The 230,686-nt window shown below is 33.1% G+C and carries 206 protein-coding genes and 6 pseudogenes (2 of these 212 only partly in view); 116 read left to right on the top strand and 96 right to left on the bottom strand.

What is annotated here, in order from left to right:
- From BM289_RS05370 to BM289_RS05330, 9 genes are all read right to left on the bottom strand, one after another.
- Nucleotides 1-883 carry the 5' portion of an EamA family transporter gene (locus tag BM289_RS05370; RefSeq protein ID WP_091491453.1) on the bottom strand. The gene continues 17 nt to the left of window position 1, outside the view, so only the first 883 of its 900 coding nucleotides appear in the window; it begins with the start codon at nt 881-883; its stop codon lies off the left edge, out of view.
- Nucleotides 884-1,095: 212 nt separating this feature from the next.
- Nucleotides 1,096-2,226: a peptidylprolyl isomerase gene (locus BM289_RS05365; protein ID WP_091491451.1), complete on the bottom strand. Its 1,131-nt coding sequence runs from the start codon at nt 2,224-2,226 to the stop codon at nt 1,096-1,098.
- A 36-nt stretch (nt 2,227-2,262) separates the two neighbouring features.
- Nucleotides 2,263-3,342 carry a peptidylprolyl isomerase gene (locus BM289_RS05360; RefSeq protein ID WP_091491450.1) on the bottom strand — a complete coding sequence of 360 codons (1,080 nt, stop codon included), beginning with the start codon at nt 3,340-3,342 and terminating at the stop codon, nt 2,263-2,265.
- Nucleotides 3,343-3,357: 15 nt separating this feature from the next.
- Nucleotides 3,358-4,014 (bottom strand): gliding motility-associated peptidyl-prolyl isomerase GldI, encoded by a 657-nt coding sequence (gene gldI / locus BM289_RS05355; protein WP_091491448.1) that lies wholly within the window; start codon nt 4,012-4,014, stop codon nt 3,358-3,360.
- Between the two features lie 7 nt (nt 4,015-4,021).
- Nucleotides 4,022-5,029 (bottom strand): DHH family phosphoesterase, encoded by a 1,008-nt coding sequence (locus tag BM289_RS05350; protein ID WP_091491446.1) that lies wholly within the window; start codon nt 5,027-5,029, stop codon nt 4,022-4,024.
- 185 nt (nt 5,030-5,214) lie between these two features.
- Nucleotides 5,215-6,450, bottom strand: coding sequence for a voltage-gated chloride channel family protein (locus BM289_RS05345; RefSeq protein ID WP_091491445.1), 1,236 nt, complete (start codon nt 6,448-6,450; stop codon nt 5,215-5,217).
- Nucleotides 6,451-6,601: 151 nt separating this feature from the next.
- Nucleotides 6,602-6,985, bottom strand: a complete 384-nt coding sequence (locus BM289_RS05340; RefSeq protein WP_091491443.1) for a RidA family protein — start codon at nt 6,983-6,985, stop codon at nt 6,602-6,604.
- 145 nt (nt 6,986-7,130) lie between these two features.
- On the bottom strand, nt 7,131-7,436 hold the full coding sequence (locus BM289_RS05335; RefSeq protein ID WP_091491442.1) for a chaperone modulator CbpM: 306 nt from the start codon (nt 7,434-7,436) through the stop codon (nt 7,131-7,133).
- Nucleotides 7,433-8,353, bottom strand: a complete 921-nt coding sequence (locus BM289_RS05330; RefSeq protein WP_091491440.1) for a DnaJ C-terminal domain-containing protein — start codon at nt 8,351-8,353, stop codon at nt 7,433-7,435. The genes BM289_RS05335 and BM289_RS05330 overlap by 4 nt, the downstream gene beginning before the upstream one ends.
- A 275-nt stretch (nt 8,354-8,628) precedes the next feature.
- Here BM289_RS05330 and BM289_RS05325 point away from each other — a divergent pair, with 275 nt between their 5' ends.
- Entirely contained in the window at nt 8,629-9,342 is a 714-nt protein-coding gene (locus tag BM289_RS05325) for a hypothetical protein (RefSeq protein ID WP_091491439.1), read from the top strand.
- Between the two features lie 103 nt (nt 9,343-9,445).
- Here the strand turns inward: BM289_RS05325 and BM289_RS05320 are convergent, their stop codons facing one another.
- Complete coding sequence (locus BM289_RS05320; RefSeq protein WP_091491437.1) at nt 9,446-9,973, bottom strand: hypothetical protein; 528 nt, start codon at nt 9,971-9,973, stop codon at nt 9,446-9,448.
- 221 nt (nt 9,974-10,194) lie between these two features.
- On the opposite strand from BM289_RS05320, the gene guaA reads away from it, so the two are divergent.
- The 6 genes from guaA to BM289_RS05290 all read left to right on the top strand — a co-directional run bounded on the left by guaA (nt 10,195) and on the right by BM289_RS05290 (nt 19,374).
- Nucleotides 10,195-11,724 (top strand): glutamine-hydrolyzing GMP synthase, encoded by a 1,530-nt coding sequence (gene guaA / locus BM289_RS05315; RefSeq protein ID WP_008462460.1) that lies wholly within the window; start codon nt 10,195-10,197, stop codon nt 11,722-11,724.
- Between the two features lie 63 nt (nt 11,725-11,787).
- Complete coding sequence (locus BM289_RS05310) at nt 11,788-13,701, top strand: lytic transglycosylase (protein WP_091491436.1); 1,914 nt, start codon at nt 11,788-11,790, stop codon at nt 13,699-13,701.
- A 94-nt stretch (nt 13,702-13,795) separates the two neighbouring features.
- A complete protein-coding gene (locus tag BM289_RS05305) occupies nt 13,796-15,871 on the top strand; it encodes a PBP1 and LysM peptidoglycan-binding domain-containing protein (RefSeq protein WP_091491434.1) in 2,076 nt (691 codons plus the stop codon).
- The gene (locus BM289_RS05300) at nt 15,871-16,272 is read left to right on the top strand and encodes an OsmC family protein (RefSeq protein WP_091491432.1); all 402 of its coding nucleotides are present in this window, start codon (nt 15,871-15,873) and stop codon (nt 16,270-16,272) included. Before BM289_RS05305 ends, BM289_RS05300 begins: the two co-directional genes overlap by 1 nt.
- A 532-nt stretch (nt 16,273-16,804) precedes the next feature.
- On the top strand, nt 16,805-18,658 hold the full coding sequence (locus BM289_RS05295) for a T9SS type A sorting domain-containing protein (protein ID WP_091491431.1): 1,854 nt from the start codon (nt 16,805-16,807) through the stop codon (nt 18,656-18,658).
- A gap of 80 nt (nt 18,659-18,738) precedes the next feature.
- Complete coding sequence (locus BM289_RS05290) at nt 18,739-19,374, top strand: sugar-binding protein (RefSeq protein WP_091491429.1); 636 nt, start codon at nt 18,739-18,741, stop codon at nt 19,372-19,374.
- 38 nt (nt 19,375-19,412) lie between these two features.
- Here BM289_RS05290 and BM289_RS05285 read toward each other — a convergent pair whose 3' ends face one another.
- Entirely contained in the window at nt 19,413-20,453 is a 1,041-nt protein-coding gene (locus BM289_RS05285; protein ID WP_091491427.1) for a LacI family DNA-binding transcriptional regulator, read from the bottom strand.
- A gap of 317 nt (nt 20,454-20,770) precedes the next feature.
- Here BM289_RS05285 and BM289_RS05280 point away from each other — a divergent pair, with 317 nt between their 5' ends.
- The 18 genes from BM289_RS05280 (at nt 20,771) to BM289_RS05190 (ending at nt 46,545) form a co-directional block, all read left to right on the top strand.
- Nucleotides 20,771-21,679, top strand: coding sequence for a sugar phosphate nucleotidyltransferase (locus tag BM289_RS05280; protein WP_091491426.1), 909 nt, complete (start codon nt 20,771-20,773; stop codon nt 21,677-21,679).
- Between the two features lies 1 nt (nt 21,680).
- Nucleotides 21,681-22,787, top strand: a complete 1,107-nt coding sequence (locus tag BM289_RS05275; RefSeq protein ID WP_091491424.1) for a phosphotransferase enzyme family protein — start codon at nt 21,681-21,683, stop codon at nt 22,785-22,787.
- A 3-nt stretch (nt 22,788-22,790) separates the two neighbouring features.
- Nucleotides 22,791-23,717: an NAD-dependent epimerase/dehydratase family protein gene (locus tag BM289_RS05270; RefSeq protein WP_091491423.1), complete on the top strand. Its 927-nt coding sequence runs from the start codon at nt 22,791-22,793 to the stop codon at nt 23,715-23,717.
- Between the two features lie 34 nt (nt 23,718-23,751).
- A complete protein-coding gene (locus BM289_RS05265) occupies nt 23,752-25,125 on the top strand; it encodes a sugar MFS transporter (RefSeq protein WP_091491421.1) in 1,374 nt (457 codons plus the stop codon).
- A gap of 195 nt (nt 25,126-25,320) precedes the next feature.
- Entirely contained in the window at nt 25,321-26,703 is a 1,383-nt protein-coding gene (gene glmM, locus BM289_RS05260; RefSeq protein ID WP_091491420.1) for a phosphoglucosamine mutase, read from the top strand.
- A 621-nt stretch (nt 26,704-27,324) separates the two neighbouring features.
- Nucleotides 27,325-30,570, top strand: coding sequence for a SusC/RagA family TonB-linked outer membrane protein (locus tag BM289_RS05250; RefSeq protein ID WP_091491417.1), 3,246 nt, complete (start codon nt 27,325-27,327; stop codon nt 30,568-30,570).
- Nucleotides 30,571-30,580: 10 nt separating this feature from the next.
- A complete protein-coding gene (locus BM289_RS05245) occupies nt 30,581-32,053 on the top strand; it encodes a RagB/SusD family nutrient uptake outer membrane protein (RefSeq protein ID WP_091491415.1) in 1,473 nt (490 codons plus the stop codon).
- A 63-nt stretch (nt 32,054-32,116) separates the two neighbouring features.
- A complete protein-coding gene (locus BM289_RS05240; RefSeq protein ID WP_167365390.1) occupies nt 32,117-33,481 on the top strand; it encodes a DUF4832 domain-containing protein in 1,365 nt (454 codons plus the stop codon).
- A gap of 28 nt (nt 33,482-33,509) precedes the next feature.
- A complete protein-coding gene (locus tag BM289_RS05235) occupies nt 33,510-34,385 on the top strand; it encodes a PKD domain-containing protein (protein ID WP_091491412.1) in 876 nt (291 codons plus the stop codon).
- Between the two features lie 159 nt (nt 34,386-34,544).
- Entirely contained in the window at nt 34,545-35,642 is a 1,098-nt protein-coding gene (locus BM289_RS05230; RefSeq protein WP_091491410.1) for an acyltransferase family protein, read from the top strand.
- Between the two features lie 58 nt (nt 35,643-35,700).
- On the top strand, nt 35,701-37,071 hold the full coding sequence (locus BM289_RS05225; protein WP_091491408.1) for a Gfo/Idh/MocA family protein: 1,371 nt from the start codon (nt 35,701-35,703) through the stop codon (nt 37,069-37,071).
- Between the two features lie 571 nt (nt 37,072-37,642).
- On the top strand, nt 37,643-39,571 hold the full coding sequence (gene nagB / locus BM289_RS05220) for a glucosamine-6-phosphate deaminase (RefSeq protein ID WP_091491406.1): 1,929 nt from the start codon (nt 37,643-37,645) through the stop codon (nt 39,569-39,571).
- Between the two features lie 314 nt (nt 39,572-39,885).
- On the top strand, nt 39,886-40,116 hold the full coding sequence (locus tag BM289_RS05215) for a DUF3820 family protein (protein WP_008462478.1): 231 nt from the start codon (nt 39,886-39,888) through the stop codon (nt 40,114-40,116).
- A gap of 222 nt (nt 40,117-40,338) precedes the next feature.
- Nucleotides 40,339-41,952 (top strand): CTP synthase, encoded by a 1,614-nt coding sequence (locus BM289_RS05210; protein ID WP_091491404.1) that lies wholly within the window; start codon nt 40,339-40,341, stop codon nt 41,950-41,952.
- Between the two features lie 77 nt (nt 41,953-42,029).
- Nucleotides 42,030-43,949, top strand: a complete 1,920-nt coding sequence (yidC, locus tag BM289_RS05205) for a membrane protein insertase YidC (RefSeq protein ID WP_091491402.1) — start codon at nt 42,030-42,032, stop codon at nt 43,947-43,949.
- Nucleotides 43,950-44,039: 90 nt separating this feature from the next.
- Nucleotides 44,040-44,765 carry a toxin-antitoxin system YwqK family antitoxin gene (locus BM289_RS05200; protein ID WP_091491400.1) on the top strand — a complete coding sequence of 242 codons (726 nt, stop codon included), beginning with the start codon at nt 44,040-44,042 and terminating at the stop codon, nt 44,763-44,765.
- 131 nt (nt 44,766-44,896) lie between these two features.
- Complete coding sequence (locus BM289_RS05195; protein ID WP_091491398.1) at nt 44,897-45,949, top strand: tetratricopeptide repeat protein; 1,053 nt, start codon at nt 44,897-44,899, stop codon at nt 45,947-45,949.
- 38 nt (nt 45,950-45,987) lie between these two features.
- Nucleotides 45,988-46,545: a DUF4956 domain-containing protein gene (locus BM289_RS05190; protein WP_091491396.1), complete on the top strand. Its 558-nt coding sequence runs from the start codon at nt 45,988-45,990 to the stop codon at nt 46,543-46,545.
- On the opposite strand, the gene BM289_RS05185 is transcribed toward BM289_RS05190, so the two are convergent.
- Nucleotides 46,542-48,419, bottom strand: a complete 1,878-nt coding sequence (locus BM289_RS05185) for a PEP/pyruvate-binding domain-containing protein (protein WP_091491394.1) — start codon at nt 48,417-48,419, stop codon at nt 46,542-46,544. The two genes, BM289_RS05190 and BM289_RS05185, sit on opposite strands and share 4 nt — an antisense overlap.
- A 143-nt stretch (nt 48,420-48,562) precedes the next feature.
- Between BM289_RS05185 and mnmA the strand changes: the two genes are divergently transcribed.
- The 4 genes from mnmA to BM289_RS05165 are packed head-to-tail and all read left to right on the top strand — an operon-like array spanning nt 48,563 to nt 52,782.
- On the top strand, nt 48,563-49,750 hold the full coding sequence (mnmA, locus tag BM289_RS05180; RefSeq protein ID WP_091491392.1) for a tRNA 2-thiouridine(34) synthase MnmA: 1,188 nt from the start codon (nt 48,563-48,565) through the stop codon (nt 49,748-49,750).
- A 41-nt stretch (nt 49,751-49,791) separates the two neighbouring features.
- The gene (locus tag BM289_RS05175) at nt 49,792-51,399 is read left to right on the top strand and encodes a S8 family serine peptidase (protein ID WP_091491390.1); all 1,608 of its coding nucleotides are present in this window, start codon (nt 49,792-49,794) and stop codon (nt 51,397-51,399) included.
- 8 nt (nt 51,400-51,407) lie between these two features.
- Nucleotides 51,408-52,352: an NAD(P)H-dependent flavin oxidoreductase gene (locus BM289_RS05170; protein ID WP_091491388.1), complete on the top strand. Its 945-nt coding sequence runs from the start codon at nt 51,408-51,410 to the stop codon at nt 52,350-52,352.
- A gap of 19 nt (nt 52,353-52,371) precedes the next feature.
- On the top strand, nt 52,372-52,782 hold the full coding sequence (locus tag BM289_RS05165) for a hypothetical protein (RefSeq protein WP_091491387.1): 411 nt from the start codon (nt 52,372-52,374) through the stop codon (nt 52,780-52,782).
- Between the two features lie 159 nt (nt 52,783-52,941).
- Here the strand turns inward: BM289_RS05165 and BM289_RS05160 are convergent, their stop codons facing one another.
- Nucleotides 52,942-53,382 (bottom strand): DUF4268 domain-containing protein, encoded by a 441-nt coding sequence (locus tag BM289_RS05160; protein WP_091491385.1) that lies wholly within the window; start codon nt 53,380-53,382, stop codon nt 52,942-52,944.
- A 92-nt stretch (nt 53,383-53,474) separates the two neighbouring features.
- On the opposite strand from BM289_RS05160, the gene BM289_RS05155 reads away from it, so the two are divergent.
- The gene (locus BM289_RS05155; protein ID WP_091491384.1) at nt 53,475-54,125 is read left to right on the top strand and encodes an NUDIX hydrolase; all 651 of its coding nucleotides are present in this window, start codon (nt 53,475-53,477) and stop codon (nt 54,123-54,125) included.
- Between the two features lie 126 nt (nt 54,126-54,251).
- Nucleotides 54,252-55,061, top strand: coding sequence for a lysophospholipid acyltransferase family protein (locus BM289_RS05150; RefSeq protein ID WP_091491382.1), 810 nt, complete (start codon nt 54,252-54,254; stop codon nt 55,059-55,061).
- A gap of 150 nt (nt 55,062-55,211) precedes the next feature.
- On the opposite strand, the gene BM289_RS05145 is transcribed toward BM289_RS05150, so the two are convergent.
- Both BM289_RS05145 and BM289_RS05140 read right to left on the bottom strand, forming a co-directional pair.
- The gene (locus tag BM289_RS05145; protein ID WP_091491381.1) at nt 55,212-55,844 is read right to left on the bottom strand and encodes a hypothetical protein; all 633 of its coding nucleotides are present in this window, start codon (nt 55,842-55,844) and stop codon (nt 55,212-55,214) included.
- A gap of 8 nt (nt 55,845-55,852) precedes the next feature.
- Entirely contained in the window at nt 55,853-56,347 is a 495-nt protein-coding gene (locus tag BM289_RS05140) for an RNA polymerase sigma factor (protein WP_091491379.1), read from the bottom strand.
- Nucleotides 56,348-56,500: 153 nt separating this feature from the next.
- On the opposite strand from BM289_RS05140, the gene BM289_RS05135 reads away from it, so the two are divergent.
- Together BM289_RS05135 and BM289_RS05130 are read left to right on the top strand one after the other, a co-directional pair.
- Nucleotides 56,501-59,266 carry a carboxypeptidase-like regulatory domain-containing protein gene (locus tag BM289_RS05135; protein ID WP_091491378.1) on the top strand — a complete coding sequence of 922 codons (2,766 nt, stop codon included), beginning with the start codon at nt 56,501-56,503 and terminating at the stop codon, nt 59,264-59,266.
- A gap of 4 nt (nt 59,267-59,270) precedes the next feature.
- A complete protein-coding gene (locus tag BM289_RS05130; RefSeq protein WP_091491376.1) occupies nt 59,271-63,809 on the top strand; it encodes a TonB-dependent receptor plug domain-containing protein in 4,539 nt (1,512 codons plus the stop codon).
- A 49-nt stretch (nt 63,810-63,858) separates the two neighbouring features.
- Here the strand turns inward: BM289_RS05130 and BM289_RS05125 are convergent, their stop codons facing one another.
- Entirely contained in the window at nt 63,859-64,920 is a 1,062-nt protein-coding gene (locus BM289_RS05125; protein ID WP_091491375.1) for a DUF3810 domain-containing protein, read from the bottom strand.
- An 83-nt stretch (nt 64,921-65,003) separates the two neighbouring features.
- Here BM289_RS05125 and BM289_RS05120 point away from each other — a divergent pair, with 83 nt between their 5' ends.
- The 3 genes from BM289_RS05120 (at nt 65,004) to BM289_RS05110 (ending at nt 67,146) form a co-directional block, all read left to right on the top strand.
- A complete protein-coding gene (locus BM289_RS05120) occupies nt 65,004-65,216 on the top strand; it encodes a hypothetical protein (protein ID WP_091491373.1) in 213 nt (70 codons plus the stop codon).
- Nucleotides 65,213-65,506 carry a type II toxin-antitoxin system RelE/ParE family toxin gene (locus BM289_RS05115; protein WP_091491372.1) on the top strand — a complete coding sequence of 98 codons (294 nt, stop codon included), beginning with the start codon at nt 65,213-65,215 and terminating at the stop codon, nt 65,504-65,506. Before BM289_RS05120 ends, BM289_RS05115 begins: the two co-directional genes overlap by 4 nt.
- A gap of 176 nt (nt 65,507-65,682) precedes the next feature.
- Nucleotides 65,683-67,146, top strand: a complete 1,464-nt coding sequence (locus tag BM289_RS05110) for an aminoacyl-histidine dipeptidase (RefSeq protein ID WP_091491370.1) — start codon at nt 65,683-65,685, stop codon at nt 67,144-67,146.
- A gap of 116 nt (nt 67,147-67,262) precedes the next feature.
- On the opposite strand, the gene BM289_RS05105 is transcribed toward BM289_RS05110, so the two are convergent.
- The 3 genes from BM289_RS05105 to BM289_RS05095 form a co-directional block, all read right to left on the bottom strand.
- Nucleotides 67,263-68,036 carry a carboxypeptidase-like regulatory domain-containing protein gene (locus tag BM289_RS05105; RefSeq protein ID WP_091491369.1) on the bottom strand — a complete coding sequence of 258 codons (774 nt, stop codon included), beginning with the start codon at nt 68,034-68,036 and terminating at the stop codon, nt 67,263-67,265.
- A 253-nt stretch (nt 68,037-68,289) separates the two neighbouring features.
- A complete protein-coding gene (locus BM289_RS05100) occupies nt 68,290-70,194 on the bottom strand; it encodes a DEAD/DEAH box helicase (RefSeq protein WP_091491367.1) in 1,905 nt (634 codons plus the stop codon).
- A 204-nt stretch (nt 70,195-70,398) separates the two neighbouring features.
- A complete protein-coding gene (locus BM289_RS05095; RefSeq protein ID WP_091491366.1) occupies nt 70,399-70,977 on the bottom strand; it encodes a non-canonical purine NTP diphosphatase in 579 nt (192 codons plus the stop codon).
- Nucleotides 70,978-71,113: 136 nt separating this feature from the next.
- Here BM289_RS05095 and BM289_RS05090 point away from each other — a divergent pair, with 136 nt between their 5' ends.
- Nucleotides 71,114-72,835: an ABC transporter ATP-binding protein gene (locus BM289_RS05090; RefSeq protein WP_208610231.1), complete on the top strand. Its 1,722-nt coding sequence runs from the start codon at nt 71,114-71,116 to the stop codon at nt 72,833-72,835.
- Here BM289_RS05090 and BM289_RS05085 read toward each other — a convergent pair.
- Nucleotides 72,816-73,118, bottom strand: coding sequence for a ribosomal maturation YjgA family protein (locus BM289_RS05085; protein WP_262489167.1), 303 nt, complete (start codon nt 73,116-73,118; stop codon nt 72,816-72,818). The two genes, BM289_RS05090 and BM289_RS05085, sit on opposite strands and share 20 nt — an antisense overlap.
- A gap of 320 nt (nt 73,119-73,438) precedes the next feature.
- Between BM289_RS05085 and BM289_RS05080 the strand changes: the two genes are divergently transcribed.
- The 4 genes from BM289_RS05080 (at nt 73,439) to BM289_RS05065 (ending at nt 76,505) form a co-directional block, all read left to right on the top strand.
- Nucleotides 73,439-74,041 carry a transposase gene (locus tag BM289_RS05080; RefSeq protein WP_091491364.1) on the top strand — a complete coding sequence of 201 codons (603 nt, stop codon included), beginning with the start codon at nt 73,439-73,441 and terminating at the stop codon, nt 74,039-74,041.
- Nucleotides 74,042-74,225: 184 nt separating this feature from the next.
- Complete coding sequence (locus BM289_RS05075; protein ID WP_091491363.1) at nt 74,226-75,404, top strand: glycoside hydrolase family 88 protein; 1,179 nt, start codon at nt 74,226-74,228, stop codon at nt 75,402-75,404.
- A 6-nt stretch (nt 75,405-75,410) separates the two neighbouring features.
- On the top strand, nt 75,411-75,818 hold the full coding sequence (locus tag BM289_RS05070) for a hypothetical protein (protein ID WP_091491361.1): 408 nt from the start codon (nt 75,411-75,413) through the stop codon (nt 75,816-75,818).
- Nucleotides 75,819-76,073: 255 nt separating this feature from the next.
- The gene (locus BM289_RS05065; RefSeq protein WP_091491359.1) at nt 76,074-76,505 is read left to right on the top strand and encodes a hypothetical protein; all 432 of its coding nucleotides are present in this window, start codon (nt 76,074-76,076) and stop codon (nt 76,503-76,505) included.
- Nucleotides 76,506-76,557: 52 nt separating this feature from the next.
- Here BM289_RS05065 and BM289_RS05060 read toward each other — a convergent pair whose 3' ends face one another.
- Nucleotides 76,558-78,072, bottom strand: a complete 1,515-nt coding sequence (locus tag BM289_RS05060) for an FMN-binding glutamate synthase family protein (protein WP_091491358.1) — start codon at nt 78,070-78,072, stop codon at nt 76,558-76,560.
- A 36-nt stretch (nt 78,073-78,108) separates the two neighbouring features.
- Complete coding sequence (locus BM289_RS05055) at nt 78,109-78,888, bottom strand: NYN domain-containing protein (protein ID WP_091491356.1); 780 nt, start codon at nt 78,886-78,888, stop codon at nt 78,109-78,111.
- Between the two features lie 200 nt (nt 78,889-79,088).
- On the opposite strand from BM289_RS05055, the gene BM289_RS05050 reads away from it, so the two are divergent.
- From BM289_RS05050 to BM289_RS05030, 5 genes are all read left to right on the top strand, one after another.
- Nucleotides 79,089-79,538 carry an RrF2 family transcriptional regulator gene (locus BM289_RS05050; RefSeq protein ID WP_091491355.1) on the top strand — a complete coding sequence of 150 codons (450 nt, stop codon included), beginning with the start codon at nt 79,089-79,091 and terminating at the stop codon, nt 79,536-79,538.
- A gap of 25 nt (nt 79,539-79,563) precedes the next feature.
- Nucleotides 79,564-80,088: a plastocyanin/azurin family copper-binding protein gene (locus tag BM289_RS05045; RefSeq protein ID WP_091491353.1), complete on the top strand. Its 525-nt coding sequence runs from the start codon at nt 79,564-79,566 to the stop codon at nt 80,086-80,088.
- A 118-nt stretch (nt 80,089-80,206) separates the two neighbouring features.
- Entirely contained in the window at nt 80,207-80,938 is a 732-nt protein-coding gene (gene ric / locus BM289_RS05040) for an iron-sulfur cluster repair di-iron protein (RefSeq protein ID WP_091491351.1), read from the top strand.
- 372 nt (nt 80,939-81,310) lie between these two features.
- Complete coding sequence (locus BM289_RS05035; RefSeq protein WP_091491350.1) at nt 81,311-82,570, top strand: cysteate-C-fatty acyltransferase; 1,260 nt, start codon at nt 81,311-81,313, stop codon at nt 82,568-82,570.
- Between the two features lie 123 nt (nt 82,571-82,693).
- A complete protein-coding gene (locus BM289_RS05030; protein ID WP_091491348.1) occupies nt 82,694-83,179 on the top strand; it encodes a hypothetical protein in 486 nt (161 codons plus the stop codon).
- Nucleotides 83,180-83,508: 329 nt separating this feature from the next.
- On the opposite strand, the gene BM289_RS05020 is transcribed toward BM289_RS05030, so the two are convergent.
- The 4 genes from BM289_RS05020 to BM289_RS05005 form a co-directional block, all read right to left on the bottom strand.
- Nucleotides 83,509-84,627 (bottom strand): GTP cyclohydrolase, encoded by a 1,119-nt coding sequence (locus BM289_RS05020; RefSeq protein WP_091491345.1) that lies wholly within the window; start codon nt 84,625-84,627, stop codon nt 83,509-83,511.
- Between the two features lie 128 nt (nt 84,628-84,755).
- Nucleotides 84,756-85,253, bottom strand: a complete 498-nt coding sequence (locus tag BM289_RS05015; protein ID WP_091491343.1) for a hypothetical protein — start codon at nt 85,251-85,253, stop codon at nt 84,756-84,758.
- An 11-nt stretch (nt 85,254-85,264) separates the two neighbouring features.
- On the bottom strand, nt 85,265-86,494 hold the full coding sequence (locus BM289_RS05010; protein WP_091491342.1) for a C10 family peptidase: 1,230 nt from the start codon (nt 86,492-86,494) through the stop codon (nt 85,265-85,267).
- 92 nt (nt 86,495-86,586) lie between these two features.
- Nucleotides 86,587-87,555 (bottom strand): transporter, encoded by a 969-nt coding sequence (locus tag BM289_RS05005; RefSeq protein WP_091491340.1) that lies wholly within the window; start codon nt 87,553-87,555, stop codon nt 86,587-86,589.
- Between the two features lie 122 nt (nt 87,556-87,677).
- Between BM289_RS05005 and BM289_RS05000 the strand changes: the two genes are divergently transcribed.
- The 8 genes from BM289_RS05000 to BM289_RS04970 all read left to right on the top strand — a co-directional run bounded on the left by BM289_RS05000 (nt 87,678) and on the right by BM289_RS04970 (nt 96,213).
- Nucleotides 87,678-87,974 (top strand): DUF4834 family protein, encoded by a 297-nt coding sequence (locus BM289_RS05000; protein ID WP_091491339.1) that lies wholly within the window; start codon nt 87,678-87,680, stop codon nt 87,972-87,974.
- A gap of 49 nt (nt 87,975-88,023) precedes the next feature.
- Nucleotides 88,024-90,450, top strand: a complete 2,427-nt coding sequence (locus BM289_RS04995) for a YfhO family protein (protein ID WP_091491337.1) — start codon at nt 88,024-88,026, stop codon at nt 90,448-90,450.
- 46 nt (nt 90,451-90,496) lie between these two features.
- Nucleotides 90,497-90,655: a hypothetical protein gene (locus BM289_RS25400; RefSeq protein ID WP_167365389.1), complete on the top strand. Its 159-nt coding sequence runs from the start codon at nt 90,497-90,499 to the stop codon at nt 90,653-90,655.
- Nucleotides 90,656-90,659: 4 nt separating this feature from the next.
- Nucleotides 90,660-91,121: a nucleotidyltransferase gene (locus BM289_RS04990; RefSeq protein WP_091491335.1), complete on the top strand. Its 462-nt coding sequence runs from the start codon at nt 90,660-90,662 to the stop codon at nt 91,119-91,121.
- 23 nt (nt 91,122-91,144) lie between these two features.
- A complete protein-coding gene (locus BM289_RS04985; RefSeq protein ID WP_091491334.1) occupies nt 91,145-92,431 on the top strand; it encodes a glycosyltransferase family 4 protein in 1,287 nt (428 codons plus the stop codon).
- Nucleotides 92,432-92,470: 39 nt separating this feature from the next.
- On the top strand, nt 92,471-93,940 hold the full coding sequence (locus tag BM289_RS04980; RefSeq protein WP_091491333.1) for a lipopolysaccharide biosynthesis protein: 1,470 nt from the start codon (nt 92,471-92,473) through the stop codon (nt 93,938-93,940).
- Between the two features lie 94 nt (nt 93,941-94,034).
- Nucleotides 94,035-95,684, top strand: coding sequence for a mechanosensitive ion channel family protein (locus BM289_RS04975; RefSeq protein ID WP_091491331.1), 1,650 nt, complete (start codon nt 94,035-94,037; stop codon nt 95,682-95,684).
- 229 nt (nt 95,685-95,913) lie between these two features.
- A complete protein-coding gene (locus BM289_RS04970) occupies nt 95,914-96,213 on the top strand; it encodes a hypothetical protein (RefSeq protein ID WP_167365388.1) in 300 nt (99 codons plus the stop codon).
- Nucleotides 96,214-96,297: 84 nt separating this feature from the next.
- Here BM289_RS04970 and uvrA read toward each other — a convergent pair whose 3' ends face one another.
- Nucleotides 96,298-99,093: an excinuclease ABC subunit UvrA gene (gene uvrA / locus BM289_RS04965; RefSeq protein WP_091491573.1), complete on the bottom strand. Its 2,796-nt coding sequence runs from the start codon at nt 99,091-99,093 to the stop codon at nt 96,298-96,300.
- A gap of 542 nt (nt 99,094-99,635) precedes the next feature.
- Here uvrA and BM289_RS04960 point away from each other — a divergent pair.
- The 3 genes from BM289_RS04960 (at nt 99,636) to BM289_RS04955 (ending at nt 102,076) form a co-directional block, all read left to right on the top strand.
- Nucleotides 99,636-100,220 (top strand): RNA polymerase sigma factor, encoded by a 585-nt coding sequence (locus BM289_RS04960; RefSeq protein WP_091491329.1) that lies wholly within the window; start codon nt 99,636-99,638, stop codon nt 100,218-100,220.
- A 49-nt stretch (nt 100,221-100,269) separates the two neighbouring features.
- The gene (locus BM289_RS25395) at nt 100,270-100,413 is read left to right on the top strand and encodes a hypothetical protein (RefSeq protein WP_167365387.1); all 144 of its coding nucleotides are present in this window, start codon (nt 100,270-100,272) and stop codon (nt 100,411-100,413) included.
- 598 nt (nt 100,414-101,011) lie between these two features.
- Entirely contained in the window at nt 101,012-102,076 is a 1,065-nt protein-coding gene (locus BM289_RS04955) for a tetratricopeptide repeat protein (RefSeq protein WP_091491328.1), read from the top strand.
- A 59-nt stretch (nt 102,077-102,135) separates the two neighbouring features.
- On the opposite strand, the gene BM289_RS04950 is transcribed toward BM289_RS04955, so the two are convergent.
- Entirely contained in the window at nt 102,136-102,795 is a 660-nt protein-coding gene (locus BM289_RS04950) for an endonuclease III domain-containing protein (RefSeq protein ID WP_091491326.1), read from the bottom strand.
- A gap of 318 nt (nt 102,796-103,113) precedes the next feature.
- Here BM289_RS04950 and bcp point away from each other — a divergent pair, with 318 nt between their 5' ends.
- On the top strand, nt 103,114-103,566 hold the full coding sequence (bcp, locus tag BM289_RS04945) for a thioredoxin-dependent thiol peroxidase (protein ID WP_091491325.1): 453 nt from the start codon (nt 103,114-103,116) through the stop codon (nt 103,564-103,566).
- A gap of 313 nt (nt 103,567-103,879) precedes the next feature.
- Here the strand turns inward: bcp and BM289_RS04940 are convergent, their stop codons facing one another.
- Nucleotides 103,880-105,340: a TonB-dependent receptor gene (locus tag BM289_RS04940; RefSeq protein ID WP_091491323.1), complete on the bottom strand. Its 1,461-nt coding sequence runs from the start codon at nt 105,338-105,340 to the stop codon at nt 103,880-103,882.
- 89 nt (nt 105,341-105,429) lie between these two features.
- Here BM289_RS04940 and BM289_RS04935 point away from each other — a divergent pair, with 89 nt between their 5' ends.
- Genes BM289_RS04935 through BM289_RS04925 form a run of 3 tightly spaced genes read left to right on the top strand, consistent with a single transcriptional unit; the run spans nt 105,430 to nt 107,190 of the window.
- A complete protein-coding gene (locus tag BM289_RS04935; RefSeq protein WP_091491321.1) occupies nt 105,430-106,194 on the top strand; it encodes an MBL fold metallo-hydrolase in 765 nt (254 codons plus the stop codon).
- Between the two features lie 12 nt (nt 106,195-106,206).
- A complete protein-coding gene (locus BM289_RS04930) occupies nt 106,207-106,710 on the top strand; it encodes a hypothetical protein (RefSeq protein WP_091491319.1) in 504 nt (167 codons plus the stop codon).
- Nucleotides 106,711-106,758: 48 nt separating this feature from the next.
- Nucleotides 106,759-107,190 (top strand): hypothetical protein, encoded by a 432-nt coding sequence (locus BM289_RS04925; RefSeq protein WP_244165327.1) that lies wholly within the window; start codon nt 106,759-106,761, stop codon nt 107,188-107,190.
- Nucleotides 107,191-107,268: 78 nt separating this feature from the next.
- On the opposite strand, the gene BM289_RS04920 is transcribed toward BM289_RS04925, so the two are convergent.
- The 4 genes from BM289_RS04920 to BM289_RS04905 all read right to left on the bottom strand — a co-directional run bounded on the left by BM289_RS04920 (nt 107,269) and on the right by BM289_RS04905 (nt 111,688).
- Nucleotides 107,269-107,913, bottom strand: coding sequence for an alpha/beta hydrolase (locus tag BM289_RS04920; RefSeq protein WP_091491317.1), 645 nt, complete (start codon nt 107,911-107,913; stop codon nt 107,269-107,271).
- 117 nt (nt 107,914-108,030) lie between these two features.
- Nucleotides 108,031-108,357 (bottom strand): hypothetical protein, encoded by a 327-nt coding sequence (locus BM289_RS04915; protein WP_091491315.1) that lies wholly within the window; start codon nt 108,355-108,357, stop codon nt 108,031-108,033.
- 4 nt (nt 108,358-108,361) lie between these two features.
- A complete protein-coding gene (locus BM289_RS04910; RefSeq protein WP_091491313.1) occupies nt 108,362-109,612 on the bottom strand; it encodes a dihydroorotase in 1,251 nt (416 codons plus the stop codon).
- Between the two features lie 147 nt (nt 109,613-109,759).
- Nucleotides 109,760-111,688, bottom strand: coding sequence for a BatA domain-containing protein (locus BM289_RS04905; RefSeq protein ID WP_091491312.1), 1,929 nt, complete (start codon nt 111,686-111,688; stop codon nt 109,760-109,762).
- A gap of 367 nt (nt 111,689-112,055) precedes the next feature.
- Here BM289_RS04905 and BM289_RS04900 point away from each other — a divergent pair, with 367 nt between their 5' ends.
- Nucleotides 112,056-113,168, top strand: coding sequence for a lactonase family protein (locus tag BM289_RS04900; RefSeq protein WP_091491310.1), 1,113 nt, complete (start codon nt 112,056-112,058; stop codon nt 113,166-113,168).
- 146 nt (nt 113,169-113,314) lie between these two features.
- On the opposite strand, the gene BM289_RS04895 is transcribed toward BM289_RS04900, so the two are convergent.
- From BM289_RS04895 to BM289_RS25785, 5 genes and pseudogenes are all read right to left on the bottom strand, one after another.
- Nucleotides 113,315-114,664: a DEAD/DEAH box helicase gene (locus tag BM289_RS04895; RefSeq protein ID WP_091491308.1), complete on the bottom strand. Its 1,350-nt coding sequence runs from the start codon at nt 114,662-114,664 to the stop codon at nt 113,315-113,317.
- A 157-nt stretch (nt 114,665-114,821) separates the two neighbouring features.
- On the bottom strand, nt 114,822-115,586 hold the full coding sequence (locus tag BM289_RS04890; RefSeq protein ID WP_091491307.1) for a TIGR02757 family protein: 765 nt from the start codon (nt 115,584-115,586) through the stop codon (nt 114,822-114,824).
- Nucleotides 115,579-117,279 (bottom strand): LIC_10190 family membrane protein, encoded by a 1,701-nt coding sequence (locus BM289_RS04885; RefSeq protein WP_091491305.1) that lies wholly within the window; start codon nt 117,277-117,279, stop codon nt 115,579-115,581. Before BM289_RS04885 ends, BM289_RS04890 begins: the two co-directional genes overlap by 8 nt.
- A gap of 1 nt (nt 117,280) precedes the next feature.
- Nucleotides 117,281-117,730: pseudogene (locus BM289_RS25790) on the bottom strand (ABC transporter ATP-binding protein); the annotation flags it as partial.
- A 204-nt stretch (nt 117,731-117,934) separates the two neighbouring features.
- Nucleotides 117,935-118,159 (bottom strand): annotated as a pseudogene (locus BM289_RS25785) (ATP-binding cassette domain-containing protein); the annotation flags it as partial.
- Between the two features lie 222 nt (nt 118,160-118,381).
- On the opposite strand from BM289_RS25785, the gene BM289_RS04875 reads away from it, so the two are divergent.
- Entirely contained in the window at nt 118,382-118,666 is a 285-nt protein-coding gene (locus BM289_RS04875) for a hypothetical protein (protein WP_091491301.1), read from the top strand.
- Nucleotides 118,667-118,694: 28 nt separating this feature from the next.
- Here BM289_RS04875 and BM289_RS04870 read toward each other — a convergent pair whose 3' ends face one another.
- The 7 genes from BM289_RS04870 to BM289_RS04840 all read right to left on the bottom strand — a co-directional run bounded on the left by BM289_RS04870 (nt 118,695) and on the right by BM289_RS04840 (nt 126,779).
- On the bottom strand, nt 118,695-121,442 hold the full coding sequence (locus BM289_RS04870; protein WP_091491300.1) for a T9SS type A sorting domain-containing protein: 2,748 nt from the start codon (nt 121,440-121,442) through the stop codon (nt 118,695-118,697).
- A gap of 401 nt (nt 121,443-121,843) precedes the next feature.
- Nucleotides 121,844-122,149: a DUF6787 family protein gene (locus BM289_RS04865; RefSeq protein WP_091491298.1), complete on the bottom strand. Its 306-nt coding sequence runs from the start codon at nt 122,147-122,149 to the stop codon at nt 121,844-121,846.
- A gap of 31 nt (nt 122,150-122,180) precedes the next feature.
- Nucleotides 122,181-122,615 (bottom strand): DUF6146 family protein, encoded by a 435-nt coding sequence (locus BM289_RS04860; protein WP_091491297.1) that lies wholly within the window; start codon nt 122,613-122,615, stop codon nt 122,181-122,183.
- Nucleotides 122,616-122,826: 211 nt separating this feature from the next.
- On the bottom strand, nt 122,827-123,390 hold the full coding sequence (locus BM289_RS04855; RefSeq protein WP_091491295.1) for a DUF937 domain-containing protein: 564 nt from the start codon (nt 123,388-123,390) through the stop codon (nt 122,827-122,829).
- 102 nt (nt 123,391-123,492) lie between these two features.
- Nucleotides 123,493-124,443, bottom strand: a complete 951-nt coding sequence (locus tag BM289_RS04850; RefSeq protein WP_091491293.1) for a D-2-hydroxyacid dehydrogenase — start codon at nt 124,441-124,443, stop codon at nt 123,493-123,495.
- A gap of 98 nt (nt 124,444-124,541) precedes the next feature.
- Nucleotides 124,542-125,612, bottom strand: a complete 1,071-nt coding sequence (gene serC / locus BM289_RS04845) for a 3-phosphoserine/phosphohydroxythreonine transaminase (RefSeq protein WP_091491291.1) — start codon at nt 125,610-125,612, stop codon at nt 124,542-124,544.
- Nucleotides 125,613-125,705: 93 nt separating this feature from the next.
- Nucleotides 125,706-126,779: an acyl-CoA reductase gene (locus BM289_RS04840; RefSeq protein WP_091491290.1), complete on the bottom strand. Its 1,074-nt coding sequence runs from the start codon at nt 126,777-126,779 to the stop codon at nt 125,706-125,708.
- A gap of 136 nt (nt 126,780-126,915) precedes the next feature.
- Between BM289_RS04840 and BM289_RS04835 the strand changes: the two genes are divergently transcribed.
- Together BM289_RS04835 and BM289_RS04830 are read left to right on the top strand one after the other, a co-directional pair.
- Complete coding sequence (locus tag BM289_RS04835) at nt 126,916-127,266, top strand: 4Fe-4S dicluster domain-containing protein (RefSeq protein ID WP_091491288.1); 351 nt, start codon at nt 126,916-126,918, stop codon at nt 127,264-127,266.
- A 177-nt stretch (nt 127,267-127,443) separates the two neighbouring features.
- Entirely contained in the window at nt 127,444-128,601 is a 1,158-nt protein-coding gene (locus BM289_RS04830; protein WP_167365386.1) for a carboxypeptidase-like regulatory domain-containing protein, read from the top strand.
- Between the two features lie 100 nt (nt 128,602-128,701).
- Here BM289_RS04830 and BM289_RS04825 read toward each other — a convergent pair whose 3' ends face one another.
- Nucleotides 128,702-131,404 (bottom strand): TonB-dependent receptor, encoded by a 2,703-nt coding sequence (locus tag BM289_RS04825; protein WP_091491569.1) that lies wholly within the window; start codon nt 131,402-131,404, stop codon nt 128,702-128,704.
- 297 nt (nt 131,405-131,701) lie between these two features.
- Between BM289_RS04825 and ychF the strand changes: the two genes are divergently transcribed.
- The 11 genes from ychF to BM289_RS04775 all read left to right on the top strand — a co-directional run bounded on the left by ychF (nt 131,702) and on the right by BM289_RS04775 (nt 143,692).
- Nucleotides 131,702-132,796, top strand: a complete 1,095-nt coding sequence (gene ychF, locus BM289_RS04820; RefSeq protein WP_091491284.1) for a redox-regulated ATPase YchF — start codon at nt 131,702-131,704, stop codon at nt 132,794-132,796.
- A 221-nt stretch (nt 132,797-133,017) separates the two neighbouring features.
- Nucleotides 133,018-133,695: a TIGR02117 family protein gene (locus tag BM289_RS04815; RefSeq protein ID WP_091491283.1), complete on the top strand. Its 678-nt coding sequence runs from the start codon at nt 133,018-133,020 to the stop codon at nt 133,693-133,695.
- 7 nt (nt 133,696-133,702) lie between these two features.
- Nucleotides 133,703-134,377, top strand: a complete 675-nt coding sequence (locus BM289_RS04810; protein WP_091491281.1) for a hypothetical protein — start codon at nt 133,703-133,705, stop codon at nt 134,375-134,377.
- 123 nt (nt 134,378-134,500) lie between these two features.
- Nucleotides 134,501-135,418, top strand: a complete 918-nt coding sequence (locus BM289_RS04805) for a YihY/virulence factor BrkB family protein (protein ID WP_091491568.1) — start codon at nt 134,501-134,503, stop codon at nt 135,416-135,418.
- 109 nt (nt 135,419-135,527) lie between these two features.
- Nucleotides 135,528-136,052, top strand: coding sequence for an NADPH-dependent FMN reductase (locus tag BM289_RS04800; protein WP_091491566.1), 525 nt, complete (start codon nt 135,528-135,530; stop codon nt 136,050-136,052).
- Nucleotides 136,053-137,027, top strand: coding sequence for a transglutaminase domain-containing protein (locus tag BM289_RS04795; protein WP_091491280.1), 975 nt, complete (start codon nt 136,053-136,055; stop codon nt 137,025-137,027).
- Between the two features lie 82 nt (nt 137,028-137,109).
- Complete coding sequence (pncB, locus tag BM289_RS04790) at nt 137,110-138,285, top strand: nicotinate phosphoribosyltransferase (protein WP_091491278.1); 1,176 nt, start codon at nt 137,110-137,112, stop codon at nt 138,283-138,285.
- A gap of 163 nt (nt 138,286-138,448) precedes the next feature.
- On the top strand, nt 138,449-140,317 hold the full coding sequence (locus tag BM289_RS04785) for a DNA topoisomerase IV subunit B (RefSeq protein WP_091491277.1): 1,869 nt from the start codon (nt 138,449-138,451) through the stop codon (nt 140,315-140,317).
- A 21-nt stretch (nt 140,318-140,338) separates the two neighbouring features.
- On the top strand, nt 140,339-140,773 hold the full coding sequence (locus BM289_RS04780) for a DUF1016 N-terminal domain-containing protein (protein WP_244165326.1): 435 nt from the start codon (nt 140,339-140,341) through the stop codon (nt 140,771-140,773).
- Entirely contained in the window at nt 140,745-140,948 is a 204-nt protein-coding gene (locus tag BM289_RS25605) for a PDDEXK nuclease domain-containing protein (protein WP_244165325.1), read from the top strand. The genes BM289_RS04780 and BM289_RS25605 overlap by 29 nt, the downstream gene beginning before the upstream one ends.
- 23 nt (nt 140,949-140,971) lie before the next feature.
- Complete coding sequence (locus BM289_RS04775) at nt 140,972-143,692, top strand: DNA gyrase/topoisomerase IV subunit A (RefSeq protein WP_091491275.1); 2,721 nt, start codon at nt 140,972-140,974, stop codon at nt 143,690-143,692.
- Between the two features lie 51 nt (nt 143,693-143,743).
- Here the strand turns inward: BM289_RS04775 and BM289_RS04770 are convergent.
- Nucleotides 143,744-144,406: pseudogene (locus BM289_RS04770) on the bottom strand (AAA family ATPase); the annotation flags it as partial.
- Between the two features lies 1 nt (nt 144,407).
- On the opposite strand from BM289_RS04770, the pseudogene tnpA reads away from it, so the two are divergent.
- Nucleotides 144,408-144,701: pseudogene (tnpA, locus tag BM289_RS04765) on the top strand (IS200/IS605 family transposase); the annotation flags it as partial.
- A gap of 74 nt (nt 144,702-144,775) precedes the next feature.
- Here the strand turns inward: tnpA and BM289_RS04760 are convergent.
- The 9 genes from BM289_RS04760 to BM289_RS04725 all read right to left on the bottom strand — a co-directional run bounded on the left by BM289_RS04760 (nt 144,776) and on the right by BM289_RS04725 (nt 152,980).
- Nucleotides 144,776-146,560, bottom strand: a complete 1,785-nt coding sequence (locus tag BM289_RS04760; protein WP_091491274.1) for a cytochrome-c peroxidase — start codon at nt 146,558-146,560, stop codon at nt 144,776-144,778.
- A 69-nt stretch (nt 146,561-146,629) separates the two neighbouring features.
- On the bottom strand, nt 146,630-148,108 hold the full coding sequence (locus BM289_RS04755) for a PhoX family protein (protein ID WP_091491272.1): 1,479 nt from the start codon (nt 148,106-148,108) through the stop codon (nt 146,630-146,632).
- A gap of 157 nt (nt 148,109-148,265) precedes the next feature.
- Nucleotides 148,266-148,898 carry a 3'-5' exonuclease gene (locus tag BM289_RS04750; RefSeq protein ID WP_091491271.1) on the bottom strand — a complete coding sequence of 211 codons (633 nt, stop codon included), beginning with the start codon at nt 148,896-148,898 and terminating at the stop codon, nt 148,266-148,268.
- A gap of 2 nt (nt 148,899-148,900) precedes the next feature.
- The gene (locus BM289_RS04745; protein WP_091491269.1) at nt 148,901-150,820 is read right to left on the bottom strand and encodes a DUF294 nucleotidyltransferase-like domain-containing protein; all 1,920 of its coding nucleotides are present in this window, start codon (nt 150,818-150,820) and stop codon (nt 148,901-148,903) included.
- A 227-nt stretch (nt 150,821-151,047) separates the two neighbouring features.
- Nucleotides 151,048-151,419: a DNA topoisomerase IV gene (locus tag BM289_RS04740; RefSeq protein WP_091491268.1), complete on the bottom strand. Its 372-nt coding sequence runs from the start codon at nt 151,417-151,419 to the stop codon at nt 151,048-151,050.
- Nucleotides 151,420-151,563: 144 nt separating this feature from the next.
- The gene (locus BM289_RS04735; RefSeq protein ID WP_091491266.1) at nt 151,564-151,824 is read right to left on the bottom strand and encodes a hypothetical protein; all 261 of its coding nucleotides are present in this window, start codon (nt 151,822-151,824) and stop codon (nt 151,564-151,566) included.
- Nucleotides 151,776-152,027 (bottom strand): hypothetical protein, encoded by a 252-nt coding sequence (locus tag BM289_RS25285; RefSeq protein ID WP_143102045.1) that lies wholly within the window; start codon nt 152,025-152,027, stop codon nt 151,776-151,778. Before BM289_RS25285 ends, BM289_RS04735 begins: the two co-directional genes overlap by 49 nt.
- 15 nt (nt 152,028-152,042) lie before the next feature.
- Nucleotides 152,043-152,618 carry a DUF1572 family protein gene (locus BM289_RS04730; protein WP_091491264.1) on the bottom strand — a complete coding sequence of 192 codons (576 nt, stop codon included), beginning with the start codon at nt 152,616-152,618 and terminating at the stop codon, nt 152,043-152,045.
- A gap of 17 nt (nt 152,619-152,635) precedes the next feature.
- Nucleotides 152,636-152,980 carry a winged helix-turn-helix transcriptional regulator gene (locus BM289_RS04725; protein ID WP_091491262.1) on the bottom strand — a complete coding sequence of 115 codons (345 nt, stop codon included), beginning with the start codon at nt 152,978-152,980 and terminating at the stop codon, nt 152,636-152,638.
- A gap of 130 nt (nt 152,981-153,110) precedes the next feature.
- On the opposite strand from BM289_RS04725, the gene BM289_RS04720 reads away from it, so the two are divergent.
- Nucleotides 153,111-153,914 (top strand): DNA alkylation repair protein, encoded by an 804-nt coding sequence (locus BM289_RS04720; protein WP_091491260.1) that lies wholly within the window; start codon nt 153,111-153,113, stop codon nt 153,912-153,914.
- Nucleotides 153,915-154,021: 107 nt separating this feature from the next.
- Here BM289_RS04720 and BM289_RS04715 read toward each other — a convergent pair whose 3' ends face one another.
- The 5 genes from BM289_RS04715 to murQ all read right to left on the bottom strand — a co-directional run bounded on the left by BM289_RS04715 (nt 154,022) and on the right by murQ (nt 156,354).
- Nucleotides 154,022-154,594: a pentapeptide repeat-containing protein gene (locus BM289_RS04715; RefSeq protein WP_091491259.1), complete on the bottom strand. Its 573-nt coding sequence runs from the start codon at nt 154,592-154,594 to the stop codon at nt 154,022-154,024.
- Nucleotides 154,582-154,896 (bottom strand): type II toxin-antitoxin system RelE/ParE family toxin, encoded by a 315-nt coding sequence (locus BM289_RS04710; protein ID WP_091491257.1) that lies wholly within the window; start codon nt 154,894-154,896, stop codon nt 154,582-154,584. Before BM289_RS04710 ends, BM289_RS04715 begins: the two co-directional genes overlap by 13 nt.
- A complete protein-coding gene (locus BM289_RS04705) occupies nt 154,881-155,111 on the bottom strand; it encodes a hypothetical protein (RefSeq protein WP_091491256.1) in 231 nt (76 codons plus the stop codon). The genes BM289_RS04710 and BM289_RS04705 overlap by 16 nt, the downstream gene beginning before the upstream one ends.
- Before the next feature lie 26 nt (nt 155,112-155,137).
- Nucleotides 155,138-155,359 carry a DUF6095 family protein gene (locus tag BM289_RS04700; RefSeq protein WP_091491564.1) on the bottom strand — a complete coding sequence of 74 codons (222 nt, stop codon included), beginning with the start codon at nt 155,357-155,359 and terminating at the stop codon, nt 155,138-155,140.
- A 182-nt stretch (nt 155,360-155,541) separates the two neighbouring features.
- A complete protein-coding gene (gene murQ, locus BM289_RS04695) occupies nt 155,542-156,354 on the bottom strand; it encodes an N-acetylmuramic acid 6-phosphate etherase (protein WP_091491254.1) in 813 nt (270 codons plus the stop codon).
- A gap of 170 nt (nt 156,355-156,524) precedes the next feature.
- Here murQ and BM289_RS04690 point away from each other — a divergent pair, with 170 nt between their 5' ends.
- From BM289_RS04690 to BM289_RS04680, 3 genes are all read left to right on the top strand, one after another.
- On the top strand, nt 156,525-157,661 hold the full coding sequence (locus tag BM289_RS04690) for a helix-turn-helix domain-containing protein (RefSeq protein ID WP_091491252.1): 1,137 nt from the start codon (nt 156,525-156,527) through the stop codon (nt 157,659-157,661).
- Between the two features lie 69 nt (nt 157,662-157,730).
- Nucleotides 157,731-158,876: a helix-turn-helix domain-containing protein gene (locus BM289_RS04685; RefSeq protein ID WP_244165324.1), complete on the top strand. Its 1,146-nt coding sequence runs from the start codon at nt 157,731-157,733 to the stop codon at nt 158,874-158,876.
- A 158-nt stretch (nt 158,877-159,034) separates the two neighbouring features.
- The gene (locus BM289_RS04680; protein ID WP_091491249.1) at nt 159,035-161,419 is read left to right on the top strand and encodes a TonB-dependent receptor; all 2,385 of its coding nucleotides are present in this window, start codon (nt 159,035-159,037) and stop codon (nt 161,417-161,419) included.
- A 193-nt stretch (nt 161,420-161,612) separates the two neighbouring features.
- Here the strand turns inward: BM289_RS04680 and BM289_RS04675 are convergent, their stop codons facing one another.
- A complete protein-coding gene (locus BM289_RS04675) occupies nt 161,613-162,281 on the bottom strand; it encodes a ZIP family metal transporter (protein ID WP_091491247.1) in 669 nt (222 codons plus the stop codon).
- Nucleotides 162,282-162,344: 63 nt separating this feature from the next.
- Entirely contained in the window at nt 162,345-163,109 is a 765-nt protein-coding gene (locus tag BM289_RS04670; protein ID WP_091491246.1) for a class I SAM-dependent methyltransferase, read from the bottom strand.
- A 148-nt stretch (nt 163,110-163,257) separates the two neighbouring features.
- Between BM289_RS04670 and BM289_RS04665 the strand changes: the two genes are divergently transcribed.
- From BM289_RS04665 to BM289_RS04655, 3 genes are all read left to right on the top strand, one after another.
- The gene (locus BM289_RS04665; RefSeq protein WP_091491244.1) at nt 163,258-164,421 is read left to right on the top strand and encodes a THUMP domain-containing class I SAM-dependent RNA methyltransferase; all 1,164 of its coding nucleotides are present in this window, start codon (nt 163,258-163,260) and stop codon (nt 164,419-164,421) included.
- Nucleotides 164,422-164,624: 203 nt separating this feature from the next.
- On the top strand, nt 164,625-164,861 hold the full coding sequence (locus BM289_RS04660) for a hypothetical protein (RefSeq protein ID WP_091491243.1): 237 nt from the start codon (nt 164,625-164,627) through the stop codon (nt 164,859-164,861).
- 20 nt (nt 164,862-164,881) lie between these two features.
- Nucleotides 164,882-165,574 (top strand): aspartate/glutamate racemase family protein, encoded by a 693-nt coding sequence (locus BM289_RS04655; RefSeq protein WP_091491241.1) that lies wholly within the window; start codon nt 164,882-164,884, stop codon nt 165,572-165,574.
- A gap of 156 nt (nt 165,575-165,730) precedes the next feature.
- Here BM289_RS04655 and BM289_RS04650 read toward each other — a convergent pair whose 3' ends face one another.
- From BM289_RS04650 to rlmD, 3 genes are read right to left on the bottom strand one after another with little or no spacing between them, the layout of a single operon-like run.
- Nucleotides 165,731-166,519, bottom strand: coding sequence for a DUF6048 family protein (locus tag BM289_RS04650; RefSeq protein ID WP_091491240.1), 789 nt, complete (start codon nt 166,517-166,519; stop codon nt 165,731-165,733).
- Complete coding sequence (locus BM289_RS04645) at nt 166,491-167,015, bottom strand: DUF6452 family protein (RefSeq protein ID WP_091491239.1); 525 nt, start codon at nt 167,013-167,015, stop codon at nt 166,491-166,493. The genes BM289_RS04650 and BM289_RS04645 overlap by 29 nt, the downstream gene beginning before the upstream one ends.
- 9 nt (nt 167,016-167,024) lie before the next feature.
- Nucleotides 167,025-168,437 carry a 23S rRNA (uracil(1939)-C(5))-methyltransferase RlmD gene (gene rlmD / locus BM289_RS04640; RefSeq protein ID WP_091491237.1) on the bottom strand — a complete coding sequence of 471 codons (1,413 nt, stop codon included), beginning with the start codon at nt 168,435-168,437 and terminating at the stop codon, nt 167,025-167,027.
- A gap of 161 nt (nt 168,438-168,598) precedes the next feature.
- Here rlmD and BM289_RS04635 point away from each other — a divergent pair, with 161 nt between their 5' ends.
- Nucleotides 168,599-169,648 carry a sensor histidine kinase gene (locus BM289_RS04635; RefSeq protein ID WP_091491236.1) on the top strand — a complete coding sequence of 350 codons (1,050 nt, stop codon included), beginning with the start codon at nt 168,599-168,601 and terminating at the stop codon, nt 169,646-169,648.
- Between the two features lie 43 nt (nt 169,649-169,691).
- On the opposite strand, the gene BM289_RS04630 is transcribed toward BM289_RS04635, so the two are convergent.
- The 4 genes from BM289_RS04630 to epsC form a co-directional block, all read right to left on the bottom strand.
- Nucleotides 169,692-170,093 carry a hypothetical protein gene (locus tag BM289_RS04630; protein ID WP_091491234.1) on the bottom strand — a complete coding sequence of 134 codons (402 nt, stop codon included), beginning with the start codon at nt 170,091-170,093 and terminating at the stop codon, nt 169,692-169,694.
- Nucleotides 170,094-170,181: 88 nt separating this feature from the next.
- Nucleotides 170,182-171,168 carry an aldo/keto reductase gene (locus tag BM289_RS04625; protein ID WP_091491232.1) on the bottom strand — a complete coding sequence of 329 codons (987 nt, stop codon included), beginning with the start codon at nt 171,166-171,168 and terminating at the stop codon, nt 170,182-170,184.
- 120 nt (nt 171,169-171,288) lie between these two features.
- Complete coding sequence (gene cysM / locus BM289_RS04620) at nt 171,289-172,176, bottom strand: cysteine synthase CysM (protein ID WP_091491231.1); 888 nt, start codon at nt 172,174-172,176, stop codon at nt 171,289-171,291.
- Between the two features lies 1 nt (nt 172,177).
- Complete coding sequence (epsC, locus tag BM289_RS04615) at nt 172,178-172,969, bottom strand: serine O-acetyltransferase EpsC (RefSeq protein WP_091491563.1); 792 nt, start codon at nt 172,967-172,969, stop codon at nt 172,178-172,180.
- A gap of 190 nt (nt 172,970-173,159) precedes the next feature.
- On the opposite strand from epsC, the gene BM289_RS04610 reads away from it, so the two are divergent.
- Nucleotides 173,160-173,861: a DUF1003 domain-containing protein gene (locus BM289_RS04610; protein WP_091491229.1), complete on the top strand. Its 702-nt coding sequence runs from the start codon at nt 173,160-173,162 to the stop codon at nt 173,859-173,861.
- Between the two features lie 71 nt (nt 173,862-173,932).
- Here the strand turns inward: BM289_RS04610 and BM289_RS04605 are convergent, their stop codons facing one another.
- On the bottom strand, nt 173,933-174,211 hold the full coding sequence (locus BM289_RS04605; RefSeq protein WP_091491228.1) for a DUF2752 domain-containing protein: 279 nt from the start codon (nt 174,209-174,211) through the stop codon (nt 173,933-173,935).
- A 130-nt stretch (nt 174,212-174,341) separates the two neighbouring features.
- On the opposite strand from BM289_RS04605, the gene BM289_RS25390 reads away from it, so the two are divergent.
- Both BM289_RS25390 and BM289_RS04600 read left to right on the top strand, forming a co-directional pair.
- Entirely contained in the window at nt 174,342-174,491 is a 150-nt protein-coding gene (locus BM289_RS25390; protein WP_167365378.1) for a hypothetical protein, read from the top strand.
- A gap of 1 nt (nt 174,492) precedes the next feature.
- Nucleotides 174,493-175,044 (top strand): Smr/MutS family protein, encoded by a 552-nt coding sequence (locus tag BM289_RS04600; protein WP_091491226.1) that lies wholly within the window; start codon nt 174,493-174,495, stop codon nt 175,042-175,044.
- Nucleotides 175,045-175,181: 137 nt separating this feature from the next.
- Here BM289_RS04600 and BM289_RS04595 read toward each other — a convergent pair whose 3' ends face one another.
- Nucleotides 175,182-176,180, bottom strand: coding sequence for a hypothetical protein (locus BM289_RS04595; RefSeq protein WP_091491225.1), 999 nt, complete (start codon nt 176,178-176,180; stop codon nt 175,182-175,184).
- Between the two features lie 87 nt (nt 176,181-176,267).
- Between BM289_RS04595 and BM289_RS04590 the strand changes: the two genes are divergently transcribed.
- Nucleotides 176,268-177,392, top strand: coding sequence for a cysteine desulfurase family protein (locus BM289_RS04590; RefSeq protein ID WP_091491223.1), 1,125 nt, complete (start codon nt 176,268-176,270; stop codon nt 177,390-177,392).
- A gap of 263 nt (nt 177,393-177,655) precedes the next feature.
- Here BM289_RS04590 and BM289_RS04585 read toward each other — a convergent pair whose 3' ends face one another.
- A complete protein-coding gene (locus BM289_RS04585) occupies nt 177,656-178,225 on the bottom strand; it encodes an L-threonylcarbamoyladenylate synthase (RefSeq protein WP_091491222.1) in 570 nt (189 codons plus the stop codon).
- Between the two features lie 103 nt (nt 178,226-178,328).
- Nucleotides 178,329-179,282, bottom strand: a complete 954-nt coding sequence (locus BM289_RS04580) for a WaaS/CpsH family glycosyltransferase (RefSeq protein ID WP_091491220.1) — start codon at nt 179,280-179,282, stop codon at nt 178,329-178,331.
- A gap of 60 nt (nt 179,283-179,342) precedes the next feature.
- On the opposite strand from BM289_RS04580, the gene BM289_RS04575 reads away from it, so the two are divergent.
- Nucleotides 179,343-180,107 carry a lipopolysaccharide kinase InaA family protein gene (locus BM289_RS04575; protein ID WP_091491561.1) on the top strand — a complete coding sequence of 255 codons (765 nt, stop codon included), beginning with the start codon at nt 179,343-179,345 and terminating at the stop codon, nt 180,105-180,107.
- On the opposite strand, the gene BM289_RS04570 is transcribed toward BM289_RS04575, so the two are convergent.
- Nucleotides 180,088-180,861 carry a glycosyltransferase family 2 protein gene (locus BM289_RS04570; RefSeq protein ID WP_091491218.1) on the bottom strand — a complete coding sequence of 258 codons (774 nt, stop codon included), beginning with the start codon at nt 180,859-180,861 and terminating at the stop codon, nt 180,088-180,090. The genes BM289_RS04575 and BM289_RS04570 overlap by 20 nt on opposite strands.
- A gap of 18 nt (nt 180,862-180,879) precedes the next feature.
- Nucleotides 180,880-181,944: a glycosyltransferase family 9 protein gene (locus BM289_RS04565; protein ID WP_091491217.1), complete on the bottom strand. Its 1,065-nt coding sequence runs from the start codon at nt 181,942-181,944 to the stop codon at nt 180,880-180,882.
- 131 nt (nt 181,945-182,075) lie between these two features.
- On the opposite strand from BM289_RS04565, the gene BM289_RS04560 reads away from it, so the two are divergent.
- Nucleotides 182,076-182,825: a glycosyltransferase family 2 protein gene (locus tag BM289_RS04560; protein ID WP_091491215.1), complete on the top strand. Its 750-nt coding sequence runs from the start codon at nt 182,076-182,078 to the stop codon at nt 182,823-182,825.
- A gap of 130 nt (nt 182,826-182,955) precedes the next feature.
- On the opposite strand, the gene BM289_RS04555 is transcribed toward BM289_RS04560, so the two are convergent.
- The 3 genes from BM289_RS04555 to BM289_RS04545 all read right to left on the bottom strand — a co-directional run bounded on the left by BM289_RS04555 (nt 182,956) and on the right by BM289_RS04545 (nt 186,716).
- Complete coding sequence (locus tag BM289_RS04555; protein ID WP_091491214.1) at nt 182,956-183,714, bottom strand: glycosyltransferase family 32 protein; 759 nt, start codon at nt 183,712-183,714, stop codon at nt 182,956-182,958.
- Nucleotides 183,715-183,857: 143 nt separating this feature from the next.
- Nucleotides 183,858-185,444, bottom strand: coding sequence for an LTA synthase family protein (locus BM289_RS04550; RefSeq protein ID WP_244165323.1), 1,587 nt, complete (start codon nt 185,442-185,444; stop codon nt 183,858-183,860).
- 456 nt (nt 185,445-185,900) lie between these two features.
- The gene (locus tag BM289_RS04545) at nt 185,901-186,716 is read right to left on the bottom strand and encodes a 2,3,4,5-tetrahydropyridine-2,6-dicarboxylate N-succinyltransferase (RefSeq protein WP_091491210.1); all 816 of its coding nucleotides are present in this window, start codon (nt 186,714-186,716) and stop codon (nt 185,901-185,903) included.
- A gap of 286 nt (nt 186,717-187,002) precedes the next feature.
- On the opposite strand from BM289_RS04545, the gene BM289_RS04540 reads away from it, so the two are divergent.
- The 5 genes from BM289_RS04540 to BM289_RS04520 all read left to right on the top strand — a co-directional run bounded on the left by BM289_RS04540 (nt 187,003) and on the right by BM289_RS04520 (nt 190,356).
- Complete coding sequence (locus tag BM289_RS04540) at nt 187,003-187,632, top strand: PAS domain-containing protein (RefSeq protein ID WP_091491209.1); 630 nt, start codon at nt 187,003-187,005, stop codon at nt 187,630-187,632.
- Between the two features lie 138 nt (nt 187,633-187,770).
- Nucleotides 187,771-188,004: a hypothetical protein gene (locus BM289_RS04535; protein ID WP_091491207.1), complete on the top strand. Its 234-nt coding sequence runs from the start codon at nt 187,771-187,773 to the stop codon at nt 188,002-188,004.
- On the top strand, nt 187,994-188,275 hold the full coding sequence (locus BM289_RS04530; protein WP_091491206.1) for a type II toxin-antitoxin system RelE/ParE family toxin: 282 nt from the start codon (nt 187,994-187,996) through the stop codon (nt 188,273-188,275). The genes BM289_RS04535 and BM289_RS04530 overlap by 11 nt, the downstream gene beginning before the upstream one ends.
- Before the next feature lie 47 nt (nt 188,276-188,322).
- Nucleotides 188,323-188,736: a Holliday junction resolvase RuvX gene (gene ruvX, locus BM289_RS04525; protein ID WP_091491560.1), complete on the top strand. Its 414-nt coding sequence runs from the start codon at nt 188,323-188,325 to the stop codon at nt 188,734-188,736.
- A gap of 126 nt (nt 188,737-188,862) precedes the next feature.
- Nucleotides 188,863-190,356 (top strand): malate:quinone oxidoreductase, encoded by a 1,494-nt coding sequence (locus BM289_RS04520; protein ID WP_091491204.1) that lies wholly within the window; start codon nt 188,863-188,865, stop codon nt 190,354-190,356.
- Between the two features lie 38 nt (nt 190,357-190,394).
- Here BM289_RS04520 and BM289_RS04515 read toward each other — a convergent pair whose 3' ends face one another.
- On the bottom strand, nt 190,395-192,617 hold the full coding sequence (locus BM289_RS04515) for an FUSC family protein (RefSeq protein ID WP_091491203.1): 2,223 nt from the start codon (nt 192,615-192,617) through the stop codon (nt 190,395-190,397).
- Between the two features lie 201 nt (nt 192,618-192,818).
- On the opposite strand from BM289_RS04515, the gene def reads away from it, so the two are divergent.
- The 3 genes from def to mazG all read left to right on the top strand — a co-directional run bounded on the left by def (nt 192,819) and on the right by mazG (nt 194,828).
- The gene (def, locus tag BM289_RS04510; RefSeq protein ID WP_091491201.1) at nt 192,819-193,409 is read left to right on the top strand and encodes a peptide deformylase; all 591 of its coding nucleotides are present in this window, start codon (nt 192,819-192,821) and stop codon (nt 193,407-193,409) included.
- Nucleotides 193,410-193,470: 61 nt separating this feature from the next.
- The gene (locus BM289_RS04505) at nt 193,471-193,956 is read left to right on the top strand and encodes a DUF5606 family protein (RefSeq protein WP_091491199.1); all 486 of its coding nucleotides are present in this window, start codon (nt 193,471-193,473) and stop codon (nt 193,954-193,956) included.
- A gap of 101 nt (nt 193,957-194,057) precedes the next feature.
- Complete coding sequence (mazG, locus tag BM289_RS04500) at nt 194,058-194,828, top strand: nucleoside triphosphate pyrophosphohydrolase (protein ID WP_091491558.1); 771 nt, start codon at nt 194,058-194,060, stop codon at nt 194,826-194,828.
- On the opposite strand, the gene BM289_RS04495 is transcribed toward mazG, so the two are convergent.
- On the bottom strand, nt 194,825-195,508 hold the full coding sequence (locus BM289_RS04495) for a Crp/Fnr family transcriptional regulator (RefSeq protein ID WP_091491198.1): 684 nt from the start codon (nt 195,506-195,508) through the stop codon (nt 194,825-194,827). The genes mazG and BM289_RS04495 overlap by 4 nt on opposite strands.
- Before the next feature lie 204 nt (nt 195,509-195,712).
- On the opposite strand from BM289_RS04495, the gene BM289_RS04490 reads away from it, so the two are divergent.
- From BM289_RS04490 to BM289_RS04455, 8 genes are all read left to right on the top strand, one after another.
- The gene (locus BM289_RS04490) at nt 195,713-198,100 is read left to right on the top strand and encodes a heavy metal translocating P-type ATPase (RefSeq protein ID WP_091491196.1); all 2,388 of its coding nucleotides are present in this window, start codon (nt 195,713-195,715) and stop codon (nt 198,098-198,100) included.
- 114 nt (nt 198,101-198,214) lie between these two features.
- Nucleotides 198,215-198,406 carry a cbb3-type cytochrome oxidase assembly protein CcoS gene (ccoS, locus tag BM289_RS04485; RefSeq protein ID WP_091491194.1) on the top strand — a complete coding sequence of 64 codons (192 nt, stop codon included), beginning with the start codon at nt 198,215-198,217 and terminating at the stop codon, nt 198,404-198,406.
- A gap of 2 nt (nt 198,407-198,408) precedes the next feature.
- Nucleotides 198,409-200,595 (top strand): cytochrome-c oxidase, cbb3-type subunit I, encoded by a 2,187-nt coding sequence (gene ccoN, locus BM289_RS04480; RefSeq protein WP_091491192.1) that lies wholly within the window; start codon nt 198,409-198,411, stop codon nt 200,593-200,595.
- A 7-nt stretch (nt 200,596-200,602) separates the two neighbouring features.
- The gene (locus BM289_RS04475) at nt 200,603-200,797 is read left to right on the top strand and encodes a CcoQ/FixQ family Cbb3-type cytochrome c oxidase assembly chaperone (protein ID WP_091491191.1); all 195 of its coding nucleotides are present in this window, start codon (nt 200,603-200,605) and stop codon (nt 200,795-200,797) included.
- Between the two features lie 2 nt (nt 200,798-200,799).
- Nucleotides 200,800-201,741, top strand: coding sequence for a cbb3-type cytochrome c oxidase N-terminal domain-containing protein (locus tag BM289_RS04470; protein WP_091491189.1), 942 nt, complete (start codon nt 200,800-200,802; stop codon nt 201,739-201,741).
- Between the two features lie 15 nt (nt 201,742-201,756).
- Complete coding sequence (gene ccoG, locus BM289_RS04465; protein WP_091491188.1) at nt 201,757-203,175, top strand: cytochrome c oxidase accessory protein CcoG; 1,419 nt, start codon at nt 201,757-201,759, stop codon at nt 203,173-203,175.
- Nucleotides 203,176-203,188: 13 nt separating this feature from the next.
- Nucleotides 203,189-203,638, top strand: coding sequence for a FixH family protein (locus tag BM289_RS04460; protein WP_091491186.1), 450 nt, complete (start codon nt 203,189-203,191; stop codon nt 203,636-203,638).
- Nucleotides 203,639-203,645: 7 nt separating this feature from the next.
- The gene (locus BM289_RS04455; RefSeq protein WP_091491184.1) at nt 203,646-204,347 is read left to right on the top strand and encodes a sulfite exporter TauE/SafE family protein; all 702 of its coding nucleotides are present in this window, start codon (nt 203,646-203,648) and stop codon (nt 204,345-204,347) included.
- 89 nt (nt 204,348-204,436) lie between these two features.
- On the opposite strand, the pseudogene BM289_RS04450 reads toward BM289_RS04455, so the two are convergent.
- From BM289_RS04450 to BM289_RS04420, 7 genes and pseudogenes are all read right to left on the bottom strand, one after another.
- Nucleotides 204,437-204,732: pseudogene (locus BM289_RS04450) on the bottom strand (HepT-like ribonuclease domain-containing protein).
- Nucleotides 204,725-205,021, bottom strand: coding sequence for a nucleotidyltransferase family protein (locus BM289_RS04445; RefSeq protein ID WP_091491182.1), 297 nt, complete (start codon nt 205,019-205,021; stop codon nt 204,725-204,727). The pseudogene BM289_RS04450 and the gene BM289_RS04445 overlap by 8 nt, the downstream one beginning before the upstream one ends.
- 85 nt (nt 205,022-205,106) lie before the next feature.
- Complete coding sequence (gene hemN / locus BM289_RS04440) at nt 205,107-206,471, bottom strand: oxygen-independent coproporphyrinogen III oxidase (RefSeq protein ID WP_091491181.1); 1,365 nt, start codon at nt 206,469-206,471, stop codon at nt 205,107-205,109.
- Nucleotides 206,472-206,591: 120 nt separating this feature from the next.
- A complete protein-coding gene (locus BM289_RS04435; RefSeq protein WP_091491179.1) occupies nt 206,592-207,068 on the bottom strand; it encodes a hypothetical protein in 477 nt (158 codons plus the stop codon).
- A gap of 99 nt (nt 207,069-207,167) precedes the next feature.
- On the bottom strand, nt 207,168-207,515 hold the full coding sequence (locus BM289_RS04430; RefSeq protein ID WP_091491178.1) for a hypothetical protein: 348 nt from the start codon (nt 207,513-207,515) through the stop codon (nt 207,168-207,170).
- A 108-nt stretch (nt 207,516-207,623) separates the two neighbouring features.
- A complete protein-coding gene (locus BM289_RS04425) occupies nt 207,624-208,046 on the bottom strand; it encodes a DoxX family protein (RefSeq protein WP_091491177.1) in 423 nt (140 codons plus the stop codon).
- Nucleotides 208,047-208,168: 122 nt separating this feature from the next.
- Nucleotides 208,169-209,797 (bottom strand): acyl-CoA carboxylase subunit beta, encoded by a 1,629-nt coding sequence (locus BM289_RS04420; RefSeq protein ID WP_091491175.1) that lies wholly within the window; start codon nt 209,795-209,797, stop codon nt 208,169-208,171.
- Nucleotides 209,798-210,136: 339 nt separating this feature from the next.
- On the opposite strand from BM289_RS04420, the gene BM289_RS04415 reads away from it, so the two are divergent.
- The 4 genes from BM289_RS04415 to BM289_RS04400 all read left to right on the top strand — a co-directional run bounded on the left by BM289_RS04415 (nt 210,137) and on the right by BM289_RS04400 (nt 211,785).
- Nucleotides 210,137-210,727 carry a TetR/AcrR family transcriptional regulator gene (locus tag BM289_RS04415; protein ID WP_091491173.1) on the top strand — a complete coding sequence of 197 codons (591 nt, stop codon included), beginning with the start codon at nt 210,137-210,139 and terminating at the stop codon, nt 210,725-210,727.
- 69 nt (nt 210,728-210,796) lie between these two features.
- Nucleotides 210,797-211,255, top strand: coding sequence for a hypothetical protein (locus BM289_RS04410; RefSeq protein ID WP_091491172.1), 459 nt, complete (start codon nt 210,797-210,799; stop codon nt 211,253-211,255).
- A gap of 2 nt (nt 211,256-211,257) precedes the next feature.
- The gene (locus tag BM289_RS04405; RefSeq protein ID WP_091491170.1) at nt 211,258-211,563 is read left to right on the top strand and encodes a DUF3817 domain-containing protein; all 306 of its coding nucleotides are present in this window, start codon (nt 211,258-211,260) and stop codon (nt 211,561-211,563) included.
- A gap of 15 nt (nt 211,564-211,578) precedes the next feature.
- Complete coding sequence (locus BM289_RS04400; protein ID WP_091491168.1) at nt 211,579-211,785, top strand: hypothetical protein; 207 nt, start codon at nt 211,579-211,581, stop codon at nt 211,783-211,785.
- A 51-nt stretch (nt 211,786-211,836) separates the two neighbouring features.
- On the opposite strand, the gene lpxD is transcribed toward BM289_RS04400, so the two are convergent.
- From lpxD to prfB, 3 genes are all read right to left on the bottom strand, one after another.
- On the bottom strand, nt 211,837-212,835 hold the full coding sequence (gene lpxD / locus BM289_RS04395; protein ID WP_091491167.1) for a UDP-3-O-(3-hydroxymyristoyl)glucosamine N-acyltransferase: 999 nt from the start codon (nt 212,833-212,835) through the stop codon (nt 211,837-211,839).
- A 329-nt stretch (nt 212,836-213,164) separates the two neighbouring features.
- Nucleotides 213,165-213,611, bottom strand: a complete 447-nt coding sequence (gene msrB, locus BM289_RS04390) for a peptide-methionine (R)-S-oxide reductase MsrB (RefSeq protein WP_091491165.1) — start codon at nt 213,609-213,611, stop codon at nt 213,165-213,167.
- A 78-nt stretch (nt 213,612-213,689) separates the two neighbouring features.
- Nucleotides 213,690-214,788 (bottom strand): peptide chain release factor 2 gene (gene prfB, locus BM289_RS04385; protein ID WP_143102044.1). Its coding sequence is split into 2 segments (ribosomal slippage): nt 213,690-214,724 and nt 214,726-214,788, totalling 1,098 coding nucleotides; the frame shifts between segments, so codons are not numbered across the junction.
- 152 nt (nt 214,789-214,940) lie between these two features.
- Between prfB and BM289_RS04380 the strand changes: the two genes are divergently transcribed.
- Entirely contained in the window at nt 214,941-215,960 is a 1,020-nt protein-coding gene (locus BM289_RS04380) for a threonine aldolase family protein (protein ID WP_091491162.1), read from the top strand.
- A 128-nt stretch (nt 215,961-216,088) separates the two neighbouring features.
- Here BM289_RS04380 and BM289_RS04375 read toward each other — a convergent pair.
- A pseudogene (locus BM289_RS04375) lies at nt 216,089-216,415 on the bottom strand (YbaB/EbfC family nucleoid-associated protein); the annotation flags it as partial.
- 139 nt (nt 216,416-216,554) lie between these two features.
- Here BM289_RS04375 and BM289_RS04370 point away from each other — a divergent pair.
- The 3 genes from BM289_RS04370 to BM289_RS04360 all read left to right on the top strand — a co-directional run bounded on the left by BM289_RS04370 (nt 216,555) and on the right by BM289_RS04360 (nt 220,970).
- On the top strand, nt 216,555-218,615 hold the full coding sequence (locus tag BM289_RS04370; protein WP_091491159.1) for a S9 family peptidase: 2,061 nt from the start codon (nt 216,555-216,557) through the stop codon (nt 218,613-218,615).
- A 70-nt stretch (nt 218,616-218,685) separates the two neighbouring features.
- The gene (locus BM289_RS04365) at nt 218,686-219,726 is read left to right on the top strand and encodes a cysteate synthase (RefSeq protein ID WP_091491556.1); all 1,041 of its coding nucleotides are present in this window, start codon (nt 218,686-218,688) and stop codon (nt 219,724-219,726) included.
- A 326-nt stretch (nt 219,727-220,052) separates the two neighbouring features.
- Nucleotides 220,053-220,970 carry a LamG-like jellyroll fold domain-containing protein gene (locus tag BM289_RS04360; protein ID WP_091491158.1) on the top strand — a complete coding sequence of 306 codons (918 nt, stop codon included), beginning with the start codon at nt 220,053-220,055 and terminating at the stop codon, nt 220,968-220,970.
- Between the two features lie 112 nt (nt 220,971-221,082).
- Here the strand turns inward: BM289_RS04360 and BM289_RS04355 are convergent, their stop codons facing one another.
- Nucleotides 221,083-221,286: a hypothetical protein gene (locus BM289_RS04355; protein WP_091491157.1), complete on the bottom strand. Its 204-nt coding sequence runs from the start codon at nt 221,284-221,286 to the stop codon at nt 221,083-221,085.
- Nucleotides 221,287-221,569: 283 nt separating this feature from the next.
- Between BM289_RS04355 and BM289_RS04350 the strand changes: the two genes are divergently transcribed.
- Nucleotides 221,570-222,475 carry a LamG domain-containing protein gene (locus BM289_RS04350; protein WP_167365385.1) on the top strand — a complete coding sequence of 302 codons (906 nt, stop codon included), beginning with the start codon at nt 221,570-221,572 and terminating at the stop codon, nt 222,473-222,475.
- 155 nt (nt 222,476-222,630) lie between these two features.
- On the opposite strand, the gene BM289_RS04345 is transcribed toward BM289_RS04350, so the two are convergent.
- The 3 genes in view from BM289_RS04345 to BM289_RS04335 are tightly spaced (at most 44 nt apart) and all read right to left on the bottom strand, a layout consistent with a single transcriptional unit that may run on beyond the window.
- Nucleotides 222,631-223,341, bottom strand: a complete 711-nt coding sequence (locus BM289_RS04345; protein WP_091491154.1) for a hypothetical protein — start codon at nt 223,339-223,341, stop codon at nt 222,631-222,633.
- A gap of 11 nt (nt 223,342-223,352) precedes the next feature.
- Nucleotides 223,353-228,845 (bottom strand): DNA/RNA non-specific endonuclease, encoded by a 5,493-nt coding sequence (locus BM289_RS04340; protein WP_091491153.1) that lies wholly within the window; start codon nt 228,843-228,845, stop codon nt 223,353-223,355.
- A 44-nt stretch (nt 228,846-228,889) separates the two neighbouring features.
- A protein-coding gene (locus BM289_RS04335) for a hypothetical protein (protein WP_143102043.1) crosses the window boundary here: on the bottom strand, nt 228,890-230,686 show its 3' portion. It continues 648 nt past the right edge of the window; 1,797 of the gene's 2,445 nt are visible here — the last part of the coding sequence; its start codon lies off the right edge, out of view — the gene reads right to left on this strand; its stop codon occupies nt 228,890-228,892.

Genomic DNA, 230,686 nt, shown 5'->3' with positions numbered 1-230,686 from the left:
AATTGACGTTCATTATAATTATGGCAAGTATAATTAACACAATTCCAATCCATTGAGAGAAGACTACTTTTTCATTCAAAAGTACAAATGCCATCATAACAGAAACGGGCAATTCTAAAGCAGAAACAATACTTCCTAATCCGATACCAGTTAAAGGAAACCCCAGATTCATTAGCATTGGCGGAATGATAGTACCAAATAAGGACAATACAATTCCCCATTTAATGAAAATCTCAAGATTAAAGGTTGTTTCCTGAGTGGCTAAAGCAAATGAAAATACAATAATTGAACCTCCTAAAAGCATATAAAGACTCCTCTGTGCCGATGAAATTTCGGTTGCGACACGATTGGCAGTAAACATAGTGGTAGTAAAAGAAGCAGCAGCTAAAATTCCCCAAACCAGACCGCGCCAATCTAATGAAATCTCATTTTTCATAATATTGGTGGCTAAAACGGTTCCGAAAAGCACAATGAAAACAGCAATTACCTTTTGTTTAGAAGGCAGTTTTTTTTCTAATATCATTTCCAACAAAACACCCATCCAAACGGTCTGCATTAATAAAACGATTCCAATCGAAACAGGAATATATTTTACAGCGAGATAGTAAAACAAGCTTGTCATTCCTAATGAAGTTCCGGCAAGCATTAAACTGAAAATGTTTTTTGGAGTTGCTTTTACGGTTTGATTTTTGTTTTTTATTCTCTGAAAAAGATTGATTAAGAGTATGCCAGTAATTCCATAAATAAATTGTGAGGTCGTTACTTCTGCGGTTGTATATCCTTCAGAATAGGCCATTTTTACAAAAGTTGCCAGCATTCCATATGTTGTAGCACCTAATGCAACGAAAAATACACCTTTTAATATGTTATTTTGTGACGTCATGATTTATTTGATTTGAAAAATTAAGCCGGCAAAGGTAAACCATTTTGTTCAGGATTTTATCGTACTATGTTGAGAATATTAATTTATTAGTAATAAAATCGAATTTAAAAGCTTTGAATTATGAATTCTCTAAAATATAAAAGCCACCAAATTTATTTTTTGATGGCTTTTGTATTTTTTACAAAGAATTAGAATTTATCTTTTCTAAGTTATTAAGGCTGATTTTGATACGTTTCAATTTCGAAAATCAAAGTAGCATTTGGTGGAATAACGCCTCCAGCGCCTTTTTCTCCGTAAGCTAAATTAGAAGGAAGGAAGAAAATAGCTTTTTCACCGTCTGTCATCATATCTAACGCTTCGATAAAACCTGGAATCATACCGTCTTTTTTACCAACTGTAAAAGGAAATGCTTTATAACCACCCGCATTGTCTCTGTTGGCATCGTATTTTCCGTATGCTTTTGCTACTCCAGCCATGCTGCTGTCGAACAAATTACCATCTTCAAAATATCCTGCATAGTGGAAATAAATTGTAGAACCTTCTGCACCTTTGACACCAGTTCCTTTTTGTGTGATTACATATTTTAAGCCAGAAGCAGTAGTAGTCGCTTTTGCTTTTGTAGCCGTAAAATAGGCCACTTTTGCCGCTACAACTTTTTTCGCTTCTTCTTTCTTTAATTCTCCTTGTTTCATTTCATCACTAAAAACTTTTACCGCGTCGAATTTTTTTGCTGCAACGCCTTTGCGAGTAATGGTAATTTTAGTCATAATATCGTCCTGAACAATTTTATTTACATTGTCCATTCCAGAAACTACATGTCCAAAAATAGTATGTTTCCCATTTAACCAAGGAGTGTCTTTATGAGTAATAAAAAACTGGCTTCCGTTTGTTGCAGGACCAGAATTAGCCATAGCTAAAACACCACCTTTTTCAAATTTCAACTCTTCCACAAATTCATCTTTAAATGAATATCCAGGATCTCCAGCTCCAGTTCCTTGTGGATCTCCACCTTGAATCATGAAATCGTTGATTACTCTATGGAATTTTAAACCATCAAAAAATGGTTTCCCTTTTAAACGTTCTACTTTTACATAAGGGTTTTTTCCTTCTGCTAAAGTGATAAAGTTAGCCACTGTTACAGGTGCTTTTGTGTATTCTAATGAAACCACAATATCTCCTTTTGAAGTAGAAATGGTTGCAAAGATTCCGTCTCCAGGGTTTGAAGCAGGTTTTGCTGTTGCAGTCGTTTTTGTTTTAACTGCAGGTTTTGCAGTGGGCTTTTTTGTTTGTGCCTGAATATTTACTACTGCTAAGCAGAATAAAAATAAGAATTTAAGCTTCATTACTTTTTAGATTTAAGTATATGATTATTAACTTTTTTATGGTTTCTCCAACAATTGAACTTCGAAAATAATATTTGCATTTGGTGGAATTACTCCTCCTCCAGCACCAGTTTCTCCATAAGCTAAATGGCTTGGAATAAAAAGAATTGCTTTATCGCCAATAGAAAGTTGCTCAAGACCTTCGATAAATCCAGGAATTAAACCCGTTTTGCTTCCAGCTGTAAACGGAATTGCACTATATGCTTTTGCTTCTGCTCTTGCGGCATCAAATTTGCCAAATTGTTTTGCAATATCTTGAATGCTAGTGTCAAATAAAGTTCCGTCTTCAAGAAAGCCTGCATAAGCTACATATACTTGCTTTCCAGTGGCAGGTTTTGTACCAGAACCTTTTTCTGTAATTACATACTCTAAACCGCTTGCTGTTTTAGTTGCTTTTGCTTTAGCAGTAGCATAATAAGCTGCTTTTTCTTTTTGAACCGCTGCGTATTTGCTTTGTTCTTTAGCAATGTCAACGAAGTAATCATGAAATACTTTTACAGCATCGAATTTTTTTGCAGCTTCTCCATTTCTAATAATAGTTACAGCAACAATATTGTCGCCTTGAACTACTTTGTTTACTACCTCTTGTGTTTTCTGATCTACTACATGACCAAAAATAGTGTGTTTGTTGTCTAGCCAAGGAGTTTCAACATGTGTAATGAAAAACTGGCTGCTGTTTGTTCCAGGGCCATTGTTTGCCATTGCCAAAACACCAGCTTTGTCAAATTTTAGATCTGAAAATTCATCTTTAAATTTATAACCTGTATCTCCAGAACCAGTTCCTAATGGATCACCAGTTTGAATCATGAAATTTTCAATAACTCTATGGAATTTTAAACCATCAAAAAACGGTTTCTTTTTTAGGTTTTCGTGTGTTACGAATTCATTTTTACCTTCAGCTAGAGTTACAAAGTTGGCTACGGTAATTGGAGCTTTTTTATAATCTAATTCTACAATGATATGACCTTTGTTTGTTTCGATATCGGCATATAAACCATCAGGTAAATTGCTATGGTCGTCTTTACAAGAATAAAATGAGCTAACGGCTATTAGTAATAATAAAATACTCTTTTTCATTTTAAGATATTGTTTTTATTGAGTTAATGTGTCTTTTTTTGCTTGAGTCGCAGGTTTTGGCGCTGCAGGTTTTGGCGCAGCTGTTTTTGTTGTTTGAGTTCCTCCAGTAGCTGTTTGCGCCGCTGGATCTGGTACAAAATTTCTAAGCGTAACCGTAACAATTAAGGATTCGTTTGGACCAATTTTTTTATTGTCCCCGTGATAGCCGTAAGCGCTGTGAGATGGAAATAAAAAGGTTACCGTCTCGTTTTTATGCATTCTTTTGATTCCGTCGCGTAATCCCATCATGATGTCTTGTTTGTCAACATAATAAGTTTGCGGACCAAGATCTGAATCAGAATAAATGATATTGCCTTTTATATCTTTTACTTCCATATTAAAGTAAGCAATATCACCTTTTCTTGGTGCTGCCGTTTCCGTTTCGTTTCTTTCTTCGTAATTAAACCAATATCCTTTTGGAGTGGCATAGTATTTTACTTTTGGATTGCTTTTGATGATTTTTTTAATGACATCTTCTTCACTGGCTACTAGTTTTTTATTGCGGTCAGCAGATTTTTTCATGAATGCTCCCGAAGCTCTTGAAATAGGTCTTCTGGCTTCCTCAGGATGCTTACAGCTAATGAGCAGAACAGCAAATAATAAGCTGTAAATAGTAAGTTTTAGGTTGTTCATGATAGGGCTATAATTTTAGTTTTGTTACTAAATCTTCAAATTTCTTAACTGTCTCTTCCATCGAAATTTCAGATCTTCCGCCTGCCGCGTTGCTGTGGCCTCCGCCGTTAAAATGGTCTCTCGCAAACTGATTTACATCAAAACCTCCTTGTGAACGGAACGAAATCTTGATGATTCCTTCGTCTTTATTTTCGATAAAAATAGCAGTAAAAACAATATCTTTTATACTTAAACCATAATTAACAATTCCTTCAGTATCTCCTTTTACATAATTAAAAGAATCCAGTTCTTCCTGTGTAAGGGTTGTATAAGAAGTTTTATGCTCTTCAAAAATCTTCATGTTCTGCAAAGCACGGCCTAATAATTGTAATCTGCTGAAAGAACTATTGTCGAATAATAATACTGGAATCTGAGTATTTTCAACTCCAAGATCAATTAGTTCAGCTATAATTCGATGTGTATTTCCTGTTGTTCCCGGGAAACGGAATGAGCCCGAATCAGTTAGGATTCCAGTGTAAATACAAGTTGCGATTGTTTTATCTATATCTTCTTTTTTATCTAAGAAATTGATAAAGTTGTAAACCATCTCGCAAGTTGATCCAAATGAGGTGTCAGAATAGGTATAAGCAGCATAATCATCAGGTTTTTGATGATGATCTATCATTATAAACGGGGCTGTAAGCTTTTTTAGTATGTGCTCCATCATTTCGCCCGTACGATGAAATGCATTAAAATCAAGAGTGAAAATTAATTCTGCTTCTTCCAAAATCTTGGTACAGTTTTCAGTGTCTCTTTCAAATATTTTAACCGTTTCAGATCCTGGAAGCCAAGCTAAAAAGTTAGGGAAATCATTCGGTGCAATAACAGTTGCCTGATGATTATTTTTTATTAAAAAATGGTATAATCCTAATGTAGAGCCCATTGCATCGCCATCAGGTCCTCTATGCGGAATGATAACAATTTTCTTAGGGGTTGCGAGTAATGACTGAATCGCTTGAATATCTTGTATTTTCATAGTGTGCGAATTTACATTTTTTTAATGTAATGCTGAAAATATTTTTAGTATTCGGTTGCAGTGGTTAGTCTCAGTAACAGTTTTCAGTCTCAGTCCCTTCGTCTTCTTGTTTTTGTTTCAGTTTTCGACATATTATTTGCGAAAGTATAGACTGTGACCGAAAACTGCGACTGGGACTAAATATTTTAAAGAAATCGTTGATACAACTTATACTTCGCTCCTTTTACAATCTGCGATTTATAAATTCCGACAGAGCCAGAAGAAAAATAAGCAATTGTACAGCCAATGGCAATAAATAATCCCGGAGCAATTCCAAATAATTCCATTCCCATAATAGTGCAGGCAATAGGAGTGTGGGTTGCGCCAGAGAAAACAGCAACAAATCCGATTCCGGCTAAAAGAGCAATTGGCATCGGAATTACAAGTGATAAAGCGCTTCCTAAAGTAGCTCCGACAAAAAACAATGGAGTTACTTCTCCGCCTTTAAAACCAGCTCCTAAAGTAAATCCGGTAAATAAGATTTTTAATAGAAAATCATACCATTCGTTTGGATTTGAAAAAGAATCAACAATCACAGGAACTCCTAATCCTGAAAATTTTGTGAATCCAAGACCGGCAATAACTATGGCTAAAATGATCCCTCCAATTACAGGGCGAAGCGGTGGATATTTTATATTTTTTGAGAAAAGAGAACCCCAGAAATGAGTGCTTCTTGAGAATAATAAAGCAGCAAATCCAGATAAAATTCCAACAATAAGTGTAAAAAGAATATTGTTTAAATTAAGTTCAGGAATTTTTGGAATGCTGTAATGTGTATGTTTTATTTGCCAAAATTCTACAGTAAAATAAGCAACATAAGCAACTAGAAAAGAAAGTAAAATACTTTTAAAATTGATTTTACTGAAATATAAAACTTCCAGAGCAAAAATAGCACCAGCCAAAGGCGTTCCAAATACAGATGCAAAACCCGCGCTTATTCCGAGAATGATTAAAATTCTACGTTCTGAATTATCAAGGTTGAAAAACTTGGTAAATTGGTCAGCAATTGCACCGCCCATTTGTACTGCTGTACCCTCTCGTCCTGCAGATCCTCCAAATAAATGCGTAAGTAAAGTTCCTAAAAGAACTAAAGGAGCCATTTTGAACGGAATAACTTTCTTAGGTTTTTCGTATTCTTCGAGTAAAAGATTGTTTCCTTTTGCAACAGATTCTCCCCAATAGAAATAACTCAATCCGACCAAAAATCCGCCGAAAGGCAAAAGCCAGATGATCCAGTCGTGATGAATTCTAAACTGAGTTATCCATTCTAAAGAAACAAGAAAAAAAGCAGAAGCAGAACCTGAAAATATACCAACTAAAGCACAGATAAGAATCCATTTAGGAAGCGAAAGCAGGAATTGTTTAGGATTTAAGGAAGTCATTAACGAATTCTAAAAAGTTTGCCACGAATTTCACGAATTTTCACGAATTAAAATAGAAAAAAACGATTTAATCTAGTTGTCGCCATACTTTTTCGAAATGGCGAATAGAAATAATTAGTGTAAATTCGTGGAATTTGTGGCAAAAAAAATATTACTGGACAACAGCAGTAAATTCGATTTCCACCAAATATTCTGGAGCAACCAATTTACTGATTCCGTAAAATCCTGTAGTTGGTTTTACATCTTTAAAGAAAGCAGAATGTGCTCTGGCCACTTCTTCAAAAGTAGAAACGTCTGTTGTGAAAATTCTTGTTCTGATAACATCCTTCATACCTACATTTAAATCTTCTAAAACTTTTTCTACTCGTTCCAAAATATTATACGTTTGAGCATAAGCGTCATCAGCTTTTACTTTTTCGCCGTCAACAATGGCTACAGTTCCAGAAACTTCAACAATATTGCCAATTCTTACGGCACGGCAATATCCCATTTTGTCTTCCCACGGAGATCCAGTTAAGATGTTTTCTCTTTTCATTTTTTATAATTTTTACGAATTTGTCTGTACGGTTTTAAAAGCAAATTCAGGTTAATTAAAGTTGCCGCAATTTAAGAATTATGGTTCTGTAAGCGATTAAAAAAAGCTTGAAATCAAGGCGGAAATCAAGCTTTTTTGTGATATTTTATTCGGTTTCCTTTTCTTCGTAGAGACGAAGTTTATTTTGTACTGTATTTAAATTTTGCTGCAAGGTTTGAATCTTATTCAAAAGATTTGCAATAGCATCAATCCCTTCCAGATTTATTTTGAGATCATAGTGCATTCGTATCATTTTTTCTATTGTTGGAAGCTGTTCAGGCTCTAGATATTCGTCATTTTCTTCCGTTATAATATGAATGAGTCCGTAATTATGAAGTTCGGTTATAAAAGTGTTTTCAATTTCGTGGTAAATACAAAACTGTTTGATCTGGATTAAATTTTTATTTTTCATGACTTTCTTAGTTTTGCTAATTCTTCAAATAACTCTTTTTCTTTATCCGACAGTTTTGTTGGAATTTTTATAGTGTAAGTAATATACAAATCACCAAACTGATTTTCTTTTTTATAAACGGGAAAACCTTTTCCTTTCAGTTTTACTTTGGTTCCCGGCTGAGTTTCTGCAGGCACTTTTATTTTTACTTTTCCGTCAAAAGTGTTAATGTAAGTCTCACCGCCTAAAACTGCCGTGTACAGATCTATTGGTGCTTCGGCATATAAATTATTTCCTTCTCGTTTAAAATCGGAATTATTAGAAATGATAAACGTGATGTACAAATCGCCGTTTGGCCCGCCATTTACACCAGGTCCTCCATGATTTGGAATTTTAATAATCTGTCCGTTTTCAACACCTGCAGGAATTGTAATTCGGATGTTTTTTCCGTTTACCGTTAAATTCTGTTTATGTGTTGTGTAAGCCGATTTAAGATCTAATTCCAGTTCGGCATTAAAATCCTGCCCTCTATATTTAGACTGCGATCTGCTTCTGCCTCCGCCATACATTGAATTGAAAAAATCTGAGAAATCGCTGCCTGAGAAATCACCGCCTCCAAAACCAGAAAAATCGCCTTCAGAATATTGATAGCCTCCTTGCTGTCTGCTTTGCTGCTGATTAGGATCGTAGCCCGCTTTTTCAAATTCGTCAGCATGTTTCCAATCTTTTCCGTATTTATCGTATTTTTTTCGATTTTCAGGATTGCTTAAAACTTCGTTGGCTTCATTAATTTCCTTGAATTTTTTTTCGGCTTCTTTATCATTCGGATTCAAATCGGGATGATATTTTCGAGCCAGTTTTCGATATGCTTTTTTGATGTCTGCTTCTGTTGCAGATTTTGTAACATCCAATACTTTATAATAATCGATATAATCCATTTTTAGTATGATTTTAAATGGTAAAATTAAGTCTTGAAGTTAAGAATAATCTGTTAATTTTCAAAATCTTATTCATCACGTTTTGGGATTTGGAATTTTTAATTTGGAATTTGTTTTTCGTAGAAAAACTATATTTTGGCAGGTTTTTTGATTCCAAAAAATAGCTTAATTTAATGTTATAAAAGTCCTAAAGTTGCAGCACCTAACTAAATTGTTTTATTTTTGTGATGCTGGACTCTTAAATTATAAAGGCCGATTCGATAAAAACGTATTCAATGAAGCATATTTTATTTTTCATATTATTTTTTACTGCATTGTCAATGTCAGCTCAGGGTGAATTTAATTCTAAATTCAAAGCCATTCCGGCGCCTAAATTTAGTGCAAAACCTAAAAAGACTCCAATTCCGGAAGTAAAAGATCCACAAGCAGAATTAAATGATATTCCAGCAATTAAAACGCCAAATGTTTTTGAAAACACTACTATAACCCCAAAATCGAAATTCCAGATCGGAGAAGAAAAGAGCAAATTTACGATGTCTACAGAAACTGATTTTGCGAATCCAGGAGATCGTTATGTCGCGAAAATGGAAAAAGATTTGGATAAAGCTTTAAAAGATGCCGGTTTAAGAGAAGGTCGAGGTGTTTTAGTCAAGAAAAATATATCGCTGGGAGATTTTAAAACCAAGTCGGAATACTTTATTGTAAAGTTTCGTGATTTTGGTGCAATTGATGGAGATTTGGTAAAAGTATCTTGTAATGATTATGTAATCCGAGACAAAATTTTATTGGATTCGAATTTCCAGCAAGTAAAAATCAACCTTTCCCAAGGTTTTAATAAATTAGATTTTGAAGCTTTAAACATAGGTACGCTTGGAGGAAATACTGCAGAAATTCAAGTGTTTGATGATAAAGGATATATGGTGACAAGTGATTATTGGGATAATTTAGCCGCTGGATTTAAAGCGTCTATTGTGGTGACGAAAGAATAAGCGCTGTTAGCGCAAGTTACAAAGAGACAAAGGTTCAAAGGGACAAAGTTTTTACACTTTCGTTTACCTTTGAACCTTTGTCTCTTTGTAGCTTTGAACCTTTTTAGAAAGGATCCGCAGTAACTCTAAACTTCATATCTGCTTTTACCGTAACATCTTTTGTTAAAGTTTCTTTTAAGGTTACTTTAGTTCTTATTTTGTAACTGTCTGCCTTAATGTATTGATCTAGTTTTTGATCAGTACAAATCAAATCGATTGTGTTGCTAGATACGTTGATATTATCAGCATAAGCCAATTCGATTTCATCTGAATTTGATGTCGAAATATACAAATGAACCGATTTTAAAAACGTAAATGTTTTGTCAGAAGGATCTGTAATCGATAATTTCAAGGATTTGATTTTAACATCTTTTACCAAACTTGCTTTCGTTTTATTGTTTTCAAACTCAGCCGAAGAATTGGTTGTGACCTCTGGAGTGATTATTTCCGAAGGCAGATTAATTGGTGAAGTACTTTGAATTTTAATCGAAGTATTATTCGAAATAGTAAAAGTCAATAAATCATCAACTGTATTACAAGAGGATGAGAAAATCGACAGAAAAACAGTCAGGGCAATAAATTTTGATTTCATAGTTAAATTTAAATGGGTTTTTCGTTAGATACGAAATAATTTGGTTTTTGGATTTTTTCTTTTAATAAACTAAGTTTCTAAGGCGCTAAGATGCTAAGTTTTTTTTAGATTTTGAAATATAAAATCTCAGAATCTTAGATGCTTAGAAGCTTAGCATCTTTTGATTTAAAAAAAATCAAAAATCAATTTTTGAATTTCGAATATAAAAAGTACTTTTGCGCATGCAACACAACGTACTTATTTTAGATTTCGGATCGCAATATACTCAGCTTATTGCGCGTAGAGTTCGCGAATTAAATATATTCTGCGAAATTTTTCCTTACAATCACATTCCAAGTGATTTATCAAGTTATAAAGCCGTAATTTTAGGAGGAAGCCCTTTCTCTGTTAGAGGAGAAGATGCACCACATCCTGATTTATCACAAATTAGAGGTAAGATGCCTTTACTTGCTGTTTGTTACGGAGCACAATATTTAGCTCATTTCAGCGGTGGAGAAGTGGCAGCTTCAAATACTAGAGAATACGGTAGAGCAAACTTGTCTTATATTAAAGAAGGTGAAACTTTCTTTGAAGGAGTTTCAGAAAACAGCCAGGTTTGGATGAGCCATAGTGATAGCATCAAAGCGCTTCCAACAAATGCTGTAAAATTAGCAAGCACGCATGATGTAGAATATGCAGCTTACAAAATTGAAGGCGAAACTACTTATGCAATTCAATACCATCCAGAAGTTTACCATTCAACAGATGGAAAGAAAATGCTTGAAAACTTCTTAGTAAAAATTGCTGAAGTTCCTCAAAACTTTACTCCAAATGCTTTCGTTGACGAAATGGTGGCAGAATTGAAAGAAAAACTAGGAAACGATAAAGTGGTTCTTGGTTTGTCTGGAGGAGTAGATTCTACTGTAGCAGCCGTTTTATTAAACAAAGCAATCGGGCAAAATTTATATTGCATCTTCGTTAACAACGGACTTTTACGTAAAAACGAATTCGAAAATGTATTGAACCAATACAAAGGAATGGGGTTAAACGTAAAAGGAGTTGACGCTGGAGATCGTTTTCTGGGCGAATTAGCTGGAATCAGTGATCCTGAAACGAAACGTAAAACAATTGGTCGTGTATTTATCGAAGTTTTTGATGATGAATCACACTTACTGGAAGACGTAAAATGGTTGGCACAAGGAACTATTTACCCAGACGTAATTGAGTCTGTTTCGGTAAAAGGGCCATCTGCAACTATTAAATCACACCACAATGTTGGTGGATTGCCAGATTATATGAAATTAAAAATTGTAGAACCGCTTAGAATGCTTTTCAAAGATGAAGTAAGAAGAGTAGGAGCTACATTAGGAATAGATCCTGAATTATTAGGAAGACACCCTTTTCCAGGGCCAGGATTATCAATCAGAATTTTAGGAGATATTACTCCAGAGAAAGTGAGAATTTTACAAGATGTAGATTCTGTGTTTATCGAAGGATTAAAATCTTGGGGATTATACGACAAAGTTTGGCAGGCTGGAGCAATTTTGCTTCCTGTAAACTCTGTTGGTGTTATGGGCGATGAGCGTACTTACGAAAAAGTAGTAGCGCTTAGAGCGGTAGAATCAACAGATGGAATGACTGCTGACTGGGTTCATTTGCCTTACGATTTCTTGATGAAAGTGTCTAATGATATTATCAATAAAGTAAAAGGAGTGAATCGTGTAGTTTATGATATTAGTTCAAAACCACCTGCAACAATTGAGTGGGAATAGTAGCATAATTTAAAATTAAGGTCTTACATTTGTAAGGCCTTAATTTTTTATAACCTACTATTTATGAGAGAACTTTTAACAATTTCTCTTGTCTTTATTTTGTCTTTTAACAAAATAATTGCGCAAGATTCAATTATCGAGCACAAGATTCAAAAAGGTGAAACCGCTTATTTTATTGCCCAAAAGTATAAGGTTTCTATTGAGGAGATTTACAAACTCAACCCCGAATCGCAAAACGGAATAAAAGACAATCAGGTTTTAAAGATTCCAGTTCACAACTCTGAAAATACAACTTCAAAACAGCAAACTCATATTGTTGCACCAAAAGAGACATTGTTTGGTTTATCAAAACAATACCATGTTTCGGTTGAATCTATTCAGAATGCCAATCAGGAAATTTTAGCCAGCGGACTTCAAATTGGTCAAGAATTGATTATTCCTCAAAATTCAGATCATTCCTCAAAACAAGAAATTGCTGTTTCTTCAAAAACAACACATCAGGTTGTGGCTAAAGAATCTTTGTTTAGTATTGCAAGACAATACAATGTTTCAGTTCAGGATTTAGAAAATCTCAATAAAGATATTTTAATTAATGGATTACAGATTGGTCAGACGATTTCGATTCCAAACAAAAGAAAAACGTTAGACGGAAGAGTTCGTGTTATCAATCAGGAAACGATTTTTCATGTGGTTGAACCAAAGGAAACCAAGTTTTCGATTGCCAAGAAATACGGAATCTCAATCGATCAGTTAGAATCTCAAAATCCTGAAATTGTAAATGGATTAATTGTTGGAAACAAATTGGCTATTAATACGAAAGGAATTCAACCCACAAACGAAAGTGAAGAATTAATGTTGGCTTTGGCCGAAAAACAAGTTGTTGTCGAGAAAACAAAAGCCAAAACTGTTGAAATTGAAGATCTTAAAGATCGATTGGTTGTTCAGAAAGAAATGAATCAGAAAATCATAAAGATTAATGATTTGAAAGTAAATCTGAATGATATGAATGGTTCTAAAGAAAACTCGGTTGAAAAATTGCGTCTGGTTTTAGAAGCCAATAAAAATGTGCAGGATGTTTTAATGGCAAAATTAGATTCGCTTGTTACGACAATGAATGATGATTTGAAAGAATTGAAGCGAATGGATATTTTGAATGTTGAAGAATCAAAAAGATTAGAAAAACAATCTTCTGAAGGAATCAATAAAACCAATGAATTATCATCTCAGTTAAAGAAAGAATTAGCAGAAAATAGAAAAGTGTATGCTGGTTTGATGAATAAAGTAGAAAAAATTGCCGTTGAGGAAAATCAGGAGTATAAAAAGAAAATCCGCGAAAGCGAGAAAAAAGCCAATACAAAACCTTTGCAGCAGCGTTTGTCATTAGAAGAGATTAAACGCTATAAAGAAGATCAGCAAAAAGGAGACGAAAAAAATCAGCTTTTAATTGCTAAAATTGATTCTCTCGATAATCAGAAAAAAATTGAAGTAAAAAGGCATATTAGCAAAGCTTCGTATTATAGCATGGAAGCCCGAAAGTTTGATGATAAATTGGCTTTGGTGAAACTGAAAAAATATCAGGATGAAGCAGTCAAAAAACAGAAGAAGAATAACATTGCCGAAAATTCAAAAACAATTTCGTTGGAAGAAATGAAACAAGAATTGAAAGACAATCCGTTACGACCTGATAAAACAGTAAAAGTAGAAGTTTATGATAATCTTAGAGAAGTTTCGAACGGGTATTACTTAGTTTTGGGTATATTTACAGACGCAGTTGACCGAGATAAGCTTATTATGAAACTCATTGATTCTGGCGATTTTAATGCTAGTTTCTTTTTCAATATTAACAGCCTTTCGTACTATGTTTACAGCGATAAATTCGAAAACATGGAAGAAGTGCTTTATAAATGCAAGAAAAAAGAAGAAGATGAGTTATATAAAGAAATCATAATTGCCAAAGCAGAAATCGATTTGAGATGATTTTTGAATGAAATAACAAACGGCTCGAATTTTGCTTTTGGATAAATCTGTGAGATATTTTTAAATTAGAAATTAAATTGTTTTAAGCCATATTATGAAATACTATTTAACATTATTGTCTCTTGTATTCTTTATCAGTTCAAGTGCTTTTTCTCAGGAAAAAGTGGTGAAGTATAAAGTGTCAAGCGGTGAAACTATTAATCAGATTGCTCAAAAATTTAAGGTTACGCCTTATGACATTTATAAGCTAAATCCAGATGCGAGAACAGGTTTAAGCCCAAACACAGTATTACTGATTCCGACTGCAGCAGGAGAAGCAAAAAAAGAAGTTTCTGAAACTAAAACTGCTGTTGTTTCAGGAAAAGAGATTATTCATGAAGTGCAGCCAAAAGAAACGTTTTACAGCATCGAGAAAAAATACGGAATCTCTGATGAAGCTTTAAAAGCTGCAAATCCGTTTTTGGAGAAAATAGGTGTTCAAATTGGACAAAAATTGGTTATTCCAGCAAAAGGATCTGCTCTAAAAGCTGCAGTAAAACCTGCTAAGGAAAAAGGTGCTGAAAAATATGTTTATCACGACGTTCAGCCAAAAGAAACAAAATTTAGAATTGCAAAGCAGTACAATATGACTGTAGAAGAATTAGAAAAACGCAATCCGGATATTGTTTCTAGTTTACCAGTTGGTTACAGACTTACCATAAAAGGAACAGCTCCAAAAACAGAACATGTTGCAACAGAAACAGCAAAACCTGCTGAAAATAAAAAACCTGTCGAATCTTCTAAAAAAGCGGTAACGTATATGGATTATCAGGTGAAACCGAAAGAGACTTTTTATAGTTTAGGAAGAGTTTTTCATTTATCACAAGAGGAATTAGTGGCATTAAATCCGTCACTTTCTGAAGGTGTAAAAGAAGGAATGGTTTTGAAAGTTCCGGCTGGATATATAGCTCCTGCGCCAATTATTGCAGCACAAGTTCCTACTGATAAGCCAGCTGATTCTTCTGTAGGTAAACCAGTAGAAAACTCTGGCGGCGGAATTAAGATTGTTGATAAGGTAAAATCTACTGAAAACGAAAATGCAGAAATTGTTGAATTAACCAAAAAGAGAGGTATTAATGAGCGTAAAAAAGTAGTCTTATTGCTTCCTTTTAATTTGGCTAAAGTGCAAAGCGATACTTCGGGAACTGCTAACAGAATTAAAAACGATAAGTTTTTAAATATGACTTTAGATTTTTATTCTGGAGCTTTGATGGCGATTGATTCTGCAAAAACATTGAAATTGCCAATTGATGTTGCTATTTACGATTCGCAAGAAACCAAAACTACTTCGAATGTTGTAGGTTTGACTCAGAAACTTCAAGATGCTGATGCAGTAATTGGGCCATTTTACCAAAGTAATGCAGAAACGGCGGCAAGTATGCTTCGTTCGTATAATGTTCCTGTAATTTCGCCTTTGTCAAAAGATAGCGCCAATCCGATAGATAATTTGTACCAAACGATACCTTCGAATGACGTAATCAGAAATGCTGTTTTTGATTATATGCGTTCTAAAAACGGAAATATTGTAGCTGTGGTAGACAAGAAGAAAGAGTCGGTAATCAATTACATCAAACAAAATCAGAAAGGAGTTGCATTTGCATCTTTAACTGAAACTGGCGGTTTGGATGTGGCGAATTTAAAAAGTCTGCTGATTCCAAGCCGAATGAATTATGTTGTGATGGAAACAGGAAATACAGCGATGGTAAAAGCTACGATAAAAGCTTTACTCGATTCTCAAAAAACGTGTCAGGTTCAGCTTGTAATTCTTGAGCCAAATAGCACATTGGATACAGACGAAATTGTTTTTGATAATTTAGTGAAATTAAAATTAATGTATCCTTCTGTAACTCGTGAAAGCGATGAACAGCCAGTTTTAATTTATGAAAAACAATATCGTCTAAAAAACAAAGCAAATCCGACGACTTATGCAACAAGAGGATTTGACGTAACCTTTGATACGATGATGCGTTTAATGCAAGGAAAAACATTTCAAGAAACAGCTGATTTGATGACGACTCAGCAGGTAGATAATAAATTTCAATATTATAGAAAAGAAGATGGAGGACACGCTAATAAAGGTGTTTACATCTTATATTATGATAGTGACTTAACTTTAAAAGTAGCAAATTAATGACATCAAAAGTAACCTATTTAGGAGATTTAAGAACAAGTTCAATTCACGTGCAATCAGGAAGCGAAATCATTTCTGACGCACCATTAGATAATAACGGAAAAGGAGAAGCTTTTTCTCCAACAGATACAGTTGCAAACGCTTTAGCAAGCTGCATGATGACCATTATGGGAATTAAAGCCCGTGATTTAGAAGTTGATTTCGTAGGTTCAACTGCTGAAGTAACAAAGATTATGAATGCGGAACCAAGAAGAATTGGTGCAATTGAAATTGTTTTTAATATGAAAAGCAATGCCGATGAAAAAAGCAGAACAATTTTAGAACGCGCCGCAATGACTTGCCCGGTGTTTTTAAGTTTAAGCAGTGAAATCGAAAAGAAAATTAGTTTTAACTGGAACTAATATTTTAATTCTTTAAGTTACAGAAAAGGGGCTGTCTCACTTTTGAGACAGCCCCTTTTTTTGATATAACCTATGTTTAAAAATAGATTTATAATTTTTCTTTTAAGTTGTGAATAGACTGTAGTTTATAAAAAAGTCATTTTGAAAAACTTCTTAAAAATTATTCATGTAGTATTTTTTTTATTTGTGTTCAAGCACATTGTGTTTTTGGATTGTTTTTAGTATTTTTTATGTGTGAAAAGTATCACAAAAAATAAAAATTATCATTTTTTTTGTGCTCGAACACATATTTTTTTGATTTTTTGTTGCAGGTTAAAAAACATTATTTACTTTAGTCAGAAATAAGCCAGTTTTTGTTTGCTTTTTTGTATAGATAATAGTTTTAAAATCAATGATTAAGATTAATTGAAGTGATGCTGTATTTTGATTTTGAAAACATAAATAGCAATCAGGTTTTTTTACTGAATATAGAAATATTGCAATATTTAACTATAGATTTTTTTTAAACTATTAATCCTAAAATGTCAAAATTATGAAAGTCAAGAAAATTACATTTATTATTTTATTTTGCTTTATACAAGGTTTTTCGCAGACATATGTCTCTACAACCGGAAATGATACAACGGGTACAGGTACTGCTACTTTGCCGTTTAAAACCATATTAAAAGGAGTACAGGCTGCACCGTCTGGAGGAACTGTATTAGTTCTTTCTGGTACTTATCCTGTAACAGGACCTATTTATGTTGGAAAACCATTAACAATTCAAAAAAGTGGTTCAGCTGCTGTAATAATCAATGCATCTGGCTGGACAAGTACAGATACTTACGTATTAGGAATTGTAAATACAAGTAATGTTACAATTGATGGGTTAACGATATCAAATAAAATTGGTAACGGAAGTAAAGGAATTTGGATTCTTGCAAATTCAGGAGCTACAGCTAATCTAAACAACATTACAATCAAGAATTGTATTGTAAAAAACATTGGCTGGATCAGCAACAATTTATCTGCGATTCCTGCTAATAGCGGTATAGTCGCCAATGCGATAAAAGTTGATGGAGGAAATGCTACTTATGCTATTACCAACGTAAAAATTGAAAATAGTGAAATAAACAATTGTGCTACAGGCTGGGGAGAAGCAGTAACTTTAACTGGAAATGTAAATGGTTTTTCGGTTTTAGGAAATACGGTTTACGATATTGCTAATATCGGAATTGTGGCGGCAGGAAATTACACATCAACAGGAGCTACGAGCAATAATCAGGCAAGAAATGGAATCATTGCTTCAAATGAAGTTTTTGATTGTATGAGTGCCGTAGCAAATAGTGCCGGTATTTATGTAGATGGTGCATTAAATGTAACCATAGAAAGAAATGAAGTTTATAATTGTGGTGTGGGACTTGCTGTTGGAGCTGAACAAAACACGGCCACAGGAAATGGAGGTCAATCTACAGGTCATATTGTAAACAATAATTCAGTTTATAATAATGTCGTAACCGGAGCAATTTTTGGTGGTGTTATTGGCAGTGGTTACACAACAAGCGTTAGTGATACTAAAATTTTCAATAATACATTTTATAAAAATAGAACAGGTGCCACTATTAATGGTGTTACAACTATTGGAGGCACTGCCGTAAGTACGATTGCTGATATTTACGGAGGTGAAGTTCATTTTCAGAACAGTTCAGGAATTACTTTTAAAAATAATATCCTTTACGCTACAACTGGCAAAAAAGCATTTCTAGCATCGTATGGCTATACTATTTCAAATTTTGTTTCCAATTATAATTTGTATTACAGAGAAGATAATACCGATTTTATAATCGATTTAACAGGAGTTAGTTTCAATGGCAGTTCAGCAACAGGATCTTATAACGCAGCACAATTTGCAACAGCTACAGGACAGGATGTGAATTCAGTAGTTGGTCTTCCAGGATTTGTAAATGCTGCTATTTTTGATTTTTCATTAGTCTCAGGTGCTTTTGCCACCGACAAAGGTGATCCAACATACAATGCAACTTATTCTGGTACATTAGATTTTGATGATAATAACCGTAAAAGAAATGGTCGCATTGATATTGGATGCTCGGAATTGCAAACTGGATCTACAGCTAGATCTGTTGCAAAAACAACAGAAGAAACTGCGTCAGTTTTTACTGTTTTCCCTAATCCTGCTTCAGATGTAATCACTATTAATTTTGGAAAAGATATTAAAGCAGCATCAATTTCTGTTTCAGATCTAAACGGTCGAGTACTTTTAAAACAAGAATATAGTGAAATGAATACAGCAACAATCAATGTTTCTGATTTGAAAAAATCACAACTGGTTATTCTTCAGATTAATGCCGATAACGAAATAAGCAATAATAAAATATATTTAAAATAATAAAAAAGATTGTTAGGGAGTAAAAGAGATTTTCTTATTTTACTCCCTTTTCTAGTTTTAAAATTCCATACCTTTTTCGAATGAAAAATTACAATGTAAACCAAATTGAAAAAAACATTTTACAAATAGATGGTTTAGGAAATAATCCGATTTGGGACAATGCGGCAGTTTTGACTGATTTTGTTTCTCCTTGGGAATCTATAACACCGGATAAAATTGAATTGAGAGCTTTGTGGGATCTGGATCATATTTTCTTTTTATATAAAGTATATGATGGAAATATTCACATTGACAAAACAGATGATTCTGTTGAAAGTATTGCAAAATCAGATCGAGTGGAGATTTTTTTTAAAAAAGATGATTTATTGAATCCTTATTATTGTTTAGAAATCGACCCTGAACCGAGAATATTAGATTTTATTGCTTATCCAGGCAGGCAGTTTGATTATGAGTGGAATTGGCCTGAAAATCATCTAAAAGTAAAATCAAACAGTCAAAAAGAGTTTTTTACTGTTGAAATAGCCATTAGTATTGAATCTCTAAAAAAATTCAATTTAATAAAAGGAAATAAAATCGAAGCAGGACTTTATAGAGCTAAATACATCCAACAATCTAATTTAGATTACGAACCTGTTTGGATTTCGTGGATAAATCCACATACAGAAACACCAAATTTTCATATAGCAAGTTCTTTTGGTACTTTAACCTTAATGTAATTTGTTTTATTTATGGTCAATAAGGTAGATGCTAAAGATTATAAAAAGTAATCTTTAGCATTTTCAGTATTGATAATGTCAATTGGGAGTAGAATTTCAGAACTTATTTCTTTTTCAAAAATAAAATGCTCAATTAAATTTGTAGCTCCTAAATAGGCTTGTCTTTTTGGATTTTGATGAATTAAAAAGTCAATAGTTTTGTTGTTTAAATATTCAAGATTGTTTTCTAATAAATCGTAACCAATTAGAGCTATTTTCTTTTCTGGTTTTTTGGCAATTATTTTCGCGACTTGATACGCTTTTGAAGTAGTAACAAAAAGGCCTTCAATAGCTGGATTTTCATCTAAAAATTCTTTGAGGGTACTTTTAAACTGTGGATGTTTTACCTTAAAAGTTTTAATTTCAAAATCAGTATTGCCAAGATTATTAAAATAGTCTCTAAAACCTTTTTCTTTTTCTTGCATGTGAATGGCATTCTCGTAGTCTTCGTCAATATGAATAATTGCAATTGTGCCTTTCTTTATTAGTAAGTCTAATAATCTTGCTGCAATTCTGCCACTTTGAAATAAATCCTGGCCAACAAAACTTCTAATACTGCTGGATTTAAGCTGATTATTAAAAATACTCGAAATAATTCCTTTTGAATTATAAATTTCAATAGCCTCTATGGCTTCTTTATGAAAGAGAGGAACCAATAGAACAGCATCAGGAGATGTATCAAGAACATTTTTATTGGTTTCTACGAAAGAAGAAGTATTGGTGGCGTCAAATAAAAAGATTTCTATTTTGACATTAAAAGATTTGAATTCCTTTTTAGCTTCGTTTATGCCGTCAATACAAGGTTGCCAATAGGGGTCATTTGCAGAATCTGGAATAAGTACACAAATAGAGTAAATTTGTTTTTTCTTTAAACTTCTAGCCATCAAGTTAGGCTGATAGTCAATCTTGTCCAATATTTCATTTACCTTTTTTAAGGCGTCTTCAGACACTTTTCCCCTTTTGTGCAAAACACGATCAACTGTTCCTTTTGAAACACCTGCAAGTTCTGCTATATCCTTAATTGTGTAAATTTTTTCCATATAAAACAAATATAAATAAAAAACGGATAGCATAAAATATTAAATTCCATGTGTTCGATAACATTTTTAATGTGTTCGAGCACATTTTAACATATTTTTCTTTTTTTATAGAAGATTAATATATACTTTAGCCGAATATTGATAAGATATTTTAGAATATTAACTTAAAAAATATGATATATCTATATATTTTTTGATTTATGGTGATAGTTTTCAAAAACTTATTATCTCGTCAAAACGTTCCCAAAAGAGGAGATTGAAAAAAACAAAAATCTAAAAAGAAATTAAAAAAGTAACCCATTAATAATACTATTTAAATGAGCAAAAATAAGCCTACACTCGTGATTTTAGCGGCAGGTATTGGAAGTCGATATGGAGGATTAAAGCAGTTGGATACATTTACGCCGGAAGGAGATACAATAATGGATTTTTCGATATACGATGCACTTCAGGCAGGATTTGGAAAATTCGTATTCATCATAAGTAAAAACATAGAGGAAGAATGTAAAGAAATATTCAATAAAAAACTGGCAGGGAAAGCGGAAGTTGGATATGTATTTCAGGAAATTGATAATGTTCCATCGCAATACTTAAACCCGGAACGAAAAAAACCTTGGGGAACGGGACACGCATTGCTTATGGCAAAAGATGAAGTAACTGAAAACTTTGCCATAATTAATGCTGATGACTTTTACGGAAAAGAAGCTTTTGAAATAATGGCCAAGGCATTAATGGAAATGGACAAAGAATCGTATAATTTTAATATGATGGCTTATTTGCTCAAAAATACCGTTTCAGATCATGGTTTTGTTTCAAGAGGAGAATGTCAAGTTGACGAGAATAATTATCTGACAGATGTTACAGAAAGAACTCATATCGAAAAAATTGACGGGAAATTAATGCGCAAGAATGATGATGGGGATTTTATTCCTATTGATGAAAATACAATAGTTTCAATGAACTTTTGGGGTTTTACGCCAAAATGTTTTGAATTTGGAGGTGCGCTTTTTGAACAATTTTTAAAAGAAAATGAGTACGATTTAAAAGCAGAATTTTTTATTACATCAGTAGTAAATGAAATTTTAAAATCGGATAATGCTTCTGTTGAGGTATTGCAATCCAATGCAAAATGGTTTGGAGTGACTTATAAAGAGGATAAGGAAATCGTAAAAAAAGAAATAGAAAAATTAAGAGCTCAAAAAGTATATCCAACTAATCTCTGGTAATATGACAGCCGAAAAATTAAAATTTATATTCGAACAGTTTGACCATATTGAGGTCTTTAAAACTTTTGAAGAATTGTCTTCCGGTCATATTAATGATACTTATTTAGTAACTGCTGATAGCCGTAGACAGTTTATTTTACAGCGAATAAACGAAGGTGTTTTTAAAGACGTTCCAGGACTTATTGCAAATAAAGTAAGTGTAAGCCAGCATTTGTTGAAAAAACTAAAGCAATTGTCTGAAGATGAATTAAAGCGTCGTGTTTTAACCTTTATAGGAACTAAAAAAGGTGTTTTTTATTATAAGGATAAAGAGGGAAATTTCTGGAATGTAATGGTTTATATAGAAGGAAGTTTAACTTTTGAAACCGTAAACAATGAAGAAATCGCTTATGAAGGAGGAAAGTTGTTTGGAGAATTTTTGAATCTAACCAGTGATTTTGATGCTAGAAAATTAATTGAAGTAATTCCGAATTTTCATAATATGACTTTTCGTTATTCTCAGTTTGACAACGCACTTAAAGAAGCTTCGGAACAAAGAATCGAACAAGCCAAAGATTTGATTAAAATCACTCAGGATTTAAAAGAGGAAATGCATGTTTTGCAGAATTTGAAAGACACTGGAAAAATAAAACTTAGGGTTACACACAATGACACTAAGATTTCTAATGCTCTTTTTGATATTAATAAAAAAGGACTTTGCGTAATTGATACTGACACGGTAATGCCAGGAATTATTCATTATGATTTTGGAGATGCTATAAGAACGATTTGCAACACGGCAGCTGAGGACGAAAAAAATCTGGAGTTGGTTCAGTTTAATTTGCAATTTTATAAAGCTTACGTAAAAGGTTTTCTGGAAAAAACAAGTTCATCACTTTCGCCGCTTGAAATAAAATACCTTCCTCTTGGGGCAAAAACAATGACATTTATAATGGCGCTTCGTTTTTTGACTGATTTTTTGAATAATGACGTGTATTATAAAACAGAATATCCAGAACATAATTTGGATCGTTCTAAAAATCAATTTAAACTAATAGAAAGTCTTTCGGAACAATTTAAAGAAATGGAAGAGTATAATTTGGATTTTCTGGGATCATTAAAAGAATAAGAAATGAGTAAATATGTAATTACCGGAGGTGCTGGTTTTATTGGAAGCCATATTGCTGCACATTTGTCAAACGAGGGACATCAGGTTTTGATACTTGACAGTCTTAGAACGGGATTCGAAAATAACCTAAACGGATTAAATGTTGAGTTTGTAAAAGGAGATATTCGTGACGAAAATTTAGTAAATGAAGTCGTAAGCGGTGCCAGCGGTGTTTTTCATTTGGCGGCTTTGGTCAGCGTTCCGGAGTCCTTATTAAAAATTAAAGAATGCATCGAAATCAATACTATTGGAACAATCAATATTTTAGAGGCGGCCAAAAATACTAAAGGTTGTAAAGTGGTGCTTTCAACTTCGGCGGCGAATTATGGTAATAATCCTGTTTTGCCAAAAGTAGAAACGATGTTTCCAGAACCAATGACACCGTATGCGATTACGAAGTTAGACGGCGAATATTATTTAAAAATGTATCTCGATCAATATCAGGTTCCAACGGCTTCTTTGAGATATTTTAATGTATTTGGACCACGGCAAAATCCAGAATCGGCTTATGCGGCTGCAGTGCCTATTTTTATCAATAAAGCACTCCAAAACGAACCGATCACGATTTATGGGGATGGCTTACAGACAAGAGATTTTATTTATGTAAAAGATGTAGTAAAAGCTAATATTCTGGCTTCTCAAAAAGGAAACGAAACCTATAATGTTGCTTTAGGACATAGTACATCAGTTTTAGAATTGGCGGAAAAAATTATAGAAATAACCAATTCTAAATCTCAGATAAAATTTTTAGAAGAAAGACCAGGCGATATCAAACACTCTAAAGCAAATCCAGAAAAATTCAATCAATTGGGTTTTAAACCAGAATATACAATTGATAGAGCATTAGAAGAAACAATCGAATTTTATCAGCAGCAATTAGTCAGCAGATGATTTTTAGAAAACTAACTAAAACTAAAACCAAAATATGTCAGAAATCGATATTACTTTAAAAAAAGATCAAAACAGCACTTTGATTCCCATGGTCATTTTGACCTCCTTGTTTTTTATTTTTGGATTCGTAACCTGGCTTAACGGACCTCTAATTCCGTTTTTTAAACTAGCCTGTGAACTGACTGAATCGCAGTCGTATTTTGTAACTTTTGCTTTTTATATTGCCTATTTTGTAATGGCAATTCCATCGTCATTCTTAATTGAGAAAGTAGGCTACAAAAATGGTATTTCTTTAGGATTAGGTGTAATTGCGGTTGGCGCTCTGTTATTTTATCCAGCAGCCGAAGCACGAACTTTTAGTCTTTTTTTAATTGCTTTATTTGTAATGGGCACTGGTTTGGCAGTTTTACAAACAGCCTCTAATCCGTATGTTGTGGTAATTGGTCCGCGTGAAAGTGCTGCAGCCAGAATCAGTGTTTTAGGAATTGCCAATAAGCTGGCAGGTTTTCTAGCTCCTTTATTATTGACGGCTTTAGTGTTGTCGAATATTGGAGATTATTCTGCAGATAAAATTGCGGCAATGAATTCGGTTCAAAAAGAAACGGCATTAGATTTACTCGCTTTGCAATTGCAAATGCCTTATATTTATATGGCGATCATAATGTTTGTATTGGCAGTTTTGGTAAAATATTCACCTCTTCCAGAAATCAATTTAGATGATGAAGGACAGGCTGAGCATTTAAGTATCTTCAAGCAAATAAAAGAAGCGTTTAAACATCCGCAGCTGGTTTTTGGAGTAATTACTTTAATGGTTTATGTAGCAGCAGAAGTTCTGGCCGGAGATTCTATCGGCGGATTTGGAAAACAATTAGGTGTTTATGGAGAAAATGGTTCTTTTTATTTAAAATTAACTTCGTTTACCATGACTTTTATGGTAATTGGCTATGTGTTAGGAATTACTTTGATTCCGAAATATGTATCTCAAGTTTTTGCTTTAAAAGTTTCTGGATTCTTAGGTCTGATTTTGGTCTCGCTAATTGCGATACTTTCTCCAAAAATCATGATTCAATTGCCAGGAATACCGCAATTGCCTTTAGTTATTATTTTAGTAGCGTTTTTAGGATTGGCCAATGCGCTTTGCTGGCCCGCTATTTGGCCAATGGCACTTCAGGATTTAGGGGGATTTACCAAAATTGGAGGCGCAATTTTAATTATGGGTATTATTGGTGGTGCTGTTTTTCCATTGTTTTATGGAATGCTTGCAGATGCTATTAACACATCCAATATTGCTACAGGAGTTGCTGCAACAGCAAAAAGTGGTAATCAATTAGCGTATTTAATTTTATTCCCTGCCTATTTGATGATTGTCTTTTTTGCATTCAAAGGCCATAGATATAGGAGTTGGTAAAATTAAAATATTGAACAGCTCTAGATTTTAATCCTCTTTTTTAATATTTAGATCTTAATAAAAAAAATTAAGCAAAGCATTCAAATAATGTTTTTGAGTTGCTTGTACTCAACTTATGCCTTTTTTTAACTGTAAAAGCATAAAAAACAGCAGTAAAAAAATGGAAATCCGAATGGAATAATTTAAAAATAAAAAATGACTTTAATAAAATCAATTTCAGGAATAAGAGGCACAATTGGAGGAGTTGTAAATGAAAACTTAACTCCGATTAATGCCGTGAAATTTGCCGCTGCCTACGGAATGTGGCTCAAAGAAAGTACTGGCAGTAAATCTTTAACAATTGTTTTGGGAAGAGATGCGCGTATTTCGGGAGAAATGATTAGTAATCTGGTTGCAAGTACACTTATAGGTTTAGGAATAAATGTAATTGATATTGGTTTGTCGACTACACCAACAGTTGAAATTGCTGTAACATTAGACAGCGCTGCTGGTGGCATCATAGTAACGGCAAGCCATAATCCAAAACAATGGAATGCTTTAAAACTTTTGAATAATAGAGGAGAATTTTTAAATGCCGAGGCAGGGGAAAAAATCTTGAAAATTGCCGAGGATGAAAATTTTCTTTTTGCAGAAGTTGACGCTCTAGGAAAGTACGAAAAGAAAGAAGGTTATATTAATCGACACATTGAAGAAGTTTTAAAATTGGCAGTAGTGGATATTGAAGCAATAAAAAAATCAAACTTCAAAGTTGTTGTCGATGCAGTTAATTCGACTGGCGGAATTGCAATTCCAGCTTTGTTGGAAAAGCTTGATGTAGAATGTATCAAGTTATATTGCGATCCGACAGGTCATTTTCCGCATAATCCAGAGCCTTTAAAGGAGCATCTTACTGATATTTCGGAATGGGTGGTAACAGAAAAAGCTGATTTTGGAATTGTAGTAGACCCAGACGTAGATCGACTAGCTATTATTTGCGAAGATGGTTCAATGTTTGGCGAAGAATACACTTTGGTTGCCTGTGCAGATTATGTTTTAGGAAGGACTAAAGGTGATACAGTTTCTAATTTATCATCTTCAAGAGCTTTAAAAGATGTTACAATGAAACATGGAGGAAAATATGAAGCCAGTGCAGTGGGAGAAGTCAATGTGGTTGAATTAATGAAAGCGACTAATGCAGTTATAGGAGGAGAAGGGAATGGCGGGATTATTTATCCGGCATCACATTACGGCAGAGATTCTTTAGTAGGTGTCGCTTTGTTCTTGTCTCATTTGGCAAACTTGAAAATTTCCTGTAAAACTCTTAGAAAAACTTACCCAGAATATTTTATGAGCAAGAGCAAGATTGAGCTCACCCCAACCATTGATGTTGATGCAATTTTAGGAAAGATTGCTGAGAAATTCACTAAAGAAAAACCGAATTGTATTGATGGTGTTAAAATCGATTTTGAAGAACAATGGGTTCATTTAAGAAAGTCAAATACGGAGCCTATTATTAGAATTTATACGGAAAGTATTTCTCAAGAAAAAGCAGACAAATTAGCTCAAGAATTTATTACCATAATCACCGATTTAGTGTAATCAATTGGTGAGAAAAAAAGCACGTTTTAAAAAATAAATTATTTTGTAAATAATGACTAAACATTTAATTAAATCATACTAAATAAGATTTTTTATTGTGATTTATAATTAAATGAAAATCAAAAAGAATAAGCCATTTATTAAAATATTGTCAATTTATTTTAGTAATTATTTGAATTTTCAGGCTTCTGTTTTTTGAAATCATTAAGAATTTAATAATACTTTTTCGAAAAAATGTGCTCGAAAACACTTTTTTCATGTGTACGAACACATTTTTTTGATTTTGACATTGTTTATTAAAAAATATTCTTTAGTTTAGCCAAAAGTAAGTTGAAAATCAGCTTTTTTATTGCCCTTTTTAAAGTTGAATTTTCAATTTTAAAACACAAGAAAGGAAACTACAATTCAGAAAAAAAAAACACTTCAAAAGAGATTGATTTTAATGAAGTAAAAACGAAAAAAACATCAATAAAAAAATCAAACAAAAAACAAAATAGAAGAATTATGAAATCAAAAAAAACATGACAAATTTTTTCACTTTGAGTTCGATTATAGCTTAACCAATTTAGACTTACTCAAAGTATGCTTTTTACATTAACCATTTAAACTAACCAGAATAATATGAAAAAAAGTAACAAGTTATTATGCTGTAATTATCAGGATATAAAATTAAGGACATTACTCACTGTCTTTTTCTTGATAGCAGCATTAAAAGTAAATGCAGGGTCTTTTACAGACAGTAGCGAAAAATTAGCAATAGAGAATAAAAAATCAGAAGCAGATATTACTATCAAAGGAGTGGTTTTAGATGAATTGGGGCAGCCAATGATTGGTGTAACGATTGTGCCAAAAGGATCTCCAAAAGGAACTACAACTGATTTTGATGGAAGCTTTACCATTGTAGTTTCTTCCACAACAGAAGCTTTATTATTTTCCTATGTGGGATATGAGACAAAAGAAGTCGCTATTGCAAATACCACAAATTTAAAAGTCTCAATGGTACCTTCATCCAATAGTCTTAATGAGATTGTGATTGTAGGGTATGGAACACAGAAAAAGAAGAACGTTTTAGGAGCGATTTCGTCTGTAAAATCAGATGCCTTAGTGTTATCATCAGCACCTTCTGTTTTAACGGGACTTCAAGGTAAAGTTGCCGGTTTGCAAATTTCTCAAAATAGTGCACAACCAGGAGGTGGATTTAATATTCAAATTCGTGGTGCAGGCTCTATAAACGCAAGCAACGATCCGTTAATTGTTATTGATGGATTTCCAGTTACAAATTTAGAGCAACCAGGAACGGGTAACCGTTATGATGGTGGAACGCAAAGTATTTTAAATTCGTTTAACCCAAATGATATTGAATCTATAGAAGTTTTAAAAGATGCAAGTTCAACAGCCATTTATGGAGCCAGAGCGGCAAATGGTGTTATCTTGATTACAACTAAAAAAGGAAATGAAGGTGATGTTAGAGTTGACTACTCTGGTTCATATTCCTATCAAAAATACAACAATAGTTATGAAGTCCTTGATTTGAAAGAATGGATGCAGTTAAGAAATGATGCTGCAAAAGAAAATTGGGAGTTTATAAACAAAGTTTATCCATATTCACCAAAAACCTTAGAAGAGGCAAATGCAGCTCCAGTAAACGGGATTCCATATAAAAGAATTTATTCAGATGAACAAATTAGAAATGCTGGAAAAGGAACAGATTGGCTTGGATTAGTTACCAGAAATGGTGTAATTGAACAAAACAACTTATCACTTCGCGGAGGAACAAAATCTACCAAGTATTTTTTATCAGGTAACTTATTCAATCAAGATGGAGTTATTAAAAATTCAGGTTTAAAGAGAACTACTTTTCATTTTAGCCTCGATCAGAAATTAACTGATTATATTAATGTTGGGATGAATATGACTAAAAGCCGAATCAAAAATCAAAATTCACAATTAGGAGGAGATCAATATGAAAACTCAGGAATCATAAGATCTGCTATACAGCAAAGCCCTGAAATTTTAGCGATTGATGAATTGGGTAATTATCCAATAAACCCAGACAATGCTTTAGAACCTAATCCATATTCGCTTTTGACAATTTCTGATGAAGGTGTCATTGATCGAACATTAACAAATTTCTACGCCGAAATAAAACCAATTAAAGGTCTTACAGCTAGATTCCAGGCAGGTTTTGATCAAGGGAATTCAAAAAGAAGCACTTATCTGCCAAGAACTACTTTGTACGGAGCATTAGAAAATGGGAAGGCTACTATTAATTCTCAAGAAAAGAATGATGATTTGTTCGACTTCACATTAAACTATACTACAAAATTAATGGAAGACAATACTTTTGGTTTAATGGTAGGTTATTCGCAACAAACCTATAGAACTGAAGCCGCAACACTAGGAAACAGCAACTTTATTACAGATGCCTTTTTATGGAATAATATGAATGCTGGTGCAGGAACAAAAGTTACCTCTTCTTCAAAATCTGAAAATAATTTTATTTCCTATTTCACAAGATTTAATTATTCGTATAAAGATAAATACATGTTGACGTCTACAATCCGTCGTGATGGTGCAAGTGTATTTGCAAAGAACAATAAATACGGATTATTTCCTTCGGTTGCCGTTGGATGGGATGTTTCTCAAGAATCATTCATGAAATCGATAGATAAATATGTGTCGCAGTTTAAAATTAGATTTGGATACGGACAAACAGGTAATGCGTCAATTGGAGGAAGTGCTTTTGGAGCTTTCTATGCACAGCCGGCTTATTTAAATCCAGATGAATCAATATTAATTGGTGTGTTTCCTTCGAGACTTGAAAATCCTGATTTAAAATGGGAAACTACAACAGAGAAAAATTTAGGTGTTGATTTCGAGTTGTTTAATAGAAGGGTTTCCGGTTCATTTGAATTATACGACAGAGTAATTTCAGATTTGCTGACTGTAAAACCTATTAACAGTTATCAAGAAATAAATACCGTTTGGGCAAATATTGGAAGTACGCAAAGTAAGGGGATTGAGCTTACTTTAAGCACATTAAATATTGATCGTCCTGACCTTAAATGGAGAACAACTTTTACTTATTCACAATTTAGAACAAATTGGAAAGAAAGAGCACCAGATTGGAAGCCTTCAGTTTACATGGGGTATAATGATCCAGTTCGTGCACAATACAGTCAAATTGCCGATGGTGTAATGCAGATTGGAGAAGTTGTTCCTGCACAGCCTGATTTATATCCAGGGCAAATCAAAATTAAAGATTTAAATGGTTTTGTTAGGGATGCAGCAGGAAATCCTGTAACAGACGAAAATGGAAGATTCTTAAGAACTGGCGCTCCGGATGGAAAAATTGATGAAGCTGATACTGTTTTACTTGGATCATCTGACCCTGATTTTGTAGCAGGTTTAAACAATACAATTACTTGGAAAAATTTCCAGTTGAATTTTCAGTTTAACGGAATGTTTGGACGAAAAATTGTAGATCAGACTGATTTTGCTTATGGGGTAACAGCGGTAGGAGTAGCACAAAATGGAAGAAATGCTGTGCGAAATGTATACAATAGATGGACACCTGATAATCCTACCAATACACGACCAGGTTCACATTTTGGATATACACAATATGGTTCAGGAGATTTCTTCCTGCAGGACGCATCATTTGTTCGTTTGCAAAATGTATCATTAAGTTATAATCTTCCAAAAAAATGGTTTGGTAAATATATGCAAGGAGCGGCTGTTCGATTAGATGGACAAAACCTTTTTACAATTACCAAATATGATGGTATTGATCCTGAAACAGATGGTTACGCAGCAGCATATCCAAATGTAAAAACATACACAGTAGGAATTGATCTTAAGTTCTAATATAAAAGATATGAAAAATTTTAAAAGTTATATAGTAGTAGTATTGATGCTTGTATTCTCTGGATGTAGCAACGATTTAGAGTCTATAAATTACGATGAAATTAATCCGAGTATTTTTCCAAGCTCGGAAGCTGATATTCAGGCGATAGTGGCTTCAGCATATTATCCGCTTAGAGGATCTTATGGAAACGGAATTCATACTACTTCCGAAAACGGGTTGATGTTTATGTTAGATGCTACAACCGAAATTCTTCAAGGGCCTTATGGAGTACAGCAGGAAGCATCTTTGCACAGTTATAAAGCCACTTCTACTGCATTTACGCGTTTTTATGATGTGTTTTACAATAAAATTAGCGGTATGACTTTAAGTATTGACAGAATTCAGTCATCAAATGTAAATGAGTTAATTAAAAAACAAGCAATTGCTGAAATTAAATGTGCGCGCGGTTTATTGGCTTACGAACTTTTTGATTTATACGGTCCTCTTGTGGTGGCACCGCTTGATGTACTTAAAAATCCATTAAAAGAAGAACCTTTAGCAAGACTTTCAAATGCTGAAATGGTAAGTTTTATTGAAAATGATTTGAAAGATGCAGCCACAGATTTAAAAGCACCGGGCGAAACAGCTTACGGAAGATTTAGTAGTGGTATGGCTAGAATGATATTGATTCGATTATATCTGCATGAAAAAAGATGGGCAGAAGTTGAAGAACAAGCCGCAGCAATTATGGCAATGAATTATTATGGTTTAGAAGAAAATTATGTGGGCTTATGGGACATTAAAGCTCCTGTAGATAGTAAAGAAGTAATTTGGGCAGTTCCCGCAGATTATGCAGGGACAAGTGAAAACCAATGGCAGTTAATGGTATTGCCGGCTAACTATCCAGGACGTGGTGGCTATGGAACTATTCAGAGTTCATGGACATTTTATGATTCTTTTGAGGCAACAGATATTCGTAAAAATGCACTTATTGCAGAATTTACAGGAACAGATGGCGTAACGTACAATAGGGCAAATCCGGCTAATTACATGCAGTTAGGGCCAATTCCGCTAAAAATTGATCCAGATGCGGCCAGAACAACTGCTTTAACAACCGTAGATATTATTGTATATCGTTATGCTGATGTTTTACTATCAAGAGCAGAAGCGATAGCGAATAAAACTGGAACTCCAACACAAGAGGCCATAGATTTAGTAAATATCGTAAGAAGGAGAGCTAAAATCAGCGAAATACAATTAGCAGACTATGCGACGCTATCTAAATTTAACGATATGATTCTCCTAGAAAGATCACATGAATATTGGTGCGAAAACGGACAATACCGTTCAGATTTAATCCGACACGGAAAATTTACAGAACATGCTCTTGCCTTAAATGGTGCGGCAAGTCAAAGTGCTCCTTATAAAGCATTATTTCCTTTTTCATTGGATAGAATAAGTGAAGGTAAAGGTAAATTTATTCAGAACCCTGGATATAATTAATTAGAAGGTTATCACTTTTTGTGAAAGTATAAAATGAAATCAGATAATTTAATTATAAAAAAAATGAAAAACTTACTATTGCTATTTTGTCTTTTCCTAAATATGGCGTCAAGCTGCCAAAGTGATGGCGACAAAAATAATGGAGAGCAAACAAATGGACTTGAAAAAGTTACGTATGCGGTTTCTAACGAAGTTTTTACAAATCCAGAGCGTGGATTTATGCATACGTGGCAGGTAAATTCTGAAGGAGCAGCAATCACTGCTGCCTCTTTGAATAATTTAAAGAAGGAAAATGTGAGTCTTATTCTACGTTTGTATTATCTAGAAAAATTTAAAACAACTCCTTTAAGCCAGACACAATTAGATCTTATTAAAACTGATTTTACTCGTTTGAGAGAAGCTGGTTTAAAATGTGTTTTACGTTTCGCCTATACTGATGCACAGGATGGTTCAGATGCTTCTGTTGCCGTAATATCTGGACATTTAGATCAGCTAAAACCTATTCTGGAAGAAAATAAAGATGTAATTGCTTTTGTACAGGCAGGTTTTGTAGGAGCTTGGGGAGAATGGTATTACACCACTAATCAGCTTACTACGCCAGCAAATAAAAAACTGATTCTAGATAAACTTCTAGAATCTTTTCCAAAAGAAGTGAAAATTCAGGTAAGAACGCCAAAAATAAAACAGGATTTTGTTGCTACAACAACAGCAATGGATGCAACAGTGGGTTATGGAACGTCAAATACAGCTCGTTTAGGTTTTCATAACGATTGTTTTATGGCAAGTGTTGACGATTATGGAACATATACAAATGTTACTGCTGATAAAACATATATAAGCAATGAAGCGCTTTATGTTCCAACAGGAGGAGAAACTTGTCCTCCAGCAAATGTACCTATTGCCAGTTGCAGTATTGCAGAAACAGAAATGACACTTTTAAAATGGACGTATTTAAATCTGGATTATTACGGTCCTGTTTTGCAAGAATGGAGAAATAATAACTGTTTTACCGATTTTGAGAGAAAATTAGGGTATAGACTTTCTGTGTCTTCTTCAAGCATAAAAAAAGAGGTTGCACTAAATGGTTCATTGGAGTTTAATGCTTTGATAAACAATTCTGGTTTTGCACCAGTTTATAATCCAAAAAATGCTTTTTTAATTTTGAGAGCAACAACTGGAGGTACTATATATAAGAAAAAGTTAAACTTCGATGTTAGAAAAGTAGTGCCAAAAGTGACTTTCGACTTAAAAGAATCGGTGAGTTTGTCGGGAGTTCCAGCAGGAACTTATGAATTACTTTTAAAAATAGAAGACAGTTCTTCTAAACTGGCAGACCGCCCAGACTATTGTGTTCGTTTGGCAAATACAGGAATATGGGAAGCAACAACAGGATTCAATAAATTATCGCAAACGGTTATCATTAAATAGTTATTCAAAACATTTAAATTCCAAAACCATGAAAAAAATAAAATTAACCCAATATATAACATTGCTTGCTGTTTTGTTATTGCTGACAGCTTGTTCGAGCGATGGTTCGTCATCAGAGGATTCAGCAACAAAACCTACTGCAGACTTTTCTTTTACAAATGATGGAAGCACATTTACATTTACCAATCTTTCAACAAACGGTACAAAGTATCGATGGGATTTTGGGGATTTATATTATACATCTGCTGAAAAAGATCCTATTTACACTTATAAAATTGAAGGTGAAATAAGAGTTTCTTTGACTGTGACAAATGACAAAGGAGAAGAAGCGTTTATTACTAAAACGATTACTGCACCAAGAATTATAATTATTGATATAAAAGTTGATGGAAAATTTACAGATTGGGACGATGTTGCTGTAACAGATGAAAATACTTCAGGAAATGGCTCTATTCAAAAAATTAAGATTTGGGCGGGCGGTCCAAATGTAAATGTGTACTTGGAAGGAAACAAAAAAATGCTAATGGAATTGGTAGATATGTATATCAATACTGATGGTAATACCCAAACTGGATTTTTGCACAGCAATTGGCCTCAAGGTTCTGGAGCAGAGTTTTTATTTGAAGGACCATTAGTAAGTAACGGTTGGGGCGATTTCTATAAACATACCGATCCAAATGGCGGTTGGGGCTGGGGGCAACAAGTAGGTTCCGGAGTTAACTTGAAATCATCTGGAATTGTAAGTCTTTCATCAACTACCAATGCGATTGAATTTAGTATTCCAAAATCGCAATTAGGAACCTTAGGAAGTTCAATTGGTATTGCCATCACCGAAATGAATGCAGGCTGGGCTCTTGTAGCAAACTTCCCTGAAGGACCTAAGTTCTCTACATTACAATTGTAGTTTGTCATCGATAGCCGGTCAAAACGTGCCATTGGCTGAAGCGTTTTTTGAAGATTAATTGTTTTTATTCCAATGGCATGAGCTATCGAGTTTATATAATTTTATAATCCCGGTTATTTAAAAAATATCGGGATTATTATAAAATAGAAAAAAGAAGAAATGACTAAAGTTATTGCCAATAATCGATTAATGTCTATAGATGTATTGCGAGGATTTGATTTGTTAATGATTATTGTTGCAGATCGATTTTTTTATAATTTACATGTAGCATCTCAAACCAATTTTACAAAAACCTTAGCGGATCAGTTTGAACATCCAGAATGGATTGGTTTTCATTTGTATGATGTCATTATGCCTTTGTTTCTGTTTGTAGTAGGAGTAGTGATTCCATTTTCTTTAGGAAATAGAAGTGTTGAATCAGCTTCAAAACACAAATTATATGCTCATATTTTAAAGCGATTCGTAATTCTATTTATACTTGGATGGATTGTGCAGGGAAATTTATTGTTTTTAGATATTTCGAAGTTTCATGTTTTCAGTAATACATTACAGGCCATTGCGGTTGGTTATTTGTTTTCATGTATGGCTTATCTCAATTTACCTAAAAAAGGAAGATATTTATTTTTTGTCACATGCCTTGTTTTATACGCCGTATTATTATCGATTCCGAATTTCTTCGGACATCATTTTGAATTGCTTTCAAATAAAAATCTTCCTATTTATATTGATCAGCAGGTTTTTGGTCGATTTTATGATCAGACACAATATTCTTGGCTATTAACAGGGTTAGGATTTACGGCAACAACTTTATCAGGATTATTTGCGGGAGAGTTGCTGCTGTCTTCAAATTCGAGATCAAAAATAGCTTTGCATCTGGCAGTAATTGGTGTTATCGGAATAGCAACTTCATTGCTTATTGGTTTTTGGCATCCTATAATAAAAAAAATATGGACAAGTTCATTTGTAATTTTTTCATCAGGAATCAGCTTTGTTTTATTAGCTTTATTCTATTGGCTTGTAGATGTAAAGGGGTATACAAAATGGGCATATCCATTTCGGGTCATTGGGCTTAATGCCATTGCGGCTTATGTAGGTTCTCACGTTTTAAATTTCTCAGCTATAGCTAAACAAATTTTCTTTGGTTTTGAGCAGTTTACGGGAGCGTATTACGATGCATTTTGTGATTTAGCAGGATTTGCAATTCTTTATTTCATACTTTGGTATATGCACAAAAATAAGACTTATATAAAAGTGTAATAAGAACAAATTACTACAGAGAAAACGTTCAAAAAAAAATATCATTAAAACAAAAAAAATGAAAAGTTTAAGATTTTTATTCATAGCATTTTTGCTATTCAAAGTTTGTACTACATCAGCACAGCTTATCAAAACAAAAACACCAAAAAGAGATAAAGGACAAACTGATGTTTTACGTCTGGCAACACCAGCAATCCCTCATGTTCGAGTAGCAATTATTGGTTTAGGAATGCGCGGTACTGGAGCTGTAGAGCGTATTCCGCATATTCCAGGAGTAGAAATCGTAGCATTGTGCGATATGATGGAAGAAAGAACAAAAGCGGCAAATGATACTCTGCTAAAACTCGGTGCGCCAAAAGCACAGGAATTTTTTGGAGAAGATGCTTGGAAAAAAGTAACAAAATTAGATAATGTGGATCTAGTTTATATTGTAACCGATTGGAAGCATCATGCCAATATCGCAGTTCAAGCTATGAAAGATGGTAAACATGTTGCTGTTGAAGTTCCAGGGGCTCTGACCATGAAAGAAATCTGGGATATTATTGATACTTCTGAGAAAACTAGAAAACATTGTATGATGCTTGAAAACTGTGTTTATGATTTCTTCGAATTGACTACTTTAAACATGGCACAGCAAGGTTTATTTGGAGAAATTCTTCATGCCGAGGGTTCTTATATTCATGGACTTCAGCCCTATTGGCAAAACTACTGGAATAACTGGAGAATGGATTATAACCGCAAACACAGGGGAGATGTTTATCCAACACACGGAATGGGGCCGGCTTGTTTGGCTTTGAATATTCATAGAGGTGATAAAATGAATTTCTTAGTTTCAATGGATACTAAAGCAGTTGGAAATCCAGCATTTATAAAAGAAAAAACAGGAGAAGTGGTTACTGATTTTAGAAATGGAGATCACACCATGACAATGATTCGTACTGAAATGGGAAAAACAATCCAAATTCAGCACGATGTTACAAGTCCAAGGCCTTACAGCAGAATGTATCAATTGTCAGGAACAAAAGGATTTGCAAATAAATATCCGGTCGAAGGTTATGCAATTGATGCAAAAGAAGCTGGAGCAGAAATTTCTAAAAATTATCAAAATCTTAATGCTGAAGAATTTGTATCGGAAGATGTAAAAAAGATATTAATGGAAAAATATAAAAATCCAATTGTAAAAGATATAGAAGAAATGGCTAAAAAAGTAGGAGGTCATGGAGGTATGGATTTTGTTATGGATTATAGGATGTTTTACTGTCTCCAAAAAGGACTTCCATTAGATATGGATGTTTATGATTTAGCAGAATGGTCTTGTTTAAGTCCGTTAACAGAGATTTCTTTAGATAACAATTCAGCTCCTGTCGAAATTCCTGATTTTACGAGAGGAGCATGGCAAAAATTAAAAACGGTTGAATTTTCTAAATAAAAAAATATAATTGATTGTTTAGTTATTTTTTGTTAGCCTTAAAAATCTCCTGTACAAGAACAGGAGATTTTTTAACTGAATAAATGAATAATTGATTGCAATTTTAATGCAGATCAATATTCCACAATTAATGGTTTTTGCTTTCATTTAATCTTAATTTGTTGTAAATGAGTTGTTAATGTGTCGATTAGTTGAGTTTTTTTATATATGTTATTAAAATTAATTTTAAATTTAATTGTTTTAAAATGTTCTAAAAATAAACGAGATTTCCTTTTAGACAATAGTATAAGAATAGTTACGGTTTTTGTCTTAGCAGTCTATTTTTCTTGTTGAATTATGAAATTATGACCAAAAGATATCTGTTTTATATTAGAAAACTTAAGAACATTAACAAAAAGCTGCTACTTAGTTAAAAATAAATAAAAGTTACTATTTTATTTTTCTGATGCAATAAAAATGCAGATATTTGCAAAAAAAATGCAAATACTTGCAAAAAAAGGATTGCTGTTTTTTTTTAGGTTTTAATATCGAAGTTGAAGGAATTCAGAAAATAAATTAAAAAAAATATACCATGTTAAAAAGTAAAATCGACAAAGCAACAGGTTTCGAAAAACGATTCGAAAACATAAACACAGTTGTTTTTGAAAACTCAACAGAAGCTTCAAAAGAAGTAGCGCAGGAAATTGCAGCTTTAATCAAAGAAAAACAAAAAGAAGGAAAACCTTGTATTTTAGGTTTGGCAACAGGCTCTTCTCCAAAAGGATTATATGCTGAATTAGTACGCCTTCACAAAGAAGAAGGTTTGAGTTTCAAAAACGTAATCAGTTTTAACTTGGATGAATATTATCCAATGGAACCGAATTCAATCAACAGTTATGTTCGTTTCATGAAGGAACTTTTGTTTGATCATGTCGATATTTTACCTGAAAACGCTCACGTTCCAGACGGACTTTTGACAAAAGAGCAAATTGCAGATTATTGCCACGAATATGAAGCTAAAATTGAAGCTTTAGGCGGAATCGATCTTCAGATTCTTGGAATTGGAGGAAACGGACATATTGGTTTTAACGAATCAGGTTCGCTTCAAAACTCTAAAACTCGTTTAGTGGCTTTGGATCATATTACAAGAGTTGCGGCAAGTAAAGATTTCTTTGGTTTGAATAATACGCCAAGAACGGCTATTACACTTGGAGTTAAAAAAATCATGGAAGCAAAAAGAGTAATCTTATTAGCTTGGGGTGAAGGAAAAGCAAATATTGTAAAAAAATCTGTTGAAGATGAAGTTACAAACCGAGTTCCTGCATCTTTCTTGCAAGAGCACAACAATGCGGTTTTTGTTTTGGATAAAGAAGCTTCTTCAAAACTAACGAGAATCAACAAGCCTTGGTTGGTTGAGAAAATCGTTTGGACAGATAAATTAACTCGTAAAGCGGTTTTAGGATTAGCATTAGATCTGAAAAAACCAATTTTAATGCTTACAGATGCTGATTATATCGAAAACGGTATGAGCGATTTGTTAGCAGATTCAGGTCCAGCTTACGATACTAATATTAAGATTTTTAATAAATTACAAAATACAATTACAGGTTGGCCGGGTGGAAAACCAAATTCAGATGATACACATCGTCCTGAAAGAGCGGAACCAGCTAAAAAACGTGTATTAATCTTCAGCCCACATCCAGATGATGATATTATTAGTATGGGAGGAACTTTCATGCGTTTGCAAGAGCAGGGACATGAAGTACACGTGGCTTACCAGACTTCTGGAAACATTGCAGTTGCTGATGATGAAGCGCTTCGTTTTGCAAGATTCGTAATTGATTACAACGAGAAATTCGGAATCAAAAGCGAAGAAGCAGATAACATCTACAAAAAAGCTGAAGCATTTTTACAGAACAAAAAGAACAGCGAAATTGACATTCCTGAAGTTCGTTACATTAAAGGTTTAATCAGAAAAGGAGAGGCGAGAGCTACAAGTTATTTTGTGGGGCTTCCGGATTCTCAGATTCATTTTATGGAATTGCCTTTCTATGAAACAGGAACAATCGAGAAAAAACCAATTGGACCAGAAGACATTCAGTTGACTGTTGATTTAATTGAAAAAATTAAACCACATCAAATTTATGCGGCTGGAGATTTAGCAGATCCACACGGAACACACAAAGTTTGTTTGGATGCTATTTTTGAAGCAGTAAAAGTTTTAAAACCAAAAGAATTCATGAACGACTGTTGGTTATGGTTATATCGTGGAGCTTGGCAGGAATGGGGAATTGATGAAGTTGAAATGGCGGTTCCAATGAGCCCTGATCAGGTTTTAGCAAAACGTCACGGAATCTTCAAACACCAGTCTCAAAAAGATGGAGTGGTTTTCCAAGGAACAGACGCAAGAGAGTTCTGGCAGAGAGCAGAAGACAGAAACCGTGAAACAGCAGAATTGTACCACCAATTAGGTTTGGCAACTTATGCTGCGATGGAAGCTTTCGTGAGATGGCATTATTAAGAGTATCAGTTTTCAGTGTCAGTTTTCAGTTTTTAACTGTGGTTGAAATCTGCAACTGAAAACTTTAAAAATATTTTTGAAGCAGGGAAAGAGAATTAAAATAGGTTCTTTTTTCTTGCTTCTTTTTTTAAGATGCTGAGGTTCTAGGTTTTTCAGCCTATGTATGTGTTTTTGTTGTAAACTGTAAACTGTGACTGAGACTGAAAACTATTTTTTAATCTGTGGCAAAAGAAAAATAAGTAATAGCTTTGCATAGCGAAGCAAGTACAGAAGTCTGTTTTCTGTTTTCTATTCTCTTTCCTCTCAAAAAAAAAATGGATCAAGACAAAAAACAACTCATAAAATTAGCCCACACCAAAATGCCTTTCGGGAAATATGAAGGAAAATATTTAATTGATTTGCCTGAGTATTATGTGGTTTGGTATCATAATAAAGGTTTTCCAAAAGGAGAGCTTGGACAGCAATTACAATTAATTTATGAGTTGAAATTGAATGGTTTGGAGGAATTGATTCGTAACATTAAGAAGCAATATCCGAAGCCTTAAAAGCAGATTTTTAATTGTTTAAGTTTATCGATCATTAGCTGCGAATTTTTATTCAAAAATCCAAAATCCTTTCATTTTCTAAAGCCAGAACTTCAAACGTGCATTTAAATTGAAAGAAGTCTAAAAAATTAAAAATTATCTCATTCTCGAATTGATAAATTGTCTAATTAAATTTGTACTTTTGCCAAGTTTTTTACACAACTACTTACAAACAACAACAGAATGAATCAAACAAAATATATTTTTGTTACAGGAGGTGTGACCTCTTCATTAGGAAAAGGGATTATCGCGGCATCTTTGGCAAAATTGTTACAAGGAAGAGGATACCGTACAACTATTCAGAAATTTGATCCATACATTAACGTTGACCCAGGAACTTTAAATCCTTATGAGCACGGAGAATGTTACGTAACAGATGATGGAGCTGAAACTGACTTAGACTTAGGACACTACGAGCGTTTCTTGAACGTTCCTACATCTCAGGCTAATAACGTTACTACAGGAAGAGTTTATCTTTCGGTTATTGAAAAAGAAAGAAGAGGAGAATTTTTAGGAAAAACAGTTCAGGTTGTTCCTCATATCACAAACGAAATCAAAGACAGAATGCAATTGCTAGGGAAATCTGGCGATTATGATATTGTTATTACTGAAATTGGTGGAACTGTTGGTGATATCGAATCTCTACCTTATATAGAATCTGTTCGTCAATTGGTTTGGGAATTAGGTGAAAACAACGGAATTGTGATTCACTTGACATTGGTTCCTTATTTGGCTGCTGCTGGTGAATTAAAAACAAAACCTACTCAGCACTCTGTTAAGACTTTAATGGAAAGCGGTATTAAAGCCGATATTTTGGTTTGTAGAACAGAGCACGAATTGTCCCAGGAATTACGCCAAAAATTAGCTTTATTCTGTAATGTGAAGAAAGAAGCCGTTATTCAGTCAATCGATGCTTCTACAATATATGAAGTTCCGAATTTAATGCTGGAAGAAGGATTAGATGTTGTGGCTTTAAAGAAATTAGATTTACCTAAAAAAGCATCTCCAGACCTTAAAAACTGGAACACTTTCTTGAAAAGATTAAAAAGCCCAAAACAAACTGTAAACATTGGTTTGGTTGGTAAATATGTAGAAATGCAGGATTGTTACAAATCTATTTTAGAGGCATTCATTCATGCTGGTGCTGCAAACGAAACTAAAGTAAACGTAATTTCAATTCATTCAGAGCATATTAATGCTGAGAATGTAGAAGAGAAATTAGGAACTCTTGATGGAGTTTTAGTTGCTCCAGGTTTTGGTGAAAGAGGTATTGAAGGAAAAATTGAAGCAGTTCGTTACGTTCGTGAAAACAATATTCCTTTCTTCGGAATTTGTTTAGGAATGCAGATGTCTGTTATTGAATATTCCAGAAATATTTTAGGTTATAAAGAAGCAAATTCTACAGAGATGAACGATAAAACGCCTCATCCGGTTGTGAATTTAATGGAAGAGCAGAAAAATGTAACCGATAAAGGAGGAACAATGCGTTTAGGTGCTTGGAAATGTGATATTAAACCAGACACTTTAGCATACAAAATTTACGGAGAAAAAACCATTTCGGAGCGTCACCGCCACCGTTATGAGTACAACAATAAATATGCAGATGAACTGCAAAAAGCGGGTTTAAAAGCTTCTGGTGTTAATCCTGATACAGGTTTAGTGGAGATTGTAGAATTAGAAAATCACCCATTCTTTATTGGAGTACAATATCACCCAGAATACAAAAGTACAGTTGCCAATCCGCACCCTATTTTCGTAAACTTTGTAGCTGCGGCAGTAAATGCGCATAAAAAATAATAATTCATTCTAAGAGGTGTAACTTTTAAATTAAACTAATTACTAATATCCTCAAACGAATAACTTTTTTAAAAATAATGGAAGAAAAAAAATTAGACCTCAATTCGATCATTGGTTTTGTATTGATATTCGGAATCTTGATTTGGATTTTTTATCAAAATCAACCTTCTGAGAAAGAAATTGCTGCTGAAAAAGCCAAGAAAGAATTAGTAGCTAAACAAGAAGCACAAGCAAAAGCAGACAAAGCTAAAGTAGCGGCATTACCTGTTGCGGCAACGCCAGGAGATACAGCTCAATTGGCTCAATTGCAAAAAACTTTAGGAGGATTTGCTTATTCTGCAACACTTCCTTCTGCTAAAGAGACTTTTACAACAATCGAAAACGAGAAGCTTAAGCTTAAAATCGCTAATAAAGGTGGTTACATTGTTGAAGCGACTTTAAAAGAATTTGAAAAATTTAAAAAAGGTTCTGGTCAGTTAGTTGAATTAATTAAAAACAATAACTCAAACTTAAATTTACAGCTTCTTACTACAGATAATAGAACATTAAATTCTAAAGATTTGTATTTTGAACCAACATTAGAAAAAATTGGTGCAGACCAAGTTTTATCTATGCGTTTAAAAGCTGGAGCAAATGAGTTTTTGGAGTATAAATATATCTTGAAGCCAAATGATTACTTAGTTGGTTTTGATATTCGTTCTCAAGGTTTAAATAAAGTTTTAAATTCTGCTAAACCATTAAATTTAGAATGGGATTTAAAAACATACAGAAACGAGAAAAGTGTTTCTTACGAAAATCGTTTTGCTCAAATTGATTACAAATACAACGAGTCAAAATACAATAATGTAAGTCAGCACGGACAAGGAAAAGAAGAAACTCCTACTAAAGTTAGTTTTGTAGCTTTTAAACAGCATTTCTTTGCCACAATTTTATCTACAGAAAAACCATTTGAAACATCAAAATTACAGTCTGATGATTTAGTTAAAGATGAAAAAATCGATACTGTTTTTACTAAACAGTTTAGAGCCAATTTGCCTTTAGCGTTTACAAACGGAGAGATCGATTACAAAATGAATTTGTATATGGGTCCTGTAGATTACAAAACATTAAAAGCTTACGATAAAAATTTTGATAAAATCATTCCGTTAGGATGGGGAATTTTTGGATGGATTAACAAATTTATCTTTATTCCATTATTTGGTTTCTTAAGTTCAACTATTGGATTATCATTAGGAATTGCTATTATCATTTTTACTATAATTATCAAATTGGCCATGTCGCCAATTACATATAAATCATTCTTGTCTCAGGCTAAAATGAAAGTTTTAAGACCTGACATTGCAGAGTTGGGAGAAAAATTCAAAAAAGACCCAATGAAGAAACAACAGGAAACAATGAAACTGTACAACAAAGCAGGAGTAAACCCAATGGCAGGATGTATCCCAGCGTTGATTCAGCTTCCTTTTATGTATGCATCATTCCAGTTTTTCCCTGCTGCATTTGAATTAAGACAAAAAAGTTTCCTTTGGGCTGACGATTTGTCCTCTTTTGACTCGGTTGTGAAATTACCATTCAACATTCCATTGTACGGAGATCACATCAGTTTGTTCCCAATTTTGGCAGCAATTGCAATTTTCTTCTACATGAAAATGACTTCAGGAGATCAGCAAATGGCAGCGCCTCAGCAAGAAGGTATGCCAGATATGGCAAAAATGATGAAAATCATGATTTATGTTTCGCCATTAATGATGTTAATTTTCTTCAACAGTTACGGTGCTGGTTTGAGTTTGTATAACTTTATTTCGAACTTAATTACAATCGGAATTATGTTTGTTATCAAGAATTATATTGTAGACAGTGAAAAAATTCACGCTCAGATTCAAGAAAACAAACAAAGAGAGCCAAAGAAACCAAGTAAGTTCCAGCAACGTCTTCAAGAAGTAATGGAACAGCAGGAAGCTGCAAAAGCTCAGGCTCAGAACAAGAAAAAGAAATAATTCTAAACAAAAAAAATCTCGATTTATCGGGATTTTTTTTTGCCAATATAATTTATAATTCAGATTTTCGTTAAGCTTAAAAAATATACTATGATCTCTAAAAAAATCATTCTTGGATTACTATTTCTAAATGCATTGGTTTTAAATGCACAGACAGAAATTAATAAAGTTGATGCTGCAGGAAAAAAAGACGGACTTTGGAAAGGTACTTATACTGAATCTAAGCGTCCGCGTTATGAAGGAACTTTTAATCACGGAAAAGAGACCGGTCTTTTTAAATTTTTTGATGATACTAAAAAAGGAGATGTAATCGCAACAAGAGATTTTAGTGCCAATGATGGCAGTTCGTATACTATTTTCTATGATCAGAATAAAAATATAGTGAGCGAAGGAAAAGAAATTGGGAAATCTCGTGAAGGAGAATGGAAATATTATCATAAAGCTTCAAAGGTTTTAATGACTTCTGAAAATTATAAAAACGGAAAGCTGGAAGGCTTGAAAACTATTTATTATCCTAATGCAAAAGTGGCAGAAGAGATGATGTATAAAAATGGTTTGAAAGAAGGTGCTTATAAAAAAATAGGACAGGACGGAACACTTTTAGAAGAATCTACTTTTAAAAATAATGAATATAATGGAGATGCTGTTTTTTATGAATCAGATGCTTCAGTGGCATCGAAAGGGAAGTTTGTAAACGGTAAAAAAGCAGGAATCTGGCAGTTTTATCAAAAAGGGAAATTGATAAAGGAAGTAAATATGAGTGACCCTAAAAATACTAATAAAGCTTCTGAGAAAGGGCCGGCTCCTAAAAAATAATAGATGTAATAATTCTAGCGAAAGGACTTAAAATTTTTTTTAAGTCCTTTTTTTTGTGTTATCGTTTTTTTTCTTGATTTCGTTTTTATGTAAGTAAAATATAGTAAGTTTATAATCTAAATCAAACCTATATGAAAGTTAAAAGTCTACTATTTTTGTTCTTAATGTTTACGGGTATTTATGCACAAAATAAAGATGAAGCAGATAAACTTGTAGAATCTGGTATAGTTCTTCATGATAAAGGTGATTATGAAGGAGCAATTAAAAATTATGATAAAGCATTAGAACTAGATAAAGACAATTTGTTTGCTTTAATTGAAAAATCTTTAACATTGAATTCTTTAAACAAATTTGATGAAGTTATAGCTATTTCAAAACATGCTATTGTAACTCATCCTGAAAGCGGACTTCAGAATGTTTACGTTAATTATGCTAATGCGTTAGATCATTTAAAGAAAAATGAAGAAGCCTTAAAAATATACGAAGAAGGAATTCAGAGATTTCCAAATTATTATCAATTGTATTTTAATAAGGGGATTTGTTATGCGAATTCTAATAAAAGTTCAGAAGCTCTTTCCTGCTTTCAAAAATCTTTGAGTATAAATCCAAAACATTCTGGTTCATTAAATGCTATCGGGATATTAGAGACAAATTCTAATAGAATTCCTGCTGTTATGGCATTTTCAAGATTTTTAATTGTTGAACCGCAAACAAGCAGATCAAAGAAGAACTTTGAAAATTTAAAAAGCTTAATGATGAAAGGCGTGACTCAAACAGGTGAGAAAGCAGTAACAATTAATATCGATGCATCAACACTTCCAGATTCTACAGGGGTTAAAAAAGAAAATGATTTTTCTTCGGCAGATTTGATACTTTCTATGAGTGCAGGTTTAGACTTTGATAAAAAGAATGTAAAAAAAACAGATGCAGAGAATTTTATACGAAAATTTGAGGTTATTTGTGCCTCATTAGAAGAGACAAAGAATGATAATACAGGATTTTATTGGAACTTTTTAGCGCCATATTTCATCGAGATGAAAAATAAAAAGCTCATTGAGCCTTTTGCGTATATCGCATATGTGGATTCAGGCGAGGAAGATGTTGCTAAATGGCATAAAAAGAATCAAGATAAATTAGATAAATTTTACGAGTGGTCCAAAAACTATAAATGGAGTACTAATTAGTAATTTTTTTACATTTGACTAACAAATTAATCTGACCAATGGATTTAAACGAACTTTTAGGAAGGTTTTTGCTTTTGTTTTTTTCGATTTTGGTTTTGTATTTTTTCTCAAACAGAAAAGATAATGCAACCATAAATCCATTGATGGTTATTGTTGGACTTTGTACTTTTTCGCTTTGTTATTTGTTTACCAAAATTGAAATTGGAGTAGGAATTGGGTTTGGATTATTTGCTATTTTTTCGATACTTCGTTTTAGAACACAATCTTTTACAGTAAATGCCATAATCTTTCTTTTTGCTACAATAACCTTGTCTATTTTGGATATTATGTATCCATTTGAAAAGATTGAATTATTGCTGTTTTTTCAATTGATCATAATCGGTTTTTATGTTTTAGCGTCGATTATTGTCAATAAGAAAGCTTCTAAATACCTTAATTCTGTTGATGTGAAAATTTCGCTTGACGAGAACTTTTCTTTAAATTCAGAATATATTCGGAAAACAATTCAGCAGCAAATTAAAATTGAAGAATTTGATTTTAGAATTGTCTTAATTAATACGGCGACGAACGAAATAGATTTATTAGTTTTCTATTAATCATTAAAAGGGCGAACTTGTTTAATATATAAATCTCTCTTTTCGCCAACGATTTTAAATTCAATATCAACAGGATGAAACTGGTTTTTACGCCAATAACGATACATTTTTTCTTCGATTTTTCTACTGACATTAAAAATGTTGCTCATTTCTTTTTTGCTCAATAAAGGCTCGTTGTTATTTAAATTTGAATTGGAAGTATAATCAACATCAAAGTCGGTTTCATCTTTTCCGTCATTGAAATGATAAGCGACAAATTGTTCACAGATTTCACCTTTTTGTGGCTTTACAACAGAATTCTCTCCCTTTTGAACATTTACGGTAATTCCTGGGAAGTTTTCTCTAAAAAGGTTTTTAGTAATGATGACACCATTTGCCAATTCATCAGGAAAAGAGCGATGCACCAAAACACCCATGGCTATATTTTGCTGATCGATGCCAAATAATTCTCTTTCGTTGTATGAAGCTTCGTTCCAAACACTTGCCCAAACTTGCTTGATTGCTTTTTCAAAAGTTTTAATAGAATCGCCTAAAATTCCAGTTTTCGAATCGTATAATCCTGCTCCATTAAAATCTTCCAAATCTTCGGCATTGGTTGAAGAGCGAAACCTGAAATTCTTGAATTTGGCATCCTTAAAAGCTAGATTTAATTTTGAAATTAATTCAGGATTAATTGGTTCTTTTTTGATGGCCTCTCTAATTTTTTTCAGTTGCTTATTAATCCAAACTGTAGAATCTTTCTTCGGAAAAGCTAAAAGTTCAGCAATCAATGGAGAAATAGAGCTTTTCTGAATATGCTGTGTATAAAAATAAAAGGGAATGGCATGAGCATTTTCTGGAACTTTAAACGGAATTTCTTTTGAAATTGCAATCAAATAGGCCATATTTTGTGCTTTGGAACCAATGTAGTTTACGCCTTTTTTAGGTATTTGAGATAAATCAACTAATTCGGTTATTGTGTTATCGATTGTTAGTTTTTTCTTTTTACCAGCAGATTTTACTGTGATTTTTTTGGTTGTTTCCTTGATGTAAAAAGTATCGATTGCTATCTTTAATTCCACTTTTTTAGAAAGAAGACTTTTGATATTGTTGTCTTTTTCAATATCGGTATATGCCATAATCGGAATCTTTCTGTTCTTGCCTAAAAGTACCAAATGGCTCAAAGGTGTTTGAAGTTCATTTACAATAATTCCTCTTACATTTGGAAGAATATCTGGTGTTCCATTCAAAACAATGATTTCGTCGGGATTTGGTTTTGTGGTTTCTAATTCTTTAAGGTTGTATTTTTTGAGAATTCCGACATTTGTTCCTCGAACGACTTCTTGATATTTAACCTCTCCAAAAATGTAATCCGATTTCACGCACGGAATTTTAAATTTCTGTTGCTGAAACCATTCCATCATTTGAGGATTGTTCAAGTAGAATTTTAATTTTCCTCCAATGAAAGTAGAATTTTTAACCATATTAAAAAAGCGTTCGATCAATACAATCGGCATATGATCGGAAGCGGCGAGTTCGAAAATCCATTTATCAGTTCCTTTAATATGATTTAGATTTCCAAGAAGAAAATCCCTGTCTTTTTCTGTATTGCTGTAATTTCTATCATTGAAAATGTCTAAATCTGGAGAATAACCCAAATAATTGGTGGCAAAATCAAAATGCAGTAAAATGAGACTGCTATTGAAATAATACATCTTCTGTTTTCTCAGGTCATAAATCACTTTAACCGATTCAATATTGGAGAATTTATCCGATAAAGGTTTGCCTTTAAATACCTTGTAAGCTTCGTAATCTGGAAGAGAAGAGACGAAACGCTGTGCATTTAAAGTGGTTAAGAGAAACAGGAAAAATAAGCTGTAAATGTATTTTTTCATGTCTTTTAAAATAGATGATTAAATGTACTTAAAAAAGTAATAAGTTTTATCTACTGTGGGATTACTTAAACTAATGAAAACCATTGTGAAATTTTCTATTATTTGGCGTACCTTTGCAACCTTAAAAAATTAAACATTTCAAAATGAAACGAGTAGTTGTTGGACTTTCAGGTGGAGTAGATTCTAGTGTTGCGGCTTATTTATTGCAACAGCAAGGATACGAAGTAATTGGCCTTTTTATGAAGAACTGGCATGATGATTCGGTTACTATTTCTAACGAATGTCCTTGGTTGGAAGATAGTAACGATGCTTTGCTTGTTGCTGAAAAACTAGGAATACCGTTTCAGACTGTTGATTTGAGTGAAGAATACAAAGAAAAAATCGTGGACTATATGTTTAACGAATACGAAAAAGGAAGAACTCCAAATCCTGACGTGCTTTGTAACCGCGAAATCAAATTTGATGTGTTTATGAAAATCGCTTTAAGTCTTGGTGCAGATTATGTAGCAACAGGACATTACTGCCAAAAAAGCGAAATCGAAGTGGACGGAAAAACGGTTTATCAATTGATTGCTGGAAATGATGTTAACAAAGATCAATCATACTTTTTGTGCCAATTGTCTCAAGAACAATTATCAAAAGCCTTATTTCCTATTGGAGCTTTAACAAAACCAGAAGTACGAGAAATCGCAGCTGAAATGGAATTGGTTACTGCTGAAAAGAAAGATTCTCAAGGATTGTGTTTTATTGGAAAAGTTCGTCTTCCAGAATTTCTGCAGCAAAAATTACAGACCAAAGAGGGTAAAATTGTTCAAGTAGATAAAAACGATCCAATTTATACTGCTGTAAAATTGGATGATCTTTCTTTGGAAGAAGCACTAAAATTAGAATCTCAAAAATTAGAATATCTTCCAACTATGGGAAAAGTAGTTGGGAAACATCAAGGTGCGCATTATTTTACCGTTGGACAAAGAAAAGGTCTAAACGTAGGAGGAACAACAGATCCTTTGTTTGTAATTGCGACAGATGTTGAAACTAATACTATTTATACTGGTTTATCAAGTCATCACCCTGGATTATTCAAAAAAGCGCTTTTTGTTGGCGAGTCTGAGGTACACTGGATTAGAGAGGATTTGACCTTGAAAGCGGGCGAGAAAATGGAAGTAATGGCTAGAATTCGTTACCGTCAGCCTTTGCAGAAAGCTGTTTTACACCAATTTGAACATGGAATGTATGTGGAGTTTGAAGAACCACAGTCAGCCATTACAGAAGGACAATTTGTTGCTTGGTATTTAGGAAATGAATTAGTTGGTTCGGGAGTAATTTCTTAGCTTTATACTTTATTTGGAAGAAATTCCATAAAAAGTATACTATGAGATATAACTTTACTTTTATTTTAATACTTCTTTCATTTTCTGCATTTGCGCAAGAAGAAGCTTGGGTTTATTTTAAATCTAAACCGAATGCTCAGTTATTCTTTGATAATCCGTTGACAGAACTTTCTCAGAGAGCTTTAGATAGAAGAACAAGCCAAAATATTGCTTTGGATATCACCGATGCACCTTTGGAAACTTCATACGTTAACCAGATTCAGGCAAGTACGGGAATAACCGTTATGGCACAGTCTAAATGGTTGAATGCACTTCATATTCGTGGTTCGCAGGCGAATGTGAACGCTTTAAAAACATTAGCTTTTGTTCAGAAAGTGGAATTTGCAGACAGAACTTTAAATACTACGGGAAAAAAGGTTTCTGAAGCTGTAGTCAATCAGACTAAAAAGCAATCACAGACCGCTGTAGATTATGCTTATGGTAATTCTGCCAATCAAATTCAAATGTTGAACGGACAGGTTTTGCATCAGCAGAATTATACTGGAGAAGGTAAAATTATTGCCGTTTTAGATGCGGGATTTCCAGGTGTAAATACCGCTCAACCATTTGAAAATCTTAGAAATAATAATAAAATTCTAGGAGGCTACGATTATACTACTCGAAATGCTAATTTTTATGCTGGAGGAGATCATGGAACAAAGGTGCTTTCTACAATGGGAGGATACAAGGAGAATGCATTGATAGGAACAGCTCCAAATGCTTCTTATTATCTTTTCATTACAGAAATTGATGCTTTAGAAAATCCTTTAGAAGAATCGCTTTGGGTTGAAGCGGCAGAGAAAGCAGATGCTTTGGGTGTGGATATTATCACAACTTCACTAGGATATTTCCTTTATCGTGATGAAGTTAGATATAATCATACTTACAGCGATATGAACGGAATTACTACTTTTATTTCGCGTGGTGCTGAAACTGCTTTCAGTAAAGGGATTTTGGTTTTAGCTTCGGCAGGAAATGAAGGTACTCAGGTAGAAAAACATATTGGTGCTCCTGCCGATGCTGTTTCTGTTTTAGCAATTGGTTCTGTTACTGCATCCAAGGTCAAAGCGGGCTCGAGTTCAATTGGCCCAAGTTATGATTTCAGAATAAAACCAGAAGTTATGGCACAGGGAGCTTCAGCGGTAGTTTCTGATCCAAATGGAAATATCGGTACAGCAAGTGGCACTTCGTTTTCGTGTCCTATTATGGCGGGAATGGCCGCTTGTTTATGGCAGGCATTTCCAACAAAAACAAATAAAGAAATCAGGCAAATGATTATCGCTTCTGCTGATCGTTATTCAACTCCGGATAATAATTATGGTTACGGAATTCCAAATTTTGGAAAGACTTTAAGTGTTGATGATTTTATAGCCGAAACTGCTTTTTCTGTATATCCAAATCCAGTTAAAAACACTCTTACTTTTTCTTTTTTAAATGAAAGTAATACCGCGTCTGTTACAATTTATTCTGTATTAGGTCAGAAATTGATAGAAGAAAAAATAAATAATTCAAATCCAATTCTTTCGATGCAGTCTCTGCAAAGCGGTCTTTACTTTTATAGTTTTGACGCCGAAAATCTGCATAAAACAGGAAAGATAATCAAGCAATAATTTTCTTAATGAATAAAATTACCCAACTTTTTAATATAAAATATCCAATCATTCAGGGCGGAATGATTTGGAACAGCGGTTATAAATTGGCTTCAGCGGTAAGTAATGCTGGAGGTTTAGGACTCATTGGTGCAGGTTCGATGTATCCTGAAGTTTTAAGAGAACATATTCAGAAATGTAAAAAAGCTACAGATAAACCTTTTGGGGTTAATATCCCGATGTTATATCCTAACATTGAGGAAATCATGAATATTGTGGTAGAAGAAGGCGTTGAAATTGTATTTACTTCTGCTGGAAATCCTAAAACATGGACCTCATTTTTAAAAGAAAAAGGAATTACAGTTGTACATGTTGTCAGCAGTAGTGTTTTTGCTTTAAAAGCGCAGGAAGCAGGTGTTGATGCTGTTGTAGCTGAAGGTTTTGAAGCGGGTGGACACAACGGCCGTGAAGAAACTACTACACTGACCTTGATTCCGATGGTAAAAGAAAAAATTAAAATTCCATTAATTGCTGCCGGAGGAATCGCAACGGGAAGAGGAATGCTGGCCGCAATGATTCTAGGTGCCGATGGAGTTCAGGTTGGAAGCCGCTTTGCCGCTTCTGTAGAATCATCTGCACACAATAATTTTAAAGAAACGATAGTTAATACTCAAGAAGGAGGTACTCAATTGACATTGAAAGAATTAGCTCCTGTTCGGTTGGTGAAAAATAAGTTCTTTCATGATGTTCAGGCTTTGTATGAAAAATGTCCGTCTAAAGAAGATTTAGTACAGCTTTTAGGAAGAGCAAGAGCCAAAAAAGGAATGTTTGAAGGAGATTTGGAAGAAGGGGAATTAGAAATTGGACAAATTTCAGGACTAATTCATGAAATCTTGCCAGTCGAACAAATTGTTAAACAAATGATCGCCGAATTTGAAGTTGCCAGCAAAGAAAAGGCTACATTTGAGTTTTAATTATCTGCAAGAAATATTTATGAATTCTTTACGCACTTATATTGTATTATTGTTTTTAGCTTTCGGATTGCAACAGGTTCAAAGTCAGTCTTATCATTTTAAAACTTCTGGTTTTAGCGTATTACAAAAAAATGAAAGAGGGAAATGGGGAAATTGGTCAGCATTAGAATTGGTAAATCTTTCCGTCGTTTTAGATACTGATAAACATAGAATTGTGGTGTATTCTCAGGAAATTCAGTTATTCAATATTTTAGATTATATTGAAAGAGAAGAAAATGATACTGATATTGTCTATTCTTTTATGTGCAAAGATAATGATGGGAAAGAATGTAAGCTTTCAATTATAACACGTAAAAAACAAGACTTCAGAAAACAGCTTTACATTAACTACGATAATCATATAATAGTTTATAATATTTTTACGGTATAAAAGTTTCTGAGATACTAAGATACTAAGTCGCTAAGCGTTTTTGATTTAAAAATAATAAACCCGACAGGTTTTTAAAACCTTTCGGGTTTGCTATATAAAAAAACTTAGCGACTTAGTATCTTAGTATCTTAGTATCTTAGTATCTCAGAACCTTATCAACTATAAAAAATCAACATCCTTAATAAATTCATCATATTCTAAATAGAACATCTCAAGAGCATGCATGTTTTCGTTGAAAAAATCAAAAATAGTGTCCCAAGTGTTTTTATTGCTAAAACCAACACCTGTTTTTTCAACCCAGATTCGGCTGATGGTTTTACCGCTTTCCAAAGTATAGTTTTTTTCGAAAACTAAATCTTTAATAAACTCTTCTTCAAGAATATTCTTTAAAGCTTCTAGTTTTTCAAAGTAAGCAGTTCGTTTTTCATCGCTTCTATGTTCGATGTCAATAAGAACTTGTGCTTTTTTATTATCCACATAAAATTTGAAAGAGAAGTCTTTTATTTTGGTATCATAAAGAACCCACTTTCTTGGATATTTTTCGGCAAAAGCTACCCAAAATTCTCTTTTAATTCTTTGTGATTCTTCTCTGCTGTACATTTTTTAAGGCTTTAATTTTAGAAAACTTGTGGTACTGCGTTTTCTGGAGTATATTTATGTTTTATTTGAAAGTACAAAAATAAGCTTTGATTATGAATTTTCAAGATTTTTTGAAATATGTTCCCAATATAATTCCAGTTAAACTGCCAGCAGTAGAATCACATTTGAAAATGGCACCCAAAGAACGTATTGAAGGTTTAAAGAATCTTGATATCAACGTATTAAATCCTAGAATGGCGGGTGTAATGATGTTGTTTTATCCCAAACAGGAAAAAACACATTTGGTTTTGATTGTTCGAAATACATACGAAGGCGTTCATTCGGCACAAATTGCTTTTCCAGGAGGTAAGTTTGAGAAAGACGATTTTAATTTTGAAAATACGGCTCTTAGAGAGACTCACGAAGAAGTAGGAATTGAACGAGAGAAAATTGAAATCGTTAAAAACTTTTCCCCCATGTATATTCCGCCAAGTAATTTTCTAGTGCATCCGTTTTTAGGAATTGCAAGAGAAGAACTTTCGTTTTATCCTGATATTAGAGAAGTTGCAGGAATTATAGAACTGCCGTTATCCGTTTTTTTGAATGATGAAATTATTATTGAAGCCAGATTATCAACTTCTTATGGTGCTAATATTTTAGTTCCTGCATTTAACATTCAAAATCATATGGTCTGGGGAGCAACGGCAATGATTTTGAGCGAATTGAGAGATGTGCTAAAATCAACTTTTGAAAAAGAGGCTTAGAAATATTTATTTAACAATTTGATATTCATTTGGATAACTTTAAATCCGAGAAAATGTTTATATGCATTGCTAAAAGAATAAATTTTGTATGTTTGCGACCTAACAAAAAATAAGATACAAGTAGTTATGGGATTGTTTAAACGAAATCCTTTTGGGCATATATTATTCATCAAGAAATGGTTAATCCGAATCTTGGGTGCTATGACGCATAGAAGATATAGAGGTTTTAATGAATTGCAGATTGAAGGATCTGAAATCATTAAAACACTACCAGATACGAATGTCTTGTTTATATCCAACCACCAAACCTATTTTGCAGACGTTGTAGCGATGTTTCATGTGTTTAACGCAAGTTTAAGCGGTCGTCAGGATACTATTAAGAATATTGGTTATTTATGGCAACCTAAAATGAATATTTATTACGTTGCAGCAAAAGAAACGATGCAGGCGGGTTTATTACCTAGAATTTTAGCTTACGTTGGGGCCATCACAGTTGAGCGTACTTGGCGCGCAAAAGGAGTTGATGTTACAGAAAAAAGAGAAGTAAACCCAAACGATACTGAAAATATTAAAATAGCTCTTGCTGATGGCTGGGTTATTACTTTCCCGCAGGGAACTACAAAATCATTTAAACCTGTTCGAAAAGGAACAGCGCATATTATCAAACAGCATAAACCAATTGTTATTCCAATTGTAATTGATGGTTTTCGTAGATCTTTTGATAAAAAAGGTTTACGTCTTAAAAAGAAAAATATTCTTCAATCCTTTATTATCAAAGAACCGCTTCAGATTGATTATGAAAATGATACAATTGACGAAATTGTAGAAAAAGTAGAATACGCAATCGAACAACATCCATCGTTTTTAAAAGTAATTCCTGCAGAAGAAATAAAAGCACAGGAGGAACTTAACAAATTGAGACAATGGGATTATTAGGAATTTTAGATTTCAGTCCAGAAGCCTCGGGATAGATTTTAAGATTTGTTTCAAAATTGTCAGGCTGAGAGGAGTCGAAGCTTCGTTTGCAAGAAGCTATAATCAAGCTAAAAAAAACTTAGAATCTTAGCAACTTAGAACCTCAGAATCTTAAAAATCTATCTTCTTCAGCTCTTTATAATTTGCATATAATCTTCTCAAAAGTGTTCCATAAATGATTCTGTAGAAACACCAGAACAATCCGAAGAAACCTAAAATTACTAAAAACAAGATGCCTATTGTAACAAACATAGCTCTTCCATTCATGGCTAATTTATCTCTAAGAAACTCCATATCCGGATTGTAAACAAAGGCAACAAAAAAGCTTAAAATGGCTGTTATTACAATCATTCCCAAATTGTACCAAACATAATATTGAACCGTTTTTCTTGTCTTTAGAATAGCGCTCATTAAAGATTTTGTAGCTATTGTGGTCGAAATGGTTCTGTAATTTTTATAGAAGATATAAACGAATATTAAAACTACAACATAATTAAAGTAGGTTAGAAACTCTAAAGCTGTTACAATTTCAGGATGGTTCATTTTTCTTAGAACATCATCTGTATTGATAAATATATTTGAAAAAGTCCAAAATGAAATTTCCAAAATACTGATAATCAAAATCCATTTTACAATAGAAGATGATTTTCTGTGAATCATTTTATAGATTTCAGTTTCAGAAATTTGTTGAAAAGAACCCGAGTTCTTTTGCCAGTCTTTTTTTAGTAAATCCAGTTCTTTCATAATAATTTTTAAGGATTTAGTATTTTTTTAAGTTTCCCTTTAATTCTGTTCATTTTCACTCGTGCATTCACTTCGCTGATTCCTAAGGTTTCGGCTATTTCTTGATAATCTTTGTCTTCTAAATACATAAAAACTAATGCTTTTTCGATGTCGTTAAGCTGGTAAACAGCCTTATACATCAATTTTATCTGTTCTTCTTCTTCATAGTTGTAATCAACATCTCGAACAAAATGCTGGTGACTTTCATAATCTACGGTAGATATTGTTCTTTTGGTTTTGCGGTACAACGTAATCGCGGTATTTAAAGCCACACGATACGTCCAAGTAGAAAATTTGCTGTCTCCTCTAAATTTTGGATAAGCTTTCCAAAGCTGAATAGTGATTTCCTGGAATAAATCTTTATGAGCGTCTTCATTATCAGTATATAATCTACAAATCTTGTGGATTATATTCTGATTTGCCTGCAATTGCGCAACAAATGACTGTTCTAGATTTTCGCTCATATTTGTATTAGTAGTACTGCAACCAATTTTGTTACAGCTTTAAAAATAAAAAAAATATGCGAAATAAAAATATTAGTATTATTCTTGTTTTTTTTTAATTGTTCCCAACCTTTTGCAAAAAATGGTTCTCTATATAAAAAACAACTAACCGAAATGAAAAAACTATTACTCTTACTTCTTATAACCACAGCCAGTTTTTCGCAAACAATTTACAGAGGGAATATCAACGAGAATGGTATGCCAATTCCGGGGGCGACGATTTGTGTTCTTGGTACATCCAGATGTACTCAATCTGATTTTGACGGAAATTACGTTATAGAAGCCACCAGTGGTGAGCAACTGCAGATTTCTATGGTGGGAATGAAAAACAAAATTATCAGAGTAGGTAATTCTAATCTAACAAAAAATGACGGAAGAGTGGTGCAGATAATCAGTTCTGATTATCTTGAAAAGTTAAAGAAGCCTTCAGATTCTGTAAAGAAATCAAAATCTTCGGGATATTTTGACTTAAATCTATTGCCAAACTTAGAGCGTCAGGAAATTGTAAAAATAATTAGACAGCCGGATGGTTTCTATAAAACTAAAAATAAATACCAGCTCCATAAAGCAGCTTTTGAGATAAATCAAGAGTATATTGTTTCAACTCCATTCCGACTTCCTCGGTATCAGCAGTTTTTTGCTCAAGGAAGAAGTCTTAACGGAGAATTAACTTATCAGTCGCCTGAAACGAATGAAATCTTCAGTTGGGGACCAAATGTCAACACTTTACAATATTCTCAAAATAGCTCTCAATATTATCCTCAGGGAGATATAGTAAACAGATTTTCTGCTACAGCTGCTCCACTTACTCGATATAATCCAAATAATTTTTATCAAGATGGAGAAGAAAGCAAAACCGTTTTTAATGCTCAGATTGAAAGTCCAAAAGGGAATTATTTAAAAGTAAATTTTGCTTACAAAACAGGAAATATTGTTGTTCCAGATACGCGAAATAATGAGATTAGCACATCGTTAAAATATTTTAGAAATACTTCAGAAAACAGTAAAATTGAAGGTTCTCTATCGTTTAATAATTTTGAAAACAATTTTTCAAATGCCAATTTTGGAATGAACAAAGTCTTTTTTGCTAATTCCGTTACGCCAGTTCATTTTGACAATAAATGGGCATCAGCTTTAGAAAATGGACAGCAAAGAAGTTATGCAGCAACAGAAAATAATCCGTACTTCTTAATCCACAATAATTTAGATACTAATAAAAGTAAAACCTATTCTTTTAATTTTAATCATGTTTATTCTAAGAATAAAATTTCGAATACTTTTAATACTGTTTTTCAGTCATCAGAAATCAAAAATACAAATGGCCAAAGTTTTTATGCTGCTGGAATAACAGAACCAAATTTCAATAAAAGAACCGAAGATTTTAAGAGCGCTTCAGTTTCTGATATATACAAATATACTTTTAGTTATCGAGCCTTTATTGAATCGAAAGTAGATTTTAGATTCCAGAAAAGAGCGTTGGCAAGACATTATTTCAGCGGATATTCTACTATTAATAATTTTCCTTATCAAAGTGATATCCAAAGTATAATGGACATTTCACAGCAAAGATTTGAAGTTTTAACCAATATAAACGGTTCCTATATTTTTAGGGATATATTTTCTTATTATGATGAACTTGTTTTAAAAGCAAGTTCAAATTTGAATTATTCTTCAACAGTTAAAAGTAATTTCCTTCCAGGCTACTTTGTATCGGCTGAATTAAATAGGCTTTTTAATGATAAGTTGTCAATAAAAATAGGACATGGTCATACAGAAAATGAACCTTTATTGCAGAATAATAACTTAAATTTTAATTCTTTGTTTTATCAAGTAAATGAATTCAAACAGCTTCAAAATAATCACGAATTGATTACCCAAAAAAATGCAGTAGCGACAACAGAAGACATGAGTTCTATTGATTTGAATTTCAGATTAAATTACAGATGGAACCTTAGTTTTAATTATTACCATAAAAAGATAGAAAATTTATATGTACCTGTTTTGTTTTCAAATACAGCAGAATGGTCGCCAGAAGTAAATTATAAACAAAGCGGAATTGAATTTGGCGTCGATCGAAACATTTATTCAGGAAAGTCGTTTACATACGGTTTTAATTTAAATTTCACTTATTACCGAAATAAAGTCACAGCTTTAGAAAACAGCCAGACAAGAATTCCGTTTGCTGGTTTTGCAGATGTCAATAAAAACTACATAGTAGGTCAACCGCTGGGAGTTATTGTCGGAAGCAGCTATTTAAGAGATGCGAATCAGAATATGATAATTGATGCAGATGGCTTTCCTATCAAAAATCCAGAGCCACAAATTTTGGGAGATCCAAATCCTGATTTTGTAGTCGGTTTTTCGAATACTGTAAGATATAAAAGATTCACATTTGATTTTGTTTTTGATTGGAGTCAAGGCGGAAAAATCTGGAACGGTACACAGCAGACTTTAAATTATTACGGAAAGTCTGATTTGACTGGCGAACAGCGATATGTTGCTAATTATATTTTTGACGGAGTAACTGCTGCAGGTGCTGTAAACGCAAAAGCTGTTTCATTTTATGATGTAAATCTTCCAGTTGAACAAAACCGCTGGGCACGATATGGTATTGATGGTGTTGCAGAAGATGCTATCGAAGACGCCACCTATTTAAGACTTAGTACCATTAGTTTGTCCTATTCAAAAGATTTCAGAGATTATAACGATATATGCAGTTTTAAGATTTCGCTCTTTGTTAATAATGCCTTTGTAATAGCCAAAAGCAAATCGGCATTTGGTAATAATTCAATGTTTAGCTCTATTGAAACCAATGGTTTAGATTATTTCAATTCGCCTATGATGAGAAGTTTTGGAACTTCTTTAACTATTAAATTTTAAGTAAATGAAAAATATTAAATATATAGTATTGTTTGTTCTGTTTCAAACAACTTGGGCGCAGAAAACAGAAAAAGACTGGAATACTGCTTACAAAAAATCGGTTACCGAGAAAGTTTATCTTCAATTGAACAATGTACTTTATACGCCTAATGAAACGGTTTATTTTACAGGTTTTATTACCGAAGCAGATAATAGTCCTTCAGGTTTAAGTGAATATCTTTATGTTGATTTATTGGATGGCAGTAATAAAAAAATAGTCTCTCAATGTTATGTAATTGAAAATGGAAGTGCAGCGGGTTCCTATAAAATTCCCGAAACAGCCGTTTCTGGAATGTATAAAATTAGAGCTTATACCAGGATACAAAACCAAACGCTTGAAAATATATTCGAGAAAACATTTTTTGTGCAAAAAGTAGTTGCTCCAAGAATTTTAATGACACTTGATTTTAAGAAAAAAGCCTATGGAAGAGGGGAAGTTTGCGAGGCCGATTTTGATTTGAAAAATCTGGAAAACCAGCCGATAAAAAACTATGATTTTACTTATGACATTTTCATATCGGGAAAGAAGATAGATTCATTTAAAGGAAAGACAGATGATTTAGGCAAAGCTGTAGTACGTTTTAAGCTTCCAGCTGATTTGACATCAAATGACGGAATTTTAAATGTAATGCTGGATTACGATAATTTCAAAGAATCTGTAACACGTTCGATTCCTATTAATTTGAATTTTATTGATCTGCAGTTTTTACCAGAAAGTGGTAATCTAGTGGCAAATGAATCATCATCTTTATTTTTTATTGCTAAAAATGAATTTGGACTTCCAATGGATGTTGCAGGTTTTATAGAAGATGAAAAAGGAACAAAAATCAGTGAATTTAAGAGCATTCATGACGGAATGGGAAATTTGATTTTAAAAAGCATGGAAAACAAACAGTATTATGCCGTTGTAACTTCTCCTTTTCAGTCAGCAGAGAAAATAGCGCTTCCCAAAGCAGAAAAAAATCTTTTTGTAGTTAATACACAGAAGAATCCTCAGAATGTTGTGGTAAATATTTATGCACCTGTAGCCATGCAATCTAAAATGTTGGTTAGAAATACAGCTAAGATTTATAAAACGATAGATGTAAGTTTAAAACTGGGTTGGAATTCTATTACTGTAGAAACAAAAGATTTTCCAGTTGGAATTCAGTCTTTTTCGCTAATGGTGGAAGATCAGATTGTGGCAGAAAGACTCGTTTTTCTTAATTATCAGGACGGATTGAAGATAGAAATAAAGACAGATAAAGATACCTATCTGCCAAGAGAGAAGGTAAAAGTTTCAGTTATAACAAAAGATAAAAATAATTTGCCAATTGCATCCAATCTTTCTGTTTCTGTAGTAGATTCAAAGCTTTTGACTTATATAGACGATAAACAGGACAATATTTTATCATGGATGCTTTTAGGTTTTGAGCTGAAGGGAAAAATTCATGAACCAAGGTTTTATTTTGATGAAAATAAAAAAAACGAAGAACGCGAAGAAGCTATTGACCTGCTTTTGAACACACATGGATGGAGAAAATTCAATCAAAAGAACCTTCAGAAACTGTTACTTGAAACCAATAAAATAGAACCTGAAAAAAATAATAGTATCGAAGGTTTTATTTTAAATGATAAAGGAAAACCTGCAACTTTAAAAGTTTTTTTATTTACGGACAAAGGAAAAGCATTTGAAACAAAAAGTAATTCTAGTGGTTATTTTCAATTCAGCAAAGTACATTTTACAGATTTGGCCTATTTAATAGTCGATGGTAAAAAGAATCGCAGGTATGTAATGAAAAATTCCATTTCCAATGCGCAGGAATTCCTAAAAATGAAGGATACACTTTCTAATAATGTGACTTCAGACATTAATTACGATTATAAAGAAACTGCCGAATCTTTTAAAAAAGAAGTAAATGTTACAGGTAATTCTGTTTCTTTAGATTCTGATAACCAATCTTTAAATGAAGTTGTAGTAGTGGGATACGGAATGCAGAAGAAAAAAGATATTACGGGTTCCGTTATGACCATTAGTGCGCAAGAAATATATAGTACAGCGCTAAATGGCAGAGTGACCGGATTGCAGATAACTTCTTCTACAGGACAGACCGGTTCTGCAGATAAAGTATTGATAAGAGGATTGAGTTCTGTTTATGGTAGCAGATCAGGAGGCCAGCCTTTAATTGTCATTGATGGAGTTCCGTATGTTAACAACGAGAATTCATCGATTTTTGGAAGCTTTCCCGCAGCTTCCATTCAATCTGTTACTGTTTTGAAAGATGCGTCGGCAACGGCTTTGTACGGATCTAATGGTGCTTATGGAGTCATTCTGGTTACAACAAAAAATAAAATATACAGAAGCAAGATAATTGTTGGAAAACGCCATCATTATACTTTTCAGAATATAAACAGATCGGAAGTAAAAAATATTAATGAAGCAGAAGGTTTTTATGTACCAAAGTATGGAACTACAATTACAGAGAAAAAAACAGATTTTAGAAGCTGTATTTATTGGAACTCTGTTGTTCAAACCAATAATAAAGGGGAAGCTGTTTTTGAATTCTACACTTCTGATGATAATACGTCATTTAAAATTCTGGCAGAAGGGACTTCATATAAAGGAGATTTAGGAAAATCGGAAACTGCTTTTGCTGTAAAAGAGTTGATCCAAAGTGATGTTAAAGTTCCCATTTATGCTTCGAATGAAGATGTTATTATGCTTCCGATTTGGTTGAAAAACAACACTAATTTAGGTTTGAATTTACAATGCGGGGTTTCATTTAATAAACGAAAAATCAATTTCTCAGAAGAAAACCTATTTTTAAAACCCAATGAATCTAAAACAATTTATGTTTCATTTACTGCAAGCGAAACAGGAAAAAAACTTCCGTTAGAAATTAATTTAATAGGAGACAATTATAAGACCCAGATTAGAAAAGAAATTGATGTTTATACTAAAGGATTTCCAGCTAATGTGGATGTTTCTGGAATGAATTCTCAAAAAAAAGATTTTTTTATCAGCGATCCAATTCCAGGTTCTATAGAAACTGGATTTAAATTGTTTTACAATCCGTTTTCATCCATTTTTGACGGTTTAGAAAGCATGATGAGAGAACCTTACGGCTGTTTTGAGCAGGTTTCGTCCAGCAATTATCCGAACATCATGGCCATGCAGCTGATGAAATTTAAAAGTATTTCTCCAGAATTCAAGAAAAGAGCCATGCAGTATTTAGAAAACGGTTATCAGAAGTTGAAAAACTACGAATCTAAAGACGGTGGATTTGAGTGGTATGGAGGAAATCCTGGCAATGAAGCATTAACAGTTTATGGTTTACTGCAGTTTAATGAAATGAAAGAATTCATTAATGTTGACCAGAAATTAATTGAAAGATCAATGAAATGGATTGACTCGAGAAAAGACGACAAAGGCGGTTTTAAACAAAATCCAGGCAGATATGGTTTTTCAGGAATAAGATATGAGGTTAATAATGCTTATATCGTATATGTTTTGTCTGAGATAGGAAATGGGAATATAGAACAGCAATATGACGCAGCATTAAAAGAAGCATTGAAAAGCAATGATTTGTACCGAATGAATTTGATGGCTTTGGCTTCGTATAATCTGAATAAAATAAATCAATACAAGGAGTTAATGGTTTTGATAAAAAACGAGATCAAAAAAAATGGATTCGAAAATTTGAAAGCACAACAATCTGTTATTCATAGTTATGGCAAATCGATGAATATGGAAATTGTATCGCTTTATGGTCTGGCTTTGCTTAAAGAAAAACAGCTGACCAAAGAGGTTTCTGATGTTTTAGATTACATTCAGTCAGCAAAAACAGTGTATGGATTTGGATCGACACAGGCAACAGCATTGGCTTTAAAATGTATTACTGAATATGCTAAAATTAGTATGGGAGTTACTTCTGTACTTTCTGAGGATCTAGTAATGAGTCTCAATAACGAATTGGTAGCGCTTAGCTCAAAAGACAAGAACGGAAATGTAATTTTAAAAGATTTAAAGGTCAACTCTGGAAATAATAGTTTTTCAATTCAAATTCCAGAGCAAAGTCCAATACCTTATTTGCTGTATGTTCAATATCAAAGCTATAAACCTAATAATTCAAAAGACTGTAAATTAGTTTTAAAAAGTAAAACTCTAAAAACTGAAATAAAAACTAGCGAAACGGCGAGAGTTGAAGTTGAGGTGCAAAATACCAGTTTTTCAGAAGTTTCGAACCCTATTGCAAGAATTGGAATCCCTGGCGGATTAACACCAGAACCTTGGCAGTTAAAAGAATTGATCGATAAAAATATAGTTGATTATTATGAAATTTTCGGAAGTGAATTAGTGTTTTATTTTAGAAAATTAAACGCCAAAGAAATAAGAAAAGTAAATATAGATTTTAAAGCCGTTGTTCCTGGCAACTATAAAGGTATTGCTTCTTCAGCTTATTTATATTATGAAAATGAGCACAGAAATTGGAATTCTGGTTTAGAAATTGAGGTTTTACCTTGATAAAAAAAAATACCTAACAGGTTTTCAAAACCTGTTAGGTATTTAAACGTTAAAGTTTTCTGTCCTTGTAATAATTAATCATTAGATCTAAAAACTTACTGTAGCTTTCCATTCCATCTTTCTGATTGTTTGATTTTAAGAAATTATCATAGAGAAAATGAAAGCCTTCATCTATAAAAGTGTCGTATTTTTTCCAGAAATCTTCACTTTCTTTGTAGTTTTTCAAAATTCCGGGATGAACTGTTTTCTTTAGTTGATTAAAAACCTTCTCATTTTTGTATTTCCAGATTCCTAAACAATAACGCAACACAAAACTGTATCCAGAATATTGGTAATATAAATTATCATTTTTAACTGAAGCCAAAACACCAATAAAGTTACATTCATTTTCACTGGCATAACCAATTTGATGCGCCATTTCATGCGAAGTGGTGACTGGGAAATTATACATTGGAAGTAAATAGTTTATCTGTGCTTCATTCGTAAACGGATTTAAATAACCACCAAACCCCATATAAGTTAAAGGAACGCTGAATAAAGATTTTTTTACGCTTAAAGTTTCATATTTGAAATATGGATATTCGTTTGCCAAATTATTATAACCGTTCAAAATCATATCAAAAGATTCTTTTTGAGTATATGGAAACACAATTTTTTCACTCTTATTCTTTGTAATGGCAAGTTGAATTTCATTTGTTTTTACTATTAACCTTTTTGTAAAAACATAAAGATCAGCATCTGAATACTCTCTTTTAATTTCCATCTTTTCAAAGAGAGGTTTGCGATAATAGTTGAAAGCCCAAAGGAAATGGAAGAAAAAGTAAAAAACAGAAATTTTTCCTAAGATTGTCAAAAGATTGTCTTTCCAATCTGTTCTCCATGTTTTTCTGATTTTCCAAAACCATCCAATTATAGATAAAATTAAAATGGCATAAATACAATCGCCAAGAGAAAAAGGAATTTTTCCTAAAGCTATTCTCGAAAAGTGCGAAATTCTAAAAAAGAGATTATTGCTGTAGAATCCTTCGACATAATCCGGAAAATATCTTAGGATTCTTAAAAAGATAATTTGAAATAAAAGAAATAGGGAAAGTATGTATTTTGATTTCACAGTTTTGGTTTTTATAAAAATAATAATTAAAAAATGGGTTGATATTATTTTTTGTAAATTTGTTATTCAATAATAAGGAAAAAATGACACAAATTACTTTAAATATTCCAGATAATGAATTGTCTTTCTTTATGCAGTTAATTGAAAAATTTAATTACGAAACTGTGATTAATGAATTTTCTATGACTGAAGAAATGAAAAATTTATTAGATGAAAGAAGATCAACTTCAAAAGTAGATGATTTCCTTCCTTGGGATGAAGCAAAAAAACAATTACGATTTAAATCTGAAAAATGATTTTTAATCTTGTAATTGAACCAAGAGCAATTCTTGATATTCAAGATGCAATTGATTATTATGACTCGAAACGAGTTGGGTTGGGCGAACATTTTTATGAAATCGTCGATGAATATTTAAATATATTAGCGAAGAACCCTTTTTTTGAAATTAGATACAAGGATTATCGCGCTCTTGCTATTAGAAAATTTCCATTTATTATCTTTTACTTTATTGATGAGGAAATCAAAACAGTCTATATAATGTCTGTTTTTAATACATCATTAAATCCTTCTAAGTATCCTCTGTAAAGTATCCTCTGTAAAGTATCCTCATTTTATATTTAAATTTCTGGTCTAATTAGATGTTTTTTAAGACAACTTTAGACCCATTATAATTTGTGCTAATTGATGCAATTCGCGGCTAAAAAAGCAATTAAACTTTGTAACTTTGAGGCTCTTAATTGTTAAACATCAAACAAAATATAATGAGTCAAGAAATAAGAAATCTCGAACCAAAAGCACTTTGGAATAAATTCGCAGATTTAAATGCTGTTCCGCGTCCATCGAAAAAAGAAGAGCGCGTAATTGAGTTTATGAAAAACTTTGGAAACAGCTTAGGTTTGGAAACTTTCGAAGATGAAATCAGAAACGTGATCATCAGAAAACCTGCAACTCCTGGAATGGAAAATCGTAAGCCAATCGTAATGCAAGGACATTTGGATATGGTGCATCAGAAAAATGCAGATACAGTTTTTGATTTCGATACACAAGGAATTGATATGTATGTTGACGGTGATTGGGTTCGTGCGAAAGGAACTACTCTTGGAGCTGACAACGGACTTGGAGTAGCAACTATCATGGCGATTTTAGAAAGCAAAGATATTCCGCATCCAGCAATTGAGGCTTTGTTTACTGTTGATGAAGAAACAGGAATGACAGGAGCTTTAAATCTTAAAGGAGGTATTTTACAAGGACAGATTTTATTGAACTTAGATACGGAAGAAGATGATGAAATTGATATCGGATGTGCTGGAGGAATCGATGTAACAGCTACAAGAACGTATCATGAAGAGGAAGTTCCAGAAGGTTCTGTTGGATATACGATTACAGTAAAAGGGCTAAACGGAGGACATTCAGGGATGGATATTCATAAAGGTTTAGGAAATGCCAATAAAATTATGAATCGTTTGTTGTTTGACGGATTTGAAAACTTCGGTTTACAAATTGTTGAAATCAACGGAGGAAGTCTTCGAAATGCAATTCCGAGAGAAAGTGTCGCCAAAGTAATTATTTCTCAAATGTTTGATGAAGCTTATGTATACGATATGCAGGAAATCATTGCTGATATCAAAGCAGAATATAAAACAACTGAACCCAATTTAACGATTGAAATCGTAAAAGGAGATTTGCCCGAAAAAGTAATGGATCTTGGTGTTCAGGAAGGAATTATCAGAGCAATTTATGCCGCACAAAACGGAGTGTATAAAATGAGCGCTGATATGGCTGATTTGGTTGAAACTTCAAATAATATTGCTCGTGTAGTTGTAAAAGACGGAGAAATTTTGGTTGGATGTTTAACACGTTCTTCTGTTGAATCTTCGAAATTTGATTTGGCTAATTCTTTACGTTCTGCTTTTGAATTGGTTGGATGTGAAGTAGAACTTTCAGGCTCTTATCCTGGATGGACTCCCAATGTAAATTCTGAGATTTTGGAAGTTTTAAAAGAAATATACGAAAAACAAAACGGAGAACAACCAAAAGTTGTAGCATGTCATGCTGGTCTTGAATGCGGTATTTTAGGAACAAATTATCCTGATATGGATATGATTTCTTTTGGCCCGACTATTCACGGAGCACATTCTCCAGATGAAAGAGCAAGTATTTCTTCTGCTCAGAAATATTGGAAATTTGTATTGGAAATTCTTGAGAATATACCAGTTAAAAATTAGTGATCAGTTTTTTAGTAACCAGTGTTCAGGAAAACTGATGTTATAAAAAAAGGAGTGAAATCACTCCTTTTTTTATGTATACTGATCACTAAAAAACTGACCACTGATTACTTTTTTTAGTTTCGTTTCAAAACTTTATACTGTTCATAACAAGCACTGATGGCGTCCATAATCTGTAAATCATTTGCTGTTTGAATAAAGGAATCAGAATAGTTGCATCGATGCATGATTTCAGGAATTTCGTCTTTGCTGATTCCTAATAATACGGCAACGGTTTCACGATCGTATTTTGATTCTAGAAGCGTTCGAACGGTGTCGTCTTTCTTCATTTCCTTTAATTTCTTGAGCTCTTTACCATTTTTTCCGAAGAAATTATAGAGCATATCGGCGGGGTTAAAGATGGAACCCAAAACTTTACCAAAAGCATTTGGAGCATATTCTCCTGCTTCATAACCTTGTGTAAGACCAGAAATACTATAACGATAGTTTTCTTTGGTAGGGATTAATTTAGAGTCGATTTCAAGATATCCAGTTAAGGTAAATGGAGCAATGATAACTTCTTCCAAGGCTATTGCTTTTTCAGTAAGCTGGATTCGCGTTACTTTGTTTTTTACCCAGTCATTCGTAACTCTAATTCTTAGAGATTGGAAACCAAGAATAGAAAAGTGCAGGGTATCATTGACTTGAACGTCAATTTCAAAATACCCTTTTTCGTCAGATTTTGCACCGCGAACTTTATTGGTATTAATAATGTTTACACCTGCTAAGGGCTGTTTACTGTTGTCGTTAATAATGTAACCTGAAACTCTTTGAGGAACTGTAGGCTGCGTATCCTGCGCAAAACCAATGTTGGCCATAAGAATAAAAAAGAAAACTGCGAAATATTTCATATCCTGATTTAAAGCTCTAAAAGTAGTAAATCGGGATTAAATATCTCGCAGTCTTGGAATTTAATTATAAGAAAATTAACAAAGGCTGCAGTATTGCTTTTTTATATGTAATGAAAAGGGATCGAAAGATAAAATGGTATTGTTTTCGATTATAAAACTCATTTATGGAGAATAAAATTCTAGTTATAAAAAAAAAATCCCAAGTTCCAATTGTGTTTGGAATTTGGGATTTTATATTTAAGAAATTGAATGATTAATCTCTTCTTGATCTTCTTGGTCTTGAGCTGTCGCCAAAGTTTTCAGAACGTCTTGGAGCTCTATCTGAACCTCCATTTTCGTTTCTTGGAGCAGAACTTCTAAAACCGCCTTCTCTTCTTGAAGATGAGTTTCTGTCGCTTCTAAAACCTCCGTCTCTAGATCCTCCGTCTCTAGAAGAATTTCTATCGCTTCTAAATCCGCCTTCGCGTCTTGGTGCAAAATTTCCTTCTCTTCTTCCAGAATCACGTCTTCCACCACGGTTGTTGTGGTCACGTCTTCCACCGCCATCATTTTTAGAAATCTCAACATTGATACGACGACCTTCTAATTGTACGTTGTTTAAAACGTCCATTACTTTGTCTGTATGCTGTGGATCAGTATTGAAGAATGAGAATCCTTCTTTTACGTCTACTTTAAAGATATCATCACGACCTAAATCTAATGTTTCTTTCAAGTAATCTTTCAATGACATCCAGTCAAAGTTATCTCTAGAACCGATATTTACAAAATAACGAACTGCTCCGTTATTATTGAATTCTCTTGGCTCAGAATCACCTCTTTCACGTCTTTCACTAGATTGAACAGAAATATCTCTATTCTTTTTGTAATAAGCGATGAAACGGTTAAATTCTACTGAAACCATTTTCTTAATCAATTCTTCTTTAGATAAATCTTCAAGAACATTGTTAATTGCTGGTAAATAGTTGTCAATTTCGTGATCAACCTCAGTATCTTTAATTTTGTTTGCTAAGTGCAACAACTGAATTTCGCAGATTTCGATTCCAGAAGGAATAGTTTTTTCTTCGAATTTTTGTTTGATGATTCTCTCGATAGAAGAAATTTTACGTAATTCACTTTTTGTAACGATTACAATAGAAGTACCTAATTTTCCAGCTCTACCAGTACGACCAGAACGGTGGTTGTAAGTTTCAATCTCGTCAGGTAATTGGTAGTTCACAACGTGAGTTACGTTATCAACATCAATACCACGTGCCGCAACGTCAGTAGCAACAAGCATCTGAATTTGTCTTCCACGGAACGATTTCATTACACCATCACGTTGCGCTTGAGATAAATCTCCGTGTAACGCAGCGGCGCTATATCCATCTTCAATTAACTTCTCAGCAATAGCTTGAGTGTCTCTTTTTGTACGACAGAAAACTACAGAGAAAATGTCAGGGTTGGCATCTGCTAAACGCTTTAAAGCTTCGTAACGGTCACGAGCATTAACTAAATAAAATTCGTGAGAAACTGTAGATGAACCAGAGTTTTTGGTTCCTACAGTGATTTCTAATGGTTCGCTCATGAATTGTTTAGCAATTCTAGCAACCTCTTGTGGCATAGTTGCAGAGAACAACCATGTGCTTTTTTCATCCGGAGTATCTGATAAAATAGATACAATGTCATCATAGAATCCCATGTTTAACATTTCGTCAGCCTCATCCAAAACACAGTAGTCTATGTTTTTAATGTTAACCAAACCTCTGTTAATCATGTCTTGCATTCTTCCTGGAGTTGCGACAATAATTTGCGCTCCTCTCTTTATTTCTCTTGCTTGTTCTGTTATACTAGCTCCTCCGTAAACTGCTACCACATTAATACCTTTTTCGTATTTAGAGTAGTTTTTAAGTTCGTTAGTAATCTGTAAACATAACTCGCGTGTTGGCGATAAAACTAATGCTTGTGTATTTCTGTTGTCGGCATCAATTTTTTGAATTAGCGGAAAACCGAAAGCTGCCGTTTTCCCTGTCCCTGTTTGAGCCAACGCAACCATATCCGTGTCTTTTTCCAATAATAGGGGAATCGCCTTTTCCTGTACCTCTGACGGATTTTCAAATCCTAGATCTAAAATCGCCTTCAGTAACGATTCATTTAATCCTAATTGTTCAAATTTATTCATATGTGTTTTTAAAATAGGGTGCAAAATTACTGTTAATTATTCAGATAAACTAATGCAATTTCAAGAATTATATATTTGTTGTGATTTGATTATCAAAAAGTTACGATTTTGGTAAAATGATTTTTTGTGAGAAATACTGAAAATGCTCAAAAAACACGTCGTGAAATGTAAAATTTAAGCCTTAAAATGTTGTATTTTAAACAATTATTTTGTGTTGTTCAGAAAATCAATTAGTTGGTGAACTGCTTTTCCTCGATGACCAATAGTGTTTTTGGTCTCCAATGGCAGTTCTGCAAAGGTTTTCTCGAAATTTTCAGGTTTAAAAATTGGGTCATAACCAAAACCATTTGTTCCTGTTTTAGTTAAGGTGATTTCTCCTTTTGCAATTCCGGTAAATAAATATTGTTTGTCGTCAAGATTTAAAGTAATAACGGTTTTAAATTGGGCTTTTCGGTTTTCTTTATCTTTTAATGCGTCTAAAAGTTTATTCATATTGTCATCCGCATTTTTCTGTTCGCCTGCATATCTTGCAGAATAAACACCAGGTTCTCCATTTAAAACTTCTACTTCTAAGCCAGTATCGTCTGCAAAACAGTTGTATCCAAACTTTTGTGTTACATAATTGGCCTTCAAAATCGCATTTCCTTCAATAGTATCTGCTGTTTCAGGAATATCTTCAAAACAATTAATATCTTCTAAACTTAGTATTTTGATGCTTTCAGGAAGCATACTTTGAATTTCGGCTATTTTATTTTTGTTGTTCGAAGCGAAAACGAGTTCCATAGGATTAATGTTTTTTTAAATGATTTTCAACACAAATTTAGAATTCTTATATTTGATATGCTGCCTAAAAGTAAAATAAATGTAATTATCGGTATTATATAAAAAAATCCTGCCTTTTGTAAAACCCTACAGAAAGATGGTAATTGCTACTTTATTGCTTACATTCTTAGGTTCATTTGCAGCGCAGGTCAATGCCATAATCTTAAAATACACGGTAGATACAATCAATAATTTGATGGTAGCGCATGAACCATTATCAAAAGGATTTCATCTTTTGGGAATTATTAGTATTGTTTTGCTGGCTAAGGAATTAGTGAATTCTGTTGTGCAGTTTGGTCAGAAATTTTATGGCGAAAAACTCCGTATTTTTATTGCTCGTGATATTTCTCAAACCATAGTAGAAAAAATTCTGAGCTATAGAATGGAATTTTATACTTCTGATGAAAATGAAAGTGGAAAACTGCAAACCCGAATCGATGCAGGAATTAGCAGTTTGACACGATTGGTCCAAAACTTTTTTATTGATATTCTTCCTTTATTTGCTAATGCTTTTGTGGCTTTGGTTATTATGTTTTATGCCAATGTCTATGTAGGCTTGGTAAGTTTGTGTATTATTCCGATTTACTTTTATATTAGCCAGTTACAGGCATCAAGATTAAGTGGATTCAGGAGAAGAATGCGTAATTATCGGGAAACCAAGAATAACGGAATCATCAGTTTAATTGAATCGATTACCGTGATTAAATCCTTTGTACGCGAATCAACAGAAGCGGATCGACATGAAAAGATTCAGTATGAAATGACCGAAAATCAGCTGGAAACGCGAAAAACCAGTTTCATTTTTGAAAGTATCAAAAGCTTTGTCGAACAGATTGGAGTTGTAATCATTATAATTCTGACAGCTTATTTTGTGTTGAATAATCAAATGACGATTGGGGCAATTATGTTTCATATTATGTTGTTTAATAATGTTTCGTCTCCAATTCGTCAATTACACCGAATTTATGATGAAGTAAATGACGCCTTAATTTATTCCGAAGGTTTCTTTGATATTCTGGAAGCAGAAAAAGAGGTTGAAACAAGCGGAGATTATATGCCGGAAAAAATTATCGGATTAATTGAAGTTAAAAATGTTGACTTTATTTATCCAAACGGAACTCAGGCATTATTTGATATTAATTTTACGGTTAAACCGAATGAAACATCTGCTTTGGTAGGATTAAGTGGCGCCGGAAAAAGTACCATTATTAATTTGTTGGATAAATTTTATCTGCCATCATCTGGTCAGATTTTATTGGATGGAGTGGATTTAACAGATTATAATACCGATTTTCTGCGTAAAAATATCGGATTGGTGCTGCAGAAAAACCATATTTTTAAAGGAACGGTTGCTGAAAATATTTTATACGGAAAACCTGAAGCTTCTCAGGAAGAAGTTATCGAAGCGGCAAAACAAGCTTATATTCATGAACAAGTGATGCAACTACCAAAAGGATACGATTCTGATGCGCATTTGCTTTCAGGCGGGCAACAACAGCGAATTGCCATTGCTAGACTTTTTCTCAAAAATCCACCCATCATTTTTCTGGATGAACCAACAGCAAGTTTAGATGCTATCGCAACGGAACAAATTAAAAAATCGCTAGATGCGATTAAAAAAGACAGAACCGTTATTATCATTTCGCATAGTATTTCTCAAATAATTGATGCTTCTAATATCATTGTTTTAGAAAAAGGAAGATGTGTCGAAAAAGGAACTCACGATGAATTGTACGATAATAAAGGAACCTATTATCAAATATTTATGGCAATGGCAAACAGCTTAAACATTGATAAAATCACACAGACTTTCGATTAAGAAAATTCAAAGTAAATCTTTCTACAATAAAAGCAGTAAGAATTCCAAAAGTATAAGCCACAATATCCGACCATAAAAATCCCTGACCTAATACATATCTTCCAAAAAGAGTTTTTCTGAGTTCTGCCACCCATTCTCCTTGGTATAATTGCAAAAATTCAATACAGTAACAAGTAATTAAGGAAATCAATAGTATAATGTTGGGTTTTTGAAAAGGAAAAAATATTCGCATCAAAAAATAAATCATAACGGCATACAGAAAATCGCCTATCCATAACGGAATGAAAGAGATTTTTCTTGAAAGGATTCCAAGGACTATGATGGAGAGAAAAATTAAGGATTAGTAGATTCTTGTTTTTTTCAAGGTTAGGAAGGGTTTAGTTGAAAGCAAATTTAGATTAAAACAATGGTAATTTCTCTTTGTCAAAGTTCAAAACTTTGACAAAGATTCTGGTCTAACGCAAATCAAGTTTTCTAATAGCAAATATGATAGCTTCTCTTTGTCAAAGTTCAAAACTTTGACAAAGATTCCTTTATGTTTATTTGAGAAAAATCTTATTTTTTTTGATATTTTTGATTTGCAATTTTTAAAGAAACTAATCAGTGGATATCAGAAATCAAAATTTAGAGCCAGACTGTTTTTATCATATTTATAATCGAGGAGTTAATGGAGATATAGTTTTTCAAAATAATGATAATTATATGTTTTTTATGGTACAATTTCGTAAATACTTAAATGAAGTTTGTGATCTTTATGCGTATTGTCTAATGCCGAATCATTTTCATTTTGTAATTAAAATTAAATCTCAAAAAGAATTATTTGATTTCTTCGAGGAAAAAAATAAAAGACCAATTAAAAAGGGATTGCATGCAATGGAGAGTCTTACAAGTAAACAGCTAAGTAAGTTTATCAGTTCTTATACTCAGGCTTACAATAAAGTTTTTGATAGACATGGGACATTGTTTGAATCTCCTTTTAAAAGAAAAAAAATAGATTCTGAAAAGTATTTGAGGAACTTGATTATTTATGTTCATCGAAATCCTATAGATATTAAAAAAGATTTTAAAACTTATAAATTTTCATCGTATATAACTGTTTTGTCTTCGTTGAAAACTAATTTAAAAAGAAGTGAAGTGATTGAGTATTTTGACAATTTAGAGAATTTTGTTTTTTGTCATAATAATGTAATTGATTTTAAATTCTGAGGTTCTAAGGAATCTTTGTCAAAGTTTTAAACTTTGACAAAGAGGAAAGCGAAAAGAAAAAAAACATACATAAAGTAGTACATCAATAATCCGTTTTTAGGGTGCAGAAAATACAAAACCCAAATCGATTTACTTTATTTAATACATTTATCAGTTAAAATAACTATTTACCAAAAGTAACCACATGAATACAAAATTTTTTATCTTGATTATCGCTTTGTTTCTTCTAGGAAATCAAGGTTATGCTCAAAAAGACAAAACGTTTAATATTAAAAAACAGTTGGAATATTGTGCAGAACAAGCTTCTAAAACATTAAAAGTAATACCAAACGATGGAACTTCGCCAAGAACAGTTCCGAATGGAAGCAAAGACTGGAAATTTGTTGGCTACAAGGACTGGACAAGCGGGTTCTGGCCTGGAGAATTATGGTTTTTATACGAAGCAACCAAAGATAAAAAATGGGAAAAAGAAGCCGATAAGTTCAGTCGTTTTTTAACGCCTTTATCTGTCACCAAAGCAGGAGATCACGATTTAGGTTTTCAGGTTTTTAATAGTTTCGGAAACGGATACAGATTGACTAAAAATCCAGAATACAAAGAAATTATTCTGAAAACTGCTGATACTTTGGCAACACTTTTTAATCCAAAAGTAGGAACCATTCAATCTTGGCCTCATAATAAAATGGGCGGTCATAATACAATTATTGATAATATGATGAATTTGGAATTGTTGTTTTGGGCTTCAAAAAATGGCGGAAATAAAAAGTTATACGATATTGCCGTAAAACACGCCGAAACTACAATGGCAAATCATTTTAGACCGGATAACACTTCTTATCACGTAATCATTTATGATTTTGAAACTGGTAAAAAAATAAAGGGAAGAACGGCTCAAGGATATAGTGACGACAGTATGTGGGCGCGCGGCCAGGCTTGGGCTATTTATGGATTTACTATGACATATAGAGAAACAAAGGATGTCAAGTTTTTAGAGTTTGCTCATAAACTGGCACGTGTTTATTTAGATAAATTAACAACAGAGGATTTAATTCCGTACTGGGATTTTAATGCGCCAAATATTCCGAACGAACCTAGAGATGCTTCGGCGGCAGCAATTGTTTCTTCTGCACTTTTAGAGTTAAGTTCTTATACAAAAGATAAAAACTTGAAAAATGAATATTTAGCAAAAGCTAAAAAGATGATCGTTTCGCTTTCAGACCATTATCAGAGTCATGATGTTAATTCGGCATTTTTATTACATTCAACGGGACATAAACCAGCAGGAAGTGAGATAGATTGTTCTATAAATTACGCAGATTATTACTATCTTGAGGCATTATTAAGACTTCAGAAATTAAAATAAAAAATTATGATCAAGAGAATAAGCCAAATTGCCTTTGCATTCACGATGGTATTAATGCTTGTAAGCTGTAAAAATACCAAGCAAAAACTTCAGGAATATGTTGTAACTTATAATAAAACAATTGCTCCAAGTTTTAGAGCAGATGATGTAACGCTTACAACTGCTAGAGGTTATATAAATGATGATAAAATCGAACTGCGATTTGAAACCAATTTAGAGCAAAATGAAGCCAATAAGTCAGCGGCTGTAATTTCTTTTCCAAAATTGATAAAACAAATGATTGACAAGGATCAGATTCCAAGACAATTAATTGAAGAAGGAGTTCAGTTTGATGTTTATTTTCTGGCTGATGACAATACGGTTTTGGATAAAGAAATCTTAAAGGGAGAATCTTTAAAAGATTTTTTGAAATAATAGAAGTGTCTTTACTTCATTTGATTCTTACATATTGAAAGTCTCTTTAAATTTGATTTAAAGAGACTTTTTTTATGTTTGACGTTTATTGTTAAGTGTGAAATCAACCTTTTATTCTTACAAATTTTCTTTGTTTACTATTGTAAATGATTTGTATTCAAATGATTATGTTGCGGTTTTTGTGGGTTTAATGTTGTTTTTATATTATAAATTAGTTATGTTTGAGTTAAAAAATAACTATAAAACCAATAATTTATGAAAAAAATTACCCAAATCGCATTTGCGTTCGCTTTCGCATTATTTTTAATCAGCTGTAAAAATACCAAGCAGAAAATCCAAGAACATGTAAGCACCTACAATAATTCTTCTTCGATTAAAGGGCATGGAATTACAAGTACTGCCGCAAAAGCTTTTCTAAATGACAATAAAATTGAAATTAGAATCGAAACGAACCTAGAAGAAACAGATGAAAACAGAGCAGCCTACAAAGATTCATTTCCTGATCTGTTAAGAGAAATGATTAAGAACGATCAAATCTCTACAGAATTAATTAATGAAGGAGTTTCTTTTGATGTTTACTTTTTAGCTTATAACAACGCTATTTTAGCACAGCAATTAGTAAATAAAGAAGAACTGGCAGTTTTAGAAGGAACCGCAGAACCAAATAAAGAAACAGCAAAATTGTAATTAAAAATAGACTTTAAAAAAGCCTCTTCAAATTTTGAAGAGGCTTTTTTATTTAAGAGAACTGCGTAACGTTTTTTAAATTATCAGGGAAATACATATCTGATAAATTGGCAAATTCGTCGCCTCGCATGAAGATATTAATATCTACATCGGCAAAACTGTTTTTACCAGCGGCCGCCAAAAGTTCATTGGCAGAATGCAATGTATTTTTATGAAAATGATAAACTCTTTCAGATTTGTCGGTTACAACCAAACCTTTCATCAGCATTTTGTTTTGCGTCGCAACTCCTGTTGGACATTCGTTGTTATGGCAACGAAGTGCTTGAATACAGCCTAAAGAAAACATAAATCCTCTTGCGCTGTTACACATATCTGCACCAAGCGCTACAGCATGTAAAATAGAGTAACCTGAGATGATTTTTCCGCTTCCAATAATGCGCATTTTATCACGAATTCCTAAACGAACCAAAGTCTGGTTTACAAAGATTAAAGCAGGTTCAAAAGGCATTCCAACGCCATCAGCAAATTCTAAAGGAGCAGCACCTGTTCCGCCTTCAGCGCCATCGACTGTGATGAAATCTGGGTAAATATCTTCATTAATCATTTCTTGACAGATGGCTTCAAATTCTGCTGTATTTCCAATACACAATTTAAATCCGATTGGTTTTCCGTTTGATAAATCACGTAATTGCTTAATGAAATGAATTAATCCTTTCGCATCAGAAAAAGCATGATGCCCAGGAGGAGAAAGAATCATAGTATGTGGTACAACACCTCTGATTTTGGCAATCTGCTCTGTGTTTTTAGCAGCAGGTAAAACACCTCCATGGCCTGGTTTTGCACCTTGAGAGAGTTTAATTTCAATCATTTTTACATTTGGAAGATTCGCTTTTTCGGCAAAATTTTCCGGACTAAAATTTCCTTCAGCATCACGGCATCCAAAATAGCCAGTACCAATCTGCCAGGTAATATCTCCGCCACCAGCAAGGTGAAATTCTGTTAATCCGCCTTCTCCTGTATTTTGGTAGAAATTTCCTTTTTTGGCACCAATATTAATGGCACGAACAGCATGTTCGCTCAATGATCCAAAACTCATTGCCGAAACATTAAATAAAGAAGCAGAATAAGGCTGTTTGCAGTCTTTGCCGCCAACTAATACGCGAGGTAATTCTTCGTTTACTTTTGCCGGAAAAATAGAATGTTTTATTCCTTCGTAGTTTTCGGTATTTAAGTTCAGTTGTGTTCCAAAAGGAGTGCTGGAATCAATGTTTTTAGCTCTTTGATAAACTAATGAACGCTGATTTCTAGAAAAAGGTTTTCCGTCTGTAGATCTTTCGATAAAGTATTGCTGAATTTCCGGAGCAATCATTTCGAATAAATATCGGAAATAACCTAGAACGGGGAAGTTTCTTAAAATAGCATGTTTTTCCTGAGAGGCATTGTAAGCGCCTAAAATTAGCAAAAGTGGAATAATAAAAACGAGTAAATAACCTCGTCCTGTGTAATAATAAATTGCAAGAACAATTAGAAACAATAAGAATCCGTAAATAAAGAATTTCTTTCTCATGTTTTTAAAGAATTAAATAGGTAATAAATGCGATAATTAGTTGAATCTTAAACGTACATAAACGTGTTTGATTCCTTTTTTGTCCGATTCTCTTTCATCAATTTCCAGAATATCAGTTAAAGATTTCAACATTGGAGTGAGTTTAGAAAAACCATAATTTCGGGGGTCAAATTCAGGTTTTTTCTTTACAATCAAGTTTCCAACATCTCCCAAGAAAGCCCAGCCATCATCATCTTCAATATCTTCGATAGTGGCTTCGATAAGTTCAATGGTTTGTTTGTCAATTTTGTGTAATGCTTTTTCAGCAGGTTTTTCGACAGGCTTTTTGGTATCTGCAGCCGTGACTTTTGGTTTTTTCTTTTGAGTGGCTCCATCCAAAACTTCAATGTAAATAAATCGGTCGCAGGCTACAATAAAAGAACTTGGGGTTTTCTTTTCTCCAATTCCAATAACTTTCATTCCAGATTCTCTTAAACGAATCGCGAGACGCGTAAAATCACTGTCACTTGAAACAATGCAGAATCCGTCTAATTTTCCGGAATACAGCAAATCCATTGCGTCAATAATTAATGCAGAATCCGAAGAATTTTTTCCAACGGTATAACTATATTGTTGAATAGGAGTAATGGCATGTTCTAATAATACACCTTTCCATCCATTTGCATTTGGTTTGGTCCAATCGGCATAAATTCTTTTGGTGGTAGGAGTTCCAAGCTTTGCAATTTCTTCCATCATGCCTTTTACATTACTATACGGGACATTATCGGCATCGATAAGAACAGCTAGTTTTAAATCTTTCGAGTTGCTTAAAGCCATTATTTTAAAATTAGGGAATTATTACTCTCAAAGTTAGAATTAAAATTGGTTTTTATAAGAGTAAAGAGAGGAATAAGTCGTTTTTTAATCACTAATTAGTTTCATTATAAATAAGGTTTTTCTATGTAAAAACTAATTAAGGATAATTTTGTCTTTTATGCGAAATTTAAATATATTTGTAAAGAAAAAATAAGGATTGTATGTTTTCAAAAGCGTGTGAATACGGAATTAGAGCTTCTATTTTTATTGCGACCAAATCTTCTGAGGGAGTTAGGGTTGGAATAAAAGATGTGGCAAAAGAAATTGATTCGCCGGAACCATTTACTGCGAAAATCATGCAGATTTTAACCAAAAATGGAATCATTCATTCAGCAAAAGGTGTAGGAGGAGGTTTCGAAGTTTCAAATCAGGCATTGCGTTCCGTAAAATTGATTCAGATTGTAGATGCAATTGATGGTGACTCCATTTATAAAGGCTGTGGAATTGGTCTGAAAGAATGCTCAGAAGTTCATCCTTGTCCCGTACACAATCAATTTAAAAAAATACGAGAACTGCTCTTAACAATGCTTACAACAACGACATTGGAAGAACTGGCGCTTGGCGTAAATTCAGGAGATTTTCATTTAAAAATCTTCAGCCAGAACAAATAGAATTTTATAATTTAAATACTTAATAATGAATAAGACGATTAAAATTTCGATGGTAATGCTAATGGGATTTTTAGCAGTAACTTCTTGCGGTAAAAAAGAAACAGCGCCAGCAGAATCTACAGAAGTTAATGAAACTTCTACAGAAGGTGAAGCAGCTCCAGTAACTTCAACGGAAGAAAATGTATTAGTTATTGAAGGAAATGACCAAATGCAGTTTAATGTAAACGAACTGAAAGCGGTTGCAGGAAAACCAATCAAATTAACTTTGAAACATGTTGGGCAAATTGCGAAGGAAGTGATGGGGCATAATTTGGTTATTCTTAAGGAAGGAACAGATCAAGCGGCTTTTGCAGTAAAAGCAAATGATGCCAAAGCAACAGATTATATTCCGGAATCTGAAAAAGCTTCGATTATTGCGCATACTAAATTATTAGGAGGCGGAGAAGAAGATACAATCGAATTTACAATTGATAAAAAAGGAAGTTATCCTTTCGTATGCTCTTTCCCAGGTCACGTTGCCCTAATGAAAGGCGTTTTGATTGTTGAATAGATAAATACTAAAAACTCCAATCTAAATTGAGGTTGGAGTTTTTTTATAACACAATAAAAGATAAAATTGTCTTTTATTGAAATAAAATGATTAAATATTAAAAGTAATTTTTTGAAAGATGGAAAGTTTAAAAGAAAAAACAATAGGATCATTTGTAGCTGAAGATTTTAGAACAGCAGCCGTTTTCTCCAAATACAGAATCGATTTTTGCTGTAAGGGAAATAGAACTGTAAATGAAGTTTGCAAGAAGCAGGATATTGATGCAGATACTTTACTGGAAAATATTCTTCAGGTAGCACAATCTGAGAATAATAGAAGTATCGATTTTAATTCCTGGCCTTTAGATTTATTAGTCGATTATATCGAAAAAACGCATCATCGTTATGTGGAGGAAAAAACGAATGTTTTGATTCCCTTTTTAGATAAATTGTGTAAAGTTCACGGTGCAAACCATCCTGAATTATTCCGAATTAATGAATTGTTTATTGGCTGTGCGGGAGAATTAGCACAGCACATGAAAAAAGAAGAGTTGGTATTATTTCCTTTCGTTAAACGAATGGTAAAAACTAAAGAATCAGATGGGATTCTGCATCAGCCCTCTTTTGGTACAGTTTCAAATCCGATTGCCATGATGATGCATGAACATGATAATGAAGGCGAACGCTTTAGAGAAATCGCATCATTGACCAATAATTATACACCTCCAGCCGATGCCTGTACAACTTATAGAGTGACTTTTGCCATGTTGAAAGAATTTGAAGCAGATTTGCACAAACACATTCATTTAGAAAATAATATTCTATTTCCAAAAGCAGAAGTTTTGGAAAAAGACTTTGTTGAGGTGGGATAGGGAAATTTTGAACATGGTTTTTATTAAAAACAAAAAACAAGAGCCGATTCGTTCCTAAAAATCTTCTCTTGTTTTTTTACTAATTCAAAATATTTAAAGCTGATAGTCTTTTGTGCTTAGTAAAGCGCTCATGACTTAAATCTTTAGCAAAGATAAATCACAATTTGTTTAATGATTGTGATAAAAATCATAAGAAAAATATAATTCTCTGTTTAAGTTATAAGCATTTTTACAATTTGGATAAGAGGTAAATCGTATTAAAAAGAGGATGTTCATTATTTTTAAATAAAAATAAATGACAGTCTGAATTTTAGAAGAATAATGATTATTTTTGCTCGCTGATTAAGTTAAAAAATACTACACTATAATATTATGGTAAAAGATTTATTCGAAAGAATTCAAGAAAATAAAGGTCCTTTAGGAAAATGGGCTTCACAAGCTGAGGGATATTATGTTTTCCCAAAATTAGAAGGTGAACTAGGACCAAGAATGCAGTTTCATGGAAAAAATATCCTGAACTGGAGTTTAAATGATTATTTAGGTTTAGCCAATCACCCAGAAGTTCGTAAAGCAGATACAGATGCCGCAATTCAGTTTGGAGCAGCTTACCCGATGGGAGCACGTATGATGTCTGGACATACTACGTACCACGAACAATTAGAAAATGAATTGGCTGAATTCGTAATGAAAGAATCTGCTTATTTATTGAATTTTGGTTACCAAGGAATGGTTTCTATCATTGACGCTTTGGTTACTAAAAATGACATTATCGTTTATGATGTTGACTCACATGCTTGTATCATTGATGGTGTTCGTTTACACATGGGTAAACGTTTCACATACAAACACAATGATTTGGAAAGTATGGAGAAAAACTTGCAGCGTGCTACTAAAATGGCTGAAGAAACTGGAGGAGGAATTTTATTTATTACAGAAGGTGTTTTCGGAATGCGTGGACAGCAAGGAAAACTAAAAGAGATTGCTGAATTAAAGAAAAAATACAATTTCAGATTATTAGTAGATGATGCACACGGTTTTGGTACACTTGGAAAAACAGGTGCTGGAGCAGGTGAGGAGCAGGGAGTCCAAGATCAGATTGATGTTTACTTTTCTACTTTTGCAAAATCTATGGCTAATATTGGTGCTTTTGTAGCAGCTGATAAATCGGTTATTGATTATTTGAAATACAATTTACGTTCTCAAATGTTTGCTAAAGCATTGCCAATGATTCAAACAATTGGATCTTTGAAACGTTTAGAGTTATTGCGTCAATCTTCTGCAATTAAAGACAAACTTTGGGAAAATGTAAATGCATTACAAAACGGTCTTAAAGAAAAAGGATTCAACATTGGAGATACTAATACTTGTATTACACCAGTTTACTTAGAGGGAAGTATTCCTGAAGCAATGGTAATGGTGAATGATTTAAGAGAAAACTATGGTATTTTCCTTTCTATAGTTGTATATCCGGTTATTCCAAAAGGAATTATTTTATTAAGAATGATTCCAACAGCTTCTCATACATTAGCAGATATTGAAGAGACTTTAACGGCTTTTGAAGCAATTCGTGAGAAATTGACAAACGGAACATATAAAGAAATAGCAGAACGTACTACAGTAGACGTTTCTTAATTATCTGAAATAAATTTTCCCACATGGGAATTATGTAAAAAAATCCATTCTTTGTAAGAATGGATTTTTTTTTATTTGAACTAATTTTATTTCATAATCAACAAAATAAAAATAAAGACAAGTATGAAAAAAGTTATTACTATAACGACTCTAATTCTAATAGTTCTTTCTTCCTGTAAAAAAGAAACGACTACAACAGAGCCGGTACAAATTACTCCAAGTCCGCCAAAAGAAGCTGAAATTGTAGAACCTGCCGGAGATCAATGTTATGCTTGGAGATCGAATGGAAGCGTAATAGAAATGAGTTTTAATGTAAATTCTCACCAAGAAGTAAACGGAAAATTAAGCTACAATATAGTTGGAAAAGATAAAAATGAAGGAAGCTTAATTGGAAACATGAAAGGAGATACTTTAATTGCCGATTATACGTTTATGTCTGAAGGAGTTTCTTCTGTTAGAGAAGTTGCTTTTCTGCAAAAAGATGGTGCTTTTATAGAAGGTTATGGTGATGTAGTGGAAGCAAATGGAAAATTCTCTTTTAAAGATAAAACCAAATTAAAATTTGATGCAAAAAATACTTTATCAAAAGTAGATTGTAAAGTAGAATAAAGATAAATGAAAGTGACTATGAAGTTAAAAACCATTCGTTTGGGGGCGAATGGTTTTTTATTTTTATAATTTCTTTTCAGATTTAAGTTTACTTATGTATTCGCTTGAAATTCCATTCCAATAGCATTTTTTACATCTCTGATTTTCAAACTCATGATTACAATTTTTATAGCTATATAATACATGCGCGCACTCAGGAGATGGATTTTTCACCAGAGAAGAATCTTTGTAAAATTCACTTGTACATTCGTCACAAATAATTATCAAAAAATTATTGTTATCCACTTTTGGTTTTTTTTTGTGGCTGAAAACTACGACTGAAAACTAAACTAAAGATTCTTCAAATAAGTCTTTCTCTGGCAGTGAATAATCGGGTCAAAGTTTTTCCAAAGTAAATGAATAGCATTATTTTCTAATAACTCAGGAGTTCTAATGCAATTTTGAATTCCCTTTTCAGAAAATGTTTTGTAGTATTCATCAAAAATAATAGCGGTAACCCCTTTATTTTGATATTCTGGATGAATTCCAATGAGGTAAAAGACAACATCTTTGCTGTGTTTTTTAGCTTTTAATAACTGTAGAAAACCAAACGGAAATAATTTTCCCTTTATTTTTTGTAAAGCCTCAGTAAAACTCGGCATTACAATACTAAAAGCAACTAAATTATCATCTTTGTCCAATACAAATTTGATATATTCTGGATTAATAAAACTGATGTATTTCTTTTTGAAATAAGCTTTCTGAACATCTGAAATGGCAACAAACGAAGCGAGTTTTGCATAGGTTTCATTAAACAAATCGAACATTTTGTCTACATGAGGCATAATGTCTTTTGTTTTGGTGAAATTAAGCGCTTTTAGCCCGTAACGTTTTTTGATTAGTTCTTGTGCTTTTTGGAAAAATTCAGGTTTAACATTTGAAAAAGGAAATATACTTTCTATATATTGTTTCTCGACTTGAAATCCTAACTGCTCCAAATGTGTTACATAATACGGATGATTGTACCAAGTAATCATGGTTCCAACCTGATCGTAACCTTCTGTTAGAAGACCAACTTTGTCCAAATTCGAAAAACCCATGGGACCTTCTGCGTGTTCTAAATTGTGTTTTCTTCCCAATTCATAAACCTTATCCAACAAAGCTTTTGTCACTTCAATATCATCAATCACATCAAACCAACCAAAACGCACTTTTCTTTTGTGCTGATTGTTAACTTCAGACCAATTAATGATTGCCGTAATACGGCCAACAATTTTATTGTCTCTGTAGGCTAAGTAAAAGTATGCTTCAGCATTATCAAAAGCAGGATTTTTGGTTTTGTCAAAAGATTCCAATTCATCTGCAATGATTGGCGGAACCCAATACGGATTATCCTTGTATAAAGAGAAAGGAAATTTAATGTATTCGGTTAATTCTTTTTTGCTTTTGGCTTCTTTAATTGTAATCATTTAAGATTTTATTAATTGTATTTTTTTAATCAACATTGATTTAGGAACGAATATAGCTATCTTTAATTTAACAAAAAAGAGTTGTATAAAAAAAGCCCAAATGAATGGGCTTTATTTTTACTTTGAGTTTATTTATAGATAGTAATATCTGAACCACTCTGTCCTTGTTTTGCAACCTCCCACACAAGTACATTATTAACCCATACTTTTTCTAAAGTCACAGAAATTCCAAATTTTCCGTTTTCTCGATCATATTTTACTTTGATAGTATCTGTTTCAGTTTTGTTCCAATGTAAATATGTTATTGGAAAAGCTTCAGTGTTGTCGTCATTAAGAAACACCTTAACATAATGTTTATTAAATTCATTAACAATATATAAATTGTTAGGATAGTCACTGTTAAAAGCATAGTTATTATTGAAAACTATTTTCCCTCCAATAAGATAATCTGCACGAATTATGTTTTCTGGGAAGTTTTCTGTGCCTAAAAGATTTTCACCTGAATTATGATCTTTAAGATTTACATTAATATATGTTTGCAAATTGGTTGCTTTTTTGGGAGTAGTTTCACTATCACATGAATAAAAAACAACTGTGGTTAAAAGGATAAAAAAAATATTTTTCATGTTGATTTAGTTTAAGGTGTTATATTATATACCATATCGATGCCCGAATTATATGAAGTCCCTGATGGATTAAAATTATTGTATGCGTAGTTACCATTATTATTCCCTCCCCATCCCCAATTCATATGGAAATATAAGTAACTTACAGCAAGTCCTGTACAATGGCCTAAATAATCTACTTCATGTGAAGTCCATTGTGTGTAACCATCGCAAACCCAGGAATGCCCTGCAAGTGTTGACGAATTGTAGCCTCCTAAAATAACAGGTTTGTTTTGATCGAGACTATTTATGACTTTGTTCCAATCATATGTAGTTGAATAGGTTGCATTTGAATACTTAAAATAGTTTTTTAAAGAAGGTGCAATTGAATAGCCATATGCTCCAGATCCACCACAAGAATATGTCATATTTACAGATTCTCCAGCATCTCTCATTAAAATTTGTGTGTCGTATGTTCCGTAATCTATTGGCATATTAGCCCAGTTATAACTATTAGGTTTCTTAAAATAAAATAGTACTTGAGCAATTGAAGTTGCTACGCATCCAGTAGGAGCTTTTCCTCCAGGTTTTGTAGGGCATATTAATGGAACTAGATTGTTAAAAGTAAATCCCTGATCCCATTTGGTTGTTAAAAGAGGAGTTTTGGTATAATATGTGTCTTCACATCCCGTCTCTTCAGGGACCTCTTTCGTTTTATTACTTAAATTTGAAGAGTTTTTCTTTTGTGAATTTTGAGTTTTATCATTTAGTAATAAATCCCATTCAAAAGCAATATTTTCATTTTGCTTTAGTTTATTTTGGATTACATATTTTACTTGCTCTTTTTGACTATCCATCCAAACTAAAACAGCATCTGGTGTTTCACTGGGATCGTTAGAATATACCCCAACATCCGAAAATGCTAATATTGGACTTAGTCTATTGTCAGCTGCAATTACAAGAAAACCGCCTTCTTTGTAATTAATTACATAAAAGGCGTTATCTTTTTCCGATGTTTTATAAGTAACTAAATCTTTTACTGTTTTGCTAGTGATTTTATTTTTATTGAAGGAAATATTCCTTATAAAATAAGATTTTGCAATCTCCAACGCTATTGTTGAATTTACACTATTAGAAGAGTCTGATGAAATTAATTTGTTATTCTCATTTTCATTACTGCATGAAAGTAAAATGAAAAAAAATAACAAAAAATAAAGTTTGTTGAAAATGTTTTTTTTGTCAGGTTTTAAGTGGTTTGCCATGGTAGATAGAATTTAAAATTAGTAATTCTATCAAATGTAAAGAAATAATACTACAAAATCAAAAAAAAATTACGTTTTTTCTCACAAAAAAACTATTCGTATTTAGCCTTACGTCTTCTTTCTTTTTCTTGATAATCAACGCTTTTTTCGTTGTCAAGGTTCTTTTTGGCTCTATCGTTATTTTTAGCTTCTATCACTTTTTCTTTATACCATCCATCGTAACGCCATGAAACGCCAACTCCTCCGTATAAAACAGAAGGGGTGTTTTTAAAGTTAGTGCTTATCGAAGCATCAACCTGCATATTGGCAGAAAGGAGATAAGCAGCACCGCCTCGAATAATAGAATCGCTGTAAAAGTCGCTTTTATATCCTTGGTTTTCAACAAAACCAGACCATTTGTCGTTAAAACCGTGGGTCAAAGTTAATACATATCCGTAACTTGGATAGTCTGTACCGATGTAATCTGCAATAATATTAGTTACAAAAACCCAAGAACCACCGCCTAAAACATTTTGAGTAATCAAGGAAACTTTAGGAGAAATAGCGCCATCAGGAGAAAAGTAATACGGATTATCAGCTCCAACGAAATTTGCTCCTGCAAAAACAGAAACCGCTGGAATCAATTCACGCCACTGGAAATTACGGTTTGCTTTGTAGCTGTAAATGTTAACTTCTCTTTTATAGTTTTTATAAGGATCATAAATAAGATATTTTGCACCTAAAACAGTTTGTCTGAAATTGTTTTTTTTGTAGCTGGTGTAAGGAGTATCGTAATTTGCCATTTGATATTGTATGTCAAATACAAATTCTAATTGTTCTAAAAAAGCTCCATAACGCAGTGTAAAGTCAGTGCCTAAACCGCTGCCGTCATAATCTAACAAATCGTGTTTTTCTTTAATACCATAAAATCCAAGTTCGCCTTGAATTACAGATTTTCCCACACTGTAGGCAGACATGGTTTCACCTGGACGATTAGAATTAATGACATCAGTATATTGCGCAAAAAACAGTTGTGGAATAAAAAAAAGTACCGGGGCGAGTAAGTTTTTAATTTTAAACATATAATTTTTTTTGGGTTAAAATATAATAACGCATATCAAATGTACATATTTTATTATTTATTTAAGATTCATATTTTATTTTTAAACAACGGATTTATTAATTTTGGAAAAAAATTATAGTTATGCAAGAAGCATCATTTTCAGGTTTAAGATTTATTATTGGGATTATTGCCTTTTATTATATTTTTAAATTTTTGGCTAGAATCTTTTTGCCGGTATTGGTAAAAAAAGCTGTTGAAAACGCAAGCGAAAATTTTCAGAGACAACAACAATATAATCAACAATATAATCAAAGTAACTCCTGGCAAAATACAAGCAGAAATAATAATGATGAAATAATCATTAATACGGCTAATGCTAAACACCCGCGCGAAACCAAAAAAGTGGGAGAGTATGTTGATTACGAAGAAATAGATTAGATTTGTGTCCTGAAAATTTAGGATTCATTTTAACCCAAACCAGCCAAAATTGAAAATAGTAAATAAGTTCTATCCGCACGCCCTTGTTGTACTGGGCTTTATTCTTGTCTCATTAATTTATTTTTATCCAGTTCTACAGGGAAAACAAATTTTCCAGTCTGATATTGCTCAATACACCGGAATGGCAAAAGAGCAGAATGATTTTAGAGCTGCCGAAAATGCGGAGCCTTATTGGACAAATTCTGCTTTTGGAGGTATGCCGACTTATCAGCTTGGAGCAAATTATCCGTATGATTTTGTGGGTAAAATAGATGATGTACTGCGTTTTCTGCCTCGTCCTGCAGATTACTTATTTCTATATTTCTTAGGGTTTTATGGTTTGTTGTTGGTTTTAAAAACAGATCCTTTAAAAGCATTTATTGGGGCTATTGCCTTTGGTTTTTCAACCTATTTAATCATCATTTTAGGAGTGGGTCATAATGCAAAAGCACATGCTATTGCTTATATGCCTTTGGTAATTGCTGGATTTGTCCTTGTCTTTCAGAAAAAATACGTCTGGGGAGGTCTGCTCACCATGTTTGCCGTGGCATTAGAAGTGAATGCCAATCACTTCCAAATGACTTATTATTTATTGATTTTCTTATTGATACTTTCGGGTTATTTTGCTTTTGAATTTATTAAAAATAAAGAATATAAACCGCTTTTAATCTCGGTAGGAACTCTTGCGGTTGCTGGAATTTTTGCAATTGGTTCCAATGCAGGAAACTTATTAGCCACAAGCGAATATGCCAAGTTTAGTACCCGAAGCAACAGCGAATTGACTTTTAATCCTGACGGAACTAAAAAGACAAACGAAAATGCTTTAAGCCGTGAATATATTACGGAATACAGTTACGGAATTGCGGAGAGTTTTAACTTGATTGCTCCAAGACTTTTTGGAGGTTCAAATCATGAAAATCTAGGCCCGGATAGCCGTATGTATTCTTTCTTTATAGAAAAAGGAGCTTCTCCTTCTCAAGCAAAAGAATATGCTGCAACAATGCCTACATATTGGGGAGATCAACCTATTGTTGCTGCTCCCGCTTATATTGGAGCGGTGGTATTTTTCTTGGCTGTTTTAGCATTATTTATTGATGACAGAAAAATTAAATATGTATTTATAACTGGTGCATTATTTTCATTAATACTTTCTTGGGGGAAAAACTTCTCTTTGTTGACAGACTTCTTTATCGATTATGTACCAATGTACGATAAGTTTAGAGCAGTATCTTCTATTCAGGTAATTTTAGAATTGTGTTTTCCTGTTTTAGCGGTTATGGGAATCCAGTCTTTCTTTAAGGCTAAAGAGGAACCTAAATTACAGCAGAAAGCATTAGTACAGACAGGAGTTTTTGGGTTAGGAGTAATCCTGATTTTGGTTATTGCAAAAGGATTCTTCCATTTTTCAGGATCAAGCGATCAGTATTTTATGGAAACTTACGGGCCAGATTTTGTAGACGCTCTTAAAGAAGATAGAATGACCATGTATTATGCAGATTTATTGCGTTCTGGTTTTCTTATTGTCTTAACTTTTGGAATTTTATGGTTGTTTATTAAAAACAAACTCTCGCAGACCACAACTTTAATCATTGTTGGGATTGTAATGATTTTCGATTTGTTTTTTGTAGATAAAAAATATGTTTCGGCAAAAGATTTTGTAAGCCCAGTTCAAATTGCGGCTCCTTTTCAGGAAACAGCTGCTGATGCTCAAATTTTGCAAGATACTACACATTATAGAGTTTTTGAGATAAGTGGTAATATGTCAAGTGCTAGAGCTTCTTTCTTTCATAGTTCTATCGGAGGTTATCATGCTGCAAAACCAAGAAGAATGCAGCAGTTATTTGATTATCAAATTGCTAAAAATAACTTAGAAATACTTAATATGCTAAATGTTAAGTATGTAATCCAAACGGATAAGGAAGGAAAAGAAATTCCAACCATTAATCCAGATGCGAATGGAAATGCTTGGTTTGTAAGTTCTGTGAAATTGGTAAACAAAGCAGATGATGTAATGAAAGCATTGAACACATTAGATACTAAAAAAGTAGCTGTTTTTAATGTTCATGAACATGAAGCTAAATTCCCAAATGCTCGTTTGAAGAAACCTTGGGATGCAACAGGAACAATTAATGTAGTGGAGTATAAGCCAAATTATATCAAATATAAATCAGAGAATGAAAAAGATGGTTTAGCGGTTTTTTCTGAAATGTATTATAAAAATGGGTGGAACGCTTATATTGATGGTAAACTAACAGATCATTTTCCTGTTGATTATGTTTTAAGAGCAATGGAAATTCCAGGCGGAAAACACACGATAGAATTCAAATTTGAGCCTCAGGTTATTAAAACGGGAGGTACGATTACTTTGATTAGTTCGATTGGAATGTTAGTTCTTTTGGTTGGTGGGGTTTATTTTGAGAAAAGGAAAAGAGGTTAAAATAGTGAAAGTAATTTTGTAAATTTGACTTATTATTTTTTGAAAAATGAAAACAACGACATTAAATAATGCTCATCCTTCTGTTATGGAAGCAAGATATATCGAAGAGATAAGAAAGATGACACCACAAAAACGTTTTGAAAAATTGATGGCTATTATTGAAATTTCGTATCTTTTGAAAACTGCAAAAAAAATATCAAAATAATTCAATGTATAGTCAAATAGTAGAAATTTGGAAATACTTCTCTTTGAATAAAGTTAAATATTTGACTATAGGCGGATTTGCTGTGAATATATATGGCTATGGACGAAATACGGGAGACATAGATATTTTTATAGAAGATTCAATCGACAACAGGAAAAATTTAAGACAAGCCTTAAAAGATTCAGGAATTGGGGATTTTGAGAGTATAAATACAATGCAATTTATTCCTGGCTGGACAGATATTACATTGAATTTTAATTTGCGATTGGACATTATGACTTCAGTAAAAGGATTAGAAAATAATACTTTTGAACAACTTTTAGAAAAAGCATACATTGTAGAAATTAATGAAATTCCAGTTTATTTTTTAGATTATGAAAGTTTAATTACTGCAAAAAAAGCTACTAACACACCCAAGGATCAATTGGATATTGAAGAGCTTGAAAAATTAAATAGAGATTTATAATTCAATATTGCAAAATTCTAAAATTGAAATCAGAAAAACTTCTTATTATAACTTATTATTGGCCTCCAGCTGGCGGACCGGGGGTACAGCGTTGGTTGAAATTTGTAAAATATCTGCCAGAATTTGATGTACAGCCAATTGTTTATGTTCCAGAAAATCCAACTTATCCCATTGTTGACGAAGGTTTGGTAACTGAAATATCAGATAAGGTAACTATTCTGAAAAATAAAATTTGGGAGCCCTATCAGTTGGCTTCAATATTTTCAAAAAATAAAACAAAAAAAATCAGTTCTGGAATCTTTCCTCAGAAAAAAAAACAGAGTTTTTTAGATAAAACTTTTCTTTGGGTTCGTGGTAATCTTTTCATTCCAGATGCCCGTGTTTTTTGGGTAAAACCATCGATTGCTTATTTAGAAAAGTATATTCAGGACAATAATATTGATACTATTGTAACTTCTGGTCCACCGCACAGCTTGCATTTAATTGGTTTAGAATTACAAAAGAAATTAAACGTAAAATGGTTTGCCGATTTCCGTGATCCTTGGACAACGATTGGTTATCATAAAGCGCTTCGTTTGTCTTCCTACGCCGAAAAGAAGCATAAAAATCTAGAACATAAAGTTTTAAATACTGCTGATGAAATTATCGTGACCAGTAAAACCACAAAAGCAGAATTTGAAGTGATTACCAATAAACCGATTACCGTAATTACAAATGGTTATGATGCAGAGACTGTCGAAAAACAAACTTTAGACAGTAAATTTACGTTGGCGCATATCGGTTCTTTTTTATCGGACAGAAATCCGCCGTTTTTGTGGGAAGTTTTGATTGAATTGCTTCAAGAAGTTCCAGAATTTAAATCACACTTGGAAATTAAATTAATTGGAGCTGTAAGCCAGGAAGTATTGGACGCGATAAAAGAGCACCAATTAAATGATTATTTGAATTTAGTTGGATACGTTTCTCATAAAGAAGCTGTCGCGCATCAAAGAAAGTCTCAGGTTTTGCTTTTAATCGAAATTAATTCTGAAGATACTAAAAGCATTATCCCTGGAAAATTATTCGAATATATGGTGTCAAATCGCCCAATAATAGCGATTGGACCGCAGGGATCTGACTTTGCAGATATCGTAACGCAAACCAATACAGGAGTATTTTTTGATTATTCTGAAAAAACGAAGTTAAAAAGTGTAATTTTGGACTTTTTTAATCAGTTTTTGGATGGAAAATTGCAGGCGCACGGAATTGGCCTGCAGCAATATTCCCGAAAAAATCTAACCAAACAATTAGCACAACTGATTAAGAAATAATCAATTGAAAATTTAAATTCTACAATCTAAACTCAACAAATGGGTATTGTCTTAAATCAGTCTTTTAAAAACACTATAATTACATATATTGGTTTTGGTATCGGAGCCATAAATACGCTTTATTTATATCCGATTTTTCTCGGATCTACTTTTTATGGATTGACTAATTATATAACTTCCAGTGCCAATGTTATAATGCCATTGTTTGCGATTGGAATGCAAAATACTTTAGTTAAATTTTATTCTCAATATAAAACAGAGGAAGAAAAATCTCGATTTTTATCTTTTACAGTTTTGTTTCCAATTCTATTAATAATTCCATTGTTATTAATTGGGCTTTGTTTCTATGATGAAATTTTGGTTTTTTTGTCAAAAAAGAATGCAATTGTCAAAAGTTATGTATGGCTAATACCTTTTATTGGTGTGACAATGGCTTATTTCGAAATTTTTTATGCTTGGGCACGTGTTCATATGCATTCTGTTTTCGGTAATTTTATTAAAGAAATTGGCTTACGATTGTTCTCTTTATTTTTATTATTAGCTGTTTATTATGGTGTGCTTAGCGTTGAAGGATTTGTATATGCTACTGCGGTGTTATATTTAGTAGCATTTTTAGTGACAATGTTTTATGCCTTTAGTGTTCAAAAACCAGTGTTTCAGCTTAAAAAACCTGAAAATGCAAAAGACATTTTGGTTTATTCGTTTTATATTATTTTATCGGGAAGTGTTGCTAATTTACTTTTAGATGGAGATAAAATGATTTTGAATCAATATATGATTATTGACAACATTGCATTTTATTCTGTTGCTACTTATATAGCATTGGTAATTTCGGTACCAAGTCGTGCAATGCACCAAATTGTGTATCCAATTACAGCTAAATTAATGCATGAAAATAAACATGATGAATTAAATCAGTTGTATAAAAAGACTTCTATAAACCTGCAAATCGTGGGTGGATTTGTAATGCTTTGCATTTTTGTCAATATTAATCAGTTGTACGAATTGGTTCCAAAAGAATACAGCGGTGGAATTCCAGTGGTTTTTATGATTGGTTTGTCTAAGTATTTTGATTTGATTTTGGGAAATAACAATGCTATCATTTTTAATACAAAATATTACCGAATGGTATTGTATTTAGGTTTGATGCTGGTTGTCTTAACAGTAGTTCTAAATATGATTTTTATCCCAATTTTTGGGATTTTTGGTTCGGCATTTGCGACACTTTTATCAATTACTTTATACAGTTTGGCTAAATTGCTTTTTGTGGTTAAAAAGCTCCATTTATATCCTTTTACAAAACAGACTATTCATTCGATGCTATTAACTTTTGCATTGTTTTTACTGTTTTATTTCTGGGAGTTTCCATTTTTTCAGTTAATTAGTATTGCTTTAAAATCGATTTTGGTTACTATTTTGTACCTGTATCTGAATTATAAATTTAAAATTTCGCCAGATATCAATGGTGTTATTGATTCTATTTTTAAGAAGATAGGTATTAAAATTTAAATCAGGTTTTAGGAAAAATGAAAGTAATTTAAAAACGTAACTTTTTTGTTTTTATATTTGTTAGAAAGGATAACTAATTTATTTCTAATGGGATATGAAAATAAAAGTACTTAAGTTATTAGCTTTATTTCTTGTTTTGTTTTCTTGTTCGGTAGTGTTGGGACAGAACAAAAATCTTAAGATTCCCGATTCATCGACAGTGAAAATTAAAGGTTATCCTGTAAATCCTTTTAAAGACACGCTTTTTTATGTGTATAATAATGTGGGGTCATTTCCTGCTAAAGAACGGGCAGAATATATTTCTTCTAAAATTAAAAGACTTTATAATGAATCTTTTTTTGAAAAGGATTCCCTCAAAGTTATTCCTTCTGATGTTTCTTCGGATATCGTTTATAAGAACGATTTAGTGTTGATGTCGGTTTTAGAGTCTGATGCTAAAGCTGAAAATCAAACGGTATCTTTTATTGCCAACCGCAATTTAAAGATGATCAAAAGCGCTATAATTTACCAGAACGAAAATTATTCACAGCTTCCTAAGCGATTTGGATATACCGCTTTGTTGGTTTTAATTATTGGTTTGATTTTGTTTTTGGTAGGGAAAGTATTTAATATAATCAAAAAATACATAGTTAAGAATAAAGAGAAATATTTTAAAGGAGTAAATTACAACACCGTTAAAATATTATCTCCGGATAAACAATTGTTTATATTTCTAAGGTTTTTTGCTTTTGTAAAATTGGTAACACTGATTCTTATTGTTTACCTTTCGCTGCCAATTTTATTCAGCATTTTTCCTGCGACAAAAGAATATACTACGACGCTTCTCAGATGGATTTTAACGCCAGCAAAATCTGCTTTAATGGGATTTGTAGGTTTCCTGCCAAGCTTATTTACCATCATCGTAATCATTGTTATCTTTAAATATTCATTAAAAGTAATAAAGTTTTTCTTTGATGAAATAAAATTAGAAAATATTAAAATTGACGGTTTTTACAGCGATTGGGCTTTACCAACTTTTAATGTTATCAGATTATTGATGTACGCTTTTATGCTTGTGATAATCTTTCCATATCTGCCTGGTTCTGATTCTCCAATTTTTAAGGGAGTTTCTGTATTTGTCGGAGTTTTATTCTCTCTTGGTTCTTCAAATGCAATTGCCAATATGGTGGCAGGATTAGTAATTACTTATATGCGTCCGTTTAAAATAGGAGATTATATCAAAATTGGAGATGTGAGTGGAGAAGTGGTGGAAAAAACAGCTTTGGTAACAAGAATTAGAACACCAAAATTTGAGGATATTACGATTCCTAACGCGACCGTTTTATCCAGTACTTCTACAAATTATTCTGCAAATGCAAAACATTCTAATAATGGATTGCTAATTCATACCACAGTAACAATTGGTTATGACGTTCCTTGGAAGGACATTTATGCAGCTTTAATCGAAGCAGCTTTGAATACCGAGATGACAGAAAAAGAGCCAAAACCATTTGTGCTTCAAACGAGCTTGGATGATTTCTATGTTTCTTATCAGATTAATGTTTATACTAAAGAACCTACCAAACAGCCTAGAATTTATTCCTCCTTACATCAAAACATACAGGATTCTTTTAATAGAGCAAGTATCGAAATTATGTCACCGCATTATAATGCTTTAAGAGATGGAAATACGACAACGATACCACCAAATTATTTAAAAGAAGATTACGAAGCTCCAACGTTTAATTTGAAGAACAAGAGTTAAGGAATTGAAAAATAGTTATTAAATAATAAATTTTAACATGTATTTATTTTGTAATTAATTAGATAAAAATTAACTTTAGACTGAAAATTTAACAGTACTTACAAGAATTTGCAGAATTATTTCTAACAAAATCACTAAATGTAGGTATTTTTTTATTTTTTAAGTTTGATTACTTTTGCAATAAATTGTGCAAGAAAAAGTTTATGGATTAATGTAGTATAGAATAATTATGAAAGACAATCATCTCAGCCAGGAACAAAGCATGCAAGTATTTTCAAATATGATATCAAACAAAGTTCATAATGGATTTACTTTAGAAGAAAGAAACGATGAATTCCTTTTCGCTGTTTTATCTAAAGGAGGAAAGGTAGTGAATCACAGTTTAAATTTCATGATTTTTTGTTTAACTCTCGGTTTATGGTCATTTGCTTGGCTTTATCTGACCTTTGAGGCATCAAAACAAAAAAAGATTTTAGTAGCTATCGACGAAGATGGTCTTCCTTTTGAAGAAAGATGCTTGGTAGCGTAAAGATTAAAAAGAGAAGTAAAATAAGAAAAGCCATAAATACAAACTAATCAGTTGTATTTATGGCTTTTAAATTTTTTATATGATTTATAATTTATCTTTTAAATAAATTCCTGTTACAGATTCTTTGACTTTAACAATATCCTCTGGAGTTCCTGAAGCAAGTAAATGTCCTCCGTTTTCTCCTCCTTCTGGACCAAGATCCAAAATCCAGTCGGCACATTTGATTAAATCCAAATTATGTTCGATTACGATAATAGAATGTCCTTTTTCGATTAAAGCATCAAAAGAAGCTAAAAGTTTTTTAATGTCATGAAAATGAAGTCCAGTAGTTGGTTCATCAAATACAAATAATGCTTTATCTTTTGTTGCTCCTTTAACGAGGAATGAGGCCAATTTAATACGCTGTGCTTCACCACCTGAAAGAGTAGAAGAGGACTGTCCCAATTGAACATATCCTAAACCAACATCTTGAAGAGGCTGTAATTTCTGAGTGATTTTGGATTGTTTGTTTTTTTCGAAGAAAGCAATTGCATCATCAATTGTCATCGTCAAAACGTCGTTGATATTTTGATTGTCGAAAGTAACCTCCAAAATCTCCTTTTTAAATCGTTTTCCTCCACAAGTTTCACATGGAAGCGAAACATCGGCCATAAATACCATTTCGACGTTTATAGAGCCTTCTCCTTTACAAGTTTCACATCGTCCTCCGTCAACATTAAAAGAGAAATGTTTGGCTTGATATCCTCTTATTTTAGATAGTTTTTCTTTTGCATACAAATCTCTAATATCATCATACGCTTTGATGTAAGTTACAGGATTAGATCGCGAACTTCTACCAATCGGATTCTGATCTACGTACTCGATATGTTTGATTTGAGAAAAAGAACCTTTCAACTCACTGAATTGCCCAGCTTTTTCGGCAGCACTTTCCAGTTTTTTCTGCATTGCAGGAAATAGGATTTTTTTAATTAAAGTACTTTTTCCGCTTCCCGATACTCCAGTAACAACGGTCAAAACATCTAAAGGAAAAGTGACGTCAATATTTTTTAAGTTGTTCTCGCGTGCGCCAACAATATCAATATGATTTTTAAATTTTCTTCTTTTTTTAGGAACAGAAATTTCTAAGTTACCATTTAGATATTGAGAAGTCAAGGAATCTGATTTCAAAATTTCATCATAAGTACCTTGTGCGACCAATTTTCCTCCAAAAGTTCCAGCTTCGGGACCAATATCAATAATCATATCAGCTGCTCTCATGATATCTTCGTCATGTTCCACTACAATTACGGTATTTCCTAAATCACGAAGTGAAAGCAATACTTTGATCAGTCTTTCTGAATCTTTTGGGTGAAGACCAATACTTGGTTCATCCAAAATATACATTGATCCAACCAAACTGCTTCCTAAAGAAGTTGCAAGGTTGATACGCTGTGATTCTCCTCCGGAAAGTGTCGAGGAATTTCTGTTTAGAGTTAAATAATCTAATCCAACTTCACTTAAAAATGATAATCGGTTGTTGATTTCAATCATTAAACGCTTGGCAATCTGCTGTTCGTAAACATTTAATTCGATGTTTTTAAAGAAAGTAACCAAATGTTTTATAGGTAAATCAACCAAATCAGAAACTGTTTTTCCGTTGATTTTTACATAAGATGCTTCTTCGCGTAAACGTTTGCCTTTACAGACATGACATTTAGTTTTACCACGGTAACGTGATAACATGACACGGTTCTGAATTTTATAATTTTTCTCTTCTAATTCTTTAAAGAAATCATTCAATCCTTGAAAATACTGATTTCCGGTCCAGATTAAATCTTTCTGTTCTTCCGTTAATTGAAAATAAGGTTTGTGAATTGGGAAATCGAATTTATAAGCATGTTTTACAAATTCGTCTTTATACCAGCTCATGCTTTCACCACGCCAAGGATAAATCGCACTTTCAAAAACCGATAAAGAAGTATTCGGAACAACCAGATCTGCATCAATCCCAATAATATTTCCATAACCTTCGCAAGCTGGACAAGCTCCGTATGGATTATTGAAACTAAATAAATGAACATTTGGCTCTAAGAAAGTGATTCCATCCAATTCAAAATTATTCGAATAAGAAAATCTTTTTTCAGCGTTTAATTCCTGTAAATAACAAATGCCTTTTCCCTCGAAAAAAGCAGTCTGAACAGCATCAGCCAGTCGATTGTAGAATTCTTCTTCCTCTTTAACAACAATACGATCAATAATCAATAAAATATCTTTATTGTCAAATTGATGTAAATCTGAAGCCGAAAATTCATCCAAACGAACCATTTCATTATCCACCAGAATACGGGCAAAACCCTGCTGTAAAAGTATTTTCAGTTTGTCTTCTAATTGTCTTCCTTCCTCAAGATGAATAGGAGCAAGCAAAAGCCATCTGCTGTCAATTGGTAGGGTTTTGACATCTGTAATAACATCCGTCACGGTATTTTTTTTGACCTCTTGCCCAGAAACAGGTGAATAAGTACGACCAATCCTGGCAAACAAAAGTTTGATGTAATCGTAAATTTCTGTAGATGTTCCAACTGTAGAACGTGCATTGGTTGTATTTACCTTTTGCTCAATAGCTATTGCAGGAGCAATTCCTTTAATATATTCCACTTTTGGTTTGTCTAAACGACCTAAAAACTGACGCGCATATGATGATAAACTTTCTACATAACGCCTTTGGCCTTCAGCATATAAAGTATCAAATGCTAAACTTGATTTTCCAGATCCAGAAAGTCCTGTAATAACAACCAGTTTATTTCTCGGAATAACAACATCTACATTTTTTAAATTATGTACTTGTGCTCCTTTTATTATAATATTTGATTTTGGGTCTATTTTTGAAAGATCAATTTGCATAAAAAAGTCAATTTTTACAAAAGTAATCAATTTTGAATTGGATTTTGTTAAGGATATAGTTCCAAATTTTAACTATTTTATCATAATTCCAGTCTGTGCAATCTGCATTTTTGAATGAATTATTTTGTTCAAAATGTATCTTTTCCACAAGATTAAGAAGCCATTTCAATCAATGTAGAAAAAATATATGGACTTTAAAATTGTTAAATGAATAAAATGTTGTAATTTAAATCTAGAATTTAAGAATTTAATGAACCGTTCATCGACTAATTTTAACGTTTGAGAGCTTATTTTTAAAGGGATTTAGCTAATTTTTATTTTATAGATTTTTAGCCTTTTCGATGTAAAATTTAAGTTTATTCTATTTTAATAAATGATTTAGTTATAATTATTAGCAATTTTATTTGCTTTTTAAAATATTTATTTGTTAAATTTGGTCGCAATATTAACACAACTCAAAAAAAAAAGATTCGCCTATATAAAAAAACTACTTTTTAGAAAATTACTCCAAATTTTAAAATTAAAACTAAAAAGGTAGAATTATGGCTGATCTGCATACTCCAGATGCTCTATTAGTAAAAAATTATGTTGAAGGTAGTGAAGCTGCACTTGCAACATTAATAAAGAGGCACGAATCTAAGATATATGGTTTCATATATTCAAAGATTGCTGATAGAGATATTTCAAATGATATTTTTCAAGATACATTTATTAAAGTTATCAAAACTTTAAAAAGCAATTCTTATAACGAAGAAGGTAAATTTCTGCCTTGGGTAATGCGTATTTCTCATAACCTGATTGTCGACCACTTCCGTAAAACTAAAAAAATGCCAATGTACAGAGAGACAGAAGAGTTTTCTATTTTCTCTATCATGTCAGACGATGCTTTGACAATTGAAGGCAAAATGATAGTGGATCAAGTTGAGCTCGATTTAAAAAAGCTAATCGAAGAACTTCCTGAAGACCAAAAAGAAGTTTTGGTAATGCGTATGTATCAAGACATGAGTTTCAAAGAAATCTCTGAAATTACAGGTGTCAGCATCAATACAGCATTAGGAAGAATGCGTTATGCGTTAATGAATTTGAGAAAAATAATTGATAAACATCAAATTATTTTAACCAACTAATACTATTTTGGTAATAAGCCCGTTATACTATTATAACACATTTGATAGTATGGCAAAAATTTACTCAAAAAAAGCATTAGCTTCTAAAAATCTTAAACCAAATAAAGAAGTAGTTTCTTTTATTTTAAACTATTCTCAAGCTTTGACTGTTGTCAAAATTGAGGAAAAAAGTTTCGAGATTATAGCTAATTAAACAGCCCCACTACTAATGTCGGATGTTTAGTAAAGTAAACCAAATGGTCGTTTTGGTTGAAAAGCTCACTATTTGTATGAAGATACAAACAGTGAGCTTTTTTATGTAAAAATATTCTTTACTTTTATCTGTTCGTCACTAAATCTGGACGTTTTTCTCCAAATGTATTTTTTATAAGTTTTTTACAGTATTTTTTTTTAAGTTTTGTTAAAATTTAATATTTTGACTAGATTTTAGGTGTTTATTTGATTTTTAGTTCTATTTTAGTTAAAAACTAATTTTTTATTCATTAAAAACCGCTTTATTGCATGTTTTTTATATTGCTGTATTTATGCAAAAATCCAAAAGAAAATGATAATAAATTAAAAATTAAATACTTAACCCAAAATCAGATTATTTATGAAGAAAAACTACCCTGCTTTGTTTTGTTAAGTTTGATGTCTATTTGATTTTAGCATAAAATATTTGTGCCAGAAGATATTTTTGCAAGTGCATATTGAAAATAATTTTTAAATCAGCTTAAAGATTGTTTACAGTTTATGCCATAAATAGAATAAAAAAGAAAGTCATTTAACCAACCCAAAAACTTAACCGCAAAATGAAAGAGAACATTAAAATGCTGTCCTGCTTATTAATGATAAGTGTAAGCGTGTTTGCCCAAAAAGACAAAATTAAAGAAGCGCAATCTTTGTTTGACAAAGGAAAAAGTGAAGAAGCTTTAGCAATTTTAACCAAAACAGAATATCTCATCCTTAATGCCCCAGATGAAGACAAATCCGATTATTACTTTTTGAAAGGAAATGTTTTAAAAGACCTAGCCTTAAAAGATATTGATGCTGCAAATAATTTTACCTTGGCAGCACAATCCTACCAAGATGTATTTTTGTATGAAAATGAATCTGGTAAATTTAAATCAACTGTTAAGGCGAATATGGCCTTAAAAGATATGAAAGCCGGACTTGTGAATGGTGCTATGGCAGATTTTAAAGCTGGTAAATTCAAAGAAAGCTCAGAGAAAAGTTATAAGGTATATTTGTTTGATAAAAAAGATACCTTGAATCTGTACAATGCCGCATCTTCGGCATTAAACGGAAAAGATTACAATACTGCGATTACTTATTATGAATTGCTTAAAAAAATCAATTACTCTGGAAAAGGAGTTTTGTATTTAGCAACAAATAAGAAAACAAAAGAAGAGGACGCTTTTATTTCTCCAAAAGCTCGAGAATATGCTATTCAACAGGGAACTTATGAGAAACCAAGAACAGAATCGGTTCCTTCCAAGAAAATAGAAGTCAACAGTAATTTAGCGTATTCCTATCTTGAAAATAAAAATTATCCAAAAGCAGAGGCAGTATATAATTATGTTTTAGAGCTGAATCCAAATTATATAGACGCCTACATTAATCTTGCTTATTTAAAATTACAGATCAAAAAAGATTTGATGGATCAAATTTCATCATTAGGAACTTCAAAGGCAGAAATGCAGAAGTATGATAAATTAAATGCAACAAAAGATGATGTAACAAGAAGTGCAATTCCGTATCTGAAAAAAGTATTGGCTATTGAGCCAAAAAATGAAGATGCAACCAAAGTATTATTAGGAGTTTACAGATCTCTTGATATGACTGCTGAGTATAATGCCTTGAAAGCAGGAATGTAATTTTTTTTTTAGATACAAAGTTGCAAAGATACAGAGGCGCAAAGTTTTTTCTTTGTGCCTTATTTTTTTGAAGTTTTTTCTAACTCTTCAATCAGGGATTTTTTTCCAACCGTTTTGGTAATAATATCTTTTTCCAGATTCCATCCGCGAGCTGGTGAATATTCACGACCATACCAAATAATCTGCAAATGTAAATCGTTCCATAACTCTCTTGGGAATAATCTTTTGGCATCTTTTTCGGTTTGAGCGACATTTTTTCCATTCGATAAATTCCATCTGTACATCAATCTGTGAATATGCGTATCAACCGGAAAAGCAGGAACTCCAAAAGCCTGAGACATTACAACACTTGCTGTTTTATGACCAACTGCCGGCAAAGCTTCAAGAGCTTCAAAACTTTGAGGGACTTCTCCGTTATGTTTTTCAATCAAAATTTCAGATAAACCATGAATTCCTTTAGATTTCATTGGTGATAAACCGCAAGGGCGAATAATTTCTTTAATCTCTTCAATTGACATTTTGACCATATCATAAGGATTATCGGCTTTTGCAAATAAAAGTGGTGTAATCTGATTCACTCGAACATCAGTACATTGAGCCGAAAGCAAAACCGCAATTAAAAGTGTATAAGGATCTTTATGGTCAAGCGGAACAGGTATAGTAGGGTAGAGTTCTTTTAATTTGTCAATAACAAATTGCACACGAGCTTCTTTATTCATTTTAGTCTTTTTAATCCCGTAAAAATAGTATAATTTTGATGATGTGCCTAATCCGGCTTTTCGTTTCAACTCCTCATTGTGTTAGTAACATTTTTAAGTGTTTAAAAGAGCTTCCGTTGGTCGCTTTTTAAATACAAAAAATGTAAACTACCACAATTCCGGGGTTTTCACTGCAATCCGGGGCATGAAAAAAGTTATAAGTTAATAAGTTAAAAGTTATAAGTTATAGGTTAAGAGTGAAAAAGTCTAAAATCTATACTCTTTATTCTATTTTCTATATTCTTTTAAAAAAAATCCACAATCTAAAATTAAAAACATATGACAACATTAAAAGCAGGAGATAAAGCGCCAAATTTTTCAGGAACCGATCAAGATGGAAAAACACATAAACTGGCAGATTATGCTGGAAAAAAACTAGTCGTTTTCTTTTACCCAAAAGCAAGCACTCCAGGCTGTACAGCTGAAGCTTGCGACCTAAGAGATAATTTTCACCGTTTTCAGGCTAATAATTACGAACTTTTAGGAGTAAGTGCAGACAGTGCAAAAGCACAAATTAAGTTTAAAGATAAATATGAATTACCTTTCCCGTTAATCGCAGACGAAGACAAGTCGGTTATAAACGCTTTCGGAGTTTGGGGGCCAAAGAAATTCATGGGAAAAGAATACGACGGAATTCACAGAACCACTTTTGTAATCGATGAAAAAGGAATTATTGAAGAGGTAGTCGAAAACGTAAAGACAAAAGAACACGCTTCGCAGATTTTAAAATAATAGTTTTTTTGTTTCAGGTTTTCTTTGTTTCAGGTTTCAAGTTGTCACCCTGAGCGAAGTCGAAGGGCGCTCCAATTGGAACGAGAGCTTCGACTTCGCTCAGCCTGACAAAAGAATAATTCAATTAAAAAATAAAAAGTTCGCAAAGCTTAATCAGCATAAAGCTTTGCGAACTTTTCTTTTTATAAATCTTTCTTGTCAAAAAAACTCAGCGAAATTAGCGTTAAAAATTCGTTCAGTTTAGAACTTGAAACCTGAAACAAAGAAAACTTGAAACAATAAAAAAAAGCCTCAATAAAGAGGCTTTTTTGCATTATATATTTTGTTCTAATTCTTTCTGTGGATGATATCCAAAAAGGTGATGCTCCTTGATGATTTCTGGAATTCCAGGAGGAAGCATTGGTTCCCAGCCTTTTTTTCCTTGGTTGATCATTTTTAGAACTTCTCTTGAGAAAACGTCAAGAATAGTTGGGTCATAATCTTCGATATCAACTACTTTTCCGTTGAATTTAAAGAATTTGTACAATTCTTTCATTCTTGGATGAACTTTTAAGTTGTTTGAATTCATTAAGTCTCCGTTTTCATCCAGCATCGGATACAAGAAAACTTTCATATCGCGATAGAATAATTTTCCGAAAGCTTCCAGAATTCCGCCACTTAAATGACGGTAGTATTTCTCGTCAAAAATATCGACAAGGTTATTTACTCCCATTGCTAGTCCCATACGGGCTTTAGTATAATTAGCAAAGTATTCAACCACTTTATAATATTCCTGGAAATTTGAAATCATTACGGTTTGTCCTAACGAACAAAGTAATTCAGCTCTGTCCATAAAGTCACGTTCATCAATTTCACCATCTGAACGTAAGTTTGAAAGCGTGATTTCGAAAACAACCAGCGTGTTATTTTTTTCAACCTTATTTTCCTTGAGAAACATTTCCAATGATTTCTCATACATGTCCATGTTTACTTTTGTAACCGGACGGAAACTTCCTCTTAAAGCCAAAAGGTTTTTTTTGTATAAAATGGCAGCTGGTAAAATGTTCTTTCCTTCTGGATTAAACATTACGGCATCAGTCATTCCGTTTTTGACCAACTGTAAACTCATCAAGCGGTTGTCAACATCAGCAAAACGAGGACCAGAAAAGTTGATGGTGTCGATTTCTAATTGATCTTTGTCTAAGTGGTCGTATAAATAACGAAGTAATCGTTTTGGATCGTTGTATTTGTAAAAAGCACCGTAAATTAAGTTTACCCCTAAAATTCCAAGTGTTTCTTGTTGTAATCTGGCATCGGTCTCTTTGAAACGAATGTGAAGAATAATTTCGTTATAAGCTTCGTCTGGTTCAATTTGGTATCGAATTCCAACCCAGCCGTGACCTTTAAATTGTTTGGCAAAATCTATTGTGGCTACTGTATTGGCGTAACTGAAGAAAAGTTTTGTTGGGTGTTTTTCTCTGCTCAGACGCTCTTCGATAATCTGACCTTCATGTGTCAGCATTTTTTTCAAGCGTTCTTCGGTAACATATCTTCCGTCGCTTTCTGCACCATAAACGGCGTCACTAAAATCTTTATCATAGGCAGACATCGCTTTTGCTATCGTTCCTGATGAACCTCCGGATCTGAAAAAGTGTCTAACTGTCTCTTGTCCAGCACCAATTTCAGCAAATGTTCCGTAAATATTCTCGTTTAAATTAATGCGTAAAGCTTTGTCTTTTATAGAAGGAATCTGTTCGATGACCTTGTCACCTTTGAGTTTTATTTCTGTACCCATTTTGTTTTAAATAGATTTGTTACAAAGTTAGTAAATTAGGAGTCTAATGAAAGAGAAATAAGCTATTTTTGTAAAAAAATTAAGTTCAATTGAAGGTTTATTTTTTAGGTACAGGTACTTCTCAAGGCATTCCGATTATCGGAATCGATCATCCAGTTTGTAAAAGCACTGATGCTAAGGATAAAAGGCTTCGTGTATCCATTTGGATTACATGGGACGATCATTCTTATGTAATAGATTGCGGTCCTGATTTCAGACAGCAGATGCTTTCCTGCGGATGCCGTAAACTTGATGCAATTCTATTCACGCACGAGCATGCAGATCATACTGCGGGGTTAGATGATATTCGTCCATTTAATTTCAGGCAAGGCGAAATTCCTATTTACGGACATCAACGTGTTTTGGATAATCTAAGACGCCGTTTCGATTATGTTTTTGAAACCGTAAATAAATATCCAGGAGCACCAAGCGTAAAAACGATCGAAGTCGAAAACAATGTTCCGTTTGCGGTTGGAGATAAAATGGCTATTCCGGTAAATGTAATGCATGGCGAATTACAGGTTTTTGGTTACCGAATAGACGATTTTGCTTATTTAACAGATGTCAAAACAATCGATTCTATTGAAACAGAAAAACTTAAAGGTTTGAAAGTTTTGGTTGTAAATGCTTTACGTGTAGAACCTCATGATACACATTTTAACCTTCAGGAAGCACTTGATTTTATAAACCTTGTTAAGCCTGAAAAAGCTTATTTAACTCATATCAGTCACGTTTTAGGTTTTCATGAAGAAGTGCAAAAACAACTTCCGGAAAATGTTTTTCTGGCTTACGATAATTTAGAAATTACCATTTAATTATACCACACAATGAAAAAATCCTTAATGCTTTATCTTTTTATTTTAGCAATTTTAATGAATGTTTTTACTTATGCATTTTACAGTGGAGAGGTAAAATTTGCTCAAAATAGATACGATAAAACTACTAAGAAACTGAGAGATAGCATTAATCTGGTGAAAACACAATTAGCGGAAGCTGATTATTTTTCTCTTGAACACAATGAAAATGCTCAAAACTACTTTGATAACAGTGCATCTGGAGGAAAAGTAATTTTATACGAAAAATTAATTCCGGTTGTAACGGAAAAGTTGTTAGATTTTAATTCAAATCCAAAAGGAAATCCGTACACTGGACAAGACCAGATTGGACCGACTAAATTTATCATCAATAAAGTAAAAATTTTAAACCACAGATGGATTATTGCTGATTATAGCAATGGGGAACTTTGGGGAGAAGTCTTGTTAAAATACTTTGTTGATAACGACGATAACATTACCTTTGAAGTAAATCAAACTTGGTTATATCAAAAATAGGATTTTAAAAATCCTATTTTTTTTGCTCAATTTAAAACTATTAGGATTATGAAAAAGATGTTTTTGTTTTTGATTATTGCCAGTACATTTTCTTGTGCGAAAAAAGTTTCTCAGGAAACTAAAGAAAATAGTGTTCCAAAAGAACCCCAAAAAGAAACGGTTGTCGGAGGAGATTCTGATTCTCATGGCTGTAAAGCTTCTGCCGGATATACTTGGTCAGTTTTGAAAAAAGAATGTATCAGAGTTTTTGAAAATAGCACGAGACTCAATCATGCTGAAGATGGAAAAACATATTCCACCGTTTCCTATGTAATTTTTGACGGAAATAAAGCAGAACTTTTCTTAGATACTCAAAAAGAATCCATCATTTTAGAAAGAAAATCTGAAGGAGATTCTTGGAAAAAAGATAATCTGGAATTAATTCCTTGGAAAGGTTACGTTTTGAAGAAAGATGGGAAGATAATTTATACTGGAGAATAAACTTTAGTTTTCAGTCGAAGTCTCAGTATGTGGTTAGAACTGAAAACTGTGACTGCTACTGAAAACTGCAACTGAAAACTACAAAGCAAGCCAATTCTTAAAATCAAAGAAATTCTGCGGAGCAACACCGTGTCCAACAGGATATTCTTTGTAAGTAACCGGAATGTTTAATTTTTCTAAAATTGCAGGAGTTTTTCTTGCCCATTCAATCGGAATAACCTGATCTACAGTTCCGTGCGAAGCGAATATTTTTAGATTTTTAAAGTCGTTGTTTTCAAAACCTTCTTTGATGATTTCTTCATTAAAATAACCACTCATTGCCACAACTCTTTGAATTTTTTCAGGATAAGAAAGTGCTGTTGCATAACTTAAAATAGATCCTTGGCTGAATCCGATTAAAGTTACATTGTTGGCATCAATCGGATAATTTGCTACTAATTCGTCAATAAAATTAGCGATGATATCTCTTGAAGTTTTGGCTTGTTCGTTATCAGAAAACTTGTTTTGATCGGCATCAAAATTAATGGCGTACCAAGCGTAAGCTCCATATTGTAAATCATAAGGTGCTCTTGCGGAAATTACATAATAATTATCAGGAAGTTCAGAGGCAAAAGAGAATAAATCGGCTTCGTTGCTTCCGTATCCGTGCAACAACAATAAAAGCGGATTTTGATCTAAAATTACTTTTGGTTCTCTTATTTTATATTCTAATGATAGATTCATTTTTTAGGGAAAGTTATGAGTTTTGAGTTATAAGTTATGAGTTTTCCTTTGATTTTCAAGCTTTGTCAGTTTTTTGACTTTTTCAATTTTTGATTTTAAAACTTGGAATTTTAAAAATTACCCGATTTTTTTAAACCATTTTTGAAACAAATTCCCAACTAACGGAATCGGTCTCATTTGTCCTTGAATAGCATTAAAAATACCAAAAGTCCAAAGAATAGAAATACAGATCCACATTGGGAAAGTGATATAAAAACTATCAAAATTACTAACTATTGCTCCGAAAGAAATAAAGGTTAAAGATAATCCTAAAGCTTGACGGATATGAAAAGAAGCAAAACTGTTTTTGTTTTCAGAATTCATGCTCATGGCAATCAAAACACCAACAATCAGAATATAACTGGTAATGGCAATTGGTTTTCCTTCTTCGACTGAATTATTCATTGTATTATTTTGTAACAAGTTGATTTTGATTTAAAATTCCGTACACAGAACCTTTAAGTTCTGTTCCTAAAAAGGCAGAATTTTTAGATTTTGAAAGAATGTTTTCTTTTGTAAAAGTTGATTTATGTTCTGGAGTAAAAAGTGTCAAATCGGCTTTAGCACCTTCTTGAATTGTATTGTTTTCCAGACCAAAAACAGTTCTTGCCGAAGTCAATTTTGCAACTACAGTTTCTAATGGTAAAACGGTCAATAAAGCTCCAAAAGCACTTTCTAAACCAATAGTTCCGTTTTTAGCTGTATCAAATTCCATTTTTTTGAATTCAATATCAATAGGATTATGGTCTGAAGTAATGGTGTCAATAGTTCCGTCAGCAACTCCGTTTAGAAGGGCTTGTCTGTCAACTTCTGTGCGTAAAGGAGGTGTTACTTTAAAACGAGTGTCAAATCCGTCCAGTTTTTCATCTGTCAAAACCAAATGATGAACAGAAGCACTGCAGGTTACGTTTAATCCTTTTGCTTTAGCTTCTCTAATCAATTCAACCGATTTTGCTGTAGAAATCGTTGGAATATGAAGTTTACCACCCGTATATTCCAATAAAAATAAGTTTCTTGAGATTTGAAGTTCTTCAGCAAGATTTGGAATTCCTTTTAGACCTAATCTTGTAGAAACAATTCCTTCGTTTGCTACACCGTTTCCTTTGATATTTGGATCTTGTGAATAGGCAATTACCAAACCGTCAAAATCTTGTACATATTGTAGAGCGATTTTCAGAATATTTGCGTTGTCGATACTTTTGTTATAATCTCCAAAAGCGATGGCACCCGCATTTTTCATATCAAAAAGTTCTGCCATATCTTTTCCTTCACTTGCCTTAGTTAAAGCTCCAATTGGGAAAATTTCTGTAGCAAAACCATTTGCTTTATTTTTTACAAAACTTACCTGAGACTGATTGTCGATAATTGGTAAAGAGTTAGGCTGTAGACCAATTGCTGTAAAACCGCTTTTTGCTGCGACATTTAATCCGTTTGCAATGGTTTCTCTGTCTTCGTAACCTGGTTCTCCAAGAGAAACACTGCTGTCAAACCAGCCTTGAGAAACGTGAAGATTGTCAAATCGTACCACTTCAGCATCGTCGTTTGGAAGTGAAACTCCTATTTTTTCTATTAAACCATCTGCAATTAAAAGATCAACGGTCTGATTGTGAAACGGACTTTTTGAGTCGATAATTTTGGCGCTTTTGATGATTATTTTCATATGTAGAGAAATTTATTTTTTTATTAAAAGATTCCGCTTTGTCATTTCGACGAAGGAGAAATCTCACCAGATATTCCGTTCCAAATGTTCTCAGTATGTGTGATTTCTTCTTCTTCGAAATGACATACTAAACGAATGATTTGAAAATTATTTCACAAATTTTATAATTGCCATTTCTAATGCTAAAAATAACAGTGCAAAGATAACAAACCATTTCCAAATTTGGCTGTCAGTTCGCTCAGTTTGTAAGGTGTTAAAAATGGTTGATATGGTATCGGCCGTTTTGAAATCTGAAACCACATTGGTGTTTACCTGACTCAAATCGCTTTCGCTTCTGTTGTAATTAAAACTAATGTTTTCGACCCATTCCTTTTTATCGAAAATTCCGTAGTTGCCAGCCGTTTCAGGGAAATCATTAAAAGTTAGTTTTACTTTATTGTTTAAAATCTGCTGAACCGGAATAAAAGAATCTTCTGTTCCTTTTACTTCCAAAATAGCATCTTTAGTCAATAGAACATCAACAAAATAAGGCTGATTATTTCCGATTGTCAAAGCGTTTACTCCGGTTTTTTGATTATTTTGTGCTATTTTATAAAACAAAGGAACAATCAGCGGAGATTGCTGAAAATTCGAATTAGTACTGTTTATTGGCGCTGTAAAAACCGTTATTCCTGCAACCTGATTCTGGACAGCAGTGACAAATGGAGTCTGATCTTCAAATGAAAGAACAGCTGGATAAGAGCTTGAAACAGCAAACGAACTGTTCACTTTCGGATATTGAAAATTCGAAATTTTATTTTCAAAAACACCTGAAAACAAAGGGTGATCGAAGTTGATTTTAGTAATTAATTTGCTGTTGGTTTCTAAATTCCCAAATTGAACTTTTCCAAAATTACTCAGTAAATTATTCAAATTAGAAAGGGAACTTTTCTCAGAAGGAATCACGACCAGATTGCCGCCTTTAGAAACAAACGCTTTTAAAGTAGTTTGCAAAGCCTGTGGAATTTCAGGTAACTCGTTCAGGATAATAGTATTTTGTTTTTCTAAACTATTATAGTCTAAAGAACCAATAGCGTAATTATGATAATTAAATTCAGTTGGAGTATAAATTCGGGATAAGAAATTAGCTTTTTCAGGTTCTCCAATGCTGATTACATTTGTTTTTTTGTTTTTAGAAATACTGAAAAACAATTTATTATCATAAGTCAAACCATTATCTTCAATTGCTACATAGCCGTGAAAAGCTTCTTTTGGAATCGTGAAATTGATTTTCTTCTTCTTGGTGTCAAAATTAACAATCGTTTTGGCAATCAGTTTGTTTTGATTGTATAAAGCAGTTGAAACAGGTTTGAAATCTTCGCCGTAAGCTGATAAATTAATGCCAATTTCATAGAAATTTTCTAAAGTCTGATTGATGTAAACGCTGTCAATTGAAACGTTGTTTTTTTGTTCCGCTTTAGGAACTATGAAGTATGGTTTTTCTTCAAAATCTATATTTTGAATGTCTTTTTCTTTTAAGCCAACCGCATCAGTGATAATGACAATGTCTTTTTTGTGTGCTGATTTATGCGCTTTGATTTTAGCGGTAATGGCTGAAAGATCAAATGGAGAAGCGCTGTATTTTAAGTTTTGTAAAGCACTTTTCGAAGATTTAATATCAGTATTCCAGAAATTTTCGGTGTTGGTTAAAAGTGAAAATTGAGTATTTTCGGGAGTGTTTTCCAATAATTCCTGAACGGCTCTTTTTAATAATTCTCCTTTTTTTCCTTTTGCCTGCATACTAAACGAATTGTCTAGAACAATATACATTTCATTTGAAGCATTTTTGCTGTCAATGGCTTCAAAAAAAGGCTGTGCAAAGGCTAATATGATGCAGGTCAATAATAATAAACGAGTCGCTAATAAAAGTCTTTTCTTGATTTTAGAACTTTTACGAGTCTGAATAGCAAGTTCTTTTAAAAAGCGGACATTAGTAAAATAGGAAGTTTTAAAACGTCTTAATTGAAATAAGTGAACCAAAATTGGAACAATCAATAAAAACAGAAAGTATAGAATTTCGGGATGTTTAAAATGCATTCTGGCTTCGATTTACTTCACTACGTTTTGTTTTTCGCGAAGATGCTCGTCAAAAATACGAATTAAAAATTATTTTAAACCATATAAGTTCATGTAAGAAATTATAAACACAGTGTATGAACCGGAAAAAAATAATAATTGAAACCATATAAGTTCATATGAGGGATTATAAGTATTATGGAGACGAATTAAAAGGAAAGTAATAAGCGAATATAAGTTAATTATAAGTTGAATTCTAAAAGCTAAAATGAACTTATATAACTTATATGGTTCAAAAAAAATGTAACTTTTGTAATTTCTTTTGTAACAAAGATGCTGTATCAAAACCATATTATTCCTTATTTTAGCTGATTCAAAAAAACAAACTATGAAAAAAATATATCTAGTCTTATTTTCGGCTTTATCACTGACCATGGTAAATGCCCAAAATAAATTCAATTTATTAGTTGGGACTTATACTAATAAATGTCAAAGCAACGGAATTTATGTATATGAATTTAATGCCGCTAATGGAGATTTTAAACTGAAAAATTCTTCCGAAAATGTAATTAGTCCGAGTTATTTATCGGTTTCTGCAGACAATAAATTTATATATGCGGTAAACGAAAACGGAAATCAAAGTGCGGTTAGCGCGTTTGGATATGATTCGGTTTCCGGAAAAGTAAAATTTTTAAATTCTAATGCTTCTCTTGGGGCAGATCCTTGTCATTTAATTAATGATGATAAAAACGTAATCGTTGCCAATTATTCTGGTGGAAATATTGTTGTTTTCAAGAAAAATCCAGACGGAAGCATTACAGAGGTGCAACAATTAATTCAGCACGAAGGAAAAGGACCAAACGCAGCGCGTCAGGAAAAAGCACACGTGCATATGGTGATGTTTTCTCCGGATAAAAAGTTTGTTTTGTCTAATGATTTAGGTTTGGATAAAGTATTCATTTATAAATACAATCCAACTTCTAAAAACGAAATGCTGACTTTAAAAGGAAGTGTCGATGTAAAACCAGGAAGCGGTCCAAGACATTTGACTTTTAGTAAAGACGGAAAATTTGTATATCTGGTTCAGGAATTAGACGGAACATTAACAACTTTAAGCTACGATAAAACAGGAAATCTAAAAGTAGTAGCCGAAACAAGTATTCTTCCAAAAGGCTTTACAGGCGGAACAGGAGCTGCCGCAATTAAAATTTCGCCGGATGGAAACTTTTTATATGTTTCGGATCGTGTAGATGCAAATTCGATATCTGTTTATAAAATCCAAAAAGATGGCTCTTTAGAATTGGTAGAGCAACAAAGTACTTTAGGTAAAGGACCAAGAGATTTTGCCATTGATCCAACAGGAAACTACCTTTTAGTTGGTCATCAATATACAAACGATATTATTGTTTTTAAAAGGGATAAAACCACAGGAAAAATTACAGATACAGGAAAAAGAATAGAACTGTGTTCACCGGTTGGACTTGTGTTTACGAAAATTTAGTAAAAAAGATGCTAAGGTTCTAAGTTGCTAAGATACTTAGCTTAAAAAGGGTAAAGATTCGAAAGAATCTTTACCCTTTTTATTTTGTGTTTATGTGAAAAAACTTAGAACCTCAGTATCTTAGGATCTTAGCACCTAAAAAAAGATTACTTGTTATCTTTTTTCTTCTTCGCTCTTGTTTTTAGCATATTTCTGTTAACAGAACCGTGTGTTTTCTTTTTGGTTTTGGATGGTCCTCCAAGATTAACCTTTTTGTTCTTTTTAGATTTTTCATGAAATGCACCATCACCTTCCAGTTTAGGTTTTTTCAATAAAAACTTTCTTGGTAATCTGTCTTTTTCAGGTTCTATTAATTTTTCTGAAATTTCAACTTCTTCAGGGAAATCAGCAATTTCAAGTTCCTGATCCATTAAAAGTTCGGTTTCTATTTTGTATTCCTCTTCTCTTGGAGAAACAAAACTGATTGCTGTTCCTGTAGTATCTGCACGACCTGTACGACCAATTCTGTGCATATATAGTTCAGGTTCTTCAGGAAGTTCAAAGTTGATTACATGGGTGATATTAGAAATATCCAAACCTCTTGCCATAACGTCTGTTGTAATTAAACCGCGAAGATTTCCTTCTTGGAATTCGGCCATGGTACTCAAACGGTAATTTTGAGATTTATTCGAGTGTATAACACCAAATTGTCCATCAAAAAGCTCATCAATACGATTGAAAAGCATATCTGAAATCTTTTTGTTGTTTACGAAAACCAGAATACGGCTCATGCTTTCATCGGTTTCCAATAAATGTTTTAACAGATTTACTTTTGTATTGAAGTTTGGAACATTATAAATAATCTGAGTAATTTTTTCAAGAGGAGTTCCCGATGGAGCCAATGTTACTTCTTCAGGAAAATCGAAATAATCATTTAAAAGATCGTCAACTTCATCTGTCATCGTTGCAGAGAAGAGAATGTTTTGGCGTTTGGTTTTCATCATCGCAAAAAGAGACGTCAACTGTGGTCTAAAACCTAAATTCAGCATTTCGTCAAACTCATCGATAACCAGTTTTTGTGTTTCATCAAAACGAACAACGGCATCTAAGGCTAAATCCATTGTACGGCCAGGTGTTCCCACTAAAATATCAACACCTTCGTAAACGGCTTTCTTTTGTGTATTAATATTTACACCTCCATAAATTCCTAAAGTTTTAACCGACATGTATGTAGTCAGTTTTTCAACTTCTTCTACAACCTGAACAACCAATTCACGGGTTGGGACCAGAATTACAATTTTAGGAGTGTTGGTATGTGTAAACTTGTAAAGCTTTAAAAGAGGCAGTAAATAAGCAAATGTTTTACCGGTTCCGGTCTGCGCAATTCCCATCATATCACGTCCAGACATGATTACAGAAAAAGATTTTTCCTGAATAGGAGTAGGCGTAACAAATCCTAATTCGTCAACTGCTTTTTGTAATGATTTTGGAAGATTAAATTTTTCGAAAGTGCTCATTTGCTTTAAATTTTGTGCAAATGTACGTTAAATTCATGGTTTTTTGTTGAATTTGTAATTTTAGATGTATTGTCACTCTGAGCGAAGTCTAAAAAAGTATTTCAATTGAAACGTGGGCTTCGACTTTGCTCAGCCTGGCAATGTGTATTTTTAAGTTTTAAAACCCTTCAAAAACTCCCAGTCCAAATAAGGCAAAATCATATTTTACAGGATCTTTAGCATCCATTTCTCTTAATTTGGTGTCTAATTCTAACAAAGCTTTTGCATCATTTTGCTTTCGCGAAAGAATGCCAAGTTTTCGGGCAACATTCCCGGAATGAACATCCAAAGGACAAGATAGTACAGAAGGCGAAATAGTTTTCCAAATTCCTAAATCGACTCCTTTTGCATCTTGGCGAACCATCCATCTCAGATACATGTTGATTCTTTTTGCAGCTGAATTGTTTAAAGGGTCCGAAATGTGCTTTTGAGTTCTAGCTAAATGATCTGTTTCGAAGAATATTTTTTTGAATTCGCTGATGCTTTTCTGTAAACTATCTTTTTCCTGATTTTTAGCGAATACATTTTCTAAACCGTTGTGGTTTTGGTAGATGTTTTTTAAGCCTTTTATAAAACCTGCAAAATCATTTCCATTGAAAGTTCTATGAACAAACGTTTCCAGTTTCGCTAAATCTTCTTCAGAATGTGACATAACGAAATCGTAAGGTGTATTCCCCATTAATTCCATCATTTTATGCGAATTCTTGATAATCATTTTACGGTTTCCCCAAGCAATGGAAGCGCTTAGAAACCCTGCAATTTCGATATCTTCTTTTTGAGTGAAAAGATGTGGAATCTGAACAGGATCACTTCCTATAAAATCCTGATTATTATATTGAATGACTTTTTCGTCTAGGAATTCTTTTAATTCTGTGCTATTCATTTTTAGTAACTTCTTTGGAATAAAATCCGTCTTTTAAATTATTGGTGCGCATCTGCGGTATATAATGAAAATATTTTTCAAAATATTCTATTTGTGCCTTATTAACACACGGTAAATCGCCGTTGCCATTTCCCCAGAAAAAATCATTATTTTGAGGAGAATTGTATTTTAAGTTTCCTATTTGAAGGGTTTCAAACACAGTTTTGTTTTTGGAATTGGAATAAGGGAAAATAATATTTTGACTTGAAAAATTACTAATTTCCATTAATGATTTAGTATTGGCAAATTTACTCAGATTTATAGAGAAAAACAGAACAATAACAACCGGAATTAAGGAAAGTATTATTAGAAGGTTAATCACTCTTTTGTTTTTTACAATGCATATCAAACAAAAAAGAGAGAAAAATAAAATATAATTAAGGAAAAAACGGTATTGCGGAGAGGTTACTAAAAGAAGAATCAATTGTATTATCATCGCAAAATAAATACTCCAAAGTGCTTTTTCATTTTTAAATTTCAAAATAAAAAAAGGCATAATAAGAATCAGAAGAATACTGATTTTATTAAATAGTCCATTAAGTTTTGGCATTGTTATCCATCTAATGAATAAGTCCCAAGAAGACATCAAATTATATTTTTCAGGAGTTATGAAATAGCCATAACATTTAAGCTGTTCATAATAAAAGTTCTGAATCGAGTTCGGTATGGCATAATCCATTGTAAGAGAAGTAAAAAGTTTTGACGGAAAAGCAACTGTACCAGATATTATCAAATTTTTTACAATTAATAGGAAGATTAGAAGTATTGAAAGTAAAGCAGGTTTTAATAATTCTTTGGCTATTGATTTGAAATGAAGTACTAATAGGATAATCGGAAAAATAAAAAATGTAACAGTAGTGTTTTTTATATAGAACAAAAAAAGTGATAAAACAATTAGCAGATTAAAAGTTTCTGGAGTTATTTTTTTGAAGTTTTCTAAGAAATAGAAAAAGAAAATAATAGAAAAAACATACACCGGAATATCGGGAGAAGGTGCGCTGATGAATTGAAAAAACAGAATATTAAACAAAGGAAACAATCCGATAATTAAATAATTGGAATTGTCGTTTTTGAAATAATGATTTAATTTTTGAATGGCAAAAAGGTTTCCTAGAAACAAACAAAAACCACTTAAATCATTAAAATTTGGATATAAAAAAGAGAAATTGAAAGCACTTTGAGTAATATGCCAGCCACTGGTTTGTCCTAAAAAAAGATGAATATTTGCCAGTCCTTTTACAAAACCATATTCATTAAGCCATTTTATGGTTTGAATATAATAGGATTCATTGTCAATTACAAAAGGAGCAGAAGCGCATTGCGCTAAAATCAAAAATGTTATGATGATTAAAAAAGATTTTAGAACTTTATTTAATTGTGTCAGCTCAGTCCAAAAAGCTTTATAATGTTCGGCTATTGTTTTTTGAAATTTAATACATACCAAAATGTTAGTTAGCAGTAAGAGAGCATGAAATTCAATATTTATCCTCCCAAAAATTGCCCAAATACTAGCTGAAATTGTAACTGAGAATAATCCGAGAATAGAAGTAATGATAAAATTTTTGTTTTTTAACTGAAGTATTTTATCCGTTAGAAAACCTAAATTTATTGATGCAAAAAGTATATATATCCAGCTGGTTACAATTAAAACCATCTTAGGAAATAATTTGTCCGTCTGACATAACTAACTTTCTGTCAGCCATATTGGCCAATTCTTCATTATGCGTAACAATAACAAAAGTCTGTCCAAATTCATCTCGAAGCTGAAAGAATAATTGGTGTAAGTTTTCAGCAGAATGGGTGTCCAGATTTCCTGATGGTTCATCTGCAAAAATAACATCTGGTTTATTGATTAAGGCTCTGGCCACTGCAACACGCTGTTGCTCCCCGCCCGAAAGTTCGCTTGGTTTATGATGGATACGGTGTGAAAGTCCTAGGAAATTAAGGAGTTTTTTGGCTTCGGCCTCGGTTTCAGATGTTTTTTTACCCGCAATATAAGCTGGAATACAAACATTTTCTAAAGCGGTGAACTCAGGTAAAAGCTGATGAAACTGAAAAATAAAACCTAAGTTTAAATTTCGAAAATCAGATAGTATTCTGTCTTTTTTGCTTTTCTTTTTGAAATAACGGTTGTAGTAGAAAAGCATTGCAATTATAGGCAGGAATAAGGTTATGCTTGCCACTAATCTAAGTGTATCGTCAAAAATTTTAGTTCTCAAAAACAATAAACAAACAGCAAGAAGGATAATATAGATAGATCCTGTCCAAGTAATTATTTTGAATGTTTTTTCTTCTTTCGAATTGTTACTTTTGATGTCTTGCAATTCAAGAACGTTTTTACCATTTATGGTTAAAGAAGATTCTGGGGCATAGTCAGGTTTGTCCAAAGTGCCTAAAATCTGCAGTAATGTAGTTTTTCCGGCTCCCGAAGCACCAACTATAGAAACAATTTCGCCTTTCTTAATATGTAAATCAACTCCTTTTAAAACTTCAAGTTTATCGTAGAATTTATGTATGTTTTGTGCCTGTATCATTTAGTGAAACTGTTTTTACAAAGAAACGAAGTTTATAGTCAATATCAAATTACAAAAAAATAAATTCCAATATCAATTTCAAAAATCAATAGCAATTTACAATAATCTAAAATCTAAAGGCACGTTTCTTGATATGGGAATTTAGAAATTAAATTTAATAAAGAAATAAGATAGTTTATGTCAATTCTTTTTAATTTCGAATAAACTCAAAAAAGACTTAAAATGCAAGACTTAGAGGTTGTAGAAGATAACAGAATGACCAAATTAATCATTGGTTTGATTTTGGACGGAATTGGTATGATTTCATTTTCGATTCCGTTTTTGGGAGAGTTTTCAGATGTTGTCTGGGCGCCGATTGCGGGTGTGATTATGACAAGAATGTACAAAGGAAGAGTAGGAAAGGTTGCAGGAATTTTGACTTTTCTAGAGGAAATACTGCCATTTACCGATGTTATTCCGTCTTTTACATTGACTTGGATTTATACCTATTTTTTTCAAAGAAAATAAAAAAGACGGCTAAGAGCCGTCTTTTCATTTATTGAACAATTATCTTCTTTATATGCTGTATTTTTTTTGTTTGCGGGTTTACAACTTTAATGATGAAAACACCTTTTGAATGTAATTGGATTGTTTCCTGAGTATTTCCTCTGATTTTTTGTTTTAATATTTCTTTCCCAGAAATGTCATAAATTTTAAGATCTGAGATTTCTGTTTCTTCATTATCAATGAAAGCTGAAAATGTTCCGTTACTTGGAATTGGCCAAACATTGAAAGAGTCTTTAGCTGTTTTAGTTACTTCTTCGGTACCTAAATGTGCAGTTTGTCCACTTAAAATATTTACTTTTCGTTTCATTGTGCCTCCTTCAGAGTCGGTTACAGTAAATTCAAAAGAGCATAATCCGTTTGAAGCTGGTGTAAATGCGACTATATCTGTATTAAGTGTAGCGTTTCCGTTTATAACATTTGAAATAGCATAAGAAACCCCGCTGGTAAATCCTCTTGATAATTTCTGAATATTAATATCAATTTTACTTCCTTGTGTAGATTCATAGTGAGGTAATGACATCCATTGCAGGTACTTATCCAGATTTGTATATCCGTCTTGATCTGTATCTGCATTTGCATCTGAAAAATCACCTATTGCTGAATTTACATTTGTTCCAATTATAGTTTCCCACCAATTTGGAAGTCCGTCCTGATCGGTATCCCAGTTTGCATCTCTCAATACAGTTGGATAAGATTCAAATCCGCCGACATCTGCTTCGTTATCAGGAAATCCAGGCTTGCCGGTTATGCTTCCAACAGCAGAATAAGTTCCGTTTAAAGTTTCGTTTATGATTCTTTGATCGTGATCATCAAATTCCGGCTGTGTGCATCCAACATCTGAAAGAACAATTTTATAAGCATTTTTAGCAGATTGTGTGGTAACATAAGAAGGGAAAAACGGTGTGTTTACAAAGTTTTCATAAGAAACGGTATTTCCTGAAGATTTTCTTCCTGCTGTTTGATTGTTTTCGTCGAAGTATCCCGGCATTACGTTTCCATTAAAATAACATTGTTGCATACCTGTTCCAACACCTTCATTTTGCTGATTAAAGGCAACAAATATTTTAGATCCTGCGCCAGGCTTATAATAGTTGTTTACGAAATTAACCTCTTTTGTTCCGCCGTCGGTAGTTCTGCCGCCCCAATTGTATACCACATTATTTGTAATATCCATCCTTCCTGCATAAGCACCGCTTCCGTCCAAACCACCGCCAAGACTCCAGTTACGTCCGTAACAATGTGCTAATAGATTATGATGAAAGCTTCCAATGTCACCACCAATTGTTGCTGCATAACCGTGTTCTGTGCCGGCAGGATAATTTTGATGATTTGCTGCATTTAATGCCTCTGAAATAAGTGTTCTTTGAAGGGTTATGTTTTTTCCTGATCTAGAACTGAATGACTCGTCAATTGTCCAGCTTATAGAACAGTGGTCAATAATGCTGTTGTCTGCACCGGTAAGACCCATTCCGTCATAAGTTGGTCCAGCACCAACACGGACTCTTAAATTTTGAACAACGGCATCATTTCCAGTAACTCCAAAAGGAGCAGATCGAATACAGATTCCTTTTCCAGGAGCCGTTTGCCCTGCAACTGTCACATAAGGCTGGCTTAAAACCAATCGTGATTGCAATTGAATTACTCCAGATGTATTGAAAACAATTGTTCTTGGTCCAATATCATTAGTAACTGCTTCGCGGAAACTTCCTGGACCACTATCATTTAAATTGGTTACGGCAACTACTTTTCCGCCACGTCCACCACGTGCAAAGCGTCCGTATCCTTCGGCATCTGGAAAAGCAAGTTGCGCTGGACGAAAACGCCAAATATTTCCTTTTTCGATTCCGTTTGCTAAAACTTCATCTATACGCCAAAAATAAGTTTCTCCAGTGTAAAGTCCGTTAACTTGAAAAGAAGTATTGGCTAAAGCTTGATTGCCTTTGTACTCTGGTGAAGATGTTGTTGCATTATTAACAGCATTTTGATCTGTTCCAAAATAAATATTATGTGAAACTGCATTTGCAGCTGCAGTCCATTGCAATAATTTTCCTCCCGAAGTCAATTCAACATGTTCATTATTTTGTTTCGGATTTGGATTTGTTGCCTGGTAGAAAATATTAGGTGTATTAAGTTCAAAACCATTAAATATAAAGTTTTTGATGTTTTCTGTACCAGAGGTTTCTGCCGCCATCAAAATAACAACATCATTTCCTGCTATTGCTTGAAATTTTAAATAAGTAGATTTTGCGTCGGCAGTTTTGAGTGCTCTTACAGTGGGAATTAAATTGTCTACAACTAAGTTTCCGTTAACAGAAATATCAATTGGACTAAAATTATTTCCCGTTGGACTATCTACATTGTTAAAAAAAGCCAATAGCGTATGTTCCCCTGCTGGAAGTCCGCTAATTTTAAGTTCTATTTGCGCTCCCAAGTTTGCAGTTGTTCCTTTTACTGTGACGCCATCCGAAACTAATCTAGCGTAGTAAGGAGCTTGAATTCCTGCTTTATACCAATTAGTTCCTAGTGCATCTCCTTTATCTCCAACTCGGGTTATGGTAAAAGTGACACCGTTTTCGGTATAAGTGCTGGTATTTCCAGAAGCAATTACCCAAGCGGTATAATCGGGATCGTTTACTTCAGCTTTTGGTCTTCCGGACTGGTCAAAGTCAATTTTAACGATTGGATTTTGGGCAAAAATCTTGTTCATTGGCGTAATGAGACAGAGAATTGTCGCCATTACGGACAGTTTTAAGTAATTTTTCAGCATTTCAAAGGTGGTTTGGTTAGTAAGTAATAGTTTTAGTTTTTTAATTGTTTAAACGATTGAATTTCAGTGTTTAAATAATTTTAACTATAGTATAAAGTTTGTTATTGCCTAAAACAAAACTATCCTGCACCATCCTGTTCTGTATGATGATTTCGTGGAAAAATCATGTAAAAAAATGTAATGTGTTTTTTTAACGTTGAATTATCGTGATGTTCACATTTGATAATTAAAGGGATTGCATACAGTGAAGACTATTTAGAAACATAAAATTTCTAAAATTCAAAGAATTTGAAATAATTGAAAAAAAATATAAACAAGAATCTGTAAGCAGAACGGTTTGTTTAGTGCGAGAAGAAAATAATAATCAAGAATTAATCTTTGAATAGAAATCCAAGTCCCATTCTTTTAAGCATTTTCTTTTCGAAATTCCAAAAGAAACGAAATTGTCCAAAAATAGTCCCGATGGCAACTAGTAAAACCTGATAAACAGGAAGAATGATTAATAAACGAATAAGAGTGAACCAAACAGCTCCTAAATCTTCTTTATGAATTCCTACCCAGTCACAAAAAGGTCTAGAAATCCATGCAGATGCCGATCCGGTGATGGCAAAAACAATAAGTATAATTATGGCTTGTAGGTTGGAAGTAATTCCCCAGCGTTGTTTTAATCTATTCATTGTTATTTGTAATGATTACAAATATAGTATATTATCTTAAAGGAACATTACCCCAAAGCGTTTGTTTGTAAGTATTTTGAAAATAAATCATGTAATTGTAAATTAAGTAATTTACTTCGTATCCGTAATGAATTTCTGGGCGATAATCGATGCTCATTTCATATAAATTCGGATTGTAACGCTGTGGTTGCAAAACACGATTGTTCCATTCGGTTACATACAAATAATTTTTATTTTCAAGGAAAGCTAGAGAATGGTAATTACGAGGAAAAGCACGAGAGGCAAGCCAGGTATTAAATCCGTTATCGATTATAATAACTTCGTATTCCAAAGAGTCATTTGCAATTCTAATTGTATCGCTCTGCTTTTTGTTTGATGCATTGTCATTGCTTGCAATATTTTGCTGCGTTGTTGAACATGCAATTATCGTTACAAAAACAATTAATATGGAGATACATTTTTTCATGTTTTAAATTTACAAATAAATGGAGAAAAGAAGAAGGGTTTTAACAAGATGCTAAGAGTGAGAATCTAAGATGCTGAGATGCTGAGGTTCTAAGTTTTTTTTATTAAGCCAAAAAGGCTGTTTATGAAATAAACAGCCTTTTTGGTCACATTTCTAAGAGCGCAGCGAAAGAAAATCTTAGCGTCTTAGAACCTCAGTATCTTAGAATCTTTTATTTGCTTCCAAATAATTTCCCTATAAATCCAGCGATTCCGCCTTTACTTTTAGTAACGACTAAAACATCGGCTACATCTACTTTTCCGTCGTTGTTTTGGTCTAGTCCAAACTGCATTCCATATTTAGAAATAGTGTCCATAATTCCTGAAGCTTGTCCGCTGTTTCCAGAAATGGAATTGATGATATCAGTAATCTGAAAACTATTGTCATTTGGATCTTTTGCCTTATTAACCAAAGAACCTAAAATCTGCGGAATTAAATTAGACGCCACTCCGCTTGAATCCGCACTGCTAAGTCCGAATTTTTCGCCAAGACTACCACTTAATTGCTGTTGAATTTGTTGTACAACAGGATTTGAGCTGTCGATAGAAGAGTTTCCATTAAATAATCCAGCAATTTGATCAGTTCCGCCTTCAGAAACAATTTTTTTTAATCCTTCAAAAATAGAATTACTTGTTTCACTGATTACGGCTTCGTTATGTTCGTTAGGAACAGCGTTATTATTTACCACTGCATCGCTTCCATATTGTTGTACTAATTGGGTTAATTGTTCAAACATGATTTTTAGGATTAAGATTAGAACTCAAATTTAAACAAAAAAAGAAAGGGATTTATTAAACAATGTTAATAAATCCCTTACAAGTAATTTAATTATAGTTAATTAGCTTAACAAAGTAATGATTTGTGATGCTAATTCAGTACCAATTCTGTCTTGTGCTTCTCCTGTTGCAGCTCCAATATGTGGCGTCAAAGAGATTTTAGAGTGCATTAAAATTGCCATTTCTGGTTTTGGTTCATTTTCGAAAACGTCTAAACCTGCAAATGCAACTTTTCCAGAGTCTAAAGCTTTTACTAAAGCTACTTCATCAATAACACCTCCACGAGCACAGTTTACAATTCCAACACCATCTTTTAAGATTTCAAATTCTTTCTCTCCAATGATGTATCCATTTTGAGCAGGAACGTGTAATGTAATGAAATCTGCTTCTTTGAATAAAGACTCTAAAGATTGAGAAACAATTTTAGTTGTGATAGATTGTCCGTCGAAAAATTCAACTTTTACATCCACCTCAGGGATAAAACTATCGGCAGCAATAACTTTCATTCCTAAACCAAGAGCCATTTTTGCTGTAGCTTGACCAATACGTCCGATACCAACAATACCAAGAGTTTTTCCTCTTAATTCAGTTCCATTAGCGTAAGCTTTTTTCAAACCGTCAAAATTAGTATCTCCTTCAAGAGGCATATTTCTGTTAGAATCATGTAAAAAACGCACACCATTAAATAAGTGTCCAAACACCAATTCAGCAACAGATTCTGAAGATGAAGCAGGAGTATTGATTACATGGATTCCTTTGCTTTTTGCATAATCCACATCGATGTTGTCCATACCAACACCACCACGTCCAATGATTTTAATTCCAGGACAAGCGTCGATAATGTCTTTACGAACTTTAGTTGCACTACGAACTAAAATTACGTCAATGTTGTTTTCGTTTATATAGTTAGCTACTTGTTCTTGAGCTACTTTTGTAGTGATCACTTCAAATCCACCTTTTTCTAAGGCTAGAATTCCGCTTTTAGAAATTCCGTCATTTGCTAATACTTTCATTGTATGTATTTTGTTTGTTTGGTCAATCATTTCATTGATTAAGCCAATTTTAATTTTTTTTCTTTTTTTGTACTGAAAACTGTGACTGCGACTGAAAACTAAACTTTAGCTTCCAATGCTTTCATTACATCAACTAAAACCTGAACGCTTTCAATTGGCATAGCGTTGTAAATAGAAGCTCTGTAACCACCAACTGAACGGTGTCCAGGTAATCCTGAAATTCCGGCTTCTTTCCATAAAGCATCAAATGTAGCAGTATGATCAGGGTTTGTCAATAAGAAAGTTACGTTCATGTTAGAACGATCTTCTACGTTTGCAGCACCTTTAAATAATGGGTTTCTGTCGATTTCAGCGTATAATAACTCAGCTTTAGCGTTGTTTAATTTTTCAACAGCAGCAATTCCGCCTTTTTCTTTAATCCATTGTAACGTCAGTAAAGAAACATAAACAGCAAATACAGATGGAGTATTGTACATGCTTTCTGCTTTGATATGTTTAGCATAATCTAACATACTTGGAATTGTTCTTCCGTTTTTTCCTAAGATTTCTTCTTTAACCACAACTAAAGTTGTTCCAGCTGGTCCCATATTTTTTTGAGCACCTGCATAGATTAAGTCGAATTTAGAAAAATCCAATTCACGTGAGAAAATATCAGAACTCATATCGCAAACAACTGGAATGTTAGTTGCTGGGAATTCTTTCATTTGAGTTCCAAAAATGGTATTGTTACTTGTGCAGTGGAAATAATCAGCATCAGCTGGAATTTCGTAACCTTTTGGAATATGCGTATAATTGTCGTCTTTTGAAGAAGCAACAACAATAGTTTCACCGAAAAGTTTAGCTTCTTTTATCGCTGCAGTTGCCCACGTTCCAGAATCTAAATAAGCTGCTTTTCCGTTTTCTTTCATTAAGTTATATGGAGCCATTAAGAATGCTGTGCTGGCACCACCTTGTAAAAATAAAGCCTGATAACCTTTTCCCTGAAGTCCTAATAATTCTAAAGCAAGGGAGCGAGCTTCTTCCATTACCGCAACAAAATCTTTACTTCTGTGCGAGATTTCAAGAATGGATAATCCTGAATCATTAAAATTTAAAACTGCTTTTGATGCCTTCTCAAAAACTTCCTGAGGTAAAATACTTGGTCCTGCGCTGTAGTTGTGTTTTTTCATGGTTGTTGTTAATAGTCGAAAATTTTAAAGACGCAAATTTCGTTAATAAGAGCCGAAAAAGCGTTAAAATATTCGAAATAATTAAACAATTTATTACTTTGTTGTTAACAAAAACGTTATAGTATCGACATTATCTGCGTAATCCCACAATTGCGGTTTTTGTGTTTCTCCAAATTTGATGCTATTTGGTGTCAAATTACCACTTACGATACATTGGATTTGTTCTGAATCGTTTTCAAGACGTTTCTCTAATTCTTCAAGGTTTTCATAGTACTCATAAAAAATGCTCGAGATAGGAGAGGCGTAGCTTGCGTCTTCTTTTATGGTTAAGAATCCGTTGTCTAATAATTTGAAATTACTCATTAAAAACACGGCTTTATTATAATCGTAATTATTAGCGTATTTTTCATAATGAATAACATCCTGATATTTGAACATTGCCTGAAAAAAAGCGTCAAATGAATAGTCTTTTGGAACAAAAAGTTTCGAAACATTACGGCATCCTAAACCAAAATACCTGAAAATATCTTCGCCTAAATTCTCTAATTCTTCATTTGTTTCCTTTCCAGTTAAAATAGCAGCCGAATTTCGGTTTTTGCGAATAATAGAAGGTTTGTCTTTAAAATAATATTCAAAATAACGGGAAGTATTGTTGCTTCCGGTTGCAATTACGGCATCAAAATTCTCCAGTTTTCCTTCTACGAAAGTGATTTTATCTTTTAGATTTTCATCAACAGCAATTAAATATTTAGCTAAAAAAGGTAATAAATACTGATCGTTTGATGAAGTTTTGATTAAAGCTTTGTTGCCTGTTATTAAGACCGATAGAAAATCATGAAAACCAACCAGTGGAATATTTCCAGCCAGAATCAAAGCAACTGTTTTTTCTTTTTTATCAGATTTTGCAAATTCGGCTGCATATTGAGAAAGCCATTTTTCGATGTTTTCGGCTGTTAAAGCTTCTGCCCAGGATTGTATCGAAAAATAAACTTGTTCTGGCGTGTACCATCCATTATGAGATTGCGATAAATGAATTAGTTTTTCAAAATCGTCAAAAAAGATATCGTTATATAAAACGCTAGATTTTTGTATGGATCCTGCTTCAGAAAACTGACTTAAAAATTTTCCTAATTCAACAAAAACACTTTTTTTTGTTTCTAATGTCATAATGTTTGTTTATGAATTGTTTTGATTGTAATTTTGCACAAAAATAAGCTATATTACGTTATAAGGCAAAGCAGATTAAAATCTTTACTATTTTAATACTCCTAACCACATAACTTTTAACAAAAAGAAGAAAAAGATGGCAATTATTATAACTGACGAATGTATCAATTGTGGGGCTTGCGAACCAGAGTGCCCAAATACAGCAATATATGAAGGAGCAGATGATTGGAGATATAAAGACGGAACTAGTCTTTCTGGAAAAATAGTTTTACCTGACGGAAGTGAGATTGATGCTGATGAAGCTCAAACTCCAATTTCTGATGAAGTTTACTATATTGTGCCAGGAAAATGTACAGAATGTAAAGGTTTCCATGACGAACCTCAATGTGCTGCCGTTTGTCCGGTAGACTGTTGTGTGCCAGATGATAATCACGTAGAAGACGAAGAAACTTTATTAGAAAGACAAGCTTTCTTACATAACGAGTAAGAATAGTTGTATAATAAAAATAGAATCCCGAGTTTTTTCTCAAAAAACTCGGGATTTTTTTTTACCCTGAATTCAGGTATTTGTTAAAGTTAGTTAGTTGATAACGAATGTTTTATTTTTCGGCTATTGCTTTATTGTTAAAAAATTAATACTTTAGTTGAAAATTTAATAATGCCTATGAAGAAATTACTACTTTTATTTGTCGTTTTGCTCAGCTCCATAAGTGTTTTGGCACAAAGTGAAGAATATTCTATTTTGGTGAAAGATATTGAAACCTTACAGCCAATAGAAAATGCTACTGTGGTTATTCTAAAGACCAAACAGGTTTTAATGACGAATGAAGATGGAAAAGTCACTTTTGTTTTGAGTGGCGGTTCTAATGTAGAAGTTTCTGAAATGAACTATGAGAATCTTACGGTTCGTTGGGCTTCATTAAAAGAGAGTGAGTTTGTTGTTTATTTAAAAAACAAAAAAGAAAACTTGGATGAAGTTGTAGTCTCTCAGGAAAATCTTCAAAAAACACTTCAAAGAATTGTTTCAAATTCCAAAAAGAAAATAAGTATTTCGCACCGTTTAAAAGTGTATGTGAGAGAATTTTTTATGCTCGATAATCAATATTCGTATTATAATGACGGATTGGTGAATTTTCAATTCAATAAAAACAATACCACAACTTTATTGGTAGAACAGAATCGCTCTTATGGTTTGTTGGAAGCAGATGTAAGTGCCGATTTGATGGGGTATAATTTGAATAATATTATGGAAAATTATTCAAATTTTAAATATTTTGAACCTTTACTGGATGCTAAGGCAAAGAAAGAATATGATTTTACGGTTAAAGGACATTCAAAAAACAAGGATTATTATGTAATGTCTGTTACACCACTGGACAAGGCAAGGCAAGCAGTGGATAATTTTGAAATTATTTACGATCCGGAAAAGAAGATTATTTTAGAATTTACGATTTCTGTGACTCCTGCAAATCTGGATAAAATAGAAGAAAAAACAAGTATTGGAGATAAAAACATTACCAAATCGTTTGTGAATGTGAGTTACCGTTTGGATGGAAACGATTATTATATGTTGAGTTCAAATGAAGAAATTGGTTATACCTTGATTCAGAAAGAGAAATCTAAAAAGATTCAGGTAAGAAACAGCTTTGTAACGACTGGATTTAATAAACAGAATTTTACTTATAACGAAAGTGATGTTTTTAAAGAGAAATCGCTTTTCAATAAAAAGAATAAAATCTTGACCAATTACTGGGATATTTCCGGTTTTACAGCTACCGATGAAGAAAAAGCTATCATCGCTTCCTTAGAATTTAAATTGTAATTAAATAAATAGAAAAAAAAATCCTGAACAATTAAGTTCAGGATTTTTTGTGTTTTATATTCAATTTATAGATTCAGTGAAATCAAAATCTTTCAGTAAATTAAAAATTAAATCCAAGTCTAGCATAGTAATAAGCACCATTGAAACCCATTTGTACAGCATCCCAATAACCTCCAGCTTCAACCCAGTCGTCTTGCTGATCTGGATAGATGTTAAACAAGTTATTGGCGCCAATGCTTATTTTAGTCGATTTGGAAATTTTAAAACCTAAAGTTAAATCGGTTACAATTTTGGCTCCATAAGTATCAGTAGCGGCCTTTTTTTGATTAGCAAATACCTGTGCATCAGTTTCTGTTGGTGATGTTCTGTAGTCTTCTGGATCTTCGTCCATTTGATAATCTAATAATTTAACCTCGCTAAATCTTGTAAAAGCCAGTCCTGCATCAAACCATTTTCTGCCGTAATTTAGGTTTAAACCAAATTTATTTGGCGGTGCTGAAGCTAATAAGAAAGCTCGGTCACGTTCTCCAAAGAACGTTTTTTCGTCCAAATCACCATTTTTTACTTTATCAATTTTCATATCGTTGATATTTCCAACTAAAGTGGCGCCAAATCTGTTTTCGTTAATGTTTTTTTTCCAAGCTAAAACAACATCAAGACCTGTAGTTTTGGTATCAACACCATTAACGAAAAATTGTGCTTTGTCTACATTCATTCCTAAAGCTGTAGCATCAAAGTAACCTGTTAGTACAATTCTGTCTTTTACATTAATTAAATAACCGTCAACTGTTGCAGTGAAATCTCCAAAACTTGCTGTAAATCCTAGAGAAGCATTGACCGCTTTTTCTTCATTAAGTTTTTGAATTCCAAAAGCTCTTGTTATTGGACTGTCATTTGGAGCCAGTAAAACTTCTGTAGCTCCTGCCGAACTAAAGTTTGTAAAACGTAAATTATAGTAAATCTGTGCCAAAGAAGGAGCTCGGAAACCAGTACTTACAGAACCTCTTAAATTAATTTTGTCGGTCAATTTAAGTCTTGAAGCTAGTTTGCCGTTTACAGTGCTTCCAAAATCGCTGTAGTTTTCATAACGCAAGGCACCGCTTACCATCCATGCCTGTGTAATGTCCAACTCTGCATCTGTGTAAAGGGAGAAGTTTGTACGGTCTTTATTTACTTCATTGGCAGGGCTGTATCCAGGAAAACCCTGAGAACCTCCAGGTCTTGGTTCCCCAGTACTAGGATCAATTGGAGCACTTTGTGTAGTTGGATCTGTAATAGGAACTCCATTTGTGTCGTAGGTTGCGTAAGAACCTTCTTCACCAGCAAAAATTTCAAATTGTTCCACTCTAAATTCAGCACCAAAAGCGAGGTTCAAACCTCCTAAAATGTCGCCATAATTTTTTGATAAATCCAAATTGGTCGTATTTTGAAGTAAACTATGTCCACCTGCATCAAATTCTGTTGGTGATCTTTCTTCAAGAGAAGCATTCAGTGTACCTTTTATGTCGTAATGAAATTTATTTTTTCCTAAAGTGTTGCTGATATCCCATTTCCATCCGCCGGAAGTTTCTGTTCTTATTCCTGCAGCAATAGAATTGTCATTTATTTTAGAAGTGATTCTAGGAGTAAATCCGCCGGGATAGATAGCTTCTACAACTCTTTCGCCATCGTTTCTCGTAAAAGCATAAGCATCGGTATCTCTAAAATTGCTTCCGCCAAAAGCATAAAATTGTGTTTTATCTGAAATTGGAATAGCAAGATTTACAAATAAGTTTACACCTTGAATTTCGGCTTCACCAAAACCTTTTCTAAAATCAAAACCTGGGCGTAATGTTTTGTTTTTATTTAAAAATTCACCTGTAACATTTACAAAACCGCCTTTTGTTCCAATAGGAGTTCCGTAGTTGGCAGATACTTTAACAGAACCTCCGTCAAAATCCTGATTTTTACCAAATGAATTTCCATATCCTTTTTGATCGAGTCGGTAACCTTTAGTATTTGCAGTTCCTTCAGGAAAATCTCCTTTTGCGTCGGTATTAAATGCACCATATGATATGGCACCAGTAAATTCTTTTACATTGTCATTGGTAACAATATTAATAACACCAGCAATAGCATCAGAACCATATTGAGCTGCTGCACCGTCTCTTAAAATTTCAATTCTTTTGATGGAGGCTGCCGGAATTGCATTTAAATCAGTTCCGGTATTACCACGTCCACGAGTTCCGAATAAGTTTATCAGTGAAGATTGGTGTCTTCGTTTTCCGTTAATCAAAACCAAAGTCTGATCTGGCCCCATACCTCTTAAAGAAGCTGGATCAACGTGATCGGCTCCATCAGAACCGGATTGTTTATTGGCATTAAATGAAGGGGCAACATATTGTAAGAGCTCATTAATTTCGAGTTTTCCGCTTTGTGTGGTTACATCTTTTACATTGATTACATCGATAGGAACAGCTGAGTTTACAACAGTTCTTTTGGCATTTCTAGAACCAACGACCACAACATCATTCAATATTTGACCATCACTCTCACTTAGTGTAACATTTGTTTTATCTCCAGAAACGGCTTTCTCGACTTTTGAAAATCCCATATAGCTAAAAACTAATGTGGCGCCTTCTTTTACTTTTATTCTAAAACTACCTTCAAAATCGGTTGAGACGCCGTTAGAAGTTCCTTTTTCGACAATATTAACACCAGGAAGTGGATTTCCAGATTTGTCCTTTACAAGACCCGAGACCTCTTTTTGAGCAAAGAGAAATGCTGAATTCAGCAGAAATAGTAATAATGCAGTCTTTTTCATGGTTATTGGTTTATTGATTTGTTTTTTGTTAATCAGTTTTATAAAATTAATATTTTTTAACAAAATTTTAATTAAATGTTTAAAAATTTCATTGTGTATGTCGAAAATTATATTATTGAACATTTTTACTTCGTGCAAGAGCTATTAAATCTTATATTTGCAAAATTTTAAAGCCAAAAAATATCATTTTGGCAGAAATCAGAAAAATCGATAATTCATAACACGCTAACACACAAAGTGTTTAGTGTTTGTGGTCTGAAAGCAGTAAGGCCAAATAAATAAATAGAAAACTAACAGATGAAAGCAGGAATTGTAGGATTACCAAATGTTGGAAAATCAACATTATTTAATTGTTTATCTAATGCAAAAGCGCAAAGTGCAAACTTTCCGTTTTGTACAATCGAACCAAATATTGGTGTTGTAAACGTTCCAGATCCAAGAATCAATAAATTGGAAGAATTGGTAAAACCAGAGCGCGTTCAAATGGCAACTGTAGATATCGTAGATATTGCAGGTTTGGTAAAAGGAGCTAGTAAAGGGGAAGGTCTTGGAAACCAGTTCCTAGGAAACATTAGAGAATGTAATGCTATTATTCACGTTTTACGTTGTTTTGACAATGATAATATCGTTCACGTTGACGGAAACGTAAATCCAATTCGTGATAAAGAAACTATTGACATCGAATTGCAGTTAAAAGATTTAGAAACAATCGAAAAACGTTTAGAAAAAGTAAAACGTGCTGCAAAAACTGGAAATAAAGAAGCGCAGGCTGAAGAGGCTTTATTGAATAGAATTAGAGAAGCTCTTTTACAAGCCAAGTCTGCTAGAACAGTTATTCCTCAAAACAATGACGAAGAAGTTTTAATGGAATCTTTCCAATTAATTACTGCAAAACCAGTTTTATATGTTTGTAATGTTGACGAAAGTTCTGCTGTAAACGGAAATAAGTATGTTGACCAAGTTCGTGAATTGGTAAAAGACGAAGATGCTGAAGTTATTGTACTTTCAGTAGGAGCAGAAGCAGATATCACTGAATTAGAAAGCTACGAAGAGCGTCAGGTTTTCCTTGAAGATATGGGGTTAGAAGAGCCGGGAGCTTCAGTTTTAATTCGTGCAGCTTATAAATTATTAAAACAACAGACTTACTTTACAGCTGGTGTAAAAGAAGTTCGTGCCTGGACAATCAACATTGGAGCGACAGCGCCGCAAGCAGCTGGAGTTATCCACACTGATTTCGAAAAAGGATTTATCCGCGCTGAGGTAATTTCATATGATGATTACGTTCAATACGGTTCTGAAGCAAAAGCTAAGGAAGCTGGAAAATTCAGAGTGGAAGGAAAAGAATACGTTGTAAAAGATGGTGATGTAATGCACTTCCGTTTTAATGTTTAATTTTTTTCTAGAGAAGATAGAATAAAAGAATATAGAAAATAGACTAAAAAACTGCTGGAGAGATTCAGCAGTTTTTTTATGTTTTAAAATGACAAATTAGTCCGCTTTCGCGAAAGTGAATCTGTAAAATCCGCGTTCCATTTTCACAGTTGAAAATTTTTGGCTTAAAAATTGGTTACAGAAAAAATAACCAATTACTAATCTAAAATCAACCAATTAAAATGCTAAAAAAATCATTCAAAATTTTCGGCTGGACACTTTTCGGAATCTTTAGTTTTCTTGCTTTATATGTTACAGCAGTTCTTATTATTTCAAAAATCACAGTAAATTCAGATGTCGCTCAAGTCGAAGAACAAAATGCAATTCCAATTTACATTCTTTCCAACGGCGTTCATACGGATATTGTGGTTCCAATTAAAAACGAAATCAAAGATTGGCGAAATGAAATACAGTTTAATCAAACCCAATCCAAAGATTCTTTAATGAATTTTATTGCTTTTGGCTGGGGCGATAAAGGTTTTTACCTAGATACACCAGAATGGTCAGACTTAAAAGCAAGTACAGCTTTAAAAGCGGCATTTGGCGTCAGTTCTTCTGCCATGCATACTACATTTTTTAAGCAGCTAAGAGAAGGCGAAGACTGCAAACGAATTCTAGTTTCAAAGGAAAATTATCAAAATTTAGTCCATTATATTTCTAATAGTTTTAATAATCCACTGCATCCAGAATGGATTGAAGGTCACAGCTATGGAAAAAAAGATGCTTTTTATGAAGCCAAAGGAAGTTATAGTCTTTTTTATACCTGCAATACTTGGGCAAATAATGCACTAAAGGCGGCAAACCAAAAAGCAAGTTTGTGGACGGTTTACGATAAGGGGATTTTTTGTCATTATAAATGATCTTATCATGAAAAGATCATTTTTGATTATAATTATAGCGCTAGTAATTATTTCCTGCAAAAAAGCAGATGAACCAGCTTGTGTAAATTGTATGTCTTTTTATTTTGAAAATCCACAGCCTGAAAAAGATTCCGAATTAGATCGTTTTCCCAATAGATTTAAAGGACTATACGCAAATAATGATTCAACTTTTATTAGAATTGAAGAAGATAGAATTTTAGAAGAATACTTCCGTAAATTTAAACTTCATAGGCTTACATTAGATTCGTTAAAGACAGAATATGATATTGTTGATGGCAAATTAATATCAAAAGGGACAAAAGAAAAATATGATATGCTTTCAAAAGGCGATTCAATAGAATTAATACAAAAGCACATAGATACTTTGTTTAGGTTTTCACTTTATCAAAAAGCAAAACGAATGGATAGTCAATTAATTCTGAGTAGAAAAGATTCTATATTTTGGGATATTCAAATTTTGTCACTTCAAAATAACACAATAAAATTTAAAAGATTTTATGAAGAACAGGATTTAAAAACACTTGATTCTATCACTAAGATAAAAGGGAAAATGCTCGATTCGATTTCATATTTGATTAAGCCAAGTAGAAGTGAGTTCAAAAAAATATTAAAAATTAAAAAGCTAGGTTACGATCGGGAATTTACAAAAGTCCTGAAATAAATAATATTCAGTCAGGAATATCTCATCGGTCGATATGGGAAAAATATAAAATTCCAATAAAAATCGAGAATTAACGAATTTTCATTATTGCGTAAATTTGAGATAATATCAAAAATGGAGCAAATGAGAATCAAAGATATCTTTAAAAAAATCTGGTTTCTATTAAAAAACACTTTTTTAGAATTTAATGATGATAACGCTATTAAACTCAGTGCGGCATTATCTTATTATACCATATTTGCATTGCCTCCATTGTTAATTATCATCATTACTATTTGTGGTTTCTTTTTTGGAGAAGATGCTGTGACTGGTCAGTTATATGGTCAAATAAACGGAATGGTAGGTAATAGTGCAGCTAGCCAGATTCAGGAAGCTATAAAAAATGTGCAATTGTCTGGAGATAACATGTTTGCCACCGTTTTTGGAATTGTAATGTTGTTAATTGGAGCCTCTGGAGTTTTTGCCGAAATACAAAGTTCCATTAATTTTATTTGGGGATTACGTGCCAAACCAGATAAAGGTATTAAAAAGTTCATTCAGAATCGATTAATGTCATTTTCAATGATTGCTTCTGTGGGTTTTTTAATGCTGGTGAGTTTATTGGTAAATACAACATTAGATTTAGTGAGTTCACGTCTAAAAATTTACTTTCCAGAAAGTACAGTTTACTTGTTTTACGTTGTTAATGTTGTAATTGTGTTGGCAAGTATAACATTACTTTTTACGATAATTTTCAGAACTTTACCAGACGGAAAAATACGATGGAAAGATGCTTTTATAGGATCAGGAGTTACTGCTGTCTTGTTTATGATTGGTAAATTTGCAATTGGTTTTTATTTAGGAAGTTCAACTGTAGCTTCTGTTTACGGCGCTGCGGGATCTGTAATAATTATTTTGGTTTGGGTTTATTATTCGGCAATTATTCTGTATTTTGGAGCTGAATTTACTAAAGTATATGCAAAATCATACGGCGGTAAAATTTACCCAAATGAATATTCAGTTGAAATTCAAAAAGAGATTTTTGAAATAGAAAATAATTAATTGAACTATATAAGTTTTATGAGAGAATTGAAGTTTTGCTTCTGCTAGCAAAGTATTTTAAATGAGCTTGTATAACTTATACAGTTTGAAACAAACAAATATCACAAATATGAAAATAGTAGCCTTTGGAGGAAGTAACAGTAAACAATCAATCAACAAACGTTTTGCGACTTATGCTTCAAATTTGTTTGAAAATGCAGATGTTGAAGTTTTAGATCTTAATGATTTTGCAATGCCTGTATTTAGTGTTGATTTGGAAAAAGAAATTGGTCAGCACGAAGTGGCGCAAGTGTTCTTGAATAAACTTAAAGAAGCTGATATTCTGGTAGTATCAATGGCAGAAAACAACGGAAATTATTCTGTTGCTTTCAAAAATGTTTTTGATTGGAGTTCCCGAATCGAAAAAGATGTTTTTCAGCACAAACCAATGTTGTTATTGGCAACTTCTCCAGGCGGTAGAGGCGGTGCATCTGTTTTAGGAATTGCACAAAATCTTTTCCCTCGTTATGGTGCAGAAATTAAAGGAAGTTTCTCATTACCAGCATTTGGCTCGAATTTTGATTTACAAGAAAATAAAATCTCTAATCCTGAATTAGATCAAGAACTGAAAGATATTATTAAATCAAATTTTTAAATGCCACAAAAAAAGATTGCCCTTATTTTCCTTTTATTAAATAGTATTTTCATCAATTTTACTTTTGCTCAAAAGATTAGTGAAGTCGATAAAATAGTTGCAAAATACCCAAAAAGTTTTGATAGCACTGAAAAATTAGCCGACAGAATCGAAAAAGATTTTGATTCGGATTATGATCGTTCGCGTGCTATTTACAGCTGGATTGCCTTTAATATAAGATATGATTATAATGCGTATTTGAATCCGCCAAGAACACAAGGTTTCAGTTATTCTTCAGAAGCAGAGAAACAGCAAAAAATTAAACAACTGAATGATAACCTAATTCAGAAAGCTTTTAAATCTAAAAAAGCAGTTTGCGAGGGATTTACGGCTTTGTATCAACATTTGGCTTCCTTGATGGGAATTAAATGCGAAATCATTCGTGGCGATTCTAAAATTTCAGTTAGAGATATCGGTCGAAAAACAACTTCATCCAATCATGCTTGGAATATGGTTTTGATTGATAAAAAATGGCGTCTTCTAGATGTGACGTGGGGGCAAGGCTATTACGACAGCAGTAAAGGCAGAATGGTCAATGATTTTAATCCTGCTTATTTTGATACCGATCCAGATTACTTTTTTGCAAAACATTTTCCGGATTCAGGTACTTATCTAGGAAAAAGGCTGAGTAAAGAAGATTTTTTGAATGGCCCTTTAATTTATAATACTACAATTGAGAATGACTACAAAATCAAATCACCAGATTCGGGTATAATTGAAGCTAGAAATGGAGATAAAATTACGTTTGAAATCAAAAATCTTTCGAAATCAAATCAGGTTTTTTATGTAAATAAAAGAAATCAGGCTGTGAAAGTGCAAAATCCGAAAGAGAAACGAGGAGGTTTGGAATTTCAGATTACGATTGATAATAATGTCGGAGAATATATTACTGTATTTGTAGATGGTAATAGTGTTGTTTCTATTAAGATAGTTTAAAAATAATGGATTAAGAATTTAGCAATTTTCATCTTTTCTGAAATTGCCGTATCTTAGCAAGAATGATCCGAATTTGAGCGTTATGGAGACAACTTTTCTGAAATCAATCTTAGATAATGATTTCTATAAATTTACGATGCAGCATGCTGTAATTAAACTTTTTCCAAAAGCAAAAGTTCGGTATGGTTTTATAAACCGAGGAAAACATATTTTTCCAGAAGGTTTTGCCGATTTACTTCGAGATTCTGTCGATGCAATGGCAGATCTCCGACTGACGAAAGAGGAAAAAAGTTATCTCGCTCATTATTGTCCTTATCTAGATCCTACTTATTTAGATTTTCTGCAGGGATATAGTTTTGACCCGTCCGAAGTTCAAATTAGTCAGGAAGGTTCAGAAATAAAAGTTACTGTCGAAGGATTTTGGTACAGAACTATTTTATGGGAAGTTCCTTTGATGGCTTTGATCTCGGAGCTTTTTTATAAATCCAATCATTTGATTCGTTTGAATGATGAAGCCATAAAGAAATTAACCAAAGATAAAATTGATAATTATAATAAACTTGGCGTTTCTATTTTGGAGTTTGGTACAAGACGCCGTCATTCCTATGATGTACACGATTTGGTAAACGAAACCTTGAGAACAAATGGTGGACAGAGTTTCATTGGAACCAGTAATGTGCATTTTGCGATGGTCAATAACCGAAGACCTTTAGGTACGCATGCACACGAATGGTTTATGTTTCATGCGGCGCAATATGGTTTTCAGGTGGCGAATTTTACAAGTCTTGAAAACTGGACAAAAGTCTATGGAGGTGATCTCGGAATCGCTTTAACTGATACCTATACTACAGAAATATTTTTCAATCAGTTTGATAAAAAATATTCCAAACTTTTTGACGGTGTTCGACATGACAGTGGCGATCCGATTGAGTTTGCTCAAAAAGTAATTTCTCATTATAACAAAATGGGAATTGATCCGAAATCAAAAGTCATCGTTTTTTCAGATTCGCTCAATTACGACAAAGTAAAAAAGATTGCTGATTTCTGTCACGACAAGATAAAAATGTCATTTGGAATCGGAACAAATTTCACCAATGATGTTGGCCTTCCTGCCATGAATATGGTAATTAAATTAACCGATACAAAACCTGATAATGTACATTGGCAAGGTGTTGTAAAACTCTCTGACGAAAAGAATAAAAATACGGGAACGCCCGAAATGATTGCTTTAGCGAAAGAAGTGCTGGGAATCAAATAGTATTTTTTTGCCAAAAAAGCAGTTTTCCCATATTTTTAGCGCCCGTTTTATCTTATAATCAATTTAAATAGATTTTAAACTGTTATTATTCATAACAAAAAAGAAATACGCTTTCATTTTTTGCTAAGAAATGGTACATTAGCAAAAAATCCTAAAATCATATATGCTAGAGCAAAATCAATATACCGAAGATAATATTCGTTCGCTTGATTGGAAAGAACATATCCGTATGCGTCCCGGAATGTATATCGGAAAACTTGGAGACGGATCTGCGCCGGATGATGGTATTTACATTCTTCTAAAAGAGGTTTTAGACAACTGTATCGATGAGTTCGTAATGGGCTCTGGAAAAACTATTGAAGTAAGTATCAAAGACAAAACGGTTACGGTTCGTGATTACGGACGTGGTATTCCGTTAGGAAAAGTGGTCGATGTAGTTTCGAAGATGAATACGGGAGGAAAGTACGATACAAAAGCTTTCCAGAAATCAGTAGGTCTGAATGGAGTCGGAACAAAAGCAGTGAACGCACTTTCGACATATTTCCGTGTAGAATCTGTTCGTGATGATAAACAAAAAGCGGCAGAATTCTCAGCAGGAAATTTAGTTTCAGAAGAAGACGTAATTGATACTACAAAACGTAAAGGAACGAAAGTGACTTTTACGCCAGATGAAACGATTTTCAAAAACTTTAAATTCCGCTTAGAATATGTAGTTAAAATGGTTAAAAACTATTGTTATCTAAACAATGGTTTGACTATTATTTTTAACGGAGAAAAATATTATTCAGAGAATGGACTTCGTGATTTGTTGGAAGAAACAATCAGCGAAGAAGATTTAGAATATCCAATTATCCATTTAAAAGACCATGATATTGAGGTAGCCTTAACGCACAGTAAAACCCAATATAGTGAAGAATATCACTCTTTCGTAAACGGTCAGAATACAACACAAGGAGGAACTCACTTAGCGGCGTATCGTGAAGCTGTTGTAAAAACGATTCGTGAGTTTTACAATAAGAATTTTGATGCATCAGACGTTCGTAAATCGATTGTAAGTGCGATTAGTATTAAAGTAATGGAACCGGTTTTTGAGTCTCAGACTAAAACAAAATTAGGTTCTACCGATATGGGTTCTGATGATGGAACACCAGCAGTTTCTGTTCGTACTTTCGTTAATGATTTCATCAAGACGAAACTAGATAATTACCTGCATAAAAATCCGCCAACAGCCGAAGCTTTATTGCGTAAAATTCTTCAGGCAGAACGCGAAAGAAAAGAATTGTCAGGAATTAGAAAATTGGCGACAGACCGTGCTAAAAAAGCGAATCTTCACAATAAAAAATTAAGAGACTGCCGAGCGCATCTTCCAGACACTAAAAACCCTAGAAACTTAGAAAGCACACTTTTTATTACCGAGGGAGATTCGGCTTCTGGATCGATTACAAAGTCGCGTGACGTAAATACGCAAGCGGTTTTCAGTTTGCGAGGTAAACCTCTGAATTCATACGGAATGTCTAAAAAGATTGTGTATGAAAACGAAGAATTCAATTTGTTGCAGGCGGCACTTGATATTGAAGATGGACTAGAAAAATTGCGTTACAACAACATCGTAATCGCAACCGATGCCGATGTCGACGGAATGCACATTCGTTTGCTTTTAATTACTTTCTTCTTGCAGTTTTTCCCAGAATTAATCAAAGAAGGGCACTTGTATATTTTGCAGACACCGCTTTTCAGGGTTAGAAACAAAAAAGAAACGATTTATTGTTATTCCGAAGAAGAAAGAAAAGACGCGATTGAGAAATTAAAACCAAAACCAGAAATCACACGATTTAAAGGTTTGGGAGAGATTTCGCCAGATGAGTTTAAAAACTTTATTGGAGACACGATCCGCCTTGATCCGGTTATGATGGATAAACATACTTCGATTGAGCAGTTGTTATCTTTTTATATGGGTAAAAATACACCAGACAGACAAGAGTTTATCATCAAGAATCTGAAGGTTGAGATTGATGAATTGGAGGAGGTTTAAGAATTTTTAGAATAGCAAATAGTGCCAGACGGTCTTCAAAATAAAGTCATTTTTCAACAAGTTGCCGAGTTATTGCAAAATGCTCGACAACAGGTTTTGCGTACCGTAAATTCAACAATGACAATTACTTATTTTGAAATTGGAAGAATTATAGTTGAAGAAGAACAAAATGGAAAAGATAGGGCTGAATATGGTAAACAGCTTTTAAAAGGACTTTCTCAACAATTGACAAAGGAGTTTGGAAAAGGGTTTTCGATAAGAAATTTGAAACAAATAAGACAGTTCTATATGACTTTCTCAAAATCCGAGTCACTGTCTCGGATTTTACAAATTCAAAAAGCGCAGACAGTGTCTGCGAAATTTGATAAAGTGGATTATCAAACTTTGTTTTCATTTTTTAAATTGACTTTTAGCCAATTTAGGCCAGATGCAGATGTATATCAATTATTACGATAGAGAAATGCGATTGGAAGATGAAAACAAAACCATCGGAATTGTACTTTGCCAGAATAAAAGCGAAGCGGTTGTAAAATATACTTTGCCTGAAAACAATGAACAGATTTTTGCTAGTAAATACAAAACGGTTTTACCAAGTGTTGAAGTTTTAAAAGAACTTCTGGAAAACAAATAAATTTATAATTTCGAATATAAATAATGAAAGACGAAGAAGACGATAACATAATTCCAAACGACGACGAGAATAATCAAGATGAAAACCTGATGGATGATAATCAGGATGGAAACGACGATGAGATTATCGACGTAGATGCTAAACATTTTGAAGGACAGCATTTTTACGAAAATCAGGAAGAAGAAGGAGAAGATGTTATTACCAAAGTAACCGGAATGTACAAAGATTGGTTCTTGGATTATGCTTCGTACGTAATTCTGGAACGTGCGGTTCCTGCTATTGAGGACGGATTCAAGCCTGTTCAGCGTCGTATTATGCACTCTTTAAAAGAGTTGGATGATGGTCGTTATAATAAAGTTGCCAATGTTGTTGGTCACACCATGCAGTATCACCCACACGGAGATGCGAGTATTGGTGATGCCATGGTACAAATTGGCCAAAAAGATTTATTGATTGACTGCCAAGGAAACTGGGGAAATATTCTAACTGGTGACGGTGCAGCAGCACCCCGTTATATTGAGGCACGTTTATCTAAATTTGCTTTAGAGGTTTTATATTCTCCAAAAATTACAGAATGGGGACTATCTTATGACGGTAGAAAAGCTGAGCCGATCAATCTTCCAGTAAAATTCCCTTTGCTTTTGGCACAAGGTGCAGAAGGTATTGCGGTTGGACTTTCGACAAAAGTGCTTCCTCATAACTTTAATGAATTAATTGACGCTTCGATTAAAATCTTAAAAGGGAAATCATTTACGCTTTACCCAGATTTTGCAACAGCCGGTGTTGCTGACGTTTCGAATTACAACGACGGAATGCGTGGCGGACGTGTGCGTGTTCGTGCTAAAATTTCGCAATTAGACAAAAACACCTTGGTCATTACGCAGATTCCGTTTTCTACCAATACATCGAGTTTGATTGATAGTATTTTGAAAGCCAATGAAAAAGGAAAAATCAAAATCAAGAAAATTGAAGATAACACGGCTGCCGATGTAGAAATTCTGATTCATCTTTTCCCTGGTGTTTCGCCAGATAAAACGATTGATGCTTTATTTGCATTTACGGCTTGCGAAACTTCTATTGCACCTTTAGGATGTGTGATTGAAGATAATAAACCGTTGTTTATTGGAGTTTCTGAAATGTTGAAAATTTCAACCGAAAGAACGGTTGATTTGCTAAAACAAGAGCTTCAAATTCAATTAGAAGAATTAAAAAATAAGTGGCATTTCTCTACTTTGGAAAAAATCTTCATTCGTGAAGAAATGTATATTGATTTCAAATTATACGGAGATAGAGAATCACTTTATAAATATTTATACGACCGTTTTGAGCCTTTCAAGAAATCATTTGTTAGAGAAATCAACGATGATGATTTACAGCGTTTGACTCAAATTCCGATGATTCGTATTACTCGTTTTGACTCTGATAAAGCAGATGAATTAATTTCTAGATTAGAAGAGGAAATGAAAGAGGTAGAATACAATTTGGAACATCTTACTGATTTTGCTATTGCCTATTTTACCAAACTGAAAGAGAAATACGGAAAAGGACGAGAACGTAAAACAGAACTTCGTGTATTTGATAACGTTGAAGCTACAAAAGTTGTTTTAAGAAACACAAAACTTTACGTAAATCGCGAAGAAGGTTTCGTAGGAACGAGTTTAAAGAAAGATGAATATGTAGGCGATTGTTCTGATATTGACGATGTTATAGTGTTTTTACGTGACGGAACCATGATGATTACAAAAGTCGATGCCAAAACTTTCATAGGAAAAGATATCATACACGCGGCTGTTTTTGATAAAAATGATAAACGCACTATTTATAATATGATGTACCGTGATGGAAAATCAGGTCCTTCTTACATAAAACGTTTTAATGTTACTGGTGTGACACGTGATAAAGCTTACGATTTAACAAATGGTACAAACGGTTCTCAGGTAGTTTATTTTTCACATAATCCAAATGGAGAAGCTGAGGTTGTGACTATTTTATTGCGCCAAGTTGGAACGATTAAAAAACTGAAATTCGATATTGATTTTGCTAAATTAGCAATTAAAGGACGTGGTTCAAAAGGAAACTTAGTTACCAAATATCCAATCAAGAAAATTGAATTAAAAGAAAAAGGAATTTCGACTTTACTGCCGAGAAAAGTTTGGTTTGATGATACCGTAAAACGTTTAAATGTTGATGCAAGAGGAGAATTGTTAGGAGAATTTAAACCGACAGATAAAATTTTAGTTATTAGTCAATCAGGAAAATTAAAGGTAATCATTCCAGAATTATCAACACATTTCGATGAAGACATGATTGTTTTGGAAAAATGGAAACCTAAAAAACCGATTTCTGCAATTTACTATGACGGAGAAAAAGAGCGTTACTTCTTAAAACGTTTCCTTGTAGAAAATGAAGGAAAAGAAGAAAGCTTTATTACAGACCATCCAAATTCGCAATTAGAAATTGTGTCAACAGATTATCGTCCGGTAGCACAATTGGTTTTTGCGAAAGTAAAAGGAGTTCAAAAAGATGATTTACATATTGATGTCGAAGATTTTATCGCTGTAAAAGGCTTCAAAGCTTTAGGAAATCAATTAACTACAGATAAATTAAAACAGGTAAACTTATTAGAACCACTTCCTTATGAAGAACCAGTTGAAGAAGTTCCAGAAAAACCAGAAATTCCGGAAGATGATCCTGTGGAGACAGAATTAGATGATGATGGTCAAATAGGTTTGGTTTTAGAATAAAAACAGAAAACGCTAAGAATTATTTCTTAGCGTTTTTTTTATGGTTTAAATTTATTTTTCAACTGAAGTAAAAACTTCTTCTTTAACCCATTGGACTTCGTTGTTTTCGATAATCACCTTAATTGTATCTCCATCTTGCACTTCACCAGAAATTATTTTTTTAGCTAGAGGTCTTCTTAAATGAGTTCTGATAATGGTTTTAATAGGTCTTGCTCCATATTTAGCATTATAACCATTTTCAGCAAGATAGAGCTTGGCTTCCATCGGAATCTCGACTTGAATGTTGATGTTTTTTAATAAATCCATAAATTCCTTTTTAAGATGGATTTCAAAAATTTTCAATGCATTTTCTTTGCTGATAGGCGCAAAAGGTATGATTTCAGTTAATCTTCCCAAAAATTCAGGTCTGAAATAATTTGCCATAATTTCCATCAAAGAACCTGAAGTTGGAATTTCACCATTGTTAAATGTATTTACAATATGATCTGCACCAATATTTGACGTAAAGAGAATTATTGCATTAGAGAAATCACCTTCTTTGCCTAAACGATCATGCAGTTTTCCTTCGTCCATAATCTGTAAAAATACGTCAAAAACGGAAGGATGTGCTTTTTCAATTTCGTCAAATAAAACAATAGAGTAGGGCTTTTGTCTAATCTTGTTTACTAATAATCCACCTTCTTCATAACCAACATATCCTGGAGGTGCACCGTGGGAAGGGATAGAAATTTTGAAAGGAGTTGTTAGTGCGGATCACGTCCACATGCATATTGAGTATGCTCCGAAGCAAAATGTAAGTTCAATTTTAAAAAGTTTCAAAGGTCGTACTTCAAGGAAATTACAAATGGAGTTTCCAGAACTTCATGCGCGTTACTGGGGACAGCATTTTTGGGCAAGTGGCTATGGAGTTTGGAGTACAGGAAATATAACTGATGAAATGGTAAATGAATATCTGGAGCATCATAGAAGGAAAGATAATGATGATGATTCAAATTTCATTCTTGAATGAAATAATAAGAGGGACTTTCAGTCCCTCGTAAAACAAACCTCTGCACTTTCAGTGCAGAGTGGTTTATTTTGGTTTTACTGGTATTTTTTATCCGTTAGCGTTTTCATAAAAGCAACAAGCGCTTTTTCTTCTTTAACAGTCAAATTCAGTTTATCAAAAGGAAGAGTTTGATTTTCTACTTCGTAGCCTAAACCAATTCCGCCACCTTTATTGTAAAAAGAAACTACTTCTTCTAACGTTTTAAAAACTCCGTTGTGCATGTACGGAGCAGTTACAGCTGTATTTCTCACGGTTGGTGTCTTAAAAGCGCCAACCAATTGAGGCATTTTATTGTATATGTAACGGCCTTTATCTGGGCTTAAGGATTTTCCCGAAGGCTCATTTGGAGTTCCGATAACTTCGTGTTCTGTTTTGGAATAACTTGGCGGAATTGTTCCGTTAAACAAAGGTGTAAAATGACAGGTAGCGCATTTTGCTTTTCCCATAAAAAGGTTCATTCCTTCGATTTCTTCATTGTTTAGGACGTTTTTATTTCCTCTCATGTATTCATCAAATCTCGAATCAAAAGAGTTTAACGAACGAACATAACTCGCAATTGCATTTTGAATCTGCCAGGCTTCAGGTTTTGAGGTTTTTGGAAAGGCTTTTTTGAATAGTTTTACATATTCTTTATCCAGCTGAATTTTAGCATGAATGTTTTCCATTGATCCGTGCATTTCATCTTTATTCTGAATCACATCTACACTCTGTTTTTCTAAATCCAACTGACGCATATCCCAAAACTGGGCATTTTGCAAAGATGCATAGGTTAGAGTAGGAGTGTTTCGTGGTAAATTCATTCCAGTTAATGAAACGTTTGTTTTTAAACCATCAGTAAATGCTTTTTCAGGGTTATGACAGGTTGCACAGCTTCGGTCATTGTTTTTAGAAAGACTTGTGTCATAAAATAATTTTTCGCCTAAAATCACTTTTTCTTTAGTAAAATCATATTCTTTAGAAAGCACAAAAGCATTTACATCAAAAGCATCTTTATCGAATAAAGTTTCAATTGTTGGTTTTAGCGGACTGCTTTTCTTTACATTTTTTATGTTTTCTTCTTTCTGAAAAGTTTTCAGTTTTTTCGAAATCGGATTTAGATATTCAGTTATAAAAATAGCACGATTGAAAGCATTAAAATTATTATTTTCAGTGCAGTACTTTTGTGCGTTTTTGGTTAATTCTCTTAATTCAGATACCGATTTATTACTAGCATTAATCTTTTCAAGCGTTTCTGGAATTGAGATTAAACTCTGGCCAGCTTCTGGAATTGAAGACTGCAAAATTGGACTGTCAAAACCGGTTATTCCTAAGGCGATAACTCTAAAAACATTCTGTTGCATGGCATCCAAAACATAGTCATCACTAATAGTAATAACTTCAAAAGTGCTTTTAAGCTGTTTTATGTTTGATTGGAAAATATTCAATTCTCTCGTTAAATCTTCTTTGCTTTCAGGATTGTATTCAGGATAAATCATTTCTTCCATAACCTGAAAACCATGCGGTTCAAAAGATCGGTTTTCTTCTAGTTCCATCTCGTCCAAAGCGGGGCCGTTCATAAATCGGGCAGTTTCAGGAATAAAATATTCAATTGCCCATTCGACTTTTTTGTATGCCAGACGAGATTTTTTAAATTGTTCTACAATTTCTTTCTGTGATGAATTGCTGGTTATAAGTTTTTGAAATCGAACAATTTGATTATTAAGTTTACTTAAATCGACAAGTAATTCTTGTTTAACCGTTGGTTTTGATGCTTCACTCTCTTTGCATGAAAAGAAAAAAGAAAGCAGTAGGAATAGAAAAGTAAAATATTTTAATTTCATAGTGGTGTTGTAATAGAAACAACCCTTATCGGAAAATAAGGGTTGTCAGTAAGATTTTGGTAGAAATTATTATCGTTGTACGTTTCTAATAATTACAGTTTGTCCTCCCTCTTTGTTCGTTTGAGTTCCTGAACCATCAGCATTTTTAAATGCATCACTCTGCCAAGTATGAGGGTGAATATTTACCGTGAAAGTATCTGGAACACCAATGATATCTGAAATGTCTTGCATAGCTCCAAATTCCCAGCTTCCAAATCTCATTTCGCCAGTTTGGTTGTAAAGTGTGTTCCAAGCCGTATCTGTTCTCTTGTGGTTCATGTTTAACCACGCTTTATTTTGTTTTGTAGCGATGTTGTACTGCCAGATATACGAATCGTGTTTTGCATCTGCATAATAACTATCACCATCTTCTTGAATGTAAACATAGTTTTCAGTTACGCATAAATTATCTGGATTGATGATTCCAGTTCCTGGAGTACTGTCACCTTCAACAGCCAATTCTAAAGTTCCTTTTAATGGGTTTGTTGCGTCTAATTTTACTTTATAAACTCTTCCCCACATCGTATATCCGTCAACAGGAGCATTGTTAGTTGCCTGACCTGTTGCAGTAAAATAGATTTCTCTATTGTTGCTTGCGCTTCCTTTTCTGTAATCTACGTCTTCAACTCTTGAAAAACGAATTGCTTTTAAGTCATTAACTGTTGTATTGATTACGGCACCAGTTAAGTTTTTAGCATTCGGAATTTCAACAAATTCAACTGGATATGAATTGTTTAAAGTCATAGTAGTTTCAACCTGATTTCCGTCAGTTCTTTTTAAAGCGTATAATTTTCCGTTAGACAAATCACCAACTGTACTTACATACATAATCAACTGACCAGCACTTACGTGAGAAGTTGAATATGATTGATCTTCACCAATTAAAATAACTGTTTTTCCTGGATAAGCTTCTTTTGGAAGCGGAACAGCGTTTTCCATACTTGCTTTTCCTAAAGCTGGCAAAACTCTGTCAGTTCGTGCTTTATCAGTAGATAACCCAAGAGGATTAATTCCGTGAACCATACTTTCTTGACCGCTTTCTCCAGCAGTTAAAAAGATAGGACCAAATCCGTGAATTTCAGGAGTTGCTAAAGTTGCAGAGCATAAACGTGTTAAGCCTCCAACACCATCAACGATGTAATCACCTTTTACAGGTTTGAAAGTTTTATCTAAATATACTCTTGAAACCGATTGAATAATTTCATGGTTGGTAATCATAATGTATCCATCACCATTTGGATCTTTCATTAATCCAGCTCCGTCTGGCTGTGCTCCGTAAACAAAAGAAGGTGAATTTGGAAGAACATCTGCACTTGTAATTAAAGTACTGATTTTTAAGTTTTCAAAACCTGGTTGAGCATACACAAAAGGAGGTACTTTTGAATGTGAAGTAAAATCGATACTTGCGTTTACATCGTTTTTTGAATCTTTGTCATCATTTTGACAGCTTATTGCAGAAAGACCTGCAAATCCAAGCAAGGTAATTGATTTTAAAAAGTTAGCTTTCATAAAGTGTTTTTTATTTTTTTGATTAAGGCAAAGCTATCTCTCTAAAACAAAGTACACGTTATGTTAATTTTTTCTTAATGCTAATAAATGTAAGTCTTGTATTATGAAATGGTAAATTGAAAGTTTTGAATGTAAATTTAAGGCTCTAAAAAAAATCTTAATATTTAAAAATCTGATTTAAATTGACTGCTTTTTTTTCTCTTAACTTCTTCACAATCTTAAGAAAAGCAATGGCAGTAATGTAAGCATCGCCCAAAGCGGTATGACGGTCTTTTTTTGAAATGTCGAATTTATCAGCCAAATCATCTAAGGTGTAATGATCTTTTCGCTCAAATAAATGCGATTGAATTAAGGTCTTTTTATATAAATAAGCCGTATCTAAAGTTTTGTTTTGCAATTGCGGAAGTCTGTTTCGTTCTAAAGCTCTATTAATCATCGTGACATCAAAAATGGTATGATGTGCAATAATTATAGAATCTCCTAAAAAGTCTAAAAACTGCTGTAGAGCTTCTAATTCAGTTGGGCGTTTGACAAGCAGATCTTTTAAAATACCATGAATTTGGGCTGTCGATTTATCATAATGCTCTTGTTCCAAATAAACTTCAAAACTTTCCTGAACATTAATAATTCCGTTTTGAAGAACCAGTGCACCGATGCATAAAATGCGATCATTATCATAATCAAATCCAGTAGTTTCGGTATCTAAAACCACAAAACGAGTTTCTTCGATGGTAATATTTTCATCGAATAGATTGTTTTCTTCTTTCTTCCAAAAATTGAATAAACTCATTATTATACCAGATTTGAGATATTAAAACGTACTGAAATAAGTTCCTGAAGTTCTTTAATCGTTTTAAAAGTACGTTTCAGTTTAATTTTTTCCATTTTGGTTAAAGATTCCAACTCGATAAACTGACCCGAATCATGGTGTAAAAGCCCTTGCTTGGTTCTGAATTTTAATAATGCTTTAAATGAATACGAACACGATAAATACAATTCTCTGTTATTAGGTTCCAATTCTGCCAGTTTTTCAAAACGCTCTGCCGTATTACTGATTCCTTTTACCGAATGCGATAAAGTTAAAAGACGCGCCGCGTCGGTTAAAGGCATTAAAGCTCTTCGTTTAATGTCAAAACTATCTTTATTGGCACCATCTTGTTCTACTAAGAATTGTCTAAAAAATCCTGTAGGAGACGGACTTTGCAATGCACCGCTCACCAAATGCATATAAAAAATCGGATTGGCCTTTACATATTCAAAAATAGCATCAGATAATTCGTTTACAATATCAGAATCGCCGTAAGTCATGCTGTAATCAAAGAAAATGAACGAAAGTAAAACTTCATTTTTGCCAGGATTGGTAATCCAATGATGTACCTGAGCTTTCCAGTCGACAAGGCTCATACACCATTTTGGACTCGACGCCATCATATCGGCAGGACAGTAATCGTAGCCAATTTCAAAAAGACCTTTATTAACAAGTCCAGCAAATTTTAGGAAATAGATTCTGGTTTCATCCCTAAAAACTTCATTTACATTTTCATAAACAATGGCATTATCCTGATCGGTATGAAGCATTTGCTCACCGCGTCCCTGACTTCCAAGTGCCAGCCAGGCAAATTTTACAGGAGGTGGACTGCTCATTTTTTCTATACAAATTTCGATAACTCGCGTTGTACAGGCTTCGTTTAGTTCAGTAATAATTTTGGTGATCAAAGTCATTGGAATATTCTGATCCAGATAACCTTGAAGCAATTGCATGATTTGATTGCGAATTGGTTTTATTTCTTTGATTTTTTTGGTACGTTTCAAAGCTTTAATCAAAACAGCAGGATTGTTCCCAAGCGCCACCATAACATCATGTTTCGATAAAATCCCAACCGCTTTTGTATTTACCGTACCATCTTTTGTTAAACACAAATGACTGATATTGCTTTTCATCATTGCCATTTGAGCCTCGGTAACCGTCATTTTTTTAGGATAGGTAATTACCGGTTTTGTCATGATTGTTTCAGCAGTCGTCGTAATAGGAAAATCGCCTGTAACAATTTTATTTCGAAGATCTTTATCGGTTAAAATACCAATCGGAAGCATTTCATCTACAATCAAAATGGCTCCGACTTTTTTCTTATTCATAATTTTAGCAATATCCTTAACAGTGGTTGACGGACTGCAGGTAACTATTTTTTTCGAATATTTGATAGGAGCTAAATCGAAGGAATGATTACTGGAATGCAGATTTTCATTCAGCTGATCATCACCATATAATTTATCTTTATGAATATCCGAATACGGATTTCGCGTATTAGAAGCATAACTTTCAATCAGGAAATTACCAACATTTCGGTTTTCGAGAGCATAAGGTTTGAAAACAGCAATCGGAATCGCATATAAAATACTTTCTTCATGTGCTACCGCTTCCATAATATAATTTTCTTGTGCCAAAAGCGGACGAAGTCCAAAAATATCGCCTTCATCACACATATCTAAAACGGTATTTTTAGTACTTTTTTTCAGGGCGACAGCACCTTTATGCACCACATAAAACGAATCGTGTGTTTTATCATTTTCAGCAAAAATTACCGAATCTTTTTCTTTATATATAATTGAAATCTGTTCAGACAGTTTTTCTAAATCTTTCTGATGCAAAAAATTAAACGGCGGATATCCTTTTAAAAAGTCTGCAACTCTCTGCGAAATGGTATTTTTCATGTGGCTAGATTAAAGTCCTAAAGTACTATTTAAAATAGAAATGTAAAAGAAACACGTTTGTTTTTTGAGTTACAAAGGGACAGAGATACAAAGTGACAAAGGTTTAATCGTACAGTTTGTCATCCCGAGGAACGAGGAATCTCCGCAAGTAACTCCACAAAGTGTTTCAATCATTAAAAATTTAAAGCTCCGTAAAATGGAGCTTTAAATTTTTATAAAATCAAGAATTATTCAACTCTATGAACAGTACCGCGTTGCTTTTCTTCAGAACCAACCAGACCAAATTCAAAAGTATAAGAATCCTTAGAAGTCGTTAAAATCTTCATGCTGATGGCTTTTTCTTCTGCCATATTTTTTGGATGTTTTTTCTGCAACACATATTCGCAATCACTTACCCAGCGAATGGTTGCTGTATCTGTTTTCCCTTCAAAAGTTTCGATTTCAATATCTTCTTTACGTTCAAATAAAGTAGTTTTTTTTACGCCGTTAACTTCCGTTTCAAATTTGAATTTCCCAGTTTTAAAATCTTTGCAATTGTGTTCTGAATTGTAGCATGAAACTAAAGCCACTATAGGAAATAAGAATAGTATTTTTTTCATTTTAATTAAGTTTTTTTAGGAGCTAATCCCTCTTTCCATTTCAATTTTTTTATTTTTTTAAGAAAAAATAAAAAGGATTTCTCCCGAAATTTCGGGACAATCGGGGCTAGGACATTAGGGAAATAATAAATAGTTGTATTATGATTAGATTTTTTGAATATAAAATTCTTTCAGTTTTTTGGATTCTTTGACTTCTTCTCGCATTTCCTCTTTAGATTCACTATTTAAAGATTTGGGCCAGATGTGAAAACCTCCTTTTGTCATTGCTAGAGCTTGTTGAAAAATATTTGGCGAAAAATCAGCAAAAAAACTCAAGTCTTCAGGATTATCCCAAACTCCCCAAATGCCGTTTTCGTCTATGTCTCCAGCATAATTAATGATATGTGTTGGATAAGTTTTGACCATTTCAGTTTAAAATGTTCCAAATTATAGGAACCGTTCCATCGAAATGAATCCACATCATCAATTCCAGAACCTGTAATAATTGAATTTGCAAAACTCAATTCAATAGACATTTTATGTTGTGAAGGGGAATTTGAATAACAATAAAATCCTTCCCATTCGCCACTAGGCAGAAATTGATGCGTTTCGTTATCTTTTGATTTCATATCTAGAAAGATAAATTATTTCAATCTCTTTAATTCATCATCGGTAAAGTTCTTGATTTCTTTTTCTTTGGCAAACTTTTCAGCATTATAATTTCCCGATTTATTCTTCGGAATCGATAAGCTATTCCATTCGCTGTTTTTCAATTGTTTGGCATAAAATACAATCTGCCCGACATGATAAGGATAATGTGCCAACTGACGATTGATAGCTTCAATAACGGTATGACCTTCATTTCGAATATAAATTATATCCGAAAGCTGTTCGGGTTTTAAATTTTCTAAAGCTTTTTCAAGACAATTCCAGCCTTTGTTCCACACTTCCAGAACTTCTTCTTTAGATTGCAAATCGTTTTCAAATTCGGTATCGCGGTTTCGCCATTCTTTTTCTCCATCAGAAGTTAAGAAATCTGTCCAACGCGAAAGCATATTTCCTGAAATATGTTTTATAATGGTTGCAATACTGTTGGTATCATCATTAAACGAAACAAAAAGCTGTGAAGGTTCGAGTTGATCCATTGCTTTTTCGCCAAGCATTTTATAGTACAAAAATTGCTTTTTGACACTTTCTAAATAAGATTCATCCGTTTTCATAGTGCAAAGATTTTAGATTATATGTCAGCTTTGTTTTCAGAAATCAATATTTTCCCCCAGTCATTTAATTTCCAGAGTATTTCGACTAGTTGTTTTCCTGTCTCGGTCAAAGAATATTCAACTCGTGGCGGAAGTTCATTAAACGATTGTTTTATCAAAATACCATCGGCAACCATTTCGTTCAATTGCTGATTCAAAACACGACGGTCCACTTTTGCAATGCCTCTTAAAAATTCACTAGGTCTTTTTTTACCTTCATTGATCTGCCATACAATCGGAATTTTCCATTTTCCGCTAATCGTATTCACAGCAATTTCCAGCGGACAGATTTTATTTTCCGTATTTTGTTCCTTTGTTTGCATGAAATTGACTTTTATATTCCTATGGGATAAAAATATGCGGTATTGCCAGTGTTATCAGGCTTTCCGACCTTTACAAAAATAATCAAAATTTTGAGCATAATAGACCATTAAGCTTATCAAATTGAAAACTATGAACGAAATAAAACGCAAAGGAGCGCGATCGACAAAAGATATTCCGACTTCAATTTTAGAACAGTTGAACAAAGGGAAAATCGAAACAGCCAATCTGGTTGAATGGCTTGCGGTGAATCAAACTAAACTTCTGGAAAATGTTTTGAAAGAGTCTGATCGAATGGAATATCTGGAACCTATTTTAATGGATATCAGCAATTTGAAAAAACAAACCGTAAATACCATAAATGAGGCAATAGGAACTGGAATATTGACAGAATCAATTCTTAATAATGATACTGAAATACTTTCGATAATTTCGAAACATAAATCGGATTTGGTTCGATGCTGGTCTGCTTATACAATTGGAAAAAAAGAAGAGTTTACAATTGAAGAGATTTTAGAACAAATTCAATTCCTGTCAGGTGATAAACATTTTGGTGTCAGAGAAATTTCATGGCTGGCAATTCGCTCCAGTATTATAAAAAATTTAGAGGAAAGTCTTGAAATATTATTAAGTTGGACTTCCAGTGAAGATGGAAATATCAGACGTTTTGCAACTGAATCAACAAGACCAAGAGGAGTTTGGTGTGAACATATTGAAAAATTGAAAAAAGAACCGGAATTAGGTTTAAAGATTTTAAATGCTTTAAAATCGGATTCTTCCAAATACGTTCAGGATAGTGTAGGGAACTGGCTTAATGATGCCAGTAAAACGAGACCGGATTTTGTAAAAGATTTATGTGAAAAATGGAAAACCGAAAGTCCAACAAAAGAAACGCTTTACATCATTAAAAAAGCATTGCGGACAATTGAAAAGTAGTTTTTTTGTTTTTAGCCACGAATTACACGAATTTTCACGAATTATATTTTTCTTTTAAAAATCATTTAGCTGTAATTTGTGAAAATTCGTGTAATTAGTGGCAACTTTTAAACAATTTTAATGTCATATTTATCCAAAAGCCCAACAATTCCTTCAGTAGAAAATTGTGCTTTTTTCATCGGATTAAACTCGGGATCAATTTTATAATTGTAAGCCGTTTTAAAATTTACTCCGGCCAATTGTGTTTCGTTAAAAATAGCGCCGTCAAGATTGCAGTTTTCAAAAACAGAACTCGTTAAATTCGTTCCGATAAAAGTTACTTCTCTTACCGAAGAATTGATAAACTTGGTTTTGGGCATTTTTTTATTCGAAAACAAAGCATAATCCAAAGCACAATCTTCAAAATAAACCTGAAATAAAAAATCGTCACATTCGTTAAAAGCGATTCCAAGAAGTTTGCAGTTTTTAAAAGTAACATTCTTTAAACTCGTTCCTGCCAAACTTGTCATAGACAAATTACAGTCGATAAATTCGCAGTCTAAAAAAGTGTTGGAACCAAAATTACTGCTCGAAAAATCACAGTTTTTAAAAACACAGTCTTCAAATTCACGATTATTGATTCGTTTATCAATGTAAACGACTTTCTCAAATGTTTTTTGAATGTGAATTAGACTTTCCATGAATGTTTTTTTGGTTTTTGTGCATTGTGACGAACTCGAAGTATGTAGATGCTTTCTTTCGTTATTTGATAAGAAACAGCATAATCGTAAACAGAATAAACTCTAAAACTCCCATCATTATTGGTTTTTTGTTTATCAAGTTTATAGATTTCAGGCTGTGTTTTTAGTATTTCAGTACTATCGAAAATAGTATTGACCACTTTGTCAGCAATAGTGAGGGATTTGCTTTCAAAGAAAATGTAAAAATGAATGTCTTCTAACTGGTTTAAAGCATTGCTTGACCAAATTATTTTCTTCCCCATTTTTTTGCAATTTCTTTAGCTTCATCTTCAGTATAAAAATTGCCTTTTTTTATATTATCTAAGGCACTTTCAATATCTATATTATAAGATGCATCTGAATCAATTGTGGTATTATTTATTGATTGTAGAAGATGTTTGAGTTTTTCAACAAAAGAAGGATCTTTTACTTTATCAATCTCTTGATGAATCCAGTTTATTTCTGCTTGTATATCCATATAAAGAATTTTAGTAAAGATACAAATTAGTCATTAAATATACCTTTCATAATGATTTTCAATCCCAAAAAGATTAAAAACATTGAGCCAAGGCAAGCCGCAATTCCAATTCCTAAAACAAGATAATGCCAATTAGTATGCTGATTCATAAAAGCATTATAAATCATCGATGGCCCAAGAAACATCAAAGGCAGAGCGCCGGTTAAATATTTCACTCCTTTTCGTAGTAATTCTTTATTTGTTGCCATGTTTTTTGTTTGAAGTTTCAAGTTTCAGGTTGCTCGACTTGTATTTAACCGCAAAGGTCGCAAAGTTTTTTTACATTAGAAACTTAAATAAAACGCAAAGTTCGCAAAGCTTTGAAACAACCTTGTGAACCGTAAACCTTAGCGTGCTTTGCTGTTAAACTAAACAACAAAGCAAAATACTTTTATTTTTTATAATTGTCAACAGCATTTCTCACACTGCCGTATTTTTTTAATAATTCTGAAGCTTCTTCATAAGAAACAGGAATTTCTCCCATAATCATTTTAACGCCACGGTCAACCAGTTTGATATTGCTTAACTGCATATCGACCATTTTGTTTCCTCTCACTTTTCCAAGCTGAATCATGGCAGCGGTTGAAATCATATTTAGAACTAGTTTCTGAGCTGTTCCTGCTTTCATTCTAGAACTTCCAGTAATAAATTCTGGCCCAACCACTACTTCAATAGGAAATTGAGCTGTTAGAGCCAACGGACTTCCTGCATTACAAGTAATACAACCCGTAATAATATTGTTTTGATTACAAGCTTCTAAACCGCTTATAACATAAGGAGTTGTTCCAGAAGCAGCAATTCCGATTACGACATCGTTGGAATCAATATTATGATTTTGAAGATCAATCCAAGCATTTGTAGTACTGTCTTCGGCATTTTCTACTGCACGTCTTATGGCTGTATCTCCTCCCGCAATTATACCATTTACCAAATCAAACGGAACTCCAAACGTTGGAGGACATTCTGATGCGTCAACAACACCAAGTCGGCCCGAAGTTCCCGCACCTATATAGAATAATCGGCCTCCTAATTTTAATTTAGAGACGATTTGCGGAATTAAAGCTTCTATTTGTGGCAAGGCTTTTTCTACCGCATAAGGAACGGTTTTATCTTCTTGATTAATGTTTGACAACAATTCATGAACAGACATTTTTTCTAAATGTTCATATTTTGAAGATTGTTCCGTGGTTTTAGTAAATGTCATTTTATAGTTATTTAGACTCGCCAAAATTAATATATTTTATCTCAATCTCGCAAAGTTCAAAGATTTATAATCTTGAATTTATTTCTTTTTTTGTTATTTAAAGACGATTTTTAAAGCGCATTGTTACACCAACGAAAATATTATATTTGTTTATTATTTTAACTAAATAAATGGACAAATTAGATTTATTACAGGGAATAGCTAGAATTTCGGTTTTCGTTTCTTTATTACTTGCCTTTTTTTTGCTCACTGTAAAAACCGAAAATAAATTGGCGAATCGGTTGTTTGCTTTCTTTTTTATTTTCTCCGCAATTGATCTCAGCGGTTTTTTTATGTATTTGTATACGGAGGATCACAGAAATCTAGAAATTTTCAGATCAACTTTCTGCTTGTTGGCAATGCCTATATTTTACCTGTATGTATTGGCTGTCTGTTATTCTGATTTTAAGTTAAAATGGAAGCATTTATGGCATGCACTACCTTTTGTTGTTGTCAATTTAATTTTTATTCCGAGAATATACATACGTATTAATGACGGAAATTTTATAGGTGTTCTCAATCAAATGTCTGAGATTTATTTTATTCAAGTTTTAATTGAATTTCAATATGCATTTTATATTATCAGTGTATTTTTGATTTTGAACAAGTACAAAGAAATTTATTTAGAAAATTATACCAATGCAAGTATAGCAACGTATAAATGGCTTTTTCAGATGACTTGTGTTTTTCTGGCTGCGCATTCTATTGTAGCTCTAAAAAATATAATACGCTACAGCGGTTTCAGAGAGATATTTCTTTGGGCTAATGTCTTGGTAGGTAGTATTGCTTTATTTGTAACCTGTTGGTTTATCATGAAGGCGTTAAATCATCCTGAACTTTTTAGGGGAGTTAATTCTAAGTTGAAATTGACTAAAGATATCCTGCCTGATGTTGAGGAAAAATCAGAATCAGTAAATGTGCAGAATGATTTGATTAATACTCAAATTGTTTCATTGAAAAAATATATGAGCGAAAAAGAACCTTTTCTGGATCCCTCACTGACTATACAAGAATTAGGAAATCAAATTAATATACCAGTTCGTGATTTGTCTATTTTGATTAACCATCACATGAAGCAGCATTTTTTTGATTTTGTGAATGAATATCGTATTCAGAAAGCGATGTCTATTTTAAAAGACCCGTCTAAAAATGAGTTTACAATTTTAGAAATTCTATACGAAGTGGGCTTTAACTCCAAATCTTCTTTTAATACTTCTTTCAAAAAATACACCAATCTAACTCCGACAGCTTACCGAAATGCTTCGTAATAAAGTCTTGTCTCTATAAATACGAAGAAAGACTAAAATAGTATATTTGTTGAATAACCTATAGAAAGAATGATGAATATAGACAGCCTTTTGAATGTTATGAGCTGGATTTCAGTTTTTGTTTCGTTATTACTGGCATTCTTTTTACTCACTGTAACGACCAAAAATAAGCTGGCAAACAGGCTTTTCGCTTTGTATTTGCTGTTTTTTGCAATTGATAATATTGGGATTTTTATTAGTGATGATTTTGTGAAATCCCATTTTAATTTGGAATTTTTCAGATGGACTACTTGCGCTTTGACACTTCCAGTTTTCTATTTGTACATCGTATCAGTTTGTTTTACGGATTTTCGCTTAAAAGCCAGACATTTACTTCATACTATTCCATTTATTGTTACAAATGTGGCATTTACAATTAGGCTTTATATTTTGAATGATGCAGAAAAAGGACAGTTTTATGACCATCGCAGTCAAATGCCGGAATTGTATGTTTTCCAAGTAATGTTAGGAATTCAGATTGTAATTTATAGTATCGCAGTATTTTTGGTTTTGAAGAAATATAGAGAACTCTATCAGGAAAATTATGCGAATCCTAAAACTTCTATTTTCAAATGGTTGTTTCAGTTAGCAACCGTAGTTTTTGCTCTGTATTATTTATCAATGGCAAAAAATAGTTTGCGATATACAGATTTCAATTCATTATGGATTTGGGCCAATGTTATGATGCAGTTTTTGGCCTTGGTAATAACCTGCTGGTTCGTTTTGAATGCGTTGAATCATCCAGAGCTTTTTAGAGGTATCGATTCAAAATTAGAACTGACAAAAGATATGCTGCATAAGCATAATGAAACAGTCGAGATAAAAGAGAATCAAAATGAAGCGATTGCTGCACAAATAGCCGTATTGAAACAATACATGAGTGAAAAAGAGCCGTTTCTTGATCCGTCGCTTACCATTCAGGAACTTTCGAATCAGATTGATATTCCTGTTCGGGATTTATCCATTTTGATTAATCATCATATCAATCAGCATTTTTTTGATTTTGTGAATGAATATCGCATTCAAAAAGCCATGAGTATCTTGAAAAATCCTTTGAAAAATGACTTAACTATTTTAGAAATTTTATACGAAGTGGGTTTTAATTCGAAATCGTCTTTTAATACTTATTTTAAAAAATATACCAATTTAACGCCGACAGCTTATAGAAACGCTTGAAAATAAGTGTTTTGTAAAAAGTCGAACTTCAACTCTAATAAAGTCGAACCAATTTCTTTAGCAGAAAATGGTTCGACTTTTTTTTCTCGGTCGAAATCCGAAAATTTCTAAGGCAACTTTGCTTCAAATTAATCGAAACAAGTTAAAAATTAGAAATCATGAAAAAAGTAACTCTTTTAATCTTTTTAGTCTTGCCTTTATTTTGTTTGGCACAATCATTTAAGTTAAAAGGAAAAATAGCCAGCGAAAAAACTCCATTAGAATGGGCAGACGTTTCAATTTTAAATTCTGAAGGGAAAATTATGGATGGAACCACAACTCAAAAAGATGGTGTTTTCGAAATGAATCTTAAAAAAGGTTCGTATCTGATAGAAATAACTCTTTTAGGATTTACGGATTACAGAAAAGAAATCACTGTGGAGAAAGACATAGATTTGGGCACAATTATTATGATTGAAACGGCAACAAATTTAGGAGAAGTTGTAATTCAGTCTAGAAAAAAGACAATCGAACAAAAAATAGATCGATTGGTTTATAATCCAGAAAATAATGCAACAACTGCTGGAGGCGACGCTTTGAGCGCGATAAATACGGCACCTGGAGTTGTGGTAAAGAATAATGCGATCAATATATTGGGAAAAGGAGTTTCGAGAGTTATGATTGATGGAAGAATGGTTGAATTAACAGGAGAAGAACTGAATAATTTCCTAAAATCTATTTCGGCAAGCGATATTAAAAATATTGAAATTATAAGTAATCCATCTGCAAAATACGAAGCTGAAGGAGATGGAGGATTGATTAATGTGGTGATGAAAAAAGGAGCTCGAAATTCATGGAAAAACACCACTACGGCTTCATACGATCAAAATAAGTACGGAATTTATGCTTTAAGAAATAATTTCTTCTACAATAAAGATAAGTTTCGATTTTCGGCTAGCATTAATGGAAAAGCAGGCTATAGAAACCTAGAAGAAACGCTTGATATGTATTTTGATGAAGGGCCTTCGAAAATGAAAGCTGTAACAAAATTTAATGAGGAAAGCTTATCTGGAAAATTGGCTTTAGATTATGATCTTTCAGAGAAAACGACAATTGGTTTTCAGGTTTTAAAAGATAAAAACAATCCAGATTTCGATTCGGATATTCGAATTAATAATTATAATGCTCAAAATGAATTAAGTAATTATATTCTTAATGAAAGCTTTTTAGATAGAAAATCGGGTAATCAGACTTACAATTTGCATTTAATTACAAAACTCGATTCTCTTAACCGTAAATTATCATTTGATGTTGATTATTTCAGTTATAATTCAAAATTTGACAGAGATTTTATTGCTGATAATTATGAAGCAGACGGAACTTTTGTTGGCGTAAATCAGTCAGGAAGAAATCTTTCGAATCAGGATATTGATAATGTGAGTTTCAAGGCAGATATGGAACATCCGCTTAAAGAATTGAATTTATCTTATGGAGCAAAAGTGAGTTTTACAAAAAGTAATAGTGATGTTGCTTTTTACAATACGATTACTGGAATTCCGGAATTAGATCTTAATCAGACCAATCAATTTAGATACACAGAAAATAACCAGGCCGTATATATAAACGGAGATAAAAAAATCAATGAGAAATGGAATTTTCAATTAGGATTACGTTTAGAAAATACACAGACAAAAGGTTTTTCTGAAACGTTGAATCAAGAAACCATCAATAATTATTTCAAGCTGTTTCCTACCTTTTTTGCTTCTTATGAGAAAAATGAAAACAATAGTTTTAGTTTCAATTACGGAAAGAGAATCCGCAGACCTGGTTTTTCTATGCTGAATCCGTTTCGAGTTTATATTAGCAGTAATAGTTATTCTGAGGGAAATCCGTTTTTGAAACCATCTTTTAGTGATAATTTTGAATTGGCTTATTCCTATAAAAAAATATGGAGAACGAGTATTTTCCTGAATGCAATTACAGATGGTTATGGAGTAATATTTACCTCAAATCCAGAAACGATGACACAGATTATTTCGAGAGAGAATTATTTTAAAGGTCTTAATTACGGAATTGGAGAGACTTATTCGGTAAGTTTCGCAGATTGGTGGGAAAGTGAGAATTCATTATATCTTTTAGGTTCAGACATTAAATTTATAAAAGATATCAATGCAACGCCTGTAAATGGTCTTCAGTTGGATTTTTCAACAAATAATTCCTTTTCATTGGGTAAAACAACAAAACTGCAGCTTGATTTTAATTATACATCGCCTTATAAAAGTGGTTTGTATGATACAGGTTATACATCTAGTTTGAACATTGGATTTAAACAAGATTTGCTGAATAAAGCAATGCAGATTTCCTTTTTGATAAATGATATTTTCTATACGTCTTATTTGAAAAATGATGTTTCGATTGTAAATGGCGTAAAACAAGTTTACAGTCAAAAAGAAAGTAATCGATTTGCTCGTTTAACCGTAGTTTACAATTTTGGAAATAATAAAATCAATGTAAAAGAGCGCGCTTTTGGAAATCAGGATGAGAAGAAAAGAACGGGGAATTAAATTAGAAAATGAGTCAATTTGATAATTAGATAATTTTTATTCTAGACGTGAAAACCTGAAACTTAAAACTCCAGTTTGCGTGAGGGATAGGAGCTAGCTACCGAAGTAGCGCGGATAGCCCGACCGAATTTGCAAAAGGCGCACATAAGCGGTTTGTTAAATAGCGCCTTTTGTAAATTTGGGCACGCCCAGATTATAAAAAGTAAGCCAATAAAATTCCGAGAACAATCATAGATACTTTGGCTACATTGAATTTGTGTCCTTCACTGCTTTCAAAGATAATTGTAGAGGATATATGGAATAAAATACCAATTACAATGGCTGTAATTTCGGTGTAATAATCGTTTAAAAAGGCTAAATATTCAGATGCAATTGTACCAAGCGGTGTCATGATGGCGAAAACCAACATAAATGCAAATATGGCTTTTTTGTTTAAATCGGCATTGATGAAAAATGTTGTTAGGATTACGGCAATTGGCAAATGGTGAATGGCAATTCCGATGGCTAAATCATGATGATGACTTACCGGAAATCCTTCTAAAAAGGCGTGGATACACAAACTGATGAATAGAAGCCACGGAATCTGAGACATTTTTGCATGTCCGTGAACGTGTCCGTGTTCGGCCCCTTTGGAGAAAAACTCTAAAATGATCTGGAATAAGATTCCGATCATGATAAATATTCCTATTTTATGATTGTGAGAGGCATAAACTTCCGGAAGTAAATGCATCACGGTTAAAGACAATAAAAAAGAACCGCTGAAAGCCAGCAGTAATTTTAAATTGGTTTTGCTTTTGGGTTTAATAAACAAAGCCACACTATATCCTAAAAGTACAGAAAGTAAGGGTAGTAGATAATTCATTTAGTTAAGTTGCTATCTAAAAAGTAAATGGTTGTTTTTTAATGATATAAAAGCGATACTAATTTACTTAAAAATCATGATTAATCTTTCGCTTTCGGTTTTATGGAATTTTTTGAGTTTGTAATCTCCGAAAATATCCAGAAGATAAATACCCGCTTCGTCCATTAAATCCTGAAAATCTTTTAAAGTTAAGGCTTTTACCTTTTCTGTAAAATGATATTTTCTGCCTTTGTCTTCAAAATCAATTTGTTTGAAAATATGTCCGTCTTCAACATATCTTTTAATATGGAAATCAATTTCGTCAACCGTTTTGGTTTCTTCGGGAACCAGATTTTCGATTACGTTGGCTACGTTCATGAAATCGATAACAGCAAATCCGTATTCTGAAAGGCTTTCTTTTATCGCTTTTAAAGTGGTCAGGTTATCATCGTCGTTTTCGAAATAACCAAAGCTGGTAAATAAATTGAAAATAGCATCGAACTTTTCTTCAAACGGTTCGCGCATATCGTGAACTTTAAAATGCAGAGTTTCGTTGCTGTTTTTGCTGGCTTCCGTAATGCTGTTTTCAGACAAATCGGCGCCCAGAACATCAAACCCCAACTGATTTAAATAGATAGAATGACGGCCTTTTCCGCAGGCTAAATCCAATACTTTTGCTTTTTCGGGTAAGTTTAGATAGTGCGTTAAATTGTCCATGAAAACCTGAGCTTCACGATAATTACGATCCTTGTAAAGAATATGGTAATAAGGTGTATCAAACCATGAAGAATACCAGTTTTGATTATCACCATCCTGATTCGGAATTGATTCGTTATGCGTTACAGACATTTATTCTATTTCAATTAATTTAAAGTCCGGCAAATTTAGTGTATTTTTGCCGAAAAATAACTATTTGGCAACGATACATTGTTGCATTATGTGAAGATGCAGGATTGGCATCTTTTAAATTTTAGTTTTTTTTAATTTAAAAGAAAAGATGGAAGAAAATTTTAAAATGATTGCCAAATGTTTTTTTGGCTTTGAAGAAATATTAGAAAAAGAACTACGTACACTTGGAGCCCAGGATGTTGAAAAAGGTGTGAGAATGGTGAGTTTTAAGGGAGATAAAGGTTTTATGTATAAAGCTAATTTATCTTTGCGTACGGCTCTTAAAATCTTAAAACCCATTTATTCTTTTAGAGCAAACAATGAGCAGGCCTTATACAAAGGAATTTTGGGTTTAAACTGGTCTAAATATTTAAATGCGAATCAGACTTTTGTGATTGATACGACGGTTCATTCTACATATTTCAATCATTCTGAATTTGTTTCTCAAAAATGTAAAGATGCTATCGTAGATCAGTTTAGAGAAAGAACGGGACAGCGCCCAAGTATTGATAAACAATATCCTGATTTACGAATTAATATTCATATCGATAAAGATCAGGTTTCTGTGGCTTTAGATACTTCGGGAGTATCTCTTCATCAGCGTGGTTACAGAACTGCTACTAATATTGCGCCTATTAATGAGGTTTTGGCTGCAGGAATTCTATTATTGTCAGGATGGGATGGACAAAGTCATTTTCTGGATCCAATGTGCGGTTCAGGAACTTTCTTAGCTGAAGCTGCGATGATTGCGTGTAATATTCCAGCAAACATCAACAGAAAAGAATTTGCTTTTGAAAAATGGAAAGACTGGGATAATGATTTGTTTGATAAAATCATTGACAGTTTAATGAAAAAAACACGAGAGTTTCATTACACAATTAAAGGTTTTGATAAAGCACCAAGCGCTGTTAGCAAAGCAAAAGATAATATTAGAAATGCTAATTTGGAAGATTATGTGACTATTCGCGAAGATAACTTTTTTGATAGTGAAAAAGAAACAGAAGGAAAACTTCACATTGTATTCAATCCGCCGTATGATGAGCGTTTAGATATTCATATGGAACGTTTTTACGCAAATATAGGTGATACTTTGAAAAAGAATTATCCAGGAACAGATGCTTGGTTTATTACAGCAAATCTAGAAGCCTTGAAATTTGTAGGATTAAAGCCTTCAAGAAAAATCAAACTGTTTAATGCAAGTTTAGAGGCACGTTTGGTTAAGTACGAAATGTACGAAGGAAGCAAGAGAACGAAATTTCAGGTTTCTGAGTAGTTAAAAAGATACAAAGTGACAAAAATACAAAGTGACAAAAATTGAAGGTAAATCTTTGGAGCTTCAGCACAAAAACAGACCTTTTAAAGGAATATTAAAAAATACAATTTGATTTGTTCAAATAAACAAAGTTTATAGATCAACAAAAGAAAACCTTTGTCGCTCTGGAACTTTGTCACTTTGAACCTTAAAAAAAGAAAAAAATGTCAAAACTACAAGTAAGAGCTTTTTTATATCAATTAGGATGTTTTGCAGTCCTATTTTTAGCGTTCCGATTTTTAATCGCCGCTTATACTGGTTTAACCGGAATCTGGATTCCGTTAACTGCTTTTGTAATTGGAACTATTATTGGGCCGAAATTTCAAGCAGCAAGAACTAAAGACGGAGAGAAGCTTTTTATGAAATGGATTTTTATAAAAGGGATTAAAGAAATTGGATAATTAAAACCGAATATAGTTTTATGAAGAAAATTGGACTTATCGGCGGCATCAGCTGGGTTTCTACATCAGATTATTACACTTTAATTAATAAAGGAATAAATGAAAAACTCGGCGGATTGAATTTCTCCGAATGTTTGATTTACTCGTTTAATTATGCCGATATCAAAAAGAATAACGATGCCAACGATTGGGATTCGACTTTTAAAATGCTTTTTAAAGGCTGTGAATTCTTAAAGTCGGGCGGGGCAGAAGCGATTGTTTTATGCGCCAATACGATGCATTTAATTGCCGATAAACTTCAGAAAGCAATTGATCTTCCTGTTATTCATATTGCAGAGGAAACTGCTTTAGCAATCGAGAAAAAAGAAATTAAAAAGGTTGGTTTGTTGGGAACAAAATTCACCATGGAATTAGATTTCTTTAAAAATAAATTGACTCAAAAAGGAATTGAAACCCTAATTCCAGAATCTGAAGAAGATAAAGATTTTGTTCATTGGACTATTTTTGAAGAATTAGGTAGAGGAATTGTAACCGAAGAAACCAAGAAACGTTACCTTGAAATTGCCAATAAATTAATTGAGAATGGCGCAGAAGGAATCATTCTAGGTTGCACCGAAATTCCGTTAGTAATAAAAGAAGGAGATTTAACAGTCCCGATTTTTGATACTACTTTGATACATACAAAAGCAGCAATTGATTTTCAATTATCATAATTCTAAGTTACTAAGATTCTAAGTTTCTAAGTTTACAGTTTTTAGAAGTAATGATGCCTTAACAATATAAAAAAAGCGAAAAATTCAAGTTGAATTTTTCGCTTTTTTTTAATCTTAGAACCTTAGTATCTTAGAATCTCAGCATCTTAAAAAAAACTATTTCTTTTTAGGAGCTGTGCTTTTTTCAGGAGCCATTATTTTTTTCTTGTAAATCGGAATGAAATAAGAAACGGTATAATTAAATCCAACCCCAAAACTTCCATCGTAAGTTCTGTTGAATCCAGGGATGTAAAGATTATCAAATCCGCTTGGTTTTTTGTTTGTAGCCAGAAGTTTTAACTGTACACCAAAGCCAACAAAAACATTATCAAAAACCTCTGCTTTTAATCCTAGAACAACTTCTAGCCAGCTTGCGGTAAGACCGTTATATTTTTGATTTACGAGTACAGAAGGTTGTTCACCCCAATATGGATGCGAATTGTAGATTTTATAACTGTTCAAATCTTGGCTAAAAGCACTAAAACCACCACGCATTCCAATTGTGATAAGGTTTTCCATGTCAAGCCAGTTTTCATAAAAATTATAATCAAATCCGGCTTTTACATAACTTCCAGCAGCTGATGAATTTAGTCGATCGTCGTCTGTTGTTTTGTTTTCATAACCTAATTCTGCAGCTAGATAATATTTTTTGGTTAATCTCCAGTCTCCAACAAATTCTATCCCTTTATAATCTTTGTCATAAAGACCTCTTGTAAGTTTATATAAGTCAACCCCAACACGAAGGCCATAACGGTCCGTTTTAATGACGCTGTCTTTTTTAACTTCCTGAATCTCTGGTTTTACAGTTTCAGTTTTTGGTTTAGAAGCAGGTGTTTCCTGAGCTTGTCCCAGAAACATTGATAGCAAAAAGCAAAAACTAAAAAACGATGTTAATGTGTGTTTCATCTTCTGATACAATGTTTCTATTTAATACATTAATATTAAGCATCCAGTTAACACCATCTGGATCGGTGCGAACGACTGGAGCTGCTTGGTCTAAAATATAGTTCATTTTATAGCCACAGGCTCTTGAAACATAAATACTTTCGCGAGTATATCTAAATGTTAGAATATCAGTATTTCGGCCTGTTCCGGAAGCGTTATAAGTAAACTCGTAAGTTGTGGTATCAGAATCTGTTCGTAATGGAATTGAAACCGTACTTGCATTTACATAATACTGATTATCATCTGTTGCATTTTTATTAAAAATAATCGGATTTTCCTGATCTTGACCTTTTACTGTCATATTAACAACAGGAGCAGGAGTTGTAGGATCTATATCGTCATAAAACGTAATAACCAATCTGGGTGTCGTTGGGGTATTAGCATCGCATATATCATCTTTCTCGCAGCTGGATAAGCCAAAAGTAAAGAGCAGTAAAATTGAAACGAATTTTTTCATGTATTTTTTCTATCGAAGTTCTAAAAGTACAACATTTTCAACGTGATGTGTCTGCGGAAACATATCTACAGGTCGTACACGTGCAACTTTGTATTTTTCATCCATTAAGGCCAGATCACGAGCTTGAGTTGCAGAATTACAGCTTACATACACCACTCTTTTTGGCGCAATTTTTAAAATTTGTTCCACTACATCTTTATGCATTCCGTCGCGAGGCGGATCTGTAATAATGACATCAGGTTTACCGTGCTGTGCAATAAAGGCTTCGTTGAAAACGACTTTCATGTCTCCAACAAAAAACTCACAATTGGTAATATTATTGCGTTCAGCATTCGCTTTTGCATCAAGGATTGCTTCAGGAACACTTTCAACGCCAATTACTTTTTTAGCTTTTTTAGAAACGAATTGTGCAATTGTCCCTGTTCCAGTATATAAATCATATACAGTTTCGTTTCCGGTAAGTCCTGCAAAATCTCTTGTGATTTTGTATAACTCGTATGCCTGATCTGAATTGGTTTGGTAGAAAGATTTAGCATTAATGCTGAATTTTAATCCTTCCATTTCTTCCAAAATGTAATCTCTTCCTTTGTAAAGAATAACATCCTGATCGTAAATCGTATCGTTTGGTTTCCCGTTTACTACATATTGTAAGGAAGTGATCTGTGGAAATTTCTCGTACAAATGATTCAAGATTAATTCTCGGTTTTCTTTATCTTCCTCGAAAAACTGAATTAAAACCATAATTTCTCCTGTAGAAACAGTACGAATCATTACAGTTCTCAATAATCCAGAATGTTCCCTCGGATTGAAAAAAGCTAAATTATGCTCGTTTGCAAAAGCTCGTATTTCATTGCGAATGGCATTTGAAGGATCTTCTTGTAAATGACATTTGTTAATGTCCAGAATTTTATCCCACATTTTTGGAATATGAAATCCTAAAGCATTTCTGTTTCCTAAATCTTCAGTGCTTCCAATTTCTTTTTCTGTTAGCCATCGGCTGTTTGAAAAAGAAAATTCCATTTTATTTCTATAGAAAAATTGTTTCTCAGAACCCAAAATATCTTCGAATTCCGGAAGCTCTATTTTTCCAATTCTTTGTAAGTGATTTTTAACTTCGTTTTGTTTGAATGCAAGCTGTTGGCTGTATTTCATATTTTGCCATTTGCAACCGCCGCATACTCCAAAATGCTCGCAGATAGGATCTACTCTGTAATCTGATAATTCGTGAAATTTTACGGCTTTACCTTCGTAATAAGCCTTTCTTTTTTTCAATGTTTGTACGTCAACCACATCTCCAGGCACAACATTCGGAATAAAGATTACTTTTCCGTCTGGTGCTTTGGCTACCGAAACTCCTTTTGCACCAGCATCAAGAACTTGAATCTGATGAAAGACAACTTTGTCTGTATTTTTTCTTCCCATAGCGCAAAAATAAGCCTTTGAAAACTTTTACAAATTTAATTTTAAAAAATTTTTAGAAAATCATCGAAAAATTAGTTTAATAGCAGATAAACATTAATTTTGTTTTGTAAGAAAACCCAATAAATTTACAAGTTTAACCTACTATTTACTGTTGCCTTTTCATGAAGTTGTACCACAAACTCTCACAGATCAGCTTTCTTAAAAAAAGTTATGCTTTTAAGTTCCTTTTTGTTGCTTTTATCGGTATTCATATTCCTCTTATAGGTATTTTGTTTTTTGTATTGTATTTTAAGCACAGTATTTCGCCCACTTCAATTTTGATTTTTTCGCTGGTTATGACATTGCTGGCTACAACAGTGACACTTTTGGTTTTAAATCTATTAATAACGCCAATAAAAAAAGCTTCAAAAGCATTGGACGAATACCGCAGTTCTAGAAAATTATCTGTTCTGCCAACAGAATACACAGATGAAGCTGGATTGTTGTTGTGTAATATCCATGAATCTATTTATGAAGCAGAAAGTTTTATCAATGAAAAGCAAGATTTGGTCTATATGCTTTCGCATGATTTAAAAAACTTTGCAGGAAATCCGCAGGGATTAGCAAAACTAATTATAAGTGAAAATCCTTCTGAATCCGTGGTAAATCTAGCGGAATTAATATGTGAATCGACTGATCTTCAATTCAGGTATATTGAAAACTTTATTAAACTGCTGAAAGAACAGGATGAAGTCGTAAAAATAAATCCAGAAATAAAAACGGTTCTGTTTCCTAATATCCTTCCTTTTATCAATGAACAAGTCGAACAACGTTTATTTGATAAAAACATAAAGTTGAATTTGGTTTTAGAATGTGTTGAAGCCAAACTTAAAATCGACGAAGGTCTTTTAATTCAGGTTCTGGTTAATTTAATCAGTAACGCCGTGAAATTCTCCTACTTTGATAGTGAAATTAAAGTCCGAATTTATTCTGAGGATTCTAAATTAATTGTGACAGTAAAAGACAACGGAATTGGTTTTGATAAACATCAAATTGAAGAACTATTTAAAAAATTTACCAAAATGAGCCGACTTGGTACAGCGAATGAAGGTTCTACCGGAATTGGTCTGTATTTGTGCAAGAAAATCATAGAACGCAACAAAGGCCGATTGACCGCCTCAAGCGATGGTAAAAATAGAGGTGCAGAATTCAGAATTGAATTTGATATTTAAAGAAAAAAGGTTACTAAGAATTTAGATCTCAGTAACCTTTTTTTTATTGATGCGTAACAAAACTGTATATTAAAGATGGTTTTCCATCTATACATTCAATGCTAGTTGGTGCTGGTCTTATAGCACAGTCGGATGTATAATATACGCCCCATTTTGCGTCAAACTTTCCTTGAGCTTCACGATATTGGTCAATTTTTTTTCGAAAAATGGCTACATCAACTGCTTTGTTATAGATAATATATCCTGAGCAGTTTGATGGAGAGTATTTCATAAACGTCCATTCTTCTGGGTTGGTACAGGATTTTGAGTTAATTTGAGAATAATCAATAATTTCCTGATACATTTTGTCAAGTCTGGCTTGCTCTTCTTCACGTGTACTTTCGTCTTTACTACAAGAGATAGTCGTAATGCAAATCGCAAGCAGAAAAAAGGAGAATCTTTTCATAATTTATGGTTTATTGGTTAGTATTTTATAACTAGATGCAATAAACCATAAATGGTTGCGTGTTTATGAAAGAAAAAACTTAAAAATTTCACCAAAGCTGATGAACAGCTGGTTTTATATACTCTGTATAAATTTTATTCATTTCTGAGATTTGTTCAGAAGACAATTTAGGAGCATCATAAACCGATAAATTCGATGAAACGTGATTTACTTTTGAAGCACCTGGAATAATACAGCTTACTTCATTAAAACTTAAAATCCATTGTAATGCAATTGGAGCAAGATTTTCTCTTCCCGGAAACAATGCTTTTAAAGCTTCAACAGCTTTTAAACCTAAGTTGTAATCAATTCCAGAGAACGTTTCGCCTTTATCAAAAGCTTCTCCGTTACGATTAAAATTACGATGATCTTGAGGTTCAAAAGTAGTTTTTTCGCTGAATGTTCCTGTTAGAAGTCCGCTCGCTAGTGGAACTCTGGCAATAATTCCAATATCTTTCTTTTTAGCTTCAGAGAAAAACAATTCAGAAGGACGCTGGCGGAAAAGATTGAAGATAATTTGAACCGTTGTGACATTCGAATATTCAATTGCTTTTAAAGCTTCTTCAACTTTTTCAACGCTTACACCAAGATTAAGTATTTTTCCCTGTTCTTTTAATCGGTCAAAAAGTTCAAAGATTTCTGGACTGTAATATACTTCTGTCGGCGGACAGTGCAGCTGAATTAAATCTAATGTTTCTAAACCGGTTCTTTTTAAACTGTCCTCAACAAATTTTTGAAGCACTTTTGGAGTATAACCCTCATTTACATGCGGATTGATTTGACGCCCGCATTTTGTAGCCACAAAAATACGTTCAGAGCGAGAACGAACTACTCGTCCAACGGCAGTTTCGCTTAATCCATTTTCATAAACATCAGCAGTGTCAATAAAGTTTACGCCATTGTCTATGGCTGTATTCAAAAGTTCGTCGGCCGTTTTATCATCAAAACCCGAACCCCATTTTCCTCCAACCTGCCAAGTACCAAGGGAGATTTCAGAGATATTAAAGTTTGTTTTTCCTAGTTTTCTGTAGTTCATTTTTTTTCTTTTTAGTTACAAAGACTCAAAGAGACAAAGTGACAAAGATTTTTTGTTGAAAAGATTCAAAGTTTTTTACTCAGTTTAAAAACCTTTGTCACTTTGCAACTTAGTATCTTTTTAATCAAATAAATCCGAAGACAAGTAACGATCGCCTCTGTCGCAGATAACGGCAACCACCACTCCGGATTCTAATTTTTCGGCAATTTTTAGGGCTACAGCCACAGAACCGCCACTGCTCATTCCTGCAAATACGCCTTCTTCAAGAGCTAATCTTTTAGTCATTGCACGGGCTTCTTCTTCGCTTACATCGACAACCGTATCTACTTTGGATGCATCAAAAATTTTCGGAAGATATTCTTGTGGCCATTTACGAATTCCTGGAATTTGTGAACCATCGCTTGGTTGTGCGCCCACAATTTGAACATTTGGATTTTTTTCTTTCAAATAAGTCGAAGTTCCAATAATGGTTCCTGTAGTTCCCATAGCCGACACAAAGTGTGTTACAGTTCCTTCAGTATCGTTCCATATTTCTGGACCCGTCGTTTTGTAATGCGCTTTCCAGTTGTCGTCATTAGCAAACTGGTTGAGCATTAAGTAACCGCCTTGAGCCACTTTTTTATCTGCATAATCACGTGAGCCAATAATTCCTTCGCTGGCAGGCGTTAGAATTACGGTTGCACCATAAGCACGCATAGTTTGTGTGCGTTCTTTTGTTGAATCTTCTGGTAAAATCAATTCGATTTCAATTCCGAATAATTGAGCAATCATGGCAAGTGCAATTCCGGTATTTCCACTGGTCGCTTCAATTAATTTATCTCCTTTTTTGATATCGCCTCTTTCTAAAGCAGCAGCAATCATGTTGTATGCAGCTCTGTCTTTTACGCTTCCTCCAGGATTGTTTCCTTCTAGTTTGAGTAAAAGTTTTACATTTTTATTTTTAACCAAATTGACAGTTTCCATCAAAGGAGTATTCCCAATTAGGTTTAATAATTTCTGTGGACCCATTTTATTTTTTTTCTTTTATTTTAACTTCTGTGGTAGTGGTGTTTAAGACGATTGAATCTTCAGGAATAGATTTAGTAACCCATGCATTTCCGCCTACAATACTATTTTTTCCAATTACAGTTTCGCCTCCTAAAATTGTGGCATTAGCATAAATGCAGACATTAGCCTCAACTGTCGGGTGTCTTTTTGCATTTTTCATTTCTTTGCTTACGCTTAATGCACCCAGTGTAACACCTTGATAGATTTTTACATTTTTTTTAATTACAGTAGTTTCGCCAATAACAATCCCCGTAGCGTGATCGATAAAAAATGGAGAGGCAATATTGGCACCAGCATGAATATCTGTTCCTGTAATTCGGTGTGCATATTCGCTCATTAAACGAGAAAAAAGAAGTAAATCCAGATGATATAATTCGTGGCTTAATCTGTAAATGGCGATGGCATAAAAACCAGGATAGCCTAAATAAACTTCGTCTATACTATTTGATGCTGGGTCATTTTCTAAAATATACTCCGCATCCTGATTTAACTTTTCTAAAACTCCAGGGAGTTTTTCAAGAAAACGATCCCAAATCGATTCGCATAGATTTTCGGGTTTTTTGCAGGCCAAAACAGCAATTTCTTTAAAACGAAATTCCAGCTCATCAATACTGTCGTCTAAGGCAGCATTAGAGTCAAAAAGGGTGTAAAAAAGCTTTTCTGTAAAGTCTTCTGTCTTGGTTTTGATGCCGTAATTAATATGTGAATGACTCTTTAAAGCCCTAATATTTTGTATGATAGTGTCTTTTGTCACAGTGGTAAAAATGAATGAATAATTTTGGAACGTTAAAAGTAAGGCGTTTTTTGGAAATAAAGTCACGATTTAACTAAAGAAATTTTCTTTGAAGAGTCTCATTTGTGATAAAAAAGGAATGCTAAACAGTTCTTTTTTATGCAATTCTTAAGAAGTTAATTACGTAAATTAGCTTTCAAAACAAATTAAAATGAAAAACGGCCAGACATTTAAAAGTGCAATTTCAGGACTTTCTTTCGCGGAAAGCGAGAAAATTTATGGGAAATCGATCCACAATCCTATTTTGGATTTGATTAAAAAAGAATATCCTGATTTTAAAGATGAAGACTGCATTGCTGTAAACGAATTAAACTTGTATCGCCAAAAATACATTTCAAATTATCTTTCGACTGAAATTGGAGCACTCTCTGCAATGGAGAAAAATGTAATTGATTCCTTAAAAGAAGATAAATCGATAGTAAGCCAAGTCGAAGACGAAGAAGAAACCCGAAATTTAGGACAACGTGTAGCCGATAAAGTAGCTGATTTTGGCGGAAGCTGGACTTTTATTATTTCGTTTGTAGTTTTTATTACAGTCTGGATTGGCTCAAACGTTTATATTTTTTTAAATAAAGGTTTTGATCCTTATCCATTTATCCTGTTGAATTTAATTCTTTCCTGTGTTGCCGCATTACAAGCGCCAGTTATTATGATGAGTCAAAATCGTCAGGAAGAAAAAGATAGAAACCGTGCCAAAAAAGATTATATGATTAATCTAAAATCAGAATTAGAGATTAGGTTGATTCATGATAAAATAGATCATTTGATTATGCACCAGCAGCAGGAATTAATCGAAATCCAAAAAGTGCAAATCGAGATGATGAATGATATTTTAAATCAGATTAAGAAATAAAGGTTTTTAAAATTCCAATTTTTTAAAATCCCAAATCCCAATATCAATTTCAAAAATCAAAAATCAAAAATCTAAAAGTGTTTGAAGTAATAACCTCCAAGCATAAAAATGAGATTTATGCCAGCCATTCCCCAAACTAATTTTTTGTATTTTTTTGATTTATCAAAATAATGAAATGTTGCAAAAGCAAAGAGCAAAAGACAAGAATATATTGCCGGATACATTTTAAAAGCGGCTAAAAACTCTCCCTGAAAAAGTAAGAATAAAGACCGCTGAAAACCACAGCCCAAACATTCAAATCCGAAGAAGGTTTTGAAGAGGCAGGGAATCATATATTTTTCTAATATCATACCGGATCTTTTTGCAATTTTACTAAAAAAATATGACAAAGGTTAGAACTAGAATAGAGGTACTACTATAAAGTTTTATATTTTTGAAATCTTAAAATTTGAATTGATGAAAGCTTTTAAAATAATAATAATGATTCTTGCGATTTCTGTGGCATTCTATGAGCAGGCTTCGGAAGAAAAAAATATCTATATCACGATTATTGCAATTGTAGTTTTCATGTTTGGAATGATGCAGCTGAGCGCTAAAACGCCAAGTAAAAATAACGATAAAGAAGAGTAAGATGCTGGTAAAAGGAGATAAGGTTTCTGTATTGGATGAAGCCATAAACGGAACTGTCGTTTCGGTTAAAAACAATGAGGTTTTGATTGAAACTGAGGATGGATTTATGATGACATTTTTAGTCAATGAACTTCTTAAAGTTCAAGAATCCAGTGATTTAATGAATTCTATTAAAAGAGTTGATTTAGATGAAGCTTCAAAAGACAAAGTAGAGCCAAAGCCAAGAAGTTTTGTAAAAGAAAAGAAAGATAAACGAGATGTTGGTGTTCCAGAATTTGATCTGCATATCGAAAAATTAGTTCCCAATAAACGCGGTATGTCCAATTATGATATTTTGACATTACAGACGGAAACCGCAAGAAGACATATTGAATTTGCGATTCGAAACCGCATTCCGAAAATCGTTTTTATTCACGGTGTCGGCGAAGGAATTTTAAAAGCAGAATTGGATTTCTTATTGGGACGTTATGACGGAATAGATTTTCAAGATGCCAATTATCAAAAATATGGCCTTGGTGCAACAGAAGTTTATTTTAGGCAAAACAATAAATAAAATAAACCTACACCGTTTAAAACGGTTATTTTGAATATAAAAAAAACGTCTGTTTTTCGAAGCTGATTTCAAAATTAAATCAGATAGAAAAACAGACGTTTTTTTGTAAGAATTTAAAAGGTGTTTTTTTAGTTTCTTTATGGAGTAACTTCTAATATTCCTAGAGAGAAAGTTGTTGGAAGATCAAAGGTGTTTTTATCTTTTAACATCGTTACTCTTTTTAAAACAATCGAGTGATAATAGGTATTTCCTACTAATGTTGTCGTTACCTGTATCATACCAGTTTCTTTTGTTGCGTCTCCATTTTGTCCTATCCAATCTTCAGCAATAGTTGGAACTGTTGGGAAACTGGCATTACAAAAATAGTTTTTAGTAAAAGATCCAGTTTCTTTTTGTACACTTTTATAATATACCTTATTGGTTGTCGAACCTACTAATTGAGTTCTTGGCTGTCCAGGAAGAGTAACTTCATTTTTTAATAAATCTGGATCCATATTGTCAATCATAACAAAAAATGCAGCACTGTAATTATATACTCTCTTTAGATTGGTATCATTGGTACATGTATAAGCAGTTTCAGGGGTATCAAATATTAAACTTGCAGGAACGCTTGTTGTAGAACTAATTGTGCCAAATGGGTATGTGGCATAAGTTTGCGGTTTTGAATTTGAAATATTGAAAGTAATATTTGTGAAATTAATATTGTAATTGTACCCTATCAGTTTTGTACTTCCATCATCAGCACGCTCTGATGTCCTTTGTTCTACATTAATATTGATTTTTCCAGATGTAGCAATCCATTCTTCTATTACTTTAGGAGTGCTTGGCGGTATAAGTCCGCAAATGTTATCAGCTACCAGTGTGCCATCATATGCTCTGTAGATTGCGCGATAGTTTCCATTTCCTCCGGTAGGAATATCATATACATAAGTACCGGGATTATTTACTAGACCTCCAGTTTTAGGCATTTGAAGTAAAAAAGCCTCTCGAGATTTTAATTGATATAGTAAAGTGTTGTCTTCAGAACAACTAACAGGGGTTACATTGTCAAAATTTATTTCTTGAACGGTCAAATCTCCATCATCACATCCATTCAGTAAAAAAGCAAATAATATAAGGGAAAGGTATTTTTTCATTGTAAAATTTATTTGGGTCAAAAATAGTGAAAAAAATGGCAAATGATATTTAAGATTTGACAATTGATATTTCTTAACTTTGCAGCAATGAAAAAAGTATATCTAGATAACGCCTCAACAACGGCAATGCGTCCCGAAGTAATTCAGGAAATGACCAAAGTAATGTTGGAGGATTTTGGTAATCCATCGTCTACACATAGTTTTGGACGAAATGGTAAAACAATATTAGAGCTTTCAAGAAAGAGTATTGCCAAACATTTAAATTGCACTGCTCAAGAAATTATTTTTACTTCTGGAGGGACTGAAGCGGATAACTGGATACTACGCTCGGCTGTTGAAGATTTAAAAGTAGAACGAATTATTACTTCAAAAATAGAACATCATGCCGTTCTGCATACTGTTTGGGCGCTTCAGGAAGAATATAAAATTCAGGTAGATTATGTGAAAGTAAATCCTGATGGAAGTTTAGACTTAACTCATTTGTCTAATTTATTGGCAGACGAGAAAAAGACCTTGGTCAGTTTAATGCATGTCAACAACGAAACCGGAACAATTTTAGATTGGGACCGCGTTGGACTTATCTGCAAACAGTATAATGCGTTGTTTCATTCGGATACCGTTCAATCTATTGGTAAAACTGAAATCGATCTGCAAAAAACACCTGTAGATTTCATTCTGGCTAGTGCACATAAATTTCACGGTCCAAAAGGAATCGGATTTGCTTTTGTTCGAAAAAATTCTGGTTTGCAACCATTATTTTTTGGAGGAGAACAAGAAAAAGGACTTCGCGCAGGAACCGAACCCGTCCATCAAATTGCAGGAATGGCAAAAGCTTTGGCTATTTCTTATGAAAAATTAGATGAAGAAAGGACATATATTTCGGGGCTAAAAAAATATCTTATTGAACAATTGGAATTTCATTTTCCTGGCTTTAGAATTAACGGAAGAAAAGACGATTTCTATAATATAATCAACATCATATTGCCTTTTTCATCAGATAAAACTTCGATGCTGTTGTTTAGTTTAGATATGAAAGGAATTGCGGTTTCTAGAGGAAGTGCTTGCCAATCAGGAAGTATCAGGCCTTCTCATGTTTTAAACGAAATGCTTTCTGAAGCCGATTTAAAACTGCCTAATCTCCGAATTTCATTCAGTCATTATAACACTAAAGAAGATATTAATTGGCTTATTGAGAGTTTGAAAATGGTCTAAGATAATAAGATTCTGAGGTTCTGAGATTCTAAGTTTTTTAAGCTCGGAGTACGCTAAGAATTACACAAAGCTCGCTAAGTTTTTTTCAGAGCCATTAAAATGAAAAAGTTCGCAAAGTTTGTTTTGATAAAACTTTGCGAACTTTTTTAAATTCTATTTAGATTCTCAATAAAAGTTTCGTTGCGTACTTTGCGTAATTCTTAGCGCACTTTGCGGTAAAAACTATACTCAAAGTTTTTTTTCAAAAACTTGAAACAAAAAAACTATTTACGAATCACTTTTACCTGTGAATCATTTGTTAGTTTAATGATTGTTGAAGATTTCCCGTTTACTTTATCTTGGTTTAATTTAACCACGTAATCTACTCCATTTATAATTTCCGGACTTATGTCTTTAAAACTTTGCGGTGTTGGCTGTCCTGATATATTTGCAGAAGTTGAAACTAAAGGTTTTTTCATTCTTTCCATCAACTTGTAGCAGAAAGGTTCTTTTACCAAACGAACTCCTAAAGATTTGTCGGCAGCAATGATATTTTGGGCAACATTTCTGGCATCATCCAAAATTAAAGTTGTTGGTTTTTCAGATAAATCAATAATCTGCCAGGCAACTTCTGGAATGTCTTTAAAAACATTGTACATCATTTTTTCACTGTTCATCAAAACAATCATGCTTTGTGTTTCTGCACGCTGTTTTAATTTATAGATTTTGGCAACAGCATCGGCATTTGTAGCGTCACATCCAATTCCCCAAACAGTATCTGTTGGATAAAGAATAATACCTCCTTCTTTAATAACTTCGTAAGCATTGATGATTTCCTGATTGATATTTTCCATGAAAAAAACTTTGATTTTTGCAAAGATACTAATAAACTCAGGAAACAAACAAGATAGAAAAAGTGTGTTTTTGTTTATGAGAAAAAAAAGCTAATTTTTTGACTTATTGAAATATCACATTTTTACACCATCCCTCCAAAGTATATTTTTGATATATTGATTCAGGGATTTTTTCATATTCATTTTCGAAAAATGTGGCAGGAATAACTGGATTTTTTTCGTCAATAATTAGAATATTGTTCGGATTATAAAAATCATAATTTTTTATATCTGTGTTTGTTGTAATGAGTTTTTTGCTTAACCCTAAACTTTCAAAAACTCTAAAAGTGAGTCCTATTTGTCCGATACGGTTAATGTCTAATAAAACTTTGGAACGACTGATGTAATCATTCACCTCCGTTAAAGGCATGTGTTTTTGTATGTAGTGAATGTTTTTATCATCATCTTTTTGCTTTTTATCGTAGACAATGAATTTGAAATTTATTTTTTGAGAAGCTAAATTATTCGCAATTCTCTTCAAAATAGGAAGTCTTTTGTCTATTGAGCTGATATTGAAAGCATCGTATTTGAATTCATTCGTATTAACGCTACTATTTTCTGAATTGTAAATCCAGTTAGACGCAAATTTTAAATTATAGTTTTCGCAATCCTCTTTTTCAAATGAGAAAACTTCATCAAAACAATGAAGTACACGTTTGATTTTTGGACAACGGTAGATATTATCATTGAAAAAACCAACTGACTTTTTAGTATATTTTTTGAACTCTAAAATACTTTTTGGAGTTATAAAATCACCTTTAATTGTTAAGATAACATCTTGGGGCTGTTTGTTTTTTTCTAACTGTTTTAGTATTTCTTTTCCATAATGCAAATGCTTCAAATTTGTTTTGAAAAAGGCTTTTAATATAAAATTGTAAGCTTTATGCAATACAGAAGGGTATTTGAATTTAAAGGAACTGAAATCTATATGATGAACTGTATGGCCTTGTTTTTCTAAGTGAGCAGCGATATGTTTATTGAGTCCCCAGTTATCAAAACTTATTAGAGTAATGTGCATTATCTTGAAAATAGTTTTTATTAGTTGGTAAAACTAGCTAAATTTGCTGAAACAATTTTTATGATTTTAAGATTAAATCGCGGATATGAAAAATTTGAAAATATTCTTCTTGAATATATTCGTTTTTTTAGTACAAAAGGAGAGGACTTTGTAATTGGTCAGCGCAATCAGATAAAACTTTTTGATTTAGAGGATAAAAAAATAAACATAAAATCGTTTAAAGTTCCGCATTTCATCAATAAAATCGCTTATAAATACTTCAGGAAGTCAAAAGCAAAACGTTCTTTTGAGTTTGCAAATAAGTTACTTGAATTAGGTATCGGAACTCCAAAGCCGATTGCATTCGCTGAATTTTCATCAATAGTAGGTTTAGAAAAAAGCTTTTATGTGAGTGAGCAGTTAGCATGCGAACTTACCTATAGAGAACTTGTAGAAGATTCAAACTATCCTGATCATGAGAATATATTGAGACAGTTTACCAAATTCAGTTTTGATCTTCATGAAAAAGGAATTGAGTTCTTAGATCATTCTCCTGGAAACACTTTGATTAAAAAGAGAGAAAATGGAAATTATGAATTCTTTTTGGTTGACTTGAACAGAATGGAATTTCATAAAGCTATGAGTTTTGATATGCGTATGAAAAACTTGTGTCGCCTAACACCTGTAAAAAAAATGGTGGCTGTTATGAGCAATGAATATGCTAAACTTTATGGAGAATCGGAACAAAAGATTTTTGATACTTTGTGGAAATATACTTCTGAGTTTCAGGAAAGGTATTATAGAAAAAAACGCTTAAAAAAGAAACTCAAATTCTGGAAGAAGTAATTCTGAAAAATTCTTTGTATCGTATAAAAATGCTGTAAGCATTTAAATAGCAAATTGTAATTCCTTTTAGGCCGTCTAAAAAGCCAAATCTTATCAAATATTGGTATAAAAAAGTGTAAGTTGGATGTAAAAACTGTAAAATTCGAATTGATTTTTGCCCTTTTTTTATCTTTTCATTTGCTTTTAAAATTCCATACTTATACATTTTCATTTTATATTCTGAATAGGAAGTGAAAGAGTAGTGTATAAGTTTGTTTTTTAGAACAGCAGTTTTTCCATTTACGATTAGTTTTTCGTGCACCATTCTATCTTCGGTATATCTGCAGTGGGCTTTATTAAAAAGTCTGAAAATCTTGTCGGTCTGCCAGCCGCTAAAACGCAGTTTACGGTTTTTGAACATAAAAATCCTGTAAATCAAATAAGCACTTACGACATCTTTACTGTTTATTGTCGAAATAATTTCTGTTTTAAGTTTAGGAGTAAAACATTCGTCAGCATCAATAAACAATATCCAATCGTTTTTTGCTTGATCTATTGCAAAATTTCTTTGTGAAGTATAGTCAATAAACTGCTTTTGAATCAATTTAATATTGGGGAATGATTTCAGTATTTCAGTTGTAGAATCAGTACTGTACGAATCTACTATTATGATTTCGTCAGCAAAGTCAATACTTTCAATCAGGGATTTTATATATCGCTCTTCATTAAAAGTAATAATTAAAACAGATAATTTTTGTTCTTCAATACGATTCATCTAAATGCTTTTGTTTTTTCAATTTTTGTATTCTTGAAAATAAGCGTCTAATTTTTCCAGCATTAAAGGTAAAGGATATTCAGCATAATATTCAAAAGTATGATCTTTTATATATTGCTCTGTATGTTGTTCGTATATTTCCGGTTTTAAGTCTTTTAAGTGAATAGAAGCATTTTTAGCTTCATTTTCAAATAACTGCCAAGTTTCTTTTCTAACAGAAGGCGTAAATATTGAAAAAGTCGGAATTTCTAGTGCTTTTGCCATATTAACTGCTCCGCCTTCGTTTCCAATCAGCATTTCACATTGAGAAAGTAAAGCTAAAAATGTACGAAGCTCAGTGCAGTATAAGTCAAAAACAATATGTTTTTTTGTTTCTTCTGTGCAGTAATTATAAACTTCCAATGCCAAATCTTTTTGAAATGGAACGTAGTTAAAAATTATTGTTGCGTTGGTTTTTGCAACTGTGAAATCTATAATTTTTGCCATTCCTTCTAGAGGATATGTTTTAAAAGGTTCGCTTCCTAAAATGCCAAACATAATCAACGGTTTTGCCGTATCCACATTAAAACTCTTTAAGATGTTTTTTGCTTCTTCAATTTCAGAATCTTTTAAAAATATCTTTGGTTTTACATTGGTTATTTTTTCAGATATAAAAGGTTTCAAAAGCAATAATCTGTTCTCAATTGCTAATCCGTGTTCAGATTCAACTGCATCAAAACGCTCATAAGTGTAATTGTAGATTAGTTTTGTATATGATTTACGATAAGAAACCTTGTATTTAGCTCCAGAAAACAAAGTAATTAAGTTACTTTCAAGTTTAGAATAGACATCTATTACAGCGTCGTATTTTTTGTTACGAATCTGAAAAATGAATTTAAATAGAGAAGGAATCGATTTTCTGACTTTATTTGTCAGCACAACAATATTGTCAATATTTGGATTCTCTTTTAGTACATCTACAGAATTAGGATAACACATGTAATCAATTACCGAATCAGGAAATTTAGATTTTAAATTGTTACAGATTATGGTGCTCGTTAAAACATCTCCAATTCTTTTTTGCTGGATAATAAGTATTCTCATGTGGTATTATGAATTCGCTTTGGAGTCGCTAAATTACAAACTATTTTATGAAGTGTACAAGAGATGGGATTAATTAGATTAAAGTAAATTAAAAAGTTATATTTTTGCGCCTAGATAAATTTAAATTAAGAATGGAAATTAGTGGTTTGATTATTACTTTCAACGAAGAGAAAAACATTGGAAAATGTATTGATGCTTTGCTTAAAGTCTGCGACGAAGTAGTTATAGTTGATTCCTTTAGTAAAGACCGTACAGTTGAAATAGCTAAAGAAAAAGGGGCAAAAGTGGTAGAACAAGCCTATTTAGGAGATGGTCCTCAACGTGCATACGGGCTTCCTTTCTGTAAGAACGACTGGGTTTTAAACCTTGATGCTGATGAATTTATTGATAAAGATGCAGAAGATTTTATTTTAAGTAAAAAGTATCTAGAGGGAAATTACGATGCTTTTAGTTTTAGGGTTAAGAACTTTTTAAGAGATAAGCTTATTGATTTTTCGGGTTGGTATCCAGATCAGAAAGTACGTTTTTTCAACAAACAATCTGCACATTTCTCTGATGCTGTAATACATCAGAAAGTCATAACTAAGAATGAGAAGAAAGTATCTGTACATATTTTGCACTACGGCTGGGATTCTTATGACCAGATTATTGCTAAAAAGAATCAATATTCTGGATGGCATGCACAGCAACTTTATGAAAAAGGAAAAAGAATAAATGCTTTTAAGCCAGTCTTAAACGGGACAGTTGCTTTTATACGTTGTTATTTTTTCAAGAAAGGTGTTTTTAATGGTACTGATGGGTTGGCAATGGCAGTGATTCAAGCATTTTTTTCTTATGTGAAATATGTTAAACTACTTAAAATCCAAAAAGAAAATAAATAAAAATTTAGGTAGCAAGGCTGTTACTTTTTACGCCTTTCTTGAGGTTTAAGAAAAGCAATTTTAGAACACATGAAACTTTTGGTATATCAGAAGTTTCATGTGTTCTTTGTAAAAAGGAATTACTTAAGAATTAAACATCATTATTGATATGATAGAATTTCTCTCTATTTAAAAAATATTTTATTCGATTAAGAAAAATTAGAGGCGCTTTTTCTATTTTTCGTTTGGCGCTATCAATAAAGTAAGCTAAATCCTTTTTTTTGTTTACCCAAGAGTCTTCCCACCAATGGATACAGATAGTGTTTTCAGTAACGCAATCTGAAGTGAATTTTTCCAGCCATGAAAATGGATAAAAGTATTCGGTAGGAAGCAGGAGTACTTTTTTGAGATGCTGTTTTTTATAGGTATTTAAACCATATTTGTACAAAACACTGGTCACAATCGGAGGGCCTCCCATTGCATTAAAGTGTAATCTTTGTTTGCGTTCAGTAGCTTTAATGCAATCTAATATAAAACTACTGTTTTTTACTGCTCCAATAACTGCTGAATTCAAAGGATACTTATTATCTAAATTTGTTTGAAAGCCAACGAAAGAATCTTCGGAAAGCAATTCCTTGAAATTTTTCAAAAGTTCAATATCAGTGTCTAGATAGATGCCTCCTTCTGTGTAAATAGAGTATAATCTCATATAGTCAGAGATAAACGACCATTTTTTTTGCTTGTATAGTATTCTTAAAAATGGAAGCTTATCAAAAGGGGTATTGGACTCGTCCCATTTTTTTATTTCATAATCCGGAAGTTTAGCGCTCCACGATTCAATGCATTTTTTTATAACATCATTATATGCACCACGTCCATACCAACAAAAATGTATCTTTTTTGGAATCATTTTTTGTAATTTAATTAGTAATATTTTTTTACTCTAAAGCGTGGTATTTTTTTGTTTTACAAGAAAAAATAAAATCAAAAAGAATTTGAATTGTAAAACATTTGGAGGGATATTGTAATGCTTTTGAACTTAACGAAAGAGTATTAGATGCTGAGTCTGTTATCTATCACTCGTTCGTTAAAGTTTTGAATGTATGCTTTTAAAAAATTTGAAATTTGTAATGTTTTAAATGTATTTTTTGTTTGTAAATCATTCTTTAATAAAGGATCTTTTTTCCAGTTATATAATCCAATAACCTGATTGTTTGCAAAGGCTAGGTAATATTCATCTTGAACACAATGATAAATTCCCTGTAAATAGAATACGGCAAAGTTTTGATCGCTTTTGAAGCTTTTCCCGAAACAAATTAAATCTGTTTTTATGCCTAAATATTCCACTATACTGGGCATAATATCGATTTGTTGGAAATTCTTTTCGTTTGCGCCATAAAAATTTGGATTGCCTGGGTCGAAAAATAAAATTGGGATATGAAATTTGCCAATTATAGTTTTATCTATTTCTGATTCTCCACTAGATGAAGTGTGATCGGCAGAAATTACAAATAATGTATTGTTGTACCATTTTTGTGTTTTGGCTTTTTCAAAAAAAAGTTTTAGAGAGTAATCGGTATAAGCAATGCTTTCCTGTACGACTGTTGTTCCTTTAGGAAATTTATTTTTATATCGTTCTGGTATTCTGTAAGGATTATGAGAAGAAATAGTAAAAATAGAACTAAAGAAAGGTTCTTTGAAAGTGGATAATTTTTTGGCAAAAAACTGTAAAAATTCTTCATCAAAAATTCCCCATTTCCCATCAAAAGCTTCGGGACCTATATATTCATCTTTACCATAATATTGTTCAAAACCCGAAGCTTTCGAATATTGATCAAAATTCTGACTGCCATTAAAAGCTCCATGGAAAAAAGAAGTAGCATATCCTTCTTTTTTAAGGATTTTAGGTAAACTGTTCGTTTTGTTCAATGAATAACTAGAAATGATAAAAGAGTTGTTCATTAAACTAGGAATGCTTGAAATAATCGATGGAACAGCGTCGATAGATACTTTTCCGTTGGCAAAACCATTTTTAAAATAGTAAGATTTTGTTATTAAAGAATCTAAAAAAGGGGTTTGCTTTTTGTTGATATTTTCATGACCAAAACTTTCCAGTATAATGATTACGACATTTTTTTTATTTACTGTTCCAGCTTTTTTGAAAGATAAGATTGGTTTGTAAATTGAGTCAAGACTTTTTTGATCAAAATAATTAACTTTCTCAATATCGTCTTTTTGAAATATCGTTTTTAATATGCAAAAAGAAGTATTTAAAATAAGCGGAGCGTTTTTACAAGAGCTGTATCTAGCAGCATCTACAATTCGAAGCGGTTTCTTTTGAAATCCTCCGCGAGCTATAATTAACAGTAAAAAAGCAGAGGTTAGAAAATAAAAAGATTGTTTTAAGAATTTCTGTTTTGTGAAATGCTTTATTTCGCTTTTGTTTTTAAAATTTGGTATTGATTTCCAAAAAAGAATGCTAAGAATAATAAGTAATAATGGGATATACCAAAATTCTATTATAAAGGAAAAAAATAAACCCAGAGCTTCTTTCTCCATTCCTTTTGCAGTAATCATGCTGAATGTGCTTCTTCTTCCTGTGAACCGGAAATATATAATGTCAATAAGATTTGCAGCCACAAACAAAAGATTGACTAAGAAGAAAGAAATTTTTAATATAGTCTGATAGCTTTGGCGATACTTAAAATTTCCCGGAATTGCGTGTGCGATTAAGAAAATAAAGGTTATATATGAAATAGATGAAAAATCAAATAAAATACTACCTATAATATTTTGTAGTGTTATATTATCAAAGTACTCAGTGTTTAAAGCGTAAAATAAGATATTACAAATTTGATAAACTAAAAAAATCAAGAAATATCTATAGAGAAATACTTTTAAACTGGATGTGTAATTTTTCATTTAAAGATGCATATAAAAATAATCATCTTCTTTTTCAGAAGATTTTTAAGAATGCAAATTTAATATAATTTTCTTACTTTTTTATTTTTGTAAGATTTTTGTTTGTTTTTTTATTGGGTTTATAAAAAAAAGGGCGGTAAATACCGCCCTATAATATAGTACTAATTTTAAAATCTATACCGCAACATCGTATTCACGAAGAGCATTGTTTAAAGATGTTTTTAAGTCTGTAGATGGTTTACGAGTTCCAATGATTAAAGCACAAGGAACTTGATATTCTCCAGCAGCGAATTTTTTAGTATAACTTCCAGGAATAACTACAGAACGAGCAGGAACAAAACCTTTCATTTCAACTGGTTCGTCACCTGTAACATCAATAATTTTAGTAGAAGCAGTTAAGCATACATTAGCACCTAGAACAGCTTCTTTTCCAACGTGCACACCTTCAACAACAATACAACGAGATCCGATGAATGCACCGTCTTCGATAATTACTGGAGCAGCTTGTAATGGTTCCAAAACACCACCAATACCAACACCACCACTTAAGTGAACGTTTTTACCAATTTGCGCACAGCTTCCAACAGTTGCCCATGTATCAACCATTGTACCTTCGTCAACATAAGCACCAATATTTACATAACTTGGCATTAAGATAACACCGCTAGAAATGTAAGCGCCATAACGAGCAACAGCGTTTGGTACTACACGAATTCCTTTTGCTGCATAATCTCTCTTAAGTAACATTTTATCGTGATATTCGAAAATACCAGATTCCCATGTTTCCATTTTTTGAATTGGGAAATACATCACAACCGCTTTCTTAACCCATTCGTTTACCTGCCATTTGTCACCAACTGGTTCAGCAACACGTAATTTCCCTGCGTCTACCAATTCGATAACTTCTCTAATGGCATCTGTAGTTGTAGTTTCTTGTAATAAAGCTCTGTTTTCCCAAGCTTGTTCGATTATAGTCTGTAAAGAATTCATACGTTTAAATTTTTGGCAAAGATAACGTATTTGTATAAATGCAAAAAGGCAAAACGATTTGAAAATGTTACAGATTTAACTTTTTGTTTCTTATTTGTAAAGTCTGTGGAGTTTTAGATTTTGTGATTTGGAGTTTCGATTTTGGAATTTCTTTTCAGACTACCACTAAAAGTTTTTTTTGTGTCAAAATATGACAAAAGTCAGATTTTCTATTTTTTCTTCTCTCTAATTTCGCATCATTGAAAAACATTCCATTCAATAACATTAATCATATAAGCAGTATAATATGAATCAAGAAAATCACCTTCAGAACAGAGTCATAATTGACAAAGAGGTAACTTGGGATAAAACACAAGTTATTATGAGTAAAACAAATGCATTTGGTATTATCGAGTATGCCAACGAAGTGTTTGTAGACGTTTGCGGTTATGAAGATTACGAATTAATGGGACAGCCCCATAATATTATTCGTCACCCAGATATGCCAAAAGTTATTTTTAAAGTGCTTTGGGAAAATCTAAAGCAAGGGAAAAACTTTCATGCCATTGTAAAGAATTTAGCAAAGTCTGGAAGATATTATTGGGTTATTACAGATTTTGAAATTGCCCGAGATGAAAATGATGTAATTGTGAATTATTTTGCCAGAAGACAATCTGTGCCACAAGAAGTAATTGCAATGCACATTGAGCCATTATACAAAAAACTATTGCAAATCGAAGCAGCAAGCGGTGTTGAATTCAGCGAAAAATACTTAATCGGATTTTTGGAAGAAAAGAAGAGAAGTTACGTTGAATATATTAAGGAGTTGATTTTCGAAAACGAAAAAGCGCAGTCTAAATTTGCTAATTACAATGCAGAAGAGGATGGAGAAGAGGAAGAGCATAGAGGCTTTTTCGGCCGATTATTCGGAAGATAAATTTGAGTTATTTTTTAGGTTTGAATATTTGGATAGAGTCCGTCTTGAATTTTTTCGGGGCGGATTTTTTGCTTTTAAGTCCAATTTAAAAAACATAAATTTAAAAAGGTTTATATTTGTATGTAAAATGGAAGTATTATGGAAGCGATTAGATTAGAGTTTCAGCCAGAGATTAGAGAGAAAGTGCTTAAGTTATTAAGTCGATTTTCTCCTAATGAATTGACAATTATTGAAGAAGATTCTGATTTCAAAAATGATAAAGAAAAAGTGCATGCAGCTTATACTAAATTAAAAAGCGGTAATGAAAAGTTGTATTCAATAGATGAAGTTGATTCTATTTTAGATAATACATTTTCGGAATATGATAATTAAAATTTCGAATGAATTTTTAAAATTATTAAAAGAACAAGTTCATTATATTTATAAAGATAAACCCAGAGCAGCTCTAAAGTTTAGGAAAGATTTGCTTAGAAATATTAAAAAAGATTTAAAACATCCTTTTCTCTTTAAAAAATCTAGATACTTTGATGATGAAAATATTAGAGATTATGTTTTTAAAGGTTATGTTTCAGTTTATGAGGTTGATACCGAGAATAATATTGTCGTCGTTTTCGGTTTTATAAAATATAAAGACACTCTTTGAATAAGCATTCTAATTTTACTTTCTACCTTTTACAAAAAAATCAAAACATGCCAAGAATTCTCTCCATAGATTACGGACAAAAACGCACAGGAATTGCTGTTACAGACGAAATGCAGATTATTGCATCAGGTTTAACTACAATTCCAACACATACTTTGACTGATTTTTTAAAAGATTATTTTGCAAAAGAAAAAGTGGAAGCTGTTCTAATTGGCGAACCTAAACAAATGAACGGTCAGCCTTCAGAAAGTGCTTCTGTAATAAATGGATTCGCAAAACATTTTTCGAACATTTTTCCGGATATGAAAGTGATTCGGGTTGATGAACGTTTTACATCCAAAATGGCATTCCAAACCATGATCGACAGCGGGTTAAGTAAAAAGCAGCGTCAGAATAAAGGTTTGATAGATGAAATTTCGGCTACAATTATGCTTCAAGATTATCTTTCCTCAAAAAAATAACACTCTTCGTCGAATTTTTTATTTATAATTTAATGGTTTTTAGAAAATCCTAACTTTTATCTTGTAAAAATTAGTTTTTTTTTGCAATTAAAAAAGTACCTTTGCGCTTTAAATAAAAATACTGTTATGCCTGACGAAACCATACGTTCAAATAGTGATGTAGTACTCATTGGAGCTGGAATTATGAGTGCCACTCTAGGAGTAATTTTGAAAGAATTACAACCTGATATAAAAATTGAAATTTACGAAAGATTAGATGTTGCCGCCGCTGAAAGCTCTGATGCTTGGAATAATGCAGGAACAGGACACTCCGCTTTTTGTGAATTAAATTACACTCCAGAAAAGGCAGACGGCAGTATCGATCCTAAAAAAGCAATAAGTATCGCTGAATCATTCGAGATTTCGCGCCAATTTTGGTCTTATTTAGTACAGCAGAACAAAGTGCCTTCTCCAGAAAATTTTATTAGAAGTGTTCCTCATATGAGTTTTGTGTGGGGAGATAAAAATGTTGATTATTTAAAAAAGAGATTCGAAGCTCTTCAGAGCAATCCAATCTTTGCTGATATGACTTTCAGTACCGATTTTAAACAGCTTCAAGAATGGATGCCGTTGGTAATGGAAGGACGTGAAGCTGAAGAAAAGCTAGCTGCAACTCATATGGAAATTGGTACCGATGTAAATTTTGGTGCTTTAACGAGAAGCATGTTCAACTACTTGGAAAAACTGGACGGCGTTTCTTTATTCTTCAATCATGAGGTTAAAAAATTGAGACAACGTGAGGATAAATCTTGGAGAATTAAAATTAAAGATTTATCAACAGGCAAAATTCGTAAAGCCTATACTAAATTTGTATTTATTGGAGCTGGTGGTGGTTCTTTGCCATTATTAGAAAAAGCAAATGTGCCTGAAGGAAATGGTTATGGAGGTTTTCCAGTAAGTGGACAATGGCTGAAATGTACTAATCCAGAAGTTATTGCAAAGCACCAGGCAAAAGTATACGGAAAAGCAAGTGTTGGAGCGCCTCCAATGTCTGTTCCTCATATTGATACCCGTGTGATTGACGGTGAAAAAGCATTGCTTTTTGGGCCGTTTGCAGGGTTTTCAACTCGTTTCTTGAAAAACGGTTCTTATATGGATCTGCCAATGTCAATTAAACGTAACAATTTAATTCCGATGTTAGCAGCAGGATATCATAATATTCCTTTGACTAAATATTTGATTGAGCAGGTTCGTCAGTCTCCAAAAGACAGAATGAAAGCTTTACGCGAATATTTACCGACAGCTCGTTCTAAAGATTGGAAATTGGAAAAAGCGGGACAGCGTGTTCAAGTAATCAAAAAAGATGAAAAAGAGGGTGGTGTTTTGGAATTCGGTACAGAAGTAATCAGTACGCATGATGGAAGTTTAGCTGTTTTGTTAGGTGCTTCGCCAGGAGCTTCGACAGCAGTAGGAATTATGATTGATTTAATCAGCAGATGTTTTACTAATCAAATTAAAACACCAGAATGGGAAGCGAAATTGAAAACAATGATTCCTTCTTATGGTCAGACTTTAAATGATAAGCCAGAGCTTTTAGCAGAGCTTAGAAAACATACAGCAGAAGTTTTAAAAATAAAATAAGCTTCTCCTATTAGAATATAAAAACAAATCCAGATGAATTAATCTGGATTTGTTGCTTTTAGATCGGTTGTGTTTTTAAGGATTTTTTCTGCTAGATTACTCATCCAAATTAGCTGCTCAATAACCATTGAGGCTTCCTGCATTTTGGCCTGACGGGTTTCTTTGTCTAATTCGTCATCTTCTGCTAATCTGGTAAAGTTTTTTCGCTTTAATTCTTCAAATTGCAGCGTCACATCTTCTTTTTCAAAAAACGTATCCGTCAAAATCGTTTCGTTTCTTAAAACGGCAATAGAATGATCTAAATTGGCTAAAATGGTTTTGATAATATAATTGAAAGAGTCTGAAGCCGATGTAGTCTGATGCGACTGAATATAAGTGGAAAGCGAAGCCAAAGCAGATAATAATGAGTGATTTAAAACCACTAATTTATTAACCAAAGGCATCGTTTTCTGTTTTGATTTCGGTTCCTGCATCATACGCTGAAAAGAGGTCATTAGATTCCCAATTTCCACAAATGCATTTTTTCTGGCCAATCTGTAAGCGGTTGGGACTTCTCCTTTTTTATTGTAAAAATCAGCAATCTCCTTAAGATAATTTCTATTGGCTCGAATGGAGTTTTCGATATGAATCGGCGTATTGATAAATTCCCAAGCCGGCCATAAAAACTGATTGGCAATAAAGGCTAAAATCGCTCCTGCAAGAGAATCTAATATTCTGAATTGTATCACTTCGTTGATGTCTGGCGTTAGGATTCCGTAAATGAAAACTACGTACATTGTCACAAAAGTGGCACTGATTTTATAGTTAATCTGAGTAAACGAAATTCCTAAAAGCATACAGATAATAGAGAAAATGCTGAGCGCAACATGGTTCTGAATGAAAGATACAATTCCGAATGCTAAAATTCCTCCTAAAACAGTTCCGAACATTCTATGATACGATCGCTCTTTTGTTAATCCGTAACCTGGACGCATGATGACCACTATCGTGAGCAGAATCCAATAAACATTTTGAAAGGGAAGTATTTGTCCAAGGAAAAAACCAATTAAAATGGTGATGGTTAATCGTAACGAATGTCTGAAAATCGAAGAAGAATACGATAAATTTTCAATTAAAGTTCGAAGCGGATAATATTGAGGCGTTAAGAATTTCTCCAGTTCTTTGTCTTTATCTTTTAGTTTATAAGACTGCATTGCCAAAGAAAGTGCACGCTGAATAATTTTGATTTTTCCAACTTGATTTTTGGCATATTTCAGCATATTGGTCAGTATCAAAACACCCTCGGCTGCTTCATCTTTTCCTAATGTTTTTTCATAATCAAAAATGGCAAATTCCAAAGCATCCAATTCATTTTTTAAATCTTGTTTATCGACGTAAACGCTAATATGGTTGACATTTTTGGATAATTTTTTTAAGGTAGAAGCCAGTTTGTAAGCGACATTTTGATAGGTTCTTAAAACGTCCGGATGTTTGGCAAATTTTTCATGGAGCTTACTGTGGTCAAAAGAAGTATAAAGGGCGAGTTCCTGAATTTCGACCAAAGTAATAAAAACCAAAAGCATTTTTCGGTTCTGACTTGTGGTTCCAGATGCATTCTGGTTTCCAATGAGCATTTTTCTTAAATCCTCATGAATAAGATTCAATTCGACCTGAACAGCCAATTGTTTTTCAATAATCGCTTGTCTATTTGCTTCTGGACTCCATAAATCACCTCTTAGTTTTAAATACTTGGCAGTAAGTTTGATTCCTTCTGCAATTTGTAATTCAACATATTTATAAGGCTGTACAAAATGAAATACCAATGATACGATTAAATATAAAATCCCTCCAATAAATATAAAACCAGAATATTCAAAAGCTTCGACTCCTTCGTGTAAATGTCCAAATGAAAGGGAAATAGATAATAAAGCAGAAAATGAAATTAAGGTAGCACGCTGTCCGTAAACCGAAATCATAGAACAGGCAAACAGTAGAATTCCTAAAAAAGGATAAAATAATATAGGATAAGGATAAGCAAGATTGACCAGAAGATTTACACCAGAGACAATAAATGAAGCTGCAATTAATCCTTTTATTTTATGAATTAATGAACTAGGAATATCACTGGGATAGGTATAAAAAGCACCCAAAGCGATTGTAAAACCAATTTCAAAATGACCTAAAAAATTTAAAACTAAAACAGGAACAACAGAAGCAATAGTTACTTTAGAGGCATTCAAAAAGGATGTGCTGTTTGTAAATTTTGAAATTTTATCAATCATAGAAAGCGGTTTACTAGCAAAGGTAAGAATTGTAAGAGTGATTTTGGCACAATTATAGCTGAGATTTTAGGCGGTTAGGAAAAAATATAACATAATAGACTAATAGAATTATTCATTGACTATTTTTTACTATTTTTGCCAGCTGAAATATTAGAACTTTAATTCTTTTTTTTCAGCATCTAAAAACAAAAATAAAAACAAATGATTTTACCAATTGTAGGATACGGTGATCCTGTTTTAAGAAAAGTAGGGCAGGAGATTACGTCAGAATATCCAAACCTAAAAGAAACGATCGCAAATATGTACGAGACGATGTATAATGCGTACGGAGTTGGGCTTGCGGCGCCGCAGGTTGGACTTCCAATTCGTTTGTTTGTTATTGATACAACACCTTTTAGTGACGATGAAGATCTGCCTTCAGAGGAACAAAAAGATTTGAAAGGTTTCAAAAAGACTTTCATCAATGCTAAAATCGTAAAAGAAGAAGGAGAAGAGTGGGGTTTTAATGAAGGATGTTTGAGTATTCCAGATGTGCGTGAAGATGTTTACAGAAAACCAACTGTAACAATTGAATATTGTGAGGAAGATTTTGTAATGAAAACAGAAGTTTTTGACGGTTTGATTGCAAGAGTAATTCAGCACGAATACGATCATATTGAGGGAATTTTATTTACAGATAAAATTTCGTCTCTTAAAAAACGTTTAATTCAAAAGAAACTGAAAAATATCACTGAAGGGAAAACGTTTCAGGAATATAGAATGAAGTTTTTTGCGGCCAAAAAAGGGAGATAAGTTTTCTGAAGAAATTTAGAAACAAAAAATAAATCAAATTCTTAATACAAATTTTAATAAAATGAATTTAACGAAAATTTTAGCCATTTCAGGAAAACCAGGTTTATACGAATTAAAAGTTCAAACTCGTACAGGTTTTGTGGCGGAATCATTAATTGATGGGAAGAAGATTACTGTAAATCTAAAAAGCAATGTAAGTTTATTGTCTGAAATTTCGATTTATACTTATGAAGGTGAAAAACCATTAACTGAAGTAATGCAGCAAATTGCCGTTAAAGAGAACAAAGGACAAGCGATTTCTCATAAAGAAGATAATGCTACTTTAGCTGCTTATTTCAAAGAAATTCTTCCAACTTATGACGAAGAAAGAGTTTATCCATCTGATATCAAAAAAGTATTAAGCTGGTACAATACGCTTCAGGCTAAAGGTTTAGTGACAGATTTAGCTCCTGCTGCTGAAGAGCCAAAAGAAGAAGCTCCGGTTGCTGAAGAAAAACCTAAAAAAGCTACGGCTGCTAAAAAAGCAAAAGCTAAAAAAGAAGAATAATAGCATTTTCTTTACATAATAAATGAATCCTGTTAAGATGTTTCTTGACAGGATTTTTTAATTTTACAGAATCGAGTTTTAAATTTAAAAAGACTTCAAAAATGAATAGAGAAAACCAGTTAAAAGCGTTTGAAAGATTATTGAACATCATGGATGAACTTCGTGAACAATGTCCGTGGGATAAAAAACAAACCCTGCAGACCTTAAGACATTTAACAATCGAAGAAACCTACGAACTGGGAGACGCTATTCTGGATAATGATTTAAATGAAGTTAAAAAAGAATTAGGAGATCTTCTTTTGCATATTGTTTTTTATGCTAAAATAGGTAGCGAAACCAATGATTTTGATATTGCTGACGTCTGTAATGAAATCTGCGATAAACTCATTCATCGTCATCCTCACATTTATGGAGATGTAAAAGTGGAAAATGAAGAAGAAGTCAAACAAAACTGGGAGAAATTAAAACTAAAAGAAGGTAAAAAATCTGTTTTGGAAGGCGTTCCAAGAAGTCTTCCGGCTTTGGTAAAAGCGAGCAGGATTCAGGACAAAGTAAAAGGTGTAGGTTTTGACTGGGAAGAACCTCATCAGGTTTGGGATAAAGTACAAGAGGAATTACAAGAATTACAAGACGAAGTCAAATCTGGAAATCAGGATAAAATTGAAGACGAATTTGGAGATGTTTTATTCTCAATGATTAATTACGCCCGATTTTTAAAAGTAAATCCAGAAGATGCATTGGAAAGAACCAATAAAAAATTCATTAAACGATTTCAATACTTAGAAAGTAAAGCAGGCGAATTAGGAAAATCTTTGTCAGATATGACGCTTAGCGAAATGGATGTTTTCTGGAACGAAGCCAAAAAGCTTTAGTTTTCGGCTAGTTTCTTTAAAGCACGAACATTTTTAAGCATAATCTTTTTACCAACCAACTCAATCAATTCTGATTTATTAAAATCAGATAATAAACGAATACAGCTTTCTGTTGCAGTACCAATAATTCCCGCAAGTTCTTCTCTTGTCAGTTGAACTTTCAGGGTTTTATCTGTATCTTCTCCAAAAGCTTCGTGTAATTGAAGTAAAGTTTCAGCCAGTCTTTGTTTTACTGTTTTCTGGACTAAAGCAATTTTTTCATTCTCAGATTCTTTTAAATCTTCGCAGACAGACTGCATCATATTTAAAGAAAACTGATTGTTGCTGTTAAAGAAATTGATAATTTCGGCTTTCGGAATAAAACAAACTTCCATGTCTGCAATTGCTTTTGCCGTTAAGTTTGCCGGCTCATTGCTAATCATTGAACGTTGTCCAAGAAGTTCACCAGATTTAACCAATTTTACGATTTGGTCTTTTCCGTTTGCACTCAATTTGGAGAGTTTACCAACACCATCTTTCACACAAAATACTCCATTGGTAACTTCGCCTTCTTCAAAAATGGCTTCCCCTTTTTTAATTTTGTAAGTAGTTTTACTGCTGGCTAATTTTATAACTTCTTCTTTGTTAAGGGCTTTTAACGAGCTTAGCTGGCGTACAATGCATTGATCACATTTATTCATGACAATAGTTGTTTGCAGCAAAATTAAACATATTTAGCATTTTTAGGCATTATTCGATGGTAAAATTATTATAAATAAGAAGTTCCTTTAATTTTGGTTGTTTTTAATTTATTAAATTTAGAATTCAATTTCAATATAATATGACAATTATCATCTTAATAATTGGGCTTTAATTGGAAATTTGTGGCAAATAAAAACAAGTTTATGAGGGAGCAAAGTTGTTTTCATTGTGGTTTGACTATTGAACAAAATGAAGAAATTGATTTTGATGATAAAAAGTTTTGTTGTGCTGGCTGTAAAACAGTGTATGAAATTTTCAGCAGCAACGATTTAACCTCTTATTATGATTTCGAAAAATCGCCTGGTGCCACACCACAAGACATTGCAGGAAAATACGATTTTTTAGATAATGAAGCCATACTTTCAAAAGTATTGGAATTTCAAGAAGGAAACACGGCTATTGTTTCTTTAAATATTCCGCATATCCATTGCAGTTCTTGTATTTGGATTTTAGAAAATTTAAACCGATTACAGCCTGGAATTAGCATTTCTCAGGTTAATTTCCATGAAAAAAGAGTTCGAATCACGTTCAATTCAGATACTGTTTCTCTAAAAGAAATCGTGTATCTGTTGAGTTCAATAGGTTACGAGCCTTACATCAGTTTAGAAAATTACGAAACAGGAAAAACAAAAGTAGACAGAAGTTTAACTTATAAATTGGGCGTCGCTTTTTTCTGTTTTGGAAATATTATGTTGCTTTCGTTTCCAGAGTATTTCGAAATGAAAGAATTCTGGTTAGATAGCTACAAACCGTTCTTCCGATTATTAATATTTCTTTTAGCACTGCCAAGTTTTTTATATTCTGCAAGCGGGTATTATGTTTCTGCTTATCACAGTATCAGAACTCGAATGCTAAATATTGATATTCCAATTGCTTTGGGAATTATCGTAATGTTTGTTCGAAGTACTTATGATATGCTTATGGATCATGGACCTGGTTTCTTTGATAGTTTAGCCAGTCTGGTTTTCTTTATGCTTTTAGGGAAAATGTTCCAAACTAAGACCTATAGTTTTTTGAGTTTTGAAAGAGATTTTAAATCCTATTTTCCGATTGCTGTTACCAAAATCAATAAAGACGCTTCAGAAGATAATGTTGCGATTTATGATGTTGTTAAAGGAGATCGCTTATTGATTCGTAATCAGGAATTGATTCCAGTTGATGGAATTTTAATTAGCGAAAGCGCCGATATTGACTACAGTTTCGTAACAGGAGAAGCTGTTCCAATTACCAAAAAATCAGGAGATAAAGTTTTTGCAGGCGGAAAACAGATTGGAAAAGTAATCGAAATGGAAGTTTTACATTCGGTTTCTCAAAGTTATTTAACTCAATTATGGAGTAATGAAATCTTTCAGAAAAAAGTAGATCAAAAGCACAAAACCATAACAGATGCGATAAGCCGTTATTTTACCCCTATTTTATTGCTGATTGCATTTGCCGGTTTTGGTTATTGGATTTCTATAGATGCCAATATTGCTTTTAATGTTTTTACAGCGGTTTTAATTGTGGCGTGTCCATGTGCATTGGCACTTACAGCTCCGTTTACTTTTGGTAATATTTTGAGGATTTTAGGAAAGAAGAAATTCTATCTCAAAAATGCTGTTGTGATTGAACAGTTGGCAAAAGTGGATACCATCGTTTTTGATAAAACAGGAACAATTACAACCAATAAAAAATCGAACATTTTATATGAAGGAGACCTAATCTCTGATCAAAATATTGTTTTGATTAAGAATGTTTTACGAGCTTCAAATCATCCATTAAGTAGAATGTTGTATGACTTTTTACCCAAAACAAAAAGAGTTAATGTTGTTGAATTTCAAGAAATTACTGGAAAAGGAATTCTAGCTTTTGCTGAAAATAAAGAAATTAAAATTGGTTCAGGACAATTTGTCGATAATTTGGTTTCTGATGGTTCAGAGATTGAAAAAACGGCTTTGCATATTAAAATTGATGGAATTTATTTCGGACGATTTGTCTTTCAAAACCAATATAGGGAAGGATTGGAAACGCTTTTTTCAAAACTGAATAAAGACTACGAAATCAAAGTACTTTCTGGAGATAATGATGGTGAAAGAGCCAATCTTGAAGCTATTCTGCCCAAAAACACCGAATTAGTATTCAATCAAAAACCAGATCAGAAACTGGAATTTATAAAAAAACTTCAGGAAAACGGCAGGAATGTCATGATGGTTGGAGATGGTTTGAATGATGCTGGAGCATTGGCGCAAAGTAATGTCGGAATTTCGATTTCAGAGAATGTAAATGTCTTTTCGCCAGCTTGCGATGCTATTTTGGACGCTTCTGAATTTTCACGTTTGAATTACTTTTTAAAGCTTTCTCATAAGGCGATTTTTATCATCAAGATGAGTTTTGGTTTGTCATTGCTCTACAACGTTGTTGGATTAGCATTTGCGGTTACAGGAAACCTTCTTCCGTTGGTTGCTGCCATCATTATGCCATTGAGTACAATTACTATTGTCAGTTTTGTTACTTTGATGTCTAACTATTTCAGTAATAGTAATTTATATTGATTTTAAATAATTAGAAAGATATTTTTTTTAATTTTAAGATTCCTCTCTGATCATGATAATTATCATATTTTAAACGCCAATAGCCTAGTAATTTTGTTAACATAAATTTACGGTATGAGTGTTATTTATCTTTTAATTTCAGTAAGTATTTTCGTAGCAATTTGTTTCTTCATTGCTTTCATTATTGCTGTCAAATCTGGCCAGTACGACGACGATTATACACCTTCAGTCAGAATTCTTTTTGACGATGAGACCAAAATTATTTCCCAAAATAATAATTCACCAATCGAAGAAAAACAAGTATAATTATGGAAATGGAACAGTTTTATTACGACAACAAAATTGTAAAAAAATTCATTTACGCCACAATACTCTTTGGAGTTGTGGGTATGTTAGTGGGACTTACCCTCGCGGTAATGTACCTTTTTCCCAACATTACAGATGGGATTTCGTGGCTTAGCTACGGCCGTTTAAGACCATTACACACTAATGCGGTTATTTTTGCCTTTGTGGGTAATGCCTTCTTTGCCGGAATGTATTATTCTATGCAAAGATTATTAAAAGCCAGAATGTTTAGTGATTTTTTAAGTAATCTGCATTTCTGGGGCTGGCAGTTAATTATTGTAGCTGCAGCAATTACACTTCCTTTAGGTTATACTTCTTCTAAAGAATATGCAGAATTAGAATGGCCAATTGATATTGCAATTGCTTTAATCTGGGTGGTAATGGGGATCAACATGATTGGTACCATGTTACGCCGTAGAGAACGCCACTTGTACGTAGCAATCTGGTTTTATCTAGCAACATTTGTAACAGTAGCTGTACTGCACATTTTTAACAATATTGAAATTCCTGTTTCAGCTTTAAAAAGTTATTCTGTTTATGCTGGAGTTCAGGATGCATTAGTGCAATGGTGGTACGGGCACAACGCGGTAGCATTTTTCTTGACTACTCCGTTTTTAGGATTGATGTACTATTTTGTGCCAAAGATTGCCAACAGACCTGTTTATTCTTATAGATTATCAATCATACACTTTTGGTCTTTAATCTTTATCTATATCTGGGCAGGGCCTCACCACTTATTATATTCTGCATTGCCAAACTGGGCACAGAATTTAGGAGTAGCTTTCTCAGTAATGTTAATTGCTCCATCTTGGGGAGGTATGATCAACGGACTTTTAACGCTTAGAGGTGCTTGGGATAAAGTTCGTGAAGAACCAGTTTTAAAATTCTTTGTAGTAGCGATTACAGGATACGGAATGGCAACGTTTGAAGGACCGATGCTTTCTCTTAAAAACGTAAATGCTATTGCGCACTATACAGACTGGATCGTAGCCCACGTACACGTTGGAGCTTTAGCTTGGAATGGTTTTATGTCTTTTGCGATTATTTATTGGTTGATTCCAAGAATGACCAAAACAGATTTATTCTCTAAGAAATTGGCCAACTTCCATTTCTGGATTGGAACTTTAGGGATTATAGTTTATACAATTCCATTATATGTAGCTGGTTTTCAACAAGCTTCTATGTGGAAGCAATTTAATCCAGACGGAACTTTAACTTACGGAAACTTCCTTGAAACCGTAACGGCTATTATGCCAATGTATTGGATGAGAGCTATTGGTGGTACTTTGTATTTAGTTGGTATGCTGACATTGGTGTACAACATTATCATGACAGTTAAACAAGGTTCTCCAGTAGAAGATGAATTAGCTCAGGCTCCTGCTTTACAAAGAATCAGCAGCGGAAGAGTAAGAGGAGAGAAATTCCACTCTTGGTTAGAAAGAAAACCAATTCAATTAACCATTTTGGCTACAATTGCGATTTTAATTGGAGGTATCATTCAAATTGTGCCAACGATTATGGTAAAATCAAATATTCCGACTATTTCAAGTGTAAAACCATATACGCCGTTAGAACTGGAAGGGCGTGATTTATACATCAGAGAAGGTTGTGTGGGATGTCATTCTCAGTCAGTTCGTCCATTTAGAAGTGAAGTAGAACGTTATGGAGTACAGTCAAAAGCTGGTGAATTTGTTTACGATCATCCATTCTTATGGGGATCAAAACGTACGGGACCGGATTTATTAAGAGTTGGAGGTAAATACAATGATAACTGGCATTTTAACCACATGTGGAATCCGCAAAGTACATCTGCAGGATCTATAATGCCAGGATACAAATGGTTGTTCGATAACAAACCGCTTGATATTTCTCTAACACAAAAGAAAATGCAAGCCATGATTTCTTTAGGTGTGCCATATACTCCAGAAGAAGTTGCAAATGCACAAAAAGCGTTGAGAGATCAAGCAGTTAAAATAGAAAAGAGCTTAGAGAGTGATCCTGACTTTGTAAAAAGTTATGAAGACAGCAAGAAAAAAGCGGCTGCAAAAGGAGAGCAATTCGTTCCTATGAACGAAAGAGAAATCGTTGCTTTGATTGCTTACATTCAAAGACTTGGTACTGATATTAAAGTAAAAGAAACTACTAAATAACAGCATTATGTTCGAACAAATAAAACACAATATGGAAACAATATCGGGTGTAGAATTATACCCGATTATTTCCCTCTTGATTTTCTTCTTCTTCTTTGTAGGATTAGGCTTTTGGGTATTCTCTTATAGAAAAGATAAAATTCAGGAAATGAGTAGTATTCCTTTAGATGAAGGGCTTGTTGTAATTACAAAAGAGATATAAAAATGAAAAAGTTTTTCCCAGTATATGTTAGAGTACCGTTGATTTTCTTCATCGTCTTTGGTTTGATGGAGTATTTCGTAGACTCAGGTGACAGAGCAGCATTTATAAAATACCCTATGGTGTCGCTGTTTTTATTTGTCTTCTTATTCATTTTAATTGCAATTGAAATTACGCTTAGTGCTGTAAACCGTGTCATGTATCAATTAATGACACCAGAAGAAAAAGCGAAAAAAGAATATGAAGAAAGCCTTAGTTTCAAAGAGAGTACCTGGTTTAAAGATTTAATGCAGAAATTAACCAAAACATCTCCAATTGAAAAAGAAGGCGAGTTGTTAATGGATCATGATTATGATGGCATCAAAGAGCTTGACAATAATTTACCACCATGGTGGGTGTATTTGTTCTACATCTGTATCATTTTCGGAGTTATTTATGTGATTCGTTATGATGTTTTAGGAGCAGACAACCAGGAAATGGAGTTGAAAAAAGAAATGGCTCAAGCAAAAATTGATGTTGAAGAATACCTGAAAACTGCTCCAGATTTAATGGATGAAAAAACAGTTGTTTTACTAACAGATGAACCAAGTTTAGCAGCAGGAAAAGAAATCTTTACCACAAACTGTGCAGCTTGTCACAGAGCCGATGCTGGAGGACAGATTGGACCTAACCTAACAGATGACCGTTGGATTTTAGGAGGAGGAATTAAAAACCTTTTCCACACGATTACAAACGGAGGCCGAGATGGTAAAGGGATGATCTCATGGAAAGGAACCTTAAAACCAAAAGAAATCCAGAAAGTAGCGAGTTACATTCTGTCATTGCAAGGAAGTAATCCGAAAGATCCTAAAGAACCAGAAGGAGAGGTTTGGGTAGATGAAAGCGCCCCAATCAACGATGCAAAAGCCGCTGCACCAAAAATAGATACCACACAAGTTAAAAAATAATTAGAATACAATATCATGTCAAATTTACCAGACGAAGCGTTTAGAGATACCATTGGAACTATAGATGAAGGTGGTAAACGGAAGTTTATTTTCCCTAAGAAACCGTCTGGTAAATTTTACGATTACAGAAAAATTGTCAGTTATGTTTTATTGGCAATTCTCTTTATAAATCCGTTTATAAAAGTAAATGGAAACCAATTTATGATGTTCAATATTCTAGAACGTCGTTTTAATATTTTTGGTTTTCCCTTCTGGCCTCAGGATTTTTACCTCTTTGTAATTTCAATGCTTGTAGGCGTTGTATTTGTTATCTTGTTCACAGTCGTTTTCGGAAGGATTTTTTGTGGTTGGATTTGTCCTCAGACTATTTTCCTTGAATTGGTTTTCCGCCGTATAGAATATTGGATTGATGGAGATAGAGGTTCTCAATCGCGTTTGGCAAGAATGGAATGGAATGGGGAGAAAATTAGAAAAAGACTTCTAAAATGGACTATTTTCTTTGTAATTTCTTTTCTCATCGCCAATGTATTTTTGGCTTATTTAGTTGGAAGCGACAAATTGTTTTTAATGATAGAACAAGGTCCGATTGCACAGGCTAGTAACTTTATTGCGCTTCTTATTTTTACAGGTGTTTTTTACTTTGTATTTGTCTGGTTTCGTGAACAGGTTTGTATTATCGCCTGCCCGTACGGAAGATTGCAAGGTGTTCTTTTGGATAATAAATCAATCAATGTTGCTTACGATTTTGTACGAGGAGAAAAAGAAGAAGGACGTGCAAAATTCAATAAAAAAGAAGATCGAGCCTTAACAGGAAAAGGAGATTGTATTGATTGTTTGCAATGTGTTCATGTCTGCCCAATGGGAATTGACATTAGAAATGGAACACAGTTAGAATGTACCAATTGTACTGCCTGTATCGATGAGTGTGATCATATTATGGAATCTGTCGGATTGCCAAAAGGTCTTATTCGATATGCTTCTGAAGATGAAATTGTCAAAAAAGAGCCTTTCAAGTTTACAACAAGAATGAAAGGATATACAGCAGTTCTCTTTATTTTATTGAGTATTTTTGTTGGAATGCTGTTTTTAAGAACTGATGTTCAGGCAGTTGTTCTTCGTTTGCCAGGGCAATTATTTCAGCATAATGGAGATAAAATCAGTAATGTTTATACTTATAAAATTGTAAACAAAACCATGAAAGATTACAATGATATTCACTTCGAGTTAATTGACCAGAAAGGCGAAATTAAGAATGTGGGAAAAAGACATTTTAAGGTAGCCAAAGAAGGAATTTCTCAAGGAACATTATTTATAGAAATAAAAGAAGTTTTATTGGAAAGTGATAAAACAAAAGTAAAAATAGGAGTTTACAATGGTTCTGAACTCATAGAAACAACCACAACAAATTTCTTAGGACCACGCAGTTTTAATTAAAAATTATAGTATCATGAAAATTAATTGGGGTACCGCAATTGTCATTGCATTCGGATTGTTTATGACATTTATATTATATTTTGTTTTCGAAGTACAGTCAAATTCTAAATACGATAATGATTTGGTTGTCGAGGAATACTACAAACACGACACGCATTTTCAGGAAGAAATGGCTAGAATTCAAAATGCTCACGATTTACAGCACAAACCATCAATCAAATATACAGATAGCGGAGTAGCTGTAACTTTTCCAGCCGGATTTGAAAGCGATAAAGTACAAGGAAATATTTTGCTGTATCGTCCTTCAAATAAAAAGTTTGACTTTAATACCAAAATTGCTTTGACCAATTCTTCTATACTTATTCCGCAGAAAAAACTAATAAAAGGACGCTGGGATGTGAATATGGAATGGCAGTATGAAGGCAAAAAATATTTAACTAAAGAAGTGATTTACGTCAATTAATTGCATAATGTTATTTTCAGCTTTCTTTTTAGGTCTTATAAGTAGCCTGCACTGTGTCGGTATGTGCGGGCCAATTGCTATGATGCTTCCTGTAGACAGACAAAATGAAGCTAAAAAAGTAACGCAGATTTTGACCTATCATTTCGGAAGATTAACCGCTTATGCCACAATCGGATTAATTTTTGGATTATTAGGCAGAGGTTTTTTTCTTGCCGGATTACAACAGAAAATGTCTATCATTATTGGTGTAATCATGATTATTGTGGTTTTAATTCCAGAGAAAAAGTTTGCGAATTATAATTTTTCAAAACCCGTTTATAAAATTATTTCTAAAATCAAATCAAACCTCGGAGCCCAATTTAAAAACAAGAGTTATAAATCTCTTTTTACAATTGGTCTGCTAAATGGATTTCTTCCATGCGGAATGGTTTATGTAGCACTGTTTGGAGCAATCGCCATGCAGAGTGCTAGTTTAGGTGTTTTGTATATGCTGTTATTTGGAATCGGAACTATACCTTTGATGACAATTGTAGTGTATGTAAATTCATTGCTGAAATTGCCTTTCAGAAATAAAATCCAAAAGGCAATTCCTTATGTTGCTGTAATTATTGGAGTTTTGTTTATTCTTAGAGGATTAGGACTTGGAATTCCATATATTTCTCCTTCTAATATGAGTTTATTTGTACAGCAGACTCCTAACTGCCATTAGAGATTATAAGTTAAAGAACTTATGTTTTATAAAATATGATGAATGAAATTATGTTTTATTCTTCTATTAAGAAATTTGAAATCAGCTTATTAATCTCCAGGAATTTTGTTTTTCATCACGTCCCAAACAATAGTATAATTTACTGCCATGTAGTCGTGGATAAGTCTATCTCTATGCCGGCCATATTTTTCCATTGAATAGAGTCTTTGTCAGCTTTAAAATCCGAAGAGATTTTCTTTGTAGCTTCTCCAATGATTTCTAAACTTCTTACAACTGCACGTTTTAGAGTTTCATCTTTAAGGAAATCTTCAGATGATAATTTTTTGCTGACAGATAAGATATAGGAATATTCGTCTTGAATATGTCTAAGATAATCTTTAGACATATTGAACTTCGTTTAAAATTTTGGAACCAATGTACGGACTTAAACCATTTTTAGTAACAACTTCGATTTTCTCATTTTTAAATAGATTCTCAAAGAAGTCATAAACCGCCATGTAATTATCAAAGTTTTCTTTGTCAGGTTCAAAATCAATCAATAAATCTATATCACTTTCAAAAGATTGTTCATCTCGGATATAAGAACCAAACAAACCAACATTTCGAATACCAAATTTAGAAAGCTTCTGCTTGTTCAATTTCAGAGTTTTTAATATGTTGTCTTTTGTTGTCATGATGACTTTTTTCAAATATACAAAAGATTGTCTTTAAAAGTGAGATTTTCAAAAGATTGCCCCATTTAGCTGGTAGTATGGTTGTTTATACAGTCATCGAAAACAAGTTGGTTTCCGGTGATTTTCTTTTTAGATGTAAATCGAATGCCATACAGATATTACGTACAAAAGGCCTTCCTTCTTCTGTGATTTTAATTGAATTTTCTTCAATGACAATTAAACCATCATTTTCTATTTCTTGTAATGCACTTAAAACTTCAGGAAGTTCAGTGAAATTTAAAGATTCTTCTGTCCAGGAAGTTTGAAGCTCACAGGTTAAATTCAGAATGTGTTTTCTAATAATTAAATCTTCTTCGTTTAAAATATGGCCTTTCACAACTGGCAGTTTATCCCATTCTAATAATTGGTAATAATCTTCTAGATTTTTGGTGTTTTGAGCAAAACTATACCAGCTGTCACTAATCGAAGAAACGCCTAAACCAATCATTACTTGTGTTTTTGAAGCACTATATCCCATAAAATTTCGATGTAAATTACCATTATGAGCGGCTTTATATAAACTATCAGCTTCTAAAGCAAAATGATCCATTCCTATTTCATGATAACCGTTTTGCGAAAGCAATTTTTTTCCTGTTTCATAAAGCTGTCTTTTTTCGGCATCTTTTGGCAGGTTTTCGTCGTTAAAGCCGCGTTGTCCGTTTCCTTTTATCCACGGCACATGAGCGTAACTGTAAAAAGCCAATCGATCTGGTTTTAAAGAATTTGTTTTTTCAACCGTATCTATAACATCTTCGATAGCTTGAAATGGAAGCCCAAAAATTATATCGTGACCAATAGAGGTATAACCAATTTCTTTGGCCCAAAATGTTACTTTAGCAACATTATGAAAAGGCTGAATTCGGTTAATGGCTTGCTGTACTTTTGCAGCATAATCCTGAACTCCAAAACTCACTCGGCGAAAGCCTAAATCATACAATTTTTTTAATTGTTCGTGAGTAGTATTATTGGGATGCCCTTCAAAACTAAATTCATGGTTTTCAGCTTTTACAGCATAACTGAAAATTCCATTGATCAGCAATTCTAGATTTTCCTTAGAAAAGAATGTAGGTGTTCCGCCGCCTAAATGTATTTCTTTAATAACAGGTTTTTCTGGAAGTATTTTACAGTACAAATACCACTCTTTTAAAAGTGCTTTAATGTAAGTTTCTTCAACAGAATGATTTTTGGTAATTCGTTTGTTGCATCCGCAGAAAGTACACATGCTTTCGCAGAAAGGCAGATGAATATATAAACTAATTCCTTTTTTTGAATTGCTTTCAGAAAATGATTTTTGTAAAGAAGAGATCCATTTTTCAGTTGTGAAATCAGCTTCATTCCAATACGGAACGGTTGGATAGCTAGTATATCTTGGACCTGGGACATTGTATTTTTGTGTCAAAGAGATTTTCATAATGACGGATTTAGTTTACCTCAAAATTAAAACTTCGATGACCGACATAAAATGACAAATATCATATAAAAGACAAAAAAAAGAGGCTCAATGTTGAACCTCTTTAGCTGAATTAAATAACTAACGTGAAATAGAATCTTGGATGATTTTATGCCATTTTTTCGCAAACTGATGATCTTGATACACGCTTATTTGTTTAATGCGGTCATCATCAAAATCATAGAATGGAATTATAATCTTTTTGGATGTTTCTTTGTCCTGAAATTCGAAATCAATTTTAACTATGGTATTCGAATGTGCGTCTGTTGTTGGAATTAATTTACAAGAAGCAACAGTGTTTAAATCAACATAAATTGATTCCTGCTGATTTGGATTGAAATTCATCAATATAAACTTGTTGTTTTTTTGATCCAGAGTTAAAGTTTTATTATTAATTGATTCTGTTAAATCAAAACTCTCTGGATTAGACGGATTGAATCTCTTCTTGATGTTTAAAATTCTTGATTTACTGGCAGCGCTTGAGCGGGCAGAAAAATATACTGGAATTGCGACAATGATTAAAATCACAATACCCATAATGGTAGTTGTAGTTTCCATGATGTTTTTTAATGAAATAAATAAATGATATGCGACGGCTTTCTTTCAGAAAACAGTTATAGTTTGAAGAATAAATCTTCAACAGAAATCAAGTTTTATTTACCAGAAAAAATGGAAAGCATAGAGTATGACTAAAACCTTTTTACTTTGAGTAGTAAACAGTTTAGTATATGCTGTAGTGGTTGTAACGGTTTGATGCTGTGGAATCAGCGGTAAAAAGGAATCTAAACATTTAAGTATTCCAGATGAATAAGTTTTAATGTTTGCTGCAAAATGATAACTGCCTTGCGGTTGAATAAATGCAGAAGAATCTCCGGTCTCTTTACAGAAATTAGTATCCGTTTTTTGCGTTTCAGTTATTTGCATAGAAGCGGTGTCTGCTTGATAAGCAAACAAACCTGCAATCAGAAGTGCAATAAAAATAACGGTTTTACGAATCCAATTCATGTCGGCGAATTTAAGTCATAAAACACAATTAATGAAATTTTATAGAATTAATTAACAAACAAAAATTATCCTCAGCCTTTTTGATTAAAAAACTGAGGATTTATGAGTTTATTGTTGCATTTTGAAGTAATAATCTGCAGAATGTTTACCGCTTCCATAAAATAAGAAGAAGATGCAGACAAGCAGAACGACTATAGCTAAAAGTAAGCTTTCGGAGTGCATTTTCCCCATAAAGTTTACAAGAACAGCACCGAATAAAATAGGTAATTGAGCCGCAATAGCCCAACGGGTTAATAGTCCAAAAATAATCATTATACCACCAATCATATGAGCAGGAGCAATGTAATGTAGCATAAACATTCCTCCTCCAAATTTATCAATAGGGGAAATTAAATCATGCAGGTACTGAATATTGGTGACAAATGAGACACCTTTCATAAATAAAAATCCACCCAAAACAATACGTACTAGATCCACCGGTAAATAAGTGTGCGAATTCGCCCATTTATTCAAACTTTTTACATTTTCCATGATGCTGTGTGATTAAAAATTATATGCTAAGTTACTAATTTTTAGTAATATGTGTATTTTTAACAGCCTGAAAATAAGATTTTTGTTTTTTATTTAACGTATCATTGTGAATTCTCGAATTGTTAAACCTGAATTACGCCCAAATTAAAAGGTTTTTGAATAGGAGCATGGTTTGCAGCTTCGATTCCCATTGAGATCCAAGTTCTTGTGTCTAAAGGATCAATTATGGCATCTGTCCAAAGTCTTGATGCTGCGTAATAAGGTGAAGTCTGCTCGTCGTAATGGGCTTTTATTTTATTGAAAAGTTCATTTTCTTTTTCTTCATCAACCATTTCTCCTTTCGCTTTAAGCGAAGAAGCTTCAATTTGCGCTAAAACTTTTGCAGCTTGAGTACCGCCCATTACGGCTAGTTCTGCACTTGGCCATGCAAAAATTAATCTAGGGTCATACGCTTTGCCACACATGGCATAATTTCCTGCGCCGTAAGAGTTTCCGACAATAACAGTAAATTTAGGAACAACTGAATTACTTACGGCATTTACCATTTTCGCACCATCTTTAATAATACCACCATGCTCTGATTTTGAGCCGACCATAAATCCGGTAACATCTTGAAGAAACACAAGTGGAATTTTTTTCTGGTTACAATTGGCAATAAATCGGGTTGCTTTATCAGCACTGTCAGAATAAATTACACCACCAAACTGCATTTCGCCTTTTTTAGTTTTTACCACTTTACGCTGATTGGCCACAATCCCGACAGCCCATCCGTCAATTCTGGCATAACCAGTAATTAATGATTGTCCGTAACCTTCTTTGTAAGCTTCAAATTCTGAATTATCAACCAAACGTTTGATGATTTCCATCATATCATATTGTTCCGTTCTAGCTTTTGGTAGGATTCCATAAATATCGTTGGGTTCTAAAGCTGGTTTTTCTGCTTTAATTCGGCTGTAGCCTGCTTTGTCAAAATCACCAATTTTATCTACAATATTTTTGATTTTGTCTAATGCATCTTTATCATCTTTCGCTTTATAATCGGTTACACCTGATATTTCGCAATGCGTTGTAGCACCGCCCAGAGTTTCATTGTCAATTGTTTCGCCAATTGCCGCTTTTACCAAATAACTTCCTGCAAGAAAAATACTTCCTGTTTTATCTACTATTAAAGCTTCATCGCTCATAATTGGTAAGTAAGCTCCTCCGGCAACACAGCTTCCCATAACGGCAGCAATCTGAGTGATTCCCATACTGCTCATTTGGGCATTGTTTCTAAAGATTCGCCCGAAATGTTCTTTATCTGGAAAAATTTCGTCTTGCATTGGCAGATAAACTCCTGCACTGTCCACAAGATAAATAATAGGAAGTCGGTTTTCCATAGCAATTTCCTGTGCGCGAAGGTTTTTCTTTCCTGTTATTGGAAACCAGGCTCCCGCTTTTACAGTAGCATCATTGGCCACAACAATACATTGTTTACCTTTGATGTAACCAATTTTTACGACAACACCGCCAGAAGGACATCCGCCGTGTTCTGGATACATTCCTTCTCCGGCAAAACCGCCAATTTCAATACTTTTAGAATTTTCGTCCAATAAATAAGCGATTCTTTCACGAGCCGTCATTTTACCTTCAGCGTGTAGTTTTTCGATACGTTTTTCGCCTCCGCCTAATTTTACCTTAGCAAATTTTTGTTTTAATTCAGAAAGGAGTAGTTTATTGTGATCTTCGTTTTTATTGAAGTTTAAATCCATGATATAGTATTGATTTGATAAAATAGTGTTGGCTAATTTACAAAATCAATTGCTTTGTGAATTAAGAAAGGCTTATAATATTTTGTTTTTATTTAAACACATAGAAACATAGACTATAATAAATTAGAAAAGGAATTAGAAAGAAACTAGTTTCTAACACATAGCTTTGTGTAAACGGTTGCACAATTTTTTTTAAGTTGAGCACATAAAGAATTATGTGATTTATTATAAGTGAAACGCTTTTTTAAGCACCAGCATAACTATGTTTCTATGTGTTTAAATTAATTACGGCGATTATTTTTCTTTAAATTTGCTTTTTCATACTAATCAGTATTTTTTATGTCAAAAGCTGCAAACACACGTCTTACCATTCTTCAAAAAGCCTTTGAATTGATTTATACCAAAGGCTATCAAACTACCAGTATTGATGAAATTATTGCCACTACGCAGGTTACGAAAGGAGCTTTTTACTACCATTTTAAAACCAAAGACGAAATGGGGATTGCTATTATTGAAGAAATCCTCAAACCGACGATGCAGGAACATTTTATACAACCAACTGAAGCTTCTCAAAACCCAATTGAGGATTTTTATAATATGATTTCGTATTTGCTTCTGGAAGATCCTTTTTTGCAGGTAAAGTACGGTTGTCCTGTTGGAAATCTTACTCAAGAGATGACTCCTTGGAATAACAAGTTTAGTGAGGCTTTGACAGAATTAGTGAATTTGTGGAAAGAAACCATTATAAATTCAATTGAAAAAGGAAAAGAGTCGGGTTTAATTCGTAAAGATGTTGTTGGTGAACAAGTGGCTTTTTTTATCCTGTCAGGCTATTGGGGAATACGAAATTTTGGAAAACTTCAAAATGATAATTCTGTTTATTTGGTTTATTTAAAGGAACTTAGAAGTTATTTGGATAACTTGAAATAAAATTATTTCTCAAAAACATACTAACCGGTATGTTTTTGAATATATTTGCATTGTCTAAATCAAAAAACAATGTATCAAACTCTTTTAGAAGGCCATTCTTATTTAAGGTGGCTCGTATTGGTAAGCTTGTTATGTTCTATTTACATAGCTTACAAAGGTTATTCGCAGAAACTTTCATTTACTAAAACAGCCAATTTATTCCGGCATTGGACGGCAACTATTGCCCATATCCAGCTACTTTTTGGAATATTGGTTTATCTGCAAAGTCCGATTGTGAAATATTTTTGGAGAAACTATAAAGAAGAATTTCAAAATTTGGATGCTTCATTTTTTGGAATTATCCATATTGCTTTGATGTTAATTGCTATTATCATCGTTACAATTGGCTCGGCTCTTTCTAAAAGAAGAAAAACGGACGAAGAGAAATTCAAAACTATGCTTTTCTGGTTTTTGATTGCTTTAGTTATCATTTTTATAGCCATTCCGTGGCCATTTTCACCTCTTGCCAACAGACCTTATTTTAGATAATTATGAAAAATTTATTGCTTACCAATGCCGGAAGATTGCGAATTATTGGATTCTTAGAAGGAACGTCACTTTTAATCTTGCTTTTTATCGCAATGCCTATGAAATATATTTTTGAAATGCCTTTTTTAACAAGACCTGTCGGAACAATTCATGGTGCATTATTTCTGCTTTTTATTTTTAATGCCATAAGTGTTGGAGTAGAGCAGAACTGGAAATTTGCAACTACAACATGGAAAGTGCTTTTGGCCTGTATTATTCCGTTTGGAACTTTTTATATTGATTCCAGAATTCTTAGTAAAATTAAATAATCAAAATGTTGTACTATGATTTTTGTATTCAAAACAAACGTTGACAGTATTTCTAAAGTGAAGAAAGTTACGCCAAAACTAAATCAGTTATTTCCAAATTCAAATTGGAATTTTGATCTCGAAGATTGTGATAATATTCTACGATTTGAGTGTAAAGATGATATTATCGAAAAGTTAATTTTTTTAATGAAAGTAATTGGCTTTGAATGTGAAGTATTATAAAAACAAAAACATCCGTAGTAGTGGATGTTTTTTGTATAAATTCTAATTGAATTATTTTTTAGGGGTGCAAACCATTCGTTTTAAGATAGCCCATTGTTTTAGTGCATCTCGAGCTTCGACAGCAGGGTAGCCCAACATTGTTTTTCCAGCAGGAACGTCTCCAGTTACACCAGATCCGGCACCAATTACGGCTCCGTCTCCAATTGTCGTATGATCTTTTATGGAAGCACTTCCGCCAATAATAACGCCATTCCCTAAAGTTACAGAACCTGCTAAACCGCTGTTTCCAGCCATAATACAGAACTTTCCAAGTTTGCTGTTATGCCCAATTTGAACTAAATTATCTATTTTACAACCATCTCCTAAAATTGTAGAGCTAAATTTCCCACGGTCAACACATGAATTTGCACCAATTTCAACTCCGTTTCCAATGACAACATTTCCAATTTGCGGAATTTTCACCAACCCTTTTTCAGCGCAAGGACGAAATCCGAAACCATCTGCCCCAATTGTTGCATTTGGATGAATAATACAATCGTTTCCAATGTGACAGCGTTCACGAACAACTGTTCCAGACCAAATAATAGTATTTATTCCGATAGTGGATTCGTCTAAAATGGTAACGTTAGGATAAATCACCGCATAAGCACCAATTTCGGCTTTTGGGCCAATGTAACAGCCGGCACCAATTTTAGCGCCTTCGCCAATAATCGCAGTTTCATCTATAGTGGCGGTTTTATGAATGTCATTACGAAAGATTGGAGCTGGCTGGGCAAAAAGGGCAAGAATCTGAGACATTGCCAAATCTGCATTTTTTACTTTTATGAAAGCACGGTTTTCTCCAGGTTCAATCGAAATATCTTCGTTGACTATAGCTATGGATGCATTTGATGCCGACCAATATTTTTCATATTTTTTATTTCCAATAAATGAGATTTCTGAAGTTGTTGCTTTTTCTAATTGTTCTGTGGCGTTTATGGTTTGTGAAGTACTGCCGCAAATTACGCCATTAATAACTTCATTAATTTCTTGAATTGAATAGAATCTCATTGACAAATTTAATAGATTGTGTGTTATTTTTTGCCAAATAAAATGAATTACATTTTAATTACCTAATTAATTTTTTGGGTTTCTTAATAAAAAAATAAAATAACAATATAATTTTTGAAAAATTAACATTTAAAATATTAATTGATGAGATTTTTTTAAGAATTTGACTGGCTGTAACTTAGATTTTGAGTAAAATCAGTTCGAAATTTAGAAGAAGAAACAAATCATTTAATTACTAAGTAATAACTTACATTTGTTTTGTTAAATCACTTAATTGTTGATAGTTGTAAAAAAAGCGATTCGCTTTTTAACGAATCGCTTTTTATAAATTATTCTTTAATTTTTGATAAAGAAACTGCGTTGATGCAGTATCGCAAACCACTTGGTGGAGGTCCATCAGGAAAAATGTGTCCTAAATGCGCATCGCAGACATTGCATACCACTTCTACACGAACCATTCCGTATGATCTATCGGCATGATACCCGATAACATTTTCTTTGATTGGCTGTGTAAAAGACGGCCACCCGGTTCCCGATTCGAATTTTTCGCTCGCATCAAAAAGAACTGTTCCACAGCATTTACACTCATAAATTCCAGGATCAAATAGACTGCACATTTCAGAGCTGAAAGATCTTTCGGTTCCTTTTAAACGTGTTACTTGAAATTCTTCTGGAGTCAAGATTTGTTTCCATTCTTCCTCCGTTTTTTCCACTCTCTTTTCAGGAGCCGGATTTCCTTTATTTGTAAAATGAATTACATCTGCCCATTTTATCATAACTAGTTTTTTTTAGTTTTCAGTCTCAGTCTCAGTTTTCAGTGAATTGCGACTGCGACTGAAAACTGCGACTGAACACTATTCTTCCTCTTTCTGTCCCATCATCATCAGATAGGCTTTTAGGAAAGGATCGATATTTCCATTCATTACACCGTCAACATCGCTGGTTTCGTAACCTGTACGAACGTCTTTTACTAATTTATAAGGTTGCATTACGTAATTGCGAATCTGCGAACCCCATTCGATTTTCATTTTTCCGGCTTCAATATCGGCGCGCTGTGCTTGTTGTTTTTTCAACTCAATTTCGTACAATTGAGAACGAAGCATTTGCATAGCACGTTGTCTGTTATCCTGTTGAGAACGTGTTTCAGAACACTGAATTTGGATTCCAGTTGGTTTGTGAACCAATTGAACTTTAGTTTCAACCTTATTTACGTTTTGTCCACCGGCACCACTAGAACGAGAAGTTGTAATCTCGATATCAGCTGGATTAATATCAATTTCGATACTGTCATCAACTAATGGATAAACGTATACAGAAACGAATGAAGTATGACGTTTGGCATTACTGTCAAAAGGTGAGATTCTTACTAAGCGGTGCACTCCGTTTTCTCCTTTTAAATATCCAAAGGAATAATCTCCTTCAAATTCTAAAGTTACCGTTTTGATTCCAGCAACATCACCTTCTTGAAAGTTCAGCTCTTTAATTTTGTAGCCATAACTTTCTCCCCACATCATATACATACGCATCAGCATTCCTGCCCAGTCGCAACTTTCAGTTCCTCCGGCTCCAGCCGTAATTTGAACCACAGCGCTTAAACTGTCTCCTTCGTCAGAAAGCATGTTTTTGAATTCGATGTTTTCAATGTGCGATTGTGCAATATTATATTGTTCATCTAGTTCATCAACAGTAAGTTCTCCTTCTTTATAGAAATCATAAGCGAGCTGTAATTCTTCTGTTAGAGAAACGGCTTTGTCGTAATCTTCAATCCATTTTTTCTTGTTTCGAAGATTTTTTACAATGTTTTCGGCGTCTTTTGGATTGTTCCAAAAGTCAGGTGCAAATGTTTTTTCTTCTTCGTTGGCAATTTCGATTAGCTTGGCATCGACGTCAAAGATACCTCCTCAACGCACCAAGGCGCTCCACAATACCTTTTACTTGTTCGGCTGTTGTCATAAATTAATTAATAGGGATTTATATGTTTTTTATCAAAATTACGTTAATTTGGTCTATAGAAACGAGCGAGTTAAATTTTACTAAAACTTGCGGAGAATAACTATAAGTAATACGTAATTTTGCATACAAAAATAAGATATAGTTTTTAGAATATGGAAATAAATTTAATCAGCGATACCATAACAAAGCCTACTTATGAAATGCTGCAGTATATGTTTAACGCCCATGTTGGCGACGATGTATACAAACAGGATCCTACGGTGATTGAATTGGAAAACAGAACAGCGGAGTTTTTTGGTATGGAAGCTGGGCTTTTTTTTCCGTCTGGAACTATGGCAAATCAGACTGCGATTAAACTGCATACGCAACCAGGAGAGCAGTTAATTGCAGATAAATATGCTCATGTTTATCATTATGAAGGAGGGGGAGTTTCTTTTAACAGCGGTGTTTCCTGCTGTTTAGTAGATGGAAATAGAGGAATGATAACGGCGGCGCAAGTTAAAGCAGCAATAAACGACCCAGAATTTTATCATAGTCCGTTGACCAGTTTGGTTTGTGTTGAAAATACAACCAACAAAGGAGGTGGTGCTTGTTACGAATTAGAAGATTTAAGAGAGATAAAGAAAGTTTGTGATGCCAATAATCTGAAATTCCACATGGATGGCGCCAGAATTTGGAATGCTTTGGTGGCAAAAAGACAAAATCCCAAAGAATTTGGAGCTATTTTCGATACTATTTCGGTTTGTTTATCTAAAGGATTAGGTGCTCCAATAGGTTCTGTATTGCTTGGAAGTAAAGCTGATATTCACAGAGCGTTGAGAATCAGAAAGATATTAGGGGGAGGAATGCGTCAGGTTGGGTATTTAGCTGCTGCGGGATTATACGCTTTAGCACATAATATTGAGAGATTGGCAGAAGATCATCGTCGAGCAAAAGAGATTGCAAAAATATTAAGTACAAAACAATGGATTGCATCTATTGAACCTGTTGAAACCAATATTTTAATTTTTTCATTGGCAGAAGGTTATAGCGACCAATTATTGATTGAAAAATTAAAACAGAAAAATATACTTATAAGTTCTTTAGGACATAACAAACTTCGTATTGTGACGCATTTAGATTACAAAGAAGTCATGCATACTTATGTTTTAGAAACACTTTCGAAGTTTTAAAGAAAGTGACAAAGTGACAAAGGTTCAGAGTAACAAAGCTTAAAAAAAGACGCAATATGCGTCTTTTTTTGTTTTTTGAGTAAGAGAGAAGAAACCTTTGTCCCTTTGTAACTCTGTATCTTTGCCTCTTATTTAAACAAATTATCCATTCCAGGAATAGAAGGCATATCCATTCTAGCAACAGCGTCTAATTCTCTTTCGTTGACATTGGTTGCTTTTTCAATTGCTTTGTTCAAAGTAACAATTAAATAGTCTTCCAGCTGTTCTTTATCTTCCATTAAAGAGTCGTCAATAGAGATTGATTTTATTTTTCTGCTGGCAGTAATAGTCACTTTCAGTAATCCATCTGCGCTTTGCTCATCAATCAAAACAGTATCTAAACGCTTTTTAGTATCTTCAATTTTTTGTTGGGTTTCTTTAAGTTTACCCATCATTCCCATTAAATCCATTTTTGTTGATTTTTTAAATTGTTTTCAGACAAAATTAGTATATTGCTATATTATTTCAATAGAATATTTTAAGAAAAAATTAATTTGGTTCTATTGTGTTTGTACTATTTTTGCGTCTTTATTTTTAAAAATTAATGCTCATTCAATGCAAAATGATATATCGGCTCCAAAGGCCAAAATAATTCCAAAAACATTAAAAAAACACAAAGAATCCAGAATTGACAACTATTTCTGGCTGAACGACAGAGAAAATTCAGAAGTAATTGATTACCTCAATCAGGAAAATGCTTACTATGAAAATATGACTTCTCATACAAAATCTTTAAAAGATAATTTGTTTGAAGAAATGAAAGGAAGAATCAAAGAAGATGATTCTTCTGTTCCTTATTTTTATAATGGATATTTCTATATTACCCGTTTTGAAACCGGGCAGGATTATCCAATTTTTGCCAGAAAAAAAGGAAGTCTTGCTGCAGACGAAGAAATTCTTTTTAACTGTAATGAGATGGCAAAAGGACATGCTTATTTTAAATTAGGAGGTTTAAGCATTAGTCCGGATAATAAATTTGCCAGTTTTGGAGTAGATATCGTAGGAAGAAGAATTTATACCATTCAAATTAAAAATTTAGAAACTGGCGAAATTTTAGCTGATAAAATAGAAAATGTTACAGGAGCTTCAGTGTGGGCAAATGACAATAATACTATTTTTTATGTAAGACAAGATCAGGTGACGTTGAGAGCTGATAAAGTTTTTAAACATAAATTGAATACAGCGTCTGATAAAGATGTTTTGGTTTTTGATGAAGTTGATGATACTTTTAATGTTTCAATCAGCAAAGAGAAATCAAGAAAATATATTGTTATTGGTTCTGGAAGTACTTTGACAACAGAATATAGAATTTTAAATTCTAACAATCCCGATGGAGAATTTGTTGTTTTTCAGCCACGTGTCCGCGGATTGGAATACAGCATTTCGCACTATGAAGATTCGTTTTATATTTTGACGAATAAAGATAAAGCGACCAATTTTAAATTGATGAAAACGCCTGAAGATAAAACAGGAAAGAAAAACTGGGTAGATCTTATTCCGCACAGAGAAGATGTTTTATTGGAAGATATTGAAATATTTAAAAATTATTTAGTTGTAGAGGAGCGTTCTAATGGTTTAAATCATATCCGCATTATGCCGTGGAATGATGAACCTGATTATTATCTTCCGTTTGGCAGTGAAACGTATAATGCTTACACGACAACCAATGTAGATTTTGATACCGACATTTTACGTTATAGTTATCAGTCATTGGCAACGCCATCGTCTGTAATTGATTTTAATATGAAAACTAAAACCAAAGAAATCTTGAAAGAGCAAGAGGTTTTGGGAGGAAAGTTCGATAAAAACAATTACATCGAAGAAAGAGTGTGGGCAACAGCTGGAGATGGTGTAAAAGTGCCAATTTCGATGGTTTACCGAAAAGGGCTGGAGAAAAATGGTAAAAATCCGTTGTTGCTTTATGCTTACGGTTCATATGGAATTACAATGGATACTTATTTTTCTTCAACAAGATTATCGCTTTTAGATCGCGGATTTGTTTACGCTATTGCTCATATTCGTGGAGGAGAAGATTTAGGAAGACAATGGTATGAAGATGGAAAACTGTTAAAAAAGAAAAATACCTTTACAGATTTCATTGATTGCTCTAAATTTGTAATAGACCAAAAGTACACTTCTCCAGAACATTTGTATGCAGAAGGAGGATCAGCAGGAGGTCTTTTAATGGGAGTGATTGTAAATGAAGCTCCTGAATTGTATAACGGAGTCATAGCTCAGGTGCCTTTTGTAGACGTAATTACCACAATGCTGGATGACAGCATTCCGCTTACAACTGGAGAGTATGATGAATGGGGCAACCCAAACAAAAAAGAATATTATGATTATATGTTGTCGTATTCACCTTACGATAATGTAAAAGCGCAGGAATATCCTAATATGTATGTATCTACAGGATTACACGATTCGCAGGTACAATATTGGGAGCCAGCTAAATGGGTTGCAAAATTGCGAGATCTAAAAACAAATAATAAACTTTTATTTTTAGATACAAACATGGATGCAGGTCATGGCGGGGCTTCGGGACGTTTTGAGGCTTTGAAAGACTTAGCAAAAGAATTTAGTTTTTTGTTAGATTTAGAAAAAATTAAAAGCTAATTAGATTTTTTTTGTTAAATTTGCAACCTATCAAGGTTAATTAAAAATGCCCTTGATTAACTATTTTTTTATGAAAGAAGAAATAACCGCTTATAATAATGTTTTAGAGTTAATAGGTAACACCCCGCTTATTAAACTAAATAAAATCACCGAAGAGTTAGAAGGAAATTTCTACGCAAAGGTAGAAGCTTTCAATCCAGGTCATTCCTCAAAAGATAGAATAGCATTATATATTATTGAAGAGGCCGAAAAAAGAGGAATTCTATCACCAGGAGATACCATTATCGAAACCACATCTGGAAATACAGGATTTAGTTTGGCAATGGTAAGCATTATTAAAGGTTACAATTGTATTTTAGCAGTAAGTTCAAAATCATCAAAAGATAAAATTGACATGCTGCGCAGTTTAGGAGCTAAAGTATATGTCTGTCCGGCTCACGTTTCTGCAGATGATGAAAGATCATACTACAATGTAGCAAAACGTTTACACGAAGAAACAAAAGGATCAGTTTACATTAATCAATATTTTAACCAATTGAATATTGATGCTCACTACAACACTACAGGTCCTGAAATTTGGGAACAGACAAAAGGACAAATCACGCACTTAGTTGCTTGCAGCGGAACAGGAGGAACTATCTCTGGAACTGCAAAATTCTTAAAAGAAAAAAATCCAAATATTAGAATCTTAGGAGTTGACGCTTTTGGATCTGTGTTGAAAAAATACCACGAAACAAAAGAGTTTGACAGCAAAGAAATTTACCCTTACCGTATAGAAGGTCTTGGAAAAAACTTAATTCCGTCTGCTACAGATTTTGATATTATTGATAAATTCATGAAAGTAACCGACGAAGAGAGTGCACACTCAGCAAGAGAAATCACTCGTAAAGAAGGTTTATTTGTTGGATATACTTCTGGAGCAGTAATGCAGGCTATAAAACAATATGCTGAAGAAGGCGAATTTACAAAAGACAGCAATATTATCGCTATTTTCCCAGATCACGGTTCTCGTTATATGAGTAAAGTATTCAGCGATGACTGGATGAACGAACAAGGTTTCTTTGACAGCGTTAACGAAGAAGAAGCTCAAAAAATTGAATTCGTAAAGTAATTAAGTTACTTTTTTAAATATCAAACTCCATCCGTATTTACGAATGGAGTTTTTTTATGGTCTAAATTTAAAATGAGATATTAGGTATTTTGTTAAAAGAGCGTATTTATGCGTAAGAAATTAGTAAGTTGATTAAATTTTGACTTGTATTTTAGTAATATCGTTAAAAGTGTAAAAATGTATTTTGACGATATAAAATGCTCGAAATTGTTTATTTTAACGAGTATTTCTGTAGGTTGTCGGAAATATTTCCGCTCCAATTCATAATAATCTAGTTTAGCAGTGTTAAAATAACCTTAGTTGTTTAATCCCTAAAATCTATTATTATGAAAAAATTACTACTCACAGTTTTGTTTGTAAGTTATTTGAATGTTACTGCTCAAACACCGATTCAGGAATTTAACTTTAATGGTACTTTAAATAATACCGCTAACACCACTTCGTTTATGGGAATCGATAATTTCGTTGCCGACAGGGCAGGGGAAGCCAGAGGTGCCCAAAGATTAAATAATAAAGCGCTAGAAGCAGTTATAGACAATCTGCCACAAGGTAAGAGTGCTCGAACAGTTAGTATCTGGGTTAAATTCAATGATATTTCAAGTGCAAATTATATTTGGGGATACGGAAATGCTTATAATGCGCAATACTGCGGTTTATTGCAGCAAGGAACATCTTCTTCTAACTCCGATTTGAGTTTGGCTGCTTGGGGTGCTTCAAATGATGTGATCGTTTCTACTCCTTTAGAAAAATATGTTTGGTATAATTATACGATTACTTATGAAGGAGCAACTTCTAGAATCTATCGTGACGGAAAGCTGTTGAAATATCTTGAAGGCATGACAAGAGCCACAAACGGTACTATTTTTAGATTAGGCGAAATTAATACTACTATTGGTATTAATGCGGATATAGACGATTTAAAAATCTACAATGTAGCTTTAACTCCAGAACAGGTAAAAGATCTTTATGAAAGCGGAAAACCTGTCGTAGCTGTTGCAAGTACGCCAACAATGGAATTAAAGACTTCTAAAACGGTTACTGCAAACGGAAAAACGGCGGCTAAACCAGCAAGTGGCAAAATAATAACTACAACTGATGTTAGTGGTACTGCAAAAAATATTGAAGTCTACTCGCAAGGTCAAAAAATAGAAGGAAGTAATGCAATGAATATTAATGATCTGCCAGAGGGAACTTATTTGCTAAAAATTACTAGTTCTCCAGCCAAAAAGATTACTTCAAAATAACAGCTTTTACTTAGTTTTTAATTTTAGTTAGTTTGAATGTTGCGAAAGCAATGTAATTTTTTGAAATAGTAATAAAAAAAACCTTCTGGAGCTCAGAAGGTTTTTTATTGAATTATCTTTTTTTCTGCTGGCCTGGAGCATATGCTTTGGCACTTTTGCTTCCTGAAGCTTTTTTAGCTTGTCCTGGCGGTATTTTTTTTTCTCTGGGTGCTGGTGCTGCAGTATGCGTGTGCGTGCTGCAACTGATAACGCTTAATACTAAAAATAAAAGTACTAAAACGATAACTGCGATTCTAGTGATTTTTGATGTCTGCATTTTGGGGTAATTGATTGTTAATTCTCTTCACAGCAAATATATATTTTAAAGTAGAATTAATGAAATAACAGTCCAAAAAGTCTGATTTTTAAAATTTGTGAGAATTATGTATTTATATGTAGGAATTTCTTGGTAATGCTGAATTAAAATTATAGTTTTAACAAAATTTGTAAAAATTCAATTAGGGTTTTAATGAGCTGAAGTATTGTAGTTTAAATTCTTTGAAAAAAGAAGATTTTCATTCAAATACGTTGAAAAATATACTTTTAATATCTTTTTATATATGAAAAAATTATTACTCTCTTTGATGTTTGTAAGTTTTTTGAATACGAATGCACAAAATCCGGTGCAGGAATTTACTTTTAATGGGAATATGAATAGTGCTGATAACACCATTTCATTTTTAGGAACTCCTGTTTTTGTAAATGACAGAATGGGAACTCCTAAAAGTGCTTTACGCCTAACGAATAAAGCGTATCAAGCAGTAGTTGGCGATCTTCCGCAGGATAATAAACCAAAGACTTTTTCTGTTTGGGTAAAATTTAATGCTGTTACTGCGGCCAATTATATTTTGGGTTATGGAACAGCAGTAAACGGACAGTATTTTGGACTCATACAACAACCAGCAGTTTCTGGTAATTCCGATTTAAGTTTGGTGGGTTGGGGTGATACAAACAATGTTGTTGTTTCGGTACCGCTTATAAAAGAGACTTGGTATTTTTATAGTGTTACCTACGATGGAAATGTATCAAAAATATATCGTAATGGAGAACTGCTAAAATCTGTAGAGGGTATTCAACGTTCGGCAAAAGGATATATTTTAAATATCGGAAAACTGAATACGGCAACAAGTATTAGTGCCGATATTGATGATTTAAGGTTATATACTGTTGCAATGACAGATGAACAGGTGAGAGAAGCTTATAATAGTTCTAAACCAGCTGTTTCGACACCACAACCGCAAGTAGCATCTCCAATAAAAAAGACAGTTACGGCTCCTGCAAAAACTTCGGCTCCAGCTCCAGCAGCACCTGTTACAGCTTCTTCAAATGAAGCTAATAAAGGTGGAAAAAATATTGAGGTTTTCTCGCAAGGTAAAAAACTAATAGGAACTGATGCTTCAAATATCACTGACTTGCCAGAAGGAACTTATTTGATTAAAGTGACGAATGGAACTCCTCAAAAATAATTTTTGAATTTTATATAAGCAAAAAGCCTTCTGAAATTTCAGAAGGCTTTTTGTTTCTAGCTTAATACGCTAATTACTACGAATAGAACTACTAGTGCTATTATGGCGTATCTTGTGATTTTTGAGGTTTGCATAAAATATTGGGATTAAAAGAACTATTCAAAAATGTAACTGACAAACTCATCTCTCTTATCATAAGGAATATCATAGTGAAGAGATTTTAATATCATTGTATTCCAAGGCTTCCAATCATCAGAGAGTTCATTATTAGTTACTTTATAGTGATCTAATATTCCTTCTACAAAATAATCTTTCAAAGGAAGATCAAGTGTCCTTTCTTTACCATCTTTTGTGAGAACTACCTTGTACTCTAAATTATTATTTTTATCAATATGAAACATAAATACACCACTGTCCCACGAACTTAAATATTCCAAATCACCATCTGAGTCATATTCAGTTGGTACAAGATCATTATCTTTTTCATATTCAAATATCATAGACATCATACGTTCATTTACCCATTGATAGAAAACATCTGCACTATCTAGTAAATCTTTTTTTTCTTTTTCAGAATCCCACCATTCTTTCTCTGTAACTTCACCATCAGGATAAATTTCAATCTGATATTTATTAAATCTAGTGTTAAGGTTATCTATATTACTGTCATATTTATTAAATATTGAATTAATTAAATCATCAATTTCATCAAATGATATCCAAAAAGAATTTGTTAAATCATTCTCATCAATGTATTCAATTTTACCATACCTGATAGACCCTTTATCAATATTAAATATGATATTGATTTTTTGCCAATTTTTACCTTTTAATTGTTCTATTATTTCATTATAATTTGTTATCACGCCTAAGTATTTTATGGGTTTCTATATCTTGTTGATAATTCAGTGTCTAAATTACCATCTTTATAAATTTTAACATCAACTGATGTTGGTCTTTGACTATTTCCATCAAAATTAAATTTCATTTCTGCTTTTATTTTAACATTTGGATTTGCCCTTTTAAAATCAGATACTGCTTTCTCCATGTTATACCATTGTCCACCAGCTCTATTTTCCACTGCATTTTGAGAAAAATAATTTATTTGCTCACTTGGGCCTCCCCATTCATTTCTAAATATGTGACCGCCATCATCATTAGAAAATCCATCTTTAACATTTTTTGTTTTTTGCTGAAATCCTTCATTTCTAGCTTTTGAAGCAAAATCAAGATCATCCATAATGGCTTTGTTAACTCTGCCCAATTCATCTGTTTCAAAAACATATTTTGCATTATCTACAACATATTTGAATTTCTTCATTAAAGGAGGAGCTACATTTAGAAATTTATTCCAACCTTGTCCTTTGTCTCCAGATATTGCATGAATTTCGTTGTCTAAAATTTCAGCCCATCTTTTCCCTTTATTATCGACTAAAATAAGCTTACCATCAAGTTTTTTAATTGACCAGGTACTTGGTAATTGTTTTGTAATTTCAAGTAGTTCTGCGAGTTTTTTAGCCCCTAAAACTTTATCAAGCTCTTCTAGTACTTCTTTGTCAAGATTGCCTGAGAAAGATTTACCCATCTCAACACCATCTGGACCATCACATGTTGGACATTCGTTAACAGGAGGAGTATCTACTTTTGTTGCTGTACCATTTGGTTCAACTCTATACCATTTAGTCCCTTCCGCACGTCTTATACCTTTTTCATAAGCAGTGATTGCTCCGTCTGTGGTGTAAACAACCTTACCTGTGGCTTCTGAAAGAGCTTTAGCACTGCCTAAGTCATTACATGAAAGTAATATTATTTCTTTCTTTTTACTTAATTTTTTGCTTAATAAATCACCTAATTCTTCTGGACTATGTTCAACTCCATCAACTATAAATTTTCCATTATCTGTTGCGTGTAAACTTAAAGATAACTGGTCAGAACTTTTAAGAAGCTTGTTAAAATTAGCAGCTAATGCTTCACGTACTTTTTTACTAATACCTGGTTCTAACTTGGCTAAAGGCGTAATTACAAACTTACCAAATTTATCAACCCCAGCTTTTATAAATGGACTGCTAATTTTTGCAAATTTACCCATAATTGCTCCAATAGCATCTAATCGATCTAGGGTTTGGAAAAATGTAGCTAAACCTTTTGCTTCACCAGCTCCATAAAAACAAGAGATTACAACAAATCCTACTTCTCCTGTCGCATAAGATGCCATACATGCATTTGCAGAATATTTATCCCATTGCTCTCCAGCAAGATCTCCAATTGTTGACCAGCTAAGTTTAGTTAAACCATCCCATAATTTGACAGCTTGATTATCTTCGTTTGTAATTAATTTGATGACCATTGATGCTCCCTCAGGAATTCCTCCCACAGCACCAACTAAACCATTCCAGATACCGCATGTAAACGCAAAACCACAACGGCTTTCAGAGTACTTAACTACGTCCTTATCATTGTTTGTGATGAAATTATTCATTTTATCCTTAACAACACTAAATGTTATGTATGAATAAACTTGAGCAGGAATAGGATTGTAATCCTTATCATCAGGATTATAAAAACGAATAGGAATTTTCGCTTCTCCAATAATGCCTGCTAAACCATCTAACATTGCAGTTAATGGATTAAAAGGAGTATAAGTTCCCTCAAATTTTGGTAATATATCAATTAAGGCCTTAAGATATTTATTCATCTCAGGTGTTCCTTTTCCTTCTATACCATCTCCTAAGAAAGTTTTTATCGAAGGATCTGAGGCATTTGTGAAATCAATTAATAAACCAATTTCTTTTCCTTTTAGAGAAGATAAGTAATTGTTTATTTCAGTTTTTTTAGCTTCAGGAGTCTTAGAATCAACTAAGTATATTTTACATAAAGTTTTGGTATTTTCCTTAATTCCAACTAATTGACTTAATATTTTTTGCTTTTCTGTATCTGAAATTACTGTAGCAAAATCGAAAAGATGTGCTTCCTTTGTATTAACGTCTGTTTTATCTTCAGTATATTTTTTATTAGCATTTCTACCTAAATTAACTACATAATTGGTATACTCTCCATTACCAGTTCCTCCTTTAACACCATTGTCAGAACTACAATCTAGGATTCCCCAAACTTGAGTTCTGGAGTCTTTTAATCCTTCTTTTTTAGATTTGTCCTCAACTATCGTTTTTATATATTGTTGTAAACCTGATATATTTCCGGAACTCATGAAGGATTTTATATAATCGTATTTAGTTCGGATATATTTTTTATCTACGTTACATTCGCCTTTATTATTTGCAAATAACCAAATCCATGGATTACCAGTTACAGTTTTTGTAACTGCGTGAATTTCTCTCTTTTCAACGCCATTAACAGTATGGATATAAACATATTTTTGTTCTTTATCGTCCCAAACATAATTTACTATTTCTCCATTAAATAGATCACTAAATCCAGATGTAAAACCATCTTCAGCAATATAATCTCCTGAATATACACTAGTTAATTTAGTTTTTACAAACTCAAAATTTGGGGAAATTCCATATCCTCCAGCTAAAGCCCCAGCAGAACTCTTCTGGAAACCATAGAATTTCCATCCTCCACTATGAATAATATCCCAATCGTTATGAGATAGGACAGTACCATTCCCATAATCCATTAAGAGATTGGTTTTGTCAGATTCGGCATTTGTTGAAAATGGGTGTTTTAAACCAAAAATACCATGACCTAATTCGTGTGCAGCAGTTTTTAAATCACCACTGTTAAATACAAAAGCATATTGACCGCCAAGTGGCATGAAACCGTCATATGCTTCCGAACCAGGTTTTCCGGTGTAGAGAACATAATACGTTTTCTCATTATATTTGAAGTCGTTATTGTCTTCAATTTGAGTTATGATATCGATCTGACCATCTGTATAAAAGTTAAAAAGATCACTGTCTCCACATTCAATTTCAGATGGTAAATCGCTAATTTGTACATTTTGAGACGTTACAGTAAAACTAATACCAGCTTTATTGTAAACCTCATTAAGGAACTTTTCAGCTTCAGTGTTATCAGGAGTTTTTACTCCGTTGATTCCCAATAATGTTACGCTAATTGGGGTTTTCTTAGTTAGATCCCAAACGTTTATTTTACCTGCAATTTCAGATTTACCTTGGATTGTTTTAGTAGAATCCTGCGGATTTTTTTCTTCTTTGCCTTTTACTGTCGCAATAATGCTGTATTTACCGAATTCAAATTTTTTGGTCAGTTTTATTTCAGCTTGTGTCTCATTTTTCCATTCAAAATCGACTTTTTCTCCTGCACTGGTTTTAAAAATAATATCCTTTTGGGATTTGCCATTTTTAAAAGTAGCTTCAGCATAAACAACTTCTTGATGTTTGCTGAATAAATCAGATACAGCTTTATAATCAACATTATAATTGCCTCCTGCTGCCATCGGAATGGTTTCGTAAGTCTGTAAGATTTTTGGCGCTCCATTTGCCGGCATCTTGTCATAGGCATACTTATTACTAACAGTCTCGGTAAGGCTGTTGGAGAATTTAATTACTGCGTCTTTCGAGGATACTTGAGTGACTTCACCGCTGCTCGAAACACCATTTGTATTTGAAGCAACTGCTTTTCCGCCTTCTGCTCCTTGTGAAATAGTAGGCTCTCCTTTTCCATTTGCAGGAATTGTCACTGTTTTACCCTCTTTATCGGTAAAGACTTGCTCATAAGGAGATTTTGCTAGTGTCGTAACTGCTCCATTTTCTCCTTTTATGGTTACAGTTCCATCAGGATTTAAGGTTGCTGATTTCACAACATAATCTAATGTTCCCTCTACAGGTTTTCCATCGCTTCCAAATACATCCGTAAGAATTTGATCACCATCAACCATCCCTTTCCACTCAGCATCATAAGAAGCAATAATCTCCCCAGAAATCAATTTAAAATCGGTATTTAAGCCGATATTGTTAAATGTGATTCGGATGCGGGTGTTTTCGCCAATGCTTCCTTTAGATTCTCCTTTTTCGTCTTTTCCGGCGAGTGCATCGGCAGCGTCAATTAGTTTTCTGAATTTTTCAAGGAAAGGGAAGGTTACATAACCATCTCCAGAAAAAGTTCCGTTGCTTCCGGTAGCATGCAGTACTACTACAGGGAAATCTCCTGCTGCAATTACATCGTTTGGAAAAAGTGTTGCTAACGGACTAGTATTGGCTAAATCGGCAGGATCTGGTTTTATACCACAGCCTTGAAAAGCAATTTCGTCTCTAACCAGAGTTTGAAATTCTTTAACTGTACTGTGGGTATATTTTCCAACATCACAAGAAGCACCAACAGTATATTCGTAAGTTGTGTTTGGTTTTAAATTACTAATGGTAACCGATTCTCTAGGCGTAACAATTTTATACCATTCTGAATCGGCATTTTTTTCACGATAGTTTACTTGATAATCAAAATTATCAAGGTTTCCTGACCAAGTTACTTTTGCCTGGTTTTCGCTTATTCCTTCTACATTTATGGCCAGAGGAGCAGTACAGAATACTTCGTAATCGAAAGAGTAAATTTCGCTGAATCCATTATTTTTAAATACACCAACTTCTTCTGCACCCAAAAGTGCTTTTGCTTTTACTCTCCAAGCATATCTTTTACCTGGAATCAATTGCGGTTCCGATACGCCATATTGCAGCGTAGTTGATCGTGTAGTGGTTGTAAATAGAGGAGGTGAGTAGGCAAATGCATTTTGTATAGGCGTGTATTTGTCCCATATTTCTACTAATGAAAACTCATATTCCACATTACTCACGTTAATCTGTCTTGGAGTCCAGCTGAAGATAATGTTCTGAATATTCTGCTGCATTATCGAAGCATTGTTCAAAGGCAGATTCAGAAATGGTGGATCGTTCTGGAAAACAACAGTTGTTACACTGGTTTTCTTCGAAAGCTTTTTATTCGTTGCAAAGTCATAAACCTCAACAGAGAATGTATAAATACCTTCTGGAAGTGCCTGTGCATATTGGTTCGGATTTATTCCAAGAAGGTTTTGATACTGAAAGTAAGGTGCTAAATCTACATTGGTTAACTGAAGCGGTACACCTCCTTCTAGAAAAAGATCGTGCGCTCCAACTACAAAATCGTTGGTCATTAAAGAAATAGACTGCCCTTGGAAATAACACTTTAATCGAATCTGACGATTGGAAATGGTTAAATCGTTTAAAGCAATCTGCACTTTAATGGGACTATTTATGGTAGACGCATCGGCATAATTGCTTAAGTAAATCGGTGAAGGCTGTGTAATCTGCGTACTAATGGTAACTGGATAGGTCTGTGCTATACCAGAAACTATTGCCGAAAGCCAAAACCCAAGGGTTAAGAATAGTTGAAATTGTAGTTTTTTTAGCATTTGGGTGTATTTATAACTATTATACTTTTAAAATCTTTTCTTCTTTAATATTTTAATTCGATTGAATCGTTTACAGCTTTCTCTACTGCCAGTTGGTGATAAAACGGAATTATTTTTTCTTCTAATTGTCTGCTGATTTCTTTGTCTTCTTTTTTATCCTTATTTAATTCAAAGAAATTGTTGACTTCCTGTTTACTGAAAGCAGCCATTGATTCGTTATTCTGTAATTCGCTTTGCGGTAATTTGGAAAGAAGAGCAAATTCCTTCATCATCCATCTGTGGTTGATTAATTGCTTTTCTGCTATTTTGCTTCTTTCTACCAATTTTTGATACCTCTCTTTAGCCACTTTGTCTTTAGCTTCGTCACTGTTTACACCATGCATTTTGTCTGTATTGACACGACCGATTGCAGCAGTATAAACTTGTTCGATATGCTGGTCTTTAGCCGCGATTTCCCGATTTAATTTCTGAACAATGTCGTAAAGTGCATTATTGTATTGAGAAACCATTTCCTTATTGGCATTATATTCATCCAGATAATCCAGTACTTTCTCTTTGAATTCTTTGTCTTCCAAAGTCATTCTGGCAACGTCTAAACGTTTGTCCAGTTTTTGTAATTCAGTTTCTGGTAAAGGTCTTAAAGCATTTTGAAGCTGTTCCAGTTTGTTGACAATCTCGCTTTTTGTTCCTTCTAAAACAACATCATTTGAAGAAATTTTCAGTCTGGTTTCTGGAGTTTCTTCTTGAGTTATTGATTTTTCTTCAGTTCGTTTTGGACGAAGTTTTATTTTGTCGAAAGAATAGGTATAAGATAAAGTTGCTGTTAAATCATTATTTCGAACTGTTTGTGAACTGCTGAAAAGTGTGATGCAGTTTAACCCGAAATTATGTTTCTGCATATAGATGTATGTTCCGTTTAAACGAATATTAAATACATCATTTACTTTATCTCCATTACTAAAACTGCTGTTGTAGCTGGTAGAGAATGATGTATTTAGTTTCTTGTCGTAAAATTGTTTTGTAGCACCAATTGTGGGGCCTAAAATTAAGTTATCGCCAACATCCAGCTTTCCGATAGTGCTATTAAAAGAAGCTGTAAGATTTAAATCTTGCTGTGGATAACCTAAAATATACGAAAGTCCTGTATTGTAATAGGTACTTGCGCCTCCAGCAACCGTTTTTCCTTGTTGCTGATTTACGGCATCTTGCATGCTGAAATTGGCATTAAAAGCCTGCTTTCTAGTTTTATCATTTTTTAGAAGATAATTAATAGTAAGCGCAGCATTTTGGTTGACCTGTCTGAAATTTAAGGTATCCAAAAACTCATATTGATTGGTTTGATTAATGTAATCAAATTGATTGCGGCTGTTGGTATACGATTGGAAATTAGAATAATTAAGATTAAAGTTCAACTTTTGATTAGCTCTGAAATCGGCACTGATAGAGGAAACCAATCTCTTCATCTGACTTTGTTTTTGTTTGTCTAAATTGTCTTTTTGTAAACCTAAATTCAGATTCAAGCTCAATTTATCTTGGTATAAAGTCTGTGAAGCATTTACAGTAACATTTTCTAAATCATTATTAAAATAATAACCGCCAAGTGTTCTATAGTTTGGATCAATACGTTCGTAGCCTAAACCTAAAGTTCCTTTGCCCGCAGGATATACCAATTGTCCTTTCAATGCTTTGTAACTCGTAGTTGTTGGATTTGATTTTAAAAGCAAAGAAGAAATATTCTGAGCTTTGGTATTTCCAGTCTCTCTTGTGTCTTCTGTAATACTGCTGTTTGCAAATTCGGTTTGTACTTGTAATTTCTGAAATAATTTAAAAGAAGTTTCAAA

It is taken from the genome of Flavobacterium phragmitis, assembly GCF_900112575.1.
Lineage (GTDB): Bacteria > Bacteroidota > Bacteroidia > Flavobacteriales > Flavobacteriaceae > Flavobacterium > Flavobacterium phragmitis.
This window is presented reverse-complemented; position numbering and strand designations above follow the sequence as displayed.

Excerpts from the sequence above, each read along its gene's own strand:
- BM289_RS05365 (WP_091491451.1), bottom strand. The coding sequence starts at position 2,226 with ATGAAGCTTAAATTCTTATTTTTATTCTGCTTAGCAGTAGTAAATATT.
- BM289_RS05360 (WP_091491450.1), bottom strand. The coding sequence starts at position 3,342 with ATGAAAAAGAGTATTTTATTATTACTAATAGCCGTTAGCTCATTTTAT.
- gldI (WP_091491448.1), bottom strand. The coding sequence starts at position 4,014 with ATGAACAACCTAAAACTTACTATTTACAGCTTATTATTTGCTGTTCTG.
- BM289_RS05350 (WP_091491446.1), bottom strand. The coding sequence starts at position 5,029 with ATGAAAATACAAGATATTCAAGCGATTCAGTCATTACTCGCAACCCCT.
- BM289_RS05345 (WP_091491445.1), bottom strand. The coding sequence starts at position 6,450 with ATGACTTCCTTAAATCCTAAACAATTCCTGCTTTCGCTTCCTAAATGG.
- BM289_RS05340 (WP_091491443.1), bottom strand. The coding sequence starts at position 6,985 with ATGAAAAGAGAAAACATCTTAACTGGATCTCCGTGGGAAGACAAAATG.
- BM289_RS05335 (WP_091491442.1), bottom strand. The coding sequence starts at position 7,436 with ATGAAAAATAAAAATTTAATCCAGATCAAACAGTTTTGTATTTACCAC.
- BM289_RS05330 (WP_091491440.1), bottom strand. The coding sequence starts at position 8,353 with ATGGATTATATCGATTATTATAAAGTATTGGATGTTACAAAATCTGCA.
- BM289_RS05325 (WP_091491439.1), top strand. The coding sequence starts at position 8,629 with ATGAAGCATATTTTATTTTTCATATTATTTTTTACTGCATTGTCAATG.
- BM289_RS05320 (WP_091491437.1), bottom strand. The coding sequence starts at position 9,973 with ATGAAATCAAAATTTATTGCCCTGACTGTTTTTCTGTCGATTTTCTCA.
- guaA (WP_008462460.1), top strand. The coding sequence starts at position 10,195 with ATGCAACACAACGTACTTATTTTAGATTTCGGATCGCAATATACTCAG.
- BM289_RS05310 (WP_091491436.1), top strand. The coding sequence starts at position 11,788 with ATGAGAGAACTTTTAACAATTTCTCTTGTCTTTATTTTGTCTTTTAAC.
- BM289_RS05305 (WP_091491434.1), top strand. The coding sequence starts at position 13,796 with ATGAAATACTATTTAACATTATTGTCTCTTGTATTCTTTATCAGTTCA.
- BM289_RS05300 (WP_091491432.1), top strand. The coding sequence starts at position 15,871 with ATGACATCAAAAGTAACCTATTTAGGAGATTTAAGAACAAGTTCAATT.
- BM289_RS05295 (WP_091491431.1), top strand. The coding sequence starts at position 16,805 with ATGAAAGTCAAGAAAATTACATTTATTATTTTATTTTGCTTTATACAA.
- BM289_RS05290 (WP_091491429.1), top strand. The coding sequence starts at position 18,739 with ATGAAAAATTACAATGTAAACCAAATTGAAAAAAACATTTTACAAATA.
- BM289_RS05285 (WP_091491427.1), bottom strand. The coding sequence starts at position 20,453 with ATGGAAAAAATTTACACAATTAAGGATATAGCAGAACTTGCAGGTGTT.
- BM289_RS05280 (WP_091491426.1), top strand. The coding sequence starts at position 20,771 with ATGAGCAAAAATAAGCCTACACTCGTGATTTTAGCGGCAGGTATTGGA.
- BM289_RS05275 (WP_091491424.1), top strand. The coding sequence starts at position 21,681 with ATGACAGCCGAAAAATTAAAATTTATATTCGAACAGTTTGACCATATT.
- BM289_RS05270 (WP_091491423.1), top strand. The coding sequence starts at position 22,791 with ATGAGTAAATATGTAATTACCGGAGGTGCTGGTTTTATTGGAAGCCAT.
- BM289_RS05265 (WP_091491421.1), top strand. The coding sequence starts at position 23,752 with ATGTCAGAAATCGATATTACTTTAAAAAAAGATCAAAACAGCACTTTG.
- glmM (WP_091491420.1), top strand. The coding sequence starts at position 25,321 with ATGACTTTAATAAAATCAATTTCAGGAATAAGAGGCACAATTGGAGGA.
- BM289_RS05250 (WP_091491417.1), top strand. The coding sequence starts at position 27,325 with ATGAAAAAAAGTAACAAGTTATTATGCTGTAATTATCAGGATATAAAA.
- BM289_RS05245 (WP_091491415.1), top strand. The coding sequence starts at position 30,581 with ATGAAAAATTTTAAAAGTTATATAGTAGTAGTATTGATGCTTGTATTC.
- BM289_RS05240 (WP_167365390.1), top strand. The coding sequence starts at position 32,117 with ATGAAAAACTTACTATTGCTATTTTGTCTTTTCCTAAATATGGCGTCA.
- BM289_RS05235 (WP_091491412.1), top strand. The coding sequence starts at position 33,510 with ATGAAAAAAATAAAATTAACCCAATATATAACATTGCTTGCTGTTTTG.
- BM289_RS05230 (WP_091491410.1), top strand. The coding sequence starts at position 34,545 with ATGACTAAAGTTATTGCCAATAATCGATTAATGTCTATAGATGTATTG.
- BM289_RS05225 (WP_091491408.1), top strand. The coding sequence starts at position 35,701 with ATGAAAAGTTTAAGATTTTTATTCATAGCATTTTTGCTATTCAAAGTT.
- nagB (WP_091491406.1), top strand. The coding sequence starts at position 37,643 with ATGTTAAAAAGTAAAATCGACAAAGCAACAGGTTTCGAAAAACGATTC.
- BM289_RS05215 (WP_008462478.1), top strand. The coding sequence starts at position 39,886 with ATGGATCAAGACAAAAAACAACTCATAAAATTAGCCCACACCAAAATG.
- BM289_RS05210 (WP_091491404.1), top strand. The coding sequence starts at position 40,339 with ATGAATCAAACAAAATATATTTTTGTTACAGGAGGTGTGACCTCTTCA.
- yidC (WP_091491402.1), top strand. The coding sequence starts at position 42,030 with ATGGAAGAAAAAAAATTAGACCTCAATTCGATCATTGGTTTTGTATTG.
- BM289_RS05200 (WP_091491400.1), top strand. The coding sequence starts at position 44,040 with ATGATCTCTAAAAAAATCATTCTTGGATTACTATTTCTAAATGCATTG.
- BM289_RS05195 (WP_091491398.1), top strand. The coding sequence starts at position 44,897 with ATGAAAGTTAAAAGTCTACTATTTTTGTTCTTAATGTTTACGGGTATT.
- BM289_RS05190 (WP_091491396.1), top strand. The coding sequence starts at position 45,988 with ATGGATTTAAACGAACTTTTAGGAAGGTTTTTGCTTTTGTTTTTTTCG.
- BM289_RS05185 (WP_091491394.1), bottom strand. The coding sequence starts at position 48,419 with ATGAAAAAATACATTTACAGCTTATTTTTCCTGTTTCTCTTAACCACT.
- mnmA (WP_091491392.1), top strand. The coding sequence starts at position 48,563 with ATGAAACGAGTAGTTGTTGGACTTTCAGGTGGAGTAGATTCTAGTGTT.
- BM289_RS05175 (WP_091491390.1), top strand. The coding sequence starts at position 49,792 with ATGAGATATAACTTTACTTTTATTTTAATACTTCTTTCATTTTCTGCA.
- BM289_RS05170 (WP_091491388.1), top strand. The coding sequence starts at position 51,408 with ATGAATAAAATTACCCAACTTTTTAATATAAAATATCCAATCATTCAG.
- BM289_RS05165 (WP_091491387.1), top strand. The coding sequence starts at position 52,372 with ATGAATTCTTTACGCACTTATATTGTATTATTGTTTTTAGCTTTCGGA.
- BM289_RS05160 (WP_091491385.1), bottom strand. The coding sequence starts at position 53,382 with ATGTACAGCAGAGAAGAATCACAAAGAATTAAAAGAGAATTTTGGGTA.
- BM289_RS05155 (WP_091491384.1), top strand. The coding sequence starts at position 53,475 with ATGAATTTTCAAGATTTTTTGAAATATGTTCCCAATATAATTCCAGTT.
- BM289_RS05150 (WP_091491382.1), top strand. The coding sequence starts at position 54,252 with ATGGGATTGTTTAAACGAAATCCTTTTGGGCATATATTATTCATCAAG.
- BM289_RS05145 (WP_091491381.1), bottom strand. The coding sequence starts at position 55,844 with ATGAAAGAACTGGATTTACTAAAAAAAGACTGGCAAAAGAACTCGGGT.
- BM289_RS05140 (WP_091491379.1), bottom strand. The coding sequence starts at position 56,347 with ATGAGCGAAAATCTAGAACAGTCATTTGTTGCGCAATTGCAGGCAAAT.
- BM289_RS05135 (WP_091491378.1), top strand. The coding sequence starts at position 56,501 with ATGAAAAAACTATTACTCTTACTTCTTATAACCACAGCCAGTTTTTCG.
- BM289_RS05130 (WP_091491376.1), top strand. The coding sequence starts at position 59,271 with ATGAAAAATATTAAATATATAGTATTGTTTGTTCTGTTTCAAACAACT.
- BM289_RS05120 (WP_091491373.1), top strand. The coding sequence starts at position 65,004 with ATGACACAAATTACTTTAAATATTCCAGATAATGAATTGTCTTTCTTT.
- BM289_RS05115 (WP_091491372.1), top strand. The coding sequence starts at position 65,213 with ATGATTTTTAATCTTGTAATTGAACCAAGAGCAATTCTTGATATTCAA.
- BM289_RS05110 (WP_091491370.1), top strand. The coding sequence starts at position 65,683 with ATGAGTCAAGAAATAAGAAATCTCGAACCAAAAGCACTTTGGAATAAA.
- BM289_RS05105 (WP_091491369.1), bottom strand. The coding sequence starts at position 68,036 with ATGAAATATTTCGCAGTTTTCTTTTTTATTCTTATGGCCAACATTGGT.
- BM289_RS05100 (WP_091491367.1), bottom strand. The coding sequence starts at position 70,194 with ATGAATAAATTTGAACAATTAGGATTAAATGAATCGTTACTGAAGGCG.
- BM289_RS05095 (WP_091491366.1), bottom strand. The coding sequence starts at position 70,977 with ATGGAACTCGTTTTCGCTTCGAACAACAAAAATAAAATAGCCGAAATT.
- BM289_RS05090 (WP_208610231.1), top strand. The coding sequence starts at position 71,114 with ATGGTAATTGCTACTTTATTGCTTACATTCTTAGGTTCATTTGCAGCG.
- BM289_RS05075 (WP_091491363.1), top strand. The coding sequence starts at position 74,226 with ATGAATACAAAATTTTTTATCTTGATTATCGCTTTGTTTCTTCTAGGA.
- BM289_RS05070 (WP_091491361.1), top strand. The coding sequence starts at position 75,411 with ATGATCAAGAGAATAAGCCAAATTGCCTTTGCATTCACGATGGTATTA.
- BM289_RS05065 (WP_091491359.1), top strand. The coding sequence starts at position 76,074 with ATGAAAAAAATTACCCAAATCGCATTTGCGTTCGCTTTCGCATTATTT.
- BM289_RS05060 (WP_091491358.1), bottom strand. The coding sequence starts at position 78,072 with ATGAGAAAGAAATTCTTTATTTACGGATTCTTATTGTTTCTAATTGTT.
- BM289_RS05055 (WP_091491356.1), bottom strand. The coding sequence starts at position 78,888 with ATGGCTTTAAGCAACTCGAAAGATTTAAAACTAGCTGTTCTTATCGAT.
- BM289_RS05050 (WP_091491355.1), top strand. The coding sequence starts at position 79,089 with ATGTTTTCAAAAGCGTGTGAATACGGAATTAGAGCTTCTATTTTTATT.
- BM289_RS05045 (WP_091491353.1), top strand. The coding sequence starts at position 79,564 with ATGAATAAGACGATTAAAATTTCGATGGTAATGCTAATGGGATTTTTA.
- ric (WP_091491351.1), top strand. The coding sequence starts at position 80,207 with ATGGAAAGTTTAAAAGAAAAAACAATAGGATCATTTGTAGCTGAAGAT.
- BM289_RS05035 (WP_091491350.1), top strand. The coding sequence starts at position 81,311 with ATGGTAAAAGATTTATTCGAAAGAATTCAAGAAAATAAAGGTCCTTTA.
- BM289_RS05030 (WP_091491348.1), top strand. The coding sequence starts at position 82,694 with ATGAAAAAAGTTATTACTATAACGACTCTAATTCTAATAGTTCTTTCT.
- BM289_RS05020 (WP_091491345.1), bottom strand. The coding sequence starts at position 84,627 with ATGATTACAATTAAAGAAGCCAAAAGCAAAAAAGAATTAACCGAATAC.
- BM289_RS05015 (WP_091491343.1), bottom strand. The coding sequence starts at position 85,253 with ATGAAAAATATTTTTTTTATCCTTTTAACCACAGTTGTTTTTTATTCA.
- BM289_RS05010 (WP_091491342.1), bottom strand. The coding sequence starts at position 86,494 with ATGGCAAACCACTTAAAACCTGACAAAAAAAACATTTTCAACAAACTT.
- BM289_RS05005 (WP_091491340.1), bottom strand. The coding sequence starts at position 87,555 with ATGTTTAAAATTAAAAACTTACTCGCCCCGGTACTTTTTTTTATTCCA.
- BM289_RS05000 (WP_091491339.1), top strand. The coding sequence starts at position 87,678 with ATGCAAGAAGCATCATTTTCAGGTTTAAGATTTATTATTGGGATTATT.
- BM289_RS25400 (WP_167365389.1), top strand. The coding sequence starts at position 90,497 with ATGAAAACAACGACATTAAATAATGCTCATCCTTCTGTTATGGAAGCA.
- BM289_RS04990 (WP_091491335.1), top strand. The coding sequence starts at position 90,660 with ATGTATAGTCAAATAGTAGAAATTTGGAAATACTTCTCTTTGAATAAA.
- BM289_RS04980 (WP_091491333.1), top strand. The coding sequence starts at position 92,471 with ATGGGTATTGTCTTAAATCAGTCTTTTAAAAACACTATAATTACATAT.
- BM289_RS04975 (WP_091491331.1), top strand. The coding sequence starts at position 94,035 with ATGAAAATAAAAGTACTTAAGTTATTAGCTTTATTTCTTGTTTTGTTT.
- BM289_RS04970 (WP_167365388.1), top strand. The coding sequence starts at position 95,914 with ATGAAAGACAATCATCTCAGCCAGGAACAAAGCATGCAAGTATTTTCA.
- uvrA (WP_091491573.1), bottom strand. The coding sequence starts at position 99,093 with ATGCAAATTGATCTTTCAAAAATAGACCCAAAATCAAATATTATAATA.
- BM289_RS04960 (WP_091491329.1), top strand. The coding sequence starts at position 99,636 with ATGGCTGATCTGCATACTCCAGATGCTCTATTAGTAAAAAATTATGTT.
- BM289_RS25395 (WP_167365387.1), top strand. The coding sequence starts at position 100,270 with ATGGCAAAAATTTACTCAAAAAAAGCATTAGCTTCTAAAAATCTTAAA.
- BM289_RS04955 (WP_091491328.1), top strand. The coding sequence starts at position 101,012 with ATGAAAGAGAACATTAAAATGCTGTCCTGCTTATTAATGATAAGTGTA.
- BM289_RS04950 (WP_091491326.1), bottom strand. The coding sequence starts at position 102,795 with ATGAATAAAGAAGCTCGTGTGCAATTTGTTATTGACAAATTAAAAGAA.
- bcp (WP_091491325.1), top strand. The coding sequence starts at position 103,114 with ATGACAACATTAAAAGCAGGAGATAAAGCGCCAAATTTTTCAGGAACC.
- BM289_RS04940 (WP_091491323.1), bottom strand. The coding sequence starts at position 105,340 with ATGGGTACAGAAATAAAACTCAAAGGTGACAAGGTCATCGAACAGATT.
- BM289_RS04930 (WP_091491319.1), top strand. The coding sequence starts at position 106,207 with ATGAAAAAATCCTTAATGCTTTATCTTTTTATTTTAGCAATTTTAATG.
- BM289_RS04925 (WP_244165327.1), top strand. The coding sequence starts at position 106,759 with ATGAAAAAGATGTTTTTGTTTTTGATTATTGCCAGTACATTTTCTTGT.
- BM289_RS04920 (WP_091491317.1), bottom strand. The coding sequence starts at position 107,913 with ATGAATCTATCATTAGAATATAAAATAAGAGAACCAAAAGTAATTTTA.
- BM289_RS04915 (WP_091491315.1), bottom strand. The coding sequence starts at position 108,357 with ATGAATAATTCAGTCGAAGAAGGAAAACCAATTGCCATTACCAGTTAT.
- BM289_RS04910 (WP_091491313.1), bottom strand. The coding sequence starts at position 109,612 with ATGAAAATAATCATCAAAAGCGCCAAAATTATCGACTCAAAAAGTCCG.
- BM289_RS04905 (WP_091491312.1), bottom strand. The coding sequence starts at position 111,688 with ATGCATTTTAAACATCCCGAAATTCTATACTTTCTGTTTTTATTGATT.
- BM289_RS04900 (WP_091491310.1), top strand. The coding sequence starts at position 112,056 with ATGAAAAAAATATATCTAGTCTTATTTTCGGCTTTATCACTGACCATG.
- BM289_RS04895 (WP_091491308.1), bottom strand. The coding sequence starts at position 114,664 with ATGAGCACTTTCGAAAAATTTAATCTTCCAAAATCATTACAAAAAGCA.
- BM289_RS04890 (WP_091491307.1), bottom strand. The coding sequence starts at position 115,586 with ATGAATAGCACAGAATTAAAAGAATTCCTAGACGAAAAAGTCATTCAA.
- BM289_RS04885 (WP_091491305.1), bottom strand. The coding sequence starts at position 117,279 with ATGGTTTTAATTGTAACCAGCTGGATATATATACTTTTTGCATCAATA.
- BM289_RS04875 (WP_091491301.1), top strand. The coding sequence starts at position 118,382 with ATGCAAGACTTAGAGGTTGTAGAAGATAACAGAATGACCAAATTAATC.
- BM289_RS04870 (WP_091491300.1), bottom strand. The coding sequence starts at position 121,442 with ATGGCGACAATTCTCTGTCTCATTACGCCAATGAACAAGATTTTTGCC.
- BM289_RS04865 (WP_091491298.1), bottom strand. The coding sequence starts at position 122,149 with ATGAATAGATTAAAACAACGCTGGGGAATTACTTCCAACCTACAAGCC.
- BM289_RS04860 (WP_091491297.1), bottom strand. The coding sequence starts at position 122,615 with ATGAAAAAATGTATCTCCATATTAATTGTTTTTGTAACGATAATTGCA.
- BM289_RS04855 (WP_091491295.1), bottom strand. The coding sequence starts at position 123,390 with ATGTTTGAACAATTAACCCAATTAGTACAACAATATGGAAGCGATGCA.
- BM289_RS04850 (WP_091491293.1), bottom strand. The coding sequence starts at position 124,443 with ATGAAAGTATTAGCAAATGACGGAATTTCTAAAAGCGGAATTCTAGCC.
- serC (WP_091491291.1), bottom strand. The coding sequence starts at position 125,612 with ATGAAAAAACACAACTACAGCGCAGGACCAAGTATTTTACCTCAGGAA.
- BM289_RS04840 (WP_091491290.1), bottom strand. The coding sequence starts at position 126,779 with ATGACATTAGAAACAAAAAAAAGTGTTTTTGTTGAATTAGGAAAATTT.
- BM289_RS04835 (WP_091491288.1), top strand. The coding sequence starts at position 126,916 with ATGGCAATTATTATAACTGACGAATGTATCAATTGTGGGGCTTGCGAA.
- BM289_RS04830 (WP_167365386.1), top strand. The coding sequence starts at position 127,444 with ATGAAGAAATTACTACTTTTATTTGTCGTTTTGCTCAGCTCCATAAGT.
- BM289_RS04825 (WP_091491569.1), bottom strand. The coding sequence starts at position 131,404 with ATGAAAAAGACTGCATTATTACTATTTCTGCTGAATTCAGCATTTCTC.
- ychF (WP_091491284.1), top strand. The coding sequence starts at position 131,702 with ATGAAAGCAGGAATTGTAGGATTACCAAATGTTGGAAAATCAACATTA.
- BM289_RS04815 (WP_091491283.1), top strand. The coding sequence starts at position 133,018 with ATGCTAAAAAAATCATTCAAAATTTTCGGCTGGACACTTTTCGGAATC.
- BM289_RS04810 (WP_091491281.1), top strand. The coding sequence starts at position 133,703 with ATGAAAAGATCATTTTTGATTATAATTATAGCGCTAGTAATTATTTCC.
- BM289_RS04805 (WP_091491568.1), top strand. The coding sequence starts at position 134,501 with ATGAGAATCAAAGATATCTTTAAAAAAATCTGGTTTCTATTAAAAAAC.
- BM289_RS04800 (WP_091491566.1), top strand. The coding sequence starts at position 135,528 with ATGAAAATAGTAGCCTTTGGAGGAAGTAACAGTAAACAATCAATCAAC.
- BM289_RS04795 (WP_091491280.1), top strand. The coding sequence starts at position 136,053 with ATGCCACAAAAAAAGATTGCCCTTATTTTCCTTTTATTAAATAGTATT.
- pncB (WP_091491278.1), top strand. The coding sequence starts at position 137,110 with ATGGAGACAACTTTTCTGAAATCAATCTTAGATAATGATTTCTATAAA.
- BM289_RS04785 (WP_091491277.1), top strand. The coding sequence starts at position 138,449 with ATGCTAGAGCAAAATCAATATACCGAAGATAATATTCGTTCGCTTGAT.
- BM289_RS25605 (WP_244165325.1), top strand. The coding sequence starts at position 140,745 with ATGCAGATGTATATCAATTATTACGATAGAGAAATGCGATTGGAAGAT.
- BM289_RS04775 (WP_091491275.1), top strand. The coding sequence starts at position 140,972 with ATGAAAGACGAAGAAGACGATAACATAATTCCAAACGACGACGAGAAT.
- BM289_RS04760 (WP_091491274.1), bottom strand. The coding sequence starts at position 146,560 with ATGAAATTAAAATATTTTACTTTTCTATTCCTACTGCTTTCTTTTTTC.
- BM289_RS04755 (WP_091491272.1), bottom strand. The coding sequence starts at position 148,108 with ATGAAAGCTAACTTTTTAAAATCAATTACCTTGCTTGGATTTGCAGGT.
- BM289_RS04750 (WP_091491271.1), bottom strand. The coding sequence starts at position 148,898 with ATGAGTTTATTCAATTTTTGGAAGAAAGAAGAAAACAATCTATTCGAT.
- BM289_RS04745 (WP_091491269.1), bottom strand. The coding sequence starts at position 150,820 with ATGAAAAATACCATTTCGCAGAGAGTTGCAGACTTTTTAAAAGGATAT.
- BM289_RS04740 (WP_091491268.1), bottom strand. The coding sequence starts at position 151,419 with ATGAAAAAAATACTATTCTTATTTCCTATAGTGGCTTTAGTTTCATGC.
- BM289_RS04735 (WP_091491266.1), bottom strand. The coding sequence starts at position 151,824 with ATGGTCAAAACTTATCCAACACATATCATTAATTATGCTGGAGACATA.
- BM289_RS25285 (WP_143102045.1), bottom strand. The coding sequence starts at position 152,027 with ATGAAATCAAAAGATAACGAAACGCATCAATTTCTGCCTAGTGGCGAA.
- BM289_RS04730 (WP_091491264.1), bottom strand. The coding sequence starts at position 152,618 with ATGAAAACGGATGAATCTTATTTAGAAAGTGTCAAAAAGCAATTTTTG.
- BM289_RS04725 (WP_091491262.1), bottom strand. The coding sequence starts at position 152,980 with ATGCAAACAAAGGAACAAAATACGGAAAATAAAATCTGTCCGCTGGAA.
- BM289_RS04720 (WP_091491260.1), top strand. The coding sequence starts at position 153,111 with ATGAACGAAATAAAACGCAAAGGAGCGCGATCGACAAAAGATATTCCG.
- BM289_RS04715 (WP_091491259.1), bottom strand. The coding sequence starts at position 154,594 with ATGGAAAGTCTAATTCACATTCAAAAAACATTTGAGAAAGTCGTTTAC.
- BM289_RS04710 (WP_091491257.1), bottom strand. The coding sequence starts at position 154,896 with ATGGGGAAGAAAATAATTTGGTCAAGCAATGCTTTAAACCAGTTAGAA.
- BM289_RS04705 (WP_091491256.1), bottom strand. The coding sequence starts at position 155,111 with ATGGATATACAAGCAGAAATAAACTGGATTCATCAAGAGATTGATAAA.
- BM289_RS04700 (WP_091491564.1), bottom strand. The coding sequence starts at position 155,359 with ATGGCAACAAATAAAGAATTACTACGAAAAGGAGTGAAATATTTAACC.
- murQ (WP_091491254.1), bottom strand. The coding sequence starts at position 156,354 with ATGACATTTACTAAAACCACGGAACAATCTTCAAAATATGAACATTTA.
- BM289_RS04690 (WP_091491252.1), top strand. The coding sequence starts at position 156,525 with ATGGACAAATTAGATTTATTACAGGGAATAGCTAGAATTTCGGTTTTC.
- BM289_RS04685 (WP_244165324.1), top strand. The coding sequence starts at position 157,731 with ATGATGAATATAGACAGCCTTTTGAATGTTATGAGCTGGATTTCAGTT.
- BM289_RS04680 (WP_091491249.1), top strand. The coding sequence starts at position 159,035 with ATGAAAAAAGTAACTCTTTTAATCTTTTTAGTCTTGCCTTTATTTTGT.
- BM289_RS04675 (WP_091491247.1), bottom strand. The coding sequence starts at position 162,281 with ATGAATTATCTACTACCCTTACTTTCTGTACTTTTAGGATATAGTGTG.
- BM289_RS04670 (WP_091491246.1), bottom strand. The coding sequence starts at position 163,109 with ATGTCTGTAACGCATAACGAATCAATTCCGAATCAGGATGGTGATAAT.
- BM289_RS04665 (WP_091491244.1), top strand. The coding sequence starts at position 163,258 with ATGGAAGAAAATTTTAAAATGATTGCCAAATGTTTTTTTGGCTTTGAA.
- BM289_RS04660 (WP_091491243.1), top strand. The coding sequence starts at position 164,625 with ATGTCAAAACTACAAGTAAGAGCTTTTTTATATCAATTAGGATGTTTT.
- BM289_RS04655 (WP_091491241.1), top strand. The coding sequence starts at position 164,882 with ATGAAGAAAATTGGACTTATCGGCGGCATCAGCTGGGTTTCTACATCA.
- BM289_RS04650 (WP_091491240.1), bottom strand. The coding sequence starts at position 166,519 with ATGAAACACACATTAACATCGTTTTTTAGTTTTTGCTTTTTGCTATCA.
- BM289_RS04645 (WP_091491239.1), bottom strand. The coding sequence starts at position 167,015 with ATGAAAAAATTCGTTTCAATTTTACTGCTCTTTACTTTTGGCTTATCC.
- rlmD (WP_091491237.1), bottom strand. The coding sequence starts at position 168,437 with ATGGGAAGAAAAAATACAGACAAAGTTGTCTTTCATCAGATTCAAGTT.
- BM289_RS04635 (WP_091491236.1), top strand. The coding sequence starts at position 168,599 with ATGAAGTTGTACCACAAACTCTCACAGATCAGCTTTCTTAAAAAAAGT.
- BM289_RS04630 (WP_091491234.1), bottom strand. The coding sequence starts at position 170,093 with ATGAAAAGATTCTCCTTTTTTCTGCTTGCGATTTGCATTACGACTATC.
- BM289_RS04625 (WP_091491232.1), bottom strand. The coding sequence starts at position 171,168 with ATGAACTACAGAAAACTAGGAAAAACAAACTTTAATATCTCTGAAATC.
- cysM (WP_091491231.1), bottom strand. The coding sequence starts at position 172,176 with ATGGGTCCACAGAAATTATTAAACCTAATTGGGAATACTCCTTTGATG.
- BM289_RS04610 (WP_091491229.1), top strand. The coding sequence starts at position 173,160 with ATGAAAAACGGCCAGACATTTAAAAGTGCAATTTCAGGACTTTCTTTC.
- BM289_RS04605 (WP_091491228.1), bottom strand. The coding sequence starts at position 174,211 with ATGATATTAGAAAAATATATGATTCCCTGCCTCTTCAAAACCTTCTTC.
- BM289_RS25390 (WP_167365378.1), top strand. The coding sequence starts at position 174,342 with ATGATTCTTGCGATTTCTGTGGCATTCTATGAGCAGGCTTCGGAAGAA.
- BM289_RS04600 (WP_091491226.1), top strand. The coding sequence starts at position 174,493 with ATGCTGGTAAAAGGAGATAAGGTTTCTGTATTGGATGAAGCCATAAAC.
- BM289_RS04595 (WP_091491225.1), bottom strand. The coding sequence starts at position 176,180 with ATGAAAAAATACCTTTCCCTTATATTATTTGCTTTTTTACTGAATGGA.
- BM289_RS04590 (WP_091491223.1), top strand. The coding sequence starts at position 176,268 with ATGAAAAAAGTATATCTAGATAACGCCTCAACAACGGCAATGCGTCCC.
- BM289_RS04585 (WP_091491222.1), bottom strand. The coding sequence starts at position 178,225 with ATGGAAAATATCAATCAGGAAATCATCAATGCTTACGAAGTTATTAAA.
- BM289_RS04580 (WP_091491220.1), bottom strand. The coding sequence starts at position 179,282 with ATGCACATTACTCTAATAAGTTTTGATAACTGGGGACTCAATAAACAT.
- BM289_RS04575 (WP_091491561.1), top strand. The coding sequence starts at position 179,343 with ATGATTTTAAGATTAAATCGCGGATATGAAAAATTTGAAAATATTCTT.
- BM289_RS04570 (WP_091491218.1), bottom strand. The coding sequence starts at position 180,861 with ATGAATCGTATTGAAGAACAAAAATTATCTGTTTTAATTATTACTTTT.
- BM289_RS04565 (WP_091491217.1), bottom strand. The coding sequence starts at position 181,944 with ATGAGAATACTTATTATCCAGCAAAAAAGAATTGGAGATGTTTTAACG.
- BM289_RS04560 (WP_091491215.1), top strand. The coding sequence starts at position 182,076 with ATGGAAATTAGTGGTTTGATTATTACTTTCAACGAAGAGAAAAACATT.
- BM289_RS04555 (WP_091491214.1), bottom strand. The coding sequence starts at position 183,714 with ATGATTCCAAAAAAGATACATTTTTGTTGGTATGGACGTGGTGCATAT.
- BM289_RS04545 (WP_091491210.1), bottom strand. The coding sequence starts at position 186,716 with ATGAATTCTTTACAGACTATAATCGAACAAGCTTGGGAAAACAGAGCT.
- BM289_RS04540 (WP_091491209.1), top strand. The coding sequence starts at position 187,003 with ATGAATCAAGAAAATCACCTTCAGAACAGAGTCATAATTGACAAAGAG.
- BM289_RS04535 (WP_091491207.1), top strand. The coding sequence starts at position 187,771 with ATGGAAGCGATTAGATTAGAGTTTCAGCCAGAGATTAGAGAGAAAGTG.
- BM289_RS04530 (WP_091491206.1), top strand. The coding sequence starts at position 187,994 with ATGATAATTAAAATTTCGAATGAATTTTTAAAATTATTAAAAGAACAA.
- ruvX (WP_091491560.1), top strand. The coding sequence starts at position 188,323 with ATGCCAAGAATTCTCTCCATAGATTACGGACAAAAACGCACAGGAATT.
- BM289_RS04520 (WP_091491204.1), top strand. The coding sequence starts at position 188,863 with ATGCCTGACGAAACCATACGTTCAAATAGTGATGTAGTACTCATTGGA.
- BM289_RS04515 (WP_091491203.1), bottom strand. The coding sequence starts at position 192,617 with ATGATTGATAAAATTTCAAAATTTACAAACAGCACATCCTTTTTGAAT.
- def (WP_091491201.1), top strand. The coding sequence starts at position 192,819 with ATGATTTTACCAATTGTAGGATACGGTGATCCTGTTTTAAGAAAAGTA.
- BM289_RS04505 (WP_091491199.1), top strand. The coding sequence starts at position 193,471 with ATGAATTTAACGAAAATTTTAGCCATTTCAGGAAAACCAGGTTTATAC.
- mazG (WP_091491558.1), top strand. The coding sequence starts at position 194,058 with ATGAATAGAGAAAACCAGTTAAAAGCGTTTGAAAGATTATTGAACATC.
- BM289_RS04495 (WP_091491198.1), bottom strand. The coding sequence starts at position 195,508 with ATGAATAAATGTGATCAATGCATTGTACGCCAGCTAAGCTCGTTAAAA.
- BM289_RS04490 (WP_091491196.1), top strand. The coding sequence starts at position 195,713 with ATGAGGGAGCAAAGTTGTTTTCATTGTGGTTTGACTATTGAACAAAAT.
- ccoS (WP_091491194.1), top strand. The coding sequence starts at position 198,215 with ATGAGTGTTATTTATCTTTTAATTTCAGTAAGTATTTTCGTAGCAATT.
- ccoN (WP_091491192.1), top strand. The coding sequence starts at position 198,409 with ATGGAAATGGAACAGTTTTATTACGACAACAAAATTGTAAAAAAATTC.
- BM289_RS04475 (WP_091491191.1), top strand. The coding sequence starts at position 200,603 with ATGTTCGAACAAATAAAACACAATATGGAAACAATATCGGGTGTAGAA.
- BM289_RS04470 (WP_091491189.1), top strand. The coding sequence starts at position 200,800 with ATGAAAAAGTTTTTCCCAGTATATGTTAGAGTACCGTTGATTTTCTTC.
- ccoG (WP_091491188.1), top strand. The coding sequence starts at position 201,757 with ATGTCAAATTTACCAGACGAAGCGTTTAGAGATACCATTGGAACTATA.
- BM289_RS04460 (WP_091491186.1), top strand. The coding sequence starts at position 203,189 with ATGAAAATTAATTGGGGTACCGCAATTGTCATTGCATTCGGATTGTTT.
- BM289_RS04455 (WP_091491184.1), top strand. The coding sequence starts at position 203,646 with ATGTTATTTTCAGCTTTCTTTTTAGGTCTTATAAGTAGCCTGCACTGT.
- BM289_RS04445 (WP_091491182.1), bottom strand. The coding sequence starts at position 205,021 with ATGACAACAAAAGACAACATATTAAAAACTCTGAAATTGAACAAGCAG.
- hemN (WP_091491181.1), bottom strand. The coding sequence starts at position 206,471 with ATGAAAATCTCTTTGACACAAAAATACAATGTCCCAGGTCCAAGATAT.
- BM289_RS04435 (WP_091491179.1), bottom strand. The coding sequence starts at position 207,068 with ATGGAAACTACAACTACCATTATGGGTATTGTGATTTTAATCATTGTC.
- BM289_RS04430 (WP_091491178.1), bottom strand. The coding sequence starts at position 207,515 with ATGAATTGGATTCGTAAAACCGTTATTTTTATTGCACTTCTGATTGCA.
- BM289_RS04425 (WP_091491177.1), bottom strand. The coding sequence starts at position 208,046 with ATGGAAAATGTAAAAAGTTTGAATAAATGGGCGAATTCGCACACTTAT.
- BM289_RS04420 (WP_091491175.1), bottom strand. The coding sequence starts at position 209,797 with ATGGATTTAAACTTCAATAAAAACGAAGATCACAATAAACTACTCCTT.
- BM289_RS04415 (WP_091491173.1), top strand. The coding sequence starts at position 210,137 with ATGTCAAAAGCTGCAAACACACGTCTTACCATTCTTCAAAAAGCCTTT.
- BM289_RS04410 (WP_091491172.1), top strand. The coding sequence starts at position 210,797 with ATGTATCAAACTCTTTTAGAAGGCCATTCTTATTTAAGGTGGCTCGTA.
- BM289_RS04405 (WP_091491170.1), top strand. The coding sequence starts at position 211,258 with ATGAAAAATTTATTGCTTACCAATGCCGGAAGATTGCGAATTATTGGA.
- BM289_RS04400 (WP_091491168.1), top strand. The coding sequence starts at position 211,579 with ATGATTTTTGTATTCAAAACAAACGTTGACAGTATTTCTAAAGTGAAG.
- lpxD (WP_091491167.1), bottom strand. The coding sequence starts at position 212,835 with ATGAGATTCTATTCAATTCAAGAAATTAATGAAGTTATTAATGGCGTA.
- msrB (WP_091491165.1), bottom strand. The coding sequence starts at position 213,611 with ATGATAAAATGGGCAGATGTAATTCATTTTACAAATAAAGGAAATCCG.
- BM289_RS04380 (WP_091491162.1), top strand. The coding sequence starts at position 214,941 with ATGGAAATAAATTTAATCAGCGATACCATAACAAAGCCTACTTATGAA.
- BM289_RS04370 (WP_091491159.1), top strand. The coding sequence starts at position 216,555 with ATGCAAAATGATATATCGGCTCCAAAGGCCAAAATAATTCCAAAAACA.
- BM289_RS04365 (WP_091491556.1), top strand. The coding sequence starts at position 218,686 with ATGAAAGAAGAAATAACCGCTTATAATAATGTTTTAGAGTTAATAGGT.
- BM289_RS04360 (WP_091491158.1), top strand. The coding sequence starts at position 220,053 with ATGAAAAAATTACTACTCACAGTTTTGTTTGTAAGTTATTTGAATGTT.
- BM289_RS04355 (WP_091491157.1), bottom strand. The coding sequence starts at position 221,286 with ATGCAGACATCAAAAATCACTAGAATCGCAGTTATCGTTTTAGTACTT.
- BM289_RS04350 (WP_167365385.1), top strand. The coding sequence starts at position 221,570 with ATGAAAAAATTATTACTCTCTTTGATGTTTGTAAGTTTTTTGAATACG.
- BM289_RS04340 (WP_091491153.1), bottom strand. The coding sequence starts at position 228,845 with ATGCTAAAAAAACTACAATTTCAACTATTCTTAACCCTTGGGTTTTGG.